The sequence below is a fragment of the Citrobacter sp. wls708 genome, assembly GCF_005281255.1.
Lineage (GTDB): Bacteria > Pseudomonadota > Gammaproteobacteria > Enterobacterales > Enterobacteriaceae > Citrobacter > Citrobacter werkmanii.
In genome coordinates this window covers 288,115-486,593 of sequence record NZ_SZXE01000023.1, presented here as the reverse complement: position 1 = coordinate 486,593, position 198,479 = coordinate 288,115, and the positions used below count along the sequence as shown (strand labels likewise).

The window sequence follows — 198,479 nt, the reverse complement described above, 5'->3', positions numbered from 1 at the left end:
AAGTGATTCACATCCGCCGTGTCGATGGAAGCGCATTATAGGGAGTCGACTCAGGAAGACAAGCGGAAAAATGCATTTTCGTTCCAACCGCTCACCTTTTATCCACAACGCTTACTTTTGCTGCTTTTTTATCGCCTTTGGCAGGTCTGCCAGACTATTTATAACCAAATCTGCCGCATTTTCTGCTTCCGGCGTGACGGGTTTGCCCGTGCGCACCAGTACCTTGGTGCCAACATTCGCCGCTGCTGCCGCCTGCATATCTTCTATTTTGTCGCCTACCATATAAGAAGCAGCCATATCGATGTGCAGGAAGTCGCGAGCGGAGATCAACATCCCGGGATGCGGCTTACGGCAATCGCAGACCTGACGATACTCTTCTACGGTACCCTGCGGATGGTGCGGGCAATAGTAGATACCATCCAGATCAACGTCGCGATCGGCCAGCGACCAGTCCATCCATTCGGTCAACGTTTCAAACTGTGCCTCGGTAAATTTACCGCGCGCGATACCAGACTGGTTCGTCACCACAATTAGCGCGTAACCCATATTTTTAAGTTCACGCATGGCATCAATAACGCCGTCGATAAACTCGAACTCATCAATCTCATGTACGTAACCGTGGTCCACATTAATGGTGCCGTCACGGTCGAGAAAAATTGCGGGTACAGACTTTGCCACCTTTTATAGCTCCTGAATAAGGCATGTGGCTCTAGTATCGCATGTTTCGGCGGGCAAGAAAGTGCTCATCGTGCAAAGCTAGATTGATTTAGACGTCTGGATGCCTTAACATCCATCTTGTTGACGGCCTTGACCGTCCCAGACAGACGAAAATGCCACGGCTAACTTAATTACGATAATAAATAACCAATGATTAAACTTTCGAATATCACCAAAGTGTTCCAGCAGGGGACTCGCACCATTCAGGCGCTAAATAATGTCAGCCTGCATGTTCCCGCCGGGCAGATTTACGGCGTCATTGGCGCCTCCGGTGCCGGTAAAAGTACGCTTATCCGCTGCGTTAACTTACTTGAACGCCCAACCGAAGGCAGCGTTCAGGTCGGCGGTCAGGAGCTGACAACGCTTTCAGAGTCCGAGTTGACCAAAGCTCGCCGTCAAATCGGCATGATTTTCCAACACTTTAACCTGCTCTCTTCCCGTACCGTGTTTGGCAACGTTGCGCTGCCGCTGGAACTGGATAACACGCCAAAGGAAGAGATCAAACGCCGTGTAACAGAACTGCTGGATTTAGTTGGCCTTGGCGACAAGCACGATAGCTATCCGGCCAACCTTTCCGGTGGACAAAAACAGCGAGTGGCGATCGCCCGTGCGCTGGCAAGTAATCCCAAAGTGTTGCTCTGCGATGAAGCCACCAGCGCACTCGACCCGGCAACCACGCGTTCGATTCTGGAACTGCTGAAAGACATTAACCGTCGTCTGGGTCTCACCATTCTGCTAATTACCCATGAGATGGACGTTGTAAAACGCATTTGTGACTGCGTGGCGGTCATCAGCAATGGTGAACTGATTGAACAGGACACCGTCAGCGAAGTCTTCTCTCACCCGAAAACGCCGCTGGCACAGAAGTTTATCCAGTCCACTCTACATCTGGATATCCCGGAAGATTATCTGGAACGTTTAAAAGCAGAGCCGCAAGCCGACAGCGTGCCAATGCTGCGCATGGAGTTCACCGGTCATTCGGTCGATGCGCCATTACTCTCTGAGACGGCCCGTCGCTTTAATGTGAATAACAACATTATTAGCGCGCAGATGGATTATGCCGGCGGCGTGAAGTTCGGCATTATGCTGACTGAAATGCACGGCACACAGGAAGATACACAAGCAGCCATTAACTGGCTGCAGGAACACCATGTAAAAGTAGAGGTACTGGGTTATGTCTGAGCCGATGATGTGGCTGCTGGTTCGCGGCGTATGGGAAACGCTGGCAATGACCTTTGTGTCCGGTTTTTTTGGTTTTGTCATTGGCCTGCCGGTTGGCGTATTGCTGTACGTTACGCGTCCTGGGCAAATTATTGAGAACGCTAAGCTTTACCGTACGCTCTCTGCGCTGGTAAATATTTTCCGTTCCATCCCATTCATTATTTTGCTGGTGTGGATGATTCCATTCACCCGCATGATTGTGGGTACCTCTATTGGGCTGCAGGCCGCTATCGTCCCGCTGACCGTCGGCGCCGCGCCGTTTATCGCCCGTATGGTGGAAAACGCGCTGCTGGAAATCCCGACCGGGCTGATTGAAGCCTCCCGTGCGATGGGCGCCACGCCGTTGCAGATTGTACGTAAGGTATTGCTGCCAGAAGCGCTGCCGGGTCTGGTCAATGCCGCCACCATCACGCTCATCACGTTGGTTGGCTATTCCGCGATGGGCGGTGCCGTCGGCGCAGGTGGTCTGGGACAGATTGGTTACCAGTACGGTTATATTGGCTACAACGCTACCGTGATGAATACAGTACTGGTATTGCTCGTCGTTCTGGTTTATTTAATTCAGTTATCCGGCGATCGCATCGTCCGGGTTGTCACGCACAAATAACGTTGCACACAACACTAAAAACTCATTAAGAAAAGGAAATAAGCATGGCGTTCAAATTCAAAACCTTTGCGGCAGTTGGAGCCCTGATCGGTTCTCTGGCACTTGTGGGTTGCGGTCAGGATGAAAAAGATCCCAACCACATCAAAGTGGGCGTTATTGTTGGCGCAGAGCAACAGGTTGCAGAAGTCGCGCAGAAAGTGGCAAAAGAAAAATACGGTCTGGACGTTGAGCTGGTCACGTTTAACGACTACGTCCTGCCTAACGAAGCGCTGAGCAAAGGCGACATTGATGCTAACGCCTTCCAGCACAAACCGTACCTGGATCAGCAGATTAAAGATCGTGGTTACAAGCTGGTTGCCGCGGGCAATACTTTTGTTTACCCGATTGCGGGCTACTCCAAAAAAATCAAATCACTGGATGAGCTGCAGGAAGGTTCTCAGGTCGCGATTCCAAACGACCCGACTAACCTTGGCCGCTCGCTGCTGCTGCTGCAAAAAGTGGGCTTAATCAAACTGAAAGACGGTGTTGGCCTGCTGCCGACCGCGCTGGACGTGATTGAAAACCCGAAAAACCTGAAGCTGGTTGAACTGGAAGCGCCGCAGCTGCCGCGCTCACTGGACGATGCGCAAATCGCCCTGGCGGTCATCAACACCACCTACGCCAGCCAGATTGGCCTGACCCCGGCAAAAGACGGTATCTTTGTTGAAGATAAAGATTCTCCGTACGTAAACCTGATCGTGACCCGTGAAGACAACAAAGATGCTGAGAACGTGAAGAAATTCGTGCAGGCCTACCAGTCTGACGAAGTGTACGAAGCAGCGAACAAAGTCTTCAACGGCGGTGCTGTTAAGGGCTGGTAATTTTAGGCTGTTTCCAGAATCTGTAATATCATCAGGACGGGCGCTTGCCCGTCTTGTCATTTATGCAAGCACCTGATTCAATATCTGACGTTTAGATCATTCATTGAGGAAATATTATGCGTGCTTTACCGATCTGTTTAGTAGCACTCATGCTGAGCGGCTGTTCTATGTTAAGCAGATCCCCTGTTGAACCCGTTCAAAGCACCGCTACCCCGCCAAAAGCGGAGCCGGAAAAACCAAAAGCACCGCGCGCGGCGCCGGTAAGAATCATTACTAACGCCGAAGATTTAGTGGGTAAACCGTTCCGCGATCTCGGCGAAGTCAGCGGCGAATCCTGCCAGGCATCTAACCAGGATTCCCCTCCGAGCATCCCAACCGCACGTAAACGCATGCAGATTAACGCCTCTAAAATGAAAGCGAATGCGGTATTGCTGCACAGTTGCGAAGTCACCAGCGGGACGCCAGGTTGCTATCGTCAGGCGGTTTGCATTGGTTCTGCACTGAACATTTCGGCGAAATGAGTCATTTTCAGTTCGAGCAAATAGGCGTTATCCGCTCACCTTATAAAGAAAAGTTCGCCGTTCCACGCCAGCCAGGTCTGGTGAAAAGTGCCAGAGGCGAACTGCATTTGCTCGCTCCCTATAACCAGGCCGAAGCTGTTCGCGGCCTGGAAGCCTTCAGCCATTTGTGGGTGATTTTTGTTTTTCATCAGACAATGGAAGGAGGATGGCGTCCAACCGTGCGCCCTCCCCGTCTTGGCGGCAACGCCAGAATGGGTGTCTTCGCCACGCGTTCAACGTTTCGTCCTAACCCTGTTGGCATGTCTTTGGTTGAGCTTCGAGGTATCCGCTGCCACAAAGAGCACGTCATCCTTGAGCTCGGCGGGCTGGATCTTGTCGATGGTACGCCGGTTGTGGATATTAAACCGTATCTGCCATTTGCCGAATCGCTGCCCGATGCTCGCGCCAGCTATGCTCAGGATGCACCGCAGGCCAGCGTAGATGTGTCGTTCAGTGAAGAGATCGCCGGGCAACTGGCTGGGCTGGAAAAACGTTATCCGCATCTTCGCCAGTTTATTGCCGAAGTGCTGGCGCAGGATCCCCGTCCTGCCTACCGTAAAAACGAGGAAGAAGGCAAAACCTACGCCGTTTGGCTGCTGGACTTTAACGTCCGCTGGCGCGTTACGCCGTCAGGATTTGAGGTCTTTGCTCTGGAAGCCCGCTAATTTGCGTCGCGTACTCTTTTGACATCCCTTTCTCGCTGGTAAACTAAACCACTTTTGTTTTGTGCCAGGCTCGTCTTGAGCCTGTTCGATCGTTCAACTGGAACCGTAACAACATGCGTACTAGCCAATATCTGCTCTCCACTCTGAAGGAGACACCTGCCGACGCCGAAGTCATCAGCCATCAGCTGATGCTGCGCGCCGGGATGATCCGCAAGCTGGCCTCCGGGTTATACACCTGGCTGCCGACCGGCGTGCGCGTCCTGAAAAAAGTCGAAAACATCGTGCGTGAAGAGATGAACAACGCCGGTGCGATCGAGGTGTTGATGCCGGTCGTTCAGCCCTCTGAGCTGTGGCAAGAGAGTGGCCGTTGGGAACAATACGGCCCGGAACTGCTGCGTATTGCTGACCGTGGCGATCGCCCGTTCGTCCTTGGCCCAACGCATGAAGAAGTGATCACCGACCTGATTCGTAACGAGCTGAGCTCTTACAAACAGCTGCCGCTGAACTTCTACCAAATCCAGACCAAATTCCGTGACGAAGTTCGTCCGCGCTTCGGCGTGATGCGTTCCCGCGAATTCCTGATGAAAGATGCCTACTCTTTCCATACCTCTCAGGAATCCCTGCAGGAGACCTACGACGCGATGTACGCAGCGTACAGCAAGATCTTCAGCCGTATGGGTCTCGATTTCCGTGCGGTACAAGCGGATACCGGTTCTATCGGCGGTAGCGCCTCTCACGAATTCCAGGTGCTGGCGCAGAGCGGCGAAGACGATGTGATCTTCTCCGACACCTCCGATTATGCAGCGAATATCGAGTTTGCCGAAGCCGTTGCGCCAAAAGAGCCGCGTGCGGCAGCAACGCAGGAGATGACGCTGGTCGATACGCCAAACGCCAAAACCATCGCCGAGCTGGTTGAGCAGTTCAACCTGCCGATCGAGAAAACCGTAAAAACCCTGCTGGTGAAAGCGGTTGAAGGCAGCAAGTCTCCGCTGATTGCACTGCTGGTTCGCGGCGATCACGAGCTGAACGAAGTCAAAGCGGAAAAACTGCCGCAGGTTGCCAGCCCGCTGACCTTCGCCACCGAAGAAGAGATTCGCGCACTGGTGAAAGCGGGTCCGGGTTCTCTGGGTCCGGTGAACATGCCAATTCCGGTCGTTATCGACCGTACCGTTGCCGTGATGAGCGACTTCGCCGCCGGCGCCAACATCGACGGTAAGCACTATTTCGGTATCAACTGGGATCGTGATGTTGCCACCCCGGAAGTTGCGGACATCCGTAACGTAGTCGCTGGCGACCCGAGTCCGGATGGCCAGGGTACGCTGCTGATTAAACGCGGCATCGAAGTGGGTCACATCTTCCAGTTGGGCACCAAGTACTCTGAAGCGATGAAAGCCGCCGTTCAGGGCGAAGATGGCCGTAACCAGATCCTGACCATGGGTTGCTACGGTATCGGGGTCACTCGCGTGGTTGCTGCTGCTATCGAACAGAACTATGACGATCGCGGTATCGTATGGCCAGACGCCATTGCCCCGTTCCAGGTCGCGATTCTGCCGATGAACATGCATAAGTCCTACCGCGTGCAGGAACTGGCTGAAAAGCTGTACGCAGAGCTGCGCGCGCAGGGCATTGAAGTGCTGATGGACGACCGTAAAGAGCGTCCGGGCGTGATGTTTGCCGATATGGAACTGATCGGTATTCCGCACACTATCGTGCTGGGCGACCGTAACCTCGACAACGACGATATCGAATACAAATACCGTCGTAACGGCGAGAAGCAGTTGATTAAAACGGGCGACATCGTCGACTACCTGGTAAAAGCCATTAAAGGCTAATATCAGCAAAAGGCCCTGATAATCAGGGCCTTTTTTTCATCAATTAATTACATCCTTTACCGGGGATAAATTTCGCATCTTTATCCGCCATCAGCGTTTTCACTTTCTCGCCAGTGTCCGGGTTCGCCTCCAGTGTAAAATGCGCTTCCAGCGTCAGCAATACGGATTGCCCGTTTTCCGCGCGCGCGGCTAAATAGTCACGCTCAAGCTGGGCGTTATTCGCCACCGGCATCCGTTTACCCGTTGCGCAGTCGGTAAAGATAGCTGCGTCAGCCATATAGAAGTACATGCCCCGCATCGGCATAGGCGTCACCGGTAAGCTAGCGGAAACGGGCTGAAGGGTGTAGTTGAACTGCGACTCAATCGGATTACCTTCACGATCGAGCATTTCCAGCGCTTCGCCTTTAGCACGATAGTACGACTTTTCACCTTTACTGTCGGTCAGCACCAGCTTATCCGCAGTGCGCGCCCATGTTCCATAAGAGGCAAAGGACGACGGTTCATCCCTCACCCCCTGATAACGTTCGTTCATCACCCATGTTCCGTCTTTTTCGAGGAACAGAGAAGTTTCAATCCCTTCGCAGTCCGCGCAAGGCAGGATGCCTCGCCAGCTTTGCTGCATCGGTTTTAATTCTGCCGCCCGTGTCGGCTGTAGTACTTCGACTTCAGTACGGTTGTTACAGCCGATCAAGGAAAAAAGCGTGCATGCAGCGACGACGGACAATATTGCTGTTTTCACTATCAATTCCTTATAAATTTTTATTCCTGCTCGTCAGTCTTGCGTTCGACGAACTCTCCCGCGCAGTGACTTCACTGTGGATTTTTGCGCCTTCGATGACAACCTACGCTCTTTCGAAGCACGCGTAGGACGCGTTGCCTGTCGGCTTTTTTGCACTGCGGTTAATTCTTTGATCACCGCCACCAGCCGGGATATTGCCGCTTCCCGGTTTAGCTCCTGGCTACGGTATTCCTGCGCCTTAATGATAATAACGCCATCGCCGCTAATCAGATGATGGCTGGCGGCCAGCAGGCGTTCCTTATAATACTCTGGCAGGCCAGAGGCCCGAATGTCAAAGCGCAAATGGATGGCTGTCGAGGTCTTGTTAACGTGCTGACCACCCGCGCCCTGCGCCCGAATCGCCGTGATTTCCAGCTCACTATCAGGGATAGAGACGTTTCGGGAGATGACTATCATGAACCCTGCTGCCACGCGGTCAGATGAATTTCCAGATTGTTCTGAGAATCGGACAACCAGATAGCGCCATCCTGAATCGTCGCCTGCAGCGCCATGGTGCGACCAGCAAATTCACTCAGTTGCGCCAGCTGTTCGTCATCCAGATACCACACGGTAAGATTTTTAAACTGCGCGCACTTACTCTGGTTTTGTTGCCACCAGATCTGGGCCGCACGGCTGTTGTAGGTAAACAGGGCTACCTCAGCAGACTGAGTGCAGGCTTTCTTAATACGACGCTCATCCGGCAGGCCGAGTTCAATCCATAAATCAATGCCCAGATGGTCGTTTCGCAGCCAGGCTTCCGGTTCATCTTCCGCGCTCAGGCCACGCGTGAACTGCAGGCGTTCATCGGCATATTTAATCCACGCCAGCAGGCGCAGCATCATGCGCTCCTGGGTTTCTGAAGGGTGACGCGCCAGCGTCAAGGCTGCGTCAAGGAACTGGTTGCGGTCGAGATCCGCCACATTGACTACAGCTTTATAGATTGTCGCTTTAAGCGCCATTTGAGAACTCCTTTCGAATCAGGCGCTCATTGTAGCGAAAACTGCGGCAAAAGGCTGCTAACAGCACCTCTATCAAGGCCGCTGATATTGCCTGAATGAGTATGGTATAGTCACCTTGCTAAACAGAGTTTATCTTCGTAGGCTTAGACTTGCATCCACGGTTAAGTCAGAGTGCTGACAGGAGGGCATGTGGAAAAATATTGTGAGTTAATACGCAAGCGGTACGCGGAAATCGCCAGCGGAGACTTAGGGTATGTCCCGGATGCGCTGGGTTGCGTATTGAAGGTGCTTAATGAAATGGCGGCAGACAGCGCCCTTTCAGAGTCGGTCAGGGAAAAAGCGGCCTATGCTGCCGCGAACTTACTGGTGAGCGATTATGTCAATGAATGAAACGTATCAACCCATCAACTGTGATGATTACGACAATCTTGAACTCGCCTGCCAGCACCATTTGTTACTGACGTTGGCGTTAAAAGATGGCGAAGTTTTACAAGCGAAAGCAAACGATCTGGTTTCACGCAAAAACGTGGAATATCTGGTCGCAGATGTCGCAGGTGAAACCCGGGAGCTTCGCCTCGATAAAATTGCCAGCTTCAGCCACCCGCAAATCGGTACCGTGGTCGTCAGCGAATCCTGATTCTTTTGTTGCCGGATGGCGGTGCAAGCACCTTATCCGGCCTACTTTCCATGCGATATGTAGGTCGGATAAGCGCACCGCCATCAGGCATGCCAAACCAGACTCACCCCTTCTTTATCTTCTGCTGCTCCCTCACGCGTCACAAAAACACCCGCAGCCGCAATCAGCGTTTCGCCGTAAAACAACAGCGGCGTGGTATCTCGTCGCCAGGGCGGGATCCCCTGCTCCTGCCAGATTTTCTTTAATTTACGTCCACCGTTACGCCCGACAATATGTAATACGCCTGGCGCTTTAAACCGAATGCTGACGGCTTCATCTGCCTGCGGCATACGCAATTCGCCAGCAGGGATGAGTTGCACCGAGCCTAACCCGGCAGGCAGCGTCAACGGCGTTTCCCGGCATGTCCACGGGATGACGGTTTCGCTTTGCCCATCGACCGATTTCACCCACCACAGCTGTGACTGATAACGACGAATGTCGAACTCTCCAAGGCGAAAACAGGGGGAAGCATCTTCCCGCGCCAGCGCGACTTCCTGCCAGATACGTTCCAGAGCGTCACGGGAAGGCATTGGCGCAGTTAATCCTGCCAGCCAGCGGCGAAGCAGGGCGGCACGCCGCACACTGCTCATTGTCATAAGCGGCGCCAGTAAAAGTGTGCCCTGGGCTGTGACGCAGTCGGCTAAATCGCTGGCAAGCAGTTCATCCAGTAAGCTCTCCTGCTCGGCGCACAGCGCGGCGCTGCGGGCCGTGGCTTGCGCGAAGTGCGGCCAACGCAGTTGCAGCAAGGGAGTAACGCGCAATCTGAGGAAATTGCGATCGTAGGTATCATCCTGATTACTTTCATCCTCAATCCAACATAATTGGTGCTGTCGCGCCCACCCTTCCAGCGCCTCTCGCGTTTGCGCCAGCAGCGGTCGGATCAGCCGGGTCCCGGCGAACGGCGAGCTTTCTCCCATGGCGGACAGCCCGGCAGGACCACTGCCACGCTTAAGGGCCAGCAGAAAAGTTTCGCACTGGTCGTCCAGATGCTGGGCGGTCATCAGTACCTCGCCCGGCAGTAACGTCTGTGCAAATGCGTGATAGCGCGCCCGCCGCGCCTGAGCTTCTATCCCCAGACCATCATCCTCCAGACGGACCCGTTCAACCACCAGCGGCACCTGCCACTGCGCGCATATCGATTCACAGTGCTGCACCCAGTTGTCCGCGTGGGGACTTAATCCATGATGAATATGGATTGCGCGCAACGTAACCTCAGGGTGCTGTGCTCGCCATAGCACTAACTGATGCAGCAGCACGGTGGAGTCCAGCCCGCCGCTAAAGGCGACCAGAATCGATTGAGAATTCAGCAGTGAAGTGTTCAGCGTGAGTGTTGTCATGATGGTTACTTACAATGGCATTGCCCGGCACGTTACCGGGCTAACGCCATAATGACAAGCCTTACAACTCATACAGTTCGAGCGGTAATCCGTCGGGATCGTTAAAAAACGTGAAGCGTTTGCCGGTGAACGGATCAATGCGTATCGGCTCGCACTTCACATCGCGCGCTTCCAGATGCGCGATCGCTTTCTCTACGTCATCCACACTGAACGCCAGATGACGTAAACCACAGGCTTCCGGTCGGCTGGGGCGGCAAGGTGGAAATGGGAAAGAAAAGAGCTCAATCACATACTGACCGTTCAATGCCAGATCGCCTTTCCAGGAGTCTCGCTCTTCCCGGTAGGCTTCGCTCATCAGGGTGAAGCCCAACACATCGCAGTAAAATGCCTTACTCGCCGCGTAGTCCGTCGCAATAATGGCAATATGGTGAACCTGTTTTAATCCCAGCATAGCGTTTTGCCTCTTTCGTTTGTTCTTTCAGCACGTTACTCGCGCTCAATGGGTTCAGGCAAGTCGTTATGCCATTTTTAAGACTCTCACACGATACACGCCATCCTCACCCAGTTTAGCGCCATGGATATCGGTTTCAAATCCAGGATAATGATGGCCCACGGAGCACAGCATCAGCAGGAAATCGAGTACAGCCCGGCTTTTTTCCGTGATCATTTCACCAGGCATCAAGAGCGGTACGCCGGGAGGGTAAGGCAGGATCATATTGGCGGAAACGCGCCCCACCAGTTGATCGAGCGCTACCGTTTCAACCTCACCTTTGATCTGCCGCTGCCAGGCCTGATGCGGCGTCATTTTCATTTCCGGTAAGGTATCAAATGCCCGCAGCATCAGCCCGGAAAGATCGTGCTGGCGAATAAGCCTATGGATCCCCTGCGCCAGATCCTGAATGCGCATATTACGATAAAAATCAGGATCTTCAGCATACAGATCCGGCAGCATGTTTTTCACGCGTAAATTCAGATCGTACGAACGCTTAAATTCCGTCAGTCCGCGCAGCAGGCCCATCGCCCGGGTTTTATCAATGCCGATGCTGAACAGGAACAACAGATTATACGGTCCCGTTTTCTCGACAACCACGCCGCGTTCATCAAGGAATTTCGCCACCAGCGCGGCAGGAATCCCCTCTTCACTCATATTTCCCTGTTCATCCATCCCCGGCGTCAGAATAGTGACTTTCACCGGGTCAAGAAACATGTGGTCGGCGTCAGCATCGATAAATCCGTGCCAGTCTTCACCGGGCGCTACCGGCCAGCATTCTGCTTCATCCACCCTTTCTGGTTGCCAGATATCAAAAAACCAGCCATCCGACTCTTCACGCAACCGCTGCACTTCTTTACGAAAATGCAGCGCCCGCTCCACCGAACGATTGATTAACCGCTTACCGGAATTGCCACGCAGCATGGCCGCTGCGGTTTCTATTGAGGCAACAATCGGGTAACTCGGCGAAGTGGATGTGTGCATCATAAAGGCTTCGTTAAAGGTGTCTTCGTCGTAATCGCCCTTAATGTGGATCAGAGAAGCCTGTGACAACGCCGCCAGCATCTTGTGGGTGGACTGGGTTTCAAAAATCACCTTCCCCGGCACGCGCTCACCGCTCATCCCGCTTTTCCCCTGATAGATCGGATGAAAATGGGTATATGGCACCCAGGCTGAATCAAAATGGATAGAGGGCACATCCAGCGTTTGTTTGATCCAGTTGGTGTTATACAGCAGGCCGTCATAGGTGGAGTTGGTGATCACCGCATGCACCGGCCATTGCGCCTGAGGGGTCTCCTCTACCTTGCTTTCAATGCTTGCCCGGCTAAATTCCCGACGGGGGATACCGCCCAGAATACCCAACGCATTACGCGTCGGCTTCAACCAGATTGGCACCACATCGCTCATCATCAGCAAATGCGCCAACGACTTATGGCAGTTGCGGTCAATCAACAGCGTACTGCCCGTGGGTGCGGCGTACATACCAACAATTTTATTGGAGGTGGACGTGCCGTTGGTTACCATATAGCTCTGCTCGGCGCCAAAAGTGCGCGCGATATACTCCTCCGCTTCCAGGTGCGGGCCGGTATGATCCAGCAGCGAGCCCAGCTCGGTCACTGAAATGGAGACATCGGCTTTCAGCGTATTACCGCCAAAGAAATCATAGAACAGGCAGCCGACCGGGCTTTTCTGGTACGCCGTTCCCGCCATATGACCGGGCGTGCAAAAGGTATACTTTCCTTCCTTCACATAGGTAAACAGCGCTTTGGTGAAAGGGGGCGTAATGTTATCCAGATATTCACTGGTGTACTGGCGGATGCGGGTGGCAATGTCTTCAGACTGGCCCAGCGCATACTCAAAAAACCACAGCGCCATGCGCAGGTCGTGAGCGCTGACATCCATCGTTGAATGGGTATTAATAAAGGCGTAAAGCGGAAGATATTCGTTGAGCTGGTTGATGTCACTGCACAGATCCAGACTGTATTCATCCCAGTCAAAAATGACGCCGCAAATTCGCGGGTTATGTTCGATAAACTTCAGCAGGTCAACGCTATTCTGCGGCCAGATAATCTGAAACCCCTGCTGTTGTAGCGCACGCTCAAGTTCCTTGATGGGCTCATCTTTATAAAAGACGCCATGCGGTCCCATGATGGCAATGATATTCATGCGTTCCTCCTGGAAAAACCTCAGTTAAGCATAGCCTGGTCAAACTGCAGGTAAAAAAAAGGGCCACAGCATTGTGGCCCTTTTCAGAATTAATGTAGCTTATGCGTAGCCGTAGCTCATCAGACGCTGGTAGCGACGGTTTTTCAGATCTTCTTTACCTAACACATCAAGATCGGCGAGATCGGCCAGCAGTTGCGCTTTCAGTGACGCCGCCATGGCTTCCGGGTTACGGTGCGCGCCACCCAGCGGTTCAGGAATGATAGAGTCGATAAGCTTCAGCTCTTTCAGACGCGGCGCGATAATGCCCATCGCTTCAGCGGCCAGCGGCGCTTTATCAGCGCTTTTCCACAGAATGGAGGCACAACCTTCCGGGGAGATAACGGAATAGGTGCTGTATTGCAGCATATTCACTTTATCGCCTACGCCGATCGCCAGCGCGCCGCCGGAACCACCTTCACCGATAACGGTGCAGATGACCGGTACGCTCAGACGCGACATTTCACGCAGATTGCGCGCGATCGCTTCAGACTGACCACGTTCTTCCGCGCCCACGCCCGGGTAAGCCCCTGGGGTGTCGATGAAGGTAATGATCGGCATGTTGAAACGTTCTGCCATTTCCATCAGACGCAGCGCTTTGCGATAGCCTTCTGGCGCGGGCATGCCGAAATTACGACGAATTTTTTCTTTGGTCTCACGGCCTTTCTGATGACCAATGATCATCACCGGACGGCCATCCAGACGCGCGATACCGCCGACGATAGCTTTGTCATCCGCATAGGCACGATCGCCCGCCAGCTCATCAAATTCATCAAACGCCAGGCGGACATAATCCAGGGTGTACGGACGCTGTGGATGGCGCGCCAGTTGGGCTACCTGCCATGCGCCAAGATCGGCGAAGATTTTACGCGTCAGTTCTACGCTTTTTTCACGCAGGCGATGCACTTCTTCATCGATGTTAATATCCAGTTTCTCATCCTGACGGCTAACCGCAGTCAGAGAATCGATTTTTGCTTCCAGCTCTGCAATCGGCTGTTCAAAATCAAGGAAATTCAGACTCATAGTATTCCTGTATTAGTCAAACTCCAGTTCCACCTGCTCCGAACCAATAAGGCCGCGGAGATCGTTTAGCAAACGATCGCTCGGAGAGACACGCCACGTCGCGCCAAAACGCAACCGCGCACGTGCATCCGCCCTCTGATAGTAGAGATGTACTGGAATTGTCCCCGAGCGGTGGGGTTCCAGAGACTGACGGAGTCGGTTTAAAAGCTGGTCATCAATTTGCCTGTCCGTCAGCGAGATAGCAAGCCCGCGAGCATATTTTTCCCGGGCTTCGTCAATATCCATGACTTCACGGGCCATCATTTTAAGCCCGCCGCTGAAGTCATCAAAGCTGACCTGTCCGCTGACGATAAGTATGCGGTCTTTTTCCAGCAATTGCTGGTATTTATCCAGGGCATCGGTAAACAACATAACTTCCAGACGCCCGGAACGGTCATCCAGTGTACAGATGCCGATACGATTGCCGCGCTTGGTGACCATTACCCGCGCGGCAATGACGAGCCCCGCAGCCGTGGTGACTTTACCACGTTCTGTCGGATGCATGTCTTTCAGCCTGTGGCCTCCAACATAGCGCTCAATTTCTTTTAAATACTGGTTGATAGGGTGTCCCGTCAGGTAAAGCCCTAACGTTTCACGCTCACCGTCTAATACTACCTGCTCAGGCCACGGTGTACAGTTGGCATAAGACTGTTCAATTTGTTCGGGTTCTTCCGCCAGCACGCCAAACATATCAGCCTGGCCAATAGCCTCGGCTTTCGCATGCTGATCGGCGGCTTTTAGCGCATCATTCAACGAATTCATCAACGCCGCGCGGTGTGGGCCAAGGCGGTCAAACGCCCCGGACATAATCAGTTTTTCCAGCACCCGGCGATTGAGTTTTTTGATATCCGTACGCGCACAGAGATCAAACAGCTCGCGGAAGTAACCGCCTTCGTTGCGCGCCTCAATAATAGCTTCAATTGGCCCTTCACCCACGCCTTTTATCGCGCCGATGCCATAAACAATCTCGCCATCATCGTTAACGTGGAAATGGTAAAGCCCGGAGTTAATGTCTGGCGGCAGGATTTTTAACCCCATGCGCCAGCATTCATCCACCAGCCCGACCACTTTCTCGGTGTTATCCATATCGGCCGTCATTACCGCCGCCATAAACTCGGCCGGGTAATGCGCCTTCAACCATAGCGTCTGGTAAGAGACCAGCGCATAGGCGGCGGAGTGTGATTTGTTAAATCCGTAACCGGCGAATTTCTCCACCAGGTCAAAGATTTTCATCGCCAGTTCGCCGTCGACGCCGCGCTTTTTCGCCCCTTCTTCAAAGGTGCCGCGCTGTTTGGCCATTTCTTCCGGCTTTTTCTTACCCATCGCACGACGCAGCATATCCGCGCCGCCAAGCGTGTAACCAGACAGCTCCTGGGCAATCTGCATAACCTGTTCCTGATACAGGATAATGCCGTAGGTTGGCTCCAGTACCGGCTTCAGACACTCATGCTGCCATTGTACGTCCGGATAGGAAATCTCTTCGCGACCATGCTTACGGTCGATAAAGTTATCTACCATCCCCGACTGTAGCGGGCCCGGGCGGAACAAGGCCACCAGTGCGATCATATCTTCGAAGCAGTCAGGCTGCAGACGTTTGATCAGATCCTTCATGCCGCGGGATTCAAGCTGGAATACCGCGGTGGTTTCCGAGCGTTGCAGCATGTCGAAGCTTTTCTTATCGTCAAGCGGAATGGCCGCGATATCCAGCGGCGGCTCGCCGTTCTTTTCACGGCGGGCGTTGATCATCTCCAGCGCCCAGTTGATGATGGTCAGCGTACGCAGCCCCAGGAAGTCGAACTTCACCAGGCCGGCGTATTCCACGTCGTTCTTATCAAACTGAGTAACCGGGTGCAGCCCCTGTTCATCGCAGTATAGCGGCGCAAAATCGGTAATTTTGGTCGGAGCGATAACCACGCCACCGGCGTGCTTACCGGCGTTACGCGTGACGCCTTCCAGCTTACGCGCCATATCGATCAGCGCTTTAACCTCTTCATCTGCCTCATAGATTTCCGGCAGTTGCGGTTCAGCTTCGAAGGCTTTCGCCAGCGTCATGCCCGGATCGGGCGGCACCAGTTTCGAAATACGATCTACGAAGCCGTACGGGTGCCCCAGCACGCGACCCACGTCTCGGATAACCGCTTTTGCCGCCATCGTACCGAAAGTAATAATCTGCGAAACCGCATCACGACCGTACATATCCGCCACGTGTTCAATAACCTGGTCGCGTTTCTCCATACAGAAGTCAACGTCGAAGTCGGGCATTGAGACACGTTCCGGGTTCAGGAAACGTTCGAACAGCAGGTCAAATTCCAGCGGATCCAGGTCGGTAATTTTTAGCGCATAGGCCACCAGCGAGCCTGCGCCGGAACCACGTCCCGGACCTACTGGTACGCCGTTATCCTTCGACCACTGGATAAATTCCATAACGATCAGGAAGTAGCCCGGGAACCCCATCTGGTTGATAACCTGTAGCTCAACATCGAGACGTTCATCATATTCCGGACGGCGCCTGGCGCGCTCTTCCGGATCCGGGAACAGGAACTCCAGTCGCTGTTCCAGCCCCTCTTTCGACTTCGCCACGAGGAAATCCTCGGTGGTCATATCGCCGGTCGGGAACTGTGGCAAGAAATACTCACCCAAACGCACCGTGACGTTACAGCGTTTGGCAATTTCGACGGTGTTTTGCAGCGCCTCCGGGATATCGGAGAACAGCTCGCACATCTCGTCTTCGCTGCGCATATACTGCTGCGCGGAGTAGTTACGCGGGCGTTTAGGGTCATCAAGGGTGAACCCGTCGTGGATCGCCACACGGATTTCATGCGCGTCGAAATCGCCGGTTTCCAGGAAGCGAACATCGTTGGTCGCCACCACCGGCAAACCACGCCTTTCGGCCAGTTCTACCGCGGCATGCAGATAGTTTTCTTCATCTTGTCTGCCGGTACGGATCAGCTCAAGGAAGTAGCTATTTGGAAAATGCGCTTCGTAAAACGCCACGCATTCGTCAACCAGGGCGCTATTACCGCGCAACAAGCTACGTCCGACGTCGCCCATGCGGCCGCCGGAGAGCAAAATCAAACCTTCTTTTAGCTCGACCAGCCAGTCGCGGTCGATAACCGGCCCTTCTGCGCCATAACCGCGCTGATAGGCTTTTGATATCAATAACGTCAGGTTCTGATAGCCGGTATTGTTAGCGGCCAGTACGGTGAGTTGCGTGAGTTCATCACCCAATAGTTCACTGCGGACATGAAAATCTGCGCCTACAATAGGCTTAATACCGGCGCCGTGACCCGCTCCGTAAAACTTCACCAGACCACACAGGTTGGTAAAATCGGTGATCGCCAGCGCAGGCATGCCTAACGCGGCCGCCTTCTTCACCAGCGGCCCGGTTTTCGCCAGCCCATCGATCATGGAGTAGTCGCTGTGCACCCGGAGGTGGACGAAACGTGGTTCAGACATCTTCAGATTCCTTCGACACAAGAATCAGGACGTGAGTCCCAGTGCGCGTTTGACGGGGCCAAAACTGCGGCGATGGTGCTCTGTCGCGCCATACAGTGCCAATTTTTCCAGATGAAAAGCGGTTGGATAGCCTTTGTGCTGCGCAAAGCCATACTGCGGAAAAACCGTATCCAGCGCTGCCATTTCAGCATCGCGGGTCACTTTTGCCAGTATTGACGCTGCGCTAATCTCCGCTACGCGGCTATCACCTTTGACTACCGCCATCGACGGTACCGGTAATGCCGGACAACGATTGCCGTCAATCAGTACGTATTCCGGCGCAATATGCAGCCCCGCGACCGCACGCTGCATCGCCAGCATGGTGGCATGCAAAATATTCAGATCGTCGATTTCATGCGGTTCCGCACGGCCCACGCTCCAGCTTAACGCTTTTTCTTTTATTTCATCAAACAGCGCCAGGCGACGTTTTTCCGACAATTTTTTTGAGTCGTTAAGACCGATAATCGGGCGAGCCGGATCCAGAATAACGGCAGCAGTAACAACCGCGCCGACCAAAGGACCGCGCCCGACTTCATCCACACCCGCCACTAAATGCGTATGCGGATAAACAAATTCAATCATTGCGCTAACTCCAGGACTGCATCCGCTGCCTGCTCATCAGCATTGCAACGGATCTGCTGATGCAGTTCACGGAAAGTGTCATGCATCGCATGGCTGGTTTTGCCATTCGCCAGTAACGGCAACAGCGCTTGCGCCAGCGCATGCGGCTCACACTCTTCCTGCAACAGCTCTTTAACCAGTTCTCTTCCCGCTAACAGGTTAGGAAGCGAAACGTAATCCGTTTTCACCAGACGCTTCGCCAGCCAGAAGGTAAAGGGTTTCATGCGGTAGCCGACCACCATCGGACACTTTGCCAGCATACATTCCAGCGCGGCGGTGCCTGAAGCCAACAGTGCGGCATCGCTGGCCACCATCGCTTCACGTCCCATGCCATTAAGCAGATGCACGGAAAGCTCCGGCGCAACCTCGGCCTTGATACGCTCAAACTGCTCCCGGCGTTTGGCATTCACCAACGGCACCACGACTTCGAGATCCGGATAATGCTGACGTAACAGTTGCGCCGTTTTCAGAAAATCGGCGCTGAGCATCTCCACTTCCGCGCCACGGCTTCCTGGCAGCAGCGCCAGGCAATGCGCGTCGTGGGGAATACCCAAAATATCACGGGCCGCGTGTTTATCCGGATCCAACGGCATGGCATCCGCCATGGTGTGGCCGATAAAGCGGCACGGGACGTTAAATTTGTCATAAAACGCTTTTTCGAAAGGCAGAAAAGCCAGCACCATATTAGTGGATCTGCCTATTTTGAAAACGCGTTTCTGTCGCCACGCCCAGACGGACGGACTGACATAATGAATGGTTTTTATGCCCTGCTTTTTCAAGTTCCCTTCAAGGGTAATATTGAAATCAGGCGCATCAATGCCAACGAAAACATCCGGCTTGAGCTCGGTGAATCGACGAGTGAGATCGGCACGAATATGCAGTAAACGGCGCAGACGTCCGAGCACTTCAACAATGCCCATCACCGCCAGTTCTTCCATTTCGTACCAGGCTTCACAGCCTTCGGCCTGCATTAGCGGCCCCGCCACGCCAACAAAACGCGCATTGGGAACACGAGCTTTGAGTGCGCGGATTAGCCCTGCACCAAGAATATCGCCGGAGGTTTCTCCGGCGACGAGGGCAATCGTTAAAGGACGCTGCTCAGTCATTAACGAATCAGACCACGCGTTGAGCGCTCAAAGAAGTCGCTGAAAGCCTGGACTTCAGGGTGCTGTTTCGCCAGTTCGGCGATTTCCGGTTTCGCTTCTTCCAACGTTTTACCGCTACGGTACAACGCTTTGTAGGCATTACGAATCGCGGTAATCGCTTCGCGGGTGAACCCACGACGCTTCAGACCTTCGATATTGACGCCAAACGGCGTCGCGTGGTTGCCCTGGGCGATAACGTACGGTGGCACGTCCTGAGCAACGCCAGAACAGCCGCCAACCATCACATGCGCGCCGATGATGCAGAATTGATGCACCGCAGTCATGCCGCCGATGATAACAAAATCATCCAGCGAAACATGTCCGGCAAGCGTGGCGTTATTCGCCAGAATACAGCGGTTGCCTACCGTACAATCATGCGCGACGTGCGCATTAATCATCAGTAAGTTATCGCTGCCCACCTTCGTCACTCCACCGCCCTGCACTGTGCCACGATGAATGGTGACGCTTTCGCGGATGCGGTTGCGATCGCCAATTTCCACGCGGGTTGGTTCGCCAGCATATTTAAGATCCTGGTTAACTTCGCCGATGGAGGCAAACTGATAGATCTCGTTATCGCGACCAATTTTTGTATGGCCATTCACGACAACGTGAGACTTCAGTACGGTACCCTCACCAATTTCAACATGGGGTCCAACAATACAAAATGGGCCAATGTGAGCGTTAGCGCCAATACTGGCGCCCTCTTCCACAATGGCGGTAGGGTGAATAAAGGCGGATTTATCAATCACGTATCAGGCCTCCCGGCTACGGGCACACATCATCGTTGCTTCGCACACAACTTTACCGTCGACCAGCGCAACCCCTTTAAAACGGGTCAGGCCACGGCGCGTTTTCTCGAAAGTCACTTCCATGATCATCTGATCGCCCGGCACGACAGGACGCTTAAAGCGTGCTTCGTCAATACCCGCGAAATAGTACAGTTCGCCTGGTTCCAGTTTTCCTACGCTTTTAAATGCGAGGATACCGGTGGCCTGCGCCATCGCTTCCAGAATCAGTACGCCAGGGAAAATAGGTTTGCCCGGGAAGTGGCCCTGGAAGAAAGGCTCATTAACGGATACATTTTTCACTGCGCGCAGAAAACGACCTTCTTCAAAATCCAGCACGCGGTCAACCAGCAGAAACGGAAAACGGTGCGGCAGAAGTTCTAAAATCTCTTCAATATGCAGAGTATGAGTGTTAGTAGTCAAAATACTCTTCCTGTCAAAATATACTAAAAGGCAATAATAACACGGCCTGTCGCAATCGTATGAATGGGACAGGCCGAAAAGTCAGACATGCAAAAAAGGTGCTTTAGTCTTGTTGATTAACCTTGCGCTCAATCGCTTTGAGGCGCTTGCTCATATCATCAATATTCATCACCAGTGCAGCTGTTTTACGCCATACCTTATTGGGTTGTAGCGGAATGCCTGAGGAGTAGACGCCAGGTTCCGTGATAGGACGCATCACCATACCCATGCCAGTTACCGTGACTTTGTCGCATATTTCCATATGCCCATTGATCACGCTGGCGCCGCCAATCATGCAGTAACGGCCAATCTTCAGGCTACCCGCCATAATGACGCCACCGGCTACCGCCGTATTGTCGCCAATCACAACGTTATGTGCAATCTGGCACTGATTATCAATGATAACACCATTACCGATCACAGTATCGTCCAGGGCACCACGGTCAATGGTAGTACAAGCGCCGATCTCGACGCGATCGCCGATAATCACGCGACCAAGCTGCGGGATCTTCACCCAGTTACCGCGATCGTTCGCGTAACCAAATCCATCCGAACCGACGACAGTGCTGGATTGGATCAGGCAATTCTCACCGATCTGAATGTCGTGGTAAATCGTCACATTCGCCCACAAGCGAGAACCTGCGCCGATTTTTGTATTTTTCCCGACGAAGCAGCCTGCGCCAATAACCACGTTATCGCCCAGTTCTACGCCAGACTCAATGACCGCATTTGCGCCCACAGAGACATTTTTACCCAGCTTCGCCGTCGCATCGATCACTGCACTCGGTGCAACGTTTTGTGCGGGCTGCGGCGTGGTATCTAAAATTTGCGCCATACGAGCATAGGTCAGGTAGGGATTCTTCACTACCAGCGCTGCACTCTTAGCAAAAGGAAGATCGTCCTGCGTCATGACAACGGCAGAAGCCTGGCATACGCCTAAGTGTTCACGGTACTTAGGATTCACCATAAACGTGATATTGCCAGTTTGCGCAGATTGCATGGACGCTACGCCGGTGATGACGATATCGCCATCACCGTGTAATTCTGCATCCAACTGCTCTGCTAAATCAGCCAGTCGAATTGAAGGCATTACTTATTTAACCTGTTTCAGTACGTCAGCGGTGATGTCTTTTACATCGCTGCTATTGTATGCAACGGTGTTTGCGTCAACGACCAGATCGATGCTCTGGCTGTTAGCAACAGATTTCACAGCTGTCTGGATACGAGTAACCAGTTTGCCACGTTCTTCGTTGGAACGACGCGCACGATCCTGCTCAAAAGCCTGAGCTTTCTGTGAGAAAGTCTGACGCTGAGCCATAACGTCTTTTTCCAGCTTGGTACGATCGCTACCCGCTTTCATTGATTGCAGACGCTGCATTTTAGATTGCAGATCGGATTCCATACGCTGCAGTTCGCTGGCACGGCCTTTGAACTCGTTTTCCAGCGTAGCGGAAACACCTGTCTTCTGTGCAACCTGTTGGAACAGGCTACCCATGTTGACGATTGCAATTTTGTCAGCGGCCTGTGCGGACGTTGCCATCGCTAAACCGAGACCTGCAGCTAATAACCACTTTTTCACAATTAACTCCTTACCATCCCATTTGCACCCGAAGGTACAGTTCTTTGCGTGGCCAGGCGATCCCATGCAAGATCGCCTAAAGTCAGCGCTACACTACCACTACATTCCTTTGCGAAGAACAATTACCAGGTTTTACCAATGTTAAACTGGAACTGTTCCGCTTTGTCTCCATCGTACTTCTTGAACGGTTGGGCGTAGGAGAAAACCAACGGCCCCAATGGGGACATCCATTGTAAAGCGATACCTGCTGACATACGGATATTGCTCGGATCGCTATAGTCCGGTACATCCGACGGCGCAGATGACGGATCCCAGTTCGTATCCCAAACGGTACCCATATCCCAGAAGAACGAGGTACGGACCGAGTTGGCATACTTGTCGCTGATGAACGGCGTCGGGGTAATAAACTCCAGGCTGGCGACAGCCATGGCGTTACCACCTACCGCATCATCAGATTTACAGCCAGCTTCCTGAGTACAGTCTTCGTAATCATTATTATCGTCCCAGCTCGTGTGGGCGCCATTTTTATAAACAGCTTTCGGGCCGATAGTATTCGACTGGAAACCACGCACGGTACTGGAACCACCAGCATAGAAGTTCTCGTAGAACGGCATCTCTTTGCTACCGATACCATCACCATAACCCCACTTGGTACGGCCCAGGACAACCCATTTGTGATCGTCATCAATCGGCACGTAGGTCGCGGTATCCATCGACAATTTGTAGTATTCGTTATCAGAACCCGGAATGGTCACTTTACCATTCAGGTTGACACGCGAACCGTCTGTCGGGAAATAACCACGGTCTAACTTGTTGTACGTCCAACCGTAGTTGAAGGTGAAGTCATCAGCGGCAAAACTGCTGGTATCAGCGGGTTGTCCCATCGACTCAAGATAACGATCCATCGCGATCTGCGGCTGCATGTTGGACAGTTTGTTATGTACATAACCCAGGCCAGCACGCAGCGTATTGTATTCGTTAACCGGGAAGCCGAGCGTTACGTCAGTACCATAACTTTTGTTGGTATAGTCGGACAGGTCTGCATCATCCGCTTCAAAGTCGTTATAGAAGACGCGACCGCCAAGGCTCACACCGTCAACGGTGAAGTACGGGTTGGTGACAGATAGCTCAGTATAGGTCTGGTAGTCGTTTTTAGTGCCGTTAATCCCGACGGAATAACCGGTACCTAACCAGTTATCCTGCTGAACGCCCGCCTGGAAGCTCACGCCGCTCTCGGTACCGTAACCGACGCCGAAGTTAAAGCTACCGGTGTTACGCTCTTTCACCTTATAGACCACATCAACCTGATCCGGACGGCCCGGAACACGCTGAGTATCGGTATCGACGGTTTCAAAGTAACCCAAACGGTTCAGACGTTCTTTACCCTGGTCGACCAGATCGCTGCCCAACCATGCACCTTCCATCTGACGCATTTCGCGACGCAGAACGGAGTCTTTAGACGTGTCGTTACCTTCAAAGCGAATCTTACGCACATAGAAACGGTTACCCGCATCCACATTTACGCGTAATTTAACGGTTTTGTCGGCATCGTTGATTTCAGGCTGCGACTGTACGCGCGGATAGGCATAGCCATAGCGCCCCAGAAGCTTCTTGATATCATCTTCCATTTTGGTCACTTTGGTGCCGTTATAGAGTTCGCCTGGCTCGATTTTGGTCAGGCTCTCAATTTCGGCGGAGTGTCCGGCCAGGTTACCGCTCACCTCTACCCCAGAAAGCTTGTACTGATCGCCTTCAGTGATGTTAACGGTGATGTAGATACCTTTTTTATCCGGCGTCAGGCTCACCTGGGTAGAATCGATATTAAAGCGAGCATAACCGCGATCCAGATAGTAGCTGCGCAGGGTTTCGAGATCGCCCGCGAGTTTCTGTTTCTGGTATTTACGATCGCCCACTACGTTCCACCACGGCACTTCATCACGCAGTTGGAAGTGAGAGATAAGTTCGTCAGTCGAGAAGGCATGGTTGCCGACGATATTGATCTGTTGGATCTTCGCCGAAACACCTTCCTGGAAGACCAGTTTGAGGTCAACGCGGTTACGCGGCAACGGCGTTACCACCGCTTTCACACTGGCGCTGTACTTACCGACGCTATAGTAGAAATCTTCCAGGCCTTTTTCGATATCGGCAAGCGTGGTGCGATCCAGAGACTCGCCAACACGTACGCCAGACGCCTCGAGGTTTTGCTTCAGCATGTCGTCTTTCACCGATTTGTTACCGGAGAAAGTAATGCTGGCAATCGTCGGACGTTCTTTTACCTGAACCAGAAGGGTATCACCATCGCGCAGGACGCGGACATCCTCAAAGTTACCGGTGGCGAACAGAGCACGAATGGTATTACTGATGTCTTCATCATTAACCGTGTCGCCTGTGCGCACCGGCATACTGAGGAGAGCCGCACCAACGGCGACTCGCTGTAGGCCTTCGAAATGAATGTCCTTCACTACGAACCCTTCAGCACCGTATACGGTGGCGCTGCTAAACAGCAGCGACGCTATGAGCAACTTTTTCATCGCCATCGTTATTATGCGTTCTTCCTAACACTCTCTTACAACCGAGAGAAATCATTGAAAAGTGCAAGCCCCATTAACAACACCAGCAAGATAGAGCCAATGCGATAACTAAAGTCTTGAACCCGCTCGGATACCGGACCGCCCTTCAGCTTTTCAATCGCCAGGAACAGCAGATGCCCCCCGTCAAGAACGGGCAACGGAAACAGGTTAATTATCCCTAAGTTCACGCTGATAAGCGCAAGGAACATCAGGTAATAAATCACCCCGAACTCCGCTGACATCCCAGCCCCCTGGGCGATAGAAATCGGCCCACTGAGGTTGTTCAGTTTTACATCACCGGTAATCAATTTTCCCAGCATACTGACCGTCAGCTTCATCAACTGCCACGTTTTATCCGAGGCTTCGACGATGGCGCTGAAGGGTCCATACTGGCGTACAGTCTTATACTCATCAGGCAGAGGAATAATTTTAGGCACCACGCCCGCAAAACCTTCCGCCTTCCCGTTAACCTGTTTTGAATCCGGGGTTAACGTTAAAGACAAGGAACTGCCTTGTCTTTCAATATCTAGCGCTAACGGCTTATCCGGATTATCGCGCACCAGCGTCACGAACATCATCCATTGCGTCAGCGGCTGACCATTGACTTTAACGATCCTGTCGCCAGCTTGCAAACCCGCCTTACTTGCAGCCGAGTTAGCCTGCACTTCTGACAGCACCGATTCAATCTGCGGACCGCGTGGGCGAATCCCTAAACTGGCGACGGGATCCTGTTTGTCTGGCTCAAATGCCCAATGGCGCAAATCCAGCGTTTTGTCCTGCCGCTGGTTACTGCCAAACTGCGCCACGCTGAGCGTTGTATGCTCATCGCCAATTTTGGAAACCAACTGCAGTCTCACGGCATCCCAATCAGGGGTTTCGATACCATCAACCGCTTTTAGTTCCGTACCAGGCTGAATTTGCGCCTGCGCAGCAATCGAGTTGGGTGTTATTTCACCAACAACCGGACGAACGCCAGGAACGCCAATGATAAACACCAGCCAATAAGCGAAAATAGCAAAAAGGAAGTTTGCGATCGGACCTGCGGCGATAATAGCCGCGCGCTGCCCAACCGTTTTATTGTTGAAAGCGTAATGGCGCAGCTCCGGTACCACCGGTTCAGCGCGCTCATCCAGCATTTTGACGTAACCGCCGAGGGGGATTAGAGCGATGACGTATTCTGTACCCAGTTTATCGGTACGACGCCAAAGCGCTTTTCCAAAGCCAATGGAAAAGCGCTCAACGCGGACTCCGCAGCGCCGTGCAACCCAGAAATGACCAAATTCATGCACGGTGATAAGCACACCGAGTGCGACGATGAATGCAGCCAGATTCCAGAGAATACTCAGCATAAGACCATCCGTTAGAGCGTCCTGAATACCAGTAACAACAGGCAGGCAAAGACCGGTACCGCAGCCGTCAGGCTATCAATACGATCCAGAATACCGCCGTGTCCTGGAATTAAGTGACCACTGTCCTTAATACCTGCTTCACGCTTAAACATACTCTCAGTCAGGTCACCCAGCACGGAGGCCAGGGCTGCAACGATGGAGCAAATGAGCAAGGTGACAGGCGCAACTTCAAGATCCGCCCACATGCCATAACCCCATGAGATTACGGCCGCAGTGGCGAGTCCGCCAATAAAACCCTGCCAGGTTTTACCAGGAGAAACCTTCGGTGCCAGTTTGTGTTTGCCAAACAGCTTACCAAACATATACGCGCCAGAGTCCGCTCCCCAGACGAGGATCATGACATACAGCAGCCATAGCGCGCCACTATAATGATTTTCATCATAGTGCCATGCCCGTAGTGCCAGCATTCCCCAAAAGAAAGGAACAATGGTTAGCACGCCGAAAATTATGCGTAATGTTTTGGAATTACGCCAGACCGACGCAGAACCTGGGTAAAACAGTACCAGTAACAGCGCGACGATCCACCAACCCAGCGACGCCCATAGCGATACCTCAACCAGCGGCTGATGAATATTGCGATGGTATTCTGGCAGTAAAAATAGCATTAGCGCCAGCAATAGCCCGCACAAAACCGCCAGCCAGACTCGCTGTGTACGCGTGGTAAAACCGCTTAACTGTCCCCATTCCCAGGCGGCCAACATACAGACAACCAGCGTAACAATGGCGAACCCCACCGGCGGCAGCAAAAACAACGCCGCGATGACAACGGGTATTAAAACAAAAGCAGAAATCAGGCGATACTTCAGCAAAAGCGACCCCCATCAGGCTTTTTCATCACCGGGCTCGGTGCCGCCGAAACGACGCTCACGATTAGCAAAGGCATGCAGCGCACCTTCAAAGTCTTGTTCATCGAAATCGGGCCAGAGAACATCCGTAAAGTAAAGTTCGGCATAGGCAATTTGCCACAACAAAAAATTACTAATTCGATGTTCTCCCCCAGTCCTTATCACTAAATCCACAGGGGCCAGTTCATGCATACAAATTTGCTGCCCAAGCATCTCTTCATCGATTTGCTCTGGGCGCAGCAGACCTTCCTGCACCTGTTGTGCCAGTTGCCTGACTCCCTGGACAATATCCCACCGTCCACCGTAATTCGCTGCAATATTCAGCGTCAACCCGGTATTCTGGGCGGTAAGCGCTTCTGATTTGCGAATCCGTTCTTGCAAACGTGAGTTAAATCGACTGATATCCCCGATAATACGCAGACGTACGTTATGGCGGTGCAGGTTTTTCACTTCGCTATCAAGCGCCCACACAAACAGTTCCATTAACGCGCTCACTTCCTGCGCAGGTCGGTTCCAGTTCTCACTGCTAAAGGCATACAGCGTTAACGCATCAATACCGTTATTGGCAGCAAAAGAGACAGCCCGGCGGACGGATTTTGCTCCGGCCTTATGCCCAAAGGCGCGAATCTTCCCTTGCTTTTTCGCCCAGCGGCCATTGCCATCCATGATGATTGCTACATGGCGGCAACCATGTGCTGGCAAATTTTCGCTTAATGGTTTAGTTGCAGACAACATAACGCGTTTTTAGTCCCTGAAAGGATTTACGGTACTCAGGAATACTGAAGCCCATCCACAAAAAAGCCGTGTCAAACCACGGCTTACCCGACCGAAAAAAAGCAACTACCCGCGATCGAGTGGCGCAGACTATATCACTGAAGCCCAACGCTAACAAATAGCACGATCTTCCGTAGAGGGATTATCATCAGCTTGAGAGTCGCATCACTTCTTTTCTGGCGACTTCCCGCGCGATGGTATCAACCTTCAGCACGTCATCAACGCTCTGCGGCTCCTGCAAATCCATCTTATCCAGTACGGATAAATTAAGATCGGCAATATCGGTAAATCGAATCTGCTGCGCCAGAAATGCGGCAACGGTAATTTCATTCGCGGCGTTCAGTGCGGTCGTTGCCGCCTGCCCTTGCTCAAACGCGTCCATCGCCAGTTTCAGGCACGGATAGCGCTGATAATCAGGTGCGGAAAACGTCAACGCACTGAGTTGGCAAAAGTCGACAGGCTTAACGCCAGACTTCACACGTTCCGGCCATGCCATCGTATGGGCAATAGGTGTACGCATGTCAGGTTCCCCCAACTGCGCCAGAACGCTGCCATCCTGATAACGTACCATCGAATGAATAACCGACTGCGGATGAATCAGCACTTCCATCTGGCTTGCGCTGGCATTGAATAACCAACGCGCTTCAATGTATTCCAGACCTTTATTCATCATGGTGGCTGAATCGACAGAGATTTTTCGTCCCATCGACCAATTCGGATGACGACATGCCTGATCGGGGGTCATAGCAACCAGATCGCGCAATGGCGTTTCACGGAAAGGGCCACCAGACCCGGTAAGCAGTACGGACACGACGCCGTTTTGCTCAAGGTCAGCGTATCCCAGATTGAGTTGGATCGGTTGCGGTAAACTCTGAAAAATCGCGTTATGCTCGCTATCTACCGGCAAAAGCTGCGCTTTGTGGCGTTTCACGTCGTCCATAAACAGACGTCCGCAGGTGACCAGAGACTCTTTGTTCGCCAGCAAAATGCTTTTGCCCGCGCGGATTGCCGAAAGCGTCGGCAGCAGGCCCGCTGCGCCGACAATCGCCGCCATGACCTGATCAACATCATCCAGCGCGGACATATCACAGGCAGCCTGCTGTCCGCTCATAACTTCAGTGCGGCTACCCTGCTCCAGCAGAGCCGATTTTAGCAATGCCGCGCTTTTTTCATCGTCCATTACCGCGTAGCGAGGAGAAAATTCCAGGCATTGCTCCACCATACGGGCAACATTCTTTCCCGCAACCAACGCAGCAACACGAAATTTTTCCGGGTTATGGCGTACTACATCCAGCGTACTGCAACCAATGGAACCGGTTGATCCCAGGATGGTTAATTGCTTCATGAGACATCCAGAAAAATAGGGTATAGACAGAAAAAAGCAAAACGCCGCCATCCAGCCTTTGCAGGCCTTCTAAGCGGCGTTTTTAGCGTACAGATGAATCAGAACTGCATCAGTTCCGTTTCTTTCTCTGCCAGCGCCGCATCAACTTTCTTGATCGCTGCGTCAGTCAGTTTCTGTACTTCGTCCTGAGAGCGGCGATCGTCGTCTTCGCTGATCTCTTTATCTTTCAACAGCGCTTTCACTTTGTCGTTTGCATCGCGGCGTACGTTACGTACGGCAACACGCGCGCCTTCAGCTTCGCCACGCACGATCTTGGTCAGATCTTTACGACGCTCTTCGGTCAGCGGCGGCAGCGGAACGCGGATGTCGGAACCCGCTGAACTTGGATTCAGACCAAGGTCGGAAGCCATAATTGCTTTTTCAACGGCTGGTCCCATGGAACGGTCAAACACGTTGATTTTCAGGGTACGGGAATCTTCAACCGTTACGCTTGCCAGCTGGCGCAGCGGAGTCGGCGTGCCGTAATATTCCACGACAATACCATCCAGCAGGCTAGGAGAAGCACGGCCCGTACGAATTTTGCTGATTTGATTTTTGAACGCTTCGACGCATTTGTCCATGCGTACTTCAGCATCTTTTCTGATATCGTTGATCACGTTACGAATCCTTGAAAGCTCGTTTCAGTCAGACCACACCCACCACGCAAGCTGTGACAAGTATAGTCTTGATTAATTTTGAGGGACGTATCCCGCGACATTAAAGCGGAATATTACCTGCATTTAGCCGCAACGGGAATTATTCCGTGATTAACGTGCCTTCTTTTTCACCCATAACAACACGGCGCAACGCACCCGGTTTGTTCATGTTAAAGACACGAATCGGTAATTTGTGGTCACGAGCCAGCGTGAACGCCGCCAGATCCATCACTTTCAGCTCTTTATCCAGTACTTCAGTGTAGGTCAACTGTTCGTACATGGTCGCCGTAGGATCTTTAGCCGGGTCGGCAGTAAATACGCCGTCCACTTTGGTAGCTTTCAGTACCACATCCGCTTCAATTTCAATACCGCGCAGACAGGCTGCTGAATCAGTAGTGAAGAACGGATTGCCGGTACCCGCAGACAAAATAACAACGCGGTTGTTACGCAGCAGGCTGATAGCTTCCGCCCAGCTGTAGTTATCACACACGCCGTTCAGAGGAATGGCGGACATCAAGCGAGCGTTCACATAGGCGCGGTGAAGCGCATCGCGCATCGCCAGACCGTTCATTACGGTGGCTAACATGCCCATGTGGTCGCCCACAACGCGGTTCATCCCTGCTTTCGCCAGACCAGCACCACGGAACAGGTTACCGCCACCAATCACTACGCCAACCTGAATACCCAGCTCAACCAGCTCTTTGATTTCCTGAGCCATACGGTCAAGTATGCTTGCATCAATACCGAAGCCTTCTGAACCTTGCAGAGCTTCGCCACTTAACTTAAGCAGAATACGTTTGTAGACGGGTTTTGCATTGGTAGCCATGTTTCTTTCCTGAGACTGTCAACGAATGAGATGAGTTAATTCCGGCGACATTGTATGTCGCTTTTCAGCATGACCACTATAGCGGTTCGCTGAATTTACAAGCCAGACACAAAAAGAAGCCGCCCTCAGGCGGCTCCTTTAAAAATTAAGACTGCTTGGACATCGCAGCAACTTCTGCTGCAAAGTCAGTCTCAACTTTCTCGATGCCTTCACCCACTTCGAAGCGGATGAAACCAGTTACGTCAGCGTTGTGCTCTTTCAGCAACTGACCAACAGATTTGCTCGGTTCCATAACGAAAGGCTGGCCAGTCAGAGAAACTTCGCCGGTGAATTTCTTCATACGGCCTTCAACCATTTTCTCTGCGATTTCTTTCGGCTTGCCAGACTGCATGGCGATGTCCAGCTGAACCTGGTATTCTTTCTCTACCACTTCAGCAGAAACGTCTTCCGGCTTAACGAATTCTGGTTTGCTTGCAGCAACGTGCATTGCCAGCTGTTTAACCAGTTCTTCGTCAGCGCCAGTAGCAGCAACCAGAACACCGATACGCGCACCGTGCTGGTAGTTACCCAGAACTTCGCCTTCCAGGGAAGCCACGCGACGAATGTTGATGTTCTCACCGATTTTAGCAACCAGCGCAACACGTTCTTCTTCGAACTGTGCTTTCAGAACTTCAACGTCAGTGATTTTGCCAGCAACGGCAGCGTCCAGTACTTTGTCAGCAAATGCCTGGAAACCAGCATCTTTAGCAACGAAGTCAGTCTGGCAGTTAACTTCCAGAATGAAAGCGATGTTGCCGTCGATTTTGGTTTTGATTACGCCGTCAGCAGCAACGTTGCCTGCTTTTTTCGCCGCTTTGATTGCGCCGGACTTACGCATGTTTTCGATTGCCAGCTCGATGTCGCCATTAGCTTCAGTCAGTGCTTTTTTGCAATCCATCATGCCTGCGCCAGTACGCTCACGCAGCTCTTTTACCAGGGATGCGGTAATTTCAGCCATTCTAAAATCCTCGGAAGATTTGATCTGCCCGGCATGAAACCGCACAGATTTAAAAGTGAAAAAGGGGCCTAAAGGGCCCCTAACCAAACGTGATACTACCTGGTTTATAAGGGGGCTCGAACGAGCGTGCCTTATTATTCAGCTTCTACGAAGCTTTCTTCCGCCTGGGAAGCCAGATCCTGAGAACGGCCTTCACGAACGGTAGTAGCTACAGCGCCCAGGTACAGGGTCACAGCACGGATTGCGTCGTCGTTACCCGGGATAACGAAGTCAACACCGTCCGGATCAGAGTTGGTATCAACGATAGCAAATACCGGGATACCCAGGTTGTTTGCTTCTTTGATAGCAATGTGCTCGTGGTCAGCATCAATTACGAACAGAGCGTCCGGCAGACCGCCCATGTCTTTGATACCGCCCAGGCTGTTTTCCAGTTTCTCAAGCTCACGAGTACGCATCAGCGCTTCTTTCTTGGTCAGCTTTTCGAAAGTACCGTCCTGAGACTGAGTTTCCAGATCTTTCAGACGTTTGATGGACTGACGAACGGTTTTCCAGTTAGTCAGCATACCGCCCAGCCAGCGATGGTTCACGAAGAACTGGTCGCAGCTGTTAGCAGCTTCTTTCACCGCTTCGCTTGCAGCGCGTTTAGTACCAACGAAAAGGATTTTACCTTTACGAGCAGAGATCTTGTTCAGTTCAGCCAGAGCTTCGTTGAACATCGGTACAGTTTTCTCAAGGTTGATGATGTGAACTTTGTTACGCGCACCGAAGATGAACGGCTTCATTTTCGGGTTCCAGTAACGGGTCTGGTGACCAAAGTGAACACCAGCCTTGAGCATGTCGCGCATGGAAACAGTTGCCATGATTAAAACCTCTATATATAAAAGTTGGGGTTAAGCCTCCACGCATCCCATATTACCGACCCCAAAGGGCACCCCGGAATATGTGCCGATACGTGTGTGTTGTTACACAAAGTGAGATTTGTCGCTCCCGTCCATCGTGTGTAGTCTTCGAATGGATCGGAAGTCCGGCGCGCTTTATACCACAAATACGCCACCGACACCAATAATTGTTGGCACTCAGTGCTGAATTGAACGATGAATTTCGTGTTACAGGCAGGCGGCAAATTTTTGAATCCCCGGGAGCTTACGGCCAGTAAGTGACTGGGGTGAAAAAATGTAGCCAACGCACCTGTGGCACGAAAGGCGAAGTTCAGAATGATTCTCAATTTGGCAGGGTACACCCCTGACTGATACCATTGTCAGCACTTACACAATTATTGCCGAAAATAATCGGCACTGATGGACAGAATTCATGGCTATCTCAATCAAGACCCCTGAAGAAATCGAAAAAATGCGCGTCGCTGGCCGTCTGGCGGCGGAAGTACTGGAGATGATCGAACCGTTTATCAAACCGGGCGTCAGCACCGGCGAACTGGATCGCATCTGTAACGACTATATCGTTAATGAGCAGCAGGCCATTTCCGCGTGCCTGGGCTACCACGGTTACCCTAAATCCGTGTGTATCTCGATTAACGAAGTGGTGTGCCACGGGATCCCGGACGACGCTAAGCACCTGAAAGATGGTGATATCGTTAACATCGACGTGACCGTGATTAAAGACGAATTCCACGGCGATACCTCCAAAATGTTTATCGTCGGCAAACCCACCATTCTGGGCGAACGTCTGTGCCGTGTAACGCAGGAAAGCCTGTATCTGGCGCTGCGGATGGTTAAACCGGGCATTCGCCTGCGCACGTTGGGCGCTGCGATTCAGAAATACGCGGAAGGCGAAGGCTTCTCTGTAGTACGTGAATACTGCGGTCACGGTATCGGTCGCGGCTTCCACGAGGAGCCTCAGGTTCTGCACTACGATGCGGACGACGGCGGCGTGGTACTGCAGCCTGGCATGACTTTCACCGTAGAACCGATGCTGAATGCCGGTGATTACCGCATCCGCACCATGAAAGACGGCTGGACGGTGAAAACCAAAGACCGCAGCTTGTCTGCTCAGTACGAGCATACTATTGTAGTGACGGAAAACGGCTGTGAGATCCTGACGTTACGCAAGGATGACACCATCCCGGCGATCATCACTCACGACGAATAATGTTTTGCCTGATGGCGATGCCTCCGCATCTTATCAGGCCTACAAATTGTACTACTTCGTAGGCCGGATAAGGCGTTCACGCCATCATCCGGCTTTTTAATGGGTGGCGCATAATGAATACTCTTCCTGAACAGCACGCAAATACAGCCCTCCCCACCCTGCCTGGCCAACCGCAAAACCCCGGAACCTGGCCACAGAATGATCTCAACTGCGCCGGCATTAAAGCGCATATCGACACGTTCCAGCGCTGGTTAGGCGAAGCGTTTGACAGCGGAATTTCCGCTGAACAGCTCATTGAGGCCCGTACCGAATTTATTGACCAGTTGCTACAGCGCCTGTGGATTGAAGCCGGTTTTGGCCAAATTGCCGACCTGGCGCTGGTTGCCGTTGGAGGTTACGGGCGCGGCGAACTGCACCCGCTTTCCGATATCGACCTGTTGATCCTCAGCCGTAAAAAGCTCCCTGACGCGCAGGCCGAAAAAGTCGGTGAGCTGTTAACGCTGTTGTGGGACGTGAGGCTGGAAGTGGGCCACAGCGTGCGTACGCTGGAAGAGTGTCTGCTGGAAGGTTTATCAGATTTAACCGTCGCCACCAATCTGATAGAAACACGCCTGCTGATTGGCGACGTGGCGCTGTTTCTTGAGCTACAAAAGCATATTTTTAGCGAAGGTTTCTGGCCGTCCGATAAGTTTTACGCCGCCAAAGTGGAAGAGCAAAATCAACGCCACCAGCGTTATCACGGCACCAGCTACAATCTGGAACCCGATATCAAAAGCAGCCCCGGCGGCCTGCGCGACATCCACACTCTACAATGGGTCGCCCGCCGCCATTTTGGCGCCACGTCGCTGGATGAAATGGTTGGTTTTGGTTTTTTGACGCTGGCGGAGCGTGCCGAGCTGAATGAATGCTTGCATATCCTGTGGCGCATACGCTTTGCTCTGCACCTGATCGTGAGTCGTTACGATAACCGCCTGCTGTTTGATCGTCAGCTCAGCGTAGCCCAACGGCTAAACTACGGCGGTGAGGGCAACGAGCCAATCGAGCGGATGATGAAAGACTATTTCCGCGTTACGCGACGGGTCAGCGAACTGAACCACATGCTGTTGCAGCTGTTCGACGAGGCGATCCTCGCTATGCCCGCCGACGAAAAGCCGCGTCCGATTGATGACGACTTTCAACTGCGTGGCTCCTTGATTGATCTGCGCAGCGATGACCTGTTTATCCGCAAACCCGAAGCGATATTGCGGATGTTCTACATTATGGTGCGTAACAGCGCAATCAGTGGGATTTACTCCACCACGCTGCGCCATCTGCGCCATGCCCGTCGTCATTTAACGCAACCGTTATGCTACATCCCGGAAGCGCGCTCGCTGTTTCTCAGCATGTTACGCCATCCGGGCGCGGTGAGTCGTGGTCTGCTGCCGATGCATCGCCACAGCGTATTGTGGGCCTATATGCCGCAATGGTCGCATATCGTCGGCCAAATGCAGTTTGACCTGTTTCATGCCTATACGGTAGATGAACACACCATCCGCGTAATGCTCAAGCTGGAAAGTTTTGCCAACGAAGAGACCCGCCAGCGCCATCCGCTGTGTGTGGATCTGTGGCCGCGCCTGCGGCAGCCGGAGCTGATTCTGATTGCCGCGTTGTTCCATGATATCGCCAAAGGCCGCGGTGGCGATCATTCGGTTCTCGGTGCTCAGGACGTACTCAAATTCGCCGAACTGCACGGCCTGAACTCCCGCGAAACACAGCTGATCGTGTGGCTGGTGCGCCAGCATTTACTGATGTCAGTAACCGCTCAACGTCGCGATATTCAGGATCCCGAAGTGATTAAGCAATTCGCCGAAGAAGTGCAAACGGAACACCGCCTGCGCTTTTTGGTGTGCCTGACCGTCGCGGATATTTGCGCCACCAACGAAACGCTGTGGAATAGCTGGAAGCAAAGCCTGCTGCGCGAGCTGTACTTTGCCACGGAAAAACAGCTACGTCGTGGGATGCAAAACACGCCGGATATGCGCGAGCGCGTGCGTCACCATCAGCTTCAGGCGCTGGCGTTATTGCGGATGGATAACATTGATGAAGAAGCGCTACACCATATCTGGTCACGCTGTCGGGCAAACTATTTCGTGCGCCACAGTCCAAATCAACTGGCCTGGCATGCGCGTCATCTCTTACAACATGACCTCAAAGAGCCGCTCATTCTGCTTAGCCCGCAGGCAACGCGTGGAGGAACGGAAATCTTTATCTGGAGTCCGGATCGCCCGTATCTGTTTGCCGCCGTTTGCGCCGAGCTGGACCGGCGTAATCTGAGCGTCCACGATGCGCAGATTTTCACCACCCGCGATGGAATGGCGATGGATACGTTCATTGTGCTGGAGCCGGACGGTAGCCCGCTGTCGTCAGACCGACACGAAGCGATCCGCTTCGGGCTGGAACAGGCGATCACTCAGCGTAGCTGGCAACCGCCGCAACCGCGTCGCCAGCCGGCAAAATTACGCCATTTTACCGTCGATACCGAAGTGACTTTTCTGCCGACCCATACCGATCGAAAATCATTCCTCGAGCTTATCGCTCTCGACCAGCCAGGACTGCTGGCGCGGGTCGGGCAGATTTTTGCCGATCTGGGAATTTCGCTGCATGGCGCCCGAATTACAACAATTGGCGAGCGAGTAGAAGATTTATTCATAATCGCCACCGCCGACCGGCGCGCCCTTAATAATGAGCTGCAGCAGGAAGTGCATCAACGGTTGACAGAGGCCCTCAATCCAAACGATAAAGGGTGATGTTTTTATTTATTATGGAAAGAGTTTAACAATGCAGCAGTTACAGAACGTTATTGAATCCGCTTTCGAGCGCCGTGCCGACATTACTCCGGCAAATGTGGATACCGTAACCCGCGAAGCGGTGAATCAGGTTATTTCTTTACTGGATTCCGGTGCTCTGCGCGTCGCAGAAAAGATTGAGGGTCAGTGGGTCACGCATCAGTGGCTGAAAAAAGCGGTCCTGCTCTCTTTTCGTATTAACGATAATCAGGTTATCGATGGTGCGGAAAGCCGTTACTTCGATAAAGTGCCGATGAAATTCGCCGACTATGACGAAGCGCGTTTTCAGAAAGAAGGTTTCCGCGTGGTGCCGCCTGCGGCAGTACGTCAGGGCGCGTTTATCGCCCGTAACACCGTGCTGATGCCGTCTTACGTGAACATCGGCGCTTATGTTGATGAAGGTACGATGGTTGATACCTGGGCGACAGTCGGGTCCTGTGCGCAAATCGGTAAAAACGTACACTTGTCCGGCGGCGTTGGCATTGGCGGCGTACTGGAGCCGTTACAGGCTAACCCGACCATCATTGAAGACAACTGCTTCATCGGCGCGCGTTCTGAAGTCGTAGAAGGCGTGATCGTCGAAGAAGGATCCGTTATCTCCATGGGCGTGTACATCGGCCAGAGCACCCGTATTTACGATCGTGAAACTGGCGAAGTACATTATGGCCGCGTTCCGGCGGGCTCCGTTGTCGTCTCCGGCAACCTGCCGTCGAAAGATGGCAAATACAGCCTGTACTGCGCGGTGATAGTGAAAAAGGTTGATGCCAAAACGCGTGGCAAAGTGGGAATCAACGAACTGTTACGCACCATCGACTAACAGCAATTTGAAAAAGCGGGCTTAGCCCGCTTTTTTTACATCTGCGAGTGGCGTAAACAAGGCTTTTCGTTAATTATTCAATGGTTATAGTGAGCTTAAGGGTACCGCTATGTATGACAATCTGAAAAGTCTGGGCATTACTAATCCTGAAGAGATCGATCGTTACAGCCTGCGGCAAGAAGCCAACAACGATATCCTGAAAATCTATTTCCAGAAGGATAAAGGCGAGTTTTTTGCCAAGAGCGTGAAGTTCAAATATCCCCGTCAGCGTAAAACGGTTGTCGCCGATGGCGTCGGCCAGGGTTATAAAGAAGTGCAGGAGATCAGCCCCAACCTGCGCTATGTGATCGATGAACTGGATCAGATCTGCCAGCGCGATCGCAGCGAAGTCGATCTTAAACGTAAGATCCTCGATGATTTACGTCATCTGGAAAGCGTCGTGACCAACAAGATCAGCGAAATTGAAGCCGATCTGGAAAAACTGACGCGTAAATAACCGCGAGTGGATGTATTCGTAGGCCGGGTAAGGCGAAGCCGCCACCCGGCATTTTGCCTGATAAGCGTCGCGCCATCAGGCAATCAATGCTGCTCATCTAACTGCAATGCCACATACAGCAGCAGCCTGTCGTCAAAATTCCCCAAATCCAGCCCGGTCAGTTCTGAAATACGATTCAGGCGATACTCCAGCGTATTGCGATGAATAAACAAGGCTTTTGAGGTCGCCAGCGGCTGAACGTTATGCCGAAACCATGCCGCTAATGTCCGACGCAGCAAGCCGTTGTTATCCATTGCTTTTAACCGTACCAACGGACGCGCCAGCTCATTGGCCTGCCAGCCGCCGCGCAGGCTGTCCAGCAGTACCGGCAGCATCAGATCCTGATAGAAATAGCTTCGGCTTTCCGGCATCCGCTGCTTACCGACCATCATGGTGGTACGCGCCGTACGATACGAACGGGCAATGCTGCCAGGTCCGGTAAAATAGTTGCCGAGCGAGACGCGAAAACGCAGCTGTCCGTTCTCTTTCATCCGGGCAATGAGCTGTTCAACGCGCTTGCGATGATCTTCGGCATCCCAGCGGCCAAACTGATTGAGCGCGGGTTTCAGCACCACCATCTCAGTCAGGGAAACAATCGCAATCAGATTATTACGCTCTGGCGTGGTCAACGCATTCTGTAATTGCTGTAGTTCAGCCATCGCGCTGTCAACACCAAGCTGACCGCTGTCGACTTCGACTACCGCTACCACGCGCGGCTGGTTCAAATCGATGCCTAAACGCTGCGCCCATTCCATTAGCGCTGGGGTATTTTCTTCCGCCTGAATCAGGTTCATCACCAATTCTTCGCGCAGACGGCTGTCCTGGGCTAAAAGATGCATCAGACGCGACTGTTCCAGCATCATTTCGGCGGTCATACATACCAATTCGCCGTATTTGCGCAGATGTTCCGGTTCGCCGGTAAGACCGATAACGCCAACGATTTCGCCGTCAAGACGCAGCGGCAGATTGATCCCCTGTCGCACACCGTGTAAATGCCGTGCAACCGCATCGTCAATATCGACCACCCGCCCCTGAGAAAGCACCAGCAGCGCGCCTTCGTGCAATTCACCAATTCGTTCGCGATCGCCGCTGCCGATTATCCGCCCACGGGCATCCATTACGTTGATATTGGTATCAATGATGCGCATGGTACGCGCCACGATATCCTGCGCCATTTTGGTATCAAGATGCCAGCCAGCCATAAACCCTCCTGTGAGCAGAGCTCAAGCATAAGGAAGATAACAAGCGACAACATTGTGCAAATGCACAAAGCGGAAGAGAGAAGTATGGAGTTGTGGGAGGTATCACAAAAAGAAACCCCTTCCTGTGCAGGAAGGGGTTGAGGGAGATTACTGCATCAACAGATAGATGGAGCTGTCGCCACGCTGAATGTTCAGCGCCAGTACAGCGGGTTTGCTGTCGAGAATTTTGCGCAGTTCGGCGATATTTTTCACCGGTTGCTGGTTAGCACCGATAATCACATCCCCTTTCTTCAGGCCAATCTGTGCAGCCGGAGAATTCGGTTTCACGTCGCTTACCACGACCCCTTTGTCCTGGCCCTTGTTGCTCATATCAGCACCTTCAATGCCTTTGAAGATAGAGCTGGAATCAACCTGGGTCTGGCTGCTCTGCTGCAGTTCCAGATTCACAGTAACAGGCTTACCGTCGCGCAGCAGGCCAAGGTTAATTTTGCTGCCTACCGGCATAGTTCCCACCTGCGCACGCAGTGCGGCAAAGCTGCTGATAGGTTTACCGTTCAGGGAGGTAATCACATCCCCGGCTTTAATACCCGCTTTCGCTGCGGAAGAGTTCGGCATGACCTGGCTGACGAATGCGCCACGCTGGGCGTCAACTTTCATCGCTTTCGCCAGCTCAGAGCTCAGCTCGGTACCCATGATGCCCAGCTCGCCACGTTTAACCTGGCCGAACTCAACCATCTGCGAGGTCAGGTTTTTCACCATGTTGCTTGGGATTGCAAAACCGATCCCGATATTACCGCCGTCCGGCGCGAGGATCGCGGTGTTAATCCCGATCAGCTCACCGTTCAGGTTGACCAGTGCGCCACCGGAGTTGCCCCGGTTGATCGCAGCATCCGTCTGGATAAAGTTCTCGTAGTTTTCCGCATTCAGGCCGCTACGACCCAGCGCAGAAACGATACCGGAGGTCACGGTCTCACCGAGACCAAACGGGTTGCCAATTGCCACGGTGTAATCACCCACGCGCAGCGCGTCGGAATCCGCCAGCTTAATTGCCGTCAGGTTTTTCGGATCCTGAATCTGGATCAACGCGATATCGGAGCGCGGATCTTTACCCACGATCTTCGCGTCAAACTTACGACCATCGCTCAGTTGAACCTTAATTACCGTGGCGTTATCCACCACGTGGTTGTTGGTCACAACATACCCTTTCGCAGCATCAATAATTACGCCGGAGCCCAGCGCCATAAATTTTTGCTGCTGGCCGCCGCCGTTGTCAGCGCCCGGTGCGCCGCCCTGGCAGAACGGGGAACTCTGGAACGGAGAACCGTCCTGGCAGAACGGGGAATTATCACCGAAGAACTGCTGGAAATTACGCGGCATGCGCGGCGTATTCACCGTCGTGCTCCCCTCGACGTTAATACTCACCACCGATGGCATCACTTTTTCAAGCATCGGGGCCAGGCTTGGCATCTGTTGGGCGGTCGTTGCTGAAGACGCCGTTTCAGCCGCTGTTGCAGACAAGGGGGACAACGCCAAACCTAAACTCAGAGCCAGTGCACTCATTGCTAATGTGGTTTTTTTCATGTGTTTCGTTCTCGATTAACAGGTAACGCAAAATTGCTGTATACGTCAGAGTCGTTTTATAGCGCTAAGTTCCAGATTTAAGTTTAAGGAAAAAGTAAAATTTTATTGTCGATCTTTACAAATGATTATTTATTGTTCTACTGCCATCAACCGACGATATTCATCCCAGGCATATAAATCTGTCATCCCGCTGATATAATCCTGAATCAAACGGCAGCGATAATAATATTCCAGAACAGGAAACTCAGCGCAACTAGCCGATATTTTACTGACCGCCTCAACATAAGCAAGGCGATGGCGAGTAGACAACTTCTGAAATAACCGGGACTCGATAGGAAAACGTTTTACTCTTTCATTTTCGACCAGTTCCGTAAAATCTGACTTAGTCATTTTTAATAACGGTTGATAGATTTCCAGCAGCCCGCTTATCACCCGATAGCCCTGTAACTCCAGTTGCTCTACGTCTGGGTGGCTAAAGACATGTTTTATCGCCACATTTTTATAGACGCCCAGCAACTGGCTGAAGCTACTGGCATCTTCTAACAGCGCGTGATTAAAACATCCCTCGAAAATCTGCGGCAAGTTATCGATAAATCGCTGGGCAGCGTACGGCACCAGTTTATTCAATGTATTAACGCGTAAATACATAAAGAACTGATCTTCGGTACTCCGGCTTAATGTATTTGAACGTGATTTCTCCCAGGCGTTCTCTACCACCAGACTGAACAGGGAACCTTTTTCGTGGTGTCCCCACGCCGCATACAGATGCTGATAAAGTTGTTCGACGCTAAAGATTCTTTTCTCAACGGCATCTTCCAGATCGGCCACACAATAAGAGATATCATCAGCAGCTTCCATAATCCAGGTTAATGGAAAGCGACTGTAAGGCGCTAATGATAATTCTTTACGTAATCTCTCAATATACGATTCTTCGGAAAGATAATAACCCGGTTTCTTCATTAAATAGTTGTGTGTTGCGGGCGCATTGCCGCGCCACCACGCCGGGCGGGTATATTTCAAAATACCGCCAACCTGCGCCCAGGTAAGATTCATACGCATCAGGGTATGTACCAGACGAATCCCTTGCGCATTACCCTCAAAATGGCACAGGTCCTGTCGCACTTTACGGCGAATATCATTCAGCGACTCTTCGCCCTCGCGCAAACGTAATGCCGCCACCAGGCAACGGTCATCGCTGAGTGGCTGACTTTCCGCATCTGCGGGGTACAGTCGCTGGCGGAACCAGTCATTAATCGCCGCTTCACCAAAGTGACCAAACGGCGGATTGCCAATGTCATGCATCAGGCAGGACATTTCAACAATACTCTCAAACGGTCCCGTCAGTTCATCCAGACCATACTGCTCCAGCAACTTTTGCTCTTTGAGTCGGCTGAGGATCTCTTTCGCGATATAGCGACCAACCTGCTGAACTTCCATTGAGTGCGTCAAACGCGTGCGTACCGCCGCATTACGTTCCAACGGAAAGACCTGGGTCTTTTGTTGCAGTCGGCGAATTGCCGGAGAATTGATAATACGTCCACGATCGCTTTCGAAAATACGCAGGATCTCGTGCTCAGTCTTCACGCCCTGCGGCGAACGGTAACGACGATGCCAGTTTATTTTTTTTCGGAAATCGATCTGTGCCATGTCCTCTCCCGCCTGAGAAATGCGCTACCCCGTAAGCGCATGATAGACTATGCCCTCAAATCTGGCTTATCGCGAGTAAATCTATGAAAATCGGCATCATTGGTGCAATGGAAGAAGAAGTTACGCTACTGCGTGACAAAATCGAAAACCGTCAGACCATCGCTCTCGGCGGTTGTGAAATTTACACCGGCCAACTTAATGGTACTGAGGTTGCGCTACTGAAATCAGGCATCGGTAAAGTCGCTGCGGCACTGGGCGCTACGTTGCTGCTTGAACGCTGCAAGCCGGACGCTATCATTAATACCGGTTCAGCGGGCGGCCTGGCCTCTACGCTGAAAGTCGGCGATATCGTGGTTTCTGATGAAGCGCGCTATCACGATGCCGACGTCACGGCATTTGGCTATGAATTTGGTCAGCTACCGGGTTGCCCGGCGGGTTTCAAAGCCGATCCTGCGCTGATTGCTGCAGCAGAAGCCTGCATTGCTGAACTGAATCTGAATGCCGTCCGTGGGCTTATCGTCAGCGGAGATGCCTTCATTAATGGCTCTGTCGGCCTGGCTAAAATTAAGCATAACTTCCCGCAGGCGATTGCCGTTGAGATGGAAGCAACCGCGATTGCGCATGTTTGCCACAATTTTAACGTGCCGTTCGTCGTGGTTCGCGCCATCTCCGACGTCGCCGATCAGCAGTCCCATCTCAGCTTTGACGAGTTCCTGGTGGTCGCCGCGAAGCAGTCAAGCCTGATGGTTGAAACGCTGGTACAGAAACTGGCGCATGGCTAAATTACTCTCCAGGGCGCTGGTCGCCCTGCTTTTCACTCTTCCGGCGTTCCTTTACGCCGCACCGCGTGTTGTTACGCTTTCTCCTGCCAATACTGAACTCGCCTTTGCCGCAGGCATTACGCCCGTTGGCGTCAGCAGCTACTCCAATTACCCGCCCGAGGCCCAAAAAATTGAAGAGGTCTCAACCTGGCAAGGCATGAATCTGGAACGCATTGTGGCGCTGAAACCGGATTTGGTCGTCGCCTGGCGCGGAGGAAATGCTGAGCGGCAGGTTAATCAGCTAACCGCGCTGGGCATTAAAGTCATTTGGGTGGATGCCGTTACCATTGAGCAGGTCGCCGATGCGCTACGCCAATTGGCGCCATGGAGCCCCAGGCCAGAGCAGGCCAAACAGGCGGCAAAAACATTGCTTGATGAATACGCTTTACTAAAATCTCAGTATGCCAACAAACCGAAAAAACGCGTGTTTCTGCAGTTTGGGGCGAATCCTCTGTTTACCAGTGGAAAAGGCTCCATTCAGCATGAGGTTCTTGAGGTATGCGGCGGAGAAAACATTTTTGCCGGCAGTCGGGTTCCATGGCCGCAGGTTAGCCGTGAACAGGTCCTGGCAAGAGCGCCGCAGGCTATCGTTGCCACCGGTGGTTCGGGCGAAACGCTGAAAATTGAGCAATTTTGGGGAAATCAGCTTAAAATCCCGGTTATTACCCTTAATAGTGATTGGTTCGAACGTGCGAGCCCGCGTATTATCCTCGCCGCAAAACAACTCTGCAATGCGCTTTCACAGGTAAATTAGCGCCTGCCCCCACCAGGTTTGTTGTGAGGATTTAAACATGCTCGTCTATTGGCTGGATATTGTCGGTACCGCGGTATTTGCTATCTCTGGCGTATTGCTTGCCGGAAAACTGCGTATGGATCCCTTCGGCGTTCTGGTCTTAGGCGTGGTAACAGCCGTCGGTGGCGGCACGATCCGCGATATGGCGCTGGATAACGGACCGGTTTTTTGGGTTAAGGATCCTACCGATCTGGTGGTGGCGATGATCACCAGCATGCTGACGATCCTGCTGGTGCGTCAGCCCCGACGGTTGCCGAAGTGGATCCTGCCGGTGCTGGATGCCGTTGGTCTGGCGGTATTCGTGGGTATTGGCGTCAACAAAGCTTTTATTGCCGGAACAGGGCCTCTGGTGGCAATTTGTATGGGCGTGATTACCGGCGTTGGCGGTGGGATCATTCGTGACGTATTAGCCCGTGAAGTGCCGATGATTTTGCGCACCGAAATCTACGCTACAGCCTGCATTATCGGCGGGATCGTACATGCGACCGCGTTTTATACCTTTGATGTTTCACTGGAAAACGCCAGTATGATGGGGATGATTGTCACCCTGCTGATTCGACTGGCCGCCATTCGCTGGCATTTGAAATTGCCGACGTTTGCGCTGGATGATAACGGGCGTTGATATGACGATACAGAACATGTAGGCCGGATAAGGCGTTTACGCCGCCATCCGGCACATTGCCCGGTGGCGCTGCGCTTACCGGGCCTACAACATCAGACCATCAGTATTACAGACAGCAATCAGATGCTGAAAGAAGAACCACACCCGCAGGTGCTTTTAGCATTCGGGTTAGTCACAACGAAGCGGGAACCTTCCAGACCTTCGGTATAGTCAACCGAACCGCCCACCAGATATTGCAGGCTCATCGGATCAACCACCAGACCAACACCTTGTTTCTCAATGGTCATATCACCATCGTTCACCTGATCATCAAAGGTGAAACCATACTGGAAACCGCTGCAACCACCGCCGGTGATATACACGCGTAATTTCAGATTCGGGTTATCTTCATCAGCGATCAGGCTTTTTACTTTCTTGGCTGCTGCTTCAGTAAATTGCAGTGGCAGCGCTACGTCATCACTCATATTTTGCTCCAAACGACATTGGCAATTGGGCAAATTATAACCCAATGGTTAAAGCCATTATCTAATACCCTGGTATTTCGTTCAAGTATTCTCGCCAGCGGTAGTCCCCTGACTTTTTGCCGCCTGCTCCGCTTCCTGCTTTGCCAGCGTGCGGGCAAGGATAGTCGAGTATAGCGGCTTTCCGCCCATAAATTGGGCTAATAGTGTTGCGCCAAGACAGGTAATAATCATTGGCAAAATGAGCTGATAGTTATCGGTCATCTCCAGCACCAGCACAATACCGGTGAGCGGCGCCCTTACCGAAGCCGCCAACAAAGCCCCCATTCCGGCAATGGCAAAAGTTCCGGCCTCCAGATGATACTGCGGAAAAGAGGCCGCTGCGGCCATACCGAACGCGGTACCAAGCAGCGTACCCAACGCCAGCATCGGGGCAAAAATCCCGCCAGGCGCGCCGGACGAGAAGCACAGCAGCGTGGTAATCACCCGGGCAATAAAGATAAACAGCAGCAGACCGACGCTAAAATTGCCCGCCGCAGCAATCGGGATCAAGTTAAACCCACCACCCGCTGCTTCAGGTTTAATTAATCCGAGGATCCCGCACAAGCCGCCAATCGCGCCGCCCATGAGCACCCATTTTTTAATCTCACCACCGTGGAAACGCTGGAACATATCCTGGGTACGCAACACCATGGTATTAAACAACGGTCCGACGCAGCCAAAAACAATCCCCAGCACCAGATACAGCCACAGCGTATTCACCGGCGCATTGGAGAGCTTGCCAACTTCAATAATCGGAGCTTCACCATTGAAAACGCGAAACACAATGCTCGACATGATGACGCCGGTAAACACGGCTTTGATCGACACGAGGTTATAGCGAAACTGCGGACGCATCTCTTCAATAATGAACAGGATCCCCGCCAGAGGGGCATTGAACGCCGCCGACAGGCCCGCAGCGGCACCGGTAGCCAGCAGAGTATGACGCGCTTCGGCGCTGCGCATACGAAAAATATCCAGCACCATACGCCCAATGTTGCCGCCAATCTGCACGGTCGGCCCTTCTCGCCCGAGCACCATCCCAGCGCCCAGCGTGCCCATACCGCCGATAAATTTCACCGGCAGAACGCGCCACCAGCGCACAGGTCGCAATTCCTCCAAAGCGCCTTCAATCTCTGGGATCCCCGAACCGCCCGCTTCCGGCGCAAATTTACGCACCAGAAAATAGCCGACCATCGCCAGCAATGCGGAGAGGATAAACGCCAGCGGCCACAGCAAAATGGCATGGTCCGCAACCTGAGCCAACGCGCCGATGCGCTGATTCTGCACCCAGGTCACCGCTTTCTCAAACGCCACGCCCACTAGTCCCGTCACGGTCCCCACTACCGCGGCCATCAAGAGGATCGCCAACGGCGTTTTGTCTCGTTCCAGGAGTCGACGGATTTGATCCCTGCGGCGTAAACGCACAATTTGTTGTGCTTCAAAAGAGGGAGTGTCAGTCTTCATCAGATGATCATTTATTGGTAATACAAATACGGAATCGGCATTCTACTCGCACATTTCACGAAAATCCCCTGCAAATCGCATTGTTTCAATTGCGTAAAACTTTCATAACCTTCTCTGAATAACTAGAATAGCGGGCATTTACTTTTTCTACGAACCAGGACCCCATCCATGAGTAAGTCTGAAAATCTCTACAGCGCAGCACGCGAACTTATCCCTGGCGGCGTTAACTCCCCCGTTCGCGCCTTTACTGGCGTGGGTGGTACTCCGCTGTTTATCGAAAAAGCGGACGGCGCGTATCTGTATGATGTCGATGGTAAAGCCTATGTCGACTACGTCGGTTCCTGGGGACCGATGGTGCTGGGTCACAACCATCCGGCAATCCGTAATGCAGTGATTGAAGCGGCAGAGCGCGGTTTAAGTTTCGGCGCGCCGACCGAGATGGAAGTGAAAATGGCGGAACTGGTCACTGAACTCGTACCGACCATGGACATGGTGCGCATGGTGAACTCCGGTACGGAAGCGACGATGAGCGCCATCCGTCTGGCGCGCGGTTTCACCGGTCGCGATAAGATCATCAAATTTGAAGGCTGCTACCACGGCCATGCTGACTGCCTGCTGGTCAAAGCCGGTTCCGGCGCGTTAACGCTGGGCCAGCCGAACTCCCCTGGCGTACCCGCTGATTTCGCGAAACACACCCTGACCTGCACCTACAACGATCTCGCTTCGGTACGTGCGGCGTTTGAGCAATATCCGCAGGAGATCGCCTGTATCATCGTTGAGCCGGTCGCCGGCAACATGAACTGCATTCCGCCACTGCCGGAATTCCTGCCAGGCCTGCGTGCGCTGTGCGATGAGTTTGGCGCGCTGTTGATCATCGATGAAGTGATGACCGGTTTCCGCGTGGCGCTGGCCGGTGCGCAGGATTATTACGGCGTCGTTCCGGACCTGACCTGCCTGGGTAAAATCATCGGCGGCGGGATGCCCGTTGGCGCATTCGGTGGCCGTCGTGATGTGATGGACGCGCTGGCGCCGACCGGTCCGGTTTACCAGGCGGGTACGCTGTCTGGTAACCCGATTGCAATGGCGGCGGGTTTTGCTTGTCTGAACGAAGTGGCCCAACCGGGTATTCATGAAACGCTGAATGAACTGACAACGCGTCTGGCGGAAGGTCTGCTGGAAGCCGCCGAAGAAGCGAACATTCCTCTGGTGGTTAACCATGTGGGCGGGATGTTCGGGATTTTCTTCACCGATGCAGAAACCGTGACCTGCTATCAAGATGTGATGGCATGCGACGTTGAACGTTTTAAGCAGTTCTTCCACATGATGCTGGATGAAGGGATTTACCTGGCACCGTCTGCCTTCGAAGCGGGCTTTATGTCTGTGGCGCACAGCGAAGAAGATATCAATAACACCATCGACGCCGCGCGTCGGGTGTTTGCGAAACTGTAAAAGAGAACGTACAGAAACAAAGCAGGCCGGGTAAGGCGAAGCCGCCACCCGGCTTTTTTATTGCCGGATGGCGACGCAAAGCGTCTTATCCGGCCTACATGAAAAGAATCAGCCTCAGCGGCTCTGCTTTCTCAGCAGATAGATAAAGTACGGCGCGCCGATAAACGTCGACAGTAATCCCGCCGGGATCTGATACGGAAACAGCACCATTCTGCCGCACCAGTCGGCAAAGACCAACAGCACGCCTCCCGCCAGCGCCGAAATCAGCATATGCGGCATCGCCCGGCGAAAACCCATCATGCGAGCAATATGCGGCGCCATCAGCCCGACAAAGCTCAACGGCCCAATCGTCATGGTTGCTGTCGCCGTTAATCCCGCCGCCAACAGCAGTAATCCCACGCGTGACGGCGTCAACGCCAGACCGACCGCCCGCGCCGTATCGCCGCCAAGAGGTAAAATCGTCAACCAACGACGACACAGTGGCGTCAGCGCCAGCAAGAAAACCATCACTATCCCGGTATGCAATACCTGCTCGCCAGTCGCGTTATAGGTTGAACCGGAGATCCAGGTCAACACGCCCGCCATGCGCGGATCGCCGCTGGCCTGCAGCATCATTAGTAGCATTGTAAACGCCGTGCTGAGCGCCATCCCTGCCAGCAGCATGCGGTGCGGCGAAAAACCGCCGCGCCCGGCGGCAACCATGATGATAAGCAGAGTGACCGCCGCTCCGAGGCTCCCGGCGGGGAGCAGCCAGCCAAAGGCATTGCCGGGCACCAGAAACAGCATTAACACCACGCCAAATGCCGCGCCGGAACTAATACCGAGGACTTCCGGGCTGGCCATTGGATTTCCGGTCAGACGCTGAATAATGCAACCCGCCACCGCCAGCATCACCCCGGCAATCAGCGCCGCCAGAATACGCGGCCAGCGCCAGGGCATCAGTTCATCCAGCATCGATCCGCTGGCCCATGTCCAGCCGTGCGCATCACGTCCGAACGACAGTGCCACGACGACCGTCAGCAGTAAAATTGCGCCGCCCGCCAGCGCAAACATCAGGACATTTTGACGCTCAGCGGCGATGCGGTTGCTGGCATTCATATCCGGTGCGCTCATGCTCTTAAGGCGCGGCAGCAGCCACAGCAGCAGCGGCGCGCCAACCAGCGCCGTCACCGAACCAGTGGAGACTTCCATCCAGACGCGGGTTAGCCACAGAATGATTTGATCGGAGAGCCAGAGGATCAGCGCGCCGATCAGCGGGGCCAACATCAGACGCGCCAGTAAGCGCCGGGCGCCGAGCATTTTTGCCAGCAGCGGGGCAAACAGGCCGATAAAACCGATAATTCCGACAGCGTTAACCAGCAAGGCGCTGATGACAATCGCCAGCGTCAGTGCCGCCAGACGCGCCAGCGATAGCGCCAGCCCAAGGTTGCGCGCCACGCCGTCATCCAGTCCCATCAGCGTCATTGGGCGTAATAACAGCAGCGTCAACATCACGCCGCCCAGCAGTTGCGGCCACAAACGCTGAACGCCGCTCCAGTCGGTTTGCGTCAGCGAGCCACTGCTCCACAAAAACATGCTTTGCAGCTGATCGTGATGGAAAAGTACCAGCAACTGGTTAATCGCCCCGCAGTACAGGCTGACCACCAGACCGGCAAGGATTAGCGTCACGGGGGAGAGACGTTTGCCCCAGGCAACGCCAAACACCAGCGCGCCAACGATACAGGCCCCTGCCAGCGCCGCAAATTGCGCGGTCAGCGCCCCCGGAATCGCCCACAGCGTCGTGACCGTAATACCTAACTGCGCCCCGGTTGCGACCCCCAGCGTGGTTGGCTCCGCCAGTGGGTTACGCAGCACCTGCTGGAACAACACGCCGACCAACCCCAGCCCGGCGCCAACTAATAGCGAAATCGCCAGCCTCGGCAGCAGGCTGTAGTGGAAAACCATCTGCTCAATGGCATCGTTATCCGGTGACCAGATGGCCTGTTGCCACTGGCTGCGCGGTAGCGCCACAGAGAAGTTAACCCAGGTGAGCCAGCAGGCAGCGACGAACAGAACCGCCAGAAGAAGCGTTGGGAACAGCGCAATTCGTTTACTCACGCTTTGCCTCCCAGTGCATTATCCAGGATGCGGGCAAAATGCATCGCGGACAGCGTTGCACCATAAAACCAGACGGCAGGCACGCGCTGAAAACGTCCGTCACGGACAAACGGCATCGCCTGCCATAACGGCGTAGACATCAGCGCATCCATTTCTCTGTTGTTGCCGTGATCAAAACACAGCACATCAACATCCTTATAGGCTGCAAGCCGGTCAATACTCACGGCAGTGCTCCCCCAGAAGTTGGTTTCTCCCTGCCAGGCGTTGGGTATCCCATATTCGTCCAGCACCTCCTGGAACAGGCTGTTCGGGCCAAACACCAGCATATGCCGCGAATCAAGCAGGGACGTCAGGAGCACGGGGCGCGCGCCTCGTTGGATAAAGCGCGGTTTCAGGCTGGCGATAAAACGATCGTATTCAGTCAGATGGCGTTCAGCAGAAGCTGGCAGATTCAGCAACTGCGCCATTTCCTGCAGCGACTGACGCGCAACCGCCAGCGGCTTTTTGCCATCGCTGAAGTTAAATCCCCGACCAGGCGCAATCCGCGCCAGTTTTTCGGGGGCGGGGCCATAACCAGCCGACCATACCAAAAACGAGGGTTTCATTTCGGTCAGTAGTTCAAGATTGGGTTCCGTACGTAGACCGACGTCAATCACCGAGTCCGGCAGCGGAGGCTCATTAACCCACAGCTTGTAGTTAGGGATATCGGCAATGCCATACGGCGTAAAACCCAACGCCAGCAATAGCTCTACCGGCAGCCATTCCAGCGCCACAATACGTTGCGGATCAATCGCCGCCGCGTTAGCCGTATTCATCCGCCACAGCAGCGGCGACAGCGCCATCGCCGTCAGCAGCCGCCGACGGGTAATATGAGGTAATCCGATCATTAATAGACAAAACTCACGGGTGCGGCACCAGCCGGATGCGGCAAAATGCCCATCGGGATACCGTAAATCTGTTCCAGCGTTTCGCTGCGCATCAGTTCCGCAGGCGTTCCCTGAGCAATCATTTCGCCGCCGCGCAGCGCAACTAAATAATCGCAGTAGCGGGCCGCCATATTGATATCGTGCAGTACGGCAACCACCGTCAAGCCGCGCTCCTGACTTAAGCGATGCACCAGCGCCAGTACGTCGACCTGATGAGCGATATCCAGCGCAGAGGTCGGTTCGTCAAGCAGCAGGCAGCGGCTGTCCTGCGCCACCAGCATGGCGATCCACGCACGCTGACGCTCGCCGCCGGACAGGCTATCGACCAGACGATGCGCCAGGGGTTTTAAGCCCACCAACGCAATGGCTTCTTCTACTTTCTCTCTGTCGGCCACGCCAAAACGTCCCAGCGCGCCGTGCCACGGATAGCGGCCAATCGCTACCAGTTCGCGAACGGTCATCCCTTCTGCCTGCGGCAACTGCTGCGGCAAATAGGCGACCTTGCGGGCAAATGCTTTACTGCTCCAGTTCTCCAGCGGCTGTTCGTCGAGCAGGATTTGGCCTTCTGACGGCGGCTGATGACGTCCCAGCATTTTCAATAACGTCGATTTTCCGGAACCGTTGTGGCCGATAAGACCGGTCACTTTTCCTACGGGAAACGTTAACGAGAGAGGATGCAAAAGCGTGCGCCCAGGCACACGAAAGGAGACATTACGCAACGCAAAAGTGGTATCGGGATGGGATCTGTTTTCCTGCATAGCAGCCAACTTGTAAAACGGGCACGCAAAGCGTGCCCAAAGAGAAATTAGAAACGGAAGGTTGCGGTTGCAACGACCTGACGTTCTGCGCCCCAGAAGCAGCCATAGGTGTTGAAGCAACTGGCGACATATTCACGATCAAGCAGGTTGTTCACATGCAGCGCCACGTTGGAGCCCGCCATGCCGACGCGCGCCAGATCGTATCGCACTAACGCATCCACCACCGTGTAGCTTCCCACTTTGAAGGAGTTTGCCGGATCGCCGTAGCTTGAACCGGTTAAACGAGCGCCGGTTCCCAGCGTCAGGCCAGAGAGCGCGCCGTCATAGATGGTGTAATCACCCCACAAGGATGCCATATGCTTTGGCACCTGAGCAGGCGTATTGCCTTTGTAGTTGGTGTCGGTGGTGTATTCCGCATCGGTGTAGGTATAAGAACCGACAACGTTAACGCTGGCAGACAGCGCCGCTTTTGCTTCAATTTCCACACCACGTGAACGAATTTCACCGCCTTCAACCGAGAAAAGCGATCCATTCGGGTCGGCCATCAAATTATTGGTTTTGGTGAGCTGGTATACCGCACCGGTCAACACGATCGGACGATCGCCCGGCACGTATTTCACGCCAGCTTCGTACTGCTTACCTTTGGATGGTGCAAAGATATTGCCGCTAGCCCCGGTCTGGGAAGCCGGTTCAAAAGATTCGCTATAGCTGAAATACGGAGTTACACCATTGTCAAACAGATAGTTAACACCGCCACGCCAGGTGAACTGTCTGTCATCACGGGAGTCCTGCACGCCAGATACGCGGTTCAGAGAATCCTGTTTAGCCCAGTCGTAACGACCACCCAGAGTAACCAGCACCTTATCCCACTGCATCTGATCCTGAGCGTACAGACCAGTTTGTTCCTGTTTATTCAGAACACGATACGGAGCACCTGGTCCAGGATGCGCGCCAAAATCAAAGTCGCTGCGGTCAAGGTTATAGATATCTGACGGCGCTACAGAACCAGCCCAACCAAACCAGGAGTTGATGTCGTTACGCATACGCATATAGTCAACGCCGGTCAGCAATGTGTGATCCAGGGAACCGGTAGCAAATTTGCTCTGCACCTGCGTATCAACAGCAAAGTTCTGCAATTTCTCATTATCGTCAACGTACTGACGAGTCAATGTATGATCCCAATCTGACTGAGGAACGCTGGCACAAGGGCTGTTAGCCGGATCTTTTGTATAGAGCGGATCTGAGCACATGCCGTAGCCATACACGCTGTTCTGCGAAACTTTGTTTTGCGCATAACGCAGATTCTGACGCACGGTAAAGGTGTCGTTAAATTCGTGGTCGAAGCTGTAGCCCACCATCTTCTCATTACGAGAGTAGGTATTGTTGTTTGCGCCTTCGTTGAAATCAGTGGGCAGACGTGAACCGTTTGGCAGCTTAGATACGGTACCCTCTTTCGGCAACCAACCGTAATAACCGGTTTCAGGCTCGTTCTGGAAGTAGGAAAGGAAGGTAAAGTTTGTCTTATCATCCGGACGCCATGAGAACGATGGCGCGATAGCGTAGCGTTGCTCTTCTGCGCCCTGCTGCTGCGCATTAGCGGAACGCGCCAGGCCGGTCAGGCGGTATGAGTACACGCCATCGTCATCCAGCGCGTCGCTGAAATCAAACCCGGTCTGGAACAGGCTGTCAGTGCCCATTTTGAACTGAACTTCTTTCAGCGGTTCTGTCGTGGGGCGCTTACTGACCATGTTCAACAACCCGCCTGGGTTGCTCTTTCCGTAAAGAACGGAAACCGGACCGCGCATCACTTCAGCGCGCTCCAGCATATAAGGATCGATTACCGCATCGTTGTAGAAGTTACCCTGCATCTTCAGGCCATTCAGATAGTTGTTCTGACTTTGGCCGTCTGCCGCGAATCCGCGAATAATCAGATAGTCATAGGTATTGGATGCGCCACGCGTACCCACGGCGACACCAGGAGTGTAGCTGAGCGCCTCTTTAACCGATTTCGGCTGATGTAACGCCATCTCTTCAGCGGTGACCACTGAAATAGACTGAGGAACTTTTTGAATCGGAGTATCGGTTTTGGTCGCCGTAGCAGACTGTCGTGCGGCGATGGTTGCCGCTGGCCCCCATGCACTTTCCTGCGGAGCAGGCGCTGCGGTTACGGTGATGGTTTCTTCTTTCGGTTGAACCGCCGCCTGTGCATAGACAGACATGCCGCTAACCGCTGTGGCTACCACAACTGCAATTTTACGCAGCGAGGAATTTGGCTGAGCAGTTTTAATACGCGCCATTGGTATTTCTCTGATGAAAGTGAATGATAACGTAAACGAGAATTATTCTTATAACGAGAGTATGATATTCGAAACGCTGTTGCGAGCGCAAGCAATACGCGCCCCTACTAAAACTAAGGGGTTAAGAAATAACCAGATTGGGAGAAGGGATATAGAAAGATGATGGAATTGGGTAATGACCTGCCAAATTTGGCAGGTCATTACCGCTTAGCGATAATAAACTTCAAACGTCGCGACGGCATCTACCTGCCCGGCTTTGACCGTCCCCGTTTTGACATAACGCGCCTGAAGAGGAATAGTGATGGCCTGATTCTCTGTCGTTTTCGAGGCAGCGGTATAATCCGTATCAAACTGGAGAACGTTGTTATTGTTATCAAGGATTTGAATTCCCACGCCTTCGGCGGCGTCCGTTCCGCTAGCAATACTAAGAATATTACCGCTGGTTACCCCCGTCGACCCTGAGGTCGTAAACCGATAATCAACCTGTATATCGGCTTTACAGGCATCAAGCTGAATTTTGAAGGCATCATCTGAGACAACGTCTGAATAACCGTTGTTAAATTCACCCGTTGTGATCTGTTTAAGCGGTACGGAAATATTTTTCTCAACAAGGTTACAGGTGTTAGCCTGCACGTTTACGCTCACAGGGTTAAAGGTGAGTTGGGCAACCGTCTGGTTGTCATATACCCATTCGGCCAACAAACGGCTGGCATCAATAGTGCCGCTTTCAATGGGCCCGATGACAACAATCCTAATACCTATTCGGGGTGAAATAGTATATTCATAATCTTCTGTCATATCCTTAGCTTCAAAATAAGAGAGGATATAGTTACCGTCTGTAGCAAGCGATCTCCCGGTGTTGTTCCATTTTGCCTGAATACCGATGCCGGGAACGTTAGTTTTATAAACAGCTGACAGTCCAACACTATTTTCCCAACGGGTGCTCAGATACCTGTATCCTTTATAAATAGGAGCAACTCCCGTACATTTCAATTTAATCGCAGAACCAACCAGTTCTTGACTATAAAGTATCGTACCAGGCGTCGCATCCTGGCTTACCACCAACGCTGGTATGGTAAAAGGTCCAGGCCCAACACCGCCCTGAGTAAAAGAACAACTCGCCCAGCTGCTACCGCTAATCAGTAATAACAGCGCCCCTAAATAGCCTGGTTTAATATTCATTATAGATTCCTTTCTTTTAGAGTCAGTCTTCACTGGCACTGCACGTTTGCTTTATAAATACCTGCCGGTACTTCTTCAGGTATTGTCACGCTTCCAGCGCATCTTGCTTCTCGTCCATCGCCCCATTGCACGGTAAAGGTCTGGGTTCCCTTAAGTCCGGTGAGATAAACTTCACCGTCATCGCCCACAATGGCGGTGCTCTCCGACAGACTAAGCATCGCGCCAAAAGGCACGACGCCATGATTGCGCTTCAGCGTTATCAACGCACGCTTACCCGTGCGAGCAGTAAAATCCGCCGCAACGACCGCGCCTTTGGTAGGTGTTACGTCTAATGAGGAATCCTGAATATCAATGTCATCCCGTCCATACGTATTAACCGTTATCGTATTACGCCGATAATTTGTTAATGAAGGCACAACCGCATTGCCCCAATAATCGGTATAAACGCCCCACGAATTTTGGACTTTGACATTATTGCCATCAGCAATATGCACGATCGCAAAAGCATCCTGTATAGACGGACCCAACGTGACTCCATGCGAATGCGCGACCACGCTACCCTGTGCGCTATAGCTCCACTGCTTGTTATCTTTCTGATAACTGTAGCTGGAACTGAACTCGCCCACCGAAGCGCGATAGCGCGATGAGAGATATGCGCCATTGCCAGCATCACTATTGGTGTAGGTTTGCTGAAGGTTATAGCTTAAATTGTTATCATCCAGCAGCGTGCCGCTAATCCCCACTTGATGCGATGTATTGCCATGTCTGGTGCTGTTCATATTATAAGTAGCCCATGAATTCGACAGCCAACGCGCCAAAGGTACATTGATGGAAAAGGCAATCTGCTGATCGTCAGTCGTCGAAGGCGTCTTCGTCAGGTTGTAGTTCACCGACCAGTTGATCCCCTGCCAACTGCTACTGTAGCCAAGGCTAATACTGCGTTCATACCCGTCCATCCCCCAGTAATCCTGCTGATATGCATTGGCATAAACCGAGCCCCATGAATGCAGCGACTGAGAAAGGCTAAACTGCTGACGACTACGACGATTATTGGTGCTGCGATAACTGTAAATATCGTCGCTATCATAGTTATTGTTGCGCTGATCCAGCGCTTCCTGGAAGGTGTAAAAACCCGATGTGGAGTAGCGATAGCTAGCCAGCGTCACGGTCGTATCGGTCAGCGGGAAATCTTTGGCATACTGAGCCCGCCATGATTGACCACGAGCGTCGTCGCGATCGTCATTAAACGCGGTTTTGGCGGCAGTAACGTCCGTCGAAAGTGAACCAAACTGCTGAAGATCGACCCCCATCCCTACTAAGGCTGAATGGTACATCGATGCACCTAGCATACCGCCATAAGCGGTCATGCCGTAGGGCAAACCATAGATGAGTGTCGCCTGGCCGAATCCCGGTTCTTCACCATTATCGACATCACGATATTTCCCCGCCGCCAAGCTGTATTTCATCGCCCCTTCTCGCAGCATAATCGGTACTGAAGAACTGGCCTGAATAAAGCTGCGCTCCGTACCATCGGCTTCCTGAACCGTCACCTCAAGATCGGCCCCTGCCGTCACCTGACTCAGGTCGCGAATTTCAAATGGCCCGGGAGAAACATTCGTCTGATAGATGACATAACCATTTTGTTTGACGGTTACTTTGGCATCACTGTTTGCAATCCCGCGAACCACTGGCGCAAAACCCTGTAGGCTGCTCGGCAACATACTGGTGTCGGTTTCAAGTTTGATCCCTGTCATCTGTACGCTGTCAAACAGTTCGCCATTGGTCGAGGTCTGCCCAGCTTCAAACTGGCTGCGCAACGGTTTAATGTCGCGTTGCAGCGAGGTATTGATCGATTGCCAGCCGTTATCCTGGCCCCAGGTTCCCATATTATGCAGTCGCCACGGTCCAAGGTTTATCCCTGAATTCAAACTCACCCAATTTGAAGAACTTTCATCTCCATTAAATCGTTGATGAGAACCGGAGATGTAGTAACTCGTCCATAGCGCAGGAATACCGTCGTCCCAGTATTTTGGGTTGGTATCGCCTGAGATCTGAGTATTTCGGTACATTTGCGGTATACGCAATTGCAACACCTGGGTATCAGCACTAAAGTCATAACGGGCCTCAGGTATATATTCGCTGATGTCCCCCACAGGTGAATTATCATCAAGCAGATTCAGTGCCGGAACGGTGTCAACTTTAACGCCCAACTCGCGCAATTCTGCTTTAGTGAACTGCGGCACCAGCTTTTTGCCGTCCTTCGAAAGGAGAAAATTGATATTTCTTTTATCAATAAATTCCTGATCCCAAACCACAGAAGTGAGATAGTTACCAGGTAACAGGCCACTGTTATGTAAATAAGCGGCCAGCGCGCCCGTATTTTCTAATGGAGTATCGGTTTCGAGTGCACTAAGGTTAAAATAATCGTCGGCATACCCTGGAGCACTTGCTGCCAGTATTGCCAAGGTCAACGAATTAAAAGTAAATGTGCGCAAGACGCGAATTGAAAACATATTGCCCATCCGATGGCTAGTTTATTTTTTACGAAGACATGGATCCTTTAAGATCTTCACCTTTTAATTTATTAAAGACATCAGTATTCAATGAACGATGTAATAATCATATTATGAGCAGCGGGGTTTATATTGGCAGAGCTCTACAGTGACTGCTTACGTTGTTCAGTCTCAGAGCCATAATCATTAATAGCGGTCCAGCTAACCTGTCCTTTGGCACCAGAAGGCAGGGGATAACGCTGCTCGCCAAAAGGTGCAATCATCATGCTTAATGCAGAAGGTACATCCTGATTTTTAGCCTGTTGAATTTCTTTCCCGCCGACAGTGAGCTGGCCAAAAGTCACATAAAATGGCGTAGGGTTTTTAATCACAAGCTGATTGTTATTATGACTAAACTGTAGCGACTGCCAGGCATTCTTAGCCGCGTGATCGCTTAAAGCCTTTGGGCGATAAAATAATTTAACTTTCGTTTTAATCGCAAGCTGCAAGGTGTTGTTATCTCTCAACGCTTCCGGAATGGCAGATACCGATTTCACATTTGCCATAAACAGGGATTCACGATCCTGAGGTAAGGCGCTTTTATCACCGGTATACACGACATGCAGCAGCGTCTGGCGATTTTCTTCCAGCTTGTAAATCGGTGGGGTAATAACAAATGGTGCTTTACTGTCATCAACGTTACTCACCCAGCTTTGAACCAGGTAACGTTTATCATTATCTTTATTTTTTAATGTAACTTGTACTTCAGCCTGGCTGGCCGGATAAATAATACGTGTGCCGCTAATGACCACACCAGCTTGTGCAATGTTCATAAGAAAAAGCGATAAAAAAGAGAAGATACCTAACTGTCTTTTCATTTTTCATTCCATTGAAAGACTGGCCCTTTCAGGCCAATCAATATTAACGATACATCAGAGTATATGTTGCCTGTGCGCTATAATCGCCGGTAGTTGGTAATGTTGAGCCCACCTGAATGACTTCTGCGGTATAGTTAAAGACAATACTGCCACTGTTAGATTTATTGGTTGCCGATTCCGGATCTGAACCATCAAATTTTATGTAGTTGCTGCTATTCTCCGGTAATAAACGAACACCGAGATTCTTCGCACTACCACTCGCTTGCAGGACTTCATCGTCATAGCCCGTAATACGTGTGCCATTAAATTTAATATTCAGATTACTAATTGCAGAATCACAAGCACCAACTGTAATCGCAAAACTCTGAGAATCACCCACTTTCTTATCAGCGCCAAACGCAGTCTGGCTCAAAGGGTTAAATGTCACCGTACCGCTGGTAGTTGCGCCATTGACATCCACGGTGCAGGTGTCGGGAATAATTTTGCCTGTAAACGTGACAGTTCCTGTATCAACCGCTAAGGCATGAGTCGCCACAGTTGCAAGCAATAGTCCTGCAAACAAAGTGGAAATATGCTTCTTATACATAATGTATTCCTTACATATGCTAAATATTATTTATAACTAACAGAGAAAAGACAATGTCCATGTCTACAATAACAACAATCAAAAAGCAGACATTTTTTAGGGACAACGTTAATTCATAAATATTATATTACATTTAATATCATAATATTATCATCAGGAACACAATTCATATCCGAGATATGCATAATCAATTGTTTTTAAAGAAAATAATCAATTATGAAATATAATAAACAAATAGTTAAGGAAATCTAAAATAAATTAAAAAAATAATTACCAACAACACATTACTGAAATAAATAATAAAGACAGGAGGGTAAACGCCAATCTGGCTCCCTACTGAGTAAGGGAACCAGATGACGCATTGATTAGTTTCCGCCGAACATATCCTTAATCCAGCCCGCTACGCCGTCGCTGTCTTTCTTCTCTTGCTGCGCCGGTTGCTGCTGTTGAGGCTGCTGTTGCTGCGGCTGTTGAGAAGATTGATCGAACGGATTACCCGACTGCTGCAGCATTTCCCCCTGCTGACACAGTGAGTCAGGATCGGTGGTCCATACTGGCAGCGTGCGCATCCCACCACTACACACGAAGTTGCCGTCATAGTCCACGCCCATATCCACCACATCCTCCGGTGGCGTCAGCACCAGCGGGGTTGGAGTCTGGTTAGCCAGATAACGCTGATAAATCGACATCGCGCCGCTGGCACCGTACAGCTTGGTTGGCTGGTTGTTATCACGGCCCACCCAGGTGATGGTCACCTGGCTGCCGTCAATCCCGGCGAACCAGGTATCGACGTTGTTGTTGGTGGTCCCGGTTTTACCCGCCAGATGCAGCCCAGGATACTTCGCGCCAAGCTGGCGGCCTGTACCACGCTGAACCACCTGCTGCATGGTCCACAGCGTCATATACGCCGCCTGCGCCGGAACGGCACGCTCAGCCTGCGGGAAGCTCTGGTACAACACCGTGCCATCTTCGGCAATCACCGAACGCAGCGCCGACAGCGGCGCGCGGTTCCCACCGCTGGCAATAGTCTGGAACGCCTGCGCCACTTCGATTGGCGTCAGGTTCAGCGCCCCCAGCAGCATAGCCGGAACCGGGTTAAGCTGATCTTTCGGCGCGCCCAGCTTCAGCCAGGTATCGGTCACGGCAGGCAGGCCCAGCGCCATCCCCAGATTCACCGTGGGTACGTTCATTGAGCGCGTTAACGCGTCCACCAGCATCACTTTACCGCTTTCGCTATAGCGACGGTCATCGTTCTGCGGCGACCACACCTGGCCGTTCGGCTGACGCAGCGCAATTGGCGCATCGGCAATCCAGGTATTCAGGCGGTACAGCTTCGGCTGGCTAAGTGCCGTCAGATAGGTCGCCGGCTTCGCCAGAGAACCAATTGAACGACGCGCCTGCATCGCACGGTTATAGCCCGCAAACTGCGGCTCTGCCCCGCCAACCATGGCGCGAACTTCACCGCTAAAGCGATCAACCACCACAATCGCCGTTTCCAGATCGCTCAGCTTACGTTGTTTCTTCAGCACCGGAATGCCTTCCACCGCCGCTTTTTCTGCAGCGTCCTGCGCCACGGAATCAAAGGTGGTGAAAATTTTCACGCCGGAGAGATCTTTAACTTTATCGCCGAGCTTCGCCTGTAGCTCCTGACGCACCATCTGCATAAACGCTGGCTGCGGGGAGATCACCCCGCCGCGCGGTTGCACGCCTAACGGACGCGCGCTCAGCATGTCATACAGATCCTGGTCGATAATCTGCTGCTGTTGCAGCAGACGCAGCACCAGGTTACGACGCTCCAGCGCCAGCTTCGGGTTACGCCACGGGTTATAAATCGACGCCCCTTTCACCATCCCAACCAGCAGTGCTTGTTGGTCGAGGCTTAACTCTTCCACCGGACGTCCGAAGTAATACAAGCTCGCCAGCGGGAAGCCACGGATCTCGTTGTCACCGCTCTGGCCGAGATAGACTTCGTTCATGTACAGCTCAAGAATGCGGTCTTTGCTGTAACGCGCATCCATGATCAGCGCCATATAGGCTTCGTTGGCTTTACGCCAGTAGGAGCGCTCGCTGGAGAGGAACAGGTTCTTCACCAACTGCTGGGTCAGCGTACTGGCCCCCTGTACCGTACGACCTGCCGTCAGGTTCGCCAGCACCGCACGGCCAATGGAATAGAGACTGATCCCGTCGTGCTCATAGAAGTGACGGTCTTCTGTCGCCAATAGCGTGTCCACCAGCAGATCAGGGAAGCCGCTACGCGGGACAAACAGACGCTGCTCGCCGTTTGGTGAAGAGAGCATGGTGATCAGACGCGGATCGAGACGGAAGAAACCGAACTGGCGGTTGTTATCCATATTCTCGATGGTGTCCAGATGATCGCCGTCAAAGGTCAGACGCGCGCGCACCTGCCCTTCTTTGCTGTCCGGGAAGTCAAACGGGCGACGAATCATCTCAATGCTCTTCGCCTGTACGGTGAATTCGCCCGGACGCGTCATCTTCGTCACCTGACGATACTGCGTGGCCTCCAGCAGCTTCACCATCTCGTTCTTGCCAATGGGCATTTCTGGCTCAAGGTTAACCATGCGGCCATATACCGCCGCCGGAAGTTGCCAGACTTTGCCATCAATACGGCTACGAATTTTTTGGTCCAGATACACGCCGTAAATGGCGATCAGCACCAAAAAGACAATCGACAGTTTTACCAGCAGCCAGAACCAGCCGCGCTTACCACGAGGCTTACGCCCTTTGCCCTTACCCTTACGCGGCATCGGTTCTTCATCCTCATAGTCATCATCATCATAATCGTCGTCATACTCTTCATCTCTGAGTTGACGACGGCTCACCTTTTGTTTTACCGGACGCGATGGTTTCCCTTTACGTCCAATTGGCTCGCGGTCATTCCCCGCCATGCTTTTTCTCCGCAACATTCAGGCGCAAAGGCCCGATTCTCTGTTCTTCCGTCCTGCGACAGAAGAAGAAATCTCTCAATTATTACCGCTCTTTCGCCGGATGCGGCATAACGCCTTATCCGGCCTACAGTTACATTACGAATACTTTTTGGTGCGCCGCGTTGGCGCGGTATTCGCCGGATCGTCCGGCCAGACGTGTTTCGGATAACGCCCTTTCATCTCTTTTTGCACCTCGCGGTACGATCCCTGCCAGAACGCGCTCAGATCGCTGGTCACCTGTAGCGGTCGTTGGGCCGGAGACAGCAGCTCCAGCACCAACGGAACGCGGCCCTGAGCGATGGTTGGAGTCCTCGCTTCGCCAAACATTTCCTGCATCCGCACCGCCAGCGCAGGAGGATTATCTTCATGATAGCGAATGGCAATCCGACTCCCCGTCGGCACAGTGTAATGCGCCGGCAGTTCACTATCCAGACGTTGCAGCATTGACCAGTCCAGCAAACCGCGCAATGCCTGACCCACATTTAATGCTTTTAACGCGCGTAAAGAGTGCACACCGCTCATGTGCGGCAACAGCCAGGTCTCCAGCGTCGCCAGCAGAGAATCTTCATCTACCGCGGGCCAGTCATATTCTGGCAACCAGGTCGCCGCACAGTGCAAACGCAGCCGAAACTGCTCGGCCTCCGGCGTCCAGTTGAGCATACTTAGCCCTTTATCGCGAATGCCATTCAACATCGCCTGGTGCAACTCCTCTTCCGAGGGTTTAGCCAGCGGCTGGACTTTTACCGTGAGCTGACCAATGCGCGAGCGGCGTAAGGCTTTTAATGTGCCCTGGGTTTCATCCCACTCGATAGTGTCGGACTGCTGGAGCAGTTCAGGACACGTCTGCATCAGCACGTCAATCTCCAGCGGCAGGGCCAGCAGAATACGCGCATCCGGCGAAGCGCTGCCCTGTAGCAACAACGGCGCTATCAGCCATTCATGGCGTCCGGAAGCGTCATCAGCATCCAACATTGCGCCCATACCATTAGCCAGTTGATAACGCCCTTCCTGCCCGCGTCGACGCGCGATCCGGTCGGCAAACGCCTGCGCCAGCAACGGGGAAAGCAGCCTACTGTCGGGCTGTCCGCTGCGAACATTGAGCCGTTTCAGCAATTGTTGGCTGCGCTGCTGCCAGGCGGGGTGATTGCGTGAAAACGCCACAGCCAGATCGGTACAGCCACCACGCGGCGGCTCCTCCAGAATCGCTGCCAGTTTTGCCGCCGTTGCCGCTTCGGTATCATTGCTGGCGCTGACCAGCATCGCCGCCAGGCGAGGATCGTTCCCCAACATCGCCATTTTCTGCCCGCGAGCGCTGAGCCTGTCACCCGCAAGCGCCCCCAGCATCTGCAACAGTTGTTTTGCCGCCTGCAGGTTGATAGCGGGCGGCGTATCCAGCCAGTTTAGTTGCGCGGGATCGGTGCATCCCCATTGCAGCAACTCCATTAGCAGCCCAGACAGATCGCTCTGTAATATCTCCGGCTCCCCTTGCGAAGCCGCTCTTTCCGCCTGCTCTTTGGCCAGCAGATGCAGACAAATTCCGGGTTCCAGACGCCCTGCGCGTCCCGCTCGCTGCGTCATCGAGGCCTGACTGATGCGCTGGGTAATCAGTCGCGTCAGTCCAGTGCGCGCGTCATAGCGCGCCACGCGCTCCTGAGCGCAGTCTACCACCAGCCGAATACCTTCAATCGTTAAGCTGGTTTCAGCAATGTTGGTGGCCAGCACCACTTTGCGCTGGCCTTGCGGCGCGGGCAAAATCGCCTGACGCTGCTCGGCAAGCGTCAGCGCGCCATACAGTGGGCACAGCACAACATCGCTGCCCACACGCGTTGCCAGATGCTCCTGCACGCGCTGGATTTCCCCAACGCCCGGTAAAAACAGCAGCAGCGACCCGCTTTCATAGCGCAGTAGCTCCGCCGTGGCTATCGCCACCGCTTCGTCAAAACGCAGATGTGCCGCCAGCGGTTGATACCGTCGCTCGACCGGAAATGTGCGGCCTTCAGAGATAATCATGGGCGCATCGGGCAATAACTGCTGCAAGCGCCCGTTATCGAGCGTTGCGGACATGATCAACAGTTTCAGATCGTCACGCAGACCTTGCTGTACATCCAGCAGCAGCGCCAGCGCCAGGTCGGCCTGCAGACTCCGTTCGTGAAATTCATCGAGGATCACTAACCCGACGTCCGTGAGTTCGGGATCGCGTTGGATCATGCGCGTCAGGACGCCTTCCGTCACCACTTCCAGCCGGGTCTGCGGCCCCACGCAGCTTTGCGCGCGCATGCGATACCCCACGGTCTCGCCGGGCTTTTCGTTCAGCAACTCCGCCAACCGCTGCGCCACATTGCGTGCCGCCAGACGGCGCGGCTCCAGCAAAATTATCCGCCCCTTGATGCCACCATGCTCAAGCAGTCGCAACGGCAGCCAGGTCGATTTCCCGGCACCGGTCGGCGCGGTCAGCAGGACCTGCGGCGAGGCATCAAGGGCGGTAAGCAGTTCAGGCACTACGGCGGCAACGGGCAACGACGTCACAAATGGCTCCAGAGGGTTAACATTCTTCGCGCTGCATTGTAGCATCGCGTTAATTCATAACCGAGTATCCATCATGTCTGAGCCAAAAAGGCTGTTCTTTGCGATTGAATTGCCTGCCGAGGTTCGGGAGCAGTTAATCCACTGGCGAGCCGCGCAGTTCCCTCCTGAAGCAGGCCGTCCCGTCGCCGCCGAGAATCTGCATCTGACGTTGGCCTTTTTAGGTGATGTCAGCGCAGAGAAGCAACAGGCGTTGTCGCAGCTAGCCGGACGCATTCGCCAGCCCGGTTTTACGCTCAAACTGGATGATGCCGGGCAATGGCTGCGTTCGCGAGTAGTGTGGCTGGGGATGCGTCAGCCGCCGCGCGGACTGTTACAACTGGCGAATATGCTGCGGGCGCAGGCCTCACGCAGCGGGTGCTATCAAAGCCCACAGCCGTTTCACCCGCATATCACGCTGCTGCGCGATGCCGGACACGCGGTTCCCATTCCGCCCCCCGGCTTTGGCTGGTCGTTCCCGGTCACCGGGTTTGCGCTCTATTCCTCCACATTCACGCGGGGGCGTACGCGTTACACGCAGTTGCAACGCTGGATGCTGACTGAATAATCAAAGGGACTGTTCATGCAATTTTCTCCACCTTTACAACCGGCTACGCTCATCCAGCGCTACAAGCGTTTTTTAGCGGATGTGATCACACCGGATGGCACAACGTTAACGTTACACTGCCCAAATACCGGCGCGATGACCGGATGCGCAACGCCAGGTGATACCGTCTGGTATTCAACATCAGAAAATACCAAACGGAAATACCCGCATACCTGGGAATTAACGCAAACGCAATCCGGGGCATTTATTTGTATTAATACGCTGTGGGCGAACAGATTAGCGAAAGAGGCGATTCAGCAGTCGCTAATTTCAGAAGTTTCAGGCTATAGCATATTGAAAAGTGAAGTAAAATACGGCGCCGAAGGGAGTCGTATAGACTTTTTGTTACAGGCGGATTCCCGACCTGACTGCTATATTGAAGTGAAATCAGTCACGTTGGCGGAAAAAGATCAGGGTTATTTTCCCGATGCCATCACTGAACGAGGTCAGAAACATCTTCGGGAATTGATGAGCGTAGCGGCTGAAGGTAAGCGGGCGGTGATATTTTTCGCTGTGCTACATTCAGCCATTACACGGTTTTCACCCGCGCGCCATATTGATACGAAATATGCGCAATTATTGGTCGAAGCTCGGCAAAAGGGGGTCGAAATTCTGGTTTATAAAGCGGAACTTTCTGCCCATGGTATGACTCTTAAAGAGCCGTTGCCCATTACCTTGTAATGGTGTAAACATCTGGTTAATTAATATTCTGGGCGCGTGTGCAAATACGCTTTTCCTCACAGGGTTGTCAAGTGTTACGTTTAGATAATTGCTATCCGGAAAAGCATCTGCTATTTATAGCGACCTGATTTTTCCCCCGAACATGGGGATCGATAGTGCGTGTTAAGGAGAAGCAACATGCAAGAAGGGCAAAACCGTAAAACATCGTCCCTGAGTATTCTCGCCATCGCTGGGGTGGAGCCGTACCAGGAGAAACCGGGCGAAGAGTATATGAACGAAGCCCAGCTGTCGCACTTCAGGCGTATTCTTGAGGCATGGCGTAATCAACTTAGGGATGAAGTCGATCGCACCGTATCTCATATGCAAGACGAAGCGGCTAACTTCCCTGATCCGGTGGACCGCGCCGCGCAGGAAGAAGAATTCAGCCTTGAGCTGCGTAACCGTGACCGTGAGCGCAAACTGATCAAAAAGATCGAGAAGACGCTGAAGAAGGTAGAAGACGAAGATTTCGGCTACTGCGAATCATGCGGCGTAGAAATTGGTATTCGCCGTCTGGAAGCGCGTCCGACAGCCGATCTGTGTATCGACTGCAAAACGCTGGCAGAAATCCGCGAAAAACAAATGGCAGGTTAATTCCGGTCATTTTTACCACGTTTACTACAGGCGGGAGTTTCTCCCGCCTTATTATTTGTTAGCCCGCAAAATGAGCGATTCACACTATATTGGCCGCTTCGCCCCCTCCCCTTCCGGCGAACTGCACTTCGGTTCACTCATTGCCGCCCTCGGGAGCTACCTGCAGGCCCGTGCCCGGCGCGGCATCTGGCGAGTACGTATTGAAGATATTGACCCCCCTCGTGAAGTTCCCGGTGCTGCAGAGACGATTCTGCGTCAGCTGGAACATTACGGCCTGCACTGGGACGGCGAAATTTTATGGCAATCCCAGCGTCATGAAGCCTACCGCGAGGCGCTTAGCTGGCTGCATCAGCAGGATCTGAGCTATTACTGCACCTGTACGCGGGCGCGTATTCAAAGCGTCGGCGGTATTTACGACGGCCACTGCCGTGAGTTACGCCTCGGGCCAGAACAGGCGGCTGTCCGCATCAAGCAACGCCGCCCCGTGCTGCAGTTTACTGACCGGCTACGCGGTGTAATTCAGGCTGACCCGCAACTTGCTGGCGAAGATTTTATTATTCACCGCCGCGACGGGCTGTTTGCCTATAACCTCGCGGTAGTGGTAGATGACCACTTCCAGGGCGTGACGGAAATTGTGCGCGGCGCCGATCTCATAGAACCGACGGTGCGGCAAATTTCGTTGTATCAGCAGTTTGGCTGGCAGGCGCCAGACTATATTCATCTGCCGCTGGCGCTTAACGAACAAGGCGCTAAACTTTCCAAACAAAATCATGCACCTGCCCTGCCGCAAGGCGATCCACGTCCGGTGATTATTGCCGCGCTGCGCTTTCTCGGCCAGCGTGCGGATATCGCGTGGCAGGAAATGCAGGTCGATCAGATCCTTCAGTTTGCCGTCAAAAACTGGAGTCTGACAACGGTGCCAGAATCAGCGATCGTAAATACGCCATTCTCAAATGCGCCACGCTGAGCTATGATTAGCCGCTATTTTTACACAGCAACACTTGTTCTGATTGAAGTTTGACACTACCGAGGTGCACTATTTTTACCCGAGTCGCTAATTTTTGCCGCAAGGTGCTAAGCCGCGAGGAGCGCGAGGCCGAGCTTGCCGTCGCCCGTCCACATATGACGGTAATCCCGCGTGAGCAGCACTCAATCTCCCGCAAAGATATCAGTGAAAATGCCCTGAAGGTAATGTACAGGCTCAATAAGGCCGGATACGAGGCATGGCTGGTTGGCGGGGGCGTGCGCGATCTTTTGCTGGGCAAAAAGCCAAAAGATTTTGATGTCACCACTAACGCAACGCCGGATCAGGTGCGAAAACTGTTTCGCAACTGTCGTCTGGTCGGTCGCCGTTTCCGCCTTGCGCATGTGATGTTTGGCCCGGAAATTATCGAAGTGGCGACCTTTCGCGGCCATCATGAAGGCAGCGAAGCCGATCGCACCACGTCGCAACGCGGGCAAAACGGTATGCTGCTGCGCGATAATATCTTTGGCTCCATTGAAGAAGATGCCCAGCGTCGCGATTTCACGATCAACAGCCTGTATTACAGCGTGGCCGATTTCACCGTGCGTGATTACGTCGGTGGCATGCAGGATCTCGAAGAAGGCATCATTCGCCTGATCGGTAATCCGGAAACGCGCTATCGCGAAGATCCCGTACGTATGCTGCGCGCCGTGCGCTTTGCCGCCAAGCTCGACATGCGTATCAGCCCGGAAACCGCAGAGCCGATCCCGCGTCTGGCAACGCTGTTGAACGACATTCCTCCCGCACGCCTGTTTGAAGAAGCACTCAAGCTGTTACAGGCGGGCTATGGGTATGAAACCTATAAAAAACTGCGTGAGTACAGCCTGTTCCAGCCGCTGTTCCCAACCATTACGCGCTACTTCACCGAAGATGGTGACAGCCCGATGGAACGCATTATCGCCCAGGTGCTGAAGAATACCGATAACCGCATTAACAATGATATGCGCGTTAACCCGGCGTTCTTGTTCGCCGCCATGTTCTGGTATCCGTTACTGGAAGCCGCGCAGAAAATCGCGCAAGAAAGCGGTCTGGCCTATTACGACGCTTTCGCACTGGCAATGAATGACGTACTCGACGAAGCCTGTCGCTCGCTGGCAATCCCGAAACGATTAACCTCGCTGACCCGTGATATCTGGCAGTTGCAGTTACGCATGTCCCGTCGTCAGGGCAAACGCGCCTGGAAGCTGATGGAACATCCGAAGTTCCGCGCCGCCTACGACCTGCTGGCCTTGCGTGCAGAAGTGGAAAACAACGCCGAGCTGCAGCGTCTGGCTCAATGGTGGGGTGAATTCCAGGTTTCAGCGCCGCCGGAGCAAAAAGGCATGCTGAACGAGCTGGATGAAGAGCCTGAACGTCGTCGTCATCGTCGCCCACGTAAACGCGCGCCACGCCGCGAGGGATCCGCGTGACCAATCGCGAATACCCAATGGATTTCGGGTTGCATCAAGGCGGCGACACAGCGAACTCCCGGGAGCGTACATCAGTACGTGACTGGGATGAGCGAGGAAAGCCAACACAGATGCAGCTTGAAAGACGACGGGTATATATCGCTATTGGCAGCAACCTCGCCTCCCCGCTGGAACAGGTGAATGCTGCCGTACAGGCGATCGGTGAAATTCCCGACAGCCGCATTGTGGCCGTCTCTTCATTTTACCGCACACCGCCATTAGGCCCACAGGATCAGCCCGATTACCTGAACGCCGCCGTGGCGCTGGATACCGCTCTCGCCCCAGAAGAATTGCTTAACCATACCCAGCGCATTGAGCTGCAGCAGGGGCGTGTGCGCAAGGCCGAACGCTGGGGTCCGCGTACGCTGGATCTCGACATTATGCTGTTTGGCAATGAAGTGATTAACACCGACCGTCTGACCGTGCCGCACTACGACATGAAAAACCGGGGCTTTATGCTGTGGCCGCTGTTTGAGATCGCCCCTGATCTGATCTTTCCGGATGGTATCAGCTTGCATCAGCATCTCACCGATCTTGGTGCGGCAAAACCCGTCCACTGGTAAAACATAGCCTCCCCTTTAGCGTTTACTGCTTTAGCGCCAAACGATTGCTTAAATCAATTGCCCCCCTGAATGTGACTGTTAGAATGCCGGTAAATATGACTTTCATCATCAGGAAATGTTATGAAACCGACCACCATTTCGCTGTTACAGAAATGCAAACAGGAAAAGAAACGCTTCGCCACCATTACCGCGTACGATTACAGCTTCGCCAAATTATTCGCCGATGAAGGCATCAACGTGATGCTGGTGGGCGACTCACTGGGCATGACAATTCAGGGGCACGACTCCACCCTGCCGGTCACCGTGGAAGATATCGCCTACCACACCCGCGCCGTTCGCCGTGGCGCGCCGAACTGCCTGCTGCTCTCCGACCTGCCGTTTATGGCTTATGCCACGCCGGAACAGGCGTTTGAAAACGCGGCCATCGTGATGCGTGCGGGGGCCAATATGGTCAAGATTGAAGGCGGCGCATGGTTGGTTGATACGGTGAAAATGCTCACCGAACGCGCCGTCCCGGTTTGTGGTCATCTGGGGCTGACGCCGCAATCGGTGAATATCTTCGGCGGCTATAAAATTCAGGGCCGCGGCGACGCCGGGCAGGTACTGCTGGATGACGCGCTGGCCTTAGAAGCGGCAGGCGCTCAACTGTTGGTGCTGGAATGCGTGCCGGTTGAACTGGCGAAGCGCGTTACTGAAGCGCTGTCGATTCCGGTGATCGGCATCGGCGCGGGCAACGTCACCGATGGTCAGATCCTGGTAATGCACGATGCGTTTGGCATCACCGGCGGTCATATTCCAAAATTCGCGAAAAATTTCCTTGCCGAAGCGGGCGACATGCGCGCCGCCGTACGGCAGTATATGGCAGAAGTGGAGTCCGGCGTTTATCCGGGCGAAGAACACAGTTTCCATTAAGGAGTCCAGGTGTGTTAATTATCGAAACCCTGCCGCTGCTGCGTCAGCATGTCCGTCGTCTGCGCCAGGAAGGCAAACGCGTCGCATTGGTTCCCTCTATGGGCAATCTGCACGACGGCCATATGAAACTGGTTGATGAGGCAAAAGCCCGGGCTGATGTGGTCATCGTCAGCATTTTCGTCAATCCGATGCAATTCGACAGACCGGAAGATTTGGTGCGCTATCCGCGCACGCTGCAGGAAGACTGCGAAAAACTGAACAAGCGCAAAGTCGATTATGTTTTTGCTCCAGCCGTTGAGGAAATCTACCCGCAGGGGCTGGAAGGCCAGACGTACGTTGATGTTCCCGGCCTCTCTACCATGCTGGAAGGCGCCAGCCGTCCGGGCCACTTCCGCGGCGTCTCAACTATCGTCAGCAAGCTGTTCAACCTGATCCAGCCGGATATCGCCTGCTTTGGCGAGAAGGATTTCCAGCAACTGGCGCTGATTCGCAAAATGGTCGCCGATCTGGGCTACGACATTGAGATAGTCGGCGTGCCGATTATCCGCGCCAAAGATGGTCTGGCGCTCAGCTCGCGTAACGGGTATCTGACGGCAGAGCAGCGTAAAATCGCCCCAGGATTATACAAAGTGATGAGCGGCATCGGCGAAAAGTTACAGGCCGGTGAGCGTGACCTGGACGAGATGATTGCCATTGCAGCGCAAGAACTGAATGAAAAAGGCTTCCGCGCCGACGACATTCAGATCCGCGATGCCGACACGCTGCTTGAACTCACCGAAAACAGCAAACGTGCGGTCATTCTGGTCGCCGCATGGCTGGGACAGGCGCGTTTGATCGATAATCAAAGCGTTACATTAGCCCAGTAGACAGGGGTTAAAAATCGGGCAATACTGCCTGAGAATTTCCAAAGCAGGCTTCAAGCGCCTGCTTAGCCAAGATAAACGACAGGGTATAGAAGTTATGATTCGCACCATGCTGCAAGGCAAGCTCCACCGCGTAAAAGTCACGCAGGCGGACCTGCACTACGAAGGTTCCTGTGCCATTGACCAGGATTTCCTCGATGCCTCCGGTATTCTGGAAAACGAAGCGATTGATATCTGGAACGTGACCAATGGGAAACGTTTCTCAACCTATGCGATTGCGGCTGAACGCGGCTCCAAAATCATCTCGGTGAACGGTGCGGCGGCGCATTGCGCTGAGGTTGGCGACATTGTGATTATCGCCAGCTTCGTCACCATGTCTGATGAAGAAGCCCGGACATGGCGGCCGAAAGTGGCCTACTTTGAAGGCGACAACGAAATGAAGCGCACCGCGAAAGCTATTCCGGTCCAGGTTGCCTGATAGTCCTTACCCCTGCGGCTGATTGACGATCAGCCGCGACATCGTTTCCAGCGAATCCGTGCGTAAAATATACAGCCTTTTGAGCAGCATCGGATTATCGCCCGGCTTCACCTTCCCTCTCACCGTGGTTACCGCCATGTGAAATCCCGCATCGCCCGCCGCTTTTACCGCCGTGGCGTTATAACCGCCAAACGGATATGAAAGATACAGGACGTGAGGATTGAACTGGGACAGCGCCCGCCGCGAACGGGCAAAATCGAACAGAATGTTGTGATAGTTGCGGCTCAGCAGGATCGGCCGATGATGAGCGTCCACTCGATGTAAAAAATGGGTATGCGACTGGAAGTCAAACACATCCCTGATCCCATTCAGTTCAGAGACGCTCATAAACTGTAGCGATTTCGGATCCCACTTCTGCGGATGGCGCTTAATGCGTGACGAGATGATAAACGCCGTCGCCTTCATGCCGTTCTGTTTCAACACCGGATAAGCATAACGACTCACCGACTTCAGACCATCGTCGAAAGTCAGCACCACCGCCCGCGCCGGGAGGTTCATATTGTTGCGTACATAGCCTTCCAGTTGATACATCGTCAGCGTCGTGTAGCCGCGATCGTGTAGCCAGGCCATCTGGTTGCTAAAAGCGCGTACGGAGGTTGTGGTGGAGGTGTGACGAAAGCGGGTATTCTCTTCATCACGCAGAATATGATGATAGGTTAACACCGGGATGCCGTTATCTTCCTGCGCATCCAGAGCACTGATATAGGCCAGTCTGCCGCCAATGCGGATCTGGTACCACGTCTGGTTGAGTCGGTCTTTAAGCTTACTGATTATGGGATAGCGCAGATTATCCGCCAGCACGCCAAACGGGGCGCTACCGACATCCGGGGCATTATAAACCAGTGTATCTTTCCAGGTAATCAGGCTTTGATTGCTGAGGGGTTTATTGAGATCGCCCAAACCATCGTCAACTTTCTGCCGCCCCTGAACAGGCTCCAGATGCCCCTTATCAATAAACCCGGTACCAAAGCCAAAGGTGAATTCGTAATAGTCAGCCGCTATCGGCTCTACGGCAAGGATCTGCCCGGCGCGAACATTCCCCACCGTCACCATTTTGTCACCTATCTGCGCCCACACGGCAGCCGCTTCGGTAGTTTGCATGTAGCGAGCAGGCAAAGCCGCAGCTACGCTGCCAGAAGACAGGAGCAACAAAATAAGCACAACGCGCATAACCATATGAGATAACCGAACCGAGGCGAGAAACCTCGGCTATTGTAGCAAAAGCGCCATCAATACCAACGATTAATACTCGTACAAATCATGCTTCAACACGAAGGGGGGATTTTTTTGTTGTTGATGCCAGAGGCTTGAGACTTCCGGCCCGCCAAGCGTAACAATGCAATCGCGAAACGCAGAGCTGCTCATTGATTCCCGCGACGAAAGCATTCGCTCAAGCAATGAATAGCTGATACCTGAAATCACTTCACACTGGGGGTGTTTGTGGCTCATTAACGAGGCCACGCGGTACGGTGCGGCCCCCGCGGTATCCGTCAGGAAGATCACGCCCTCGCCTGAGTCAGTAGCATGCAGGGCGTGACACATCATGCGGCTCAGCATATTTGAGCTGAGCCCACGCCAAAAACTTACCGCCTGGCATTGGGCCAACGGGCCGTGCTTCTGCTCCAGACGATGCAGCATATCCTGTGCCTTATCGTCATGACAGGTAATTACCCAACCTAACATTGCCTTCCTCCTTAGCAGGCAAGTAGTTTATCAATGTGATAAATCCATAATGGTGATAAGCGTCAAAAGTCTTCCTCTCCCGAGCAGAGAGAGGAAGAAAGAATTAACTGCGCAAACCGCGTCCACGCTGGATCAGGTACCAGCACAGCAAATAAAACACCGCGATGAACACCACCAGCACGCCAAACGTGGTGACCAGCGGAACATCATGGATACCCAGGAAGCCGTAGCGGAATCCGCTGATCATGTAGACAATTGGGTTCAGGTGCGACAGCCCCTGCCAGAACGGCGGCAGCAGCGTTAACGAATAGAATACGCCCCCCAGGTAGGTCAGTGGTGTTAGTACGAAGGTTGGGATCAGGCTGATATCGTCAAAGGTTTTGGCGAAGACTGCATTCAGTAAGCCCGCCAGCGAGAACAGTATCGCGGTCAGCACCAATGTGAGCGCTACAAACACCCACGAATGTACCTGGAACGGCACAAAGAACAGCGATACCGCGGTAACCAGAATGCCCACGCACAGCCCGCGCGCCACGCCGCCGCCGACAAAACCAGCGATAATGACGTGCGTCGGTACCGGAGCGACCAGCAGTTCTTCAATATTGCGTTGAAACTTGGCGCTAAAGAATGACGATGCCACGTTAGCGTACGAGTTGGTGATTACAGCCATCATAATCAGCCCCGGTACAATAAACTGCATGTAGCTAAAACCATGCATTTCGCCGATACGCGAGCCAATCAAATTACCAAAAATAATAAAATAGAGCGTCATGGTGATGACGGGAGGAACCAGAGTCTGGACCCAGATACGCATAAAGCGGTGGATCTCTTTCGCCCAGATGCTTTTCAGCGCAACCCAATAAAGCTGCATCATGCGCGATCTCCTTGTTTTTCATGCACCAGAGAAACAAACAGTTCTTCCAGTCGGTTCGCTTTGTTACGCATACTTAATACCTGAATACCCTGGGCGCTCAGTTGTGAGAACACGCTGTTAACCCCTTGCTCACGCAGAACTTCCACTTCCAGCGTCGAGGTATCAACCAGACGATACTGATACCCTTCCAGTTTTGGCAGCGGGCTTTTCGGCGCCAGATCGAGAATAAAGGTTTCTGATTTCAGTTTAGAGAGCAGGCTCTTCATGGAGGTATTTTCCACCAGCTCGCCGTGCTGAATAATACCGATATTGCGACACAGCATTTCCGCTTCTTCGAGATAGTGGGTGGTCAGAATAATTGTGGTGCCTTTGTCATTTAAATCTTTTAAAAAGCCCCACATTGAACGACGTAGCTCAATGTCGACGCCCGCCGTCGGTTCGTCGAGAATCAACAGCTTTGGCTCATGCATCAGCGCACGAGCGATCATCAGACGACGTTTCATCCCGCCGGAAAGCATACGCGCACGTTCGTTACGCTTTTCCCACAAGTCGAGCTGTTTTAGATATATTTCGCTACGCTTAACGGCTTCTTTATGCTCAACGCCGTAGTAACCTGCCTGGTTGACCACGATCTGCTGCACGGTTTCAAACGGGTTAAAGTTAAACTCCTGCGGCACCAGACCAAGCTGACGTTTAGCGTTAACCGTATCTTTATCGAGATCGTATCCGAAGACGCTTACCCGTCCGGAAGTTTTATTCACCAGCGAACTGATAATGCCGATGGTGGTGGATTTACCTGCGCCATTCGGTCCCAAAAGCGCATAAAAATCACCCGCTTCGACTTGCAAATCTATGCCGCGTAGCGCCTGCACGCCACCGGGATAGGTTTTCTTAAGTTCTTGAAGTTCCAGAGCAATGGTCATGGTTTTTTACTTACCTTACGTTCTGACATTTCATATATAGTTTAATTAATGCTGGAGTTACCCTATATTAGCCCATCGAATTTATCTGGTTTCGGGTCGTACAACTCCATGAAAGACATAGATACACTCATCAGCAACAATGCACTATGGTCAAAGATGCTGGTAGAAGAGGATCCCGGATTTTTTGAAACGCTGACACATGCGCAGAATCCACGTTTTCTATGGATTGGATGTTCCGATAGCCGCGTTCCCGCTGAACGATTGACCGGTCTGGAACCGGGCGAATTATTCGTCCACCGTAATGTTGCCAATCTGGTTATTCACACCGACCTGAACTGCCTCTCAGTGGTTCAGTATGCGGTGGATGTGCTGGAAGTGGAACATATTATTATTTGCGGCCACTACGGATGCGGCGGCGTCCAGGCGGCTATTGAAAATAAAGAACAGGGGCTGATTGATAACTGGTTACTGCATATTCGCGATATCTGGTTTAAACACAGCTCACTGCTGGGCGAAATGCCGCAGGAACGCCGCATGGACACCCTGTGCGAACTGAATGTCATGGAGCAGGTCTATAACCTGGGTCATTCAACGATTATGCGATCCGCCTGGAAGCGCGGTCAGAAAGTCACGATTCACGGCTGGGCCTACGGTATTCATGATGGCCTGCTGCGCGATCTCGACGTCACCGCCACCAGCCGCGAAACGCTGGAGCAGCGCTATCGCCAGGGCTTATCTAACCTCAGCCAGAAACACTGCAACCATAAATAATGTGACATTGCCGGGAGGCGGCTATGCCTTACCCGGCCTACAAACCTGCGCCCCAGGCCTGATAAGCGAAGCGCCATCAGGCACTCCAGCCAATTACTCGTCCAGCAGCACTACTTTGCCAACGTACGGCAGATGGCGATAACGCTGGGCATAGTCAATGCCGTAGCCGACCACAAACTCATCTGGAATAGAGAATCCGATAAACTCAACCGGCACATCCACTTCACGACGGGAAGGTTTATCCAGCAGCGTACAGATAGCCAGGGATTTCGGCTCGCGCAGGCTCAGAATCTCACGCACTTTAGACAGCGTGTTGCCGGAGTCGATGATGTCTTCAACAATCAGCACGTCTTTGCCACGAATGTCTTCATCCAGGTCTTTCAGGATTTTAACATCACGCGTGGTAGACATTCCGCTGCCATAACTGGATGCAGTCATGAAATCGACTTCGTGGGAGACATGCACTTCACGGCACAGGTCCGCCATAAACATAAATGAGCCGCGTAACAGACCAACCAGCACCATATCGCTGCCGCTGTCCTTATAACGTTCGTTAATCTGACGTCCCAGTTCAGCAATACGCGCTTTGATCTCCGCTTCCGGGATCATGACTTCAACAGTATGTTTCATATCTCTAACCATATGATTTAAAAACAAATCACTCAATGCTTACTTTTAATAAGCGAGCATCTAAGCGCAAGGCACGCAGTATACCAGCAAAAGCATTCATCCGCGGCATCTGTTGATAAAGTTCATTGTGTGACAATCATCACGCGTTTTAACTCCTATAATTAACTGCTATTAAAGAAATAACACCTGTGATGGTATTTTTTATGGCAAATAACAACATACGATCCCAACGACTTATCGTGACACTGAGTGCTCTGTTCGCCGCACTTTGTGGACTCTATCTCCTGATTGGCGGAGGCTGGCTGGTCGCCATCGGTGGCTCCTGGTATTACCCTATTGCGGGTCTGGCCATGCTCGGCGTGGCCTTCCTGCTATGGCGTAGTCAACGCTCCGCGCTTTGGCTGTATGCCGTCCTGCTTCTCGCCACTATGATTTGGGGCGTATGGGAAGTTGGGTTTGATTTCTGGGCATTAACACCGCGTAGCGATATCCTGGTCTTCTTCGGTATCTGGCTGATTCTGCCGCTCGTCTGGCGCCATCTGCTCGTACCTTCCAGCGGTGCGGTAACAGCGCTGGTCGTCGCACTACTGATTAGCGGCGGGATCCTGACCTGGGCGGGTTTCAACGATCCGCAGGAAATACACGGCACGCTGAGCGCGGATACCACCCCGGCCGAAGCAATTTCACCGGTGGCCGACGAGGACTGGCCCGCTTACGGGCGCAATCAGGAAGGTCAACGCTACTCACCGTTAAAACAAATTAACGCCGACAACGTACATCAATTGAAAGAAGCCTGGGTATTTCGTACCGGTGATTTAAAACAGCCGAACGATCCGGGTGAAATCACCAATGAAGTCACGCCGATCAAAGTTGGTGATACGCTCTATCTGTGTACCGCCCACCAGCGTCTGTTTGCACTTGATGCAGCGAGTGGTAAAGAGAAGTGGCATTTCGATCCCCAACTTAATACCAACACCTCTTTCCAGCACGTGACCTGTCGCGGCGTTTCTTATCATGAAGCACGGGCCGATAACGCCAGCCCGGAAGTGGTTGCTGACTGTCCGCGCCGCATCATCCTGCCGGTGAACGATGGCCGTCTGTTTGCCCTGAACGCGGAAACCGGCAAGCTGTGCGCAACCTTTGCCAATAAAGGCATCCTTAACTTACAGACCAACATGCCGGATACCACGCCGGGTCTGTATGAGCCGACGTCGCCGCCCATCATTACTGATAAGACCATCGTGATTGCCGGGTCGGTGACCGATAACTTCTCCACCCGCGAAACCTCCGGCGTTATCCGTGGTTTCGATGTGAATACCGGTAAGCTGCTGTGGGCGTTCGACCCAGGCGCCAAAGATCCCAATTTCATCCCGTCAGATGAACATACGTTCACCTTTAACTCACCAAACTCCTGGGCCCCTGCGGCCTATGACGCGAAGCTGGATCTGGTGTATCTGCCCATGGGCGTCACCACTCCGGACATCTGGGGCGGTAACCGCACGCCGGAGCAGGAACGTTATGCCAGCGCCATCCTGGCGTTAAATGCCACTACCGGGAAGCTGGCCTGGAGCTATCAAACCGTTCATCACGATCTATGGGATATGGACTTACCGGCGCAGCCGACGCTGGCGGATATCACCGTTAAAGGGCAGAAAGTCCCGGTCATTTACGCCCCGGCGAAAACCGGTAACATCTTCGTGCTCGACCGCCGTAATGGTGAACTGGTGGTACCTGCCCCTGAAAAACCGGTGCCGCAGGGCGCAGCCAAAGGTGATTACGTCAGCAAAACCCAGCCGTTCTCCGATCTCACCTTCCGTCCGCAGAAAGATTTGAGCGGCGCGGATATGTGGGGCGCCACCATGTTCGACCAGTTGGTGTGTCGCGTGATGTTCCACCAACTGCGTTATGAGGGCATCTTCACCCCGCCTTCAGAGCAGGGCACGCTGGTGTTCCCTGGCAACCTGGGGATGTTCGAATGGGGCGGCATCTCCGTTGATCCTAACCGTCAGGTGGCGATTGCCAACCCAATGGCCTTGCCGTTTGTATCGAAGCTGATCCCACGCGGCCCAGGCAATCCGATGGAGCCGCCGAAAGATGCCAAAGGCACCGGCACAGAATCAGGGATTCAGCCACAGTACGGCGTGCCGTTCGGCGTCACGCTGAATCCGTTCCTGTCGCCATTTGGCCTGCCGTGTAAGCAGCCAGCCTGGGGCTACATCTCCGCCGTGGATCTGAAGACCAATGAAGTGGTGTGGAAAAAACGTATTGGCACACCGCAGGACAGCATGCCGTTCCCAATGCCGGTTCAGGTGCCGTTCAATATGGGAATGCCAATGCTGGGGGGGCCTATTTCCACCGCCGGTAACGTGCTGTTCATTGCCGCGACCGCCGACAACTATCTGCGCGCCTACAACATGAGTAACGGTGAGAAATTGTGGCAAGGTCGTCTACCGGCAGGTGGACAGGCGACACCGATGACCTATGAAGTGAATGGCAAACAGTATGTGGTGATCTCCGCCGGAGGTCACGGGTCGTTTGGCACGAAGATGGGCGATTATATCGTGGCGTACGCGTTGCCGGACGAGGCTAAATAACTGAAAAGCCCGGTGGCGCTATGCTTACCGGGCCTACGGATGCGACATACAGGCCGGGTAAGGCGAAGCCGCCACCCGGCTTTTTTTATACCGTGAATCCGAGCATCATGCCGGTATCTTCATGCTCTAACAGATGGCAATGCGCCATATAGGCATGCTCTTTCGGCGCATTGTGGTCAAACTTCACCAGCACCTCGCTGACGCCGCCTTCTACCCGTACCGTGTCCTTCCATCCCGCGCGGTGCGCGGCAGGCGCTTTGCCATTCTCAGACAAAATGCGGAACTGGGTGCCGTGAATATGGAACGGATGCAGCATCATGTCGCCCTGACCAGAAATCACCCAGCGCTCATGCTGACCTTTCGCCGCGGCGAACATGGGTTTATTCATATCAAACGCCAGACCGTTAATCCGGTTGGCATTATGGAAATCAAATGATCCCGCCTGCTTCATGTTGCCATGCTGCATATTCCCCATGTTGCCATGGTTCATATTGCCATGATTCATCTTCCCGTGGCCCATATTGTCATTATTCATATGGTCCATCATCTTCCCATGATCCATACCCGCCATCGCCTGACCACCGTACTTCTTCATCAGCATTTGCATGCCCATCATGTCGAGCATCGGATCCATAGACAGCTGTAGTTTGCGCACCGTCAGGCCATCCAGTGACGGCAATGACGGCATGGATGTCAGCGAATCAGGCAGCGTTGCGGAAGCGGTAATCAACAGCGGCTGAATGCGCATCACCGGGTGCGGCTTATCAAATGGCGCAACCGCCATCCCCATCTGGCTGACAGGAAGAGTGACCAGATCAAACGCCTTACCGTCGCTCACATCCACCAGCACTTCAAAGCGCTCGCCCATCAGCATGGGAAGTTCAGTTACTTTGACCGGTTCAGCCAACAGTCCACCATCGCTGGCAATAACGTACAGAGGACGATTGTCGCTGGCGGCAATATTCAGCGAGCGAGCGTTACAGCCGTTCAGCAGGCGCAAACGCAGCCAACCGCGCGGCGCGGCATGCTGAGGATAAATCGCGCCGTTGGTCAGCAGCGTATCGCCAAACCAGCCGACGGCAGCGGTCATCATGTCCAGTTGATAGTTGATCTGTCCATCGGTGGAAAACTGCTTATCCTGAATAATTACCGGCACATCATCTATGCCCCACTGCTTCGGCAGTAGTAGTTTGTGAATCTCTTCATCTTCAATCAGCACCAGTCCGGCCAGCCCCATCGCCACCTGACGACCGGTTTTGCCATGCTGATGCGGGTGGAACCAACAGGTTGCTGCCCGTTGATCCGGGGTGAAAGTGACAGAGCGTTTCCCGCCTGCCGGGATAATACCTTGCGGCCCACCGTCAACTTCACCAGGAATTTCCAGTCCGTGCCAGTGCAACGTCGTCTCTTCGGCAAGCTGGTTGTGGATATCCACCGTCACCGATTGCCCTTTGTTCAGCTTTAGCGCCGGTCCGAGCAAATTGCCGTTATATCCCCACGTCGTGGCGGTTTTACCTGCAAAGCTCGACTGCCCGACTTGTGCAATCAACTGAATGCGATTAGAAGCATCGGCGGTTAACAGGTCTGGAATGGGCAATGCCGGACGGTCGGCGGCAAATACGCTACGGCTCCATAGAGGTAATGCTGACGCGACGCCCAGCGCCACGGAGTACTTTAAAAAGTCACGACGTTGCATAATCACTTCCTTATATTCAGCAGCTTAAGCAGGCTATCTTTTAAGCATAAGCCTTCCCCTTACGGGAAGGTCAAGTAAACGGCTAATAATAAAGGTCGTCGCTTCGCTCGCAGTGTGCTAACGTTTAAATTCCGTGATGCAGTGGTAGAAGCAATGAAGACGTTTTTCAGAACAGTTTTGTTCGGCAGCCTGATGGCCGTATGCGCAAATAGCTACGCGCTGAGCGAGTCCGAAGCCGAAGATATGGCCGATTTAACGGCAGTTTTTGTTTTTCTGAAAAATGACTGTGGTTACCAGAATTTGCCAAATGGGCAGATCCGTCGCGCACTGGTCTTTTTTGCCCAGCAAAACCAGTGGGACCTGAGTAATTACGACACCTTCAACATGAAGGCGCTAGGTGAGGACAGCTATCGCGATCTCAGCGGTATCGGCATCCCAACGGCAAAAAAATGCAAAGCGCTGGCGCGTGATTCCCTGAGCCTGTTGGCTTACGTTAAATAATCCACCGCCGTTACTCTGGCTGTACCAGCGTCAGGGCCACGGATTGCGCTTTTAATTCAGCCTTTGCGCCTTGCGGTAAATTCACATCGGTAACAATATCAGTAAAGCGGCTAAGCGGCGCGACGTTAAATAACGAATGCGCGCCATACTTACTGCTATCCGCCAGTAATACCTTCCGTTGCGCATTGGCAATAATTTCTTGCTTCAGTCCCGCTTTGTCTTCCGTTGGCGTGGTCACCCCCTTGTCCATGCTCCAGGTGTTACAGCTCATAAAGGCGATATCGGGATAGACGCTACGCAACATTTTCCGTCCAAACTCACCAATGCAGGACTGACTGCTGTCATCAATGCGCCCACCAACTATCGTCACTTCTATCTGGCGGAATTCTGATAAAAACAGGGCAATATGCAGATCAACAGTAATGACGCGCAGCGGCAAATGGGTCAGACATTTTGCCAGCTCCAGCATTGTGGTACCGGCATCAAGCACCACGGCATCGCCAGCATGCACCATTGAGGCGGCAAAACGCGCAATCGCCCGTTTCTCAGCGGGCGATCGCAGTTGCTTTTCATTGGTGGTCGGCTGCGCCGCTTCAAAACGTCGCAGGGCAACACCGCCGTGGCTACGGCTGATCACGCCCTGTTCATCCAGCTTGATGAGGTCGCGTCTGATTGTTGCTGGAGAGGCGTCAACCGCCTCAACCAGTTGCTCCACGGTAACCAGCGTATGATTTTTCAAATACGCCACAATCTTATCCAGACGGTGTTGGCCTTTCATAACAGTAAATTACGCCAGTTGCATTGCCAGTTTGATCGATACGGCCATGCTCTCAGATTTTGCTTTTCCCGTCCAGGCGATATCAAATGCCGTACCGTGATCGGCTGAGGTACGAATAAACGGCAAACCTGCTGTGATATTTACCCCATCATAAAAACCAAGCAACTTAAGCGGGATATGACCCTGATCGTGATACATCGCCACCACCATGTCGTACTGGCCTTCATAAGCCTGCAAAAACACAGTATCCGGCGGGCACGGTCCGTATACATTCATCCCCTTCGCTTTCATATTCTCAATCGCAGGCCCGACAATGCGGATTTCCTCATCACCAAACAGGCCATTCTCACCGGCATGTGGATTCACCCCCGCGACGGCAATACGCGGATGCGCAAAACCGACGCGCTTCAGGAAGGTATCGGCAATGCCAATCACCGTTTCAACACGTTGCCCATTGAGCGTATCGAGAAATTTGCGCAAAGCAATATGCGTGGAAACATGGATGACTTTCAGCTTGTCGGTGTAGAGCACCATGGCGTAATCACGACTTTCCGTCAACGTTGCCAGTAGTTCCGTATGTCCGGGATAATTGTGTCCGCCAAGATGTAATGCTTCTTTATTCAACGGCGCGGTCGCAATGGCGTGCACATCGCCCTTCATCGCCAGTTCCGTCGCCCGTTTTACACAGCGATAGGCCAGATCGCCTGCCTGCGCCTGCACTGTTCCCGGGACCAGTTCGTCGGGTTGCGCCAACGGTTCATCAATCACATGAATCGTACCCGGTTCGAATCGGGCATCAGCAACCTTTTCGATTGCGCGGAATGTCACCCCTTCAGCCAGCCCCTGGGCCTGTAATCGCTGCAGAGTTTGCAGGCACCCAACCACCACCAGCGGGGCGCCATTAAGGTCATCTTCACGCAGTGCTTTAACAATAATTTCCGGACCAATCCCCGCCGGATCTCCCATCGTAATCGCAATAGTTTTAGTTACCACGGTACATCTCCTCAATAAAATAAAGCGCATCACAAAGGGTCGTGTCGGAACCGAATCCACCCGCTTTGGTGATCACTGGCAAGTCATCAATCTCGCTGTTCACAAATGTTCCACACGGAATACAGGGGGCAACCTCACTTTGAATGCGATACCCTTCTGCCCCCAGCGCACTGGCGACCGCCGTAGCAATATCGCCTCCGGTCAGGAACAAACCGCCGATACGCGCCCGCTCAATAATCCGCAATGTTATCTCTCCAAGACGCCGACTCAGCAGCTCTCCCAACTGTTGCCGGCTCATCCCCAGGTTGGCGCACAGCGAGTCGATCATATTCCGGTCTTCTGCACGCCGACTGGTGCGCAAGATCGTGTGCTGTTGCTGGCTCAACTGCGCGCAAGCCTGTTCAACAACAGAGGCCATTTCCTGCTCAAATGACGATGCAGACAATCGCGCGGCATCGATTTCAACCACCGTTGCCCGGCCCTGGCACAACGCTTTTTCCACCTGACGTCGCGTTGCTTCGCTCATTGAGCCCGCCACGACCAGCACCGGTAATGCCTGCTTTTCTTGCATAAACGTTCCGGCAGGTAAGGCATTGGCAAGCCCTGCCGCCCCGACCAATAACGGCATCTGTTTTTGTTCGCAAACAGCGTGTGCGATTAGCGACAGATCTCGCTCTTCCACTGCATCTACAACCACCATGCATTCGCCTTCTGTCGCAAAAGCGCGAAGCAGCGCACTTAAGCTTCCCCGACGCACATCCGATAGCGACACCTCATGTACCGGGATATCGCTTTGCAACGCGATCAGCTCAGCAATACGAGAAGAGTGAATGGGCGTTTTTGGATCGCTGGCAAATTCCGTCTCTAACAGCGGCACGCCATGTACCAGACATAATCCATCCTGCGTGGTACGCCCGGCAGCAGGGATCGCTGCCGCAATCACGGCCAGCGTCCGACCAGCAGCACGCATCGCTGAGGTGACTTCGGCCCCGACATTGCCCCGGAAAGTAGAGTCGATTTTTTTGTATACCAGCGGTGTTACTGCTTCTTCACACCATGGCGCTAACGCCTGTTGTACAGCTGCAGCGGCCTGCATTGCAGGCATCGCCCGACTTTCGGTGTTGATGACCAGAACATCGGCGCGACGAGAGGGTTTCTGCGCAGGTGTGAGCATGACCTCCGTACGTGCGCCTTTTTTCGCCAACTGTACGCCGGTATCGTTAGACCCCGTAAAATCATCGGCGATAACGATCATTTTCATGCTTTGTTCTCCTGAACTGCCTGGCGCGCCTGCTTTTTCGCCACCCACGAGGTAAGAATTGGCGTCAGAATAGCGGTCGTGATGACTGACGCTGCGATCAACGGCGCAGCCGCAGCAGCAACCTCTGCCAGCGATGGATCGGCTTGTGCTATCGCCAACGGCGTCGCTACCGCGTTCCCTGCAGTACTGGATGCAGCAGCACCAGCAATACCACTCCCTCCGACGAGACGGTCGGCGCGAATGTTAAAGAAGCCGCCAACAAAGGTGGTCAGCACCCCCAACAGAATGCCCGCCAGACCGCCCTGCAGCAGCATTTCCAGGTTAATACCGGCCCCAAGCGCAAAGGCAAAGAAAGGAATGAGCAACGGACCGCCTTTGGTCAGGAAGTCACGCATATTGGCATCGAGGTTACCGAGGATCATACCTACCACCAGCGGTACCAAAACCGCCACCAGCGCCATGATAGGAATATTTGCCATACCCGCCGCGCCCAATGCGATCATGGTAAAGAAAGGCCCATCATTCAGTGACAAGATAGAGATCGCACCGACATCACGTTCGTTGCCAAACTCCCCCACCAGCGCCGCATAAAGCCCGCCATTGGAGTTACTCATTGCCGCAATAATGGCAACACCGCTTAAGCCAAAGATACCTTCCGCGCCAAACAGATGTTCAACCCCGAGACCAATCGCGATTGCGACAAGTAATTTTGTCAGCGTAATCGTACCGCCTTGTAACAAAGCTTGTGGCGCCGCCTTTACGCTAATCCCTGCGCCCATGCAGAGCAGGAACGCGCCGATTAGGGGAGCTGCACCATTTTTAAATAAAGCAGTGGTGAATCCACCAATCTGCAACGCCTGCGGGGCAAAAGTGTTGATAATGGCACCGATAACCAACGGCACAACCATCATGCCGCCGGGTACACGTTCTATTGCCTTCTTGATGTTCATGGTCTTCCCGCCTGTTGTTATGTTGTGATTAAATAAAATCATAACGATTATATTCAATCAAAATAAAAGCGCAAACGCGGCAAATCACAGTTTAATAATGATCAATAAAAATCAAATAATCATTTTTGTGAAAAAAAAGCCGGGTTCGTCTCACCCGGCTTGATTGATATCTGAAATTTCTCAGGATTGATGGACAAATTCACGGTACGCCGCGACCACTTGCAGAAAATCCTCTACGCCGCAGAGCGAAAAGCTCTCTTCGTCGTAGTAGCTCATCCCCTCTTCCATTTCATCGCCTGAGAACTCAAGCTGATTGGCGCGAATCATCACCTCTTCGCCATCCAGCCAGAGCGTGTATTCATGCCCTGCTCGCTGCCAGGAGCGCTCACTGCCCTTAACCGCACGCGCCGCCTGTTCCACTTCATCAAGTAAGGCCAGGTTCTCTTTCACTTCTTCATTAAACCAGTGCCCCACCACCTCGTGGCCCATGGACATACGCACTTTTACCACTCCGGTAATATCGCGCAGAAATTCGTAATCCATAATGTCTTCCTCTGCTCCCGGCAATGCGCCAATACCGCATTGCGCCTTGCTGTAATTATCGCAGCAGCGCGGCAGAAAAAAAGCGTAGCGGGTATAAGGAATAGAAATAAAAATGCCCGGAGAAGCAGACTTCTCCGGGCATTGATGCGTTTTTACACAAAACGCGTTAGCGCATTAGACTGCGGTCTGGAAAATCACGCCGTCCGCTTTCTCGGTGTACTGAGAAAGCTGGTCGAAGTTCAGATAACGGTAGGTATCCACCGCCGTCTTATCCACCTGCGCCACATAGGTCTGATACTCTTCCGCTGTAGGCAGTTTGCCAATCAGCGCCGCAACCGCCGCCAGCTCAGCAGAAGCCAGATAGACGTTTGCCCCGGTACCTAAACGGTTCGGGAAGTTACGGGTAGAGGTCGATACCACCGTTGCGCCGTCAGCCACACGCGCCTGGTTACCCATACACAGGGAACAGCCAGGGATCTCAATACGCGCGCCGCTCTTACCAAACACGCTGTAGTAGCCTTCTTCGGTCAGTTGCGCCGCGTCCATACGGGTCGGCGGAGCCACCCACAGGCGCGTCGGCAGTTGGCCTTTGTGCGCATCCAGCAGCTTACCAGCGGCGCGGAAGTGGCCGATGTTGGTCATGCAGGAACCGATGAACACTTCGTCGATCTTCTCGCCCTGCACGTCGGACAGCAAACGCGCGTCGTCCGGATCGTTCGGCGCACACAGGATCGGCTCTTTGATATCCGCCAGATCGATGTCGATCACCGCCGCGTATTCCGCGTCAGCATCGGCTTCCAGCAACTGCGGATCCGCCAGCCATTTTTCCATGCCCTGCACGCGACGTTCCAGCGTACGACGATCGCCGTAGCCTTCTGCAATCATCCACTTCAGCAGCACGATGTTGGAGGTCAGGTACTCGATAATCGGTTCTTTGTTCAGCTTGATGGTACAACCGGCAGCGGAACGCTCGGCGGACGCATCGGTCAGTTCAAACGCCTGCTCGACTTTCAGATCCGGCAGACCTTCAATTTCCAGGATGCGGCCAGAGAAGATGTTTTTCTTCCCTTTCTTCTCCACGGTCAGCAGGCCCTGTTTAATTGCATACAGCGGGATGGCGTGTACCAGATCGCGCAGAGTGATGCCCGGCTGCATTTTGCCTTTGAAGCGCACCAGAACGGATTCCGGCATATCCAGCGGCATCACGCCGGTCGCGGCAGCAAACGCCACCAGACCAGAGCCCGCCGGGAAGGAAATACCAATCGGGAAACGGGTATGGGAGTCACCGCCAGTACCGACGGTATCCGGCAGCAGCATGCGGTTCAGCCAGGAGTGGATCACGCCGTCGCCCGGACGCAGCGACACACCGCCGCGGTTCATGATGAAGTCTGGCAGCGTGTGGTGCGTGTTCACGTCTACCGGCTTCGGATACGCCGCAGTGTGGCAGAAGGACTGCATCACCAGGTCAGAAGAGAAGCCCAGACACGCCAGGTCTTTTAGTTCATCACGGGTCATCGGGCCAGTGGTATCCTGGGAACCCACGGAAGTCATCTTCGGTTCGCAGTACGCGCCCGGACGGATACCTTTCACACCGCAGGCGCGGCCAACCATTTTCTGCGCCAGAGAGAAGCCGCGGCTGCTTTCCGCCACGTCTTTCGCCTGACGGAAAACGTCTGAGTGCGGCAAACCCAGCGCTTCACGCGCTTTGGTGGTCAGGCCACGACCGATAATCAGCGGGATACGGCCGCCGGCGCGGACTTCGTCGATCAGCACGTCGGTTTTCAGTTCAAATGTCGCCAGCAGCTCACCGGTTTCGTGGTTGCGCACTTCACCGCTGTAAGGGTAAACGTCAATCACGTCGCCCATGTTCATGTTCGACACGTCGACTTCAATCGGCAGCGCGCCCGCATCTTCCATGGTGTTGAAGAAGATAGGCGCAATTTTGCCGCCGAGGCACAGACCGCCGCCGCGCTTGTTCGGCACATGCGGGATATCATCGCCCATGAACCACAGTACGGAGTTGGTCGCCGATTTACGGGAGGAACCGGTGCCGACAACATCACCGACGTAGGCCAGCGGGTAGCCTTTTTTCTGTAATGCTTCGATTTGTTTGATCGGGCCAACGACGCCCGGCTGATCCGGGTCAATGCCTTCACGGGCGTTTTTCAGCATCGCCAGGGCGTGCAGAGGGATATCCGGGCGTGACCACGCATCCGGGGCCGGAGAGAGGTCATCAGTGTTGGTTTCACCCGTCACTTTAAAGACGGTAACGGTGATTTTTTCAGCAAGCTGAGGACGGTTCAGGAACCATTCGGCATCAGCCCAGGACTGCATTACCTGCTTCGCATATTCGTTGCCCGCTTTGGCTTTTTCTTCTACATCGTAGAAGTTATCGAACATCAGCAGCGTTGAAGAGAGCGCTTTGGCAGCAATCGGCGCCAGTTTTGCGTCGTCCAGCGCATCGATCAGCGGATGAATGTTGTAACCACCCTGCATGGTGCCCAGCAGTTCAATGGCTTTTTCTGGCGTGACCAGTGGGGAGGTGGTGTCGCCTTTCGCGACAGCAGCGAGAAAACCGGCTTTAACATATGCGGCTTCATCTACGCCAGGAGGAACGCGGTTGATCAACAGGTCTAACAGGAATTCTTCTTCGCCCACAGGCGGGGTCTTCAGCAGCTCGACAAGTGCGGCCATTTGGGTTGCGTCTAAAGGTTTGGGCACAATCCCCTGGGCAGCACGCTCAGCTACGTGCTTACGGTATTCTTCTAGCACGACGATATCTCCTCGCTCTCATTGTCATAATGCGGCGCTTTTGTTGATGGGCGATTCTCTTCACGCTCCTGTGAGACAGTAGTTAGTAGGGTAAATGCCCGGTACCGCATAAGGCACAATAACAGGATTTTCTTTAAGTGTTAATCTGTTTACAAAAAAGCAACATAAAAAATTGGCTGAATCGTTAAGAATGGTGTAGCGGCGAGGCGGGACGCATTTCAGAGGGATAAAGGGCGCCGTAAAGCGGTTGATTTTCAAGCGTGACATGCTGAATTTTCCAGCGTTTTTTTAGCCATCAGATATAATTGTGTAATAAATACTCACACTCTTTTTACGGACCTGCCGGCTGAATCCCCAATAAAAGTCAAAACTGTCAAACACGGGTGCATGATACTCGCGGCAACAGGAACGCCTCACGGCACAGCGCTTGTCTCGTTGGAGTCATTTTATGAAGTTGCCATTTAAGCCACATCTGCTTGTTCTTCTGTGCAGTGCCGGGTTGTTTGCCGCCTCTGGCGTGATGTTCGTTAAAAGTCGCGTAACGGAGCCCGCTGCGCCGGCCCCCGTCGCACAACAACCTTCAACGCCGGCACCAGCTCCCGTAGCGGCCCCTGCTCCCGTTGACCAACCTGCGCCTGCTGCCGCGCCGACATACTCGGCTGCGCAAATCGATCAGTGGGTGGCGCCTATCGCGCTCTATCCGGATTCACTGCTGTCACAAATTTTGATGGCCTCAACCTATCCGGCTAACGTCATCCAGGCCGCGCAGTGGTCAAAAGATAATCCCAAAATGCAGGGCGATGCCGCCATTCAGGCCGTTGCTGGTCAACCCTGGGATCCCAGCGTGAAATCGCTGGTTGCCTTTCCACAGTTAATGTCACTGATGGGTGAAAATCCGCCGTGGGTACAAAGCCTGGGTGACGCTTTCCTTGCGCAACCGAAAGACGTCATGGACTCCGTACAACGCCTGCGCGCACTGGCGCAACAAACCGGGGCGTTGCAATCGACACCGCAACAGACCGTCACTACTGTGACAAAAGCGGCACCGGCTAAAACCGTCACCAGCGAGTCAACAACCAGTTCTACTACCACGACCGCCACGACAAGCCCAACGATTATCAAAATTGAATCCGCCGATCCACAGGTGGTGTACGTCCCCACCTATAACCCGAACACGGTTTACGGCACCTGGCCCAATACCGCCTATCCGCCAACCTATCTGCCGCCAACGCCCGGCGAGCAGTTTGGCAACAGCTTCGTGAACGGTTTAGGCTTCAGCCTCGGTGTTGCCACAACCTATGCCATCTTCAGCAACATCGACTGGGATGATGACGATGACTGGGACCACCATCATCACGATGACTGGGATAACCATGGCGGGTATAACCGCAACGGCGATAACAACATCAATATCAACGTTGATAACTTCAATAAAATCAGCGGACAACGGCTAACCGACGCCAACCGTAACTGGCAGCACAACCCGGCCTATCGCGAGGGTGTGCCGTACCCTAATAGCCAGCTCAATAACCGCTTTCACTCCACTAACACGGCAACGGGCTTAAGCTCAACCCAGCAACGACCGGTCAACCGTGATAGCCAGCGTCAGGCAGCCCTGAGCCAGATGGAAAAATCAACGGGGAAAACATTCCCGCAAACGGCGCGTACGGGCACGAGAGACGCCCAGCGTCAGGCATCCAGTCAACAACTGAAGCAAATTTCTCAGCGTAATAACTACCGCGGTTACGATACCAAACCGCAAACGGCGCAACGGGCAAACACTCAGCAGCGTGAAAATCGCCAGGCTGCCGCCCAGCGCCAGGAGAAACGGATCACGCAACCGGCGCAGCAACGCAATATACAGCAACATAATTTTCAACAACGGACCAGCCAGCCGCGCGCCAATGCGCTGAGCGGCAATGACAGTCGCTCCGCCAGCTGGCAGGCGCAGCAGCAGCGAGGGGCCCAAAGCAGGCAGTTCGCCCGCAACCAGCCATCTCGCCAGCTATCCGGCGGTCGTGCTGAACACCGTGAATTCCGTCATCGTTAAGGGAACCGACATGAAAAATAAACTACTCAGTGGAATGGTGTTGTTCATGGTTTCGGCCACCGCGATGGCGCAGCAATCCTTCAGCACGCCAGACCAGGCCACCGATGCGCTGGCAAACGCTATTAGTGAGCAAAATGAAAGTGCGATGAACAACCTGCTCGGGGAAAACTGGCGCGAGTTTCTGCCGCCGGAAGGCGTCGATCCTGATGCGGTTGATCGCTTCCTGCGCGACTGGAAGGTTCGCCATAACACCGTTGTCGACGGTAATACCGCGCATCTTGTTGTCGGAGACAGCGACTGGCAACTGCCGATCCCGGTGGTTAAAACCACCTCTGGCTGGCAATTTGATATTAAGGAAGCGGCCGAAGAGATCCTGACCCGAGAGATTGGGCGCAACGAACTCGCTGCCATCGAGGCGTTACATGCCTACGTCGATGCTCAGCAAAGCTACTTTGCGATGAACCAGACGTACGCACAAAAGATTGTCAGCTCTGAAGGGAAAAAAGATGGTCTGTACTGGCCCGTTTCACCCGGTGAAGCGCCAAGCCCGCTTGGACCAGCCTTCAGTCCGCAGGAACCCGGTACAGGCTATCACGGTTATCATTTCCGTATTCTTCCCGACAAAACCAGCGGCTTTGCGATGGTTGCCTGGCCCGTTAGCTACGATCATACTGGCGTGATGAGCTTTATGGTCAACGGTGATGACCAGGTCTATCAGGCGGATCTTGGCGAGGAGTCGCAGCAAAAAGCACAGGCGTTAACCGCCTACCACCTGGATAAAACCTGGCAGCCTGTCGCGCCCTGAATCCCCAGAGTCGAAGGATGAGTTGCCGGGTAAGCGTAGTCCCCCGGCAACTCGCAACAAATTACAGGATGTTAGCGACAGATTTCGCCAGTTGCGCTTCCAGCACCGGCTTCGCTTCTTCGAACTTCAGGTTTACCTTATTCGCATTTGAAACAACACGAGTCTGGTATTTTGCGCGATCGCCCTGCGCAGTGCTGGTTTGCAGCTTGATGCCGGACGTCCCCTGACGCAGCGCGGCAACGTTATCTGTTGTCACTTTCGCTTTGCTGCGCTCGGAGATTTGCAGGTCAGTGACCATGGTGTAGTTTACGTCTTCCACCATCGCATCCGCAGCCATACCGATCAGTCCCGCTGCCAGGCCAACGCCCAGCGCCGCGCCGGAGGAGTTACTGTTATAGGCGGTAATCCCCGCGCCTAAAGCTGCCCCCATCGCCGCCCCTTCATAACCGGTCTTCAGGAAGCCCTGAGCTTCGCGCAGATCCATTTTGTCCGCTTTCAGTACGTTCGCCTGCACCCAGTAGTAAGCGTTATCCGGCGAACTGGTCACTTTATAGCCCTTAGCCGACAGGTCATTTGCCAGCAGGGTTTGCAGATTGCTCATGTCTTTATCGGAAGTGTTTTTCACCTGAATGTAGACGGTCTTCTCGCTGGAAGGCTCCAGCCAGATGGTCTCACTCATCTGCGTTTTCACTTCAAGATTACGTTTTTTAACGGCGGTGGTCATGGCGCCACACCCGGTCAGGGTCATTGTCGCGACAACCATGCCAACAACCGCGATTTTTTTTAAAGACATGTTTTTTCCTTTTTTCGTGTAATAAAGAGTCCAGAGCCTCTTAAGCGCGCGGCCAGTAGCCACACAATGGCGAAAAAAGTATCGGCAGTTGCGCAATTTTTTTTAGCGGAAATATCAATAAGATGACTACCAGAACTGGTAGTTTGGGATTGGCGTCATTGCCCAGACGCTCACGTCAGCGAAGATGTGTCTGACGTGAGCCCGGAGCGTTAATTCTGATGCGGCATTAATTCAGGATAACCTTTAAACGCCGGCTTCGTGCTGGTAAGTGCTACTTCGTCAGCCCGAATGCTGCCAGAGTTTGTTGCCCATACACCTTCCTGTGTCTGGCTAATCTGCTGATGCTGCGCATTCAAATTTTGTCCCATTGCCGCAATATGCGTGCTTTCGGTACCACCGCTGTTGGTAGCCCATGGGATGACGGCATCCTGCGCCAGCGCCATGCCGGAAATAAACACGGTAGTCATTACTGCTGCTTTGAAAAAACGTTTCATCATTTCCCCTCTCAATTTGTTATCACGCTATTAGTTTATAGGGTTATTAGTTTCATCTAATGACAAGATAAGGTGATTTATTTCTTGTGAAACAGGAAGTTGATTTGGAATGCCGATTTCATGCGGTTCGGGCTTATCGTGCAGTACGGGAAAAAACATTTTCTGGCAATTCGGCTATTCACCTTAATTTTTGCCAAATTTTGACACTATTTTGTAACAAACACATAAAAAAAGCGGCTATTCAGCCGCTTTTTATCATTTCGGAAAAATTACTTTTTCTTCGCTTTCGGGTTCGGCAGGTCGGTGATGCTACCTTCGAACACTTCGGCAGCCAGACCGACGGACTCGTGCAGCGTCGGGTGCGCGTGGATGGTCAGCGCGATGTCTTCAGCGTCACAGCCCATTTCGATCGCCAGACCGATTTCACCCAGCAGCTCGCCGCCGTTGGTACCGACAATCGCCCCACCGATCACACGGTGAGATTCTTTGTCGAAAATCAGTTTGGTCATACCGTCTGCGCAGTCAGAAGCGATAGCACGGCCCGAAGCAGCCCACGGGAAGGTGGCGGTTTCGTAGCTAATGCCTTTTTCTTTCGCTTCTTTCTCAGTCAGGCCAACCCACGCAACTTCTGGTTCAGTGTACGCGATGGATGGGATAACTTTCGGATCGAAGTAGTGTTTCTTACCGGCGATAACTTCAGCGGCAACGTGACCTTCGTGAACACCTTTATGCGCCAGCATCGGCTGACCGACGATATCGCCGATAGCAAAGATGTGCGGCACGTTGGTGCGCAGCTGTTTGTCAACGCGGATGAAGCCACGGTCGTCAACTTCCACGCCAGCTTTGCCCGCATCGAGGTTTTTGCCGTTCGGTACACGACCGATAGCCACCAGCACGGCATCGTAACGCTGTGCTTCAGCAGGCGCTTTTTTGCCTTCCATGGAAACGTAGATACCGTCTTCTTTCGCTTCAACGGCGGTCACTTTGGTTTCCAGCATCAGGTTGAATTTCTTGCTGATGCGCTTGGTGAAGACTTTAACCACGTCTTTATCGGCAGCCGGGATAACCTGATCGAACATTTCAACTACGTCGATCTCTGAACCCAGCGCATGGTACACGGTACCCATTTCCAGACCGATGATACCGCCGCCCATAACCAGCAGGCGCTTAGGAACCGTTTTCAGTTCCAGCGCGTCAGTGGAGTCCCACACGCGCGGATCTTCATGCGGAATGAACGGCAGTTCGATCGGACGGGAACCCGCCGCGATGATCGCGTTGTCGAAGTTGATCACGGTTTTGCCGTTTTCGCCTTCAACTTCCAGGGTGTTCGCCCCGGTAAATTTACCCAGACCGTTAACCACTTTCACTTTACGGCCTTTAGCCATACCAGCCAGACCGCCGGTCAGTTGAGTGATAACTTTTTCTTTCCAGGTACGAATCTTGTCGATATCGGTTTTCGGCTCGCCAAAAACGATACCGTGTTCAGCCAACGCTTTGGCTTCTTCGATAACTTTAGCTACGTGCAGCAGCGCTTTAGAAGGGATACAGCCGACGTTCAGACAAACACCGCCGAGGGTGCTGTAACGTTCTACGATGACGGTCTCCAGACCTAAATCTGCGCAACGGAAGGCAGCAGAATAACCTGCAGGGCCTGCCCCAAGTACCACGACCTGAGTTTTGATTTCAGTGCTCATCATGACCTCTTAATTTATACCCGTCGTCCACCGGGTCGTTCTATCCGCCCGTATTTTACAAAATTGTTAACAATTTTGAAACAACAAACGGCAACCGATTTGTCTTTCGCACAATAACCTCACTGACTTCATGAGATTACCAGAAAAAAGCCGGCCGTCGGGCCGGCTTTTTCGCTTACATCACCAGGCGGCGAATGTCAGACAGCATGTTGTTGATGATGGTGATAAAGCGCGCACCATCCGCACCGTCGATTACGCGGTGGTCAAAGGAGAGCGAAATCGGCATCATCAGACGCGGCATAAACTCTTTACCGTTCCACACTGGCTCCATTGCGGACTTGGAGACACCGAGGATCGCCACTTCCGGCGCGTTAACAATCGGCGCGAAGTGGGTAGTACCCAGGCCACCGATGCTGGAGATGGTGAAGCAACCGCCCTGCATTTCGCCAGCAGTCAGCTTGCCATCACGCGCTTTTTTGGAGATGGTGGTCAGCTCACGAGACAGCTCGGTAATGCTCTTCTTGTTCACGTCTTTGAAGACCGGAACAACCAGACCATTCGGCGTATCAACCGCAACACCGATGTTGATGTATTTCTTCAGGGTCAGACGCTGACCATCTTCGGACAGAGAGCTGTTGAAGCGCGGCATCTGTTCCAGAGCGGCGGCAACGGCTTTCATGATGAAGACCACTGGGGTGAATTTCACGTCCAGTTTACGTTTTTCAGCTTCGGCGTTCTGCTGTTTACGGAACGCTTCCAGATCGGTGATATCGGTCTTATCAAAGTGCGTAACGTGCGGGATCATCACCCAGTTACGGCTCAGGTTCGCCCCAGAAATTTTCTGGATACGGCCCAGTTCCACTTCTTCGATTTCACCAAACTTGCTGAAGTCCACTTTCGGCCAGGGCAGCATGCCCGGGATACCGCCGCCAGCAGATGCTGCCGGTGCAGACTCGGCGCGTTTAACCGCGTCTTTCACGTAAGCCTGAACGTCTTCACGCAGGATACGACCTTTACGACCGGTACCTTTCACTTTCGCCAGGTTCACACCAAACTCGCGCGCCAGGCGGCGAATCAGCGGAGTCGCGTGGACGTAAGCGTCGTTTTCAGCGAAGTCAGATTTACCTTCCGCTTTTGCAGCTGGAGCTGCTGGCTTCTCAGCTTTCGCCGCCGGAGCCGGAGCCGCCGCTTCTTGTTTAGCCGGAGCGGCCGCAGGCGCTGCGCCTTCAACTTCGAAGACCATAATCAGAGAACCGGTTTTCACTTTGTCGCCGGTGCTGATTTTGATTTCTTTCACGGTGCCCGCGAACGGCGCCGGAACTTCCATTGACGCTTTGTCGCCTTCAACGGTGATCAGTGATTGTTCAGCGGCAATTTTATCGCCCACTTTAACCATCACTTCAGTGACTTCAACTTCATCACCACCGATGTCCGGCACGTTAACTTCTTTCGAGCCAGAGGCTGCCGGAGCCGGAACTGCTGCTGGAGCCGCTTCAACTTTCGCCGGGGCAGCCGCACCAGCTTCGCCTGCTACTTCAAAGATCATAATCAGGGAGCCGGTAGACACTTTGTCGCCAGTGCTGATTTTGATCTCTTTCACGGTGCCTGCGAACGGCGCCGGAACTTCCATAGAGGCTTTGTCGCCTTCAACGGTGATCAGAGACTGCTCAGCCGCAACGGTGTCGCCCACTTTAACCATCACTTCGGTCACTTCGACTTCGTCGCCGCCGATGTCCGGTACGTGTACTTCTTTCGCCGCTGCCGCAGCAGGTGCTGCTGCCGGAGCCGCTTCTTTCTTCTCTTCTGCCGGAGCAGGTGCAGCCGCTGCTGCACCGTCGGCGGAATCGAAAATCATGATCAGTTTGCCGGTCTCAGTTTTATCGCCAACAGAGACTTTGATCTCTTTAACGATACCAGCCTGAGGAGACGGAACTTCCATAGAGGCTTTGTCGCCTTCTACGGTGATCAGCGACTGTTCAGCTTCAACTTTGTCGCCCACTTTGACCAGGATCTCGGTGATTTCAACTTCATCAGCCCCGATGTCCGGTACATTGATTTCGATAGCCATTATTCTTTTACCTCTTACGCCAGACGCGGGTTAACTTTATCTGCATCGATGTTGAATTTGGTGATTGCGTCAGCAACCACTTTCTTATCGATTTCGCCACGTTTAGCCAGTTCGCCCAGGGCCGCTACAACCACGTAGGAAGCATCAACTTCGAAGTGGTGACGCAGGTTTTCACGGCTGTCAGAGCGACCGAAGCCGTCAGTACCCAGTACGCGGTAATCATCAGCCGGTACATAAGTACGAACCTGTTCGGCAAACAGTTTCATATAGTCAGTAGATGCTACTGCCGGTGCGTCGTTCATTACCTGAGCGATGTACGGAACGCGCGGCGTTTCCATCGGGTGCAGCATGTTCCAGCGCTCACAATCCTGGCCATCACGCGCCAGTTCAGTGAAGGAGGTTACGCTGTACACGTCAGAACCCACACCGTAATCGTTCGCCAGGATCTGGGCAGCTTCACGCACGTGACGCAGGATAGAACCGGAGCCCAGCAGCTGAACTTTACCTTTCTTACCTTCGAGGGTTTCGAGTTTGTAGATACCTTTACGGATACCTTCCTCGGCGCCTGCTGGCATTGCCGGCATGTGGTAGTTTTCGTTCAGGGTGGTGATGTAGTAGTAAACGTTCTCTTGTTTCTCACCGTACATACGCTCCAGACCATCGTGCATGATGACCGCAACTTCGTACGCGTAAGACGGATCGTAAGAGATACAGTTCGGGATAGTCAGAGACTGAATATGGCTGTGACCATCTTCGTGCTGCAGACCTTCGCCGTTCAGCGTAGTACGACCGGAAGTACCACCAATCAGGAAGCCGCGAGCCTGCTGGTCGCCTGCCTGCCAGCACAAGTCGCCGATACGCTGGAACCCGAACATGGAGTAGTAGATGTAGAACGGAATCATCGGCAGATCGTTGGTGCTGTAAGAAGTCGCAGCAGCCAGCCAGGATGCGCCGGCACCCAGTTCGTTGATACCTTCCTGCAGGATCTGACCTTTCTCGTCTTCTTTATAGTAAGCAACCTGCTCACGGTCCTGCGGGGTGTACTGCTGACCGTTCGGGCTGTAGATACCGATCTGACGGAACAGACCTTCCATACCGAAAGTACGCGCTTCGTCAGCGATGATCGGAACCAGACGATCTTTGATCGACTTGTTCTTCAGCATCACGTTCAGGGCACGAACGAACGCGATAGTGGTGGAGATTTCTTTGTTCTGCTCTTCCAGCAGCGCACCGAAGTCTTCCAGAGCCGGCAGTTCCAGCTTCTCGGTGAAGTTCGGCTGACGAGCAGGCAGGTAGCCATGCAGTTTCTGACGCTGGGCGTGCAGATAAGTGTGCTCTTCAGAACCTTCCGGGAAGGTGATGTAAGACAGGTTTTCAACCTGCTCATCGGTCACTGGAACGTTGAAACGGTCGCGGATATAACGCACGCCGTCCATGTTCATTTTCTTAACCTGGTGAGCGATGTTTTTACCTTCAGCAGTGTCACCCATGCCGTAACCTTTAATGGTATGGGCGAGGATTACAGTTGCTTTGCCTTTGGTTTCCTGCGCTTTTTTCAGTGCAGCGTAGACTTTCTTCGGATCGTGACCACCACGGTTCAGAGCCCAAATCTGCTCATCGGTCCAGTCAGCAACCAGGGCTGCGGTTTCCGGGTATTTACCGAAGAAGTGCTCACGTACGTATGCGCCATCTTTGGATTTGAAGGTCTGGTAGTCGCCGTCAACGGTTTCGTTCATCAGTTGGATCAGTTTACCGCTGGTGTCTTTACGCAGCAGCTCATCCCAACGACCGCCCCACATGACTTTGATAACGTTCCAGCCAGCACCTGCAAAGATGCCTTCCAGTTCGTTAACAATCTTGCCGTTACCGGTGACCGGGCCGTCAAGACGCTGCAGGTTACAGTTGATAACAAAGACCAGGTTGTCCAGTTTTTCACGGGTCGCGATAGTGATCGCACCTTTAGATTCTGGCTCATCCATCTCGCCGTCGCCGAGGAAGGCGTAAACGGTTTGTTTAGAGGTATCTTTCAGGCCACGGTGTTCCAGATATTTCAGGAATTTAGCCTGGTAGATAGCACCGATTGGGCCCAGACCCATAGAAACGGTCGGGAACTGCCAGAATTCCGGCATCAGTTTCGGGTGCGGGTAGGAAGACAGGCCTTTGCCGTGAACTTCCTGGCGGAAGTTGTTCATCTGCTCTTCGGTCAGACGACCTTCCAGGAATGCGCGTGCGTAGATACCCGGAGAGATGTGACCCTGGAAGTATACCAGGTCGCCGCCATCCTGCTCGTTGCGTGCACGGAAGAAGTGGTTGAAGCAAACATCATATACCGTTGCGGAGGACTGGAAGGATGCCATGTGGCCACCCAGCTCAAGGTCCTTTTTAGACGCGCGCAGTACGGTCATGATGGCGTTCCAGCGGATAGCAGAACGGATACGACGTTCCAGATCCAGATTACCCGGGTATTCCGGCTCATCTTCAACGGCAATAGTGTTGACATAATTGCTGGCCCCTGCACCTGCCGCTACTTTCACGCCGCCTTTGCGCGCTTCTGAAAGCAGTTGGTCGATCAGATACTGAGCACGCTCAACACCTTCTTCACGGATGACCGATTCGATCGCCTGTAGCCAGTCGCGAGTTTCGATCGGATCCACGTCATTTGGGAAACGTTCTGACATGGGGGTATTCCTTATCTATCTAATACGTTGAGTTATCTGGAACCTGTCCCATTACGTTCTCGCCAGAGAGCGTAATAAGACAGGTTCTGCGTTTAGTTGCCGCGCTTTTAGTTCGCGCTTGATTTACAACATCTTCTGGTTAACGTTCTGCCAGAAAAATCACTAATTCTTTCGTTGCTCCAGACGGCGTAAGGCGCGTTCTCGACGGCTTTCCTCACGGCTTCTGTCCAGTAAAATCTCTTCGATAAACGCCAGGTGACGGTGAGACGCTTCACGCGCCTCTTCAGGCTTCCCGGCGATGATTGCTTCAAAGATACGGGTACGATGACTGCTTACCAGCGGCAGCATCTCGCGACGCGCATACAGCAATTCGAAGTTTTGCCGAACGTTCTGGGCCAGCATCGGCTCCATACACCTTAGCAGATGGAGCAGCACCACATTGTGTGCGGCTTCGGTGACAGCAATTTGATACTGGAGTACGGCATCGGATTCGCCGTCCAGATCGCCGGACTGTTGCGCAAGCTCGATCGCATGGTGGAGTTCACGGATACGCGTTTTGTCTTCATCCGTGCTACGTAATGCAGCGTAATAGGCTGCAATACCTTCCAACGCATGGCGCGTCTCAAGCAGGTCAAACTGGGATTCAGGATGGTCAGAGAGCAGCTCTACCAGTGGGTCGCTAAAGCTTTGCCACAGGCTGCTCTGTACAAAAGTGCCGCCGCCCTGACGACGAAGCAGTAACCCCTTCGCTTCAAGGCGTTGGATCGCCTCGCGTAAGGAGGGGCGGGAGACGTCGAACTGTTTTGCCAGCTCGCGTTCCGGTGGGAGTTTTTCTCCGGGGCGAAGTGTCCCCTCAAGAATTAAAAACTCCAGCTGCTGCTCAATCACATCGGAGAGTTTTGGTTGGCGGATTTTGCTGTAGGCCATGATTTCCTGTCTTAAGCCATTTGCCCGGAGTCAATTGGTCTTACCAATTTCATGTTCTTGACGCTAAAGTAACAAAGTATTCACCTTCTGTCCATACAGGTTTTGATTGAAATCAGTAAAGGAGGCATATTTTAACAACATTACAGAAATAACGTTTCAAACATGTAACTATGCACAAATGTTAAATTTACCCACCACGGGGTAGTTTTAACCTAATTTAAACGAAAAAATATATTATCTGAACCGATTCACCCACTTAATTATCGAGTTAATAAGCAAAATTTATGAATAAAAATTCATAATGGAAATTTTGTGGTAGTTAAACTCGCATTTACAAATGGTTTCTTTTTATTCAACTCGTCAACACCCTCGCATAAAGCAGGTGCATTCGCGCCCGCATAACATTATTCTGTTAAAGACAAAAGTATTTAGGCAACATTTCCTTATTGGCATCTGTAAACAAATTAATACAACAAACGGAATTGCAAACTTACACACGCATTGCTGCGTAGTTCAAAAAATAAGTACTCGAAATTATGAAGAGTAAAACCACACACGAGGTTTAATGATGGAAAGTCAACCGCATGGCGATCAGCTCAAGCGCGGCCTTAAAAACCGCCATATACAGCTAATCGCGCTGGGTGGCGCGATTGGTACCGGGTTATTCCTCGGTAGCGCATCCGTTATCCAGTCTGCAGGACCGGGGATTATCCTGGGTTACGCTATTGCCGGCTTTATCGCCTTTTTGATCATGCGCCAGCTCGGTGAAATGGTCGTTGAAGAGCCGGTTGCAGGCTCCTTTAGCCACTTTGCCTATAAATACTGGGGCGGTTTCGCGGGTTTCTCTTCCGGCTGGAACTATTGGGTACTGTACGTTTTGGTTGCCATGGCAGAGCTAACTGCCGTAGGTAAATACATTCAGTTCTGGTATCCGGAGATCCCAACCTGGGTTTCTGCGGCGGCCTTCTTCGTGCTGATCAACGCCATCAACCTGACCAACGTGAAGGTGTTTGGCGAGATGGAGTTCTGGTTTGCCATTATTAAAGTCATCGCCGTAGTCGCCATGATCCTGTTCGGCGGCTGGCTGCTGTTTAGCGGCAACGGCGGCCCACAGGCCACCGTCAGCAACTTGTGGAGCCAGGGGGGATTCCTGCCGCACGGCTTCACCGGTCTGGTGATGATGATGGCGATTATCATGTTCTCCTTTGGTGGGCTGGAACTGGTCGGCATCACCGCGGCAGAAGCCGATAACCCGGAGCAAAGCATTCCCAAAGCGACTAACCAGGTTATCTACCGTATCCTGATTTTCTATGTCGGTTCGCTGGCGGTTCTGCTTTCCCTGATGCCGTGGACGCGCGTCACCGCTGATACCAGCCCGTTTGTCCTTATTTTCCACGAGCTGGGCGACACCTTTGTTGCCAATGCGCTGAACATCGTGGTGTTGACCGCCGCCCTTTCTGTCTATAACAGCTGCGTATACTGCAACAGTCGTATGCTGTTCGGTCTGGCGCAGCAGGGTAATGCGCCGAAAGCGCTGATGAACGTCGACAAACGCGGCGTACCGGTGAACACTATTCTGGTCTCTGCGCTGGTAACGGCTCTGTGCGTGCTGATCAACTATCTGGCGCCGGAATCCGCCTTTGGCCTGCTGATGGCATTGGTGGTTTCCGCCCTGGTGATCAACTGGGCGATGATCAGCCTGGCGCACATGAAGTTCCGCAAAGCCAAACAGCAGCAGGGCGTAACCACTCGCTTCCCGGCGCTGTTCTACCCGCTGGGTAATTGGGTATGCCTGCTGTTCATGGCCGCAGTGCTGGTGATTATGCTGATGACGCCGGGCATGGCGATCTCGGTGTACTTAATCCCGGTATGGATTGGTATTCTTGGCATCGGCTATCTGTGCAAGCAGAAAACGGCCCGCGCGGTTAAAGCGCATTAAACCTCCCTCCCCCACCTGGACCAGGTGGGGGTTGTTACCTGCCTCACACTTTCCCACTCACGACTGTTTCGTCCATATCAGCGGCGTTATCCTGCAACGTAAAAACACCGGTACCAGACAATAATTCTCTCCATATCTCATTAATGGAGTGCAGTTGATGGAAACCAGTAAGCTCACGGTGAAAGAAAAGATCGGCTATGGAATGGGCGACGCCGGATGCAACATCATCTTTGGCGCCATCATGTTGTTTGTTAACTATTTTTACACCGATATTTTTGGTCTTGCGCCTGCCCTGGTCGGCGTATTACTGCTCTCAGTACGCGTTATCGATGCCGTTACCGACCCTATAATGGGCGCGATGGCCGACCGCACACGCAGTAAATATGGTCGATTTCGTCCATGGCTTTTGTGGATGGCTTTCCCTTACGCATTATTCAGCGTGCTTATGTTTACCACCCCTGAGTGGACGTATAACAGCAAGGTTATCTATGCCTTCGTCACCTACTTCCTGCTCTCCATTACCTATACGGCGATCAACATTCCCTACTGCTCGCTCGGCAGCGTTATCACCAACGATCCCAAGGAACGCGTCGCCTGCCAGTCATATCGCTTTGTATTGGTAGGAATCGCAACCCTGCTGCTCTCCCTTACCCTGCTGCCGATGGCCGACTGGTTTGGCGGGGAAGACAAAGCTAAAGGGTATCAGATGGCGATGGCGGTACTCGCCTTCATCGGCATGTGTATGTTCCTGTTTTGCTTTGCATCAGTCCGTGAACGCGTTCGCCCCGCCGTGCAGACTAACGACGATTTAAAAGCCGACCTGAAAGACGTGTGGAAGAACGACCAGTGGGTAAAAATCCTGCTGTTAACCCTGTGCAACGTCTGCCCGGGCTTTATTCGCATGGCCGCCACCATGTACTACGTTACGTGGGTTATGCAACAAAGCACGCAGTTCGCCACGTTGTTTATCAGCCTCGGCGTCGTCGGCATGATGATCGGCAGCATGCTGGCGAAGGTATTAACCGATCGCTGGTGCAAACTGAAGGTGTTCTTCTGGACCAACATCATCCTGGCGATTTTCTCCGCTGCATTTTATTTCTTCGACCCGAAAGCCACCATGATGATTATGGTGCTCTACTTCCTGCTCAACATCCTGCATCAGATCCCTTCCCCGCTGCACTGGTCGTTGATGGCGGATGTCGATGACTACGGTGAGTGGAAAACCGGTAAGCGCATCACCGGGATCAGTTTCTCCGGTAACCTGTTTTTCCTCAAGCTGGGCCTGGCAATTGCCGGGGCGATGGTAGGATTCCTGCTCTCCTGGTACGGCTACGACGCAGGGGCGAAAGCGCAAAGCGACTCCGCCATTAACGGTATTATGCTGCTGTTCACCATCATACCTGGCGTAGGTTATCTGATTACCGCAGGCGTGGTTCGCCTGCTAAAAGTTGACCGCGAGTTTATGCAGCAAATCCAGACCGATCTGGAAAAACGCCGTACCAACTACCGTGAACTCAATGAATACCACGATATAAAAACGACTGAACCCGTAAGGAAAGCCTAATGAAACAGTGGCCAAATCCCTTTATCGAACAACGCGCCGATCCGTTTATCTTACGCGACGGTAGCCACTACTATTTCATTGCGTCAGTGCCAGAATATGACCGACTGGAGATTCGTCGGGCCGACTCTCTGGAGGGATTGCGCTCCGCCACTCCCGTTGTCGTCTGGCATAAGCCGGAAAGTGGTCCTATGAGCCAACTCATCTGGGCGCCGGAACTTCATCATCTGGCAGGGAAGTGGTACATCTATTTTGCCGCTACCCATACTCAGGCGCTTGATAAGCTGGGGATGTTCCAGCACCGCATGTTTGCCTTGGAGTGCGCAGACGCCGATCCGTTGACCGGCAAGTGGACAGAGAAAGGCCAGATTAAAACGCAGTTTGATACCTTCGCCCTGGACGCCACCACCTTTAATCATCAGGGGAAACAGTGGTATTTGTGGGCACAGAAATCGCCGGATATCGCCGGAAATTCCAATATTTATCTCGCAGAGCTGGAAAACCCATGGACGATTAAAGGCGAGCCGGTCATGCTCAGCCATCCTGAGTATGACTGGGAATGCCGGGGTTTCTGGGTCAACGAGGGTCCGGCAGTCATGGTGCATGGCGACAAGCTGTTTATCAGCTATTCGGCCAGCGCCACCGATGAGAATTACTGTATGGGGTTACTGTGGATTGGCCTCAACGACGATCCGCTCACCCCGCAGAACTGGCATAAATCACCGCGCCCGGTCTTTACCACCAGCTATGAAAATCGCCAGTATGGACCGGGACACAACAGTTTTACGCAAACGCCGGATGGTGAAGATGTACTGGTGTACCACGCGAGAAATTACACCGAGATTGAAGGCGATCCGTTGTACGATCCAAACCGCCATACGCGTCTGAAACTGGTGCGCTGGGACGAAAACGGGATGCCCGATTTTGGCATCCCGCCTGCTGATACGATCTAAGCCGTTGCACTGCCCGGTGGCACTAATGCTTACCGGGCCTACACGTTTTCCATTCCAGGCCGGATAAGCGTTAGCGCCATCCGGCACAACGCTACACTAATGTGCCATAAATGGTGAGCAACGCGATAATCACCACCACCACAAAAGAGGTCTTCTTCGCCATTGAAACAGCCGCTTTTGGCGTTTCGACTATATCAGTATGCGGTTCACGCGCCAGAGAGAACTGCGCCAGACGCGTTAACACCTGATATTGCGAAGTATGCAGATCCGCCAGTGAGGCAAACCAGGCCGGCAACGCTTTCTCGCCGTGTCCCAGCAACGCATAGACTACGCCAGCCAAACGAACCGGGATCCAGTCCAGCACATGCAGGATCGCATCAATACCCGATTGCAGACGCTGATGCGGCGTCTGATAGCGCGCCAGCCAGGACTGCCAGGCGCGTAAAAAGGCATAACCAACCAGCGTCACCGGTCCCCAAGGACCACCGACAATCAACCAGAATAACGGCGCCAGATAAAAGCGGAAGTTGTTCCATAACAACGCGTTCTGCAGCTCGCGCAAGAACTCGCGCTCATCGCAATCCGGCGGAACCCCATGTATAAGCGTCAGCTCGCTGGCCATCGCCTCACGAGCATGTGCGTCATCGCGAGCGGCCGCCTGCAAATAGGCATGATAGTGGAGACGCGCCTTGCCTGCGCCGATGCACAGCAAGCCAATTAAGATCCACGCCACCAGCAACGGAACGTTAAACAGCAGCCCATGAACCGCGCGCAGCAGCAGGAATGTCAGCCCCATTGCAATCAGGGTCATGCCCACCGTACGCATCATCGAGAAGTGCTTAATTCTGCGGAAAAAAGCTTCCACCCGATGATCAAGCTGCCAGTGCTCACCCAGCTTAAACAAGCGTTCAACAATCAACACCAGTAATGTTGTAAACAACGTCATGTCATCTCCTTGTGCGACGAGGGGGTGACCAGGGCGCGAAATTTTGCCCAGTCAAAAGACGGCCCGGGATCGGTCTTACGTTCGGGGGCAATATTACAGTGTCCAGTCATATTGTTGGCAATGGCCGGATAACGCGTAATCAGTGCATTCGTCACGGCGGCCAGTTGCTTATACTGTGCATCGGTATAGGCCAGCGTATCCGTTCCTTCCAGCTCAATACCAATTGAAAAATCATTACAGCGCTCACGCCCCTGATAATTTGACACGCCCGCATGCCAGGCGCGTTTATCAAAAGGGACGTACTGCACAATCTCACCATCACGGCGGATCAAACAATGGGCTGAGACGCGCAAATGGGCGATCTCAGCAAAAAAAGGATGGGCCTTGGGATCAATCGTGCCGGTAAATAACGCGTCTATCCACGGGCCGCCAAACTCGCCGGGCGGCAGACTGATATTATGCACCACCAGCAGAGAAGGGGTTTCGTCATCCGGGCGGCAATCGTAATGAGGAGAGGGAACGCGTCGCGCCTCTGCCAGCCAGCCCTCGTCTAACAACATGCAGAATCTCCTTATTGGTGGTGCTCATATCAGGTTCAGGGTAGCATGTTTCTACCTTATGATTCGTTAGCAATTTGGAGTTTTATCATGCCGCCTCGCCGCTATAACCCTGACTACCGACGTGACGCGCTGTTGGAACGCATAAATCTGGATATCCCTGCCGCTGTAGCTCAGGCACTGCGCGAAGATTTAGGCGGAGAAGTTGATGCCAATAACGATATCACCGCACAGCTTTTACCCGAAGATATGCGTTCCCACGCCACCGTGATTACCCGAGAAAATGGCGTTTTTTGCGGGAAACGTTGGGTGGAAGAGGTCTTTATTCAATTGGCTGGCGATGATGTCAACATCACCTGGCATGTCGAAGATGGCGACAGCATTAAGGCTAATCAACCGCTGTTTGAGCTGGACGGCCCTTCCCGCGTACTGCTGACCGGCGAACGTACCGCACTTAATTTTGTACAGACGCTTTCGGGCGTGGCGAGCGAGGTGCGTAAATACGTCGATCTGCTGGCGGGGACAAAAACCCAACTACTGGATACACGTAAAACGCTGCCAGGGCTGCGTACCGCCCTGAAATATGCCGTGTTATGCGGCGGCGGCGCGAATCATCGCCTGGGGCTTTCTGACGCCTTCCTGATTAAAGAAAACCACATTATTGCTTCTGGTTCGGTACGTAAGGCTGTTGAAAAAGCCTTCTGGTTGCATCCGGATGTGCCTGTTGAAGTTGAAGTTGAAAGCCTGGAAGAACTGGACGACGCACTGAAAGCCGGGGCGGACATCATCATGCTCGATAACTTCGAAACTGAGCAAATGCGCGAAGCGGTAAAACGCACCAACGGCCAGGCGCGTCTGGAAGTCTCGGGTAACGTCACCCATGAAACGCTGCGCGAATTTGCCGAAACCGGTGTGGACTTTATCTCCGTTGGCGCACTGACCAAGCACGTCCGCGCGCTCGATCTCTCCATGCGTTTTCGTTAATTGCAAGGCCCGATGGCGCTTCGCTTATCGGGCCACCCCCCAGCCGGATAAGGCATTTACGCCGTCATCCGGCAGTTTCTTCGAGCCCCTTCGCAAATACGTTGTCTGATCCTGTAATTTCGTAAAAATCCTCTGAACCCGCTTTCCCGTTCTGTTTTTTGTCTCTCGCCTAAGATCCGTTCGATTTGCCAAAGTAGCGCCAGCTAACTCAGGAGCGAATCAACAATGGATAAACAACGAGGCTTCACGCTTATCGAACTGATGGTGGTCATTGGCATCATTGCCATTCTTAGCGCCATCGGCATTCCGGCTTATCAAAACTATCTGCGCAAAGCCGCCCTGACAGACATGCTGCAAACCTTTGTCCCCTATCGCACCGCGGTCGAGCTCTGTGCGCTGGAGCATGGTGGAACAGAGACTTGCGATGCCGGGACCAATGGCATTCCCTCCCCCACAACCACCCGTTATGTCTCAGGCATGAGGGTTGAAAAAGGCGTTGTCAGCCTCACAGGCCAGGAAAGCCTGAATGGGCTAAGCATCACGATGACGCCGGGTTGGGACAATGCCAACGGTATTACCGGCTGGAACCGTAACTGCGCCATTCCAAATGACAGCGCACTACAACAGGCTTGCGAAGACGTTTTCCGCTTCGACACGTACTAAGGAAAAGAGATGAATACCACGCAACTCACGGCGCTATGCCAACGTTATCAGGGAATATTACTCGATGCAGACAATGAAGTAGTGCACATCGCCGTGGTGGATGCACCGTCCCATGAGCTGCTGAACGCCCTGCATTTTGCCACCACCCGACGTATCGACATTGTTTGCTGGACGCGCCAGCAAATGGAAGGCCACACGCATACGCCACAGAAAATGTTACCGGTCATAGTGTCTGAAAGCAGCGCCACCGCAGCCGGGTTGCTGAATCAGACGTTTCAATCCGCCCTGGCGCAACGGGCTTCTGATATTCACTTTGAACCAGCGGAACATCGCTATCAGATCAGATTACGCGTGGATGGCGTATTACACGCTTTGCCGGAAGTCACAACTGAGATGGGCATCGCTATCACCGCAAGATTAAAAGTATTAGGCAGCCTGGATATTGCCGAGCACCGGCTGCCACAAGACGGACAATTTACCATTGAGATTTCAGGACAACCCATCTCGTTTCGTATCTCCACCTTGCCCTGTCGCTGGGGTGAAAAGGTTGTACTACGGCTACTTCATCAGGTCGATCAGACACTGGATATCACCGCGCTGGGCATGCAGGACGCGCAGTTGGCAGCATTTTCGCAAGCGTTGCAGCAGCCTCAAGGGCTGATTCTGGTTACCGGGCCTACCGGGAGTGGTAAAACGGTCACCCTGTACAGCGCGCTACAAACCCGAAATACATCAGAGGTGAATCTTTGTAGCGTAGAGGATCCGGTAGAGATCCCCATCGCAGGCCTTAACCAGACACAAATTCACCCACGCGCAGGTCTTACTTTTCAGGGCGTATTGCGCGCTCTGCTGCGCCAGGATCCCGACATCATTATGGTCGGCGAAATCCGCGATGGCGAAACGGCTGAAATAGCGCTTAAGGCGGCACAAACCGGTCATCTGGTTCTGTCAACACTGCATACTAATTCCACCAGTGAAACGCTGGTACGCCTGCAGCAAATGGGGGTTGCGCGCTGGATGATCGCCTCCGCGCTGACGCTCGTCATTGCCCAGCGCCTGGTCAGAAAGCTATGCCCCCATTGCCGACAACGCCTGGAGACATCCATTACGCTCCCCAAAGTCATCTGGCGCATGCCACTGCCACGTTGGCATGCGCCTGGTTGCGAACATTGTTATCACGGCTTTTATGGTCGTACCGCATTGTTTGAAGTGCTCCCGGTGACACCTGCATTACGCCAGAGCATCGCCAGTGACACATCCGCAGACGGGGTCGAGTCAGATGCTCAGCTATCTGGGCGTACGCTTTTCGAGAATGGCTGTCAGGCTGTCGAACAAGGCTTAACGACATATGAAGAACTTATTCGCGTACTGGGCATGCCGCATGTCAGCTAAACAGCTTTGGCGCTGGCAAGGCATTAACAACGAAGGTGAGCCGTCGGAAGGAGTATTATGGGCTGATACCCGACTCTCGCTGATACAAGCGCTGGAGCAGCGGCATATCACGCCGTTACGTATTAAACGTATCCGTGTCAAAAACTCTCACTGGAGCCGTGAAAGAAGCGCCGAAATCATACATCAGTTGGCAACCTTACTGAAAGCAGGGCTAACACTCTCGGCAGCGCTAACCCTGCTGGCTGAACAGCATCCCAGCAGCCAGTGGCAGGCGCTCCTGCGCACGCTGGCTCACGATATGGAGCAGGGCGTTTCCCTCTCCACCTCACTCGCAACATGGCAACACGTTTTTCCGCCACTTTATCAGGCGATGATCCGTACCGGAGAGCTTACAGGTAAGCTGGATGATTGCTGTTTTGAACTCGCCAGACAGCAAAAAAACCAGCAGCAACTCGCTGATAAAGTTAAAAAAGCCCTGCGCTATCCGATTATCATCATCACGATGGCGGTAATAGTCGTATTTGCGATGCTGCAGTTTGTGCTCCCTGAGTTTGCCGCCATCTACCAAACGTTTAACACCCCACTACCAGCGCTCACTCGGGGGATGATTGCCATCGCCCACTACAGCAGCCAATGGGGGTGGCTGGCGATAGCATTCACGATGCTCTCGGTTATGACATATCATGTGATCAAACAGAAACCGTATTGGCGCATTCTGAGTCAGAAATGGTTGCTTGGGCTCCCTGTTACAGGAGCAATGGTCAGAGGGCAAAAACTCGCACAGATCTTTACCGTTCTGGCGTTAACACAAAACGCTGGCATTCCCTTTTTACAGGGTCTTGAGAGTGTTAGTGAAACGCTTGCCAGCCCTTTCTGGTCTCAACGTTTAGCGCAGGTTCATCACGATATCAGCGCCGGGAAACCTGTCTGGTTGGCGCTGAAAAATTGCGGCGAATTCAGTCCATTATGTATACAGCTGGTAAGAACGGGGGAAGCATCCGGTTCGCTGGATGCAATGCTGCGTAATCTCGCCCACCATCACGGGGAGAAAACGCTGTCTCAGGCGGAAAATCTGGCTGCGCTACTTGAGCCCGCGTTACTGGTCATTACGGGTTTGATCATCGGTACGCTGGTTGTCGCGATGTATTTACCGATTTTCCATTTGGGAGATGCAATGAGCGGCGTAGGATGAAGCTGGCGCATTACCACACGCCAGCTTCATCATGTTACAGGCTATTGAAAACGCGGTTTTCTTGTTCCTGTACACGAATAAACGTTGTACGTTTGGTTAGCTCTTTCAGACGGGAGGCGCCTACATAAGTACAAGCTGAACGCAGGCCACCGAGGATATCGCGAGCGGTATTATCAACCGGACCACGCAGCGGCAGCTTAACGGTTTTACCTTCTGCAGCGCGGTACTGTGCAACACCACCTACGTGACGTGTCATGGCAGATTCAGAGCTCATACCGTAGAACAGCATGAATTTCTCACCGTTCTCTTCAACAATTTTGCCGCCACTTTCTTCATGACCGGCCAGCATGCCGCCGAGCATAACGAAGTCCGCACCGCCGCCGAATGCTTTTGCCACGTCGCCCGGCATTGTGCAGCCGCCGTCGCTGACAATCATACCGCCCAGACCGTGGGCTGCATCGGCACATTCAATCACTGCAGAGAGCTGCGGATAGCCAACGCCGGTTTTTACACGCGTGGTACATACAGAACCAGGCCCAATACCGACTTTGACAATGTCCGCACCGGAAAGTATCAGCTCTTCACACATTTCGCCGGTAACCACATTGCCCGCACAGATCGTTTTCGTCGGCCATGCTTCACGCGCTTTTGACACAAACTGAACAAAATGCTCAGAGTAGCCATTTGCCACATCAATGCAGATAAAGTTCAGCGCCGGGTTGAGCGCCAGAATCTGTTTGGTTTTTTCGAAATCTGCGTCAGACGTGCCGGTGGAAACCATCACATGCTTGAGGATATCGGCAGAGCTATCCGCGATAAAGGCAGACCAGTCTTCAACAGAATAGTGTTTGTGCACAGCGGTCAGGATGTCGAAGGATGCCAGCGCCTTTGCCATGGCAAACGTCCCGACAGTGTCCATGTTCGCAGCGATAATTGGTACGCCGGACCAGGTCTGACCTGAATGCTTAAAGGTAAATTGACGTTCCAGCTCAACATCGGAACGGCTTTTGAGAGTAGAACGCTTAGGGCGGATAAGAACGTCTTTGAAACCTAACTTCAGATCTTCTTCGATACGCATGTGCGGATTCCTGGGGTTAATGGCGAAAAATCGAAACTCACAACTCCAGTGACGCTATCATACGCACTAATCAATGCCGCGCAAGACTGCGAAATTCTCTTTTTTTACGCTACAATCCCATAAATTTACCTGGCGAATAGTAGGTTAATCCTGCAGCAGCCTCGCCTTCGCGCGCTTAACTTTTAACTGTTTGATAATCAAACTTAAACTCCAGGATCTGCATCTATGAGGTATACAGTAGCCTTAACCGGCGGCATTGGCAGTGGTAAAAGCACCGTTGCAAATGCGTTCGCTGACCTCGGAATAAACGTGATTGATGCAGATATCATTGCGCGTCAGGTGGTTGAACCAGGTACGCCTGCCCTCATGGCGATTGAAGAACATTTTGGTTCCGACGTGATAGCCGCGGACGGGTCGCTACAGCGACGCATTTTACGCGAACGTATTTTTTCTAATCCTGAGGAAAAAAGCTGGCTTAATGCACTGCTCCATCCGCTTATTCAGCAGGAAACACAGCGTCAGTTTGATCAAGCGACCTCGCCCTATCTGTTATGGGTTGTCCCGTTGCTGGTAGAGAATTCGCTGTATAAAAAAGCCAACCGCGTGCTGGTGGTGGATGTCACCCCCGAGACCCAGCTCAGACGAACCATGCAGCGTGATGATGTGACGCGCGAGCATGTTGAAAAAATTCTTGCTGCCCAGGCTACACGTGAAGCGCGTCTGGCCGTGGCAGACGATGTTATTGATAATAATGGCGCACCGGAAGCCATCGCCTCGGATGTCGCCCGCCTGCACGCGCTCTATTTGCAATGCGCGTTGCAGTTTGTCTCACAGGAAAAACCGTAATGCACACCCAGGTCCTTTTTGAACACCCTCTCAATGAGAAGATGCGTACATGGCTGCGCATAGAGTTTTTGATCCAACAGCTCTCCGTTAATTTACCTATTGCAGACCATGCAGGCGCACTGCATTTTTTCCGTAATATCGGCGATTTACTGGATGTCTTTGAACGCGGTGAAGTTCGCACCGAACTCCTGAAAGAACTTGAACGACAACAGCGTAAACTCCAGGCCTGGGTTGAAGTTCCCGGCGTCGATCAAAGCAGAATCGACGCATTGCGCCAACAGTTAAAAAGCGCGGGCAGCATTCTGATTTCGGCCCCACGCATTGGACAAACGCTGCGTGAAGATCGCCTGATTGGCCTCGTGCGTCAGCGTTTAAGCATTCCTGGCGGATGCTGCAGTTTCGATCTCCCCACCCTGCATATCTGGTTACATTTACCACAGCCGCAACGCGACGCGCAGGTTGAAACCTGGCTTGCCAGCCTGAATCCACTCAACCAGGCGTTGTCGCTGGTGCTGGATTTAATTCGTAACTCGGCGCCGTTTCGTAAACAAACCAGCCTGAATGGTTTTTACCAGGACAACGGCGAAGATGCCGATTTGCTGCGCTTGCAGCTGCCGCTGGATTCGCAGCTTTATCCGCAAATTTCTGGTCATAAGAGCCGTTTTGCCATTCGTTTTATGCCGCTGGATAGCGAGAATGGCCAGGTGCCTGAGCGTCTCGATTTTGATCTGGCGTGCTGTTAAGGAGTCAACATGTCTGAACAAACCATCGTCAACTGCCCAACCTGCGGTAAACCCGTGGTGTGGGCTGAAGTCAGTCCGTTTCGCCCATTCTGCAGCAAACGCTGCCAGTTAATCGATCTGGGTGAGTGGGCCGCAGAAGAGAAACGTATCCCCAGCTCTGGCGATCTGTCGGAAAGCGACGACTGGAGTGAAGAGCAGAAATAATTCTGCTAAAACGGGATAAAGCAACGCCGCATCCGGCGTTGTATGTTGTTTTGCCTGATGGCGCTGCGCTTATCAGGCCTACGAACACCCTTAGCCCGCAATCAGCTTTTCAATTACCGGGGCATTCGCGGGCGGGAAGTCCTCCACATTCAGAGCATCTTGCGCAATCCACTGCGCCGGTTGCCCCTCTTTTCCCCACGGTTCGCCTTCCCAGCTTTCCACCAGCCAGAACCACAGCGTAATGTGCCGGTCCGGAAACTGATACTCCAGCTTTTCGAACAGTGAATTCTGAGTCGGTGTGATCCCAACTTCTTCCTGTAGTTCGCGAATCAGCGCCTGCTCTGGCGTTTCACCCGCTTCAATTTTCCCGCCGGGGAATTCCAGCTTATTTGCCATATGGGCATCCGCCGCACGCTGGGTGATAAAAATTTCATTGTGCTGGTTACGAATAATCCCGACGGCGATCTGCAATTTTTTCATTTTCATCGTCCATAAAAAAGGCGCAGAAGTCTGCGCCTTTTCAATAAGTTATTTTCTTAGCTCAGACGGCCATGACACTGTTTGTATTTTTTGCCGGAACCGCAAGGGCACGGATCGTTACGACCCACTTTACGCTCGCCGGTTTGTGCTGCCATCTCTTCTGCCGCGGCGGCATCGTCGCCTTTATGGCTCAACTGCTGCATCTGCGCTAAACGCTCAGCTTCTTCACGACGCTGCTGCTCCATCGCTTCTACTTCTTCTGGCATACGTACCTGAACTTTGCTCAGGGTGCTGATCACTTCATACTTCAGTGATTCCAGCATTGATGCAAACATAGAGAAGGATTCACGCTTGTATTCCTGCTTCGGATCTTTTTGCGCATAACCACGCAGGTGAATACCCTGACGCAGGTAATCCATCGCCGCCAGGTGCTCTTTCCACAGCGAGTCGAGCGTTTGCAGCATCACGCCTTTTTCGAAGTGACGCATCATCTCTGCGCCCACAACTTCTTCTTTACGCTGATAAACTTCTACCGCGTTTGCCAGAATACGTTCGCGCAGCGTTTCTTCGTGCAGCTCAGGTTCTTTATCCAGCCACTCTGAAATCGGCATATCCAGATCAAAGTCGTTTTTCAGGCGCTCCTGCAGACCCGGAATATCCCACATCTCTTCCAGAGACTGCGGCGGAATATAGGCATCAATCGTCGCTTTGAAGACGTCTTCGCGGATGCTGTTAATGGTTTCGCTAACGTCAGAGACATCCAGCAGTTCGTTACGCTGGGTGTAGATTGCGCGGCGCTGATCGTTAGCAACGTCATCATATTCCAGCAGTTGCTTACGAATATCGAAGTTGCGGCTTTCCACTTTACGCTGCGCGTTTGCAATCGCTTTCGTCACCCATGGGTGTTCAATCGCTTCACCCGGCTTCATACCCAGTTTACGCATCATGCCGGACACGCGGTCAGAGGCAAAAATACGCATCAGCGCATCTTCCATCGACAGGTAGAAACGAGACGAACCCGCATCACCCTGACGACCGGAACGACCACGCAGCTGGTTATCGATACGACGAGATTCATGACGCTCAGTACCGATAATATGTAAACCGCCGGCCGCTAACACCGCGTCATGACGAACCTGCCAATCAGCTTTGATCTGGGCGATCTGTTCCGGAGTTGGGTCTTGCAGCTCGGCAACTTCCGCCTGCCAGCTACCACCCAGCACGATATCGGTACCACGACCCGCCATGTTTGTCGCAATAGTGACGGCTGACGGATAACCCGCCTGGGCGACGATATCCGCTTCGCTGGCGTGGAACTTGGCGTTCAGCACGTTGTGCTTAATGCCTGCTTTGGTCAGCTCGTTAGAGACCACTTCCGATTTTTCAATGGAGATAGTACCCACCAGCACCGGCTGGCCATTAGCGGTACGCTCTTTAATATCTTCAATAATCGCCTGAATTTTTTCCGCTTCGGTCATGTACACCAGATCCGGTAAATCCTTACGGATCATCGGACGGTTGGTCGGAACGACCACGGTATCCAGTTTGTAGATGGAGCTGAATTCAAACGCTTCAGTGTCTGCAGTACCGGTCATACCGGCCAGTTTTTCGTACAAACGGAAGTAGTTCTGGAAGGTAATGGATGCCAGCGTCTGGTTTTCGTTCTGGATCTCCACGCCTTCTTTCGCTTCAACAGCCTGGTGCAGGCCATCGGACCAGCGACGCCCCTGCATCGTACGACCAGTGTGTTCGTCGACGATGATAACTTCGCCATCTTTCACGATGTAGTCGACGTCACGGGTAAACAGCACGTGCGCGCGCAGTGCGGCAGTTACGTGGTGCATCAGCATAATGTTGCCCGGAGAGTACAGCGACTCGCCCTCATCCATAATGCCTTCGTTCACCAGCAGTTCTTCAATCAGCACCAGACCACGTTCGGTCAGGTTAACCTGGCGCGCTTTCTCATCAACGGAGAAGTGGCCTTCACCCTGGAAAGTGTCGGAATCTTCCTTCTCCTGACGGATCAGATGCGGGATGATTTTGTTCACTTTTTTATACATTTCCGAGCTGTCTTCAGCCGGACCGGAAATGATCAGCGGCGTACGCGCTTCATCGATCAAGATGGAGTCGACTTCATCGACCAACGCATAGTGCAGTTTACGCTGAACACGCTCTTCCGGGCTAAACGCCATGTTGTCACGCAGGTAGTCAAAGCCGTATTCGTTGTTGGTGCCGTAGGTAATATCGGCATTATAAGCTTCACGCTTAGCTGGCGCTGGCAGGCCAGACATGTTGATACCGACAGTCATGCCGAGGAATTCAAACAGCGGGCGGTTATTTTCGGCGTCACGCTGGGCCAGGTAGTCGTTCACGGTAACCACGTGTACGCCTTTCCCGCTTAACGCGTTCAGGTACGCCGGCAGCGTTGCGGTCAGGGTTTTACCTTCACCGGTACGCATTTCCGCGATGCAGCGATCGTTAAGCACCATACCGCCCAGCAGCTGAACGTCGAAGTGGCGCATGCCGAACACACGCTTACTCGCTTCGCGAACCACCGCGAACGCTTCCGGGATCAGGCTCTCAACGCTGGCGCCTTTTTCCAGACGGGCGCGGAATTCCGCAGTCTTTGCTTTCAGCTCATCATCGGAGAGTTTTTCCATCTCCGGTTCCATGGCGTTGATGACATTGACCACTTTACGCATACGACGCAGCGTACGTTCGTTACGGCTACCGAATACTTTTGTTAATAATTTGATTAGCATAATAAAATCTCAAACGCCCCGCGATGCGGAGTCAAAAATTATAAGTTGGAAGGTTCTTTTTTAGCTGAGGCGTTGAGGGCCAGCGCGGATACCCTGCAGCTGGCTGATCCAGACCGGAACGCTAAACGCGGCCTGAGAGGTAAAATGAGAGTATGTCACGCGACTCACGGTCGCTGGCGGTCTGCCTTCTTGCGTCAGCATCGCGCTGAGCGTATTCAATAACGCAAGATGGTGCGCCTGGATTGGCAACGGCTCTTCGGCAACGGGCAGCGCCTGAGGAGCCATAGCAAAAGAAAGATGGCGAATAACCGTACGAATAGCATGCTGATGCCAGTAGTCGACGGTAAAATTCGGGCGGCGATTGGTCGCTTCCAGCAAAGCAAGCTGGTTAAAGTTAACTTTAGCGCCTTGATCGTGATTGCTGGCGGTCGCCTTCGCGGGGGTATTAGGTTCAGCTGCATTACCGAGCGCGGGCAGGCCAAAACTAGCCGCGACCATCCCCAACAGGAGATGCGGCCAGAAGTACCGTCTGCCTAACTGTCGCCAGCGCGTCAGTATTCCACTCACGTTATTGCCACCTGATATACCCTGCGTTTGGGGTTACATATGCAAAACCATTTTTTGCGCACAAATATTACCATTAATGCGTTCGCACCACAGCAGTAATGACGCAAGTCGCGGGTAAATATGCTTAAGAAAGCAGCGATCGAACGCTATTTTACTCTGCCGGTGGGGAGAAAGTCGCTTCAGGGAAGGTGATTTGCAATCGGAAAATAAAAAAACGACTGGTTCACCTGGCCGGAGAGAGTGCCAGATTAACCAGTCGAATTTATGCGACAGCGTATGTCGTTATGCCAGTACGGTCGAAGGTGCTTTGAACGCCAACGGCAGTTCTGCATCGTCCTGGAAGGTCACATATTCCCAGGCTTCCTGTTTCGCCAGGACCGCCTGCAACAATTTATTATTCAATGCATGACCGGATTTATACGCGGTGAATGCACCAATAATGTTGTGACCACACATGAACAAGTCACCAATCGCGTCGAGCATTTTGTGACGAACGAATTCGTCTTCAAAACGCAGGCCGTCTTCGTTCAATACGCGATAATCGTCAACAACGATGGCACAATCGAAGCTGCCGCCCAGGCACAGGCCGCGGGACTGCAGATATTCGATATCACGCATGAAGCCGAAAGTACGCGCGCGGCTGATCTGGCGCATGAACGCATCCGCAGAGAAGTTCATCGCGTAGCGCTGCGTGCTGGAGTCGATTGCCGGATGGTTAAAGTCGATGGTGAAATCCAACGTGAAACCATTGTACGGCTTAAACTCAGCCCACTTATCGCCATCTTCGACACGAACGGTCTCTTTGATGCGAACAAATTTTTTGGCGCTGCTCAGTTCTTCAATACCCGCATCAAGCAGCAGATAGACGAACGGAGCGGCACTGCCATCCATAATCGGGATTTCCGGGGCGTTAACTTCAATAACGATGTTATCGATACCTAAGCCCGCCAGAGCAGCGTTAAGGTGCTCAACGGTTGAAATCCGTACATCATGCTCGTTGACCAGACACGTACAGAGCATGGTATCACGCACAGATTTGGCATCGGCCGGGAAATCTACCGGAGGATTCAAGTCGGTGCGACGATAGATGACCCCGGTGTTGGCCGGCGCAGGGCGTAATGTCAGGGTGACTTTTTTGCCGGTATGCAAACCGACGCCAGTCGCCTGAACGATACGTTTAAGAGTCCTTTGTTTGATCATCGTATAATCTCGCCAAATTACCTATCCAACCGAAGTGTACTATACATTCGGTGGGCCAGTTTAGCACAAAGAGCCACAATTCCCAAATTCCAGCTAATTCTTAATCAGCTTGCTTACGCAGGAACGCAGGGATATCCAGATAATCCGGCTCTTTGGTGGTTTGCGGCGTATTGTCGTTAACCACTTTCGCAACCGGTTTTTGCTCTTGCGTCAACGGCGCCATACCGTGCTGCTGGTAACGATCCATTACCGGCTGCTGGACCTGCTTGTTGGTTACCAGAGTGATTTCAGGACGCTTGTCCATACCAATTCCAGTCGCAACAACGGTCACGCGCAGTTCGTCGTTCATATCCGGGTCCAGAGAGGTACCGATAACCACGGTCGCGTTATCCGATGCAAAGGCACGGATGGTGTTACCGACGGTTTCGAATTCATCCAGACGCAGGTCGAAGCCCGCAGTAATGTTGACCAGCACGCCGCGCGCGCCGGACAGATCGATATCTTCCAGCAGCGGAGAAGAGATAGCCATTTCAGCCGCTTCTTCCGCACGGTCTTCACCGCTTGCCACGCCGGAGCCCATCATCGCGTAGCCCATTTCGGACATCACGGTGCGCACGTCTGCAAAGTCGACGTTCATCAGGCCCGGACGCGTGATCAGTTCAGCGATACCCTGGACTGCGCCTTTCAGTACGTCGTTCGCCGCGCCGAAAGCGTCAAGCAGAGAGATACCGCGACCCAGTACTTTCAGCAGCTTGTCGTTCGGGATGGTGATCAGTGAGTCAACGTGCTTGGACAGCTCGGTGATACCCTGCTCCGCGAATGCCATACGCTTCTTGCCTTCAAAGTTGAAAGGCTTAGTCACGACAGCAACGGTCAGGATACCTAAATCTTTTGCCACTTCAGCAACCACTGGCGCAGCACCGGTTCCGGTACCGCCGCCCATTCCTGCTGCGATAAACACCATGTCTGCACCGTCAAGCGCTGCTCGCAGAGCTTCACGGTCTTCGTCTGCCGCATTACGACCGACTTCCGGGTTTGCACCCGCGCCCAGACCTTTGGTGATGCCGCTACCAATTTGAATGGTCTGTCCAACCGCCGTTTTACGCAACGCCTGAGCGTCGGTATTCACCGCAAAGAATTCAACACCTTCGATGCGCTCGCGCACCATGTGTTCAACGGCATTACCGCCGCCGCCGCCGACGCCGATGACTTTAATCACCGCGTCATTGGTTAGTTCCATAGGTTCAAACATAGTTTCTCTCTCCGTTGTGCCTGTCGCCTGAGACCTTTAATGTGCGTCGGTCTCTTTAAAAATTAAAACTCTTTTCTCAGCCAGCTATTGAGTCGTTTAATCCACGAGCCAACTGACGCCGTTACGCGTTTTTCAACTTCAGCCTCACCACTCAAATGGGACTCTTTCCCGTAGTGAAGCAGCCCCACTGCCGTTGAATAATACGGCTCCTGGGCATAATCCGTCAGACCGGTAATATTCAGCGGTGCGCCAATACGGACTTGCGTATGGAACACGCGCTGTGCGCAGGCTGCAAGACCTTCAATTTGCGCTGCGCCACCGGTTAACACAATCCCCGCCGCCAGATGATGTTTCACCCCCTGCTGGCGAAGCTGTTCTTGTAATTGCAAAATTTCTTCGTTGACCAGGTTGAGCAGCTCGGTATAACGCGGCTCAATGACCTCTGCCAAAGTCTGACGCTGCAGGCTACGCGGCGGACGACCGCCCACGCTAGGCACCTCAACGCTCTCGTCTTTACCGACGATGGAGCCCAGCGCGCAGCCATGACGTACTTTGATGGCTTCAGCATCGCTCGGCGGTGTACCGAAGGCATACGCGATATCGCTGGTCACCACATTCCCTGCATAAGGGATCACTTTGGTATGGCGCAACGCCCCGCCAGTATAAACGGCGATATCCATTGTACCACCACCAATATCTACCACGCAGACACCCAGTTCACGTTCATCTTCCGTCAACACGGAATAACTGGCTGCCAGTCCGGCGAAAATCAGTTGGTCAACTTTCAGACCACAACGTTCAACGGCTTTGACAATATTCTTCGCCATGTCGTTGTGGCAGGTAATAAGATGCACTTTTGCCTGCATACGTACGCCGGAAAGACCTACCGGATTTTTGATACCTTCCTGGTAGTCAATGGCGTATTCCTGCGGAATAACGTGCAGAACACGATGTTCATCGCGCACGCGTACGGATTTTGCCGTATGTACGACGTTTTCCACATCTTCTTGCGTCACTTCCTCTTCGGAAATGGGCACCATACCAATTTCATTCTGACAGCTAATGTGTTTGCCGGAAAGCGCCAGATACACCGAGGATATCTGGCAATCTGCCATCAGCTCAGCCTGGTCAATGGCGCGCTGTACGCATTTCACCACTGACTCAAGGTCATTCACCCCGCCTTTATCCATACCTCGCGATGGGCAACTGCCCACGCCAATGATATTGACCATACCGTCGGGCAGAACTTCCCCTACTAAAGCGGCTACCTTCGCGGTGCCAATCTCCAGTCCAACTACCAGTTTTCTGTCCGTCGCCTTGATCATTGTTGTTCTGCCTGTGCCTGATTCTGTTGCTGATTAGATTCCTCAGGAGGCAAGGGAACCCAGCCTACTGCCGCTCCTGAGTCATAACGCAAATCAACGTAGCTAATCCGTTTGCCATCGGTTTGCGCCTGCTGCTGTAAAACCGGGTAGAGTTCCACAAAGCGAGCCAAACGTTTTATCGTATCGCCCCTGCCCAAATTGAGCTTAATATCGTTATTTAGCGTCAACTGCCAGGAACGACGCGCGGTCATCGCCGCTTCCTTCAGGGTGAATCTATCCTTAGCCAGCACCTGCCCCATATCGCGGAACCCTTGCAGCACTTCACTTGCGCTGCCTTCCGGTCCGTACAACATGGGTAATACCTGCTTATTGGCCCGACCGGATGGGACGCTGAACGTATTGCCTTCAGCATCCACCATGTGCTGGTCATTCCAACGCGCAATTGGCACATATTCAACCAGATGAATCTTCAATTCATCAGGCCATTGCTTTCTGACGCTCGCCTGTTTAATCCACGGGAGGCGTTCAATCTGACTCTGGATGATGTTCACATCCTGGGTCATAAAGGTTCCCGGCGCGCCCAGCGCCAGAATGGACTGACGGATATCATCATTGCGCGTGTAATGCCGTTCGCCGGTTAACACCAGTTTTGACAACGGCAAACGCTGCGCATCTTCCATCCATCCCAACACGACCCAGCCGCTGACAAACACGGTGCACAGCACTGTCAGCAGGAACAGTATTCCTGCAAGACGCGTTCCATTATTGCGGCGTGAGGAATTTACGTCTTCTTCATCACCGTTTCGCGTGTTCAGCGCAGCCTGCGACATATCAGTCCGCCAACTCCAGAATTCTTACCACCAACTGCGAGAAGCTCAGACCCGCCTGACGCGCCGCCATCGGCACCAGGCTGTGGCTGGTCATACCCGGAGAGGTATTGGCTTCCAGCAGATAAAACTGGCCATCGCTGTCCAGCATGACGTCAATGCGCCCCCAACCTTTACAGCCTAAGGCGGTCCACGCTTTCAGGACTAAATCCTGTAATTGGGCCTCTTGCTCGACTTCCAGACCTGCAGGGCAGAAATATTGTGTCTCATCAGAGAGATACTTCGCCTCATAATCATAGAAGGTTCCCGCGGGTTGGATACGTATTGACGGTAAAATTTCTTCGCCGAGTATCGCAACGGTAAATTCCGGGCCACTGAGCCATTTTTCAATCAGTACTTCTTCATCATGCTGAAAAGCCAATGCTAATGCACCCTGCAAAGCATTTTCTTCTTCAACTTTTGACATCCCTACGCTGGAACCTTCACGGCTTGGCTTAACAATCAGCGGCAAACCTAACGCAGAAATTTTTGCAACTACCTCATCGCTAAGACCTTTTTCGAACTCAGCGCGGGTCAACGCAACCCATGGCGCGACGGGTAAACCTGCGCCCTGCCACAGCAGCTTGCTGCGCAGTTTGTCCATCGAAATCGCGGAAGCCATGACGCCGCTGCCGGTATAAGGCAGGCCAATTTGCTCCAGCATGCCCTGCAACGTGCCATCTTCACCGCCACGGCCGTGCAGCGCAATAAACACCTTCTGAAAACCCATTGATTTCAGAAGAGTGACATCAACCTCTTTAGGGTCAACCGGATGGGCATCCACGCCGCCTTCACGCAACCCGGCGAGCACAGCCGCGCCAGAGTTCAGCGACACTTCTCGTTCTGCGGAGGTGCCCCCTAACAGGACCGCGATTTTATCAGCCATGTTGTTCTTCCTCCGGATTTTGCGGCTTCAGTTTGATTTCAGCTAAGGAACGCGCAATTTTGCCGATATTTCCAGCACCTTGCACCAAAATCAGATCGTTGCCGGTTAATACCGGTGCCAACATTTCTGCCACCTGGGCCGGATCGGATACCAGAATAGGATCGATCTTACCGCGACCACGAATAGTACGGCACAGCGAGCGGCTGTCAGCGCCTGGAATGGCGGCTTCGCCCGCGGCGTATACATCCAGCATCAACAGCGCATCAACCTGAGTCAGCACGTTGGCAAAGTCATCGTACAAATCGCGCGTACGCGTATACCGATGCGGCTGGAACAGCATCACCAGATTTTTGTCCGGCCAGCCCGCGCGCGCGGCTTTAATCGTGGCATCCACTTCCGTTGGGTGATGGCCGTAATCATCAACCAGCATCGCGGTCCCGGCTTTACCGTTAACCGGCTCAAGCGGGAATTCGCCGAGGAAGTCAAAACGGCGTCCGGTACCCTGGAAACTTTCCAGCGCGCGCAGGATCGCGTCGTCTTCAATACCTTCTTCCGTTGCGACCGCTACCGCGGCAGCCGCGTTCAGCGCATTGTGGCGGCCCGGCGCGTTCAACGTTACGCGTAGTTCGGCCATCCCCTGACGCACCAGGGTGAAGTGACCCTGCGGGCCGATCTGCTGGTAATCTTCAACGCGCACATCGGCATCATCACTGAAACCATAGGTTGTGGTTTGACGGCCAACTCGCGGTAGCAGTTCGCGGATCACCGGATCGTCAACGCACATCACCGCACGACCATAAAACGGCAAGTTATGCAGGAAATTAATAAACGTCTGCTTTAAATTTTCGAAGTCGCCATGGTAGGTATCCATATGGTCGGCTTCGATATTGGTGACAATCGCCACCATCGGCTGCAAATGCAGGAACGACGCATCGCTCTCGTCCGCTTCGGCAATCAAATAACGGCTATGACCCAGACGTGCATGAACGCCTGCGGCCTTCACCAGACCACCGTTAACAAAGGTCGGATCCAGCCCCGCTTCCGCGTAAATACTGGAGACCATCGCCGTGGTCGTGGTTTTACCATGCGTCCCGGCAATGGCGATGCCGTGACGAAAACGCATTAACTCCGCCAGCATTTCAGCGCGACGGATCACAGGAATGCGCGCTTCATGCGCCGCAACAATTTCCGGGTTATCCGCAGAAATGGCGCTGGAGACCACTACCACGCTCGCATCGCGTACGTTTTCCGGACGATGGTTGAAGAAAATCGTGGCACCGAGATTCGTCAACTGCTGCGTCACCGGATTTGGCGCTAAGTCAGAACCGCTGATCTGATAACCTTCATTGGCCAAAACTTCGGCAATACCGCCCATACCAGCACCACCGATGCCGACAAAGTGAATGTGCCGAACGCGACGCATTTCGGGCACGATGGAACGCAGTTTTGCCAGTTGTTGTGTATTCATTCTTTAGCCATTAACTTCTTAGTTCATGCGATGCAAAAGGCATCACCACAATTACGCCCGGGCAGCCCGGCTCACTTCATTTGCAACGCGTTCGGTGGCATCCGGTATGGATGCGGCGCGCGCACGTTCTGCCATGGTTAATAAAGTTTCTCGCGACCACCCGGCAAGGGTGCTGGCGACGGCATCCACAGTAAACTGTGGTTGCTCTAAAATTTTGGCGGCGCCCGCTTTTTCCAGCGGCAACGCATTCCAGTACTGCTGTCTGTCTTTGTGCTGGAACGGCACAAACAGCGCAGGTAAGCCTGCGGCGGCAATCTCACTCACCGTCAGCGCGCCGGAACGGCACACTACAACATCCGCCCATGCATAAGCGGCGGCCATATCATCAATAAACTCAGTGACCTTGTGCTGCGGTTGTCCGACCTCAGCATAAGCGTGTTCAACGGTGTGTTGCGCACCTTTACCGCTCTGGTGCCAGATAGTCACCGCCTCGCCAAGCTTTGCGGCAACCTGCGGCATCGTCTGGTTGAGAACGCGCGCGCCCTGAGAACCACCGACCACCAGCACACGAACCGGGCCTTCACGTCCAGCCAGACGCGCTTCGGGTAATGGCAGCGCCAGCACGTCCGTACGTACCGGGTTCCCGACCACTTCCGCATTCGGGAAAGCGCCGGGGAAAGCCTGCATAACCTTCGTTGCAATCTTTGCCAGCCATTTATTGGTTAATCCCGCAATGCCGTTCTGCTCATGCAGTACGACCGGAATACCTAATGACCATGCGGCCAAGCCGCCAGGACCTGACACATAGCCGCCCATACCGAGCACCACATCAGGCTTGAATTGCTTCATGATGGCGCGCGCCTGACGCCAGGCGTTAAAAATACGCACGGGTGCGGCAAGCAGTGCGTTAACGCCTTTGCCACGCAGACCGGAGATGCGAATAAAGTCAATTTCAATGCCATGCTTCGGCACTAAGTCCGCTTCCATACGATCGGCGGTGCCCAGCCAACGAACCTGCCAGCCCTGGGCCATTAAATGGTGCGCGACTGCCAGTCCCGGGAACACATGCCCGCCGGTACCGCCTGCCATCACCATTAACCGCTTCGGTTGACCACTCATCGTGCACCTCGTGTAAACGCCTGGGCTTTTTCCAGACGCGTTTCATAATCAATACGTAACAAAAACATGATGGCCGTCGACATTATCAACAAACTGGAACCACCATAACTAATAAGCGGCAGCGTCAGGCCTTTGGTTGGCAGCATACCTGCCGCCGCGCCGACGTTTACTAACGCCTGGAAGCTAAACCAGATCCCGATGGAGCAGGCTAAAAAGCCTGAAAAACGGTGGTCAATTTCCAGCGCTTTACGGCCAATCGACATCGCGCGAAAAGCGACGAAGAATACCATTAAAAGTGCCAATACCACACCGATATAACCCAGTTCTTCCCCAATGATGGCGAAGATGAAGTCGGTGTGCGCTTCCGGTAAATACTCCAGTTTTTGGACTGAGTTGCCTAACCCTTGCCCCCAAACCTCACCACGGCCAAACGCCATTAGCGATTGCGTCAACTGGTATCCGCTGCCGAACGGATCTTCCCATGGATTCCAGAAAGAGGTTACGCGACGAATACGATACGGTTCGGCAAGGATCAGCAGCACGACCGCCGATATCCCCATGCCGATAATCGCAATGAACTGCCACAATTTAGCCCCGGCAAGAAACAGCATCGCCAGCGTGGTGACAAACAGCACCACTACCGTACCGAGGTCAGGCTGCGCCAGCAGTAATACGGCCAGCACCAGGATCACGCCCATCGGTTTCAGGAAGCCGCGCAGGTTGTTTCGCACTTCATCCACCTTGCGTACCAGGTAGTTGGCGAGATAACAGAACAGCGACAGCTTGGTAAATTCCGCAGGCTGAATACGCAGCGGCCCCAGAGCAATCCAGCGCGATGCCCCGTTAACGGAGCTCCCCACCACCAACACGATCAGCAGCATGATGATCGAGGCGATGAGCATCGTAGTGCTGTACTTCTGCCAGAACGCCATCGGCAGACGCAGCGTGACCATCGCCAAACAGAACGCCAGGAAGATGTACAGCGCGTCACGTTTAGCAAACAGGAAGGGGTCGCCCGCCAGACGTTGTCCTACCGGCATTGATGCCGATGTCACCATGATGAAACCAATTGCCGCCAGACCAAAGGTCAGCCACAGCAGCATGCGGTCATACATGATCAGGCTGTCCGCGTCTTTATCGCGCGAAGCCATCACCCAGCCTTTGAGTGCCGCGAAGATCCACGCCAGGACACCCAGTCCCGGTAAGCGCGGCATTCTCAGGCGAGGGAGAGATAAACGCATCAACCCAACTCCTTCGCCAGACGCGTAAAGACGTCACCGCGTTGCTCAAAGTTCTTGAACTGATCGAGGCTGGCACACGCTGGCGACAGCAGCACCATATCACCCGGCTTCACGCGCGGCGCGAGCAGACGCATTGCCTGCTCCATGGTTTCGGTTTGTTCGGCAACCTCAGGTCGCAGTGCCGCAAGCTGCGCGCCATCACGGCCAAAGCAGTACAGACGGATGTTGTCGCCGGTGAGGTAACGTTGCAGCGGCATAAAGTCAGCGGATTTCCCGTCGCCGCCCAGCAGCAGGTGCAGCGTACCGTCAACATGCAGGCCATTGAGCGCCGCTTCAGTACTGCCGACGTTGGTCGCTTTTGAATCGTTGATCCAACGCACACCGTTATGATTCAGTACCAACTGGAAACGATGCGCCAGTCCGGTAAAGGTGGTCAGCGCTTTCAGGCTTGACGCCCGCGGTAGACCCGCTGCATCAGCCAGCGCCAGCGCTGCCAGAGCGTTGGTATAGTTATGCTGGCCGGTAAGCATCATCTCTTTCACGTTGAGAACTTTTTCACCCTTCACCCGCAGCCAGGTTTCGCCCTGCTGACGATTAAGGTGATAGTCCCCCATGTTGACACCGAAGCTCACGCAACGCTCATCTGCGCCACGAACCGGCATGGTCAGCGCATCATCCGCATTGACCACGCAGACTTTCGCATTCTCATAAACGCGCAGTTTGGCCGCACGATACTGCTGCAAACCAAACGGATACCGGTCCATATGATCTTCGGTGACATTCAAAATGGTGGCGGCTACGGCCTGTAAGCTGGAGGTCGTTTCAAGCTGGAAGCTGGATAGCTCAAGCACATATAGCTCACGCTCGGCGTCCAGTAACATCAGTGCTGGCAGGCCAATGTTACCGCCTACGCCGACGTTAACGCCTGCTGCTTTTGCCATTTCGCCAACCAGCGTCGTAACCGTGCTCTTACCGTTAGAGCCGGTGATCGCGACGATCGGCGCCTGTGCTTCGCGACAAAACAGCTCAATGTCACCGACAATTTCAATCCCCGCATCGGCGGCGGCGCTCAGTGAAGGATGCGCCAGGGCAATACCAGGACTGGCGACGATGAGATCGGCGTCCAGCAGCCAGTCATCATTCAGGCTGCCAACATGACGCTCAACCGCTTCCGGTAATTTATCCAGGCCCGGCGGCGTCGCGCGGGTATCCATCACGCGCGGCGTCACGCCACGCGCCAGGAAGAAATCCACGCAGGATAGCCCGGTCAAACCCAGACCGATAATGACGACTTTTTTACCCTGGTAATCAGCCATGATTAACGTACCTTCAGCGTTGCCAGGCCAATCAGCACCAGCATCAGCGAAATAATCCAGAAGCGCACAATCACGCGCGGTTCCGGCCAGCCTTTCAGTTCATAGTGGTGGTGAATCGGCGCCATACGGAAGATGCGCTGTCCGCGCAGCTTAAAGGAACCGACCTGCAGAATGACCGACAGCGTTTCTACGACGAATACGCCGCCCATGATCACCAGCAGGAACTCCTGACGCAGCAGCACGGCAATAATGCCCAGCGCGCCGCCCAGCGCCAGCGATCCGACGTCGCCCATAAAGACCTGCGCCGGATAGGTGTTAAACCACAGGAAGCCTAACCCCGCGCCGACAATCGCCGTACAGACGATCACCAGTTCGCCGGCATGGCGTAAATACGGAATGTGCAGATAGTTAGCGAAGTTCATGTTCCCGGTCGCCCATGCCACCAGCGCAAAACCCGCAGCCACGAACACGGTCGGCATAATCGCCAGGCCATCCAGACCATCGGTGAGATTGACCGCGTTACCGGTACCCACAATGACGAAGTACGCCAGCAGGACGTAGAACAGTCCCAGTTGCGGCATCACGTCTTTAAAGAACGGCACGACCAGTTCGGTCGCCGGGGTATCTTTCCCCGCCAGGTACAGCGCAAAGGCTACGCCCAGCGCAATCACCGACATCCAAAAATATTTCCAGCGCGCGATCAGACCTTTAGTGTCTTTGCGTACCACTTTGCGGTAGTCATCGACAAAACCAATAATCCCGTAACCGACCAATACCACCAGCACGCACCAGACGTATGGGTTCGACGGGTATGCCCACAGGAGCACGGAGATAACAATCGCGGTGAGGATCATGATCCCGCCCATGGTCGGCGTACCGCGTTTACTAAAGTGTGATTCCGGGCCGTCGTTACGTACGACCTGTCCAAAGGACATTTTTTGCAGGCGGGCGATCATGCGCGGGCCCATCCACAAAGAGATGAACAGCGCGGTCAGCAGGCTGACGATGGCGCGAAACGTCAGATAGGAAAAGACGTTAAAGCCGGAATAATATTTGACCAAATGTTCGGCCAGCCAAACTAACATGTCCCATTCTCCTGTAATGCGCGTACTACCTCTTCCATGGCGGCACTACGTGAACCCTTCACTAAAATCGTCATGATCTGATGTTCCGCAATCAGCGCCTTGAGATGCGCGACCAGCGCGGTTTTATCCGCAAAATGCTCGCCAACGCCGCTGGCGTCGCTAATTGCCTGACTCAGTTTCCCTGTACTCAGTACACGGTCGATGCCCGCGTTTTTCGCAGCAACACCTACCTGTACGTGACATGCTTCGCTTTCCGCGCCAAGCTCTGCCATATCGCCCACCACCAGCACGCGGTAGCCCGGCATTTCGGACAGCACCTGTACCGCTGCGGTCATCGAGCCGACGTTAGCGTTGTAGGAGTCGTCCAGCAGCAGCTGATTTTCTGCCAGTTGAATTGGGAACAGACGCCCCGGTACCGCTTGCAGATCCTTCAGGCCCGCTTTGATCGCCTCAGGCGTCGCGCCTACCGCCATAGAGAGCGCAGCCGCCGCCAGGGCGTTGGCAATGTTGTGACGACCCGGCAACGGCAGCAGAACATCAATGCTTCCGGTTGGCGTGCGCAGCGAAAACTCCGTACCGTGCGAGGTCACGTGAACGTCAGCCGCCGAAAAATCGCTGTTGGCCGCATTCGGGGAGAAGCGCCAGACTTTGCGATCGCCAATGATGCTCTGCCAGTTCAGCCAGTCGTTGTTATCAGCGTTCATGATGGCGATGCCATTCGCTGACAGACCGCCAAAAATCTCACCTTTAGCCTTCGCAACGCCCGCCAGAGAGCCGAAACCCTCCAGATGCGCAGCAGCAAGATTGTTCACCAGCGCCGCTTCCGGACGCGTCAGGCCAACGGTCCAGGCGATTTCGCCCTGATGATTGGCGCCGAGCTCAATCACGGCATAGTCGTAATCGTTGTTTAAGCGCAGCAACGTCATCGGTACACCGATGTCGTTGTTCAGATTGCCCGCGGTGTATAGGGTGTTGCCACACTTGCTCAGAATGGATGCCGTCATCTCTTTAACAGACGTTTTGCCGGATGAGCCGGTCAGCGCGACCACGCGCGCCGGAACCTGGGCGCGAACCCACGCTGCCAGTTCGCCGAACGCCAGACGGGTGTCTTTTACAATAACCTGCGGTAAATCAATATTGAGTGGACGGCTGACTAACAGCGCGCCTGCTCCCCCGTCTTTCGCCTTGTCGGCAAAATCGTGGGCATCAAAGCGTTCGCCTTTCAGCGCCACAAACAGGCAGCCCGGCGTCACTTTACGCGTATCGGTTGTCACTGCATCGAGGGTCAGGTCGCCCCCTTTTAGTTCGCCACGGAGGATCTCCGCCAGTTGGCTGAGCGTTACGCTAATCATGCGATCACCCCCAGCAGACGCGCTGCCGTGACGCGGTCAGAATAGTCGAGACGCTGTGAACCAACGATCTGGTAGTCTTCGTGCCCTTTCCCGGCCACCAGCACCACATCGTTTTCTTTCGCCTGCATGATGGCGTTAGTCACTGCTTCGGCGCGACCTTCCATCACCTTCGCCTGTCCGGCATCCAGCATCCCCGCCAGAATGTCGTTGATGATGGCGCGCGGTTCTTCGGTACGCGGGTTGTCATCGGTCACCACGACCACATCAGCAAATTGTTCGGCAATCGCGCCCATCAGCGGACGTTTGCCTTTGTCGCGATCGCCACCGCAGCCAAAGACGCACCACAGTTTGCCGGTACAGTGCAGACGCGCCGCCTGCAGCGCTTTTTCCAGCGCATCCGGCGTATGGGCATAATCAACCACCACGGTGGTTTTGCCCGGCGCGCTGAATACTTCCATGCGCCCGCAAACCGGTTGCAATTGTGTCGCTGTTTTTAGTAAATCAGCTAACGGATATCCCTGCGCCAGCAGCGTTGCCAGCGCCAGCAGCAGATTGCTGACGTTAAACGCGCCCATCAGGCGGCTTTCAATTTCGCCTTCCCCCCATGAGGAGGTAAAGCGAATCGTTGCCCCGCTGTCGTGATACTTCACCTCAACGGCTTTTAACCAACGACCATGACAGTTCGGGTTGATGTGGTCTTCCATCGAAACGGCCACCGCATCCGGAAGTTTGGCCAGCCAGCGACGACCGACCTCATCATCCGCATTGACGATGGCCTGACCGCAATGGTGCGTAGAGTACAGCAGCCATTTCGCGGCTTCGTAATGTTCCATGTCACCGTGGTAGTCGAGATGGTCACGGCTTAAGTTAGTAAACACTGATGCGGCAAACTTCAGCGCCGCGACGCGATGCTGAACCAGACCGTGGGAAGAGACTTCCATCGCGCCAACCGTGGCGCCCTGTGCAACCAGCCCCGCCAGCACATGCTGGACATCAACGGCTGAACCGGTGGTATTTTCTGTTGGAATCACTTTGCCCAACAGACCATTGCCAACGGTTCCCATAACCGCGCTGGTTTCACCCAGCAGTTGGCTCCACTGCGCCAGCAATTGAGTAGTGGTCGTTTTACCGTTGGTCCCGGTCACGCCAACCAGACGCATTTTTTCAGAAGGCTCGTGGTAAAAACGGCCCGCCAGTGCAGATAAACGCTCATTAAGCTGGCTGAGATAGATAACCGGAACGCCGTGCATTTCACGGATTTCACCATCAGTCGCTTCATCTTTTGCTTCTGCAATAATGGCAGCCACACCTTGCGCTATCGCCTGCGGGATATACCGACGCCCGTCCGCCTGATGACCCAATACTGCGACAAAGAGATCGCCCGATGCAGCCACACGGCTGTCAAGCGTCATCTCCCGCAGTGCTCGCTCCGGTGCACCCGGCACCCATGGAGCAAGAAGGTCGCGCAAATTACGATCTGCCACCTGTTGCCTCGCCTTGATTATTCACAAATTCACTTTTATCGCCCGTTGCCAGCGCATCCGGCTCGATGTTCATGGTGCGTAGTACGCCGCCCATGATGGCACCGAAGACCGGCGCGGAAACGGCGCCACCGTAGTATTTACCCGCCTGCGGATCGTTGATAACAACAACCAGCGCGAAGCGCGGCTGACTCGCAGGCGCAACGCCTGCGGTATAAGCAATGTATTTGTTGATGTAGCGACCATCCGGCCCTACTTTTTTCGCCGTACCGGTTTTGATGGCGATGCGATAGCCTTTAATCGCCGCCTTCACGCCGCCGCCGCCGGGCAGCGCTACGCTTTCCATCATGTGCACCACGGTACGAACGGTCGCTTCCGGGAAAATACGCTCGCCCGGAACAGGAGGGTCAACTTTGGTAATCGACAGCGGGCGATAAACGCCATAGCTGCCGATCGTTGCATAGACTCGCGCTAACTGTAACGGGGTTACCATTAGCCCATAGCCGAAAGAGAAGGTGGCCCTCTCTATGTCAGACCACCGTTGTTTTTGAGGATATAAGCCACTGCGTTCTCCGACCAACCCCAAATTGGTCGCTTTTCCCAGCCCAAAACGTGAGTAAGTATCTACTAACGCTGAGGACGGCATCGCTAACGCCAGCTTAGAAACACCGACGTTACTCGACTTCTGCAAAACCCCGGTAAGGGTCAATTCGCTATAACGCGCCACGTCTTTGATTTCGTGACCATTAATTCGGTAAGGAATCGTATTGAGTACGGTATTTTCGCGTACCACTCCACGCTGCAGCGCCGTCATTACCACCATTGGTTTGACGGTAGAACCCGGTTCAAACACGTCGGTAATGGTACGGTTACGCATGACATCTTTTTGCGTACCGGAGAGATTATTGGGGTTGTAGGACGGGCTGTTCGCCATCGCCAGCACTTCACCGGTGTTGACATCCACCAGCACGGCGCTGCCGGATTCCGCTTTGTTGAACGCGACGGCATTATTCAGTTCACGGTAGACCAACGCCTGTAAACGCTCATCAATGCTCAGCGCAAGGTTGTGCGCCGCCTGGCTGTCGGTAGAGGAGATATCTTCAATTACGCGGCCATAGCGGTCTTTACGTACGATACGTTCGCCCGGCTGTCCGGTGAGCCACTTATCGAAGCTCTTCTCAACGCCTTCAATCCCCTGGCTATCAACGTTAGTAAAGCCAATGAGGTGAGCGGTCACTTCTCCGGAAGGATAGTAACGACGGGATTCTTCACGCAGGTGAATGCCTGGCAGCTTGAGTTTTTTGATGTAGTCGGCCATGTCAGGGTTAACCTGACGCGCCAGATAGATAAAGCGCCCTTTCGGGTTGGCGTTAATACGGGAAGCCAGCTGGTCGAGCGGGAGATTAAGCGCGGTCGACAGCGCTCTCCAGCGTTCACCAACGCTCACGCCGCCTGCGTCATGCACCTCTTTCGGGTCGGCCCAAATCGCCTTCACCGGAACACTCACCGCCAGCGGACGGCCCGAACGGTCGGTAATCATCCCGCGCGATGTAGAGACTTCCTGTACGCGCAGGGAGCGCATGTCGCCCTGACGCACCAGCATATCCGGCGCGATGATTTGCAGCCAGGCGACGCGTCCCAGCAGGAAACCCAGTGCCAGCAAAATACAGCCGCACAGTAACGCAAAACGCCAACTGACAAAGTTGGCTTGTTCTTCCTGGCGTTTTGGTTTGTGCGTTTTTGCCGCTGCTTTCATGCGTCGCGTTTATCCTTATTTTTGTACTACAATATTTTCTTGTGAGGGATCAACATGCTGCATTTGCAGCTTTTCCGTTGCGATCCGTTCAACACGGCTATGGTCGCCGAGCGCGTTCTCCTCAAGGATCAAGTTGCGCCATTCGATATCCAACGCATCTCGCTCCAGAACCAGCTGCTCACGCTGCGCGGTCAGTAACCGCGTATGGTGTGCGGTTGTCACGACGGTAACCGCCGTCAAAATAATGCAAATGAACAGGCAGAGTGGCAGCTTCCCATACCGCAAAAGATCGTCACCGATCACGCCAGGCAAGGCATGGCGCTCGTTGCTTCCTATCGATCCTTTAACTTTGCTAAGGGCTTCTGTCACTCTGCTGATCATGCGTTCGTCCTCTCTGCAATACGCAGAACTGAACTACGGGCACGAGGATTTTCAGCTACCTCTTCTTCACCCGGCATCATCTTGCCTAGTGCTCTTAACTCACGGCCGCCCAGCTTTTTGATCTGCGCTTCCGTCATCGGTATTCCAGCCGGAACCTGAGGACCACGGCTTTGTTCGCGCATAAAGCGTTTCACAATACGGTCTTCAAGCGAATGGAAACTGATAATCGAAAGGCGACCACCTGGTGCCAGCACGCTGAGCGAGCTTTTTAGCGCCTGCTCTATCTCCTCCAGTTCACTGTTCACCCAGATGCGCACCGCCTGGAAGGTACGGGTCGCGGGATGTTTGAATTTGTCTTTCACCGGCATTGCCGCCGCAATCACTTCCGCCAGCTCTTTGGTGCGGGTCATCGGTTCGATGCGATTGCGCTCGACGATGGCGCGAGCAATGCGTTTACCAAAGCGCTCCTCGCCAAAGGTTTTAATCACCCAGGCAATGTCCGCTTCATCGGCGGTTTGCAGCCATTCGGCTGCGGACTGACCGCGTGTTGGATCCATACGCATATCCAACGGACCGTCACGCATAAACGAGAAACCGCGCTCCGCATCATCAAGCTGCGGGGAAGAAACGCCAAGATCGAGAAGAATCCCGTCGATCTTACCGGTAAGTCCGCGCTCGGCGACATAGTCAGCCAGCGCAGAGAATGGTCCATGAACGATGGAGAAACGGGGATCGGTAATCGTCTGTGCAACGGCAATAGCCTGCGGATCGCGATCGATAGCCAGTAAACGTCCCTCTTCGCCAAGCTGGGAGAGGATCAGACGTGAATGACCACCGCGACCAAATGTCCCGTCAATGTAGATGCCGTCTGGACGAATATTCAGGCCGTTGACGGCTTCATCCAGCAACACCGTTGTATGTTTATAATTTTCCATCATTTTATAGAGACAAATCCTGCAATCGTTCCGACAGCGCGCCGGTAACAGACTGCTCAGCGTCGATATCTTCCTTGACCTGTTGATACCAGGTCGTTTCATCCCACAGCTCAAACTTATTGAACTGCCCAACCAGCATCACTTCTTTCGTTAGCCCCGCGTGTTGCCGCAGAATCGGCGCTATCAATAATCGGCCAGCGCTATCCATCTGACATTCGCTGGCATGCCCCAACAACAGGCGCTGTACGCGACGCTCAACTGGATTCATGCTCGACAGACGCGATAACTTCTGCTCGATAATTTCCCATTCAGGCAGGGGGTACAGCAGCAGGCACGGGTGATGGATGTCAATGGTGCAAACCATTTGACCGGTAGCGCACTCGAGCAGTTGATCCCGATAACGGGTGGGCACCGATAAGCGCCCTTTACTGTCGAGATTAACTAACGTTGCTCCCCGGAACATGCCAGTCTCACCCCCGATTACCACTTTATCCCACAAAATCCCACTTAAAGGAGTTTACGGAGCGGAGGAAAACCTTGTCAAGCAAGTCACGGCGCTAAGCGGAGCAAAAAACACATTGTTTACAGCTAATATCAGCGTTGAACAAATTCCGTACAGCAAACGAAGCAAATTAACGTCATGAATATTTGTAAGAAAAAAATCCAACAACTCATGATTGTTTAAAACAACCGAATATCATCAAAAGAAAATATAAAGTGTCAGTTTGCGACGCGAGCGGCATTTTAGGACAATATGCAGCGAGATAACAGTACCAGTTAATCAGTCTGTATGCCGTGCAGGAGCGAGGTAAGCGTGAGGTTGTCGCCATAGGGCAGCAAAGTGTTTGTTAATTCGGCAAATCCCTACAAGCATGTAACAAAATAATACAACCGTAACGCATCTTTACGCTTCAATAACCCAAAAATGGAGAGTTGCATTTTTAATTCGGCATAATTCAAGAATCAATTTCAGATAATTCTAAAGAATATTCTTAATTATAATGAGGTTATTTCTGAGAATAGAATATTTGATGACGTCAGAGGCTTATCCCGTTGGCGTCACCAAATGAGGCAACTTAGTTACGGCTCAGAATACCGCGACGGTACAGATTACGCCGTATACGCGTTAACCCAGGTTTGGGTTTACGCGGCTCATCCAGACTTGCCAGCACAATCTCCAGCACGCGTTCAGCTACATCGCGATGGCGTTGCGCCACCGCGAGCACCGGACACTGCAGGAAGTCGAGCAGTTCGTGATCGCCAAAAGTCGCTATCGCCAAATCAGACGGCAACTGCCCATCGCGACGCAGGGTCACATCCATCACCCCCTGCAACAGAGCAAACGACGTGGTAAAAAGCGCCTGAGGCATGGGATGCGTTTCCAGCCATTTATCAAAGAGCTGCGCGGCCGCTTCCCGCTCATAGCTGTTGGCGTAAAGGAAATGAACGTCACGCGGATCGTCTTTCCACGCGGTACGGAAGCCCTGCTCACGCAGGAAGCTGACGGATAATTCAGGCAGCGCGCCCAGATAAAGTACGGTTTCTGCAGGGAATTTACGTAACTCCTGCGCCAGCATTTCCGCATCATCCTGGTCCGCGCCCACGACGCTGGTGAAATGTTCGCGATCCAGCGCACGGTCCAGCGCCACAATCGGGAATGAACTGTTTGCCCAACGCTGATAGAACGGATGTTCTGGCGGCAAGGAAGTCGATACAATGATGGCATCAACCTGGCGTTGTAAAAGATGCTCAATACAGCGCATTTCGTTATCAGGCTGATCTTCAGAGCAGGCAATCAACAGTTGATACCCGCGCTGACGCGCCTGGCGCTCCAGATAGTTTGCAATCCGGGTATAGCTTGTGTTCTCAAGATCCGGGATCACCAGCCCGATAGAGCGTGTGCGTCCAGCACGCAACCCGGCCGCCACGGCATTCGGGTGGTAATTATGCTCACGCACCACCGCCATGACTTTTTCAACCGTTTTGTCGCTTACGCGATATTGCTTTGCTTTGCCATTAATAACGTAGCTTGCAGTCGTTCGCGAAACGCCGGCCAACCGAGCGATTTCATCCAGTTTCACAATTGCCCCTTGCGTAAAATGTACAAACCATAACCTTTGTGATGGCATGGGTTAAGTTTCTTAACATCTAAGCGCAGAATAATGACTGCGGCAACCGCTTTTGTCTCTGGTTACTGCTGATTTCGCAAAAAAAAGCGCAACAGATAGCATCAGCGAAAACCCTCCATGCCGGATAAGGCGTTTACACCGTCATCCGGCATGGCCTCCGCGATGATGCCTGAGGGCGCTGTGCTTATCAGGCCTACAGTCGACTATTAGCGCATGATTTTATCGCCGCGAGAAAGCCCCACCACGCCAGAACGGGCTACCTCTACAATTTTGGCGACTTCACGTAATGTTGCCAGGAACGCATCCAGCTTATCACTGGTGCCCGCCAACTGTACGGTGTAGATGGACGGCGTGACGTCGATGATTTGCCCGCGGAAAATCTCCGTGTTGCGTTTCACCTCCTCCCGACCATAGCCGCTGGCCTGGATTTTCACCAACATGATCTCGCGTTCAACATGGGCGCCCTGCCCCAGTTCGCTCACGCGCAGAACATCCACCAGTTTATGTAGCTGCTTTTCGATCTGCTCCAGGACTTTTTCATCCCCTACCGTTTGAATCGTCATTCGCGATAAGGTTGGATCGTCAGTGGGCGCGACGGTCAGGCTTTCAATATTGTATCCACGCTGGGCGAAAAGGCCTATCACACGCGACAAGGCACCCGACTCGTTTTCCAGCAATACCGATAATATCCGGCGCATAATCAGGTCCTCTCCGTTTTGCTTAACCACATTTCATCCATACCGCCCCCACGAATCTGCATCGGGTAGACATGCTCGCTGCCATCAACGGTGACATCGACAAACACCAGACGACGGTTGCGCACATGCTCCAGCGCTTCACTCAGTTTGCTTTCCAGTTCTTCAGGATGGTTAATCTGGATACCAATATGCCCATAAGCCTCGGCAAGGCGCACAAAATCGGGCAGCGACTGCATATAAGATTGTGAATGACGTCCGGAGTAGATCATGTCCTGCCACTGTTTGACCATGCCGAGATAGCGGTTGTTCAGGTTGAGTACCAGTACCGGCAGCTCGTACTGCAGCGCCGTCGACAGTTCCTGGATGTTCATCTGAATGCTGCCATCCCCGGTCACGCACACCACCGTTTCCTCAGGCAATGCCATTTTTACGCCTAGCGCCGCAGGTAAACCAAATCCCATGGTGCCGAGGCCGCCAGAGTTAATCCAACGGCGTGGTTTATCGAACGGGTAGTAGAGTGCGGCAAACATCTGATGCTGACCAACGTCAGAGGTCACATACGCATCCCCTTTCGTCAGACGCCAGATGGTTTCAATCACCGCCTGTGGCTTAATGCTTTCACTTTGCGTGTCATATTTCAGGCACTGCCGGGCGCGCCAGTGTTCAATCTGTTGCCACCAGTCACGGTTATCATCCAGCGGCTGCTGAGATTTCTCCTGCTCCAGCAGTTCGAGCATCTGATCAAGTACCAGACGAGCATCGCCGACAATCGGAATATCCGCAGTGACGGTTTTCGAAATAGAGGTCGGATCGATGTCGATATGCAGCACGGTCGCATTTGGACAATATTTTGCCAGATTATTGGTTGTTCGATCGTCAAAGCGCACGCCGACGGCAAAGATCACATCGGAATGATGCATGGTCATGTTTGCTTCGTAAGTTCCATGCATGCCCAGCATTCCCAAAGCCTGGCGATGTGTTGCCGGAAACGCGCCTAACCCCATCAGCGAGGAAACAACAGGCAGATTAAGAGCTTCAGCGATCTGGCACAACTGCTCATGGCAGGCGGCATTAACGGCGCCACCACCCACGTACACAACTGGTTTTTTAGCCGCGACTAACGTCTGCAGAGCGCGTTTTATCTGCCCTTTATGTCCGGTAGTCGTCGGATTATACGAACGCATACTCACCGACTCCGGCCAGCTGTAAGGCAGTTTCCTGGCGGGATTCAGAATATCCTTCGGCAAATCGACCACAACAGGCCCCGGACGACCGCTTGCCGCCAACCAGAAGGCCTTTTTTAGCACCTGTGGGATGTCTTCTGTTTGTTTGACCAGAAAGCTGTGCTTCACCACCGGGCGGGATATGCCCACCATGTCGCACTCCTGGAAGGCATCGTAGCCAATCAGCGACGTTGCGACCTGCCCGGAGAGGATCACCAGCGGAATGGAATCCATGTAAGCCGTTGCAATCCCAGTAATCGCGTTGGTAGCGCCGGGGCCTGAAGTGACTAATACGACGCCCACCTCCCCCGTGGCGCGCGCAAGGCCATCAGCCATGTGTACCGCGGCCTGCTCATGACGAACCAGCACATGATCAATACCACCGACCGTATGCAACGCATCATAAATATCGAGGACGGCCCCCCCGGGATAACCGAATACCTGCTTTACACCCTGATCGATGAGCGATCGGACGACCATCTCGGCTCCAGACAACATCTCCATGGCTTGCCTCACTCTTATAATGAATAACGGTTTAACAACACATTAACCGCTGACGATGACGCATGGCAATTGACTCCGCTGGAGTAGCCTCAGAGCAAATAAGAATAAAACGGAGGAAAGCGTCGATTTAATGGAGAATTAAACCAGGATAAGTAAATGATATGATAAATAATCGCTTAAAAAGGGGGACTTACAGCTATTACTCTATTTTTTTACACTGTTAGCTAATCCTGGAAAGTGGATTTCAGCATAAAATTTTACATACAAATAAAAAAGCAGAACAAACCAGATGTATTATCCGGCTTGTTCTGCTGAATGCTATTGCTTACAGATGGAGACTAACAGCTCTTCCATCCATTGATGTCCTTTATCCCGGCCTGCAGCTTCATGCCAGGAAAGATAACATGTACGGCTGTTCAATTTTAAAGGTAAAGGTAATATCTGAAGTTCTAAAGAATCAGCGAACTCTTCTGCCAACCAACGTGGCGCAATAGCGACCAGATGCGTTTGCGACACAATATTAAGAACGCTAATTAATGCCATGCCCTGGTAAGCGACGCAGGATTGTTTATCCGGCGTGTCATACCACGGCTGACTGAAAGATGCGAAGCGATCCAGCGAAACCACCGCGTGTTGCTCATTATAAACATCGTTTTCCAATAATGGACCACTAATGCGCGGATGCTTTTTGCTTACCACTAATACCATTTCATCATTGAATAACGGAATACTTGAGAATTCTGGACGACGAAATTCTTCATAGCTAATAACAAACTCTGTTTCCTGATAACGCAGCTGATGCTCGGTATTTTGATTAAGTGAAGACTTAAATATGACATTAATGTTTGGCGCGACCTGTTCAACCCGATTATAAATCAACGATGTCAGGATATTATCTAATGGGCTGCATACGCAGAGATTGAAAACACGTTCACTGCTGGCTGGTTCAAAACCCGATCCAGGCAGTTCGTTTTGCACTAATTGCAATGCCTGACGAATGGAACCAAATAGCTGGAAAGCTCTTGCTGTCGGCTGGATCCCCCGACCATAACGAACAAAAAGCTCATCATTAAACATGACCTTGAGGCGCGCTACCGCATTACTGACCGCTGGTTGCGACATCCCCAGGGTATGCGCAGCGCGGGTAATATTCTGTTCCTGCATTACCGCATCAAAAACGGTTAAAAGATTAAGGTCAACCATGCGAAGTTGCGGTTTTCCTGGCTCTAAAAGATTGGGTTTATCTATTATTTTTACTTCTGGCATAGTTAACTCCACTGTCACTCTAAACTCCCTTTTCCCAGACGGAGTAAAGAAATAACCTCCGCTAATATGATTTACCATGCATATAAAATAAGAAAAAGGAAAAACATTAAAATTAGGAAAACATAAAGGTACAAACCTAAATGAACAAAACAGCAATGCGAGCGCAGTGTGGCAGAGGTCACTGCACGATGATTCATATGTTTAAATTTCAAAAACAATATAACCATAAGCATGGCGAATATACAATCATACACATCATGAATGTATATTTAAGTTTTAATTAAATGTTTATATTATTAATACATTAAAAGTTAACATTAATTTATCAATCATGTCCTTCCGCTGTGCCCCGACCTATTCAGTATTGCTATAAAAACAGACAAATCATAAAGATATAAAATCTTAATCGCGCCATCGACTTCAACGAACCGTTACAATAAATGCGAATAAATATGCTTAAATATTTCAAACCATGAAAATTATGTACAAGCATCAGCAGATTAATTTTATATACGCCAACAAATTCAGCACAATTCGCTTAAGTTTTGCCTAAACTTTTATCTGCTGCAGGGGCATTTACAAGGGATGGGGTTGACATCGGAGTTCATATCCAGTACCACTAAAAGCATATCGCATTCGCCTGGAGCTTAATTGATGACTTACATTGCTCGTTTCAACGGTCTACTACTACTAAACGCATCTTCGTTGCGCGGTAGACTGGTGGACGACATTCAGCATTAAGTCAGCTCCAGTTAAGACAGAAACCCGCGCCGTTGCGCGGGTTTTTTTATGCTCGAAGCAAGGCGCCCTAAAGACCAAGGACCTAAACCATGAGCCAGCAAGTCATTATTTTCGATACCACCTTACGCGACGGAGAACAGGCGTTACAGGCAAGCCTGAGTGTGAAAGAAAAACTGCAGATTGCGCTGGCCCTTGAGCGCATGGGCGTTGACGTGATGGAAGTGGGTTTCCCGGTCTCTTCACCAGGTGACTTTGAATCAGTACAGACCATTGCTCGTCAGGTTAAGAACAGCCGTGTTTGCGCCTTAGCGCGCTGCGTTGAAAAAGATATCGATGTTGCAGCTGAATCCCTGAAGGTCGCTGAAGCTTTCCGCATTCATACGTTTATCGCCACCTCGCCGATGCATATCGCAACAAAATTACGCAGCACGCTGGATGAGGTGATCGAGCGAGCTGTCTATATGGTTAAGCGAGCGCGTAATTACACGGATGACGTGGAATTCTCCTGCGAAGACGCTGGCCGTACTCCTATCGCAGACCTGGCTCGTGTAGTAGAAGCCGCCATTAATGCGGGTGCCAAAACCATCAATATTCCCGATACCGTCGGTTACACCATGCCTTTCGAATTTGGCGCAATCATTTCCGGTCTGTATGAACGCGTACCGAATATCGATAAAGCCATCATCTCCGTACACACCCATGATGATTTAGGCCTGGGAGTCGGCAACGCGCTGGCTGCCGTTCACGCCGGAGCGCGCCAGGTGGAAGGCGCGATGAACGGTATCGGCGAACGCGCTGGTAACTGCTCCCTGGAAGAAGTGATCATGGCGATCAAAGTGCGCAAAGATATCCTGAACGTACAGACCCGCATTAATCATCAGGAGATCTGGCGTACCAGCCAGTTAGTGAGCCAAATCTGTAACATGCCCATTCCGGCTAACAAAGCGATTGTCGGTAGCGGCGCCTTTGCTCACTCCTCCGGCATTCATCAGGACGGCGTACTGAAAAACCGTGAAAACTACGAAATCATGACGCCTGAATCCATCGGCCTGAATCAGGTACAGTTGAACCTGACCTCCCGTTCCGGACGCGCCGCGGTGAAACACCGCATGGATGAGATGGGCTATAAAGAGAGTGAATATAATCTGGACAACCTGTACGACGCTTTCCTGAAGCTGGCGGATAAAAAAGGTCAGGTATTTGATTACGACCTGGAAGCGCTGGCCTTTATTAACAAACAGCAGGAAGAGCCAGAACATTTCCGTCTGGATTACTTCAGCGTGCAATCCGGCTCAAATGACATTGCTACTGCCTCCGTCAAGCTGGCCTGCGGTGAAGACGTCAAAGCCGAAGCGGCGAACGGTAACGGCCCGGTTGATGCCATTTATCAGGCCATCAACCGCGTGACGGAATACAACGTCGAACTGGTGAAATACAGCCTGACCGCCAAAGGGCACGGTAAAGATGCGCTGGGTCAGGTGGATATCGTCGCCAACTATAACGGTCGCCGCTTCCACGGCGTCGGTCTGGCAACGGATATCGTCGAGTCTTCCGCAAAAGCGATGATCCATGTGCTGAACAATATCTGGCGCGCCGAAGAAGTCGAAAAAGAATTGCAACGCAAAGCTCAGAACAACGAGAACAACAAGGAAACCGTGTGATGTCGAAGAATTACCATATTGCTGTTTTGCCGGGTGACGGTATTGGCCCGGAAGTGATGGCGCAAGCCTTGAAAGTACTGGACGCAATTCGCCACCGTTTTAACATGCGCATTACCACCAGCCACTACGACGTGGGTGGCGCCGCCATTGATAACCACGGTCAGCCGCTGCCGCCGGCTACGGTTGAAGGCTGTGAGCAAGCTGACGCCATTCTGTTTGGCTCCGTTGGCGGTCCGAAATGGGAAAACCTGCCGCCAAACCAGCAGCCTGAACGCGGTGCGCTGCTGCCATTGCGTAAGCACTTCAAATTATTCAGCAACCTGCGTCCGGCAAAGCTGTACCAGGGGCTGGAAACGTTTTGTCCTCTGCGCGCCGATATCGCCGCTAACGGTTTCGACATCCTGTGCGTGCGTGAACTGACCGGCGGGATCTACTTCGGTCAGCCAAAAGGCCGCGAAGGCAGCGGGCAACATGAAAAAGCATTTGATACCGAGGTATATCACCGTTTCGAGATCGAACGTATTGCCCGTATCGCGTTTGAGTCAGCTCGCCAGCGTCGCCGTAAAGTCACGTCGATTGATAAAGCTAACGTGCTGCAAACCTCTATTCTGTGGCGTGAAATCGTCAATGAAATTGCCAATGAATACCCGGACGTTGAACTGGCGCATATGTACATCGACAACGCGACAATGCAGTTGATCAAAGATCCTTCCCAGTTCGACGTCCTGCTGTGCTCCAACCTGTTTGGCGACATTCTGTCTGACGAGTGCGCCATGATCACCGGTTCAATGGGGATGTTGCCATCCGCCAGCCTGAACGAGCAAGGTTTTGGTCTGTACGAGCCTGCTGGCGGCTCCGCCCCGGATATCGCCGGGAAAAACATTGCTAACCCTATCGCCCAGATCCTGTCGCTGGCGCTGCTGCTGCGCTACAGCCTGGATGCCAACGATGCGGCAACCGCAATTGAGAGCGCCATTAACCGCGCATTAGAAGAAGGCATTCGCACTGGTGATTTGGCCCGTGGCGCTGCCGCAGTCGGTACCGATGAAATGGGCGACATCATTGCCCGTTACGTCGCAGAAGGGGTGTAATCATGGCCAAAACGTTATACGAAAAATTATTTGATGCGCACGTAGTCTTTGAGGCGCAAAACGAAACCCCGCTGCTGTATATCGACCGCCATCTGGTGCATGAAGTCACCTCCCCGCAGGCGTTTGATGGTCTGCGCGCGCATGGCCGTCAGGTGCGCCAGCCGGGTAAAACCTTCGCCACCATGGACCACAACGTCTCAACGCAGACCAAAGACATTAACGCCTCCGGCGAAATGGCGCGTATTCAGATGCAGGAACTGATCAAAAACTGCAATGAATTTGGCGTTGAACTGTACGACCTGAATCACCCGTATCAGGGTATTGTCCACGTGATGGGGCCTGAGCAAGGCGTGACCTTGCCGGGAATGACCATCGTCTGTGGCGACTCCCACACCGCCACCCACGGCGCATTCGGCGCGCTGGCGTTCGGTATTGGCACTTCAGAAGTTGAACACGTGCTGGCAACGCAAACCCTGAAACAGGGTCGCGCCAAAACCATGAAGATTGAAGTCAACGGCCAGGCCGCGCCGGGCATCACGGCGAAAGATATCGTGCTGGCGATTATCGGTAAAACCGGTAGCGCGGGCGGTACCGGGCACGTGGTTGAATTTTGCGGCGAAGCCATCCGTGCGCTGAGCATGGAAGGCCGCATGACCCTGTGTAACATGGCCATTGAAATGGGGGCCAAAGCGGGTCTGGTCGCACCGGATGAAACCACCTTTAACTATGTGCAAGGTCGTTTACACGCACCGAAGGGCGAGGATTTTGCCCACGCGGTTGAGTACTGGAAAACGCTGCAAACCGACGACGGCGCAACGTTTGATACCGTCGTCACTCTGCAAGCAGAAGAGATCGCGCCGCAGGTAACCTGGGGAACGAATCCGGGTCAGGTGATCTCGGTGAACGATAATATTCCCGATCCAGCATCATTTACCGATCCCGTTGAGCGCGCATCGGCGGAAAAAGCGCTGGCGTATATGGGGCTGAAACCGGGCATTCCGTTAACAGAAGTGGCTATCGATAAAGTCTTTATCGGTTCCTGCACCAACTCGCGCATTGAAGATTTACGCGCCGCGGCGGAAATCGCCAAAGGGCGCAAAGTCGCGCCGGGCGTACAGGCACTGGTGGTGCCGGGTTCTGGTCCGGTGAAAGCGCAGGCGGAAGCGGAAGGTCTGGACAAGATCTTTATCGAAGCAGGATTTGAATGGCGCTTACCGGGCTGTTCCATGTGCCTGGCCATGAATAATGACCGCCTGAACCCAGGCGAGCGCTGCGCATCCACCAGCAACCGTAACTTTGAAGGTCGTCAGGGCCGCGGTGGCCGCACGCATTTAGTCAGCCCGGCGATGGCCGCCGCCGCCGCCGTTACCGGCCACTTCGCCGACATTCGCAGCATCAAATAAGGAAACTACCATGGCAGAGAAATTTACCCAGCATACCGGCCTGGTTGTCCCACTGGATGCCGCCAACGTCGATACCGATGCAATTATCCCGAAACAGTTTTTGCAGAAGGTCACACGCACCGGTTTTGGCGCCCATCTGTTTAACGACTGGCGTTTCCTGGACGAAAAGGGTCAACAGCCAAATCCAGAGTTTGTGCTGAACTTTCCGGAATATAAAGGCGCGTCGATTCTGCTGGCGCGGGAAAACTTTGGCTGCGGCTCTTCACGTGAACATGCGCCGTGGGCGCTGACCGACTACGGCTTTAAAGTAGTGATCGCACCAAGCTTCGCCGACATCTTCTACGGCAACAGTTTCAACAACCAACTGCTGCCGGTAACCCTGAGCGACGCGCAGGTCGATGAAATGTTTACCCTGGTGAAAGCCAATCCGGGGATTACATTTGAAGTGGATCTGGTGGCGCAGGTCGTCAAAGCGGGCGATAAGTCCTACAGCTTTAAGATCGACGACTTCCGTCGCCACTGCATGCTGAACGGTCTGGACAGCATCGGGCTGACGCTGCAGCACGAAGCCGCCATCACCGAATACGAAGACAGGCAGCCCGCGTTTATGCGCTAGTCATTGTTGTGCCGGATCAGGCCGTTACGCCGCCATCCGGCACTTTATAAATCAAACATCCTTCACCCGCCCGGTCATCACCAGCGTGACCACCGAAATCGCCGCAATCACCCAGTAAACGGCAAAATGCCCGTAGCTTTGCGCCACCGCTCCCTGAATCACTCCCGCCAGAATCACGCCCGTTGAAATACTGTTAGTAAACAATGTGGTCGCCGATCCCGCGCGCCCCGGCATCAGATCCTGAAACCACAGCATTCCTATCCCGGCGATAATGCCGATAAATACCGCGTTAAACAGCTGCAGGACCAGCAGCGCCGTGCGGCTGTGAAAGAAGATCAGACCAAGATAAAACAGTACACCCGCCGCCACGGCCGCGATCATCATGCGCCGCTTACCAAAGCGTTTCACGTAGTAGCCCGCCAGAATCATCGCCGGAATTTCCAGCCCGGCCGCGGTGCCCATCAGGATCCCGGCCAGCTTGTCCGGCAAGCCCAGCTCAAGGCTAATCCACAGCGGCATATCAATGATGTACATGGTGTTGCAGGTCCACATCAGCGTAGAGGCAATAAACAGCATGCGTACATTTTTGTCCTGCCAACCGCTGGCCTGTTCCAGCGGCACATCGACAGGTTGCTCCACCCGAGCCACAGATGGCAGTATCAGCGCGATCAGCACCAGGCTAATGGCAAAAATGCCTGCGGCAATGGAAAACATCGCCGTGAAGCCGTAATTCAGCGCCAGCATAAAAGCCAGCGGCGGCCCAATCACCCACGCCAACGAAAGCTGCGCACGCATCACCGAGCTAAACATTACCACTTCACGCGCCGAGCTATCGGCATATTCCCGCGCCAGCGCAAACAGCTGCGGCATGGCGGTATTTGCCAGCGAAGCCAGCAGCACACCGCAGGTGATCAGCGTGAGATAGTGGCGATTAAAGGCAAACAGCAGCGCGTTGCCGATTGCCATCAGACAACAGAACATGATCAGTTTTCGCCGATCGCCCTGACTGTCGGATCGTTTCGCCAGACCAAGGCTGACCCCGATCCCGGCAATAGCGTTGACGGTATAAAACAGCCCGACCCAAAATGGCTGCGCCCCGACTTCACGGCTCAGAAACAGGCTCAGCGTGGGGGCCTGCAACGCCCCGGCCACACCCATCATAAAAGCGACCAGCATAAATGCCGCGTAAACGCCGTTAAGGCGCCGTCCCATGGTCATAATCCAGAGCATATCTTTCCTTTTAAGCGCAGCTGAAACGAAAAAAGCCAGCAGATAATACCTGCTGGCGCGGCGATTAACACCAATACTCAGTCACACATGATGTCTGCAACTCGCAATTCGGAGGTCAGGCTGTCACCTCCCACTGCATCAGTTCTTCAAGCATCTTTAAGCGCTGCGGTGCGCTCAGGCAAGCCAACCAGGACGATTTTTCCGTCGCAGTAAAGTACTTCAACCAGAACTGACGCATAGATGACCCCTTCGTTGTCTCATCGCTTCATCGGAATCTATTATTGGCTTAATATAGGGATAATAAAATTGCTGAGTTTTCCGCAGGAGTTCCCCTTTTATGTCTTCTGGTCGTTTGCAACAACAGTTCATCCGTCTGTGGCAATGCTGTGACGGCAAAACGCAAGACACGACGCTAAACGAACTGGCGGAGCTGCTGAGCTGCTCGCGCCGTCATATGCGCACCCTGCTTAATACCATGCAGGATCGCGGCTGGTTAACGTGGGAAGCCGAAGTTGGGCGGGGTAAACGCTCGCGCCTGACATTTCTCTATACCGGGCTGGCGCTCCAGCAGCAGCGGGCAGAAGACCTGCTGGAACAGGATCGTATCGATCAACTGGTGCAACTGGTCGGTGATAAAACGGCCGTCAGACAAATGCTGGTTTCCCACCTGGGACGCAGTTTTCGCCAGGGGCGGCACATCATGCGCGTCCTCTATTATCGCCCTATGCGCAATCTGCTCCCCGGCACGGCGTTACGCCGCTCCGAAACCCATATTGCCCGACAAATCTTCAGTTCCTTAATTCTGGTAAATGAGGAAAATGGGGAACTGGAAGCCGACATTGCGCATCATTGGCAGCAGATTTCGCCTTTACACTGGCGATTCTTCCTGCGCCCGGGGATCCATTTTCATCATGGCCGTGAGCTGGAAATGGAGGATGTCATTACTTCGCTACAGCGCATCAACGCGCTGCCGCTGTATTCGCACATTACGCAAATCGTCTCGCCCACCGCCTGGACGCTGGATATCCATCTTGCCCAACCGGACCGCTGGCTTCCCTGGCTACTGGGGCAAGTCCCCGCCATGATTCTGCCGCGAGAATGGGAAACGCTAAATAACTTTTCCAGCCATCCGATTGGCACCGGCCCATATGCCGTGATGCGCAATACTAATAACCAACTGAAAATTCGCGCATTTGATGATTACTTCGGCTACCGGGCACTGATCGACGAAGTTAACGTCTGGGTGCTGCCGGATATCGGCGAAGAGCCGGGCGGCGGCCTGACGCTAAAAGGCCCCACGGAGGATGAAAAGGCGATTGAAAGCCGCCTCGAAGAGGGATGCTACTACCTGCTGTTTGATACACGCACCCATCGTGGTGCTAATCAGGAGGTTCGCGAGTGGGCAAGCCGCGTTCTCTCGCCAACCAATTTAATCTGTCACGCCGACGAACAGTACCAGAGGCTGTGGTTTCCCGCCTATGGGTTACTCCCCCGCTGGCACCACGCCAAACCCGGGCATGGTGAAAAACCGGCCGGGCTGGAAACGCTAACGCTCACTTACTATCGCGATCACATCGAACATCGGATTATCGCGCAGATCATGAAAACGTTGCTGGCGCAGCATCAGGTACAGCTAAACATTCAAGAGATCGACTACGATCAGTGGCATACAGGTGAAATAGTCAGTGATATCTGGCTCAACAGCGCCAACTTTACCCTCCCGCTGGATTTCTCGCTGTTCGCGCATTTGTGCGAAGTCCCGCTGCTGCAAAACTGTATCTCGCGCGACTGGGAAAACGATGCGGCCCGCTGGCGAACCGGTGAAATGAGCCTGGCGGCATGGTGCCAACAGCTGCTCGCCACAAAGGCTATTGTGCCGTTGATCCACCACTGGCTGATCATTCAGGGCCAGCGCAGTATGCGCGGGCTACGCATGAATACCCTCGGCTGGTTTGATTTTAAATCGGCATGGTTTGCGCCGCCAGATCCCTAAGAGCCAGCTCTTAATTGCTGCCCGGCAACAAAATCACTACACTAACGCCGTTCTCAACGGGGTGCTAAATAAAAAACATACACAAAATCATTCATGATGCCTCAAGGCGGCAAGCGAGTGAATCCCCAGGAGCATAGATAACTATGTGACTGGGGTGAGCGAGCGCAGCCAACACAGAGGCAGCGTGAATGATGAAGTGTATGGGCTGAGAGATACCCGTCGAACCTGATCCGGATAATGCCGGCGAAGGGATTTGAGGCTTATCTCAAGTCCTTTGCCACCCAACTCTTGAGGTGCAAAGTGTTTAAAAAATGTCTTCCGCTTTTACTGCTGTGCGCAGCGCCTGCCTTCGCCAAACCGGTACTGACCGTCTATACCTACGATTCGTTCGCTGCGGACTGGGGGCCTGGCCCGACAATCAAAAAAGCCTTTGAAGCTGACTGCAACTGCGAACTAAAGCTGGTCGCGTTGGAAGATGGCGTCTCGCTGCTTAACCGCCTGCGCATGGAAGGAAAAAACAGCAAAGCCGACGTCGTGCTGGGACTGGATAACAACCTGCTGGAAGCCGCCACGCAAACCAAACTGTTCGCCAAGAGCAATGTCGCAAACGACGCCGTTGACGTACCCGGCGGCTGGAAAAATGACACCTTTGTCCCGTTTGATTACGGCTACTTCGCTTTTGTCTATGATAAAAACAAGCTGAAAAATCCGCCAAAGAGCCTGAAAGAACTGGTCGAAAGCGATCAGAAATGGCGCGTCATTTATCAGGATCCACGCACCAGCACGCCGGGGCTGGGCCTGCTGTTATGGATGCAAAAAGTCTATGGCGACAAAGCACCGGAGGCGTGGCAGAAACTGGCAGCCAAAACCGTCACCGTCACCAAGGGCTGGAGCGAAGCCTACGGCCTGTTCCTGAAAGGTGAAAGCGATCTGGTACTGAGCTACACCACCTCTCCGGCCTATCACATCATTGACGAGAAAAAAGATAACTACGCCGCCGCCAACTTTAGTGAAGGTCACTATTTGCAGGTGGAAGTCGCCGCCCGCACCGCGGCCAGCAAGCAGCCGGAACTGGCTGAGAAGTTCCTCAAGTTTATGGTTTCTCCGGCATTCCAGAATGCCATTCCGACCGGCAACTGGATGTATCCGGTGACGCAGGTTGCTCTCCCATCAGGATTTGAGCAACTGAAGAAACCGGCCACCGCGCTGGAATTTACCCCGCAGCAGGTTGCGGCTCAGCGTCAGACATGGATTAGCGAATGGCAACGCGCCGTCAGCCGCTAATTCCCGGCTGGCTGGTTCCAGGGCTTTCTGCCGCCACGCTGATGGTCGCAGTAGCCCTGGCCGCGTTTCTGGCGCTATGGTTTAACGCCCCACAAGGAGAATGGCTCTCGCTGTGGCGAGACGACTACCTGTGGCACGTGGTGCGTTTTTCTTTCTGGCAGGCTTTTTTATCCGCAGTGTTGTCGGTTGTCCCGGCAATTTTCCTTGCCAGAGCACTTTATCGCCGCCGTTTCCCCGGACGTCTGGCGCTGCTACGCCTGTGCGCGATGACGTTAATCCTGCCGGTGTTGGTCGCGGTCTTTGGCATTCTCAGCGTGTATGGCCGTCAGGGCTGGTTAGCCTCACTCTGGCAGATATTCGGGCTGGAGTGGACGTTTTCGCCGTACGGTTTGCAGGGTATTCTGCTGGCGCACGTTTTTTTCAATCTGCCGATGGCCAGCCGTCTGCTGTTGCAGTCGCTGGAAAATATTCCCGGTGAACAGCGACAGTTAGCCGCTCAGTTGGGTATTCGCGGCTGGCATTTCTTCCGCTTTGTCGAATGGCCATGGTTACGCCGTCAGATCCTTCCCGTCGCCGCGCTCATCTTTATGCTGTGCTTCGCCAGCTTCGCCACCGTTTTGTCGCTGGGTGGCGGGCCGCAGGCCACCACCATTGAACTGGCCATCTATCAGGCGCTGAATTTCGATTACGATCCCGCCCGTGCCGCTATGCTGGCGTTGATCCAGATGCTGTGTTGTTTAGCGCTGGTGCTCCTCAGTCAACGCCTGAGCCGCGCTATTGCGCCCGGCACCACGCTGGTTCAGGGCTGGCGCGATCCCGACGATCGTCTGCACAGCCGTCTGGCAGACTCGTTGCTGATTTTCCTGGCCCTGTTGCTGTTGCTGCCGCCGCTGTTGGCAGTGATTGTCGATGGTCTTAACCGCCAGGTTCTGGATGTGCTTATGCAGCCGGTTCTGTGGCAGGCGTTGGGAACTTCACTGCGCATCGCGCTGGCGGCAGGGGCATTGTGCGTGATACTCACCATGATGCTGTTATGGAGCAGTCGCGAACTGCGCGCCCGACAGCAGGTGCTGGCAGGCCAGGTACTGGAGCTTAGCGGCATGATGATCCTCGCCATGCCGGGCATCGTGTTGGCAACCGGCTTCTTTCTGCTGCTCAATAACACAGTTGGTCTCCCCGAATCCGCCGACGGCATTGTGATTTTCACCAACGCGCTGATGGCGATCCCTTATGCGCTGAAGGTACTGGAAAACCCAATGCGTGACGTGACCGCACGCTACAGTATGTTGTGCCAGTCGTTGGGAATTGAGGGATGGTCGCGGCTGAAAGTGGTTGAACTGCGGGCACTGAAACGTCCGCTGGCGCAGGCGATGGCTTTTGCCTGCGTACTGTCGATTGGCGATTTTGGCGTGGTGGCGTTATTTGGCAATGAGGATTTCCGCACCTTGCCGTTTTATCTATATCAGCAGATTGGATCTTATCGCAGTCAGGATGGCGCGGTTACGGCGCTCTTGCTGCTGATCCTGTGTTTTACGCTGTTTACCGTTATTGAGAAATTGCCGGGTAGAAATGTTAAAACTGATTGATATCACATGGCTTTACCACCATTTGCCCATGCGCTTTACGTTGTCGGTCTCGCGCGGTGAGCAGGTCGCAATACTCGGACCCAGCGGCGCCGGGAAAAGTACGCTATTGAATCTGATTGCCGGCTTTCTTGCGCCTGCCAGCGGCACAATGATGATTGAAGGTGAAGATCACACCGCAACGCCCCCTTCGCGTCGTCCCGTTTCCATGCTGTTTCAGGAAAACAATCTGTTCAGCCATCTGAGCGTGTGGCAAAACATCGGCCTGGGTCTTGATCCGGGTTTAAAACTGAACGCGCTTCAGCGGGAGAAAATGCACAACATCGCCCGGCAAATGGGGCTCGATTCACTGCTGGAGCGACTCCCCGGTGAGCTTTCCGGCGGCCAGCGACAACGTGTGGCGCTGGCGCGTTGTCTGGTGCGCGAGCAACCCATATTGCTGCTCGATGAACCGTTCTCTGCGCTCGATCCCGCGCTGCGTCAGGAGATGTTAACCCTGGTCGCCGAGGTCTGCCGTGATAAGCAGCTTACGCTGCTGATGGTTTCCCACAGCGTCGAAGATGCGGCGCGAATTGCGCCCCGGTCAATCGTGGTCGCCGACGGACGCATTGCGTGGCAAGGCAAAACAGACGAGCTACTAAGCGGTCAAGCCAGCGCCTCAGCGCTGTTAGGCATCAAGCCTCATATTTCGTAGGCCGGATAAGGCGAAGCCGTCATCCGGCAAGGGAATCGTTAGTAACCCACAACTTTGCGCAGAATATCGATATACACCGGCATCAGCGGGTGACGCAACAGCGCCGCCAGCGCGACCACGCCGATCCCGAGCGTCAACGGCGCCAGATACAGTAAACGGCTGCGGGGGAAATACGCAGTTAAACGATCGACTGCCGCTTTGCCGCTGCGCCACAGCCGCCAGCATAACCAGCCTCCAACCCACAGCAGCAACGCCGTCGCCAGCAGCAGCCATTTGAAATCTCCGCTCTGCATATCGGAAGGAATATCGATTGCCGCGCCCGCCAAAATACCCGGCAGGAAATAGAACGGCGGCCACAGCACGCAGCCAATAATATTCGGGACTATAAATTTTGCGACAGGCAGATCCAGCATACCCGCCACCATCGGCACCAGCGGACGCGTTGGGCCGACAAAACGGCCCACCAGAATGGTAAACATGCTGTGCTGATGCAGCGCATGCTCGGTTTTATCCAGCAGCGCCTTGTTCTTTTTCATGAACGACCAACGGTGCAGCGGCTTTTTAAAGCGCCAGCCCAACCAGAAGGAGATCCAATCCCCCAACAGGCAACCAACGATACCCGCAAGCCAGGCATGCCAGAAATTCAGTTCGCCACTGCCAATCAGCGCCCCCAGCCCCGCCATCATCACGGTGCCAGGCAGAATCAGACCAACCAGCGCCAGAGACTCCAAAAAGGCCACCAAAAGTACGGCGATCAGAGAGTACAGGGCGGACTGGAGGATAAAGTGTTCCAGCAATGCTTGCATAATGTGTCCGTCAGATTTACGAAGCAGGGATTTTGATAACCCTTCTCAACTTCGTCAAGCCATCAATTGTCTGAATAGATTGCCAGTTATGACAACTTTCAGGACACATCATTCACTTTTTATTCACATCCAGCACGGAACTCGCTCGGACTGGCGCCGGTACATTTTTTGAAAACGCGAGAGAAATAGAGCTGGTCATCAAAGCCGACGTTGCGACCCACCGTGGCGATAGGCATTCGTGTGGTACTCAGCAGTAGCTTCGCCTGACTGATTCGCTGATCCTCACGCCAGCTTAATACGCTGATGCCCAATTGCTGGCGGAACAGGTGTGACAAACGGGAAGGCGACAGGCAGACGTGCTGTGCGACGCTGGCAATATCAAAATTGCTGTCCGCCAGATGATCGCTAATGTACTGACAGGCATCACGAACGCGGTTGTCCATTGGCGGGTGCAGCGACTCATTAATGGCTTCCATACGTCGGAGTAACAATTGCTCCAGCAAATTAATCGCCAGCAGTTCGGAATAGCGTCCCTCTCCCTGCCCGGCATTGATGATCTGCCCAAACAGTTCGTTGAAATGCGGTTGATGCGCTTCATCAGGGCGAAAGAAACCGGTCTGGGCAAAAATGGCCGGCCAGGCCAGCCACTCCTGCCAGTAAGCGCGTGGCCGGAAGTAGACCCACTGGTGATACCACTCGCTGGCGTCAGGATGGCGTCCGTAGTGGTGAATTTCGCCAGGCGGAAACAGCAAAATATCGCCAGGTCGACAGACAAACTGCTTGCCCTGATTATTAATGACCCCTTCCCCACGAATAGTGAGATTGAGGATATAGCCTTTCATCCCCAGCGGCCGGTCGATAAAAAAATCCAGGTATCCGTTCGCCTCAATGGGGGTCAATCCAGCCACCAAATGTGCGTTAAACGAATAGCCCGGCAGGAGGGGATCGTTTTGCGTTTCAGCCATAATTTCAATACTCCCTGGGTTCTGCTAAGAAACAATTTGTCCATATTACGCCAGACATCATCGCCGTCGTCCCGGCGGGCCACAGTTGTTTGCGGTAATGGACCATCAACCCCGCTTGTGAAAAGCAATTTGTAAAAAACATGTACCACGCCAACGTCAAAATCGGCTAACAAAAGTGTCTATAACTACGGCAGAAATGTCCACATTGATTATTTGCACGGCGTCACACTTTGTGATGCCACAGCATTTTAGTCCATAAGATTAGCGAATCCTGCCTGACGGTTTTTATCCCTGGTCACTACTGTTTATCCATACCCGTATTTTTGGATGGAGTAAGACGATGGCGATTGCAATTGGCCTCGATTTTGGTAGTGATTCGGTACGCGCTTTGGCGGTGGAATGTGCCACTGGTGAAGAAATCGCCACCAGCGTTGAGTGGTACCCACGTTGGCAGGAAGGGCAGTTTTGCGACGGCCCAAACAACCAGTTTCGCCATCATCCGCGCGACTACATTGAATCCATGGAAGCGGCGCTGAAAACCGTACTCGCCGAACTGAGCGCGGAACAACGCGCAGAAGTGGTCGGGATTGGCGTTGACAGTACCGGCTCAACCCCGGCGCCTATCGATGCCGACGGCAACGTACTGGCGCTGCGCCCGGAGTTCGCGGAAAACCCGAATGCGATGTTTGTTCTGTGGAAAGATCACACTGCGGTAGAAGAAGCCGAAGAAATTACTCGCCTGTGCCACACGCCAGGCAAGATCGATTACTCCCGCTATATTGGCGGTATTTATTCCAGCGAATGGTTCTGGGCAAAAATCCTGCACGTGACTCGCCAGGACCACGCGGTCGCCGAGGCGGCGGTCTCATGGATTGAGCTGTGTGACTGGGTTCCGGCCCTGCTCTCCAATACTGTGCGCCCCCAGGATATTCGTCGCGGTCGCTGCAGCGCCGGGCATAAATCCCTGTGGCATGAAAGCTGGGGGGGGCTGCCGCCAGCCAGTTTCTTTGACGAACTCGACCCCATCCTCAACCGCCATCTGCAATACCCAATGTTTAGCGACACCTTCACGGCGGACCTGCCGGTTGGCACTCTGTGTGCCGAGTGGGCGCAGCGCCTGGGTCTATCGGAAAGCGTGGTGATTTCAGGCGGCGCTTTTGACTGCCATATGGGCGCGGTCGGCGCAGGCGCACAGCCCAATACGCTGGTGAAAGTCATCGGCACGTCTACCTGCGACATTCTGATTGCCGATAAACACAGCGTTGGCGAACGCGCGGTGAAAGGCATTTGCGGGCAGGTTGATGGCAGCGTGGTGCCGCATTTTATCGGTCTGGAAGCGGGGCAATCTGCTTTCGGCGACATCTATGCCTGGTTTAGCCGCGTGTTGAGCTGGCCGCTGGAACAGCTTGCCGCGCAGCACCCGGAACTGAAAACCCAGATTAAAGCCAGCCAAAAACAGCTGCTGCCAACGCTCACCGAAGCCTGGGCGAAAAATCCGTCGCTGGATCACCTGCCGGTGGTGCTCGACTGGTTTAATGGTCGTCGTACGCCGAATGCCAACCAGCGTCTGAAAGGCGTCATTACCGACCTGAATCTGGCAACCGATGCGCCAGCGCTGTTCGGTGGTCTGATCGCCGCCACGGCCTTTGGCGCGCGCGCCATCATGGAATGCTTCACCGAACAAGGCATTGCGGTTAACAACGTCATGGCGCTCGGCGGTATCGCGCGTAAAAACCCGGTCATCATGCAGGCCTGCTGCGACGTGCTAAACCGTCCGCTGCAGATTGTCGCTTCAGACCAGTGCTGCGCGCTCGGTGCGGCTATCTTCGCCGCCGTTGCCGCGCAGGTCCATGCAGACATTCCAGCCGCCCAGCAACACATGGCGAGCGCAGTAGAAAAGACGATGCAACCTCGTCCAGAACAGGCTCAACGTTTTGAACAACTTTACCGCCGCTACCAGCAGTGGGCGGTAAGCGCTGAACAACAATACCTTCCGACTGCCGCTCCGGCGCAACAAGCCCCGGTAGACCTGGCAACCCTGACTCATTAAGGACACGACAATGACAATTTTTAATAACTATGAAGTGTGGTTTGTGATTGGTAGCCAGCACTTGTATGGCCCGGAAACCCTGCGTCAGGTAACCCAACATGCCGAGCACGTTGTTAACGCACTGAATACGGAAGCTAACCTGCCCTGCAAACTGGTGTTAAAACCGCTGGGTACTTCACCTGACGAAATTACCGCTATCTGTCGTGATGCCAACTATGACGATCGCTGCGCAGGTCTGGTGGTCTGGCTGCACACCTTCTCTCCAGCCAAAATGTGGATTAACGGTCTGACTATCCTCAATAAGCCGCTGATGCAGTTCCACACCCAATTCAACGCCGCCCTGCCGTGGGACAGCATTGATATGGACTTTATGAACCTGAACCAGACCGCACACGGCGGTCGCGAATTCGGCTTCATCGGTGCGCGTATGCGTCAGCAGCACGCCGTGGTCACCGGCCATTGGCAGGATAAGCAGGCGCACGAGCGTATTGGCTCCTGGATGCGCCAGGCGGTGTCCAAACAGGATACCCGCCATCTGAAAGTCTGCCGTTTTGGCGACAACATGCGTGAAGTAGCGGTCACTGACGGCGATAAGGTTGCCGCACAGATCAAATTCGGCTTCTCGGTAAATACCTGGGCCGTGGGCGACCTGGTGCAGGTAGTGAACGCAATTAGTGACGGCGAAATCAACGCGCTGATCGACGAGTATGAAAGCACCTACACCATGACGGCGGCCACACAAGTCCATGGTGAGAAACGTCAGAACGTACTGGAAGCCGCCCGAATTGAACTGGGAATGAAGCGCTTCCTTGAGCAGGGCGGATTCCACGCCTTCACGACGACATTTGAAGATTTGCACGGCCTGAAACAACTTCCGGGTCTGGCCGTACAGCGTCTGATGCAGCAAGGCTACGGCTTTGCGGGCGAAGGCGACTGGAAAACCGCCGCTCTGCTTCGCATCATGAAGGTGATGTCAACCGGTCTGCAGGGCGGCACCTCATTTATGGAGGATTACACCTACCACTTCGAGAAAGGCAACGATCTGGTGCTCGGCTCACACATGCTGGAAGTGTGCCCGTCAATCGCTGTGGAAGAGAAACCGATCCTCGACGTTCAGCACCTCGGCATTGGCGGTAAAGACGATCCTGCCCGTCTGATCTTCAACACCAAAACCGGCCCGGCAGTGGTCGCCAGCCTGATCGATCTCGGCGATCGTTATCGCCTGCTGGTTAACTGCATCGACACGGTGCAAACGCCGCACGACCTGCCGAAACTGCCGGTGGCTAACGCATTGTGGAAGGCCCAGCCGGATCTACCAACCGCATCTGAGGCCTGGATCCTTGCCGGCGGCGCGCACCACACCGTCTTCAGCCATGCGCTGGATCTGAACGATATGCGCCAGTTCGCTGAAATGCACGATATCGAGATCGCAGTGATCGATAACGAGACCCGTCTGCCGGCCTTTAAGGACGCGCTGCGCTGGAACGAAGTGTATTACGGGTTCAAACGTTAATTGGTGAAACGGATTGCCCGGTGGCATTTCATTTACCGGGCCTATAAATCACCGTAGGCCGGATAAGCGAAACGCCATCTGGCATTCAGGAGTTTACATGCTAGAAGATCTTAAACGTCAGGTACTGGAAGCGAATCTGGCACTGCCCAAGCACAACCTGGTGACGCTGACCTGGGGTAACGTTAGCGCCGTCGATCGCGAACGCGGCGTGTTTGTGATTAAACCTTCCGGTGTCGATTACAGCGTCATGACCGCAGACGATATGGTTGTTGTCAGTATCGCCACCGGGGAAGTCGTTGAAGGCACGAAAAAGCCCTCCTCCGATACCCCAACGCACCGTTTGTTATATCAGGCATTCCCGACCATTGGCGGCATTGTTCATACCCACTCGCGCCACGCGACAATCTGGGCGCAGGCGGGTCAGTCGATTCCGGCGACAGGCACCACCCATGCGGACTATTTCTACGGCGCCATTCCCTGCACACGTAAAATGACCGACAGCGAGATTAACGGGGAATACGAGTGGGAAACCGGGAATGTGATCGTCGAAACCTTTGAGAAACAAGGGATTGACGCAGCGCAGATGCCAGGCGTACTGGTGCACTCTCACGGTCCGTTCGCCTGGGGAAAAAATGCCGAAGATGCGGTGCATAACGCCATCGTGCTGGAAGAAGTCGCCTATATGGGGATATTCTGCCGCCAACTCGCGCCGCAGTTGCCGGATATGCAACAAACCCTGCTGGATAAACACTACCTGCGTAAGCATGGCGCAAAAGCCTATTACGGTCAGTGAAATGACGCCAGGCGCGTCCGGAAACAATGACGCGCCTTCTTATTATTGAGTTATATATTCCGCAAACGTACTTCGATACACACAATTATTAGCACAAACGTATTTAATCACATTATCATAATGTCCCAGCGCCTCTTCGCCATCCAGAGAATGAAAGAAAATATAATCTGCAATTGTTGACTGCCAGCGTTGGCCGTTCAACAGATAATTAATAACCGTATCACGATGCCCATTTATTCTGTCCTGTCCTTGCCAGTGAAAGAAGGCATTCCCACGATCAATAATCTCAGAGCGCCAGATTTGACCTGACCATGTTCTATACTCAATGTATTGACTTACCGACTTAATAGTCGGGTTAGATAGCTGAGTATTAACAAATAAATAGTGGTCATATCCTACCTGTAACGCCTGAGTATAAACATTCATAACACCTCTCCATTTCACAACACACCCAAGCTATTGATATAAAACACCCGAGCCGCCAGATGAATAAAAATTACATCAGGAGATAAAAATCAAATTATGCAGAGAGATATTCCCGACGAAATCGTACCGAAAATCTGTTTTTATCCAGACAATAGTAATCCAATAATATATATTATATTCAACCTGACAACCCGAATGCTTCGATTAAAATAGTTACACTAACCATGAATAAAAACAAATTAAAAAAAGTGTAATTTTTTCTGAACCGAGGGGTAAGTAACAGAATGGGTTGAGCACTATTCTGAAAATGTGAAAAAACTCCTGAAGCAGACTATCAATTTATGGAAAACACATAATCAAAAAGTAGTAATTTAAATAAATAATCAAAACAGACTAATCAAATAATTTACGGAAGTATAACCAGAAACTGTATTCATAAATTAAATAGTTCGACACTGAAATTTTGTACCCGAAAAGAATTTTACTGTCACTGCGACTGCGTCTTACCGCGACTTTTATCTTACAACTGTACAAAATAACAGTACAATCGTGCAATCCAGGCTATAATCATGCCTGGTTTTTTAATGGATACACAGCGTGGCGCAGGCAGGCTTTATTTTAACCCGGCACTGGCGGGACACCCCGCAGGGAACTGAGGTCTCATTCTGGCTGGCGACAGACGACGGGCCGCTGCTGGTCACGCTCGCGCCTCAGGAATCCGTCGCGTTTATACCTGGCAGTCAGGTTCCGCGCGTTACATCATTATTACGTACAGAGAACGGCTATCGCCTGACGCCGCTTCAGCTACAAGATTTCCACCGCCAGCCCGTGTCGGGTCTGTATTGCCGCTCCCACCGCCAGCTTATGCGGCTGGAAAAACTCCTGCGCGAAAACGACATCACCGTTTATGAGGCTGACGTACGCCCGCCAGAGCGATATCTGATGGAGCGCTTTATCACGTCCCCGATCTGGGTCGAAGGCGACAAACATAACGGCACGCTGATTAATGCCCGCCTGAAGCCAAACCCGGACTATCGACCGCCGCTAAAATGGGTATCGCTGGATATCGAAACCACGCGGCATGGTGAACTCTACTGCATCGGTCTTGAAGGCTGCGGGCAGCGTATTGTCTACATGCTCGGCCCGGCAAACGGCGATGCCTCGGCGCTGGATTTTGAACTTGAGTACGTGGCTAGCCGACCGCAGTTGCTGGAAAAGCTCAACGACTGGATTGCCCGTCATGATCCCGATGTCATCATTGGCTGGAACGTGGTGCAATTCGATTTACGCGTCCTGCAAAAGCATGCCGAACGTTATCGCATCCCCCTGCGTTTTGGTCGTGATAATAGCGAACTGGAGTGGCGCGAGCATGGCTTCAAAAACGGCGTGTTCTTCGCGCAGGCCAAAGGTCGACTGATCATTGACGGCATTGAAGCGCTCAAATCCGCATTCTGGAATTTCTCGTCATTCTCGCTGGAAACGGTGTCGCAAGAATTGCTGGGCGAAGGAAAATCGATTGATAACCCGTGGGACCGAATGGACGAAATTGACCGTCGGTTTGCCCAGGATAAACCCGCGCTCGCCACCTACAATCTCAAAGACTGTGAGCTGGTCACGCGTATTTTTCATAAAACCGAGATCATGCCTTTTCTGCTGGAGCGCTCGACGGTCAACGGTCTACCGGTCGACCGTCACGGTGGTTCGGTTGCCGCCTTCGGCCACCTTTACCTTCCGCGCATGCACCGGGCGGGTTACGTGGCGCCAAATCTGGGGGAAGTTCCCGCGCACGCCAGCCCCGGCGGCTATGTGATGGACTCGCGCCCGGGATTGTACGACTCCGTTCTGGTGCTGGATTACAAAAGCCTGTACCCCTCAATTATTCGTACATTTTTGATCGATCCGGTGGGGCTTATCGAAGGGATGGCGCACCCGGATCGGGAGCACAGCACCGAAGGTTTTCTTGACGCCTGGTTCTCACGCGAAAAACACTGCCTGCCGGAGATCGTTACTCAGATCTGGCACGGGCGTGAAGAAGCAAAACGCCACGGGAATAAACCGCTCTCGCAGGCGCTGAAAATTATCATGAATGCGTTTTACGGCGTACTGGGTACTACCGCCTGTCGCTTTTTCGACCCGAGACTGGCCTCATCAATCACGATGCGCGGCCATGCGATCATGCGCCAGACCAAAGCGTTAATTGAGGCCCAAGGCTACGATGTCATCTATGGTGATACCGACTCAACCTTTGTCTGGCTTAAAAAGGCGCACTCAGAAGATGATGCCGCCCGGATTGGCCGAGAACTGGTATGCCATGTCAACTCGTGGTGGGCGCAATCGCTAAAGCAACAAAATCTGACCAGCGCTCTGGAGCTGGAGTTTGAAACCCACTTTTGTCGCTTTCTGATGCCGACTATTCGCGGTGCGGATACCGGTAGTAAAAAGCGTTACGCCGGGATGATTCAGGAAGGGGCTGAACAACGCATGGTGTTTAAGGGGCTGGAAACGGTTCGCACCGACTGGACACCGCTGGCGCAACAATTCCAGCAGGAGCTGTACCTGCGAATTTTTCGTAACGAGCCGTATCAGAAGTTTGTCCGCGAGACCATCGACCGTCTGATGGCAGGTGAACTGGATGCACAACTGGTGTACCGCAAACGCCTGCGCCGCCCGTTAAGTGAATACCAGCGTAATGTTCCGCCACACGTCCGCGCGGCACGACTGGCTGATGAACAGAATATAAAACGAGGTCGCGCGCCACAGTACCAAAACCGTGGCACCATTAAATATGTCTGGACAGTAAACGGCCCTGAACCTGTGGATTATCAGCAATCTGCTCTCGATTATGAGCACTATCTGACCCGTCAGATACAACCGGTTGCCGAGGGAATACTTCCCTTTATCGATGATAACTTTGCTACACTACTCACAGGGCAACTGGGGTTATTTTGACGCGTGACGAAACCGCCGCCATCCAGTACCATAGCGCCCTTTCCATTCCTGGACCCATTTAACACCACTACCACTGATTTATTAGCCTGGTAGCGGGGTCGTATGCTCTCAAAAACCGGGTTAGCCCGGAAAATGACGAGTATTGCCTGCAATTAAAGATATAGAGCCGAACATATATGCCTTTTACACTTGGTCAACGCTGGATCAGCGATACAGAAAGCGAACTGGGACTTGGTACTGTTGTCGCCATGGATGCGCGAACCGTCACTTTACTTTTCTCATCGACGGGCGAAAACCGTCTGTATGCGCGCAGTGATTCTCCCGTGACCCGCGTGATGTTCAATCCTGGCGATACGATAACGAGCCATGAAGGCTGGCAACTGCATGTCGATGAAGTAAAAGAAGAAAACGGCCTGCTTGCCTATATCGGAACCCGCCTTGATACCGAAGAAACCGGTGTAACGCTGCGTGAAGTGTTGCTCGACAGTAAACTGGTATTCAGCAAACCACAGGATCGCCTGTTTGCCGGTCAGATTGACCGTATGGACCGCTTTGCGCTGCGCTATCGCGCGCGTAAATTTCAGAGCGAACAGTACCGTATGCCATGGAGTGGTTTGCGCGGCCAACGTACCAGCCTGATCCCCCACCAGCTCAACATTGCTCATGATGTTGGTCGTCGTCACGCCCCGCGCGTTTTGCTGGCTGACGAAGTGGGTTTAGGTAAAACCATTGAGGCCGGGATGATCCTGCATCAGCAACTGCTTTCCGGCGCCGCTGAACGCGTACTGATCATCGTCCCGGAGACGCTACAGCACCAGTGGCTGGTCGAAATGCTGCGCCGTTTCAACCTGCGTTTTGCGCTGTTCGATGATGAGCGTTATGCAGAAGCGCAACACGACGCCTACAACCCATTTGAAACCGAACAGTTAGTTATCTGTTCGCTGGACTTTGCCCGTCGCAGTAAACAGCGTCTGGAGCACCTGTGTGACGCCGAATGGGATCTGCTGATTGTCGACGAAGCCCATCACCTGGTGTGGAGCGAAGATGCGCCCAGCCGCGAATATATGGCCATTGAACAGCTGGCTGAGCGCGTACCGGGTATCCTGCTGCTGACCGCTACGCCAGAACAACTGGGTATGGAAAGCCACTTTGCACGTCTGCGCCTGCTGGATCCAAGCCGTTTCCACGATTTCGCCCAGTTTGTTGAAGAGCAAAAAAATTACCGTCCGGTCGCTGATGCCGTCGCCATGCTACTGGCTGGCAATAAGCTGAGTAACGATGAGCTGAACATGTTAGGCGACATGATTGGCGAGCAGGATATTGAGCCATTATTGCAGGCAGCAAACAGCGACAGCGAAGACGCCCAGAGCGCGCGTCAGGAACTGGTTTCGATGCTGATGGACCGCCATGGCACCAGCCGTGTGCTGTTCCGTAACACCCGTAACGGTGTGAAAGGCTTCCCGAAACGCGAACTGCATACCATCAAATTACCGTTGCCGACCCAATACCAGACCGCGATAAAAGTCTCCGGCATTATGGGCGCGCGTAAGAGTGCGGAAGACCGGGCTCGCGACATGCTCTACCCGGAACAGATTTATCAGGAATTCGAAGGCGACACCGGCACCTGGTGGAACTTCGATCCGCGCGTGGAATGGCTGATGGGCTACCTGACCAGCCACCGTTCGCAAAAAGTGCTGGTTATCTGCGCGAAAGCGACCACCGCGCTGCAACTGGAGCAGGTCCTGCGCGAACGCGAAGGGATCCGCGCCGCCGTGTTCCATGAAGGAATGTCGATTATTGAACGTGACCGCGCGGCGGCCTGGTTTAGCGAAGAAGATAGCGGCGCCCAGGTGATGCTGTGTTCTGAAATCGGCTCAGAAGGGCGTAACTTCCAGTTCGCCAGCAACCTGGTGATGTTCGACCTACCGTTCAACCCGGACCTGCTGGAACAGCGTATTGGTCGTCTGGACCGTATCGGCCAGGCACATGATATTCAGATCCACGTACCATTCCTGGAAAAAACCGCGCAATCCGTGCTGGTGCGCTGGTACCACGAAGGTCTGGATGCGTTCGAACACACTTGCCCAACCGGACGTACTATCTATGACACGGTATACAACAATCTGATCGGCTTCCTGGCTGAGCCGGAAAATACCGATGGCTTTGATGACCTGATCAAAACCTGCCGTGAGCAGCACGAGGCGCTGAAAGCCCAACTGGAGCAAGGCCGCGATCGCCTGCTGGAAATTCACTCCAATGGTGGTGAAAAAGCTCAGCAACTTACCGAAAGTATTGAAGAGCAGGATGACGACACCAGCCTGATCGCCTTTGCCATGAACCTGTTTGATATCGTCGGTATTAATCAGGATGACCGTGGCGACAATTTAATCGTACTGACGCCGTCCGATCATATGCTGGTACCGGATTTCCCTGGCCTGCCGGAAGATGGCTGCACCATTACGTTTGAACGTGATGTCGCCCTGTCGCGTGAAGACGCGCAGTTTATTACCTGGGAGCATCCGCTGATCCGCAATGGTCTGGATCTGATCCTGTCCGGCGACACCGGAAGCAGCACTATTTCTTTATTGAAAAACAAAGCGTTACCGGTCGGCACTCTGCTGGTTGAACTGGTTTACGTTGTAGAGGCGCAAGCGCCGAAACAGCTGCAGTTGAACCGCTTCCTGCCGCCAACGCCGGTACGCATGCTGCTGGATAAAAACGGCAATAACCTTGCCGCGCAGGTTGAATTCGAAACCTTTAACCGTCAGCTCAGCGCCGTTAACCGCCACACCGGCAGCAAACTGGTCAACGCAGTGCAGCAGGATGTTCATGCCATCCTGCAGTTGGGTGAAGCGCAGGTGGAAAAATCCGCCCGTGCGCTGATCGATGCGGCGCGCAAAGAAGCGGATGAGAAGCTGACAGCAGAACTGTCGCGTCTGGAAGCCCTACGTGCCGTTAACCCGAACATCCGTGATGACGAACTGAGCGCCATTGAAAGCAACCGCCAGCAGGTGTTGGAAAGCCTGGAGCAGGCGGGCTGGCGTCTGGATGCCCTGCGTCTGATCGTCGTGACGCACCAGTAACGGAGCCATACATGGGGATGGAAAACTACAATCCGCCGCAGGAACCCTGGCTGGTTATCCTGTATCAGGATGAGCACATTATGGTGGTCAACAAGCCGAGCGGCTTGTTGTCCGTGCCGGGTCGTCTGGATGAGCACAAAGACAGCGTGATGACGCGTATTCAACGCGACTACCCACAGGCTGAATCCGTACATCGTCTGGATATGGCAACCAGCGGCGTGATTGTAGTCGCGCTAACTAAAGCGGCAGAGCGTGAACTCAAACGCCAGTTTCGCGAGCGCGAACCGAAAAAGCAGTATGTCGCACGCGTATGGGGACATCCGGCGCCTGCCGAGGGACTGGTTGATTTACCGCTGATTTGCGACTGGCCGAACCGACCAAAGCAGAAAGTGTGTTATGAGACCGGGAAATCCGCGCAGACCGAGTATGAAGTGGTCGAGTTCGCGGCGGATAACACCGCCCGGGTGGTGCTCAAACCCATAACCGGACGCTCCCACCAGTTGCGTGTGCATATGCTGGCATTAGGACATCCGATCCTCGGCGACCGCTTCTACGCTCCGCCAGAAGCCCTGGCGTTAGCGCCACGCCTGCTGCTGCACGCAGAGATGTTAACCATCACTCATCCCGCATACGGCAACAGCATGACGTTTAAAGTCCCGGCGGATTTTTAAAACGTTGCTGGGGACGCATTTCGTTTTTGCTTTGTGTCTCTATTTATAGACACAAATCATTCGAGATGCATCGAGGCGGCAAACGAAGAAATCCCCAGGAGCATAGATAACTATGTGACTGGGGTTTCACAGTGCAGCCAACAAAGAGGCAGCTTGAAGGATGCCGTGTATATTTACTTGAAGCCTTTCTGTTCTTTGATTAGCTCATACGCCTTCTGAATTTCCTGCGCCTTCTGCTTAGCCATCTCCATCATTTCTGGCGGTAAACCTTTCGCGACCAGTTTGTCCGGATGGTGTTCGCTCATTAGTTTACGATAAGCGCGCTTAATGGTGGTCGCATCGTCGGTTGTTTTTACACCGAGAACATTGCAGGCGTCTTCCAGCGTCGGGCCTCGTTGCGCCTGCTGCCAGCCGCCACCACCGGACTGCTGCTGATATCCGCCGCCGAACTGTGCCCCGCCCTGCATCATGCGCAGAAACTGATCAAACTGGGTGCGCGAAATCCCCAACTCTTCAGCAATCACATACAGCACTTCACGCTCGTTAGGGTGCAATGACCCGTCGGCAAATGCCGCCTGGATCTGAATCTCCAGAAACATGCGGATCAGATCGAATCGACCAAAACAGACGCTGCGAAACTGACGCATCTTTTCACGTAACGGGTAATTGTCTGATTTTCCCACCCGGAAGGCGTGTTGCGCGGCAGTACGGGAATCACCGTGCAAATTCATCCGATCCATCAACTGGCTGGCGATATGAATATCGGCTTCCGTGACGCGACCTTTGGATTTGGTCAGATGTCCCATCACCTCAAAAGTGGTGGCAAAAAAAAGCGCCTGGCGTTCACGTTGGTTGGCAAACCACGCCATTTTGCGCATGCGGGCTTTGTCGAACATGTGGCCGACTAACAGGCCCAGAACCACACCCCAGAAGCCGCCGCCCATCATTAAAGCCACGGCTACACCAATTATCTTTCCCCAATACTGCATAGACTCCCCAAATCTTTGTGCTCTCAGCCAGGCTATGTCCCACAATATAAGCTGCTTTTACCGTTTTACGGCTGCGGTCAATTGTGGGACATCGCCTATAATTTGCATTATCATACCTGTCATTCAATGCCGTGCCTAACACCACGGATGCCTAAATGGGCAGGATTAACACTAGCGCAGTGAAGATGAGATAAGTTAGGCTGTGACCGTTTGTCACGCGCGACGCTACCGATGATGGAACAATAAATACAACGTATGAAAAAACGTATTCCCACTCTTCTGGCCACCATGATTGCCAGCGCCCTTTATAGCCAACAGGGCCTGGCAGCCGATCTCGCCTCACAGTGTATGCTGGGCGTGCCGAGCTATAACCGTCCTCTGGTGAAGGGCGAAACCAATGAATTACCCGTCACCATTAATGCCGACAACGCGAAAGGGAATTACCCGGATGACGCGGTGTTTACCGGCAACGTGGATATTGCGCAGGGTAATAGCCGCCTGCAGGCCGACGAAGTTCAGCTTCACCAGAAGCAAGCAGAAGGCCAGCCGGAGCCAGTACGAACCGTCGATGCGTTGGGTAATGTTCATTACGATGACAATCAGGTGATTCTGAAGGGACCGAAGGGCTGGTCTAATCTGAATACCAAAGATACCAATATCTGGGAGGGGGATTACCAGATGGTAGGTCGTCAGGGACGCGGGAAAGCCGATCTGATGAAACAGCGTGGGGAAAACCGTTATACCATTCTGGAAAACGGTAGTTTTACCTCCTGTCTGCCCGGTTCGGATACCTGGAGCGTCGTCGGTAGCGAAGTCATCCACGATCGTGAAGAACAGGTCGCGGAAATCTGGAACGCCCGGTTTAAACTGGGTCCGGTTCCGGTCTTTTACAGCCCCTATTTACAGTTGCCCGTCGGCGATAAGCGCCGTTCCGGTTTCCTGATCCCGAACGCAAAATACTCTACTAATAACTATTTTGAGTTCTACCTCCCGTACTACTGGAACATTGCGCCCAATATGGACGCCACCATCACGCCGCATTATATGCACCGTCGTGGCGGCATCATGTGGGAGAACGAATTCCGCTACCTCACCCAGGCGGGCGCAGGCCTGATGGAGTTCGACTATCTGAACTCCGATAAAGTGTACGAAGATGATAATCCGAAGGACAGCAACTCACGCCGCTGGCTGTTCTACTGGCAGCACTCTGGCGTCATGGACCAGGTGTGGCGTTTCAACGTCGACTACACCAAGGTCAGCGACACCAGTTACTTTAATGATTTTGATAACAAATACGGCTCCAGTACCGACGGCTACGCCACGCAGAAATTCAGCGTCGGCTATGCGGTACAGAATTTTGACGCCACGGTTTCGACCAAGCAGTTCCAGGTCTTCGATTCCGCAAACAGTAACAGTTACTCTGCGCAGCCGCAGTTAGACGTCAACTATTACCAGAATGACGTCGGTCCGTTTGATACCCGTATTTATGGCCAGGCGGTCCATTTCGTGAACACCAATGACAACATGCCAGAAGCAACGCGTGTTCACCTTGAACCGACCATCAATCTGCCGTTGTCGAATAACTGGGGCAGTATCAATACCGAAGCGAAACTGCTGGCAACGCACTATCAGCAGACCAATCTGGATTGGTACAACACCAATAACGCCACCAAGCTGGATGATTCCGCCAACCGCGTCATGCCGCAGTTTAAAGTTGACGGCAAGATGGTATTCGAGCGTGATATGCAAATGCTGGCGCCGGGATATACCCAGACGCTGGAGCCGCGCGCCCAGTACCTGTACGTCCCGTATCGCGACCAAAGCCATATCTATAACTATGACTCGTCCCTGCTGCAATCTGACTACAGCGGCCTGTTCCGCGACCGTACTTATGGCGGTCTGGACCGTATTGCTTCCGCTAACCAGGTAACGACCGGGGTCACATCTCGCGTTTATGATGACGCGGCCGTTGAACGTTTTAATATTTCTGTGGGTCAAATCTACTATTTCACTGAGTCTCGCACTGGCGATGACAACATTAAATGGGAGAATGACGACAAAACAGGTTCGCTGGTCTGGGCGGGAGACACCTACTGGCGCATCTCCGATCGCTGGGGTTTGCGTAGTGGGATTCAGTACGACACGCGTCTGGATAGCATCGCCACCAGCAGCAGCAGTATCGAATACCGCCGCGACGAAAACCGTATGCTGCAGTTGAACTACCGTTATGCCAGTTCAGAGTATATCCAGGCAACCCTGCCTTCTTACTACTCGACGGCCGATCAGTATAAGAACGGGATTTCGCAGGTGGGCGCAGTGGCAAGCTTCCCGATCGCCGATCGCTGGTCGATTGTCGGTGCTTACTACTTCGATACCAACGTGAACAAAGAAGCAGACTCCATGCTGGGCTTACAGTACAACTCCTGCTGTTACGCCATTCGCTTCGGCTACGAACGTAAGCTGAACGGTTGGGATGACACCCAGAAACACGCAGTTTATGACAACACGATCGGCTTTAATATCGAACTCCGCGGCCTGAGCTCCAACTACGGTCTCGGCACCAACCAAATGTTGCGTTCGAACATTTTGCCGTATCAAAGCGCTTTATGATCTGATTAATTTACACGTAATCCGCATTGCGGTTAATTGAAATGGAAAAAGTATGAAGAACTGGAAAACGCTGCTTCTCGGTATCGCCATGATCGCGAATACCAGTTTCGCTGCCCCACAGGTAGTCGATAAAGTCGCAGCCGTCGTCAATAACGGCGTCGTTCTGGAAAGCGACGTCGATGGCTTAATGCAGTCAGTAAAACTTAATGCGGGTCAGGCTGGTCAGCAGTTACCAGACGACGCCACGCTGCGTCATCAGATCCTGGAACGTTTGATCATGGATCAAATCATCCTGCAGATGGGTCAGAAGATGGGGGTGAAAATTTCTGACGAGCAGTTGGATCAGGCTATCGCCAACATCGCCAAGCAGAACAACATGACGCTGGATCAGATGCGCAGCCGTCTGGCACAGGATGGCTTGAGCTATTCGACCTATCGGAGCCAGATCCGCAAAGAGATGACCATCTCCGAAGTACGTAACAACGAAGTTCGCCGTCGCGTCACCATTCTGCCGCAGGAAGTGGATGCCCTGGCGCAGCAGGTTGGCAACCAAAACGATGCCAGCACCGAGCTGAACCTGAGCCACATTCTGATCCCATTACCGGAAAACCCAACGTCAGAGCAGGTAAACGCGGCTGAAAGCCAGGCACGCTCTGTTGTTGATGAAGCGCGTAACGGTAGCGATTTCGGCAAACTGGCCATCACTTACTCCGCAGATCAGCAGGCGCTGAAAGGCGGCCAGATGGGTTGGGGACGTATTCAGGAACTGCCGGGCATCTTTGCTCAGGCGTTAAGCACCGCGAAGAAAGGCGATATCATCGGCCCTATTCGTTCAGGCGTGGGTTTCCACATCCTGAAAGTCAACGACATGCGTGGTCAAAGCCAGAGCATCTCCGTGACTGAAGTGCACGCCCGCCATATTCTGCTGAAACCATCGCCGATCATGACCGATCAACAAGCGCGTCTGAAGCTGGAACAAATCGCGGCAGATATTAAGAGTGGTAAAACCACCTTCGCGGCAGCAGCAAAAGAGTTTTCTCAGGATCCCGGTTCTGCCAACCAGGGCGGCGATCTGGGCTGGGCTGCAGCGGATATTTTCGATCCTGCTTTCCGCGATGCGCTGACCAAACTTAACAAAGGCCAGATGAGCGCCCCGGTGCATTCCTCTTTCGGTTGGCATCTGATCGAACTGCTGGACACGCGTAATGTCGATAAAACTGACGCAGCGCAGAAAGACCGTGCCTACCGTATGCTGATGAACCGTAAATTCTCGGAAGAAGCAGCGACCTGGATGCAGGAACAGCGCGCCAGCGCATACGTTAAAATTCTGAGCAACTAATGACTCGTATTCAACGCGTTGTCATCACTCCCGGCGAACCCGCCGGGATTGGCCCAGACCTCGTGGTTCAGCTCGCACAGCGTGAGTGGCCCGTAGAACTCGTCGTCTGTGCGGATGCCGCTCTTCTCAGTGACCGGGCAGCGATGCTCGGTTTACCGCTTTCACTCCTCCCCTACTCTTCTGATACCCCAGCCAGACCGCAATCAGCAGGTACGTTGACGCTGTTACCGATTGCGCTACGAGCGCCTGTAGTCGCAGGTCAGTTGGCGGTAGAAAATGGGCAATATGTCGTGGATACGCTGGCTCGCGCCTGTGATGGTTGTCTGCAAGGTGAATTCGCGGCGCTGATTACCGGTCCGGTCCACAAGGGCGTAATCAATGACGCTGGCGTGCCGTTTACCGGGCATACCGAGTTTTTTGAAGAGCGCTCACAGGCGAAGAAAGTGGTGATGATGCTGGCGACGGAGGAGCTGCGCGTTGCTCTGGCCACCACGCATTTGCCGCTCAGAGCCGTTGCCGACGCCATTACGCCTGCCCTGTTGCAGGAAGTGATCGGCATTCTGCATCATGATTTGCGCACCAAATTTGGCATTGCCGATCCGCATATTCTGGTGTGCGGTCTTAACCCGCATGCTGGTGAAGGCGGTCATATGGGGACGGAAGAGATAGACACCATCATTCCCGTCCTCGATGCACTGCGTACGCAGGGGATGAAACTAAACGGCCCACTGCCAGCAGATACGCTGTTTCAGCCCAAATATCTCGACCACGCGGATGCCGTATTGGCAATGTACCACGATCAGGGCCTCCCCGTGCTAAAATACCAGGGATTTGGTCGCGGGGTGAATATCACGCTGGGCCTGCCCTTTATTCGCACATCTGTCGATCACGGCACCGCGCTTGAACTTGCGGGTCGTGGGCAAGCAGATGTCGGCAGTTTTATTACGGCGCTTAATCTCGCCATCAAAATGATTGTTAATACTAATGAATAATCGAGTCCATCAGGGCCACTTAGCCCGTAAACGTTTCGGGCAAAACTTCCTTAACGATCAGTTTGTGATCGAAAGTATTGTCTCTGCTATCAATCCGCAGAAGGGTCAGGCAATGGTCGAAATCGGCCCGGGCCTGGCAGCATTGACCGAGCCAGTAGGCGAACGTCTGGACAAGCTCACGGTCATTGAACTGGACCGGGACCTTGCCGCGCGCCTGCAAACTCACCCGTTTTTAGGGCCAAAGCTGACGATTTATCAGCAAGATGCCATGACGATGAACTTCGGCGAACTCGCACAAACGATGGGCCAGCCGCTGCGCGTTTTCGGTAACCTGCCGTACAATATCTCCACGCCGCTGATGTTCCATCTTTTTACCTATACTGATGCCATTGCCGACATGCATTTCATGTTGCAAAAAGAGGTGGTCAATCGTCTGGTTGCAGGGCCAAACAGTAAAGCGTATGGTCGATTAAGCGTCATGGCGCAATATTATTGCAATGTGATCCCGGTACTCGAAGTACCGCCATCCGCATTCACGCCTGCGCCTAAAGTCGATTCCGCCGTTGTGCGTCTGGTTCCTCATGCGACGATGCCGTACCCGGTTAAAGATGTCCGCGTGCTGAGCCGTATTACCACCGAAGCGTTTAATCAGCGCCGTAAAACGGTACGTAACAGCCTCGGCAACCTGTTTAGCGTTGAGGTCCTGACCGAGCTGGGTATTGATCCGGCGATGCGAGCGGAAAATATCTCTGTCGCGCAATACTGCCGGATGGCTAACTATCTGTCAGAAAACGCGCCATCGAAGGAGAGTTAAAGATGATCAATTCGCCCCGAGTGTGCATTCAGGTACAAAGCGTCTACATTGAGGCGCAATCCTCACCTGATGATGAACGTTACGTTTTTGCTTATACCGTGACTATCCGCAATTTGGGGCGAGCGCCTGTGCAGCTGTTGGGGCGTTATTGGTTGATCACTAATGGTCATGGCCGCGAAACCGAAGTTCAGGGCGAAGGTGTGGTTGGCGTTCAGCCCCACATCGCACCTGGCGAAGAGTATCAGTACACCAGCGGAGCGGTAATTGAAACACCGCTGGGCACCATGCAGGGTCATTACGAAATGATCGATGAACAAGGCATCGCCTTTACCATCGACATTCCCGTGTTTCGGCTCGCCGTTCCAACACTCATTCACTAAAACAATAACTATGGCGACATACCTTATTGGCGACGTTCACGGTTGTTACGATGAACTGATCGCCTTGCTGCACCAGGTAGACTTCAACCCCGAACAAGACACCCTATGGCTCACTGGCGATCTGGTCGCGCGTGGGCCGGGCTCTCTGGACGTTTTACGCTACGTGAAATCGCTGGGCGATAGCGTGCGGTTAGTCCTTGGCAATCACGATTTGCACCTGCTGGCCGTATTTGCCGGTATCAGTCGTAACAAACCGAAAGACCGGCTCACACCGCTGCTCGAAGCACCGGACGCGGATGAGTTACTTAATTGGTTACGCCGCCAGCCGCTCTTGCAGATTGATGAAGAGAAGAAGCTGGTGATGGCGCATGCCGGTATTACCCCACAATGGGATCTGCAGACAGCGAGGAATTGCGCCCGCGATGTTGAAGCCGTATTGTCGAGCGACTCTTATCCCTTCTTCCTCGACGCCATGTATGGCGACATGCCAAACAACTGGACACCGGAACTCACGGGACTGGCGCGCCTGCGTTTTATTACCAACGCATTTACCCGCATGCGCTACTGCTTCCCCAACGGTCAGTTGGATATGTACAGCAAAGAGTCGCCAGAAGATGCGCCAGCCCCACTGAAGCCCTGGTTTGCCATTCCTGGACCGGTCAGTGAAGCCTATAGCATTGCTTTCGGGCACTGGGCATCGCTGGAGGGGAAAGGCACGCCTGAAGGTATCTACGCGCTGGATACGGGATGTTGCTGGGGGGGAGACCTCACCTGTCTGCGCTGGGAAGACAAACGGTACTTTGTACAGCCATCAAATCGCCATCTGAATCTGGATCCCGGCGAGGCGGTCAACGCCTGATAGTCGTTTGCCGGATGCGGTGCTCGCACCTTATCCGGCCTACATTAGCTGGATGATAAGGCGTTTCGCCGCCATCCGGCGCTTACGGTATTAACGACGTTCCAGAATCTCGAAGCAGTAGCTGTGGGAGTTTTGTGCGTCGGCATCGTGAAATTCGCTAAACACCGATTCCCAGTCGTCCGGTTCGTAGTCCGGGAAATGCGTATCCCCTTCAACTTCCGCATCAATGTGTGTCAGATACAGTTTTTGCGCTTTCGGCAGGAACTGCTCATACACGCGTCCACCGCCAATCACCATAATTTCAGGTTCATCGCCGCAGGCCGCTATTGCTTCATCAACAGACTTCACCCACTGCACGCGATCGTCGGTGCCTGGCTTGCTGCTGATGACAATATTTTTACGCCCTGGCAACGGTCGCCCGATGGATTCCCAGGTATGGCGTCCCATGACAACCGGCTTGTTTAAGGTATTACGTTTAAACCAGGCGAGATCGGCAGGTAGGTTCCATGGCATGGCGTTTTCCATACCGATGACGCGATCTACCGCTAACGCCGCAATCAGACTGATCATTGAATGTTTCCCGGATACAAAAAAATTGTCGCCACTATACGGAAAGCGCAATCTTTCGTCGACTGGCGGAAAGAGGATGAGCATGAAAATTTTCCGTTCTGCTGGCGAACCGACCTATTTAAGGTGGTACGCCAGCATTACAGTAGTTCAAAAACAGCCAATTAGCAGTAAAGTTTGCAGAACATCACATTTTTTACTCTATGCTGACGGTTTCACTTCCGGCTCATCGGCGACGTCGCCCGTATGTTTACCTTCGTCCGTGCCTTGCCAGCCATGGCGTTGAATTAACGATAAGTGTTGGCGATCTTCCGCAATAATTTCACTCAGCATTGCGCTGGTGCGTTTATAAACCGCTGCGCGGGAAATCGCGTCATTTTCCCCTTTCACCATCTCCTCAACCATGAGCATATTGAAGCGGCGGAATACGTCGGCCCGCTCACGCGCTTCATAGCGACCAAGCCCAAGACCTTCCAGCGCCAGACGCCCGGTCTTCAGCGCGCCTTCAAAGGTTTCACGTTCCGGCATTTCCACCCCTGCCTGGCGCAGGCGAATGTAATGATCCACATCGCGCGCGCGGGCAATAATTTGCAGATGAGGGAAATGCTCCTTCACCATTTCGGTTAATTGCAGGCTGGTTTGCGGATCGTCAATGGCGTTAATAATGACTTCAGCTTTAGCCGCCCCTGCAGACTCCAGCAGATCCATCCGGGTCGCATCGCCATAGAAAACCTTCATGCCGAATTTACGTAGCGTTTCGATATGGTCCGGGTCATGATCAAGAACCACCATTTTGACGCCGCTCGACAACAGTAAACGACCGGTAATCTGACCAAATCGCCCAAACCCGGCGATGATCACTCGCGGTTGTTCTTCGTCGATTTCATCCGCTTCCCGCTCTTCACCGGTCGCTGATTTTTCCAGTCGTGTCAAAATCACCAGTAAAATCGGCGTCGCCGCCATCGACAACGCGACAGCCAGGGTCAGCGATTTCGCCCAATCAGGATCAAGCACGTCTGCCATTTGCGCCGCGCCAAACACCACGAAGGCAAATTCACTGCCCTGCCCTAATAATACGGCAAACCAGCGACGTTGCTTATTCGGCACCTGCAACGGTTTCGCTATCAGCCACAGCATGACGGTTTTGATAACCAGGAAACCGACCAGCAGAATAACGATGCGTAATGGGTTATCTACCAGCGTGCCAAAATCGATAGACATCCCCACGCCGATGAAGAACAGTCCCAGCAACAGTCCTTTGAACGGTTCAATATCGCTTTCCAGCGCGTGGCGATACTCAGAACTGGCCAGCAGCACACCGGCCAGGAACGCCCCCATCGCCATCGACAGTCCGACCTCTTCCAATAGCAGACCGAAGCCAAAAACGAGGAATAGCGCGACGGCGCTAAACACTTCCCGCAGGCCTGAACGGGCAACAAAACGTAACGCTGGACGCGTCACATAGCGACCTAACAGCACCACCAGCACCAGTGCCCCCGCCACCTTAAGCGCAGAGAGCGCAAATGCCCCAAGCGTTGTCGATGCGCCGCTCGCCGCGAGTAATGGGATCATCGCGACCAGTGGAATAGCGGCGATATCCTGGAACAGCAGCACGGCAAATGTGCTGCGTCCGAGTTGCGACACCATCAGGTTACGTTCATTCATCGCCTGCATAGCGATGGCCGTTGAGGAAAGCGCCAGCGTCATGCCGATCAGTTCCGCTACCTGCCAGCGCAGGCCGAGGAACATACAGAACAGACCGATCAGCCCCCCGCAAACCACCATTTGTAATGCACCACCGCCAAACACCGAGGCTCGCAGCTTCCACAAACGTTGCGGATCCAGCTCCAGGCCGATGACAAACAGCATCAATACCACGCCGATCTCGGCAAAATGGAGGATTGATTCGGCATCTGTCACCAGCCTCAAGCCCCAAGGACCGATGATGCACCCGGCGATGAGATAGCCCAGCACTGACCCTAAGCCCAGCCGTACGGCGATGGGGACAATCAGCGCCGCCGAACCGAGGTAAATCAGCGCCTGTATCAGCGTATGACTATCCATGATGCACCTCCTGCCACTCCAGCAGACGCTGTTTATAGTGGCGCGCCTGCGCCTGCAGCGTTTCATCATCGCAAATAAACGTACAGTGCATCGCAAACGGCGGCAGCCATTTGAGGCCGCAATATAAAGCCGTTGCCTGTAGGGGCTGAGAAAGTACATCAAAGCCAGGATGGGAACCGATATCAAAGTGGCTTTCACCGCCGCCGGTCGTCACAGCCCACAGCAGATGTTTACCGTGCAACGCTGTTCCGCCATGGCCATAGGCCCAGCCGTGAGAGAGGACTTTATCCATCCACAATTTGAGTAACGGAGGCGTGCTATACCACTGCATAGGATGCTGCCAGATAATTAAATCAGCGCGTGCCAACGCATCCTGTTCAGCGGCAATATCGATATTGAAATCGGGGTAGAGCTGGTAGAGCGAGCGGATCTCCACGCCCTCCAGCGTCCTTGCCTGATCAAGCATCCGCTTATTCGCATGCGAATGCTGCGGATAGGGATGCGCATAAATGATGAGAATCATGATTAGCCTGTGTCACTGCATTATTGTAATAACAGTGAGTTTAGTCAGTTAATCCACAGGCTAACAGTCAATATTATTGAGTAGATAAATGGAAAAATCTGAGTTAGTTGTCCAGCTCACTCATATCTTTAACCTGGTCGCGGTTAATCTGCTCCGTCTTACCTGTTTGCGCATTTTTATATGACACCAGGCCAGTATCATCATCCACTTGCGGTTTGCCGTCGGTAACGATGGTTTTGCCGTCGGTGGTTTTCACCGCCTGGTTTGAGGAACAACCGGCGACGGTAAACAGTGCTGCTGCGGTAAAAATAGAGGTGATCAGGATATGTTTTTGCATGGTGTTCTCCCTGCTTTTCAGTCGTTTTCAGTGAAATATAGATTAACTGTAGGCTAACTGACTGAGTTACAGGGAAAATACAGAACACTCCTAATAGCCTGCCCTGGTCACGGGCTTACTGCGAATCGTCATCTGACTGGTTTGAGACAACGTCAGGCCGCGTGTTTCTGGTGCAAAAGCAATGGACACGAGCAGGCCAATCAGCGAAATCCCGGCCCCCATCAGCATGACATTACTGATGCCGTATTTGCTAATGAACACCGGTAGCGCCCAGGTGGAAACAATGGTCCCGATGCGACTTAACGACATAATCACCCCGACGGCAGACGCGCGAATATCGGTAGGAAACAGTTCGTTGGGATATAGCCACTGCAGATTCCCCGGACCACCAGAGAAAAATGCGTATACGGCAAAGGCCAGCACCACCAGCCACGCCCCCATATCAGGAATTAACCCCAGTACGGCCAGCGCCAGCGTCATCATAATAAAGCTGCCAATCAACAGCGGTCGCCGCCCCGCGCTATTGAGCCAAAACATCGGCGGAATACACCCCAGCATAAAGCACAAGCTAATCACCACGTTGCCCAACGCGGCGCTTTTCCCGGCACCCAGTCCCAGTAACCCAACAATCTGCGGGCCAAAGGTATAGATGGCGAACATCGGGATCACCTGACAGGTCCAGATGGCGGCAACAAACAGCACAAACGGGAAATGACGACGATTAAACAGCTGGAGAAAACGCGTCTCCTGCGGCGCTTCTTCATCGAACACCACCGGTTCGCCGAACAGCTTGATCATCATCGCCTCGCACTCTTTCACCCGCCCCTTACGCAGCAGCCAGCGCGGCGATTCAGGCAGGTCGAAGCGTCCAATCAGGATCAAAATACAAGGGATCACCGCGCTACCTAGCATCCAGCGCCATCCGCCCTCAACATCATACAAACAGTAACCGACCAGATCGGCACAGGTTGCGCCGACATACCACATAGCCGCGATAAAACCGATAGAGAAGGCACGCTGGCGGGTATTGGAAAATTCGGTAATCATCGAGGTGGCGATCGGGTAATCGGCGCCAATCACAATGCCGATCAACACACGCATCACCAGGAGTTCAACGGGCGAGGTAACGAACATGGTCGCTGCCGATATCACGCCAATGGCGATGATATCGATAATAAACATTTTTCGCCGCCCGACCTTATCGGAAATGTAGCCAAACAACGACGTACCAACAAACAGTCCGGCCAGCGTGCCCGCACCCAGCAAGCCAATCCACTGAGCATCCAGTTTCAATGCTGGCGTGAGTTGTTCCAGCGCCACGCCAATCATTACCAGCACATAACCATCCAGAAACGGCCCACCGCTTCCCCATAGCATTATCCTGCGGTGAATAGAGGTAAATTTGATGTCATCAAAGTTCCTGGGCTGCTGCATGGTGATGTCCTGTTTCAACACGGGCAAAGCGTCATCTGTAGGCCGGATAAGGCGTTTACGCCGCCATCCGGCATTGGCACCACATGATTGCCGGATGGCGATGCTACCGCATCTTATCCGGCCTACGGGTGCACAACCTCGTACTTATTAGCCGTAGCGGAACTCCACGCCAAACGTCCCGCGTGGGTATTCCCATTTCTCCAGCGCCGTATCAAGGCCGAGGATCCGGCACGTTCCGCACTCCAGGCACCCGGCGTAATCAAAACGAACACTACCGTCGTCCTGCTTTTTATACAGTCCCGCCGGACAGGCCTTAATCAGCACCTCCAGCGCCTGTTTATCAGGATCGGCTTTGAGAATGATGTGTGGGCTATCTTCATCCACATTGAACTTATTGACGCCCAGTTTGACGTCCACATTGACGGGAGATGTCATAATACGGTCACTCCTTTCAGGCCATCTTTCATCAGGTTGATGAAGCCCACTTTCTTCGCATGGCGCAGGATTTTTTTACGCATTGGCACCGGAGCGGAGCCATCCACGGTGAACAGGTCGCGCGCGATACTGACCGCCATTTCGGGATAAGCGGTAAACATGCGGGGATTATCAAGAAAAGCCGGCAGTTTCTGATACATGCGCATATCGCGCATCGGACCTTCGTCCAGATGCTGACGGTATTCACCCAGCGACTGCTTGCTAAAATCGTCGCGCTTCATCGCCGAAAGCACCGTCTTCGCCGCCGCTTCGCCTGCGGATATGGCGAGATCCATACCACGGATGGTAAAACCGAGGTTCATACACATGCCGGCAGCGTCTCCGGCAATCAGTACGCCATCGCCCACCAGTTCAGGCTGCATATTCATTCCCGCCTCGGGTACAACGTGCGCGGCATATTCCACCAGCTTGCCACCAGCGATCAGCGGAGCGACTGCCGGATGCTGTTTGAAATCTTCCAGCATTTGCGGGACCGATTTTTTCGCGTCTTTCAGATGATGAAGGCCGCAGACCAGCCCCAGAGAAAGTGTTGTTTCATTCGTATACAGGAAGCCACCGCCCATCAGACCATCGGTTGGCGACCCGGCAAACAGACAGGCGGCGCCTTCGTTGCCCTGTAGCTGGAAACGATCTTCAATCACCGACTTCGGCAATTCGATCAGTTCCTTCACGCCGACGGCAACATGCGATGCTTCAACACGCTTGGCCATGCCCAGCTTTTCAGCCAGCAGAGAATTCACCCCATCGGCGAGGATCACGACTTTGGCTTCCAGAATATCGCCATCGGCTTCCACGCCCACGACTTTACCCTCGCGCTGAACGACGTTATCGACGCGAATACCGGTGATCAGTTGCGCCCCCGCCTCTTCTGCCTGCTCCATCAGCCAGGCGTCAAATTTACTGCGCAAGACGGAATAAGAAACCTGCGACGCGGCGGCCTCCTCACCATTGCAGTAGTCGATAGTCATCGCCCCGTTGTCGGTCATAAAGGCGAGTTTTTCGTGGGTAATCATGCGTTCAATGGGGGCCAGATCCGCAAAGCCGGGAATGATGCGTTCCAGGCTATGCGCATACAGACGCCCACCGGTGACATTCTTCGCGCCAGCAGAATTGCCGCGCTCGATAACCAGCACCTGTGCACCTTCGCGAGCAAGCACCAGCGCCGCAACCGAACCGGCCAGACCTGCACCCACGATGATGGCATCAAAGATATCTTCGGACATACGTACTCCTGTCAGCGGCAGGATACCTTCGCATCCTGCCCGAAATGATTTATCGCGCTAAGGCAGCCGTCAGCGCAGGCAGGATCTTCAGCGCATCGCCAACGATGCCAAAATCCGCATACTGGAAGATCGGCGCATTTTTATCTTTATTGATGGCGAAAATCGTCTGCGCGCCGTTGGCGCCGACCATGTGTTGGATCTGCCCGGAGATCCCCACCGCCAGATACAGTTCAGGCTTGAGCATCAGGTTGGAGATACCGACGTAGCGCTCGTGCTCCATCCACTTCTCGTTTTCCGCTACCGGGCGAGAACAGGCCAGCTCAGCGCCAATCGTCTGGCACAGCGCTTCGGCCAGCGAGATATTCTCTTTGCTGCCGATACCGCGTCCCACACTGACCACCAGACGCGCTTTATCGAGATCGACGCTGTTGCTCTGACGTGCCTGGGTTGCGGTGCGGGTCACAGCATTGGCCGGAGCCTGCCACTGCACGGTGTGCATCTCACTGCTGCGAGAAGTGTCCGGGTCTTGTGCGTCAAACGTTCCGCTGCTGAGCGTGATCACGGCAAACGGCGAAGCAATGGTTTCTGCCCCTATCGCCAGACCGCCGTAGACCATATGCTTAACCGCCGCTTTTCCATCCTGCAGGGCGACTTCGCTGGCGTCGTTGGAAACCGCAGCCGACAAGCGAAAGCCCAGTTTTGCCGCCAACAGTTTGCCCCGGCGCGTATTCGGCAGCAGCACCACGCCGCCCTCGCTATGCTGACGAACAGTCTCAGTCATCACATCAGCGTAGTCTTCGATCATGCGGTCTTCTGGTTTGCCGCTGAGCAGCCAGACATGATCCGCGCCCAAATGACATGCTGTCGCGCTATCCGCTTCGTTCAGTACGAACGCGTTAACTTTTTCACCTACAGCCTGCGCGCCACTCATCAGTTCGGGCAGACGAGAAGGGGTATCGCTGAATACCCAGACACTGGAAAATTTGTTCATAACATCCCCTGATAATTAAATGATTTTGCGCAGATTCTCGACAAACGCGGCGATTTGTTCTTCACCGTCACCTTCAATCACCACACGCTGACGCTCGCGCTGCTTCGGTGCGGCAACCTGTTGTACGGAATACGCGGGTACGCTGTTCAGCCCGATATCCGCAGGCGACCAGACCTGAACCGGTTTTTTCGCCGCGCCAAGAATGGCTTTCATCGAAGGGATTTGTGGAGTGTTGATGTCGGTGGAAACCGCGATCACCGCCGGGAGCGGGATGCTCAGCGTTTCAACTTCATCTTCCAGTTCGCGTTCTACCGTCAGCGTACTGTCAGTAAGAGAGAGGATCTTACTCACGCCGTTAATCGCCGGAACGTTCAGCGCTTCGCCTACCAGCAAACCAACCTGCTGAGCATAAAGATCGGAAGAACCGTCGCCGCAAATAAGCAGATCGAAACCTGATTTTTGCGCCGCGGCGGCCAGCGCGGTAGCGGTGTGTTGCGGCAGCGCCTGCTCAAATTGATCGTCAATCACCACAATCAGTTCATCAGGGCCACGAGAAAGAACATCTTTGCGCCCTTTTGCATTAGTCAGCGCTTTGCCGCCAACGCTCATGGCGACAACCTGAGCGTCTCCCACCTGCTGTTTTAACTGGCAAGCAGCTTCAATTGCATTCAAATCATATTGGCTGATTTTGCCATCCGCTTTGCTGAAATCGAGTGAACCATCAGCATTATTAATCGCAATATCCTGTTCATCAGGTACGCATTTGTAGCAAGTAATTATCTTCATTGCATCTCCAGAAATCATGAAGGAAACGTATTTATATCGGCGGTGTTAAATACAGATATCACGCTCTTTAATTCGGAAATAAAACCTTAATCACCAATATTGAAAATGTCACACATTGAAATTCGTAACTTTCAATAGTGTTACATGCCTCACCAATATTGAAAGAAACACGTCAAATATGAAAATTTTCAATATTGCTTGCTGGTTCAACAATATTGAACGCCAGACACTTAAAAAAGTTAAAAAACCAATGCCAACCATATGATTTATAATCAAAAAACAGACATTTCAAGACAAAATAACCAGCACAAAAAAGTGTGATCAAGATAACAGAATCACGCGAAATGAATACCCATTATGAGTTACTCGTTGAGGTGTCCCAGAGGTTAATAAGTTATCAACAAACCATTAATAATAAATAAACAAACGTTCAAAAACGGGCACGCTAAATAAATTTCGTTTTCACACTGGAATTCACTTATGAAAAATGAAAAGAGAAAATCGGGAATTGAACCGAAGGTTTTTTTTCCGCCATTAATAATTGTCGGAATACTTTGCTGGCTAACAGTAAGAGATCTTGATGCCGCTAACGTCGTTATTAATGCGGTATTCAGTTATGTCACCAACGTCTGGGGATGGGCATTTGAATGGTATATGGTCATCATGCTATTCGGCTGGTTCTGGCTGGTTTTTGGCCCCTATGCTAAAAAGAGATTAGGTGACGAAAAACCGGAGTTTAGCACCGCCAGCTGGATTTTTATGATGTTCGCGTCCTGTACATCCGCTGCGGTGCTGTTCTGGGGCTCTATTGAGATCTACTACTATATCTCCACACCGCCGTTCGGCCTGGAACCAAATTCCACGGGCGCGAAAGAGATAGGTCTGGCGTACAGCCTGTTCCACTGGGGGCCGCTGCCGTGGGCAACCTATAGCTTCCTTTCTGTAGCCTTTGCCTACTTCTTCTTTGTACGTAAGATGGATGTCATCCGTCCCAGCTCCACGCTGGTACCGCTCGTCGGTGAGAAACATGCGAAAGGGTTGTTCGGTACCATCGTTGATAACTTCTACCTGGTGGCGCTGATCTTCGCAATGGGCACCAGCCTCGGTCTGGCTACCCCGCTGGTCACCGAGTGTATGCAGTACCTGTTCGGTATTCCACATACGCTGCAACTCGACGCCATCATCATTACCTGCTGGATCATTCTGAACGCCATTTGCGTGGCCTGTGGCCTGCAAAAAGGGGTCAAGATCGCCAGTGACGTACGTAGCTATCTGAGCTTCCTGATGCTCGGCTGGGTGTTTATCGTCAGCGGCGCCAGCTTCATCATGAACTACTTCACCGACTCCGTCGGGATGTTGCTGATGCATCTGCCACGGATGCTGTTCTATACCGATGCCATCGGTAAAGGCGGCTTCCCGCAGGGCTGGACCGTTTTCTACTGGGCGTGGTGGGTAATTTACGCCATCCAGATGAGTATCTTCCTGGCCCGTATTTCTCGTGGTCGCACCGTACGCGAACTGTGCTTCGGGATGGTACTGGGCCTGACCGCGTCTACCTGGATCCTGTGGACTGTCCTTGGCAGCAACACGCTGCTGCTGATGGATAAAAACATCCTCAACATTCCGCAGTTGATTGAACAACACGGCGTGGCGCGCGCCATTATCGAAACCTGGGCCGCCTTACCGCTCAGCACCGCCACCATGTGGGGTTTCTTTATCCTCTGCTTTATCGCCACCGTAACGCTGATTAACGCCTGCTCTTACACCCTGGCGATGTCCACCTGTCGCGAAGTTCGCGATGGTGAAGAACCGCCTCTGTTAGTGCGTATCGGCTGGTCGGTGCTGGTCGGCATCATCGGTATCGTTCTGCTGGCGCTGGGTGGGTTGAAGCCGATTCAGACCGCAATTATCGCCGGAGGATGCCCGCTGTTCTTCGTCAACATTATGGTGACGCTGTCCTTTATTAAAGACGCCAAAGTGCACTGGAAAGACAAGTAATTCTTATTAACCCAATTGATCAAGAGGCTGAAAGATGGATTTCAACTTAAATGACGAGCAGGAACTGTTTGTCGCCGGTATTCGTGAACTGATGGCCAGTGAGAACTGGGAAGCTTATTTTGCCGAGTGCGATCGTGACAGCGTCTACCCTGAGCGTTTTGTAAAAGCGCTGGCGGATATGGGCATTGATAGCCTGCTGATCCCGGAAGAACATGGCGGTCTGGAAGCGGGTTTTGTTACCGTCGCCGCCGTCTGGATGGAGCTGGGACGTCTTGGCGCACCAACTTACGTGTTGTACCAATTGCCGGGAGGTTTTAACACTTTCCTGCGTGAAGGGACTCAGGAGCAAATTGATAAAATCATGGCGTTCCAGGGTACCGGTAAGCAGATGTGGAACTCTGCTATCACCGAACCGGGAGCGGGATCGGATGTCGGCAGTCTGAAAACCACTTATACACGCAAAAATGGTAAGGTTTATCTTAATGGCAGTAAATGCTTTATCACCAGTAGCGCCTATACCCCGTACATCGTGGTCATGGCGAGAGACGGTGCATCGCCGGATAAGCCTGTTTACACCGAATGGTTTGTCGACATGAGCAAAGCGGGTATCAAGGTCAACAAACTGGAGAAACTCGGTCTGCGCATGGACAGCTGCTGTGAAATCACCTTTGACGACGTTGAACTGGACGAAAAAGACATGTTCGGTCGGGAAGGTAACGGCTTCAACCGCGTGAAAGAAGAGTTTGACCATGAGCGCTTCCTCGTCGCGCTGACCAACTACGGCACCGCAATGTGCGCTTTTGAAGATGCCGCGCGTTACGCTAATCAGCGCGTGCAGTTTGGTGAAACTATTGGCCGCTTCCAACTGATTCAGGAGAAGTTTGCGCATATGGCGATCAAACTGAACTCCATGAAAAACATGCTGCTGGAAGCCGCGTGGAAAGCAGATAACGGCACTATTACCTCCGGCGACGCGGCAATGTGCAAATACTTCTGCGCCAACGCCGCGTTTGAAGTGGTAGACACCGCCATGCAGGTACTGGGAGGTGTTGGTATCGCGGGCAACCACCGCATCACGCGTTTCTGGCGTGACCTGCGTGTTGACCGCGTTTCTGGTGGTTCTGATGAAATGCAGATCCTGACGTTAGGCCGTGCGGTACTCAAGCAATACCGATAGAACGGCGCAACCTGTAGGCCTGATGAGACGCTCGCGTCGCCATCCGGCCTACGTGGCCCCCATAAATGCCAGGAGAAAAATTATGAATCATTTACCAATGCCAACCTTTGGCCCTCTTGCTGGAGTACGCGTTGTTTTTTCAGGGATCGAAATCGCCGGTCCATTCGCCGGACAGATGTTCGCCGAATGGGGCGCCGAGGTTATCTGGATTGAAAACGTCGCATGGGCCGATACCATCCGCGTACAGCCTAACTACCCGCAGCTCTCACGCCGCAACCTGCACGCCCTGTCGCTCAATATTTTCAAAGATGAAGGTCAGGAAGCGTTTCTGAAACTGATGGAAACCACCGATATTTTCATTGAAGCCAGTAAAGGCCCGGCCTTTGCACGCCGCGGTATTACTGATGAAGTGCTGTGGGAACATAACCCGAAACTGGTCATTGCCCACCTTTCCGGTTTTGGCCAGTTTGGTACGGAGGAGTACACCAATCTTCCGGCGTATAACACTATCGCGCAGGCGTTCAGTGGTTATCTGATCCAAAACGGCGACGTTGACCAACCGATGCCAGCCTTCCCGTATACCGCGGATTACTTCTCCGGGATGACCGCAACGACAGCGGCGCTGGCGGCCCTGCACAAAGTGCGCGAAACGGGTAAAGGTGAAAGCATCGATATCGCCATGTACGAAGTGATGCTGCGCATGGGTCAGTACTTCATGATGGACTACTTCAACGGCGGCGAAATCTGTCCACGTATGACGAAAGGGAAAGATCCCTACTACGCCGGTTGCGGCCTGTATAAATGCGCCGATGGTTACATCGTCATGGAGTTGGTCGGCATCACGCAAATCAACGAGTGTTTTAAAGATATCGGCCTGGCCCACATTCTCGGTACGCCGGAAGTTCCGGAAGGCACGCAGCTAATCCATCGCGTGGAATGCCCTTACGGCCCGCTCGTCGAAGAGAAACTGGACGCCTGGCTGGCAGCGCATACCATCGCCGAAGTCCAGGCGCGCTTTGCTGAGCTGAATATCGCCTGTGCGAAGGTGCTAACCATTCCGGAACTGGAAGGCAATCCGCAGTACGTTGCTCGCGAATCCATTACTCAGTGGCAAACAATGGACGGCCGCACCTGCAAAGGACCGAACATCATGCCGAAATTTAAAAACAACCCGGGGAAAATCTGGCGTGGCATGCCATCACACGGCATGGATACCGCCGCCATTCTGAAAAACATTGGTTATAGCGAAGCAGACATAAATGAGCTGGTCGGCAAAGGCCTGGCCAGGGTTGAGGAATAAACGCGACGCGCTAACCCGCTCGTGGGTTAGCGCTCACGCCTGATTTCAGTGGATAAAGCAATATGGATATCGTTGGCGGACAAAACTTACGTCAGATGTGGGACGACCTGGCCGGGGTGTACGGAAATAAAACGGCGTTAATTTTCGAATCCTGTGAAGGAATCGTTCGGCAATTTAGCTATGCCTCGCTCAATGAAGAGATTAATCGCACGGCGAACCTTTTTCATTCCTTAGGGATCCGTAAGGGCGATAGGGTCGCACTGCATCTGGATAACTGTCCGGAATTCATCTTTTGCTGGTTTGGACTGGCAAAAATCGGCGCCATTATGGTGCCGATTAATGCTCGCTTACTGGGCGAAGAAAGTGCCTGGATCCTGCAAAACAGCCAGGTGAGCCTGCTGGTTACCAGCGCCCAGTTTTATCCTATGTACCGTGAAATACGCCAGGAAAATAGCACTCCGCTTAATCATATCTGTCTGATTGGCGAGCAGCTTCCGGCTGACGATGGCGTGAGCCACTTTACCCAACTGCAGGCTCGTCAGTCGACCACGCTGTGCTATACGCCTGCGTTATCCACTGACGATACGGCGGAAATTCTGTTTACCTCCGGTACCACCTCGCGTCCAAAAGGGGTGGTGATTACCCATTATAACCTGCGCTTTGCGGGCTATTACTCTGCCTGGCAAATCGCCCTGCGCGATGATGACGTATACATGACGGTGATGCCCGCTTTTCATATCGACTGTCAGTGTACCGCCGCAATGCCGGCCTTTTCCGCCGGCAGCACCTTTGTGCTCCTGGAGAAGTACAGCGCCCGGGCGTTCTGGGATCAGGTACGTAAATATCAGGCGACGGTGACCGAGTGCATCCCGATGATGATCCGCACGCTGATGGTCCAGCCCGCCGCGCCAACGGACAGGCAGCATCAGCTGCGCGAAGTGATGTTCTATCTCAATCTATCCGCGCAGGAAAAAGACGCCTTTATCGAACGCTTTGGCGTCAGGCTGCTGACCTCTTATGGTATGACTGAAACCATTGTCGGAATTATTGGCGACCGTCCCGGAGACAAACGACGCTGGCCTTCCATTGGTCGCGTGGGATTTAGCTATGAAGCTGAAATTCGCGACGATCAAAATCGCCCGCTCCCCGCCGGAGAAATTGGCGAAATCTGTATTAAAGGCGTCCCCGGCAAGACCATCTTCAAAGAGTATTACATGCAGCCGGAAGCAACCGCCAGGGCGCTGGAACCAGAGGGCTGGTTACATACCGGTGATTCGGGTTACCAGGATGAGGATGGGTATTTCTATTTTGTCGACAGACGCTGCAACATGATTAAACGCGGCGGGGAAAATGTCTCCTGCGTCGAGCTGGAAAATATTATTTCTGCACATCCGAAAATTCAGGACATTGTGGTTGTTGGTATTAAAGACGCGATCCGTGATGAAGCCATTAAAGCGTTTATTGTCCTTAATGAAGGTGAAACATTAAGCGAAGCCGAGTTTTTCAGCTTCTGCGAAAACAATATGGCGAAATTCAAGGTTCCCTCTTTTATGGAGATCAGAACCGACCTGCCGCGCAACTGTTCAGGAAAAATAATCAAAAAAAATCTGAAATAAACCTTCCGGCAGGAATCCCTCCCGCCGGGAAACTATTTATCTGGAGATGAACCATGAGTGAATCATTACATCTGACCCGTAATGGCCCGATCCTGGAAATTACCCTCGACCGACCTAAAGCCAATGCCATTGACGCCAAAACCAGCTTTGCAATGGGCCAGGCTTTTCTTAATTTCCGTGACGATCCGGAATTACGCGTAGCAATCATTACTGGCGGCGGGGAGAAATTCTTTTCTGCTGGCTGGGACTTAAAAGCGGCAGCGGAAGGTGAAGCGCCGGATGCCGATTTTGGTCCCGGCGGCTTTGCCGGTTTAACTGAAATATTTGATCTGGATAAGCCGGTCATCGCCGCGGTAAACGGCTATGCGTTTGGCGGCGGTTTTGAGCTGGCGCTGGCGGCGGACTTTATTGTCTGCGCGGAAAACGCCAGCTTCGCGCTACCGGAAGCCAAGCTCGGCATCGTGCCTGACAGCGGCGGCGTTTTGCGCCTGCCTAAGCTGTTGCCACCGGCTATCGTCAACGAAATGGTGATGACCGGTAGACGAATGAGCGCCGAAGAAGCGCTGCGTTGGGGGATCGTGAACCGCGTTGTCAGCCAGAGCGAACTGATGGATAGCGCGCGCGAACTGGCGCAACAACTGGTTAATAGCGCCCCGCTGGCGATCGCGGCGCTGAAAGAGATTTATCGTACGACCAGCGAAATGCCGGTAGAAGAAGGCTACCGCTACATCCGCAGCGGCGTACTGAAGCATTATCCGTCGGTACTGCATTCGGAAGATGCGCTCGAAGGACCGCAGGCATTTGCCGAAAAACGCGATCCGGTGTGGAAAGGTCGTTAATGTGACTATGCCGGATAAGGTGTTTACGCCGTCGTCCGGCAAAAAAACCGAGGTACAACCATGAGCTATTACGCCTTTGAAGGACTGATCCCGGTGGTACACCCGGACGCGTTTGTCCATCCCAGCGCCGTGCTGATTGGCGATGTCATCGTGGGTGCCGGTGTTTATATTGGCCCACTCGCGTCATTGCGTGGGGATTATGGGCGCCTGATCCTTAAGGCAGGATCTAATCTGCAGGATGGCTGCATTATGCATGGCTACTGCGATACCGATACCGTCGTGCATGAGAACGGCCATATCGGCCACGGCGCTATTTTGCATGGCTGCGTGGTGGGCCGGGACGCCCTGGTCGGCATGAACAGCGTGATTATGGACGGCGCAGTGATTGGCGAAGAGAGCATTGTCGCCGCCATGAGTTTCGTCAAAGCCGGATTTCAGGGTGAGGCAAGGCAACTGCTGGTGGGTTCACCCGCGCGAGTACTACGCCAGGTCACAGACCAGGAGCTGCACTGGAAACGCCTCAACACCAAAGAATATCAGGATCTTGCGGTCCGCTGTCGAACGGGACTATCTGAAACGAAGCCGTTAACCCAGGTCGAAAAAAACCGGCCGCGCCTGAAAGGCACGACGGACGTGAAGCCAAAATCAGCCCAATAATTGATGCCGGATGCGCTGACGCTTATCCGGCCTACGCGTCAATCCCCGTTAACGCTGCCATCAGGCAAACTAACCATTAGCGACGCATACTTTTTGACAGCATCATCTGCCATTTCTGCTCACGGTTGAGCTCTGTTGGGGGAACGGCAGACAGTCGTGGCGCTTTCGCCACACTCACTTTTCTTTCCTGCAAATTATGATTCAATCGGCGATAGAGATGAGAATCAATACTCACGACTTTCACCAGACGCTGGCACTGACAGCCTCGTCCTGCAATCTGGTTAGGGATCATCTTCACTTCACAAACAATTTCCCCCACTTCTGACAGAATATAGGAGAGCGTATTAATTGCTTTGCAGTGTTCAATATCAAATTGACGGGAAATCTCCTTGGCAGTGATCCATCGGTCCTCTGCCATCATCCAGTCAGCAATTAACAAATAAAGCGGTCTTTCAACATATTTTTCACACATAAGCACACCATTTCACAAATTAAAAATCTGGCTACGGCCTGTCCAAATTAATAAAAACTAAGCCATATTAAAATTGTGGATATAAAGATAGTATGCGACTTGAATGTTGATTAGTGTGAGCAATATCGTGCTTATTACATTGAAAATGTGGTTAAGGAAACGGACATCTCCAGGGATGACCTGATAGGGTAAAAAAAACGGCTCCTTCTCAGGAACCGTTTCAAATTTATATTGCAGATCCGATTAACGCAAATATCACCGGACCTTCTGTTTATTATTTATTGATCTGCGCGTGCATTTCCTGCACCGAGGTCACCTTCTCGGTGGCATCCGCATTCAGCGCCATAGCCGTTGCGAAACCGCCATTCAGGGTAGTGTCGTAATGCACTTTGTACTGCAAGGCGCTGCGGCGAATCAGCTTGGAGTCTTCAATCGCCTGACGACCTGCGGTGGTGTTGATAATGTAGGTATATTCGCCATTCTTGATACGGTCCTGAATGTGCGGACGACCTTCATGTACCTTGTTCACCAGACGCGGGTTGATACCGGCTTCACCCAGCACAATCGCGGTACCGTGAGTCGCATCCAGCTCGAAGCCCTGTTTTAGCAGCTTAGCGGCCAGGTCCACGACGCGCTCTTTGTCGCCTTCGCGAACCGAGAGCAGCGCACGGCCCTGTTTCTTCATCGTGGAGTTACTGCCCAGCTGTGCCTTGGCGAACGCTTCCGCGAAGGTACGGCCCACGCCCATCACTTCCCCGGTAGAGCGCATTTCTGGCCCTAACAGCGGGTCAACGCCCGGGAATTTGTTGAACGGCAGCACCACTTCTTTCACCGAGTAGTACGGCGGGATAATTTCTTTGGTCACGCCCTGCTCGGTCAGCGATTTGCCAGCCATCACGCGCGCCGCCACTTTCGCCAGCGGTACGCCGGTGGCTTTGGAGACGAACGGTACGGTACGCGCCGCACGCGGGTTGACTTCAATCAGGTAGACTTCGTTGTCTTTCACCGCAAACTGCACGTTCATCAGGCCGCGCACCTGCAGTTCGAAGGCCAGCTTCTGCACCTGCTGGCGCATCACATCCTGAATTTCCTTGCTCAGCGTGTAGGCTGGCAGAGAACAGGCGGAGTCGCCGGAGTGTACGCCCGCCTGCTCGATGTGCTCCATGATGCCGCCAATCAGCACCATTTCGCCGTCGCAGATGGCGTCAACGTCCACTTCGATGGCATCGTCGAGGAAGCGGTCCAGCAGCACCGGCGCGTCGTTGGAGACGCTAACCGCGGTCTGGAAGTAGCGACGCAGGTCGGCTTCGTCGTAGACGATTTCCATCGCGCGGCCGCCCAGTACGTAGGACGGGCGCACCACCAGCGGGTAGCCAATTTCTTTCGCCTTCTCAACCGCTTGTTCAATGGCGGTCACGGTGGCGTTGGCTGGCTGTTTCAGCTTCAGACGGTCAACCGCGTGCTGGAAGCGTTCACGGTCTTCCGCGCGGTCAATCGCGTCCGGGCTGGTACCGATAACCGGTACGCCTGCGGCTTCCAGTTCACGCGCCAGTTTCAGCGGGGTCTGGCCGCCGTACTGCACGATGACGCCTTTCGGCTTCTCGATGCGCACGATTTCCAGTACGTCCTCCAGCGTTACCGGCTCGAAGTACAGACGGTCGGAGGTGTCGTAGTCGGTAGAGACAGTTTCCGGGTTACAGTTGACCATGATGGTCTCGTAACCGTCTTCGCGCAGCGCCAGCGAGGCATGGACGCAGCAGTAGTCAAATTCGATACCCTGGCCGATACGGTTCGGGCCGCCGCCGAGGACCATGATTTTGTCGCGGTCGACGGATGGGTTAGATTCGCACTCTTCTTCATAGGTGGAGTACATGTAGGCGGTATCGGTGGCGAATTCCGCCGCGCAGGTATCCACGCGCTTGTAGACCGGGTGCAGGTTGTACTGGTCGCGCAGCTTGCGGATTTCCGCTTCGCGCACACCCGCCAGTTTTGCCAGACGCGCATCGGCGAAGCCTTTGCGCTTCAGGTGACGCAGGAAGTCAGCGTCGAGACCGTTGATGCCCACTTCCGCCACTTTCTCTTCCAGACGCACCAGCTCTTCAATCTGTACCAGGAACCAGCGGTCGATGTTGGTCAGGTTGAACACGCCGTCGACGGAGAGGCCCGCGCGGAAGGCATCGGCGATATACCAAATGCGCTCGGCGCCCGCGTCTTTCAGCTCGCGGCGGATTTTGGTCAGCGCTTCCGGGTCGTCGAGGCTCACTTTCGGGTCGAAACCGGTGGCGCCTACTTCCAGGCCGCGCAGCGCTTTCTGCAGGGATTCCTGCTGCGTACGGCCAATCGCCATCACTTCGCCGACGGATTTCATCTGGGTGGTCAGACGGTCGTTCGCACCGGCGAATTTCTCGAAGTTGAAGCGAGGAATCTTGGTGACAACGTAGTCGATAGACGGCTCGAAGGAGGCCGGAGTACGGCCACCGGTGATGTCGTTCATCAGTTCGTCGAGGGTGTAACCCACCGCCAGCTTGGCCGCCACTTTGGCAATCGGGAAGCCGGTGGCTTTCGACGCCAGCGCCGAGGAGCGGGAGACGCGCGGGTTCATTTCGATAACGATCAGACGACCATCTTTCGGGTTCACCGAGAACTGAACGTTGGAACCGCCGGTTTCTACGCCGATTTCACGCAGTACCGCCATCGAGGCGTTACGCATGATTTGGTATTCTTTGTCGGTCAGGGTCTGCGCCGGAGCAACAGTGATCGAGTCACCGGTGTGAATGCCCATCGCATCGAAGTTTTCGATAGAGCAGACGATGATGCAGTTGTCGTTCTTATCACGCACCACTTCCATCTCGTACTCTTTCCAGCCGATCAGGGATTCATCAATCAGCAGCTCGTTGGTTGGCGAGAGGTCCAGGCCGCGTTCGCAGATTTCTTCGAACTCTTCACGGTTGTAGGCGATACCGCCGCCGGTGCCGCCCATGGTGAAAGATGGACGGATGATGCACGGGAAGCCCACGTCAGCGGCAACCGCCAGCGCTTCTTCCATGGTGTGCGCGATACCGGAACGCGCGGTGTCGAGGCCGATTTTCTTCATCGCCACGTCGAAACGACGGCGGTCTTCTGCTTTATCAATCGCATCAGCGGTCGCACCAATCATGGTTACACCGAACTCTTCCAGCACGCCCTGACGCTCCAACTCCAGCGCGCAGTTCAGCGCGGTCTGGCCGCCCATGGTTGGCAGAACCGCATCCGGACGCTCTTTTTCGATGATTTTGCGTACCACTTCCCAGTTGATCGGCTCGATGTAGGTCGCATCGGCCATTTCCGGGTCGGTCATAATGGTTGCCGGGTTAGAGTTCACCAGAATAACGCGGTAACCCTCTTCGCGCAGCGCTTTACACGCCTGGGCACCGGAGTAGTCAAACTCACACGCCTGACCGATAACAATCGGGCCCGCGCCCAGAATCAGGATACTTTTTATGTCTGTACGTTTTGGCATGGCTTTTATTACTCCTGATTATTTCGCGGACTGACGGTATTGCTCAATAAGCTCGATAAAGTGGTCGAACAGCGGCGCCGCATCATGCGGGCCTGGGCTCGCCTCCGGGTGGCCCTGGAAGCTGAACGCCGGTTTATCGGTACGGTGAATCCCTTGCAGGGTACCGTCGAACAGGGACTTGTGGGTCACGCGCAGGTTGGCTGGCAGCGAGTCTTCATCCACCGCAAAGCCGTGGTTCTGCGCGGTAATCATCACCACATTCTTATCCATGTCTTTCACCGGGTGGTTACCACCGTGGTGACCAAACTTCATCTTGATGGTCTTCGCACCGCTCGCCAGCGCCAACAGTTGATGGCCGAGGCAGATGCCAAATACCGGAATATCGGTCTGGAGGAATTTCTCAATGGCTTCGATGGCGTAGTCGCACGGGGCCGGGTCACCTGGGCCGTTAGACAGGAAGATACCGTCCGGATTCATCTTCAGAACGTCTTCCGCAGAGGTTTTCGCCGGTACCACCGTCAGGCGGCAGCCGCGGTCCACCAGCATGCGCAGGATGTTGCGCTTGGCGCCAAAATCGTAGGCCACCACGTGAAACGGTAGCTCTTCTGCAGACTTCGCTTCCGGCAGGTCACCCGCCAGCGTCCAGCTACCCTGGGTCCAGCTGTAGGATTCAGCGGTGGTCACTTCTTTTGCCAGGTCCATCCCATTTAAGCCCGGGAACGCTTTGGCTTTTTCTAAGGCCAGCGCAGCATCCAGATTATCACCTGCAATGATGCAGCCGTTCTGAGCGCCCTTCTCGCGCAGCAGTCGCGTCAGCTTACGGGTATCGATATCGGCAATCGCCACAATATTATGGCGCTTGAGGTAAGAAGAGAGGTCTTCGGTGTTGCGGTAGTTACTGGCAATCAGCGGCAGGTCGCGGATGACCAGGCCTTGCGCATGTACCTGAGAAGATTCTGCATCGGCTTCATTGGTGCCGACATTACCGATATGAGGATAAGTAAGAGTGACGATTTGGCGGGAATAGGAAGGATCAGTGAGGATTTCTTGATAACCGGTCATTGAAGTATTGAAAACGACTTCCCCAACCGCCGAACCTGTTGCCCCTATGGCCCGACCGTGAAACTGGGTTCCGTCTTCCAGAACCAATAGCGCTGACTTAATCAAAACACCCTCCAGAGAATATTCACTCACTTTATTTGCATATTAATTCATTAACACCTCATGAATCAATGCAAATTTGCTTACCTATGGATTTCTGGCAAACGGCGGCATTCTAGAGATAGCCCACGTAAAAGTCTACCCAAAAGGGCAATTTTTATTATTATTTTACGCCACTGGGATAAATCACTCGATTTAACAGGCAAAAAGATCAGCTAACTCAGGGTAGAAAACGCTTGCGGTAGATAAAGAGTGTAAAAACGGGAGCAGCGAGAGAAAAAAGTGGACCACTTGGTCAAAATTTACATTCAGATAACAGGATGAAGCATAAAAACATATATAAACATCAGCTTAGATAAAAAATAAAACCAAAAGCCAAAAAATTAAAGGGCAATAAAATATTGCCCCATGTAATCAAATAATTATGATTACCATAACCACATCACGAAGGGTAATAAAATCTATAAACTGCGTAAATCAAGTACATCTTTCATATCAAAAAGACCATTTGATTTCGATTTTAGCCAAACCGCCGATCGCACTGCGCCATTGGCAAAAGTCATGCGGCTGGACGCTTTATGGGTGATTTCAATACGCTCGCCAATATCGGCAAACATCGCGGTATGTTCGCCGACAATGTCACCGGCGCGTACGGTCGCAAAACCAATAGTGCCCGGCACACGCTCGCCGGTATAACCTTCGCGCGAGTAGACAGCGCAGTCTTTCAGATCTTTATCCAACGCCCCAGCGATCGCCTCACCCATCGCCAGCGCGGTCCCCGATGGGGCGTCCACTTTGTGGCGGTGATGCGCTTCGATAATCTCAATATCGGTGTAGTCCCCCATCACTTTTGCTGCTTTCTCAAGCAGTTTCAGCATGACGTTAACGCCGACGCTAAAATTCGCAGCGAAGACGATAGCAATCTCCTGCGCGGCATCGCGAATAGCCTGTTTACCGGCATCATCGAACCCGGTGGTACCAATCACCATTCCCTTACCGTGCTGGCGGCAAAACGCCAGATGCGTCAGCGTACCTTCCGGTCGCGTGAAATCGATGAAAACATCGAAATCATCTTTCACCGCCTCAAGGCTGCTTTGTACGGTAACACCCGTTTTCCCGGCTCCCGCCAACTCTCCGGCATCGCTTCCCAGTAAGGAAGAGCCTTCGCGCTCCAGCGCCGCGCCAAGCTGTACGCCATCCATGCCAAGTGTGGCCTGAATTAACTGACGCCCCATGCGTCCTCCGGCTCCCGCGATGGCAACGCGGATTTGTGCATCATGCATAGCTATTCTCTTTTGTTAATTTTGCGTAAATCGTTTTCAGAGTAACCAGCGCATCGCTGCGCCGCCAGCCGAAAACGTCGATAATTAGAATTTAATGATAAACAGGCAGAGATATCAGTAAAAGGCATGACGATCAGCAAAAACCACATGATTCTCTGACTACCAGCGCTGGCGGCAGGATAATACGTTTCGGCGGTTCGTCATTTCCCTGAATACGGCTATAGAGCAGCTCTCCGGCCTTACGACCGATCTCTTTTGCCGCCACCGACACGGTGGTAAGCGCAGGTTGTACCAGCGCCGCTTCGGTGATGTCATCAAACCCCACCAGCGCAAAATCCCGCCCAGGTTCCCGCCCCATTTTACGTAGCGCCTGCATGACCCCAAGCGCAACAATATCCTGATAACATACGGCGGCGGTAATTTGCGGGTAACGCAGAAGAAGAGACTCCGCTACTTTTGCGCCATCAATTTGGCTGGCCTGCGTAGCCACGATCCATTCTGGATTCGGCGATATTCCATGCTCCAGCAATGTGCTGGTGAAACCACCGATACGCTGTGTCCGACTGCCGGAACCAGGCGTCCCCCCAATAAACGCAATATTCTTGTGCCCCATTTTGACTAAATGGGTGGTGGCCATTTGCGTACCGAGAAAGTTATCGGTTCCGACAAAATCAAAATCAGGATCGCTTAGGGGACGGACGACCATAATGGCGGGAATATTGCGCCTTTTCAGCGCTTCAAAAAAGGATGACGGCGTCTCGCGCGCCGCGCAGAGCACCATGCCGCAAGCATTATTGCGCATCAACGAGTCGACAAATTTTTGCTGCCGTTCTCCTGACTCTTCGCTATTTGCCAGAAACAACAACAGGTCATGTCGTTCCATCTCATGGCTTAGCCCTGCAGTCATCTCGCCGTAAAAAGGGTTGGTGATATCGTGGAGCAACAATCCAACCTGATTACTGCTCCGGTTACGCAGATTAGCGGCGGTTTGATTATATACATAGCCAGCATCATCCAGCGCTTTAAGCACCCGTTCGCGTGTAGCCTGAGAAATTCGCCCCCGGTTACGCAATACCATCGACACGGTCGCCGTGGAGACTCCCGCGCGCTCAGCTACCTGCGCCAACGTGACTGTGGTCATACCTGCTCCTGATTTTTATCGAAGGTTAATCGAATAACCGAAATATTGCCTTTATACGTGTGATTCACATCACGCTAACGCGCTTTTCACCGCTTTTGATTCTGAATATGCCGGGTTAATCGCGTTAACCACACTATGAAAATAAGGTTAATCGATTAATCTTAAATTAGCCAACACGGAGAAAGAAAATGACGACAACCTATAATAAATTCCCTGAGGTTAACGTTCAGGGCTACGACGAGCACGCCTGGCAGGGTTGGGCGGCGATCCATTCTGTGCTTAACACCAGGGTTTCTGCAGCAGCCAAAACCGTATTGATCGTGGATTGCTATCCGGGCGTGCGGCTTGAAGAACTGGAACAACAGCTTGTCACGACGTTAGATACCGCGCTGGTGCTGAATATTGAATCCGCCCGCAGAGATGAGCAGGCTCTGCATGAGTTACTGGCGCGAAACCTTACCGACGATCGCGTATTCGGCGTCCTTTCCTGCCATCACCTGAATGAGTTTTTTGATAGTGACAAGCTCAGTCAGCTCCGCCAACAGATTGATGCCGTTGCCGAAGGTCTGGTCGTGGTGTACGGACCCGGCGCGACGCTGGCACACCCGGGTGACGTACTGGTTTATGCCGATCTTCCGCGTTGGGAAATTCAACAGCGTATGCGCCATGACGGGTTGGGGAA

171 protein-coding genes, 1 pseudogene and 1 riboswitch (1 of these 173 running past the window's edge) are annotated in these 198,479 nt (G+C 53.3%); of the genes and pseudogenes, 68 read left to right on the top strand and 104 right to left on the bottom strand.

The annotated features are described in order from the left end of the window. Positions 1-111: 111 nt before the first annotated feature. Entirely contained in the window at positions 112-678 is a 567-nt protein-coding gene (gene gmhB / locus FDW97_RS17820) for a D-glycero-beta-D-manno-heptose 1,7-bisphosphate 7-phosphatase (protein ID WP_038637462.1), read from the bottom strand. A gap of 189 nt (positions 679-867) precedes the next feature. On the opposite strand from gmhB, the gene metN reads away from it, so the two are divergent. The 6 genes from metN (at position 868) to proS (ending at position 6,462) form a co-directional block, all read left to right on the top strand. Beyond that, positions 868-1,899, top strand: a complete 1,032-nt coding sequence (gene metN / locus FDW97_RS17815; protein ID WP_038637459.1) for a methionine ABC transporter ATP-binding protein MetN — start codon at positions 868-870, stop codon at positions 1,897-1,899. Next, positions 1,892-2,545, top strand: coding sequence for a methionine ABC transporter permease MetI (locus tag FDW97_RS17810; protein WP_006686810.1), 654 nt, complete (start codon positions 1,892-1,894; stop codon positions 2,543-2,545). Before metN ends, FDW97_RS17810 begins: the two co-directional genes overlap by 8 nt. A gap of 44 nt (positions 2,546-2,589) precedes the next feature. Then, positions 2,590-3,405: a methionine ABC transporter substrate-binding lipoprotein MetQ gene (gene metQ / locus FDW97_RS17805; protein ID WP_006686809.1), complete on the top strand. Its 816-nt coding sequence runs from the start codon at positions 2,590-2,592 to the stop codon at positions 3,403-3,405. Between the two features lie 116 nt (positions 3,406-3,521). Then, positions 3,522-3,926, top strand: a complete 405-nt coding sequence (gene rcsF, locus FDW97_RS17800; RefSeq protein WP_016151780.1) for an Rcs stress response system protein RcsF — start codon at positions 3,522-3,524, stop codon at positions 3,924-3,926. Further along, a complete protein-coding gene (gene tsaA, locus FDW97_RS17795) occupies positions 3,923-4,630 on the top strand; it encodes a tRNA (N6-threonylcarbamoyladenosine(37)-N6)-methyltransferase TrmO (RefSeq protein ID WP_085048270.1) in 708 nt (235 codons plus the stop codon). The genes rcsF and tsaA overlap by 4 nt, the downstream gene beginning before the upstream one ends. A 113-nt stretch (positions 4,631-4,743) precedes the next feature. Further along, a complete protein-coding gene (gene proS, locus FDW97_RS17790) occupies positions 4,744-6,462 on the top strand; it encodes a proline--tRNA ligase (protein WP_038637453.1) in 1,719 nt (572 codons plus the stop codon). Positions 6,463-6,505: 43 nt separating this feature from the next. Here the strand turns inward: proS and nlpE are convergent, their stop codons facing one another. The 3 genes from nlpE to FDW97_RS17775 are packed head-to-tail and all read right to left on the bottom strand — an operon-like array spanning position 6,506 to position 8,199. Next, positions 6,506-7,204 (bottom strand): envelope stress response activation lipoprotein NlpE, encoded by a 699-nt coding sequence (gene nlpE, locus FDW97_RS17785; protein WP_087857695.1) that lies wholly within the window; start codon positions 7,202-7,204, stop codon positions 6,506-6,508. 30 nt (positions 7,205-7,234) lie between these two features. Then, positions 7,235-7,657, bottom strand: coding sequence for an alternative ribosome rescue aminoacyl-tRNA hydrolase ArfB (gene arfB / locus FDW97_RS17780; RefSeq protein WP_137351400.1), 423 nt, complete (start codon positions 7,655-7,657; stop codon positions 7,235-7,237). Next, on the bottom strand, positions 7,654-8,199 hold the full coding sequence (locus tag FDW97_RS17775) for a YaeQ family protein (protein ID WP_038637444.1): 546 nt from the start codon (positions 8,197-8,199) through the stop codon (positions 7,654-7,656). Before FDW97_RS17775 ends, arfB begins: the two co-directional genes overlap by 4 nt. 189 nt (positions 8,200-8,388) lie before the next feature. Here FDW97_RS17775 and FDW97_RS17770 point away from each other — a divergent pair, with 189 nt between their 5' ends. Next, a complete protein-coding gene (locus FDW97_RS17770; RefSeq protein WP_024132476.1) occupies positions 8,389-8,589 on the top strand; it encodes a YaeP family protein in 201 nt (66 codons plus the stop codon). Next, positions 8,576-8,836 (top strand): Rho-binding antiterminator, encoded by a 261-nt coding sequence (gene rof / locus FDW97_RS17765; RefSeq protein ID WP_003018503.1) that lies wholly within the window; start codon positions 8,576-8,578, stop codon positions 8,834-8,836. The genes FDW97_RS17770 and rof overlap by 14 nt, the downstream gene beginning before the upstream one ends. Positions 8,837-8,919: 83 nt before the next feature. Here the strand turns inward: rof and tilS are convergent, their stop codons facing one another. The 20 genes from tilS to rpsB form a co-directional block, all read right to left on the bottom strand. After that, the gene (gene tilS / locus FDW97_RS17760; RefSeq protein WP_137351399.1) at positions 8,920-10,212 is read right to left on the bottom strand and encodes a tRNA lysidine(34) synthetase TilS; all 1,293 of its coding nucleotides are present in this window, start codon (positions 10,210-10,212) and stop codon (positions 8,920-8,922) included. A gap of 61 nt (positions 10,213-10,273) precedes the next feature. Continuing rightward, the gene (locus FDW97_RS17755) at positions 10,274-10,663 is read right to left on the bottom strand and encodes a VOC family protein (RefSeq protein ID WP_069324020.1); all 390 of its coding nucleotides are present in this window, start codon (positions 10,661-10,663) and stop codon (positions 10,274-10,276) included. A 66-nt stretch (positions 10,664-10,729) separates the two neighbouring features. Further along, positions 10,730-12,868 carry a lysine decarboxylase LdcC gene (gene ldcC, locus FDW97_RS17750; protein WP_038637430.1) on the bottom strand — a complete coding sequence of 713 codons (2,139 nt, stop codon included), beginning with the start codon at positions 12,866-12,868 and terminating at the stop codon, positions 10,730-10,732. A gap of 99 nt (positions 12,869-12,967) precedes the next feature. Then, complete coding sequence (gene accA / locus FDW97_RS17745; RefSeq protein ID WP_038637427.1) at positions 12,968-13,927, bottom strand: acetyl-CoA carboxylase carboxyl transferase subunit alpha; 960 nt, start codon at positions 13,925-13,927, stop codon at positions 12,968-12,970. 12 nt (positions 13,928-13,939) lie between these two features. After that, positions 13,940-17,422 carry a DNA polymerase III subunit alpha gene (gene dnaE, locus FDW97_RS17740; RefSeq protein ID WP_085048274.1) on the bottom strand — a complete coding sequence of 1,161 codons (3,483 nt, stop codon included), beginning with the start codon at positions 17,420-17,422 and terminating at the stop codon, positions 13,940-13,942. A 24-nt stretch (positions 17,423-17,446) separates the two neighbouring features. Further along, positions 17,447-18,043, bottom strand: a complete 597-nt coding sequence (gene rnhB, locus FDW97_RS17735; RefSeq protein WP_038637421.1) for a ribonuclease HII — start codon at positions 18,041-18,043, stop codon at positions 17,447-17,449. Next, a complete protein-coding gene (gene lpxB / locus FDW97_RS17730; protein ID WP_038637418.1) occupies positions 18,040-19,188 on the bottom strand; it encodes a lipid-A-disaccharide synthase in 1,149 nt (382 codons plus the stop codon). The genes rnhB and lpxB overlap by 4 nt, the downstream gene beginning before the upstream one ends. After that, on the bottom strand, positions 19,188-19,976 hold the full coding sequence (lpxA, locus tag FDW97_RS17725) for an acyl-ACP--UDP-N-acetylglucosamine O-acyltransferase (protein ID WP_038637417.1): 789 nt from the start codon (positions 19,974-19,976) through the stop codon (positions 19,188-19,190). Before lpxA ends, lpxB begins: the two co-directional genes overlap by 1 nt. Positions 19,977-19,979: 3 nt before the next feature. Then, positions 19,980-20,435, bottom strand: a complete 456-nt coding sequence (fabZ, locus tag FDW97_RS17720; RefSeq protein ID WP_003018528.1) for a 3-hydroxyacyl-ACP dehydratase FabZ — start codon at positions 20,433-20,435, stop codon at positions 19,980-19,982. Between the two features lie 103 nt (positions 20,436-20,538). Then, positions 20,539-21,564, bottom strand: coding sequence for a UDP-3-O-(3-hydroxymyristoyl)glucosamine N-acyltransferase (lpxD, locus tag FDW97_RS17715; protein WP_137351398.1), 1,026 nt, complete (start codon positions 21,562-21,564; stop codon positions 20,539-20,541). Positions 21,565-21,567: 3 nt separating this feature from the next. Beyond that, the gene (skp, locus tag FDW97_RS17710; RefSeq protein WP_016151765.1) at positions 21,568-22,053 is read right to left on the bottom strand and encodes a molecular chaperone Skp; all 486 of its coding nucleotides are present in this window, start codon (positions 22,051-22,053) and stop codon (positions 21,568-21,570) included. A 122-nt stretch (positions 22,054-22,175) separates the two neighbouring features. Next, positions 22,176-24,590 carry an outer membrane protein assembly factor BamA gene (bamA, locus tag FDW97_RS17705; RefSeq protein WP_038637411.1) on the bottom strand — a complete coding sequence of 805 codons (2,415 nt, stop codon included), beginning with the start codon at positions 24,588-24,590 and terminating at the stop codon, positions 22,176-22,178. 29 nt (positions 24,591-24,619) lie between these two features. Beyond that, a complete protein-coding gene (gene rseP, locus FDW97_RS17700; RefSeq protein WP_038637407.1) occupies positions 24,620-25,972 on the bottom strand; it encodes a sigma E protease regulator RseP in 1,353 nt (450 codons plus the stop codon). Positions 25,973-25,983: 11 nt separating this feature from the next. Continuing rightward, entirely contained in the window at positions 25,984-26,841 is an 858-nt protein-coding gene (cdsA, locus tag FDW97_RS17695; protein ID WP_085048275.1) for a phosphatidate cytidylyltransferase, read from the bottom strand. Between the two features lie 12 nt (positions 26,842-26,853). Further along, positions 26,854-27,612, bottom strand: coding sequence for a (2E,6E)-farnesyl-diphosphate-specific ditrans,polycis-undecaprenyl-diphosphate synthase (ispU, locus tag FDW97_RS17690; RefSeq protein ID WP_032940405.1), 759 nt, complete (start codon positions 27,610-27,612; stop codon positions 26,854-26,856). A gap of 187 nt (positions 27,613-27,799) precedes the next feature. Further along, complete coding sequence (ispC, locus tag FDW97_RS17685; protein ID WP_137351397.1) at positions 27,800-28,996, bottom strand: 1-deoxy-D-xylulose-5-phosphate reductoisomerase; 1,197 nt, start codon at positions 28,994-28,996, stop codon at positions 27,800-27,802. Between the two features lie 98 nt (positions 28,997-29,094). Next, complete coding sequence (gene frr / locus FDW97_RS17680; RefSeq protein ID WP_006686783.1) at positions 29,095-29,652, bottom strand: ribosome recycling factor; 558 nt, start codon at positions 29,650-29,652, stop codon at positions 29,095-29,097. 139 nt (positions 29,653-29,791) lie between these two features. Further along, positions 29,792-30,517 carry a UMP kinase gene (gene pyrH / locus FDW97_RS17675; protein ID WP_003018549.1) on the bottom strand — a complete coding sequence of 242 codons (726 nt, stop codon included), beginning with the start codon at positions 30,515-30,517 and terminating at the stop codon, positions 29,792-29,794. 145 nt (positions 30,518-30,662) lie between these two features. Next, the gene (gene tsf / locus FDW97_RS17670; RefSeq protein ID WP_003018551.1) at positions 30,663-31,514 is read right to left on the bottom strand and encodes a translation elongation factor Ts; all 852 of its coding nucleotides are present in this window, start codon (positions 31,512-31,514) and stop codon (positions 30,663-30,665) included. Between the two features lie 134 nt (positions 31,515-31,648). Beyond that, complete coding sequence (gene rpsB / locus FDW97_RS17665) at positions 31,649-32,374, bottom strand: 30S ribosomal protein S2 (RefSeq protein WP_003018553.1); 726 nt, start codon at positions 32,372-32,374, stop codon at positions 31,649-31,651. Between the two features lie 451 nt (positions 32,375-32,825). Between rpsB and map the strand changes: the two genes are divergently transcribed. From map to FDW97_RS17645, 4 genes are all read left to right on the top strand, one after another. Further along, positions 32,826-33,620, top strand: a complete 795-nt coding sequence (gene map, locus FDW97_RS17660; RefSeq protein ID WP_038637400.1) for a type I methionyl aminopeptidase — start codon at positions 32,826-32,828, stop codon at positions 33,618-33,620. Between the two features lie 113 nt (positions 33,621-33,733). Continuing rightward, a complete protein-coding gene (gene glnD, locus FDW97_RS17655) occupies positions 33,734-36,406 on the top strand; it encodes a bifunctional uridylyltransferase/uridylyl-removing protein GlnD (protein WP_137351396.1) in 2,673 nt (890 codons plus the stop codon). A gap of 31 nt (positions 36,407-36,437) precedes the next feature. Next, complete coding sequence (dapD, locus tag FDW97_RS17650; RefSeq protein WP_006686779.1) at positions 36,438-37,262, top strand: 2,3,4,5-tetrahydropyridine-2,6-dicarboxylate N-succinyltransferase; 825 nt, start codon at positions 36,438-36,440, stop codon at positions 37,260-37,262. A 109-nt stretch (positions 37,263-37,371) separates the two neighbouring features. Next, complete coding sequence (locus tag FDW97_RS17645; protein ID WP_003018562.1) at positions 37,372-37,758, top strand: DUF3461 family protein; 387 nt, start codon at positions 37,372-37,374, stop codon at positions 37,756-37,758. Between the two features lie 83 nt (positions 37,759-37,841). Here the strand turns inward: FDW97_RS17645 and cdaR are convergent, their stop codons facing one another. The 3 genes from cdaR to dgt form a co-directional block, all read right to left on the bottom strand. Then, positions 37,842-38,999 carry a DNA-binding transcriptional regulator CdaR gene (cdaR, locus tag FDW97_RS17640; RefSeq protein ID WP_038637395.1) on the bottom strand — a complete coding sequence of 386 codons (1,158 nt, stop codon included), beginning with the start codon at positions 38,997-38,999 and terminating at the stop codon, positions 37,842-37,844. 147 nt (positions 39,000-39,146) lie between these two features. Then, positions 39,147-40,580 (bottom strand): serine endoprotease DegP, encoded by a 1,434-nt coding sequence (gene degP / locus FDW97_RS17635; RefSeq protein ID WP_005132129.1) that lies wholly within the window; start codon positions 40,578-40,580, stop codon positions 39,147-39,149. Positions 40,581-40,709: 129 nt separating this feature from the next. After that, a complete protein-coding gene (gene dgt, locus FDW97_RS17630) occupies positions 40,710-42,227 on the bottom strand; it encodes a dGTPase (RefSeq protein ID WP_137351395.1) in 1,518 nt (505 codons plus the stop codon). 83 nt (positions 42,228-42,310) lie between these two features. Between dgt and mtnN the strand changes: the two genes are divergently transcribed. Genes mtnN through FDW97_RS17615 form a run of 3 tightly spaced genes read left to right on the top strand, consistent with a single transcriptional unit; the run spans position 42,311 to position 44,463 of the window. Further along, the gene (gene mtnN / locus FDW97_RS17625; protein ID WP_038637386.1) at positions 42,311-43,009 is read left to right on the top strand and encodes a 5'-methylthioadenosine/S-adenosylhomocysteine nucleosidase; all 699 of its coding nucleotides are present in this window, start codon (positions 42,311-42,313) and stop codon (positions 43,007-43,009) included. After that, positions 43,002-43,802 (top strand): vitamin B12 ABC transporter substrate-binding protein BtuF, encoded by an 801-nt coding sequence (btuF, locus tag FDW97_RS17620; RefSeq protein ID WP_137351394.1) that lies wholly within the window; start codon positions 43,002-43,004, stop codon positions 43,800-43,802. The genes mtnN and btuF overlap by 8 nt, the downstream gene beginning before the upstream one ends. A gap of 37 nt (positions 43,803-43,839) precedes the next feature. Beyond that, complete coding sequence (locus FDW97_RS17615; RefSeq protein WP_038637378.1) at positions 43,840-44,463, top strand: TRIC cation channel family protein; 624 nt, start codon at positions 43,840-43,842, stop codon at positions 44,461-44,463. Between the two features lie 119 nt (positions 44,464-44,582). Here FDW97_RS17615 and erpA read toward each other — a convergent pair whose 3' ends face one another. The 3 genes and pseudogenes from erpA to clcA form a co-directional block, all read right to left on the bottom strand. Next, the gene (gene erpA / locus FDW97_RS17610) at positions 44,583-44,927 is read right to left on the bottom strand and encodes an iron-sulfur cluster insertion protein ErpA (protein ID WP_069324026.1); all 345 of its coding nucleotides are present in this window, start codon (positions 44,925-44,927) and stop codon (positions 44,583-44,585) included. Continuing rightward, positions 44,920-44,985: pseudogene (gene yadW, locus FDW97_RS23530) on the bottom strand (small protein YadW). Before yadW ends, erpA begins: the two are co-directional and overlap by 8 nt. Before the next feature lie 23 nt (positions 44,986-45,008). Beyond that, positions 45,009-46,430, bottom strand: coding sequence for a H(+)/Cl(-) exchange transporter ClcA (gene clcA / locus FDW97_RS17605; RefSeq protein ID WP_038637374.1), 1,422 nt, complete (start codon positions 46,428-46,430; stop codon positions 45,009-45,011). Between the two features lie 168 nt (positions 46,431-46,598). On the opposite strand from clcA, the gene hemL reads away from it, so the two are divergent. Continuing rightward, complete coding sequence (gene hemL, locus FDW97_RS17600; protein ID WP_137351393.1) at positions 46,599-47,879, top strand: glutamate-1-semialdehyde 2,1-aminomutase; 1,281 nt, start codon at positions 46,599-46,601, stop codon at positions 47,877-47,879. 114 nt (positions 47,880-47,993) lie between these two features. On the opposite strand, the gene fhuB is transcribed toward hemL, so the two are convergent. The 10 genes from fhuB to hrpB all read right to left on the bottom strand — a co-directional run bounded on the left by fhuB (position 47,994) and on the right by hrpB (position 64,566). Beyond that, the gene (fhuB, locus tag FDW97_RS17595; RefSeq protein WP_137351392.1) at positions 47,994-49,976 is read right to left on the bottom strand and encodes a Fe(3+)-hydroxamate ABC transporter permease FhuB; all 1,983 of its coding nucleotides are present in this window, start codon (positions 49,974-49,976) and stop codon (positions 47,994-47,996) included. Then, complete coding sequence (gene fhuD, locus FDW97_RS17590) at positions 49,973-50,863, bottom strand: Fe(3+)-hydroxamate ABC transporter substrate-binding protein FhuD (protein WP_137351391.1); 891 nt, start codon at positions 50,861-50,863, stop codon at positions 49,973-49,975. Before fhuD ends, fhuB begins: the two co-directional genes overlap by 4 nt. After that, positions 50,863-51,660, bottom strand: coding sequence for a Fe3+-hydroxamate ABC transporter ATP-binding protein FhuC (gene fhuC / locus FDW97_RS17585; RefSeq protein ID WP_137351390.1), 798 nt, complete (start codon positions 51,658-51,660; stop codon positions 50,863-50,865). Before fhuC ends, fhuD begins: the two co-directional genes overlap by 1 nt. Positions 51,661-51,707: 47 nt before the next feature. After that, the gene (gene fhuA / locus FDW97_RS17580; protein ID WP_137351389.1) at positions 51,708-53,957 is read right to left on the bottom strand and encodes a ferrichrome porin FhuA; all 2,250 of its coding nucleotides are present in this window, start codon (positions 53,955-53,957) and stop codon (positions 51,708-51,710) included. Between the two features lie 207 nt (positions 53,958-54,164). Continuing rightward, complete coding sequence (locus tag FDW97_RS17575) at positions 54,165-55,139, bottom strand: fimbrial protein (RefSeq protein ID WP_087857680.1); 975 nt, start codon at positions 55,137-55,139, stop codon at positions 54,165-54,167. A 29-nt stretch (positions 55,140-55,168) separates the two neighbouring features. Further along, positions 55,169-57,652, bottom strand: a complete 2,484-nt coding sequence (locus FDW97_RS17570; protein WP_137351388.1) for a fimbria/pilus outer membrane usher protein — start codon at positions 57,650-57,652, stop codon at positions 55,169-55,171. A 143-nt stretch (positions 57,653-57,795) separates the two neighbouring features. Continuing rightward, entirely contained in the window at positions 57,796-58,509 is a 714-nt protein-coding gene (locus FDW97_RS17565) for a molecular chaperone (RefSeq protein ID WP_223851235.1), read from the bottom strand. Positions 58,510-58,552: 43 nt separating this feature from the next. Then, complete coding sequence (locus FDW97_RS17560; protein WP_085048286.1) at positions 58,553-59,095, bottom strand: fimbrial protein; 543 nt, start codon at positions 59,093-59,095, stop codon at positions 58,553-58,555. A 365-nt stretch (positions 59,096-59,460) separates the two neighbouring features. Continuing rightward, positions 59,461-62,001, bottom strand: a complete 2,541-nt coding sequence (mrcB, locus tag FDW97_RS17555; protein ID WP_085048287.1) for a bifunctional glycosyl transferase/transpeptidase — start codon at positions 61,999-62,001, stop codon at positions 59,461-59,463. Between the two features lie 135 nt (positions 62,002-62,136). After that, positions 62,137-64,566, bottom strand: a complete 2,430-nt coding sequence (gene hrpB / locus FDW97_RS17550; RefSeq protein WP_170973696.1) for an ATP-dependent helicase HrpB — start codon at positions 64,564-64,566, stop codon at positions 62,137-62,139. Between the two features lie 73 nt (positions 64,567-64,639). Between hrpB and thpR the strand changes: the two genes are divergently transcribed. The 9 genes from thpR (at position 64,640) to panD (ending at position 71,811) form a co-directional block, all read left to right on the top strand. Next, positions 64,640-65,170 (top strand): RNA 2',3'-cyclic phosphodiesterase, encoded by a 531-nt coding sequence (gene thpR, locus FDW97_RS17545; RefSeq protein ID WP_038637344.1) that lies wholly within the window; start codon positions 64,640-64,642, stop codon positions 65,168-65,170. Between the two features lie 15 nt (positions 65,171-65,185). Next, positions 65,186-65,890, top strand: coding sequence for a DNA/RNA nuclease SfsA (sfsA, locus tag FDW97_RS17540; RefSeq protein WP_137351386.1), 705 nt, complete (start codon positions 65,186-65,188; stop codon positions 65,888-65,890). Positions 65,891-66,067: 177 nt separating this feature from the next. After that, positions 66,068-66,523 (top strand): RNA polymerase-binding protein DksA, encoded by a 456-nt coding sequence (dksA, locus tag FDW97_RS17535; protein ID WP_003018625.1) that lies wholly within the window; start codon positions 66,068-66,070, stop codon positions 66,521-66,523. 70 nt (positions 66,524-66,593) lie between these two features. Next, entirely contained in the window at positions 66,594-67,490 is an 897-nt protein-coding gene (gene gluQRS, locus FDW97_RS17530; protein ID WP_069324033.1) for a tRNA glutamyl-Q(34) synthetase GluQRS, read from the top strand. 71 nt (positions 67,491-67,561) lie between these two features. Beyond that, positions 67,562-68,956: a polynucleotide adenylyltransferase PcnB gene (pcnB, locus tag FDW97_RS17525; RefSeq protein WP_204525718.1), complete on the top strand. Its 1,395-nt coding sequence runs from the start codon at positions 67,562-67,564 to the stop codon at positions 68,954-68,956. Between the two features lie 110 nt (positions 68,957-69,066). Beyond that, positions 69,067-69,558 (top strand): 2-amino-4-hydroxy-6-hydroxymethyldihydropteridine diphosphokinase, encoded by a 492-nt coding sequence (gene folK / locus FDW97_RS17520; RefSeq protein WP_085048291.1) that lies wholly within the window; start codon positions 69,067-69,069, stop codon positions 69,556-69,558. 120 nt (positions 69,559-69,678) lie between these two features. Then, the gene (gene panB / locus FDW97_RS17515; protein WP_023993177.1) at positions 69,679-70,470 is read left to right on the top strand and encodes a 3-methyl-2-oxobutanoate hydroxymethyltransferase; all 792 of its coding nucleotides are present in this window, start codon (positions 69,679-69,681) and stop codon (positions 70,468-70,470) included. Between the two features lie 11 nt (positions 70,471-70,481). Then, complete coding sequence (gene panC / locus FDW97_RS17510) at positions 70,482-71,336, top strand: pantoate--beta-alanine ligase (RefSeq protein ID WP_038637327.1); 855 nt, start codon at positions 70,482-70,484, stop codon at positions 71,334-71,336. Positions 71,337-71,430: 94 nt separating this feature from the next. Further along, positions 71,431-71,811, top strand: coding sequence for an aspartate 1-decarboxylase (gene panD / locus FDW97_RS17505; RefSeq protein WP_023178331.1), 381 nt, complete (start codon positions 71,431-71,433; stop codon positions 71,809-71,811). A 6-nt stretch (positions 71,812-71,817) separates the two neighbouring features. Here the strand turns inward: panD and FDW97_RS17500 are convergent, their stop codons facing one another. The 4 genes from FDW97_RS17500 to FDW97_RS17485 form a co-directional block, all read right to left on the bottom strand. Continuing rightward, positions 71,818-73,047, bottom strand: a complete 1,230-nt coding sequence (locus FDW97_RS17500; RefSeq protein ID WP_087857674.1) for a polysaccharide deacetylase family protein — start codon at positions 73,045-73,047, stop codon at positions 71,818-71,820. A gap of 66 nt (positions 73,048-73,113) precedes the next feature. Further along, positions 73,114-73,554, bottom strand: a complete 441-nt coding sequence (locus tag FDW97_RS17495) for a PTS sugar transporter subunit IIA (RefSeq protein WP_038637318.1) — start codon at positions 73,552-73,554, stop codon at positions 73,114-73,116. Positions 73,555-73,657: 103 nt separating this feature from the next. Further along, positions 73,658-74,428, bottom strand: a complete 771-nt coding sequence (locus FDW97_RS17490; RefSeq protein ID WP_038637314.1) for an ABC transporter permease — start codon at positions 74,426-74,428, stop codon at positions 73,658-73,660. Continuing rightward, positions 74,425-75,351 (bottom strand): ABC transporter ATP-binding protein, encoded by a 927-nt coding sequence (locus FDW97_RS17485; protein WP_038637310.1) that lies wholly within the window; start codon positions 75,349-75,351, stop codon positions 74,425-74,427. The genes FDW97_RS17490 and FDW97_RS17485 overlap by 4 nt, the downstream gene beginning before the upstream one ends. A 108-nt stretch (positions 75,352-75,459) precedes the next feature. Here FDW97_RS17485 and can point away from each other — a divergent pair, with 108 nt between their 5' ends. After that, a complete protein-coding gene (gene can, locus FDW97_RS17480; protein WP_038637306.1) occupies positions 75,460-76,122 on the top strand; it encodes a carbonate dehydratase in 663 nt (220 codons plus the stop codon). A gap of 93 nt (positions 76,123-76,215) precedes the next feature. On the opposite strand, the gene hpt is transcribed toward can, so the two are convergent. Further along, complete coding sequence (gene hpt, locus FDW97_RS17475; RefSeq protein WP_042312274.1) at positions 76,216-76,752, bottom strand: hypoxanthine phosphoribosyltransferase; 537 nt, start codon at positions 76,750-76,752, stop codon at positions 76,216-76,218. Positions 76,753-76,955: 203 nt separating this feature from the next. On the opposite strand from hpt, the gene FDW97_RS17470 reads away from it, so the two are divergent. After that, positions 76,956-79,346 (top strand): glucose/quinate/shikimate family membrane-bound PQQ-dependent dehydrogenase, encoded by a 2,391-nt coding sequence (locus tag FDW97_RS17470; RefSeq protein ID WP_137351385.1) that lies wholly within the window; start codon positions 76,956-76,958, stop codon positions 79,344-79,346. Between the two features lie 85 nt (positions 79,347-79,431). Here the strand turns inward: FDW97_RS17470 and cueO are convergent, their stop codons facing one another. Then, positions 79,432-81,042, bottom strand: coding sequence for a multicopper oxidase CueO (gene cueO / locus FDW97_RS17465; RefSeq protein ID WP_137351384.1), 1,611 nt, complete (start codon positions 81,040-81,042; stop codon positions 79,432-79,434). 153 nt (positions 81,043-81,195) lie between these two features. Here cueO and FDW97_RS17460 point away from each other — a divergent pair, with 153 nt between their 5' ends. Continuing rightward, entirely contained in the window at positions 81,196-81,543 is a 348-nt protein-coding gene (locus FDW97_RS17460) for a YacC family pilotin-like protein (RefSeq protein ID WP_003018667.1), read from the top strand. A 10-nt stretch (positions 81,544-81,553) separates the two neighbouring features. Here FDW97_RS17460 and FDW97_RS17455 read toward each other — a convergent pair whose 3' ends face one another. The 6 genes from FDW97_RS17455 to acnB form a co-directional block, all read right to left on the bottom strand. Continuing rightward, complete coding sequence (locus tag FDW97_RS17455) at positions 81,554-82,321, bottom strand: DeoR/GlpR family DNA-binding transcription regulator (RefSeq protein WP_038637298.1); 768 nt, start codon at positions 82,319-82,321, stop codon at positions 81,554-81,556. A 9-nt stretch (positions 82,322-82,330) separates the two neighbouring features. Then, the gene (locus FDW97_RS17450; RefSeq protein WP_085048296.1) at positions 82,331-83,314 is read right to left on the bottom strand and encodes a D-threonate 4-phosphate dehydrogenase; all 984 of its coding nucleotides are present in this window, start codon (positions 83,312-83,314) and stop codon (positions 82,331-82,333) included. Next, positions 83,304-84,575, bottom strand: coding sequence for a D-threonate kinase (locus FDW97_RS17445; protein ID WP_085048297.1), 1,272 nt, complete (start codon positions 84,573-84,575; stop codon positions 83,304-83,306). The genes FDW97_RS17450 and FDW97_RS17445 overlap by 11 nt, the downstream gene beginning before the upstream one ends. Continuing rightward, positions 84,572-85,525 carry a 2-keto-3-deoxygluconate permease 1 gene (locus tag FDW97_RS17440; protein ID WP_038637287.1) on the bottom strand — a complete coding sequence of 318 codons (954 nt, stop codon included), beginning with the start codon at positions 85,523-85,525 and terminating at the stop codon, positions 84,572-84,574. The genes FDW97_RS17445 and FDW97_RS17440 overlap by 4 nt, the downstream gene beginning before the upstream one ends. Positions 85,526-85,705: 180 nt before the next feature. Then, positions 85,706-86,068, bottom strand: a complete 363-nt coding sequence (gene yacL, locus FDW97_RS17435) for a protein YacL (protein ID WP_038637284.1) — start codon at positions 86,066-86,068, stop codon at positions 85,706-85,708. A 174-nt stretch (positions 86,069-86,242) separates the two neighbouring features. Then, complete coding sequence (gene acnB / locus FDW97_RS17430) at positions 86,243-88,840, bottom strand: bifunctional aconitate hydratase 2/2-methylisocitrate dehydratase (protein WP_069324043.1); 2,598 nt, start codon at positions 88,838-88,840, stop codon at positions 86,243-86,245. A 448-nt stretch (positions 88,841-89,288) separates the two neighbouring features. On the opposite strand from acnB, the gene FDW97_RS17425 reads away from it, so the two are divergent. Continuing rightward, positions 89,289-90,890, top strand: a complete 1,602-nt coding sequence (locus FDW97_RS17425) for a DUF3300 domain-containing protein (RefSeq protein ID WP_137351383.1) — start codon at positions 89,289-89,291, stop codon at positions 90,888-90,890. A 10-nt stretch (positions 90,891-90,900) separates the two neighbouring features. After that, the gene (locus FDW97_RS17420) at positions 90,901-91,695 is read left to right on the top strand and encodes a DUF2950 family protein (protein ID WP_137351382.1); all 795 of its coding nucleotides are present in this window, start codon (positions 90,901-90,903) and stop codon (positions 91,693-91,695) included. Between the two features lie 61 nt (positions 91,696-91,756). On the opposite strand, the gene traT is transcribed toward FDW97_RS17420, so the two are convergent. The 6 genes from traT to pdhR all read right to left on the bottom strand — a co-directional run bounded on the left by traT (position 91,757) and on the right by pdhR (position 100,349). After that, positions 91,757-92,488 carry a conjugal transfer complement resistance protein TraT gene (gene traT / locus FDW97_RS17415; protein ID WP_038637274.1) on the bottom strand — a complete coding sequence of 244 codons (732 nt, stop codon included), beginning with the start codon at positions 92,486-92,488 and terminating at the stop codon, positions 91,757-91,759. Positions 92,489-92,697: 209 nt separating this feature from the next. Beyond that, a complete protein-coding gene (locus FDW97_RS17410) occupies positions 92,698-92,982 on the bottom strand; it encodes a hypothetical protein (RefSeq protein WP_137351405.1) in 285 nt (94 codons plus the stop codon). Positions 92,983-93,251: 269 nt separating this feature from the next. Beyond that, entirely contained in the window at positions 93,252-94,676 is a 1,425-nt protein-coding gene (lpdA, locus tag FDW97_RS17405) for a dihydrolipoyl dehydrogenase (RefSeq protein WP_003018686.1), read from the bottom strand. A gap of 175 nt (positions 94,677-94,851) precedes the next feature. Then, positions 94,852-96,744, bottom strand: coding sequence for a pyruvate dehydrogenase complex dihydrolipoyllysine-residue acetyltransferase (aceF, locus tag FDW97_RS17400; RefSeq protein ID WP_137351381.1), 1,893 nt, complete (start codon positions 96,742-96,744; stop codon positions 94,852-94,854). 14 nt (positions 96,745-96,758) lie between these two features. Beyond that, positions 96,759-99,422, bottom strand: coding sequence for a pyruvate dehydrogenase (acetyl-transferring), homodimeric type (aceE, locus tag FDW97_RS17395; protein WP_038637266.1), 2,664 nt, complete (start codon positions 99,420-99,422; stop codon positions 96,759-96,761). Between the two features lie 162 nt (positions 99,423-99,584). Further along, positions 99,585-100,349, bottom strand: a complete 765-nt coding sequence (pdhR, locus tag FDW97_RS17390; protein WP_003018699.1) for a pyruvate dehydrogenase complex transcriptional repressor PdhR — start codon at positions 100,347-100,349, stop codon at positions 99,585-99,587. 565 nt (positions 100,350-100,914) lie between these two features. Here pdhR and aroP point away from each other — a divergent pair. From aroP to FDW97_RS17375, 3 genes are all read left to right on the top strand, one after another. Then, positions 100,915-102,288: an aromatic amino acid transporter AroP gene (gene aroP / locus FDW97_RS17385; RefSeq protein ID WP_087857667.1), complete on the top strand. Its 1,374-nt coding sequence runs from the start codon at positions 100,915-100,917 to the stop codon at positions 102,286-102,288. 157 nt (positions 102,289-102,445) lie between these two features. Continuing rightward, positions 102,446-103,852: a glycoside-pentoside-hexuronide (GPH):cation symporter gene (locus FDW97_RS17380; protein ID WP_042312300.1), complete on the top strand. Its 1,407-nt coding sequence runs from the start codon at positions 102,446-102,448 to the stop codon at positions 103,850-103,852. After that, positions 103,852-104,802 carry a family 43 glycosylhydrolase gene (locus tag FDW97_RS17375; protein ID WP_137351380.1) on the top strand — a complete coding sequence of 317 codons (951 nt, stop codon included), beginning with the start codon at positions 103,852-103,854 and terminating at the stop codon, positions 104,800-104,802. The genes FDW97_RS17380 and FDW97_RS17375 overlap by 1 nt, the downstream gene beginning before the upstream one ends. A gap of 91 nt (positions 104,803-104,893) precedes the next feature. Here FDW97_RS17375 and ampE read toward each other — a convergent pair whose 3' ends face one another. Further along, positions 104,894-105,748 (bottom strand): beta-lactamase regulator AmpE, encoded by an 855-nt coding sequence (gene ampE / locus FDW97_RS17370; RefSeq protein WP_137351379.1) that lies wholly within the window; start codon positions 105,746-105,748, stop codon positions 104,894-104,896. After that, positions 105,745-106,308: a 1,6-anhydro-N-acetylmuramyl-L-alanine amidase AmpD gene (ampD, locus tag FDW97_RS17365; protein WP_038637254.1), complete on the bottom strand. Its 564-nt coding sequence runs from the start codon at positions 106,306-106,308 to the stop codon at positions 105,745-105,747. The genes ampE and ampD overlap by 4 nt, the downstream gene beginning before the upstream one ends. A gap of 87 nt (positions 106,309-106,395) precedes the next feature. Here ampD and nadC point away from each other — a divergent pair, with 87 nt between their 5' ends. The 4 genes from nadC (at position 106,396) to hofC (ending at position 110,536) form a co-directional block, all read left to right on the top strand. Beyond that, a complete protein-coding gene (nadC, locus tag FDW97_RS17360) occupies positions 106,396-107,289 on the top strand; it encodes a carboxylating nicotinate-nucleotide diphosphorylase (RefSeq protein WP_085048304.1) in 894 nt (297 codons plus the stop codon). Between the two features lie 225 nt (positions 107,290-107,514). After that, the gene (gene ppdD, locus FDW97_RS17355; protein ID WP_038637249.1) at positions 107,515-107,952 is read left to right on the top strand and encodes a prepilin peptidase-dependent pilin; all 438 of its coding nucleotides are present in this window, start codon (positions 107,515-107,517) and stop codon (positions 107,950-107,952) included. Between the two features lie 9 nt (positions 107,953-107,961). Continuing rightward, entirely contained in the window at positions 107,962-109,344 is a 1,383-nt protein-coding gene (gene gspE, locus FDW97_RS17350; protein WP_137351378.1) for a type II secretion system protein GspE, read from the top strand. Beyond that, on the top strand, positions 109,334-110,536 hold the full coding sequence (gene hofC, locus FDW97_RS17345) for a protein transport protein HofC (protein WP_137351404.1): 1,203 nt from the start codon (positions 109,334-109,336) through the stop codon (positions 110,534-110,536). Before gspE ends, hofC begins: the two co-directional genes overlap by 11 nt. 34 nt (positions 110,537-110,570) lie before the next feature. Here the strand turns inward: hofC and FDW97_RS17340 are convergent, their stop codons facing one another. Further along, a complete protein-coding gene (locus FDW97_RS17340; protein WP_038637240.1) occupies positions 110,571-111,614 on the bottom strand; it encodes a GMP reductase in 1,044 nt (347 codons plus the stop codon). A 225-nt stretch (positions 111,615-111,839) separates the two neighbouring features. Between FDW97_RS17340 and coaE the strand changes: the two genes are divergently transcribed. From coaE to yacG, 3 genes are read left to right on the top strand one after another with little or no spacing between them, the layout of a single operon-like run. Next, a complete protein-coding gene (gene coaE / locus FDW97_RS17335; RefSeq protein WP_038637237.1) occupies positions 111,840-112,460 on the top strand; it encodes a dephospho-CoA kinase in 621 nt (206 codons plus the stop codon). Further along, positions 112,460-113,203 (top strand): cell division protein ZapD, encoded by a 744-nt coding sequence (gene zapD / locus FDW97_RS17330; RefSeq protein ID WP_038637234.1) that lies wholly within the window; start codon positions 112,460-112,462, stop codon positions 113,201-113,203. The genes coaE and zapD overlap by 1 nt, the downstream gene beginning before the upstream one ends. Before the next feature lie 9 nt (positions 113,204-113,212). Further along, complete coding sequence (gene yacG / locus FDW97_RS17325; protein WP_003018740.1) at positions 113,213-113,407, top strand: DNA gyrase inhibitor YacG; 195 nt, start codon at positions 113,213-113,215, stop codon at positions 113,405-113,407. Positions 113,408-113,497: 90 nt separating this feature from the next. Here yacG and mutT read toward each other — a convergent pair whose 3' ends face one another. From mutT to leuO, 23 genes are all read right to left on the bottom strand, one after another. Then, entirely contained in the window at positions 113,498-113,887 is a 390-nt protein-coding gene (gene mutT, locus FDW97_RS17320; RefSeq protein WP_038642991.1) for an 8-oxo-dGTP diphosphatase MutT, read from the bottom strand. A gap of 56 nt (positions 113,888-113,943) precedes the next feature. Further along, entirely contained in the window at positions 113,944-116,649 is a 2,706-nt protein-coding gene (gene secA, locus FDW97_RS17315) for a preprotein translocase subunit SecA (RefSeq protein ID WP_038637231.1), read from the bottom strand. Positions 116,650-116,709: 60 nt separating this feature from the next. Beyond that, positions 116,710-117,216 (bottom strand): secA translation cis-regulator SecM, encoded by a 507-nt coding sequence (gene secM, locus FDW97_RS17310; RefSeq protein ID WP_038637228.1) that lies wholly within the window; start codon positions 117,214-117,216, stop codon positions 116,710-116,712. Between the two features lie 282 nt (positions 117,217-117,498). Continuing rightward, entirely contained in the window at positions 117,499-118,416 is a 918-nt protein-coding gene (gene lpxC, locus FDW97_RS17305) for a UDP-3-O-acyl-N-acetylglucosamine deacetylase (protein ID WP_006686706.1), read from the bottom strand. Between the two features lie 100 nt (positions 118,417-118,516). Beyond that, on the bottom strand, positions 118,517-119,668 hold the full coding sequence (gene ftsZ, locus FDW97_RS17300; protein WP_003018753.1) for a cell division protein FtsZ: 1,152 nt from the start codon (positions 119,666-119,668) through the stop codon (positions 118,517-118,519). Between the two features lie 62 nt (positions 119,669-119,730). Beyond that, the gene (gene ftsA, locus FDW97_RS17295) at positions 119,731-120,993 is read right to left on the bottom strand and encodes a cell division protein FtsA (RefSeq protein ID WP_003018755.1); all 1,263 of its coding nucleotides are present in this window, start codon (positions 120,991-120,993) and stop codon (positions 119,731-119,733) included. Further along, a complete protein-coding gene (gene ftsQ / locus FDW97_RS17290) occupies positions 120,990-121,823 on the bottom strand; it encodes a cell division protein FtsQ (RefSeq protein WP_038637223.1) in 834 nt (277 codons plus the stop codon). Before ftsQ ends, ftsA begins: the two co-directional genes overlap by 4 nt. A gap of 1 nt (position 121,824) precedes the next feature. Then, complete coding sequence (locus FDW97_RS17285) at positions 121,825-122,745, bottom strand: D-alanine--D-alanine ligase (RefSeq protein WP_121528583.1); 921 nt, start codon at positions 122,743-122,745, stop codon at positions 121,825-121,827. Beyond that, on the bottom strand, positions 122,738-124,213 hold the full coding sequence (gene murC, locus FDW97_RS17280; protein WP_085048311.1) for a UDP-N-acetylmuramate--L-alanine ligase: 1,476 nt from the start codon (positions 124,211-124,213) through the stop codon (positions 122,738-122,740). Before murC ends, FDW97_RS17285 begins: the two co-directional genes overlap by 8 nt. 51 nt (positions 124,214-124,264) lie before the next feature. After that, a complete protein-coding gene (gene murG / locus FDW97_RS17275; RefSeq protein WP_137351377.1) occupies positions 124,265-125,332 on the bottom strand; it encodes an undecaprenyldiphospho-muramoylpentapeptide beta-N-acetylglucosaminyltransferase in 1,068 nt (355 codons plus the stop codon). Continuing rightward, positions 125,329-126,573 (bottom strand): cell division protein FtsW, encoded by a 1,245-nt coding sequence (ftsW, locus tag FDW97_RS17270; RefSeq protein ID WP_038637214.1) that lies wholly within the window; start codon positions 126,571-126,573, stop codon positions 125,329-125,331. The genes murG and ftsW overlap by 4 nt, the downstream gene beginning before the upstream one ends. After that, positions 126,573-127,889, bottom strand: a complete 1,317-nt coding sequence (gene murD, locus FDW97_RS17265) for a UDP-N-acetylmuramoyl-L-alanine--D-glutamate ligase (RefSeq protein WP_137351376.1) — start codon at positions 127,887-127,889, stop codon at positions 126,573-126,575. The genes ftsW and murD overlap by 1 nt, the downstream gene beginning before the upstream one ends. A 2-nt stretch (positions 127,890-127,891) precedes the next feature. Beyond that, positions 127,892-128,974, bottom strand: a complete 1,083-nt coding sequence (mraY, locus tag FDW97_RS17260; protein ID WP_016151694.1) for a phospho-N-acetylmuramoyl-pentapeptide-transferase — start codon at positions 128,972-128,974, stop codon at positions 127,892-127,894. Then, positions 128,968-130,326 carry a UDP-N-acetylmuramoyl-tripeptide--D-alanyl-D-alanine ligase gene (murF, locus tag FDW97_RS17255; RefSeq protein WP_137351375.1) on the bottom strand — a complete coding sequence of 453 codons (1,359 nt, stop codon included), beginning with the start codon at positions 130,324-130,326 and terminating at the stop codon, positions 128,968-128,970. The genes mraY and murF overlap by 7 nt, the downstream gene beginning before the upstream one ends. Continuing rightward, entirely contained in the window at positions 130,323-131,810 is a 1,488-nt protein-coding gene (gene murE, locus FDW97_RS17250) for a UDP-N-acetylmuramoyl-L-alanyl-D-glutamate--2,6-diaminopimelate ligase (RefSeq protein ID WP_137351374.1), read from the bottom strand. Before murE ends, murF begins: the two co-directional genes overlap by 4 nt. Then, entirely contained in the window at positions 131,797-133,563 is a 1,767-nt protein-coding gene (gene ftsI, locus FDW97_RS17245) for a peptidoglycan glycosyltransferase FtsI (RefSeq protein ID WP_038637202.1), read from the bottom strand. Before ftsI ends, murE begins: the two co-directional genes overlap by 14 nt. 15 nt (positions 133,564-133,578) lie before the next feature. After that, the gene (gene ftsL / locus FDW97_RS17240) at positions 133,579-133,944 is read right to left on the bottom strand and encodes a cell division protein FtsL (protein ID WP_006686695.1); all 366 of its coding nucleotides are present in this window, start codon (positions 133,942-133,944) and stop codon (positions 133,579-133,581) included. Further along, positions 133,941-134,882, bottom strand: coding sequence for a 16S rRNA (cytosine(1402)-N(4))-methyltransferase RsmH (rsmH, locus tag FDW97_RS17235; RefSeq protein ID WP_042312345.1), 942 nt, complete (start codon positions 134,880-134,882; stop codon positions 133,941-133,943). Before rsmH ends, ftsL begins: the two co-directional genes overlap by 4 nt. A gap of 1 nt (position 134,883) precedes the next feature. Then, complete coding sequence (gene mraZ / locus FDW97_RS17230; RefSeq protein ID WP_038637194.1) at positions 134,884-135,342, bottom strand: division/cell wall cluster transcriptional repressor MraZ; 459 nt, start codon at positions 135,340-135,342, stop codon at positions 134,884-134,886. A 613-nt stretch (positions 135,343-135,955) separates the two neighbouring features. Further along, positions 135,956-136,960 carry a catabolite repressor/activator gene (cra, locus tag FDW97_RS17225; protein WP_038637189.1) on the bottom strand — a complete coding sequence of 335 codons (1,005 nt, stop codon included), beginning with the start codon at positions 136,958-136,960 and terminating at the stop codon, positions 135,956-135,958. Positions 136,961-137,214: 254 nt separating this feature from the next. Continuing rightward, positions 137,215-137,706: an acetolactate synthase small subunit gene (gene ilvN / locus FDW97_RS17220; RefSeq protein WP_003829566.1), complete on the bottom strand. Its 492-nt coding sequence runs from the start codon at positions 137,704-137,706 to the stop codon at positions 137,215-137,217. A 2-nt stretch (positions 137,707-137,708) separates the two neighbouring features. After that, positions 137,709-139,433, bottom strand: coding sequence for an acetolactate synthase 3 large subunit (ilvI, locus tag FDW97_RS17215; protein ID WP_071888094.1), 1,725 nt, complete (start codon positions 139,431-139,433; stop codon positions 137,709-137,711). Positions 139,434-139,751: 318 nt separating this feature from the next. Next, positions 139,752-140,699, bottom strand: a complete 948-nt coding sequence (gene leuO / locus FDW97_RS17210; RefSeq protein ID WP_038637183.1) for a transcriptional regulator LeuO — start codon at positions 140,697-140,699, stop codon at positions 139,752-139,754. Between the two features lie 654 nt (positions 140,700-141,353). On the opposite strand from leuO, the gene leuL reads away from it, so the two are divergent. From leuL to leuD, 5 genes are all read left to right on the top strand, one after another. After that, positions 141,354-141,440 (top strand): leu operon leader peptide, encoded by an 87-nt coding sequence (gene leuL, locus FDW97_RS17205; RefSeq protein ID WP_048998978.1) that lies wholly within the window; start codon positions 141,354-141,356, stop codon positions 141,438-141,440. A gap of 89 nt (positions 141,441-141,529) precedes the next feature. Next, entirely contained in the window at positions 141,530-143,101 is a 1,572-nt protein-coding gene (gene leuA, locus FDW97_RS17200; protein WP_137351373.1) for a 2-isopropylmalate synthase, read from the top strand. After that, positions 143,101-144,192 (top strand): 3-isopropylmalate dehydrogenase, encoded by a 1,092-nt coding sequence (leuB, locus tag FDW97_RS17195; RefSeq protein WP_137351372.1) that lies wholly within the window; start codon positions 143,101-143,103, stop codon positions 144,190-144,192. Before leuA ends, leuB begins: the two co-directional genes overlap by 1 nt. 2 nt (positions 144,193-144,194) lie before the next feature. After that, entirely contained in the window at positions 144,195-145,595 is a 1,401-nt protein-coding gene (gene leuC, locus FDW97_RS17190; protein WP_038637175.1) for a 3-isopropylmalate dehydratase large subunit, read from the top strand. Between the two features lie 10 nt (positions 145,596-145,605). Continuing rightward, the gene (leuD, locus tag FDW97_RS17185) at positions 145,606-146,211 is read left to right on the top strand and encodes a 3-isopropylmalate dehydratase small subunit (protein WP_085048317.1); all 606 of its coding nucleotides are present in this window, start codon (positions 145,606-145,608) and stop codon (positions 146,209-146,211) included. A gap of 51 nt (positions 146,212-146,262) precedes the next feature. Here leuD and FDW97_RS17180 read toward each other — a convergent pair whose 3' ends face one another. After that, positions 146,263-147,441: a sugar efflux transporter gene (locus FDW97_RS17180; protein ID WP_085048318.1), complete on the bottom strand. Its 1,179-nt coding sequence runs from the start codon at positions 147,439-147,441 to the stop codon at positions 146,263-146,265. A 115-nt stretch (positions 147,442-147,556) separates the two neighbouring features. Further along, complete coding sequence (gene sgrT / locus FDW97_RS17175; protein ID WP_016151681.1) at positions 147,557-147,679, bottom strand: glucose uptake inhibitor SgrT; 123 nt, start codon at positions 147,677-147,679, stop codon at positions 147,557-147,559. A 99-nt stretch (positions 147,680-147,778) separates the two neighbouring features. On the opposite strand from sgrT, the gene sgrR reads away from it, so the two are divergent. The 4 genes from sgrR (at position 147,779) to thiQ (ending at position 152,995) form a co-directional block, all read left to right on the top strand. Beyond that, entirely contained in the window at positions 147,779-149,434 is a 1,656-nt protein-coding gene (gene sgrR / locus FDW97_RS17170; RefSeq protein WP_137351371.1) for an HTH-type transcriptional regulator SgrR, read from the top strand. 47 nt (positions 149,435-149,481) lie between these two features. Further along, positions 149,482-149,704, top strand: a riboswitch (TPP riboswitch). Between the two features lie 30 nt (positions 149,705-149,734). Next, positions 149,735-150,718 carry a thiamine ABC transporter substrate binding subunit gene (thiB, locus tag FDW97_RS17165; protein ID WP_069324065.1) on the top strand — a complete coding sequence of 328 codons (984 nt, stop codon included), beginning with the start codon at positions 149,735-149,737 and terminating at the stop codon, positions 150,716-150,718. Next, positions 150,694-152,304 carry a thiamine/thiamine pyrophosphate ABC transporter permease ThiP gene (gene thiP / locus FDW97_RS17160; protein ID WP_038637161.1) on the top strand — a complete coding sequence of 537 codons (1,611 nt, stop codon included), beginning with the start codon at positions 150,694-150,696 and terminating at the stop codon, positions 152,302-152,304. The genes thiB and thiP overlap by 25 nt, the downstream gene beginning before the upstream one ends. After that, a complete protein-coding gene (gene thiQ, locus FDW97_RS17155) occupies positions 152,288-152,995 on the top strand; it encodes a thiamine ABC transporter ATP-binding protein ThiQ (RefSeq protein WP_085048320.1) in 708 nt (235 codons plus the stop codon). The genes thiP and thiQ overlap by 17 nt, the downstream gene beginning before the upstream one ends. Before the next feature lie 38 nt (positions 152,996-153,033). Here the strand turns inward: thiQ and FDW97_RS17150 are convergent, their stop codons facing one another. Then, positions 153,034-153,801 (bottom strand): DedA family protein, encoded by a 768-nt coding sequence (locus FDW97_RS17150; protein ID WP_085048321.1) that lies wholly within the window; start codon positions 153,799-153,801, stop codon positions 153,034-153,036. A 119-nt stretch (positions 153,802-153,920) separates the two neighbouring features. Beyond that, a complete protein-coding gene (gene araC, locus FDW97_RS17145; RefSeq protein WP_006686679.1) occupies positions 153,921-154,766 on the bottom strand; it encodes an arabinose operon transcriptional regulator AraC in 846 nt (281 codons plus the stop codon). Between the two features lie 340 nt (positions 154,767-155,106). On the opposite strand from araC, the gene araB reads away from it, so the two are divergent. The 3 genes from araB to araD all read left to right on the top strand — a co-directional run bounded on the left by araB (position 155,107) and on the right by araD (position 159,122). Next, complete coding sequence (gene araB / locus FDW97_RS17140) at positions 155,107-156,816, top strand: ribulokinase (protein WP_137351370.1); 1,710 nt, start codon at positions 155,107-155,109, stop codon at positions 156,814-156,816. Positions 156,817-156,826: 10 nt separating this feature from the next. After that, the gene (gene araA, locus FDW97_RS17135) at positions 156,827-158,329 is read left to right on the top strand and encodes an L-arabinose isomerase (RefSeq protein ID WP_069324068.1); all 1,503 of its coding nucleotides are present in this window, start codon (positions 156,827-156,829) and stop codon (positions 158,327-158,329) included. A 97-nt stretch (positions 158,330-158,426) separates the two neighbouring features. After that, complete coding sequence (gene araD / locus FDW97_RS17130) at positions 158,427-159,122, top strand: L-ribulose-5-phosphate 4-epimerase (protein ID WP_121528574.1); 696 nt, start codon at positions 158,427-158,429, stop codon at positions 159,120-159,122. 42 nt (positions 159,123-159,164) lie between these two features. Here araD and FDW97_RS17125 read toward each other — a convergent pair whose 3' ends face one another. Next, positions 159,165-159,548 carry a DUF4751 family protein gene (locus tag FDW97_RS17125; protein ID WP_038637140.1) on the bottom strand — a complete coding sequence of 128 codons (384 nt, stop codon included), beginning with the start codon at positions 159,546-159,548 and terminating at the stop codon, positions 159,165-159,167. 597 nt (positions 159,549-160,145) lie between these two features. On the opposite strand from FDW97_RS17125, the gene polB reads away from it, so the two are divergent. The 3 genes from polB to rluA all read left to right on the top strand — a co-directional run bounded on the left by polB (position 160,146) and on the right by rluA (position 166,251). Then, complete coding sequence (polB, locus tag FDW97_RS17120; protein ID WP_085048324.1) at positions 160,146-162,497, top strand: DNA polymerase II; 2,352 nt, start codon at positions 160,146-160,148, stop codon at positions 162,495-162,497. A 176-nt stretch (positions 162,498-162,673) separates the two neighbouring features. Then, positions 162,674-165,580 (top strand): RNA polymerase-associated protein RapA, encoded by a 2,907-nt coding sequence (gene rapA, locus FDW97_RS17115; protein WP_038637132.1) that lies wholly within the window; start codon positions 162,674-162,676, stop codon positions 165,578-165,580. Between the two features lie 11 nt (positions 165,581-165,591). Next, positions 165,592-166,251, top strand: a complete 660-nt coding sequence (gene rluA, locus FDW97_RS17110) for a bifunctional tRNA pseudouridine(32) synthase/23S rRNA pseudouridine(746) synthase RluA (RefSeq protein ID WP_038637129.1) — start codon at positions 165,592-165,594, stop codon at positions 166,249-166,251. 173 nt (positions 166,252-166,424) lie between these two features. On the opposite strand, the gene djlA is transcribed toward rluA, so the two are convergent. Beyond that, a complete protein-coding gene (djlA, locus tag FDW97_RS17105) occupies positions 166,425-167,240 on the bottom strand; it encodes a co-chaperone DjlA (RefSeq protein WP_003845702.1) in 816 nt (271 codons plus the stop codon). A 255-nt stretch (positions 167,241-167,495) separates the two neighbouring features. Here djlA and lptD point away from each other — a divergent pair, with 255 nt between their 5' ends. The 6 genes from lptD to apaH are packed head-to-tail and all read left to right on the top strand — an operon-like array spanning position 167,496 to position 174,234. Then, the gene (gene lptD / locus FDW97_RS17100) at positions 167,496-169,850 is read left to right on the top strand and encodes an LPS assembly protein LptD (protein WP_137351369.1); all 2,355 of its coding nucleotides are present in this window, start codon (positions 167,496-167,498) and stop codon (positions 169,848-169,850) included. A gap of 52 nt (positions 169,851-169,902) precedes the next feature. Beyond that, positions 169,903-171,189: a peptidylprolyl isomerase SurA gene (gene surA / locus FDW97_RS17095; protein ID WP_038637121.1), complete on the top strand. Its 1,287-nt coding sequence runs from the start codon at positions 169,903-169,905 to the stop codon at positions 171,187-171,189. Beyond that, positions 171,189-172,181 carry a 4-hydroxythreonine-4-phosphate dehydrogenase PdxA gene (gene pdxA, locus FDW97_RS17090; protein WP_069324073.1) on the top strand — a complete coding sequence of 331 codons (993 nt, stop codon included), beginning with the start codon at positions 171,189-171,191 and terminating at the stop codon, positions 172,179-172,181. Before surA ends, pdxA begins: the two co-directional genes overlap by 1 nt. Continuing rightward, positions 172,174-172,995 (top strand): 16S rRNA (adenine(1518)-N(6)/adenine(1519)-N(6))-dimethyltransferase RsmA, encoded by an 822-nt coding sequence (gene rsmA, locus FDW97_RS17085; protein WP_005124503.1) that lies wholly within the window; start codon positions 172,174-172,176, stop codon positions 172,993-172,995. The genes pdxA and rsmA overlap by 8 nt, the downstream gene beginning before the upstream one ends. 2 nt (positions 172,996-172,997) lie before the next feature. Then, positions 172,998-173,375: a Co2+/Mg2+ efflux protein ApaG gene (gene apaG, locus FDW97_RS17080; protein ID WP_038637116.1), complete on the top strand. Its 378-nt coding sequence runs from the start codon at positions 172,998-173,000 to the stop codon at positions 173,373-173,375. A 10-nt stretch (positions 173,376-173,385) separates the two neighbouring features. After that, a complete protein-coding gene (gene apaH / locus FDW97_RS17075) occupies positions 173,386-174,234 on the top strand; it encodes a bis(5'-nucleosyl)-tetraphosphatase (symmetrical) ApaH (protein WP_038637114.1) in 849 nt (282 codons plus the stop codon). Between the two features lie 90 nt (positions 174,235-174,324). Here apaH and folA read toward each other — a convergent pair whose 3' ends face one another. From folA to FDW97_RS17030, 9 genes are all read right to left on the bottom strand, one after another. Further along, the gene (folA, locus tag FDW97_RS17070; protein ID WP_003018873.1) at positions 174,325-174,804 is read right to left on the bottom strand and encodes a type 3 dihydrofolate reductase; all 480 of its coding nucleotides are present in this window, start codon (positions 174,802-174,804) and stop codon (positions 174,325-174,327) included. 198 nt (positions 174,805-175,002) lie between these two features. Beyond that, positions 175,003-176,865, bottom strand: coding sequence for a glutathione-regulated potassium-efflux system protein KefC (kefC, locus tag FDW97_RS17065; RefSeq protein ID WP_085048327.1), 1,863 nt, complete (start codon positions 176,863-176,865; stop codon positions 175,003-175,005). Then, on the bottom strand, positions 176,858-177,388 hold the full coding sequence (gene kefF / locus FDW97_RS17060; protein WP_087857648.1) for a glutathione-regulated potassium-efflux system oxidoreductase KefF: 531 nt from the start codon (positions 177,386-177,388) through the stop codon (positions 176,858-176,860). The genes kefC and kefF overlap by 8 nt, the downstream gene beginning before the upstream one ends. Positions 177,389-177,491: 103 nt before the next feature. Next, the gene (locus tag FDW97_RS17055; RefSeq protein WP_003018880.1) at positions 177,492-177,725 is read right to left on the bottom strand and encodes a YgdI/YgdR family lipoprotein; all 234 of its coding nucleotides are present in this window, start codon (positions 177,723-177,725) and stop codon (positions 177,492-177,494) included. 90 nt (positions 177,726-177,815) lie between these two features. After that, positions 177,816-179,159, bottom strand: a complete 1,344-nt coding sequence (locus tag FDW97_RS17050) for an MFS transporter (RefSeq protein WP_085048328.1) — start codon at positions 179,157-179,159, stop codon at positions 177,816-177,818. A 147-nt stretch (positions 179,160-179,306) separates the two neighbouring features. After that, the gene (gene fixX / locus FDW97_RS17045) at positions 179,307-179,594 is read right to left on the bottom strand and encodes a ferredoxin-like protein FixX (protein WP_000203731.1); all 288 of its coding nucleotides are present in this window, start codon (positions 179,592-179,594) and stop codon (positions 179,307-179,309) included. Then, on the bottom strand, positions 179,591-180,877 hold the full coding sequence (locus tag FDW97_RS17040) for an FAD-dependent oxidoreductase (RefSeq protein WP_137351368.1): 1,287 nt from the start codon (positions 180,875-180,877) through the stop codon (positions 179,591-179,593). Before FDW97_RS17040 ends, fixX begins: the two co-directional genes overlap by 4 nt. Positions 180,878-180,926: 49 nt before the next feature. Then, positions 180,927-181,868, bottom strand: coding sequence for an electron transfer flavoprotein subunit alpha/FixB family protein (locus FDW97_RS17035; RefSeq protein ID WP_137351367.1), 942 nt, complete (start codon positions 181,866-181,868; stop codon positions 180,927-180,929). Between the two features lie 15 nt (positions 181,869-181,883). Then, positions 181,884-182,654 (bottom strand): electron transfer flavoprotein FixA, encoded by a 771-nt coding sequence (locus FDW97_RS17030; RefSeq protein WP_110498760.1) that lies wholly within the window; start codon positions 182,652-182,654, stop codon positions 181,884-181,886. Between the two features lie 480 nt (positions 182,655-183,134). Between FDW97_RS17030 and caiT the strand changes: the two genes are divergently transcribed. From caiT to caiE, 6 genes are all read left to right on the top strand, one after another. After that, complete coding sequence (caiT, locus tag FDW97_RS17025) at positions 183,135-184,652, top strand: L-carnitine/gamma-butyrobetaine antiporter (protein WP_038637104.1); 1,518 nt, start codon at positions 183,135-183,137, stop codon at positions 184,650-184,652. Positions 184,653-184,686: 34 nt separating this feature from the next. Then, positions 184,687-185,829, top strand: coding sequence for a crotonobetainyl-CoA dehydrogenase (caiA, locus tag FDW97_RS17020; protein ID WP_003018898.1), 1,143 nt, complete (start codon positions 184,687-184,689; stop codon positions 185,827-185,829). Positions 185,830-185,911: 82 nt separating this feature from the next. Further along, positions 185,912-187,129, top strand: a complete 1,218-nt coding sequence (caiB, locus tag FDW97_RS17015; protein ID WP_137351366.1) for an L-carnitine CoA-transferase — start codon at positions 185,912-185,914, stop codon at positions 187,127-187,129. Between the two features lie 62 nt (positions 187,130-187,191). Further along, positions 187,192-188,745 carry a crotonobetaine/carnitine-CoA ligase gene (gene caiC, locus FDW97_RS17010; protein ID WP_085048331.1) on the top strand — a complete coding sequence of 518 codons (1,554 nt, stop codon included), beginning with the start codon at positions 187,192-187,194 and terminating at the stop codon, positions 188,743-188,745. A 53-nt stretch (positions 188,746-188,798) separates the two neighbouring features. Beyond that, complete coding sequence (gene caiD / locus FDW97_RS17005; RefSeq protein WP_121528569.1) at positions 188,799-189,584, top strand: crotonobetainyl-CoA hydratase; 786 nt, start codon at positions 188,799-188,801, stop codon at positions 189,582-189,584. 60 nt (positions 189,585-189,644) lie between these two features. Continuing rightward, a complete protein-coding gene (gene caiE, locus FDW97_RS17000) occupies positions 189,645-190,241 on the top strand; it encodes a carnitine operon protein CaiE (protein WP_069324082.1) in 597 nt (198 codons plus the stop codon). A 76-nt stretch (positions 190,242-190,317) separates the two neighbouring features. On the opposite strand, the gene caiF is transcribed toward caiE, so the two are convergent. From caiF to FDW97_RS16975, 5 genes are all read right to left on the bottom strand, one after another. Next, on the bottom strand, positions 190,318-190,713 hold the full coding sequence (gene caiF, locus FDW97_RS16995) for a carnitine metabolism transcriptional regulator CaiF (RefSeq protein WP_038637093.1): 396 nt from the start codon (positions 190,711-190,713) through the stop codon (positions 190,318-190,320). Between the two features lie 274 nt (positions 190,714-190,987). Next, entirely contained in the window at positions 190,988-194,212 is a 3,225-nt protein-coding gene (carB, locus tag FDW97_RS16990; RefSeq protein ID WP_038637091.1) for a carbamoyl-phosphate synthase large subunit, read from the bottom strand. Positions 194,213-194,230: 18 nt separating this feature from the next. Continuing rightward, a complete protein-coding gene (carA, locus tag FDW97_RS16985) occupies positions 194,231-195,379 on the bottom strand; it encodes a glutamine-hydrolyzing carbamoyl-phosphate synthase small subunit (RefSeq protein ID WP_121528568.1) in 1,149 nt (382 codons plus the stop codon). A 455-nt stretch (positions 195,380-195,834) separates the two neighbouring features. Beyond that, entirely contained in the window at positions 195,835-196,656 is an 822-nt protein-coding gene (gene dapB / locus FDW97_RS16980; RefSeq protein WP_038637087.1) for a 4-hydroxy-tetrahydrodipicolinate reductase, read from the bottom strand. A 133-nt stretch (positions 196,657-196,789) separates the two neighbouring features. Further along, positions 196,790-197,797 carry a LacI family DNA-binding transcriptional regulator gene (locus tag FDW97_RS16975; protein ID WP_085048335.1) on the bottom strand — a complete coding sequence of 336 codons (1,008 nt, stop codon included), beginning with the start codon at positions 197,795-197,797 and terminating at the stop codon, positions 196,790-196,792. A gap of 188 nt (positions 197,798-197,985) precedes the next feature. Here FDW97_RS16975 and FDW97_RS16970 point away from each other — a divergent pair, with 188 nt between their 5' ends. After that, a protein-coding gene (locus FDW97_RS16970; RefSeq protein ID WP_137351365.1) for a class I mannose-6-phosphate isomerase crosses the window boundary here: on the top strand, positions 197,986-198,479 show its beginning. Its footprint extends 1,252 nt past the window's final position; the window shows 494 of its 1,746 coding nt (coding positions 1-494); its start codon is at positions 197,986-197,988; its stop codon lies off the right edge, out of view.

Bases quoted from the DNA above. Each gene is read 5' to 3' on its own strand.
- metN (WP_038637459.1), top strand. From the start codon at position 868: ATGATTAAACTTTCGAATATCACCAAAGTGTTCCAGCAGGGGACTCGC.
- FDW97_RS17810 (WP_006686810.1), top strand. From the start codon at position 1,892: ATGTCTGAGCCGATGATGTGGCTGCTGGTTCGCGGCGTATGGGAAACG.
- metQ (WP_006686809.1), top strand. From the start codon at position 2,590: ATGGCGTTCAAATTCAAAACCTTTGCGGCAGTTGGAGCCCTGATCGGT.
- rcsF (WP_016151780.1), top strand. From the start codon at position 3,522: ATGCGTGCTTTACCGATCTGTTTAGTAGCACTCATGCTGAGCGGCTGT.
- tsaA (WP_085048270.1), top strand. From the start codon at position 3,923: ATGAGTCATTTTCAGTTCGAGCAAATAGGCGTTATCCGCTCACCTTAT.
- proS (WP_038637453.1), top strand. From the start codon at position 4,744: ATGCGTACTAGCCAATATCTGCTCTCCACTCTGAAGGAGACACCTGCC.
- arfB (WP_137351400.1), bottom strand. From the start codon at position 7,657: ATGATAGTCATCTCCCGAAACGTCTCTATCCCTGATAGTGAGCTGGAA.
- FDW97_RS17775 (WP_038637444.1), bottom strand. From the start codon at position 8,199: ATGGCGCTTAAAGCGACAATCTATAAAGCTGTAGTCAATGTGGCGGAT.
- rof (WP_003018503.1), top strand. From the start codon at position 8,576: ATGTCAATGAATGAAACGTATCAACCCATCAACTGTGATGATTACGAC.
- tilS (WP_137351399.1), bottom strand. From the start codon at position 10,212: ATGACAACACTCACGCTGAACACTTCACTGCTGAATTCTCAATCGATT.
- FDW97_RS17755 (WP_069324020.1), bottom strand. From the start codon at position 10,663: ATGCTGGGATTAAAACAGGTTCACCATATTGCCATTATTGCGACGGAC.
- ldcC (WP_038637430.1), bottom strand. From the start codon at position 12,868: ATGAATATCATTGCCATCATGGGACCGCATGGCGTCTTTTATAAAGAT.
- accA (WP_038637427.1), bottom strand. From the start codon at position 13,927: ATGAGTCTGAATTTCCTTGATTTTGAACAGCCGATTGCAGAGCTGGAA.
- dnaE (WP_085048274.1), bottom strand. From the start codon at position 17,422: ATGTCTGAACCACGTTTCGTCCACCTCCGGGTGCACAGCGACTACTCC.
- rnhB (WP_038637421.1), bottom strand. From the start codon at position 18,043: ATGATTGAATTTGTTTATCCGCATACGCATTTAGTGGCGGGTGTGGAT.
- lpxB (WP_038637418.1), bottom strand. From the start codon at position 19,188: ATGACTGAGCAGCGTCCTTTAACGATTGCCCTCGTCGCCGGAGAAACC.
- lpxD (WP_137351398.1), bottom strand. From the start codon at position 21,564: ATGCCTTCAATTCGACTGGCTGATTTAGCAGAGCAGTTGGATGCAGAA.
- bamA (WP_038637411.1), bottom strand. From the start codon at position 24,590: ATGGCGATGAAAAAGTTGCTCATAGCGTCGCTGCTGTTTAGCAGCGCC.
- rseP (WP_038637407.1), bottom strand. From the start codon at position 25,972: ATGCTGAGTATTCTCTGGAATCTGGCTGCATTCATCGTCGCACTCGGT.
- ispU (WP_032940405.1), bottom strand. From the start codon at position 27,612: ATGTTGTCTGCAACTAAACCATTAAGCGAAAATTTGCCAGCACATGGT.
- ispC (WP_137351397.1), bottom strand. From the start codon at position 28,996: ATGAAGCAATTAACCATCCTGGGATCAACCGGTTCCATTGGTTGCAGT.
- pyrH (WP_003018549.1), bottom strand. From the start codon at position 30,517: ATGGCTACCAATGCAAAACCCGTCTACAAACGTATTCTGCTTAAGTTA.
- tsf (WP_003018551.1), bottom strand. From the start codon at position 31,514: ATGGCTGAAATTACCGCATCCCTGGTAAAAGAGCTGCGTGAGCGTACT.
- rpsB (WP_003018553.1), bottom strand. From the start codon at position 32,374: ATGGCAACTGTTTCCATGCGCGACATGCTCAAGGCTGGTGTTCACTTT.
- map (WP_038637400.1), top strand. From the start codon at position 32,826: ATGGCTATCTCAATCAAGACCCCTGAAGAAATCGAAAAAATGCGCGTC.
- glnD (WP_137351396.1), top strand. From the start codon at position 33,734: ATGAATACTCTTCCTGAACAGCACGCAAATACAGCCCTCCCCACCCTG.
- dapD (WP_006686779.1), top strand. From the start codon at position 36,438: ATGCAGCAGTTACAGAACGTTATTGAATCCGCTTTCGAGCGCCGTGCC.
- FDW97_RS17645 (WP_003018562.1), top strand. From the start codon at position 37,372: ATGTATGACAATCTGAAAAGTCTGGGCATTACTAATCCTGAAGAGATC.
- cdaR (WP_038637395.1), bottom strand. From the start codon at position 38,999: ATGGCTGGCTGGCATCTTGATACCAAAATGGCGCAGGATATCGTGGCG.
- degP (WP_005132129.1), bottom strand. From the start codon at position 40,580: ATGAAAAAAACCACATTAGCAATGAGTGCACTGGCTCTGAGTTTAGGT.
- dgt (WP_137351395.1), bottom strand. From the start codon at position 42,227: ATGGCACAGATCGATTTCCGAAAAAAAATAAACTGGCATCGTCGTTAC.
- mtnN (WP_038637386.1), top strand. From the start codon at position 42,311: ATGAAAATCGGCATCATTGGTGCAATGGAAGAAGAAGTTACGCTACTG.
- btuF (WP_137351394.1), top strand. From the start codon at position 43,002: ATGGCTAAATTACTCTCCAGGGCGCTGGTCGCCCTGCTTTTCACTCTT.
- FDW97_RS17615 (WP_038637378.1), top strand. From the start codon at position 43,840: ATGCTCGTCTATTGGCTGGATATTGTCGGTACCGCGGTATTTGCTATC.
- erpA (WP_069324026.1), bottom strand. From the start codon at position 44,927: ATGAGTGATGACGTAGCGCTGCCACTGCAATTTACTGAAGCAGCAGCC.
- clcA (WP_038637374.1), bottom strand. From the start codon at position 46,430: ATGAAGACTGACACTCCCTCTTTTGAAGCACAACAAATTGTGCGTTTA.
- hemL (WP_137351393.1), top strand. From the start codon at position 46,599: ATGAGTAAGTCTGAAAATCTCTACAGCGCAGCACGCGAACTTATCCCT.
- fhuD (WP_137351391.1), bottom strand. From the start codon at position 50,863: ATGATCGGATTACCTCATATTACCCGTCGGCGGCTGCTGACGGCGATG.
- fhuC (WP_137351390.1), bottom strand. From the start codon at position 51,660: ATGCAGGAAAACAGATCCCATCCCGATACCACTTTTGCGTTGCGTAAT.
- fhuA (WP_137351389.1), bottom strand. From the start codon at position 53,957: ATGGCGCGTATTAAAACTGCTCAGCCAAATTCCTCGCTGCGTAAAATT.
- FDW97_RS17575 (WP_087857680.1), bottom strand. From the start codon at position 55,139: ATGAATATTAAACCAGGCTATTTAGGGGCGCTGTTATTACTGATTAGC.
- FDW97_RS17570 (WP_137351388.1), bottom strand. From the start codon at position 57,652: ATGTTTTCAATTCGCGTCTTGCGCACATTTACTTTTAATTCGTTGACC.
- FDW97_RS17565 (WP_223851235.1), bottom strand. From the start codon at position 58,509: ATGAAAAGACAGTTAGGTATCTTCTCTTTTTTATCGCTTTTTCTTATG.
- FDW97_RS17560 (WP_085048286.1), bottom strand. From the start codon at position 59,095: ATGTATAAGAAGCATATTTCCACTTTGTTTGCAGGACTATTGCTTGCA.
- mrcB (WP_085048287.1), bottom strand. From the start codon at position 62,001: ATGGCGGGGAATGACCGCGAGCCAATTGGACGTAAAGGGAAACCATCG.
- thpR (WP_038637344.1), top strand. From the start codon at position 64,640: ATGTCTGAGCCAAAAAGGCTGTTCTTTGCGATTGAATTGCCTGCCGAG.
- sfsA (WP_137351386.1), top strand. From the start codon at position 65,186: ATGCAATTTTCTCCACCTTTACAACCGGCTACGCTCATCCAGCGCTAC.
- dksA (WP_003018625.1), top strand. From the start codon at position 66,068: ATGCAAGAAGGGCAAAACCGTAAAACATCGTCCCTGAGTATTCTCGCC.
- gluQRS (WP_069324033.1), top strand. From the start codon at position 66,594: ATGAGCGATTCACACTATATTGGCCGCTTCGCCCCCTCCCCTTCCGGC.
- folK (WP_085048291.1), top strand. From the start codon at position 69,067: ATGCAGCTTGAAAGACGACGGGTATATATCGCTATTGGCAGCAACCTC.
- panB (WP_023993177.1), top strand. From the start codon at position 69,679: ATGAAACCGACCACCATTTCGCTGTTACAGAAATGCAAACAGGAAAAG.
- panD (WP_023178331.1), top strand. From the start codon at position 71,431: ATGATTCGCACCATGCTGCAAGGCAAGCTCCACCGCGTAAAAGTCACG.
- FDW97_RS17500 (WP_087857674.1), bottom strand. From the start codon at position 73,047: ATGGTTATGCGCGTTGTGCTTATTTTGTTGCTCCTGTCTTCTGGCAGC.
- FDW97_RS17495 (WP_038637318.1), bottom strand. From the start codon at position 73,554: ATGTTAGGTTGGGTAATTACCTGTCATGACGATAAGGCACAGGATATG.
- FDW97_RS17490 (WP_038637314.1), bottom strand. From the start codon at position 74,428: ATGATGCAGCTTTATTGGGTTGCGCTGAAAAGCATCTGGGCGAAAGAG.
- FDW97_RS17485 (WP_038637310.1), bottom strand. From the start codon at position 75,351: ATGACCATTGCTCTGGAACTTCAAGAACTTAAGAAAACCTATCCCGGT.
- can (WP_038637306.1), top strand. From the start codon at position 75,460: ATGAAAGACATAGATACACTCATCAGCAACAATGCACTATGGTCAAAG.
- hpt (WP_042312274.1), bottom strand. From the start codon at position 76,752: ATGAAACATACTGTTGAAGTCATGATCCCGGAAGCGGAGATCAAAGCG.
- FDW97_RS17470 (WP_137351385.1), top strand. From the start codon at position 76,956: ATGGCAAATAACAACATACGATCCCAACGACTTATCGTGACACTGAGT.
- cueO (WP_137351384.1), bottom strand. From the start codon at position 81,042: ATGCAACGTCGTGACTTTTTAAAGTACTCCGTGGCGCTGGGCGTCGCG.
- FDW97_RS17460 (WP_003018667.1), top strand. From the start codon at position 81,196: ATGAAGACGTTTTTCAGAACAGTTTTGTTCGGCAGCCTGATGGCCGTA.
- FDW97_RS17455 (WP_038637298.1), bottom strand. From the start codon at position 82,321: ATGAAAGGCCAACACCGTCTGGATAAGATTGTGGCGTATTTGAAAAAT.
- FDW97_RS17445 (WP_085048297.1), bottom strand. From the start codon at position 84,575: ATGAAAATGATCGTTATCGCCGATGATTTTACGGGGTCTAACGATACC.
- FDW97_RS17440 (WP_038637287.1), bottom strand. From the start codon at position 85,525: ATGAACATCAAGAAGGCAATAGAACGTGTACCCGGCGGCATGATGGTT.
- yacL (WP_038637284.1), bottom strand. From the start codon at position 86,068: ATGGATTACGAATTTCTGCGCGATATTACCGGAGTGGTAAAAGTGCGT.
- FDW97_RS17425 (WP_137351383.1), top strand. From the start codon at position 89,289: ATGAAGTTGCCATTTAAGCCACATCTGCTTGTTCTTCTGTGCAGTGCC.
- FDW97_RS17420 (WP_137351382.1), top strand. From the start codon at position 90,901: ATGAAAAATAAACTACTCAGTGGAATGGTGTTGTTCATGGTTTCGGCC.
- traT (WP_038637274.1), bottom strand. From the start codon at position 92,488: ATGTCTTTAAAAAAAATCGCGGTTGTTGGCATGGTTGTCGCGACAATG.
- FDW97_RS17410 (WP_137351405.1), bottom strand. From the start codon at position 92,982: ATGAAACGTTTTTTCAAAGCAGCAGTAATGACTACCGTGTTTATTTCC.
- lpdA (WP_003018686.1), bottom strand. From the start codon at position 94,676: ATGAGCACTGAAATCAAAACTCAGGTCGTGGTACTTGGGGCAGGCCCT.
- aceF (WP_137351381.1), bottom strand. From the start codon at position 96,744: ATGGCTATCGAAATCAATGTACCGGACATCGGGGCTGATGAAGTTGAA.
- aceE (WP_038637266.1), bottom strand. From the start codon at position 99,422: ATGTCAGAACGTTTCCCAAATGACGTGGATCCGATCGAAACTCGCGAC.
- pdhR (WP_003018699.1), bottom strand. From the start codon at position 100,349: ATGGCCTACAGCAAAATCCGCCAACCAAAACTCTCCGATGTGATTGAG.
- aroP (WP_087857667.1), top strand. From the start codon at position 100,915: ATGATGGAAAGTCAACCGCATGGCGATCAGCTCAAGCGCGGCCTTAAA.
- FDW97_RS17380 (WP_042312300.1), top strand. From the start codon at position 102,446: ATGGAAACCAGTAAGCTCACGGTGAAAGAAAAGATCGGCTATGGAATG.
- FDW97_RS17375 (WP_137351380.1), top strand. From the start codon at position 103,852: ATGAAACAGTGGCCAAATCCCTTTATCGAACAACGCGCCGATCCGTTT.
- ampE (WP_137351379.1), bottom strand. From the start codon at position 105,748: ATGACGTTGTTTACAACATTACTGGTGTTGATTGTTGAACGCTTGTTT.
- ampD (WP_038637254.1), bottom strand. From the start codon at position 106,308: ATGTTGTTAGACGAGGGCTGGCTGGCAGAGGCGCGACGCGTTCCCTCT.
- nadC (WP_085048304.1), top strand. From the start codon at position 106,396: ATGCCGCCTCGCCGCTATAACCCTGACTACCGACGTGACGCGCTGTTG.
- ppdD (WP_038637249.1), top strand. From the start codon at position 107,515: ATGGATAAACAACGAGGCTTCACGCTTATCGAACTGATGGTGGTCATT.
- gspE (WP_137351378.1), top strand. From the start codon at position 107,962: ATGAATACCACGCAACTCACGGCGCTATGCCAACGTTATCAGGGAATA.
- hofC (WP_137351404.1), top strand. From the start codon at position 109,334: ATGTCAGCTAAACAGCTTTGGCGCTGGCAAGGCATTAACAACGAAGGT.
- FDW97_RS17340 (WP_038637240.1), bottom strand. From the start codon at position 111,614: ATGCGTATCGAAGAAGATCTGAAGTTAGGTTTCAAAGACGTTCTTATC.
- coaE (WP_038637237.1), top strand. From the start codon at position 111,840: ATGAGGTATACAGTAGCCTTAACCGGCGGCATTGGCAGTGGTAAAAGC.
- zapD (WP_038637234.1), top strand. From the start codon at position 112,460: ATGCACACCCAGGTCCTTTTTGAACACCCTCTCAATGAGAAGATGCGT.
- yacG (WP_003018740.1), top strand. From the start codon at position 113,213: ATGTCTGAACAAACCATCGTCAACTGCCCAACCTGCGGTAAACCCGTG.
- mutT (WP_038642991.1), bottom strand. From the start codon at position 113,887: ATGAAAAAATTGCAGATCGCCGTCGGGATTATTCGTAACCAGCACAAT.
- secA (WP_038637231.1), bottom strand. From the start codon at position 116,649: ATGCTAATCAAATTATTAACAAAAGTATTCGGTAGCCGTAACGAACGT.
- lpxC (WP_006686706.1), bottom strand. From the start codon at position 118,416: ATGATCAAACAAAGGACTCTTAAACGTATCGTTCAGGCGACTGGCGTC.
- ftsZ (WP_003018753.1), bottom strand. From the start codon at position 119,668: ATGTTTGAACCTATGGAACTAACCAATGACGCGGTGATTAAAGTCATC.
- ftsA (WP_003018755.1), bottom strand. From the start codon at position 120,993: ATGATCAAGGCGACGGACAGAAAACTGGTAGTTGGACTGGAGATTGGC.
- ftsQ (WP_038637223.1), bottom strand. From the start codon at position 121,823: ATGTCGCAGGCTGCGCTGAACACGCGAAACGGTGATGAAGAAGACGTA.
- FDW97_RS17285 (WP_121528583.1), bottom strand. From the start codon at position 122,745: ATGGCTGATAAAATCGCGGTCCTGTTAGGGGGCACCTCCGCAGAACGA.
- murC (WP_085048311.1), bottom strand. From the start codon at position 124,213: ATGAATACACAACAACTGGCAAAACTGCGTTCCATCGTGCCCGAAATG.
- murG (WP_137351377.1), bottom strand. From the start codon at position 125,332: ATGAGTGGTCAACCGAAGCGGTTAATGGTGATGGCAGGCGGTACCGGC.
- ftsW (WP_038637214.1), bottom strand. From the start codon at position 126,573: ATGCGTTTATCTCTCCCTCGCCTGAGAATGCCGCGCTTACCGGGACTG.
- murD (WP_137351376.1), bottom strand. From the start codon at position 127,889: ATGGCTGATTACCAGGGTAAAAAAGTCGTCATTATCGGTCTGGGTTTG.
- mraY (WP_016151694.1), bottom strand. From the start codon at position 128,974: ATGTTAGTTTGGCTGGCCGAACATTTGGTCAAATATTATTCCGGCTTT.
- murF (WP_137351375.1), bottom strand. From the start codon at position 130,326: ATGATTAGCGTAACGCTCAGCCAACTGGCGGAGATCCTCCGTGGCGAA.
- ftsI (WP_038637202.1), bottom strand. From the start codon at position 133,563: ATGAAAGCAGCGGCAAAAACGCACAAACCAAAACGCCAGGAAGAACAA.
- ftsL (WP_006686695.1), bottom strand. From the start codon at position 133,944: ATGATCAGCAGAGTGACAGAAGCCCTTAGCAAAGTTAAAGGATCGATA.
- rsmH (WP_042312345.1), bottom strand. From the start codon at position 134,882: ATGATGGAAAATTATAAACATACAACGGTGTTGCTGGATGAAGCCGTC.
- mraZ (WP_038637194.1), bottom strand. From the start codon at position 135,342: ATGTTCCGGGGAGCAACGTTAGTTAATCTCGACAGTAAAGGGCGCTTA.
- ilvN (WP_003829566.1), bottom strand. From the start codon at position 137,706: ATGCGCCGGATATTATCGGTATTGCTGGAAAACGAGTCGGGTGCCTTG.
- ilvI (WP_071888094.1), bottom strand. From the start codon at position 139,433: ATGGAGATGTTGTCTGGAGCCGAGATGGTCGTCCGATCGCTCATCGAT.
- leuO (WP_038637183.1), bottom strand. From the start codon at position 140,699: ATGCCAGAAGTAAAAATAATAGATAAACCCAATCTTTTAGAGCCAGGA.
- leuL (WP_048998978.1), top strand. From the start codon at position 141,354: ATGACTTACATTGCTCGTTTCAACGGTCTACTACTACTAAACGCATCT.
- leuA (WP_137351373.1), top strand. From the start codon at position 141,530: ATGAGCCAGCAAGTCATTATTTTCGATACCACCTTACGCGACGGAGAA.
- leuB (WP_137351372.1), top strand. From the start codon at position 143,101: ATGTCGAAGAATTACCATATTGCTGTTTTGCCGGGTGACGGTATTGGC.
- leuC (WP_038637175.1), top strand. From the start codon at position 144,195: ATGGCCAAAACGTTATACGAAAAATTATTTGATGCGCACGTAGTCTTT.
- leuD (WP_085048317.1), top strand. From the start codon at position 145,606: ATGGCAGAGAAATTTACCCAGCATACCGGCCTGGTTGTCCCACTGGAT.
- FDW97_RS17180 (WP_085048318.1), bottom strand. From the start codon at position 147,441: ATGCTCTGGATTATGACCATGGGACGGCGCCTTAACGGCGTTTACGCG.
- sgrT (WP_016151681.1), bottom strand. From the start codon at position 147,679: ATGCGTCAGTTCTGGTTGAAGTACTTTACTGCGACGGAAAAATCGTCC.
- sgrR (WP_137351371.1), top strand. From the start codon at position 147,779: ATGTCTTCTGGTCGTTTGCAACAACAGTTCATCCGTCTGTGGCAATGC.
- thiP (WP_038637161.1), top strand. From the start codon at position 150,694: ATGGCAACGCGCCGTCAGCCGCTAATTCCCGGCTGGCTGGTTCCAGGG.
- thiQ (WP_085048320.1), top strand. From the start codon at position 152,288: ATGTTAAAACTGATTGATATCACATGGCTTTACCACCATTTGCCCATG.
- FDW97_RS17150 (WP_085048321.1), bottom strand. From the start codon at position 153,801: ATGCAAGCATTGCTGGAACACTTTATCCTCCAGTCCGCCCTGTACTCT.
- araC (WP_006686679.1), bottom strand. From the start codon at position 154,766: ATGGCTGAAACGCAAAACGATCCCCTCCTGCCGGGCTATTCGTTTAAC.
- araB (WP_137351370.1), top strand. From the start codon at position 155,107: ATGGCGATTGCAATTGGCCTCGATTTTGGTAGTGATTCGGTACGCGCT.
- araA (WP_069324068.1), top strand. From the start codon at position 156,827: ATGACAATTTTTAATAACTATGAAGTGTGGTTTGTGATTGGTAGCCAG.
- araD (WP_121528574.1), top strand. From the start codon at position 158,427: ATGCTAGAAGATCTTAAACGTCAGGTACTGGAAGCGAATCTGGCACTG.
- FDW97_RS17125 (WP_038637140.1), bottom strand. From the start codon at position 159,548: ATGAATGTTTATACTCAGGCGTTACAGGTAGGATATGACCACTATTTA.
- rapA (WP_038637132.1), top strand. From the start codon at position 162,674: ATGCCTTTTACACTTGGTCAACGCTGGATCAGCGATACAGAAAGCGAA.
- rluA (WP_038637129.1), top strand. From the start codon at position 165,592: ATGGGGATGGAAAACTACAATCCGCCGCAGGAACCCTGGCTGGTTATC.
- djlA (WP_003845702.1), bottom strand. From the start codon at position 167,240: ATGCAGTATTGGGGAAAGATAATTGGTGTAGCCGTGGCTTTAATGATG.
- lptD (WP_137351369.1), top strand. From the start codon at position 167,496: ATGAAAAAACGTATTCCCACTCTTCTGGCCACCATGATTGCCAGCGCC.
- surA (WP_038637121.1), top strand. From the start codon at position 169,903: ATGAAGAACTGGAAAACGCTGCTTCTCGGTATCGCCATGATCGCGAAT.
- pdxA (WP_069324073.1), top strand. From the start codon at position 171,189: ATGACTCGTATTCAACGCGTTGTCATCACTCCCGGCGAACCCGCCGGG.
- rsmA (WP_005124503.1), top strand. From the start codon at position 172,174: ATGAATAATCGAGTCCATCAGGGCCACTTAGCCCGTAAACGTTTCGGG.
- apaG (WP_038637116.1), top strand. From the start codon at position 172,998: ATGATCAATTCGCCCCGAGTGTGCATTCAGGTACAAAGCGTCTACATT.
- apaH (WP_038637114.1), top strand. From the start codon at position 173,386: ATGGCGACATACCTTATTGGCGACGTTCACGGTTGTTACGATGAACTG.
- folA (WP_003018873.1), bottom strand. From the start codon at position 174,804: ATGATCAGTCTGATTGCGGCGTTAGCGGTAGATCGCGTCATCGGTATG.
- kefC (WP_085048327.1), bottom strand. From the start codon at position 176,865: ATGGATAGTCATACGCTGATACAGGCGCTGATTTACCTCGGTTCGGCG.
- kefF (WP_087857648.1), bottom strand. From the start codon at position 177,388: ATGATTCTCATCATTTATGCGCATCCCTATCCGCAGCATTCGCATGCG.
- FDW97_RS17055 (WP_003018880.1), bottom strand. From the start codon at position 177,725: ATGCAAAAACATATCCTGATCACCTCTATTTTTACCGCAGCAGCACTG.
- FDW97_RS17050 (WP_085048328.1), bottom strand. From the start codon at position 179,159: ATGCAGCAGCCCAGGAACTTTGATGACATCAAATTTACCTCTATTCAC.
- fixX (WP_000203731.1), bottom strand. From the start codon at position 179,594: ATGACATCTCCCGTCAATGTGGACGTCAAACTGGGCGTCAATAAGTTC.
- FDW97_RS17040 (WP_137351368.1), bottom strand. From the start codon at position 180,877: ATGTCCGAAGATATCTTTGATGCCATCATCGTGGGTGCAGGTCTGGCC.
- FDW97_RS17035 (WP_137351367.1), bottom strand. From the start codon at position 181,868: ATGAACAAATTTTCCAGTGTCTGGGTATTCAGCGATACCCCTTCTCGT.
- FDW97_RS17030 (WP_110498760.1), bottom strand. From the start codon at position 182,654: ATGAAGATAATTACTTGCTACAAATGCGTACCTGATGAACAGGATATT.
- caiT (WP_038637104.1), top strand. From the start codon at position 183,135: ATGAAAAATGAAAAGAGAAAATCGGGAATTGAACCGAAGGTTTTTTTT.
- caiA (WP_003018898.1), top strand. From the start codon at position 184,687: ATGGATTTCAACTTAAATGACGAGCAGGAACTGTTTGTCGCCGGTATT.
- caiB (WP_137351366.1), top strand. From the start codon at position 185,912: ATGAATCATTTACCAATGCCAACCTTTGGCCCTCTTGCTGGAGTACGC.
- caiC (WP_085048331.1), top strand. From the start codon at position 187,192: ATGGATATCGTTGGCGGACAAAACTTACGTCAGATGTGGGACGACCTG.
- caiD (WP_121528569.1), top strand. From the start codon at position 188,799: ATGAGTGAATCATTACATCTGACCCGTAATGGCCCGATCCTGGAAATT.
- caiE (WP_069324082.1), top strand. From the start codon at position 189,645: ATGAGCTATTACGCCTTTGAAGGACTGATCCCGGTGGTACACCCGGAC.
- caiF (WP_038637093.1), bottom strand. From the start codon at position 190,713: ATGTGTGAAAAATATGTTGAAAGACCGCTTTATTTGTTAATTGCTGAC.
- carB (WP_038637091.1), bottom strand. From the start codon at position 194,212: ATGCCAAAACGTACAGACATAAAAAGTATCCTGATTCTGGGCGCGGGC.
- dapB (WP_038637087.1), bottom strand. From the start codon at position 196,656: ATGCATGATGCACAAATCCGCGTTGCCATCGCGGGAGCCGGAGGACGC.
- FDW97_RS16975 (WP_085048335.1), bottom strand. From the start codon at position 197,797: ATGACCACAGTCACGTTGGCGCAGGTAGCTGAGCGCGCGGGAGTCTCC.